Origin of the sequence: Mesorhizobium sp. NZP2298, from assembly GCF_013170825.1 — a bacterium.
Classification (GTDB): domain Bacteria; phylum Pseudomonadota; class Alphaproteobacteria; order Rhizobiales; family Rhizobiaceae; genus Mesorhizobium.
The window spans coordinates 1,251,047-1,474,880 of record NZ_CP033365.1 but is presented as its reverse complement, the minus strand read 5'-3'; the positions used below and the strand labels follow the sequence as shown (position 1 = coordinate 1,474,880).

The 223,834-nt window shown below is 63.5% G+C and carries 220 protein-coding genes, 1 tRNA gene, 1 other RNA gene, 2 pseudogenes and 1 riboswitch (2 of these 225 cut by a window edge); of the genes and pseudogenes, 87 read left to right on the top strand and 137 right to left on the bottom strand.

The window, feature by feature from the left end; all coding sequences use genetic code 11:
* Positions 1 to 519: pseudogene (locus EB231_RS07155) on the top strand (MFS transporter) (its annotated part extends 741 nt beyond the left edge of the window); the annotation flags it as partial.
* A gap of 31 nt (positions 520 to 550) precedes the next feature.
* Complete coding sequence (locus EB231_RS07150; protein WP_027031521.1) at positions 551 to 814, top strand: ArsR/SmtB family transcription factor; 264 nt, start codon at positions 551 to 553, stop codon at positions 812 to 814.
* A gap of 35 nt (positions 815 to 849) precedes the next feature.
* Here the strand turns inward: EB231_RS07150 and EB231_RS07145 are convergent, their stop codons facing one another.
* From EB231_RS07145 to EB231_RS07130, 4 genes are all read right to left on the bottom strand, one after another.
* Entirely contained in the window at positions 850 to 1,314 is a 465-nt protein-coding gene (locus EB231_RS07145) for an SRPBCC family protein (RefSeq protein WP_172348209.1), read from the bottom strand.
* An 11-nt stretch (positions 1,315 to 1,325) separates the two neighbouring features.
* On the bottom strand, positions 1,326 to 1,661 hold the full coding sequence (locus EB231_RS07140; protein ID WP_172348208.1) for an ArsR/SmtB family transcription factor: 336 nt from the start codon (positions 1,659 to 1,661) through the stop codon (positions 1,326 to 1,328).
* A gap of 5 nt (positions 1,662 to 1,666) precedes the next feature.
* Positions 1,667 to 2,323 carry a glutathione S-transferase family protein gene (locus tag EB231_RS07135; protein ID WP_172348207.1) on the bottom strand — a complete coding sequence of 219 codons (657 nt, stop codon included), beginning with the start codon at positions 2,321 to 2,323 and terminating at the stop codon, positions 1,667 to 1,669.
* A 116-nt stretch (positions 2,324 to 2,439) separates the two neighbouring features.
* The gene (locus EB231_RS07130; protein WP_172348206.1) at positions 2,440 to 3,285 is read right to left on the bottom strand and encodes an alpha/beta fold hydrolase; all 846 of its coding nucleotides are present in this window, start codon (positions 3,283 to 3,285) and stop codon (positions 2,440 to 2,442) included.
* Positions 3,286 to 3,377: 92 nt separating this feature from the next.
* Between EB231_RS07130 and EB231_RS07125 the strand changes: the two genes are divergently transcribed.
* From EB231_RS07125 to EB231_RS07115, 3 genes are all read left to right on the top strand, one after another.
* On the top strand, positions 3,378 to 3,899 hold the full coding sequence (locus EB231_RS07125; protein ID WP_172348205.1) for a winged helix-turn-helix transcriptional regulator: 522 nt from the start codon (positions 3,378 to 3,380) through the stop codon (positions 3,897 to 3,899).
* A 76-nt stretch (positions 3,900 to 3,975) separates the two neighbouring features.
* Positions 3,976 to 4,209, top strand: coding sequence for a hypothetical protein (locus tag EB231_RS07120; protein WP_056576497.1), 234 nt, complete (start codon positions 3,976 to 3,978; stop codon positions 4,207 to 4,209).
* 168 nt (positions 4,210 to 4,377) lie between these two features.
* Positions 4,378 to 4,809, top strand: a complete 432-nt coding sequence (locus tag EB231_RS07115) for a GlcG/HbpS family heme-binding protein (RefSeq protein WP_172348204.1) — start codon at positions 4,378 to 4,380, stop codon at positions 4,807 to 4,809.
* Positions 4,810 to 4,878: 69 nt separating this feature from the next.
* Here the strand turns inward: EB231_RS07115 and EB231_RS07110 are convergent, their stop codons facing one another.
* The 8 genes from EB231_RS07110 to EB231_RS07075 form a co-directional block, all read right to left on the bottom strand.
* Positions 4,879 to 5,280 (bottom strand): hypothetical protein, encoded by a 402-nt coding sequence (locus tag EB231_RS07110; protein WP_172348203.1) that lies wholly within the window; start codon positions 5,278 to 5,280, stop codon positions 4,879 to 4,881.
* 154 nt (positions 5,281 to 5,434) lie between these two features.
* Entirely contained in the window at positions 5,435 to 6,388 is a 954-nt protein-coding gene (locus EB231_RS07105; RefSeq protein ID WP_172348202.1) for an agmatinase, read from the bottom strand.
* A gap of 32 nt (positions 6,389 to 6,420) precedes the next feature.
* On the bottom strand, positions 6,421 to 7,095 hold the full coding sequence (locus tag EB231_RS07100) for an amino acid ABC transporter permease (protein WP_172348201.1): 675 nt from the start codon (positions 7,093 to 7,095) through the stop codon (positions 6,421 to 6,423).
* Complete coding sequence (locus EB231_RS07095; protein ID WP_172348200.1) at positions 7,092 to 7,751, bottom strand: amino acid ABC transporter permease; 660 nt, start codon at positions 7,749 to 7,751, stop codon at positions 7,092 to 7,094. Before EB231_RS07095 ends, EB231_RS07100 begins: the two co-directional genes overlap by 4 nt.
* Positions 7,752 to 7,851: 100 nt before the next feature.
* A complete protein-coding gene (locus tag EB231_RS07090) occupies positions 7,852 to 8,709 on the bottom strand; it encodes a transporter substrate-binding domain-containing protein (RefSeq protein WP_172348199.1) in 858 nt (285 codons plus the stop codon).
* Positions 8,710 to 8,711: 2 nt separating this feature from the next.
* Entirely contained in the window at positions 8,712 to 9,206 is a 495-nt protein-coding gene (locus tag EB231_RS07085; protein ID WP_064989902.1) for an Lrp/AsnC family transcriptional regulator, read from the bottom strand.
* Positions 9,207 to 9,576: 370 nt separating this feature from the next.
* A complete protein-coding gene (gene rpmF / locus EB231_RS07080; RefSeq protein ID WP_008834724.1) occupies positions 9,577 to 9,759 on the bottom strand; it encodes a 50S ribosomal protein L32 in 183 nt (60 codons plus the stop codon).
* 199 nt (positions 9,760 to 9,958) lie between these two features.
* A complete protein-coding gene (locus EB231_RS07075; protein WP_172348198.1) occupies positions 9,959 to 10,720 on the bottom strand; it encodes a biosynthetic peptidoglycan transglycosylase in 762 nt (253 codons plus the stop codon).
* Between the two features lie 222 nt (positions 10,721 to 10,942).
* Between EB231_RS07075 and EB231_RS07070 the strand changes: the two genes are divergently transcribed.
* The 3 genes from EB231_RS07070 (at position 10,943) to EB231_RS07060 (ending at position 15,119) form a co-directional block, all read left to right on the top strand.
* Complete coding sequence (locus tag EB231_RS07070) at positions 10,943 to 11,860, top strand: polyprenyl synthetase family protein (RefSeq protein WP_172348197.1); 918 nt, start codon at positions 10,943 to 10,945, stop codon at positions 11,858 to 11,860.
* 53 nt (positions 11,861 to 11,913) lie between these two features.
* Positions 11,914 to 12,669: an SDR family oxidoreductase gene (locus tag EB231_RS07065; protein ID WP_172348196.1), complete on the top strand. Its 756-nt coding sequence runs from the start codon at positions 11,914 to 11,916 to the stop codon at positions 12,667 to 12,669.
* Positions 12,670 to 12,782: 113 nt separating this feature from the next.
* A complete protein-coding gene (locus tag EB231_RS07060; protein WP_172348195.1) occupies positions 12,783 to 15,119 on the top strand; it encodes a response regulator in 2,337 nt (778 codons plus the stop codon).
* A gap of 24 nt (positions 15,120 to 15,143) precedes the next feature.
* On the opposite strand, the gene EB231_RS07055 is transcribed toward EB231_RS07060, so the two are convergent.
* From EB231_RS07055 to EB231_RS07030, 6 genes are all read right to left on the bottom strand, one after another.
* Positions 15,144 to 15,884, bottom strand: coding sequence for a class I SAM-dependent methyltransferase (locus EB231_RS07055; RefSeq protein ID WP_172348194.1), 741 nt, complete (start codon positions 15,882 to 15,884; stop codon positions 15,144 to 15,146).
* 88 nt (positions 15,885 to 15,972) lie between these two features.
* Entirely contained in the window at positions 15,973 to 16,725 is a 753-nt protein-coding gene (locus EB231_RS07050) for a Stf0 family sulfotransferase (protein ID WP_172348193.1), read from the bottom strand.
* A gap of 54 nt (positions 16,726 to 16,779) precedes the next feature.
* Positions 16,780 to 17,331 (bottom strand): chloramphenicol phosphotransferase CPT family protein, encoded by a 552-nt coding sequence (locus EB231_RS07045; protein ID WP_172352831.1) that lies wholly within the window; start codon positions 17,329 to 17,331, stop codon positions 16,780 to 16,782.
* Between the two features lie 38 nt (positions 17,332 to 17,369).
* On the bottom strand, positions 17,370 to 18,224 hold the full coding sequence (locus tag EB231_RS07040; RefSeq protein WP_172348192.1) for a lytic transglycosylase domain-containing protein: 855 nt from the start codon (positions 18,222 to 18,224) through the stop codon (positions 17,370 to 17,372).
* Between the two features lie 5 nt (positions 18,225 to 18,229).
* Entirely contained in the window at positions 18,230 to 19,483 is a 1,254-nt protein-coding gene (gene ispG / locus EB231_RS07035; protein WP_172348191.1) for a flavodoxin-dependent (E)-4-hydroxy-3-methylbut-2-enyl-diphosphate synthase, read from the bottom strand.
* Between the two features lie 318 nt (positions 19,484 to 19,801).
* Positions 19,802 to 19,981: a YdcH family protein gene (locus EB231_RS07030; protein ID WP_010911953.1), complete on the bottom strand. Its 180-nt coding sequence runs from the start codon at positions 19,979 to 19,981 to the stop codon at positions 19,802 to 19,804.
* Between the two features lie 239 nt (positions 19,982 to 20,220).
* On the opposite strand from EB231_RS07030, the gene EB231_RS07025 reads away from it, so the two are divergent.
* Positions 20,221 to 20,424 carry a YdcH family protein gene (locus EB231_RS07025; protein ID WP_010911954.1) on the top strand — a complete coding sequence of 68 codons (204 nt, stop codon included), beginning with the start codon at positions 20,221 to 20,223 and terminating at the stop codon, positions 20,422 to 20,424.
* A 33-nt stretch (positions 20,425 to 20,457) separates the two neighbouring features.
* On the opposite strand, the gene EB231_RS07020 is transcribed toward EB231_RS07025, so the two are convergent.
* Positions 20,458 to 21,246, bottom strand: a complete 789-nt coding sequence (locus EB231_RS07020; RefSeq protein ID WP_172348190.1) for an IclR family transcriptional regulator — start codon at positions 21,244 to 21,246, stop codon at positions 20,458 to 20,460.
* A 171-nt stretch (positions 21,247 to 21,417) separates the two neighbouring features.
* Between EB231_RS07020 and EB231_RS07015 the strand changes: the two genes are divergently transcribed.
* The 11 genes from EB231_RS07015 to EB231_RS06965 all read left to right on the top strand — a co-directional run bounded on the left by EB231_RS07015 (position 21,418) and on the right by EB231_RS06965 (position 29,718).
* Positions 21,418 to 22,248 carry a transporter substrate-binding domain-containing protein gene (locus EB231_RS07015; RefSeq protein WP_171883346.1) on the top strand — a complete coding sequence of 277 codons (831 nt, stop codon included), beginning with the start codon at positions 21,418 to 21,420 and terminating at the stop codon, positions 22,246 to 22,248.
* A 73-nt stretch (positions 22,249 to 22,321) separates the two neighbouring features.
* Complete coding sequence (locus EB231_RS07010) at positions 22,322 to 22,987, top strand: amino acid ABC transporter permease (RefSeq protein WP_172348189.1); 666 nt, start codon at positions 22,322 to 22,324, stop codon at positions 22,985 to 22,987.
* A 1-nt stretch (position 22,988) separates the two neighbouring features.
* Positions 22,989 to 23,639: an amino acid ABC transporter permease gene (locus EB231_RS07005; protein WP_172348188.1), complete on the top strand. Its 651-nt coding sequence runs from the start codon at positions 22,989 to 22,991 to the stop codon at positions 23,637 to 23,639.
* 3 nt (positions 23,640 to 23,642) lie between these two features.
* Positions 23,643 to 24,437, top strand: a complete 795-nt coding sequence (locus EB231_RS07000; protein WP_172348187.1) for an amino acid ABC transporter ATP-binding protein — start codon at positions 23,643 to 23,645, stop codon at positions 24,435 to 24,437.
* A 70-nt stretch (positions 24,438 to 24,507) separates the two neighbouring features.
* Positions 24,508 to 24,969 carry a RidA family protein gene (locus EB231_RS06995; RefSeq protein ID WP_010911960.1) on the top strand — a complete coding sequence of 154 codons (462 nt, stop codon included), beginning with the start codon at positions 24,508 to 24,510 and terminating at the stop codon, positions 24,967 to 24,969.
* A 25-nt stretch (positions 24,970 to 24,994) separates the two neighbouring features.
* On the top strand, positions 24,995 to 26,200 hold the full coding sequence (locus tag EB231_RS06990; protein ID WP_172348186.1) for an aminotransferase class V-fold PLP-dependent enzyme: 1,206 nt from the start codon (positions 24,995 to 24,997) through the stop codon (positions 26,198 to 26,200).
* Between the two features lie 141 nt (positions 26,201 to 26,341).
* Positions 26,342 to 26,545 carry a hypothetical protein gene (locus EB231_RS06985; protein WP_172348185.1) on the top strand — a complete coding sequence of 68 codons (204 nt, stop codon included), beginning with the start codon at positions 26,342 to 26,344 and terminating at the stop codon, positions 26,543 to 26,545.
* Between the two features lie 46 nt (positions 26,546 to 26,591).
* Positions 26,592 to 27,131 carry a sigma-70 family RNA polymerase sigma factor gene (locus EB231_RS06980; protein WP_172348184.1) on the top strand — a complete coding sequence of 180 codons (540 nt, stop codon included), beginning with the start codon at positions 26,592 to 26,594 and terminating at the stop codon, positions 27,129 to 27,131.
* Positions 27,128 to 28,036, top strand: coding sequence for an anti-sigma factor family protein (locus EB231_RS06975; RefSeq protein ID WP_172348183.1), 909 nt, complete (start codon positions 27,128 to 27,130; stop codon positions 28,034 to 28,036). The genes EB231_RS06980 and EB231_RS06975 overlap by 4 nt, the downstream gene beginning before the upstream one ends.
* Before the next feature lie 99 nt (positions 28,037 to 28,135).
* Entirely contained in the window at positions 28,136 to 28,633 is a 498-nt protein-coding gene (gene purE, locus EB231_RS06970; protein ID WP_027141852.1) for a 5-(carboxyamino)imidazole ribonucleotide mutase, read from the top strand.
* Entirely contained in the window at positions 28,630 to 29,718 is a 1,089-nt protein-coding gene (locus EB231_RS06965) for a 5-(carboxyamino)imidazole ribonucleotide synthase (protein ID WP_172348182.1), read from the top strand. The genes purE and EB231_RS06965 overlap by 4 nt, the downstream gene beginning before the upstream one ends.
* Positions 29,719 to 29,810: 92 nt before the next feature.
* Here the strand turns inward: EB231_RS06965 and EB231_RS06960 are convergent, their stop codons facing one another.
* Positions 29,811 to 30,233 (bottom strand): lysozyme inhibitor LprI family protein, encoded by a 423-nt coding sequence (locus tag EB231_RS06960; RefSeq protein WP_172348181.1) that lies wholly within the window; start codon positions 30,231 to 30,233, stop codon positions 29,811 to 29,813.
* 231 nt (positions 30,234 to 30,464) lie between these two features.
* Between EB231_RS06960 and ykgO the strand changes: the two genes are divergently transcribed.
* The 3 genes from ykgO to EB231_RS06945 all read left to right on the top strand — a co-directional run bounded on the left by ykgO (position 30,465) and on the right by EB231_RS06945 (position 32,486).
* Positions 30,465 to 30,590: a type B 50S ribosomal protein L36 gene (gene ykgO / locus EB231_RS06955; protein WP_006327841.1), complete on the top strand. Its 126-nt coding sequence runs from the start codon at positions 30,465 to 30,467 to the stop codon at positions 30,588 to 30,590.
* A gap of 108 nt (positions 30,591 to 30,698) precedes the next feature.
* Positions 30,699 to 31,307 (top strand): tetratricopeptide repeat protein, encoded by a 609-nt coding sequence (locus tag EB231_RS06950; protein ID WP_172348180.1) that lies wholly within the window; start codon positions 30,699 to 30,701, stop codon positions 31,305 to 31,307.
* Positions 31,308 to 31,418: 111 nt separating this feature from the next.
* Complete coding sequence (locus EB231_RS06945) at positions 31,419 to 32,486, top strand: alpha/beta fold hydrolase (protein WP_172348179.1); 1,068 nt, start codon at positions 31,419 to 31,421, stop codon at positions 32,484 to 32,486.
* A 45-nt stretch (positions 32,487 to 32,531) separates the two neighbouring features.
* On the opposite strand, the gene EB231_RS06940 is transcribed toward EB231_RS06945, so the two are convergent.
* The 3 genes from EB231_RS06940 to EB231_RS06930 form a co-directional block, all read right to left on the bottom strand.
* Entirely contained in the window at positions 32,532 to 33,266 is a 735-nt protein-coding gene (locus tag EB231_RS06940) for a L,D-transpeptidase (RefSeq protein WP_172348178.1), read from the bottom strand.
* A 201-nt stretch (positions 33,267 to 33,467) separates the two neighbouring features.
* Entirely contained in the window at positions 33,468 to 34,904 is a 1,437-nt protein-coding gene (gene pyk, locus EB231_RS06935) for a pyruvate kinase (RefSeq protein WP_172348177.1), read from the bottom strand.
* Positions 34,901 to 35,347, bottom strand: a complete 447-nt coding sequence (locus tag EB231_RS06930; protein WP_246741001.1) for a DUF1036 domain-containing protein — start codon at positions 35,345 to 35,347, stop codon at positions 34,901 to 34,903. Before EB231_RS06930 ends, pyk begins: the two co-directional genes overlap by 4 nt.
* Positions 35,348 to 35,635: 288 nt before the next feature.
* On the opposite strand from EB231_RS06930, the gene EB231_RS06925 reads away from it, so the two are divergent.
* The 3 genes from EB231_RS06925 (at position 35,636) to EB231_RS06915 (ending at position 38,197) form a co-directional block, all read left to right on the top strand.
* Positions 35,636 to 36,433 (top strand): N-formylglutamate amidohydrolase, encoded by a 798-nt coding sequence (locus EB231_RS06925; RefSeq protein ID WP_172348175.1) that lies wholly within the window; start codon positions 35,636 to 35,638, stop codon positions 36,431 to 36,433.
* A gap of 11 nt (positions 36,434 to 36,444) precedes the next feature.
* Entirely contained in the window at positions 36,445 to 36,753 is a 309-nt protein-coding gene (locus tag EB231_RS06920) for a DUF1244 domain-containing protein (RefSeq protein ID WP_172348174.1), read from the top strand.
* A gap of 262 nt (positions 36,754 to 37,015) precedes the next feature.
* Entirely contained in the window at positions 37,016 to 38,197 is a 1,182-nt protein-coding gene (locus EB231_RS06915) for an MFS transporter (RefSeq protein ID WP_172348173.1), read from the top strand.
* Here EB231_RS06915 and EB231_RS06910 read toward each other — a convergent pair.
* Positions 38,155 to 39,069: a LysR family transcriptional regulator gene (locus EB231_RS06910; protein ID WP_172348172.1), complete on the bottom strand. Its 915-nt coding sequence runs from the start codon at positions 39,067 to 39,069 to the stop codon at positions 38,155 to 38,157. The genes EB231_RS06915 and EB231_RS06910 overlap by 43 nt on opposite strands.
* 114 nt (positions 39,070 to 39,183) lie before the next feature.
* Here EB231_RS06910 and EB231_RS06905 point away from each other — a divergent pair, with 114 nt between their 5' ends.
* Positions 39,184 to 39,393, top strand: a complete 210-nt coding sequence (locus tag EB231_RS06905; protein WP_172348171.1) for a DUF680 domain-containing protein — start codon at positions 39,184 to 39,186, stop codon at positions 39,391 to 39,393.
* 72 nt (positions 39,394 to 39,465) lie between these two features.
* Positions 39,466 to 40,425: an SDR family oxidoreductase gene (locus EB231_RS06900; RefSeq protein WP_172348170.1), complete on the top strand. Its 960-nt coding sequence runs from the start codon at positions 39,466 to 39,468 to the stop codon at positions 40,423 to 40,425.
* 69 nt (positions 40,426 to 40,494) lie between these two features.
* Here EB231_RS06900 and EB231_RS06895 read toward each other — a convergent pair whose 3' ends face one another.
* The 5 genes from EB231_RS06895 to EB231_RS06875 all read right to left on the bottom strand — a co-directional run bounded on the left by EB231_RS06895 (position 40,495) and on the right by EB231_RS06875 (position 48,450).
* Entirely contained in the window at positions 40,495 to 40,653 is a 159-nt protein-coding gene (locus tag EB231_RS06895; protein ID WP_172348169.1) for a DUF3309 family protein, read from the bottom strand.
* Positions 40,654 to 40,775: 122 nt separating this feature from the next.
* Positions 40,776 to 43,952, bottom strand: a complete 3,177-nt coding sequence (locus tag EB231_RS06890) for an efflux RND transporter permease subunit (RefSeq protein WP_172348168.1) — start codon at positions 43,950 to 43,952, stop codon at positions 40,776 to 40,778.
* A gap of 77 nt (positions 43,953 to 44,029) precedes the next feature.
* Positions 44,030 to 45,205, bottom strand: coding sequence for an efflux RND transporter periplasmic adaptor subunit (locus EB231_RS06885; protein ID WP_172348167.1), 1,176 nt, complete (start codon positions 45,203 to 45,205; stop codon positions 44,030 to 44,032).
* 833 nt (positions 45,206 to 46,038) lie between these two features.
* Positions 46,039 to 47,169: a patatin-like phospholipase family protein gene (locus EB231_RS06880; protein ID WP_172348166.1), complete on the bottom strand. Its 1,131-nt coding sequence runs from the start codon at positions 47,167 to 47,169 to the stop codon at positions 46,039 to 46,041.
* A 192-nt stretch (positions 47,170 to 47,361) separates the two neighbouring features.
* The gene (locus tag EB231_RS06875) at positions 47,362 to 48,450 is read right to left on the bottom strand and encodes a citrate synthase/methylcitrate synthase (RefSeq protein ID WP_172348165.1); all 1,089 of its coding nucleotides are present in this window, start codon (positions 48,448 to 48,450) and stop codon (positions 47,362 to 47,364) included.
* A 93-nt stretch (positions 48,451 to 48,543) separates the two neighbouring features.
* On the opposite strand from EB231_RS06875, the gene EB231_RS06870 reads away from it, so the two are divergent.
* Complete coding sequence (locus EB231_RS06870) at positions 48,544 to 49,686, top strand: citrate synthase (protein ID WP_172348164.1); 1,143 nt, start codon at positions 48,544 to 48,546, stop codon at positions 49,684 to 49,686.
* Between the two features lie 22 nt (positions 49,687 to 49,708).
* Here the strand turns inward: EB231_RS06870 and ftrA are convergent, their stop codons facing one another.
* Complete coding sequence (gene ftrA, locus EB231_RS06865) at positions 49,709 to 50,692, bottom strand: transcriptional regulator FtrA (RefSeq protein ID WP_172348163.1); 984 nt, start codon at positions 50,690 to 50,692, stop codon at positions 49,709 to 49,711.
* A 110-nt stretch (positions 50,693 to 50,802) separates the two neighbouring features.
* Here ftrA and EB231_RS06860 point away from each other — a divergent pair, with 110 nt between their 5' ends.
* Both EB231_RS06860 and EB231_RS06855 read left to right on the top strand, forming a co-directional pair.
* On the top strand, positions 50,803 to 51,222 hold the full coding sequence (locus EB231_RS06860; protein WP_172348162.1) for a rhodanese-like domain-containing protein: 420 nt from the start codon (positions 50,803 to 50,805) through the stop codon (positions 51,220 to 51,222).
* Positions 51,219 to 51,701 (top strand): GNAT family N-acetyltransferase, encoded by a 483-nt coding sequence (locus EB231_RS06855; protein WP_172348161.1) that lies wholly within the window; start codon positions 51,219 to 51,221, stop codon positions 51,699 to 51,701. Before EB231_RS06860 ends, EB231_RS06855 begins: the two co-directional genes overlap by 4 nt.
* A gap of 39 nt (positions 51,702 to 51,740) precedes the next feature.
* Here the strand turns inward: EB231_RS06855 and phaR are convergent, their stop codons facing one another.
* Positions 51,741 to 52,352 (bottom strand): polyhydroxyalkanoate synthesis repressor PhaR, encoded by a 612-nt coding sequence (gene phaR / locus EB231_RS06850; RefSeq protein WP_172348160.1) that lies wholly within the window; start codon positions 52,350 to 52,352, stop codon positions 51,741 to 51,743.
* A gap of 296 nt (positions 52,353 to 52,648) precedes the next feature.
* Here phaR and EB231_RS06845 point away from each other — a divergent pair, with 296 nt between their 5' ends.
* The 7 genes from EB231_RS06845 to EB231_RS06815 all read left to right on the top strand — a co-directional run bounded on the left by EB231_RS06845 (position 52,649) and on the right by EB231_RS06815 (position 62,220).
* Complete coding sequence (locus tag EB231_RS06845; RefSeq protein ID WP_172348159.1) at positions 52,649 to 53,827, top strand: acetyl-CoA C-acetyltransferase; 1,179 nt, start codon at positions 52,649 to 52,651, stop codon at positions 53,825 to 53,827.
* A gap of 91 nt (positions 53,828 to 53,918) precedes the next feature.
* Complete coding sequence (gene phbB / locus EB231_RS06840) at positions 53,919 to 54,644, top strand: acetoacetyl-CoA reductase (protein ID WP_172348158.1); 726 nt, start codon at positions 53,919 to 53,921, stop codon at positions 54,642 to 54,644.
* A gap of 277 nt (positions 54,645 to 54,921) precedes the next feature.
* The gene (locus tag EB231_RS06835; protein WP_172348157.1) at positions 54,922 to 55,929 is read left to right on the top strand and encodes a serine hydrolase domain-containing protein; all 1,008 of its coding nucleotides are present in this window, start codon (positions 54,922 to 54,924) and stop codon (positions 55,927 to 55,929) included.
* 982 nt (positions 55,930 to 56,911) lie between these two features.
* Positions 56,912 to 60,277 carry a helicase-related protein gene (locus EB231_RS06830; protein ID WP_172348156.1) on the top strand — a complete coding sequence of 1,122 codons (3,366 nt, stop codon included), beginning with the start codon at positions 56,912 to 56,914 and terminating at the stop codon, positions 60,275 to 60,277.
* Positions 60,278 to 60,292: 15 nt separating this feature from the next.
* Complete coding sequence (locus EB231_RS06825; RefSeq protein ID WP_172348155.1) at positions 60,293 to 60,679, top strand: RNA-binding S4 domain-containing protein; 387 nt, start codon at positions 60,293 to 60,295, stop codon at positions 60,677 to 60,679.
* Positions 60,680 to 60,928: 249 nt separating this feature from the next.
* Positions 60,929 to 61,267: a ferredoxin FdxA gene (fdxA, locus tag EB231_RS06820; protein ID WP_008873823.1), complete on the top strand. Its 339-nt coding sequence runs from the start codon at positions 60,929 to 60,931 to the stop codon at positions 61,265 to 61,267.
* A gap of 371 nt (positions 61,268 to 61,638) precedes the next feature.
* Positions 61,639 to 62,220, top strand: coding sequence for a CarD family transcriptional regulator (locus EB231_RS06815; RefSeq protein WP_010911999.1), 582 nt, complete (start codon positions 61,639 to 61,641; stop codon positions 62,218 to 62,220).
* A gap of 89 nt (positions 62,221 to 62,309) precedes the next feature.
* On the opposite strand, the gene EB231_RS06810 is transcribed toward EB231_RS06815, so the two are convergent.
* From EB231_RS06810 to EB231_RS06800, 3 genes are all read right to left on the bottom strand, one after another.
* Positions 62,310 to 63,077 (bottom strand): amino acid ABC transporter ATP-binding protein, encoded by a 768-nt coding sequence (locus EB231_RS06810; RefSeq protein ID WP_172348154.1) that lies wholly within the window; start codon positions 63,075 to 63,077, stop codon positions 62,310 to 62,312.
* Entirely contained in the window at positions 63,074 to 63,754 is a 681-nt protein-coding gene (locus EB231_RS06805; protein WP_172348153.1) for an amino acid ABC transporter permease, read from the bottom strand. The genes EB231_RS06810 and EB231_RS06805 overlap by 4 nt, the downstream gene beginning before the upstream one ends.
* 137 nt (positions 63,755 to 63,891) lie before the next feature.
* Complete coding sequence (locus EB231_RS06800) at positions 63,892 to 64,665, bottom strand: amino acid ABC transporter substrate-binding protein (protein ID WP_172348152.1); 774 nt, start codon at positions 64,663 to 64,665, stop codon at positions 63,892 to 63,894.
* A 321-nt stretch (positions 64,666 to 64,986) separates the two neighbouring features.
* Here EB231_RS06800 and EB231_RS06795 point away from each other — a divergent pair, with 321 nt between their 5' ends.
* Positions 64,987 to 65,850, top strand: a complete 864-nt coding sequence (locus tag EB231_RS06795; RefSeq protein ID WP_172348151.1) for an RNA polymerase factor sigma-32 — start codon at positions 64,987 to 64,989, stop codon at positions 65,848 to 65,850.
* A gap of 15 nt (positions 65,851 to 65,865) precedes the next feature.
* Here the strand turns inward: EB231_RS06795 and EB231_RS06790 are convergent, their stop codons facing one another.
* The 4 genes from EB231_RS06790 to thiB all read right to left on the bottom strand — a co-directional run bounded on the left by EB231_RS06790 (position 65,866) and on the right by thiB (position 71,215).
* Positions 65,866 to 67,335: a M48 family metalloprotease gene (locus EB231_RS06790; RefSeq protein WP_172348150.1), complete on the bottom strand. Its 1,470-nt coding sequence runs from the start codon at positions 67,333 to 67,335 to the stop codon at positions 65,866 to 65,868.
* 258 nt (positions 67,336 to 67,593) lie between these two features.
* The gene (thiQ, locus tag EB231_RS06785) at positions 67,594 to 68,370 is read right to left on the bottom strand and encodes a thiamine ABC transporter ATP-binding protein (RefSeq protein ID WP_172348149.1); all 777 of its coding nucleotides are present in this window, start codon (positions 68,368 to 68,370) and stop codon (positions 67,594 to 67,596) included.
* Entirely contained in the window at positions 68,363 to 69,979 is a 1,617-nt protein-coding gene (gene thiP, locus EB231_RS06780; protein ID WP_172348148.1) for a thiamine/thiamine pyrophosphate ABC transporter permease, read from the bottom strand. The genes thiQ and thiP overlap by 8 nt, the downstream gene beginning before the upstream one ends.
* A 237-nt stretch (positions 69,980 to 70,216) precedes the next feature.
* Entirely contained in the window at positions 70,217 to 71,215 is a 999-nt protein-coding gene (thiB, locus tag EB231_RS06775; protein ID WP_172348147.1) for a thiamine ABC transporter substrate binding subunit, read from the bottom strand.
* Positions 71,216 to 71,258: 43 nt separating this feature from the next.
* Positions 71,259 to 71,374, bottom strand: a riboswitch (TPP riboswitch).
* A gap of 87 nt (positions 71,375 to 71,461) precedes the next feature.
* On the opposite strand from thiB, the gene EB231_RS06770 reads away from it, so the two are divergent.
* The 3 genes from EB231_RS06770 (at position 71,462) to EB231_RS06760 (ending at position 74,238) form a co-directional block, all read left to right on the top strand.
* Positions 71,462 to 72,121 carry a thiamine diphosphokinase gene (locus tag EB231_RS06770; protein ID WP_172348146.1) on the top strand — a complete coding sequence of 220 codons (660 nt, stop codon included), beginning with the start codon at positions 71,462 to 71,464 and terminating at the stop codon, positions 72,119 to 72,121.
* A 1-nt stretch (position 72,122) separates the two neighbouring features.
* Positions 72,123 to 73,943: an ABC-F family ATP-binding cassette domain-containing protein gene (locus EB231_RS06765; RefSeq protein ID WP_172348145.1), complete on the top strand. Its 1,821-nt coding sequence runs from the start codon at positions 72,123 to 72,125 to the stop codon at positions 73,941 to 73,943.
* 106 nt (positions 73,944 to 74,049) lie between these two features.
* The gene (locus tag EB231_RS06760) at positions 74,050 to 74,238 is read left to right on the top strand and encodes a type II toxin-antitoxin system CcdA family antitoxin (RefSeq protein WP_246740889.1); all 189 of its coding nucleotides are present in this window, start codon (positions 74,050 to 74,052) and stop codon (positions 74,236 to 74,238) included.
* Between the two features lie 42 nt (positions 74,239 to 74,280).
* Here the strand turns inward: EB231_RS06760 and EB231_RS06755 are convergent, their stop codons facing one another.
* A complete protein-coding gene (locus EB231_RS06755) occupies positions 74,281 to 75,933 on the bottom strand; it encodes a hypothetical protein (RefSeq protein ID WP_172348144.1) in 1,653 nt (550 codons plus the stop codon).
* 75 nt (positions 75,934 to 76,008) lie between these two features.
* The gene (locus EB231_RS06750) at positions 76,009 to 77,307 is read right to left on the bottom strand and encodes an adenylosuccinate synthase (protein WP_172348143.1); all 1,299 of its coding nucleotides are present in this window, start codon (positions 77,305 to 77,307) and stop codon (positions 76,009 to 76,011) included.
* A gap of 213 nt (positions 77,308 to 77,520) precedes the next feature.
* Between EB231_RS06750 and EB231_RS06745 the strand changes: the two genes are divergently transcribed.
* The gene (locus tag EB231_RS06745; protein ID WP_172348142.1) at positions 77,521 to 78,453 is read left to right on the top strand and encodes a DMT family transporter; all 933 of its coding nucleotides are present in this window, start codon (positions 77,521 to 77,523) and stop codon (positions 78,451 to 78,453) included.
* Positions 78,454 to 78,486: 33 nt separating this feature from the next.
* Here the strand turns inward: EB231_RS06745 and serA are convergent, their stop codons facing one another.
* The 5 genes from serA to glmM form a co-directional block, all read right to left on the bottom strand.
* A complete protein-coding gene (gene serA, locus EB231_RS06740; RefSeq protein ID WP_172348141.1) occupies positions 78,487 to 80,088 on the bottom strand; it encodes a phosphoglycerate dehydrogenase in 1,602 nt (533 codons plus the stop codon).
* A 64-nt stretch (positions 80,089 to 80,152) separates the two neighbouring features.
* Positions 80,153 to 81,328 carry a phosphoserine transaminase gene (locus EB231_RS06735; protein ID WP_172348140.1) on the bottom strand — a complete coding sequence of 392 codons (1,176 nt, stop codon included), beginning with the start codon at positions 81,326 to 81,328 and terminating at the stop codon, positions 80,153 to 80,155.
* A gap of 201 nt (positions 81,329 to 81,529) precedes the next feature.
* A complete protein-coding gene (locus tag EB231_RS06730) occupies positions 81,530 to 82,294 on the bottom strand; it encodes an outer membrane protein (RefSeq protein ID WP_172348139.1) in 765 nt (254 codons plus the stop codon).
* 241 nt (positions 82,295 to 82,535) lie between these two features.
* Positions 82,536 to 83,372 carry an outer membrane protein gene (locus EB231_RS06725; RefSeq protein ID WP_172348138.1) on the bottom strand — a complete coding sequence of 279 codons (837 nt, stop codon included), beginning with the start codon at positions 83,370 to 83,372 and terminating at the stop codon, positions 82,536 to 82,538.
* Between the two features lie 255 nt (positions 83,373 to 83,627).
* Complete coding sequence (glmM, locus tag EB231_RS06720; protein WP_056575467.1) at positions 83,628 to 84,980, bottom strand: phosphoglucosamine mutase; 1,353 nt, start codon at positions 84,978 to 84,980, stop codon at positions 83,628 to 83,630.
* A 367-nt stretch (positions 84,981 to 85,347) separates the two neighbouring features.
* Between glmM and EB231_RS06715 the strand changes: the two genes are divergently transcribed.
* Complete coding sequence (locus EB231_RS06715; protein ID WP_172348137.1) at positions 85,348 to 86,190, top strand: hypothetical protein; 843 nt, start codon at positions 85,348 to 85,350, stop codon at positions 86,188 to 86,190.
* 242 nt (positions 86,191 to 86,432) lie between these two features.
* Positions 86,433 to 86,885 carry a hypothetical protein gene (locus EB231_RS06710; protein ID WP_172352829.1) on the top strand — a complete coding sequence of 151 codons (453 nt, stop codon included), beginning with the start codon at positions 86,433 to 86,435 and terminating at the stop codon, positions 86,883 to 86,885.
* 370 nt (positions 86,886 to 87,255) lie between these two features.
* Here the strand turns inward: EB231_RS06710 and ftsH are convergent, their stop codons facing one another.
* The 10 genes from ftsH to ybgC all read right to left on the bottom strand — a co-directional run bounded on the left by ftsH (position 87,256) and on the right by ybgC (position 97,827).
* The gene (ftsH, locus tag EB231_RS06705) at positions 87,256 to 89,184 is read right to left on the bottom strand and encodes an ATP-dependent zinc metalloprotease FtsH (RefSeq protein ID WP_172348136.1); all 1,929 of its coding nucleotides are present in this window, start codon (positions 89,182 to 89,184) and stop codon (positions 87,256 to 87,258) included.
* 122 nt (positions 89,185 to 89,306) lie between these two features.
* Complete coding sequence (gene tilS, locus EB231_RS06700) at positions 89,307 to 90,680, bottom strand: tRNA lysidine(34) synthetase TilS (protein WP_172348135.1); 1,374 nt, start codon at positions 90,678 to 90,680, stop codon at positions 89,307 to 89,309.
* A 58-nt stretch (positions 90,681 to 90,738) separates the two neighbouring features.
* Positions 90,739 to 91,854, bottom strand: coding sequence for a tol-pal system protein YbgF (gene ybgF / locus EB231_RS06695; RefSeq protein ID WP_172348134.1), 1,116 nt, complete (start codon positions 91,852 to 91,854; stop codon positions 90,739 to 90,741).
* A gap of 223 nt (positions 91,855 to 92,077) precedes the next feature.
* A complete protein-coding gene (gene pal / locus EB231_RS06690; protein ID WP_172348133.1) occupies positions 92,078 to 92,584 on the bottom strand; it encodes a peptidoglycan-associated lipoprotein Pal in 507 nt (168 codons plus the stop codon).
* 236 nt (positions 92,585 to 92,820) lie between these two features.
* The gene (locus EB231_RS06685; RefSeq protein ID WP_172348132.1) at positions 92,821 to 93,198 is read right to left on the bottom strand and encodes a four helix bundle protein; all 378 of its coding nucleotides are present in this window, start codon (positions 93,196 to 93,198) and stop codon (positions 92,821 to 92,823) included.
* A gap of 26 nt (positions 93,199 to 93,224) precedes the next feature.
* The gene (tolB, locus tag EB231_RS06680; RefSeq protein WP_056575446.1) at positions 93,225 to 94,535 is read right to left on the bottom strand and encodes a Tol-Pal system beta propeller repeat protein TolB; all 1,311 of its coding nucleotides are present in this window, start codon (positions 94,533 to 94,535) and stop codon (positions 93,225 to 93,227) included.
* A 42-nt stretch (positions 94,536 to 94,577) separates the two neighbouring features.
* Positions 94,578 to 95,735, bottom strand: coding sequence for a TonB family protein (locus EB231_RS06675; protein WP_172348131.1), 1,158 nt, complete (start codon positions 95,733 to 95,735; stop codon positions 94,578 to 94,580).
* A gap of 7 nt (positions 95,736 to 95,742) precedes the next feature.
* The gene (tolR, locus tag EB231_RS06670) at positions 95,743 to 96,195 is read right to left on the bottom strand and encodes a protein TolR (RefSeq protein ID WP_172348130.1); all 453 of its coding nucleotides are present in this window, start codon (positions 96,193 to 96,195) and stop codon (positions 95,743 to 95,745) included.
* A gap of 10 nt (positions 96,196 to 96,205) precedes the next feature.
* The gene (gene tolQ / locus EB231_RS06665) at positions 96,206 to 96,916 is read right to left on the bottom strand and encodes a protein TolQ (RefSeq protein ID WP_172348129.1); all 711 of its coding nucleotides are present in this window, start codon (positions 96,914 to 96,916) and stop codon (positions 96,206 to 96,208) included.
* A 440-nt stretch (positions 96,917 to 97,356) separates the two neighbouring features.
* Positions 97,357 to 97,827, bottom strand: coding sequence for a tol-pal system-associated acyl-CoA thioesterase (gene ybgC / locus EB231_RS06660; protein WP_172348128.1), 471 nt, complete (start codon positions 97,825 to 97,827; stop codon positions 97,357 to 97,359).
* A gap of 179 nt (positions 97,828 to 98,006) precedes the next feature.
* Between ybgC and EB231_RS06655 the strand changes: the two genes are divergently transcribed.
* The gene (locus EB231_RS06655; RefSeq protein WP_172348127.1) at positions 98,007 to 99,257 is read left to right on the top strand and encodes a glycoside hydrolase family 5 protein; all 1,251 of its coding nucleotides are present in this window, start codon (positions 98,007 to 98,009) and stop codon (positions 99,255 to 99,257) included.
* A 74-nt stretch (positions 99,258 to 99,331) separates the two neighbouring features.
* Here EB231_RS06655 and EB231_RS06650 read toward each other — a convergent pair whose 3' ends face one another.
* From EB231_RS06650 to EB231_RS06625, 6 genes are all read right to left on the bottom strand, one after another.
* Positions 99,332 to 100,228: a metallophosphoesterase gene (locus EB231_RS06650; protein WP_172348126.1), complete on the bottom strand. Its 897-nt coding sequence runs from the start codon at positions 100,226 to 100,228 to the stop codon at positions 99,332 to 99,334.
* 156 nt (positions 100,229 to 100,384) lie between these two features.
* Complete coding sequence (ruvB, locus tag EB231_RS06645; protein ID WP_010912034.1) at positions 100,385 to 101,422, bottom strand: Holliday junction branch migration DNA helicase RuvB; 1,038 nt, start codon at positions 101,420 to 101,422, stop codon at positions 100,385 to 100,387.
* A 43-nt stretch (positions 101,423 to 101,465) separates the two neighbouring features.
* Positions 101,466 to 102,086 carry a Holliday junction branch migration protein RuvA gene (gene ruvA / locus EB231_RS06640; protein ID WP_056575421.1) on the bottom strand — a complete coding sequence of 207 codons (621 nt, stop codon included), beginning with the start codon at positions 102,084 to 102,086 and terminating at the stop codon, positions 101,466 to 101,468.
* A 13-nt stretch (positions 102,087 to 102,099) separates the two neighbouring features.
* Positions 102,100 to 102,609 (bottom strand): crossover junction endodeoxyribonuclease RuvC, encoded by a 510-nt coding sequence (ruvC, locus tag EB231_RS06635; RefSeq protein WP_056575418.1) that lies wholly within the window; start codon positions 102,607 to 102,609, stop codon positions 102,100 to 102,102.
* A gap of 94 nt (positions 102,610 to 102,703) precedes the next feature.
* Positions 102,704 to 103,237, bottom strand: a complete 534-nt coding sequence (gene rcdA / locus EB231_RS06630; protein ID WP_172348125.1) for a protease adaptor protein RcdA — start codon at positions 103,235 to 103,237, stop codon at positions 102,704 to 102,706.
* 381 nt (positions 103,238 to 103,618) lie between these two features.
* Positions 103,619 to 103,999: a hypothetical protein gene (locus EB231_RS06625; protein WP_172348124.1), complete on the bottom strand. Its 381-nt coding sequence runs from the start codon at positions 103,997 to 103,999 to the stop codon at positions 103,619 to 103,621.
* 333 nt (positions 104,000 to 104,332) lie between these two features.
* On the opposite strand from EB231_RS06625, the gene EB231_RS06620 reads away from it, so the two are divergent.
* Positions 104,333 to 104,881: a DUF2269 family protein gene (locus tag EB231_RS06620; RefSeq protein ID WP_172348123.1), complete on the top strand. Its 549-nt coding sequence runs from the start codon at positions 104,333 to 104,335 to the stop codon at positions 104,879 to 104,881.
* A 41-nt stretch (positions 104,882 to 104,922) separates the two neighbouring features.
* Here EB231_RS06620 and EB231_RS06615 read toward each other — a convergent pair whose 3' ends face one another.
* The 3 genes from EB231_RS06615 to EB231_RS06605 form a co-directional block, all read right to left on the bottom strand.
* The gene (locus EB231_RS06615; protein WP_172348122.1) at positions 104,923 to 105,693 is read right to left on the bottom strand and encodes a sulfite exporter TauE/SafE family protein; all 771 of its coding nucleotides are present in this window, start codon (positions 105,691 to 105,693) and stop codon (positions 104,923 to 104,925) included.
* Positions 105,694 to 105,815: 122 nt separating this feature from the next.
* The gene (locus EB231_RS06610; RefSeq protein WP_172348121.1) at positions 105,816 to 106,544 is read right to left on the bottom strand and encodes a class I SAM-dependent methyltransferase; all 729 of its coding nucleotides are present in this window, start codon (positions 106,542 to 106,544) and stop codon (positions 105,816 to 105,818) included.
* 88 nt (positions 106,545 to 106,632) lie between these two features.
* Complete coding sequence (locus EB231_RS06605) at positions 106,633 to 107,091, bottom strand: Lrp/AsnC family transcriptional regulator (RefSeq protein ID WP_172348120.1); 459 nt, start codon at positions 107,089 to 107,091, stop codon at positions 106,633 to 106,635.
* A 132-nt stretch (positions 107,092 to 107,223) separates the two neighbouring features.
* Between EB231_RS06605 and EB231_RS06600 the strand changes: the two genes are divergently transcribed.
* The 10 genes from EB231_RS06600 to EB231_RS06555 all read left to right on the top strand — a co-directional run bounded on the left by EB231_RS06600 (position 107,224) and on the right by EB231_RS06555 (position 115,814).
* Positions 107,224 to 108,108 (top strand): DMT family transporter, encoded by an 885-nt coding sequence (locus EB231_RS06600; RefSeq protein WP_172348119.1) that lies wholly within the window; start codon positions 107,224 to 107,226, stop codon positions 108,106 to 108,108.
* 74 nt (positions 108,109 to 108,182) lie between these two features.
* Positions 108,183 to 108,824, top strand: a complete 642-nt coding sequence (locus EB231_RS06595) for a PH domain-containing protein (RefSeq protein WP_172348118.1) — start codon at positions 108,183 to 108,185, stop codon at positions 108,822 to 108,824.
* Positions 108,825 to 108,925: 101 nt separating this feature from the next.
* On the top strand, positions 108,926 to 109,573 hold the full coding sequence (locus EB231_RS06590) for a thiamine phosphate synthase (RefSeq protein WP_172348117.1): 648 nt from the start codon (positions 108,926 to 108,928) through the stop codon (positions 109,571 to 109,573).
* A gap of 1 nt (position 109,574) precedes the next feature.
* Positions 109,575 to 110,615 carry a tetratricopeptide repeat protein gene (locus EB231_RS06585; RefSeq protein ID WP_172348116.1) on the top strand — a complete coding sequence of 347 codons (1,041 nt, stop codon included), beginning with the start codon at positions 109,575 to 109,577 and terminating at the stop codon, positions 110,613 to 110,615.
* 118 nt (positions 110,616 to 110,733) lie between these two features.
* Positions 110,734 to 111,300, top strand: coding sequence for an elongation factor P (efp, locus tag EB231_RS06580; RefSeq protein ID WP_019861758.1), 567 nt, complete (start codon positions 110,734 to 110,736; stop codon positions 111,298 to 111,300).
* Between the two features lie 88 nt (positions 111,301 to 111,388).
* Positions 111,389 to 112,189 carry an inositol monophosphatase family protein gene (locus tag EB231_RS06575; protein ID WP_172348115.1) on the top strand — a complete coding sequence of 267 codons (801 nt, stop codon included), beginning with the start codon at positions 111,389 to 111,391 and terminating at the stop codon, positions 112,187 to 112,189.
* A 99-nt stretch (positions 112,190 to 112,288) separates the two neighbouring features.
* Positions 112,289 to 112,975 carry a PAQR family membrane homeostasis protein TrhA gene (gene trhA / locus EB231_RS06570; protein WP_172348114.1) on the top strand — a complete coding sequence of 229 codons (687 nt, stop codon included), beginning with the start codon at positions 112,289 to 112,291 and terminating at the stop codon, positions 112,973 to 112,975.
* Between the two features lie 104 nt (positions 112,976 to 113,079).
* On the top strand, positions 113,080 to 114,105 hold the full coding sequence (locus tag EB231_RS06565) for a MotA/TolQ/ExbB proton channel family protein (protein WP_172348113.1): 1,026 nt from the start codon (positions 113,080 to 113,082) through the stop codon (positions 114,103 to 114,105).
* Between the two features lies 1 nt (position 114,106).
* Positions 114,107 to 115,138, top strand: a complete 1,032-nt coding sequence (locus EB231_RS06560; protein WP_172348112.1) for a peptidoglycan -binding protein — start codon at positions 114,107 to 114,109, stop codon at positions 115,136 to 115,138.
* 247 nt (positions 115,139 to 115,385) lie between these two features.
* Complete coding sequence (locus EB231_RS06555) at positions 115,386 to 115,814, top strand: hypothetical protein (protein WP_172348111.1); 429 nt, start codon at positions 115,386 to 115,388, stop codon at positions 115,812 to 115,814.
* A 90-nt stretch (positions 115,815 to 115,904) separates the two neighbouring features.
* Here EB231_RS06555 and EB231_RS06550 read toward each other — a convergent pair whose 3' ends face one another.
* Positions 115,905 to 116,258, bottom strand: a complete 354-nt coding sequence (locus EB231_RS06550) for a DUF1304 domain-containing protein (RefSeq protein WP_172348110.1) — start codon at positions 116,256 to 116,258, stop codon at positions 115,905 to 115,907.
* A 242-nt stretch (positions 116,259 to 116,500) separates the two neighbouring features.
* Here EB231_RS06550 and EB231_RS06545 point away from each other — a divergent pair, with 242 nt between their 5' ends.
* Positions 116,501 to 117,985 (top strand): carboxypeptidase M32, encoded by a 1,485-nt coding sequence (locus tag EB231_RS06545; protein WP_172348109.1) that lies wholly within the window; start codon positions 116,501 to 116,503, stop codon positions 117,983 to 117,985.
* A 140-nt stretch (positions 117,986 to 118,125) separates the two neighbouring features.
* On the opposite strand, the gene EB231_RS06540 is transcribed toward EB231_RS06545, so the two are convergent.
* Both EB231_RS06540 and EB231_RS06535 read right to left on the bottom strand, forming a co-directional pair.
* The gene (locus EB231_RS06540) at positions 118,126 to 119,196 is read right to left on the bottom strand and encodes a hypothetical protein (protein ID WP_172348108.1); all 1,071 of its coding nucleotides are present in this window, start codon (positions 119,194 to 119,196) and stop codon (positions 118,126 to 118,128) included.
* A 346-nt stretch (positions 119,197 to 119,542) separates the two neighbouring features.
* Entirely contained in the window at positions 119,543 to 121,342 is a 1,800-nt protein-coding gene (locus tag EB231_RS06535) for an ABC transporter transmembrane domain-containing protein (protein ID WP_172348107.1), read from the bottom strand.
* A 206-nt stretch (positions 121,343 to 121,548) separates the two neighbouring features.
* Between EB231_RS06535 and rpmE the strand changes: the two genes are divergently transcribed.
* Positions 121,549 to 121,770, top strand: coding sequence for a 50S ribosomal protein L31 (rpmE, locus tag EB231_RS06530; protein ID WP_096451251.1), 222 nt, complete (start codon positions 121,549 to 121,551; stop codon positions 121,768 to 121,770).
* 54 nt (positions 121,771 to 121,824) lie between these two features.
* Here the strand turns inward: rpmE and EB231_RS06525 are convergent, their stop codons facing one another.
* Complete coding sequence (locus EB231_RS06525; protein WP_172348106.1) at positions 121,825 to 122,532, bottom strand: hypothetical protein; 708 nt, start codon at positions 122,530 to 122,532, stop codon at positions 121,825 to 121,827.
* A gap of 160 nt (positions 122,533 to 122,692) precedes the next feature.
* Between EB231_RS06525 and EB231_RS06520 the strand changes: the two genes are divergently transcribed.
* The gene (locus EB231_RS06520; protein WP_172348105.1) at positions 122,693 to 123,787 is read left to right on the top strand and encodes an AraC family transcriptional regulator; all 1,095 of its coding nucleotides are present in this window, start codon (positions 122,693 to 122,695) and stop codon (positions 123,785 to 123,787) included.
* 16 nt (positions 123,788 to 123,803) lie between these two features.
* Here the strand turns inward: EB231_RS06520 and EB231_RS06515 are convergent, their stop codons facing one another.
* Positions 123,804 to 124,433, bottom strand: a complete 630-nt coding sequence (locus EB231_RS06515; RefSeq protein ID WP_172348104.1) for a TetR/AcrR family transcriptional regulator — start codon at positions 124,431 to 124,433, stop codon at positions 123,804 to 123,806.
* Between the two features lie 125 nt (positions 124,434 to 124,558).
* On the opposite strand from EB231_RS06515, the pseudogene EB231_RS06510 reads away from it, so the two are divergent.
* Together EB231_RS06510 and EB231_RS06505 are read left to right on the top strand one after the other, a co-directional pair.
* Positions 124,559 to 124,678 (top strand): annotated as a pseudogene (locus EB231_RS06510) (NmrA family transcriptional regulator); the annotation flags it as partial.
* 65 nt (positions 124,679 to 124,743) lie between these two features.
* A complete protein-coding gene (locus EB231_RS06505; RefSeq protein ID WP_172348103.1) occupies positions 124,744 to 125,220 on the top strand; it encodes an anthrone oxygenase family protein in 477 nt (158 codons plus the stop codon).
* Positions 125,221 to 125,328: 108 nt separating this feature from the next.
* Here EB231_RS06505 and EB231_RS06500 read toward each other — a convergent pair whose 3' ends face one another.
* The 6 genes from EB231_RS06500 to ssrS all read right to left on the bottom strand — a co-directional run bounded on the left by EB231_RS06500 (position 125,329) and on the right by ssrS (position 129,250).
* The gene (locus EB231_RS06500) at positions 125,329 to 125,655 is read right to left on the bottom strand and encodes a SelT/SelW/SelH family protein (RefSeq protein WP_206681894.1); all 327 of its coding nucleotides are present in this window, start codon (positions 125,653 to 125,655) and stop codon (positions 125,329 to 125,331) included.
* A 52-nt stretch (positions 125,656 to 125,707) separates the two neighbouring features.
* The gene (locus tag EB231_RS06495) at positions 125,708 to 126,457 is read right to left on the bottom strand and encodes a YebC/PmpR family DNA-binding transcriptional regulator (protein ID WP_172348101.1); all 750 of its coding nucleotides are present in this window, start codon (positions 126,455 to 126,457) and stop codon (positions 125,708 to 125,710) included.
* 221 nt (positions 126,458 to 126,678) lie between these two features.
* Entirely contained in the window at positions 126,679 to 127,446 is a 768-nt protein-coding gene (locus EB231_RS06490) for a TerC family protein (RefSeq protein ID WP_172348100.1), read from the bottom strand.
* Between the two features lie 70 nt (positions 127,447 to 127,516).
* Positions 127,517 to 128,341, bottom strand: coding sequence for a TIGR00282 family metallophosphoesterase (locus EB231_RS06485; RefSeq protein ID WP_172348099.1), 825 nt, complete (start codon positions 128,339 to 128,341; stop codon positions 127,517 to 127,519).
* A gap of 70 nt (positions 128,342 to 128,411) precedes the next feature.
* Complete coding sequence (locus EB231_RS06480; RefSeq protein WP_172348098.1) at positions 128,412 to 128,999, bottom strand: 5-formyltetrahydrofolate cyclo-ligase; 588 nt, start codon at positions 128,997 to 128,999, stop codon at positions 128,412 to 128,414.
* 95 nt (positions 129,000 to 129,094) lie between these two features.
* A non-coding RNA gene (gene ssrS / locus EB231_RS06475) (6S RNA) lies at positions 129,095 to 129,250 on the bottom strand.
* A 146-nt stretch (positions 129,251 to 129,396) separates the two neighbouring features.
* Here ssrS and EB231_RS06470 point away from each other — a divergent pair.
* The 4 genes from EB231_RS06470 to msrB all read left to right on the top strand — a co-directional run bounded on the left by EB231_RS06470 (position 129,397) and on the right by msrB (position 132,479).
* A complete protein-coding gene (locus EB231_RS06470; protein WP_172348097.1) occupies positions 129,397 to 130,236 on the top strand; it encodes an AAA family ATPase in 840 nt (279 codons plus the stop codon).
* Between the two features lie 91 nt (positions 130,237 to 130,327).
* On the top strand, positions 130,328 to 130,774 hold the full coding sequence (locus EB231_RS06465; protein ID WP_172348096.1) for a GNAT family N-acetyltransferase: 447 nt from the start codon (positions 130,328 to 130,330) through the stop codon (positions 130,772 to 130,774).
* A gap of 7 nt (positions 130,775 to 130,781) precedes the next feature.
* Positions 130,782 to 131,972, top strand: coding sequence for a vWA domain-containing protein (locus tag EB231_RS06460; protein WP_172348095.1), 1,191 nt, complete (start codon positions 130,782 to 130,784; stop codon positions 131,970 to 131,972).
* Between the two features lie 102 nt (positions 131,973 to 132,074).
* Positions 132,075 to 132,479, top strand: coding sequence for a peptide-methionine (R)-S-oxide reductase MsrB (gene msrB, locus EB231_RS06455; protein ID WP_172348094.1), 405 nt, complete (start codon positions 132,075 to 132,077; stop codon positions 132,477 to 132,479).
* Between the two features lie 73 nt (positions 132,480 to 132,552).
* Here msrB and EB231_RS06450 read toward each other — a convergent pair whose 3' ends face one another.
* The 13 genes from EB231_RS06450 to EB231_RS06390 form a co-directional block, all read right to left on the bottom strand.
* The gene (locus EB231_RS06450; RefSeq protein WP_172348093.1) at positions 132,553 to 132,861 is read right to left on the bottom strand and encodes a hypothetical protein; all 309 of its coding nucleotides are present in this window, start codon (positions 132,859 to 132,861) and stop codon (positions 132,553 to 132,555) included.
* A gap of 7 nt (positions 132,862 to 132,868) precedes the next feature.
* Complete coding sequence (locus EB231_RS06445; RefSeq protein WP_140776542.1) at positions 132,869 to 133,309, bottom strand: hypothetical protein; 441 nt, start codon at positions 133,307 to 133,309, stop codon at positions 132,869 to 132,871.
* Between the two features lie 147 nt (positions 133,310 to 133,456).
* On the bottom strand, positions 133,457 to 133,717 hold the full coding sequence (locus EB231_RS06440; RefSeq protein ID WP_027053014.1) for a DUF2312 domain-containing protein: 261 nt from the start codon (positions 133,715 to 133,717) through the stop codon (positions 133,457 to 133,459).
* A 163-nt stretch (positions 133,718 to 133,880) separates the two neighbouring features.
* Positions 133,881 to 137,339, bottom strand: a complete 3,459-nt coding sequence (gene pyc / locus EB231_RS06435; RefSeq protein ID WP_172348092.1) for a pyruvate carboxylase — start codon at positions 137,337 to 137,339, stop codon at positions 133,881 to 133,883.
* Between the two features lie 305 nt (positions 137,340 to 137,644).
* Positions 137,645 to 138,760 (bottom strand): branched-chain amino acid ABC transporter substrate-binding protein, encoded by a 1,116-nt coding sequence (locus tag EB231_RS06430; protein ID WP_172348091.1) that lies wholly within the window; start codon positions 138,758 to 138,760, stop codon positions 137,645 to 137,647.
* A 137-nt stretch (positions 138,761 to 138,897) separates the two neighbouring features.
* Complete coding sequence (locus EB231_RS06425; protein ID WP_115140877.1) at positions 138,898 to 139,245, bottom strand: DUF6867 family protein; 348 nt, start codon at positions 139,243 to 139,245, stop codon at positions 138,898 to 138,900.
* A gap of 17 nt (positions 139,246 to 139,262) precedes the next feature.
* Positions 139,263 to 139,991: an ABC transporter ATP-binding protein gene (locus EB231_RS06420; protein ID WP_140776550.1), complete on the bottom strand. Its 729-nt coding sequence runs from the start codon at positions 139,989 to 139,991 to the stop codon at positions 139,263 to 139,265.
* Entirely contained in the window at positions 139,991 to 141,511 is a 1,521-nt protein-coding gene (locus EB231_RS06415; protein ID WP_246740888.1) for an ATP-binding cassette domain-containing protein, read from the bottom strand. The genes EB231_RS06420 and EB231_RS06415 overlap by 1 nt, the downstream gene beginning before the upstream one ends.
* Positions 141,511 to 143,106, bottom strand: a complete 1,596-nt coding sequence (livM, locus tag EB231_RS06410) for a high-affinity branched-chain amino acid ABC transporter permease LivM (protein ID WP_172348090.1) — start codon at positions 143,104 to 143,106, stop codon at positions 141,511 to 141,513. Before livM ends, EB231_RS06415 begins: the two co-directional genes overlap by 1 nt.
* Before the next feature lie 4 nt (positions 143,107 to 143,110).
* Positions 143,111 to 144,013, bottom strand: coding sequence for a branched-chain amino acid ABC transporter permease (locus tag EB231_RS06405; RefSeq protein WP_172348089.1), 903 nt, complete (start codon positions 144,011 to 144,013; stop codon positions 143,111 to 143,113).
* A 335-nt stretch (positions 144,014 to 144,348) separates the two neighbouring features.
* The gene (locus EB231_RS06400) at positions 144,349 to 145,350 is read right to left on the bottom strand and encodes a 4-hydroxyproline epimerase (RefSeq protein WP_056575294.1); all 1,002 of its coding nucleotides are present in this window, start codon (positions 145,348 to 145,350) and stop codon (positions 144,349 to 144,351) included.
* A gap of 15 nt (positions 145,351 to 145,365) precedes the next feature.
* Entirely contained in the window at positions 145,366 to 146,685 is a 1,320-nt protein-coding gene (locus EB231_RS06395; RefSeq protein WP_172348088.1) for an NAD(P)/FAD-dependent oxidoreductase, read from the bottom strand.
* A gap of 63 nt (positions 146,686 to 146,748) precedes the next feature.
* A complete protein-coding gene (locus EB231_RS06390) occupies positions 146,749 to 147,642 on the bottom strand; it encodes a dihydrodipicolinate synthase family protein (protein WP_140776560.1) in 894 nt (297 codons plus the stop codon).
* 69 nt (positions 147,643 to 147,711) lie between these two features.
* Here EB231_RS06390 and EB231_RS06385 point away from each other — a divergent pair, with 69 nt between their 5' ends.
* Positions 147,712 to 148,404, top strand: coding sequence for a GntR family transcriptional regulator (locus tag EB231_RS06385; RefSeq protein WP_172348087.1), 693 nt, complete (start codon positions 147,712 to 147,714; stop codon positions 148,402 to 148,404).
* Between the two features lie 8 nt (positions 148,405 to 148,412).
* Here EB231_RS06385 and EB231_RS06380 read toward each other — a convergent pair whose 3' ends face one another.
* Together EB231_RS06380 and EB231_RS06375 are read right to left on the bottom strand one after the other, a co-directional pair.
* On the bottom strand, positions 148,413 to 148,724 hold the full coding sequence (locus EB231_RS06380) for a hypothetical protein (protein WP_172348086.1): 312 nt from the start codon (positions 148,722 to 148,724) through the stop codon (positions 148,413 to 148,415).
* Between the two features lie 226 nt (positions 148,725 to 148,950).
* Positions 148,951 to 149,364 (bottom strand): winged helix-turn-helix transcriptional regulator, encoded by a 414-nt coding sequence (locus EB231_RS06375; RefSeq protein ID WP_246740887.1) that lies wholly within the window; start codon positions 149,362 to 149,364, stop codon positions 148,951 to 148,953.
* Between the two features lie 83 nt (positions 149,365 to 149,447).
* Between EB231_RS06375 and EB231_RS06370 the strand changes: the two genes are divergently transcribed.
* Together EB231_RS06370 and EB231_RS06365 are read left to right on the top strand one after the other, a co-directional pair.
* Positions 149,448 to 149,777, top strand: coding sequence for a nuclear transport factor 2 family protein (locus EB231_RS06370; protein WP_172348085.1), 330 nt, complete (start codon positions 149,448 to 149,450; stop codon positions 149,775 to 149,777).
* Entirely contained in the window at positions 149,774 to 150,574 is an 801-nt protein-coding gene (locus EB231_RS06365; RefSeq protein WP_172348084.1) for an SDR family oxidoreductase, read from the top strand. The genes EB231_RS06370 and EB231_RS06365 overlap by 4 nt, the downstream gene beginning before the upstream one ends.
* 72 nt (positions 150,575 to 150,646) lie before the next feature.
* On the opposite strand, the gene EB231_RS06360 is transcribed toward EB231_RS06365, so the two are convergent.
* The gene (locus EB231_RS06360; RefSeq protein WP_172348083.1) at positions 150,647 to 152,143 is read right to left on the bottom strand and encodes a CoA-acylating methylmalonate-semialdehyde dehydrogenase; all 1,497 of its coding nucleotides are present in this window, start codon (positions 152,141 to 152,143) and stop codon (positions 150,647 to 150,649) included.
* A 161-nt stretch (positions 152,144 to 152,304) separates the two neighbouring features.
* On the opposite strand from EB231_RS06360, the gene EB231_RS06355 reads away from it, so the two are divergent.
* Entirely contained in the window at positions 152,305 to 153,183 is an 879-nt protein-coding gene (locus tag EB231_RS06355) for a LysR family transcriptional regulator (protein ID WP_172348082.1), read from the top strand.
* Between the two features lie 32 nt (positions 153,184 to 153,215).
* On the opposite strand, the gene EB231_RS06350 is transcribed toward EB231_RS06355, so the two are convergent.
* Complete coding sequence (locus EB231_RS06350; protein ID WP_172348081.1) at positions 153,216 to 153,782, bottom strand: hypothetical protein; 567 nt, start codon at positions 153,780 to 153,782, stop codon at positions 153,216 to 153,218.
* Positions 153,783 to 153,983: 201 nt separating this feature from the next.
* On the opposite strand from EB231_RS06350, the gene EB231_RS06345 reads away from it, so the two are divergent.
* Positions 153,984 to 154,427 carry a hypothetical protein gene (locus EB231_RS06345; protein ID WP_172348080.1) on the top strand — a complete coding sequence of 148 codons (444 nt, stop codon included), beginning with the start codon at positions 153,984 to 153,986 and terminating at the stop codon, positions 154,425 to 154,427.
* Positions 154,424 to 156,583: a phospholipase D-like domain-containing protein gene (locus EB231_RS06340; RefSeq protein WP_172348079.1), complete on the top strand. Its 2,160-nt coding sequence runs from the start codon at positions 154,424 to 154,426 to the stop codon at positions 156,581 to 156,583. The genes EB231_RS06345 and EB231_RS06340 overlap by 4 nt, the downstream gene beginning before the upstream one ends.
* 70 nt (positions 156,584 to 156,653) lie before the next feature.
* On the opposite strand, the gene EB231_RS06335 is transcribed toward EB231_RS06340, so the two are convergent.
* From EB231_RS06335 to rsfS, 10 genes are all read right to left on the bottom strand, one after another.
* The gene (locus EB231_RS06335) at positions 156,654 to 157,910 is read right to left on the bottom strand and encodes a D-amino acid dehydrogenase (RefSeq protein ID WP_172348078.1); all 1,257 of its coding nucleotides are present in this window, start codon (positions 157,908 to 157,910) and stop codon (positions 156,654 to 156,656) included.
* Between the two features lie 124 nt (positions 157,911 to 158,034).
* On the bottom strand, positions 158,035 to 158,565 hold the full coding sequence (locus tag EB231_RS06330) for a nucleoside-diphosphate kinase (protein ID WP_172348077.1): 531 nt from the start codon (positions 158,563 to 158,565) through the stop codon (positions 158,035 to 158,037).
* Between the two features lie 14 nt (positions 158,566 to 158,579).
* Positions 158,580 to 159,002, bottom strand: coding sequence for a nucleoside diphosphate kinase regulator (rnk, locus tag EB231_RS06325; protein WP_172348076.1), 423 nt, complete (start codon positions 159,000 to 159,002; stop codon positions 158,580 to 158,582).
* A 272-nt stretch (positions 159,003 to 159,274) separates the two neighbouring features.
* A complete protein-coding gene (gene alr, locus EB231_RS06320; RefSeq protein ID WP_172348075.1) occupies positions 159,275 to 160,414 on the bottom strand; it encodes an alanine racemase in 1,140 nt (379 codons plus the stop codon).
* 92 nt (positions 160,415 to 160,506) lie between these two features.
* A complete protein-coding gene (locus tag EB231_RS06315; RefSeq protein WP_172348074.1) occupies positions 160,507 to 161,028 on the bottom strand; it encodes an RNA pyrophosphohydrolase in 522 nt (173 codons plus the stop codon).
* Positions 161,029 to 161,063: 35 nt separating this feature from the next.
* Entirely contained in the window at positions 161,064 to 162,242 is a 1,179-nt protein-coding gene (locus EB231_RS06310) for a divergent polysaccharide deacetylase family protein (protein ID WP_172348073.1), read from the bottom strand.
* Between the two features lie 195 nt (positions 162,243 to 162,437).
* Entirely contained in the window at positions 162,438 to 163,769 is a 1,332-nt protein-coding gene (locus EB231_RS06305) for a S41 family peptidase (RefSeq protein WP_172348072.1), read from the bottom strand.
* A 1-nt stretch (position 163,770) separates the two neighbouring features.
* On the bottom strand, positions 163,771 to 165,141 hold the full coding sequence (locus EB231_RS06300) for a murein hydrolase activator EnvC family protein (protein ID WP_172348071.1): 1,371 nt from the start codon (positions 165,139 to 165,141) through the stop codon (positions 163,771 to 163,773).
* Between the two features lie 168 nt (positions 165,142 to 165,309).
* Positions 165,310 to 165,792, bottom strand: coding sequence for a 23S rRNA (pseudouridine(1915)-N(3))-methyltransferase RlmH (rlmH, locus tag EB231_RS06295; RefSeq protein ID WP_172348070.1), 483 nt, complete (start codon positions 165,790 to 165,792; stop codon positions 165,310 to 165,312).
* Between the two features lie 73 nt (positions 165,793 to 165,865).
* Positions 165,866 to 166,243: a ribosome silencing factor gene (gene rsfS, locus EB231_RS06290; RefSeq protein WP_023766075.1), complete on the bottom strand. Its 378-nt coding sequence runs from the start codon at positions 166,241 to 166,243 to the stop codon at positions 165,866 to 165,868.
* Positions 166,244 to 166,486: 243 nt separating this feature from the next.
* Here rsfS and EB231_RS06285 point away from each other — a divergent pair, with 243 nt between their 5' ends.
* Positions 166,487 to 167,338, top strand: a complete 852-nt coding sequence (locus EB231_RS06285; protein WP_172348069.1) for a mechanosensitive ion channel family protein — start codon at positions 166,487 to 166,489, stop codon at positions 167,336 to 167,338.
* A 57-nt stretch (positions 167,339 to 167,395) separates the two neighbouring features.
* Here EB231_RS06285 and EB231_RS06280 read toward each other — a convergent pair whose 3' ends face one another.
* The 7 genes from EB231_RS06280 to obgE all read right to left on the bottom strand — a co-directional run bounded on the left by EB231_RS06280 (position 167,396) and on the right by obgE (position 175,626).
* Entirely contained in the window at positions 167,396 to 168,694 is a 1,299-nt protein-coding gene (locus tag EB231_RS06280) for an MFS transporter (RefSeq protein WP_172348068.1), read from the bottom strand.
* Positions 168,695 to 169,023: 329 nt separating this feature from the next.
* Positions 169,024 to 169,815: a hypothetical protein gene (locus EB231_RS06275; protein ID WP_172352826.1), complete on the bottom strand. Its 792-nt coding sequence runs from the start codon at positions 169,813 to 169,815 to the stop codon at positions 169,024 to 169,026.
* A gap of 26 nt (positions 169,816 to 169,841) precedes the next feature.
* On the bottom strand, positions 169,842 to 171,158 hold the full coding sequence (locus EB231_RS06270) for a metal-dependent hydrolase family protein (protein WP_172348067.1): 1,317 nt from the start codon (positions 171,156 to 171,158) through the stop codon (positions 169,842 to 169,844).
* 345 nt (positions 171,159 to 171,503) lie between these two features.
* Positions 171,504 to 172,091: a nicotinate-nucleotide adenylyltransferase gene (locus EB231_RS06265; RefSeq protein ID WP_172352825.1), complete on the bottom strand. Its 588-nt coding sequence runs from the start codon at positions 172,089 to 172,091 to the stop codon at positions 171,504 to 171,506.
* 72 nt (positions 172,092 to 172,163) lie between these two features.
* A complete protein-coding gene (locus EB231_RS06260) occupies positions 172,164 to 173,450 on the bottom strand; it encodes a glutamate-5-semialdehyde dehydrogenase (protein WP_172348066.1) in 1,287 nt (428 codons plus the stop codon).
* Positions 173,451 to 173,453: 3 nt separating this feature from the next.
* A complete protein-coding gene (gene proB, locus EB231_RS06255) occupies positions 173,454 to 174,590 on the bottom strand; it encodes a glutamate 5-kinase (protein ID WP_172348065.1) in 1,137 nt (378 codons plus the stop codon).
* 4 nt (positions 174,591 to 174,594) lie between these two features.
* Positions 174,595 to 175,626 carry a GTPase ObgE gene (obgE, locus tag EB231_RS06250; RefSeq protein WP_172348064.1) on the bottom strand — a complete coding sequence of 344 codons (1,032 nt, stop codon included), beginning with the start codon at positions 175,624 to 175,626 and terminating at the stop codon, positions 174,595 to 174,597.
* 132 nt (positions 175,627 to 175,758) lie between these two features.
* Here obgE and EB231_RS06245 point away from each other — a divergent pair, with 132 nt between their 5' ends.
* A complete protein-coding gene (locus tag EB231_RS06245; RefSeq protein ID WP_172348063.1) occupies positions 175,759 to 176,628 on the top strand; it encodes an endonuclease/exonuclease/phosphatase family protein in 870 nt (289 codons plus the stop codon).
* 7 nt (positions 176,629 to 176,635) lie between these two features.
* Here the strand turns inward: EB231_RS06245 and EB231_RS06240 are convergent, their stop codons facing one another.
* The 4 genes from EB231_RS06240 to EB231_RS06225 form a co-directional block, all read right to left on the bottom strand.
* Positions 176,636 to 177,187, bottom strand: a complete 552-nt coding sequence (locus tag EB231_RS06240; protein WP_445299299.1) for a GNAT family N-acetyltransferase — start codon at positions 177,185 to 177,187, stop codon at positions 176,636 to 176,638.
* A gap of 3 nt (positions 177,188 to 177,190) precedes the next feature.
* A complete protein-coding gene (locus tag EB231_RS06235) occupies positions 177,191 to 177,778 on the bottom strand; it encodes a GNAT family N-acetyltransferase (protein WP_172348061.1) in 588 nt (195 codons plus the stop codon).
* A 120-nt stretch (positions 177,779 to 177,898) separates the two neighbouring features.
* Complete coding sequence (gene rpmA, locus EB231_RS06230) at positions 177,899 to 178,168, bottom strand: 50S ribosomal protein L27 (protein WP_010912120.1); 270 nt, start codon at positions 178,166 to 178,168, stop codon at positions 177,899 to 177,901.
* A gap of 98 nt (positions 178,169 to 178,266) precedes the next feature.
* Positions 178,267 to 178,950 carry a 50S ribosomal protein L21 gene (locus EB231_RS06225; RefSeq protein WP_172348060.1) on the bottom strand — a complete coding sequence of 228 codons (684 nt, stop codon included), beginning with the start codon at positions 178,948 to 178,950 and terminating at the stop codon, positions 178,267 to 178,269.
* A gap of 419 nt (positions 178,951 to 179,369) precedes the next feature.
* Here EB231_RS06225 and EB231_RS06220 point away from each other — a divergent pair.
* Positions 179,370 to 179,459, top strand: a tRNA-Ser gene (locus EB231_RS06220).
* 3 nt (positions 179,460 to 179,462) lie between these two features.
* On the opposite strand, the gene EB231_RS35500 is transcribed toward EB231_RS06220, so the two are convergent.
* The 6 genes from EB231_RS35500 to EB231_RS06190 form a co-directional block, all read right to left on the bottom strand.
* A complete protein-coding gene (locus tag EB231_RS35500) occupies positions 179,463 to 180,149 on the bottom strand; it encodes a DapH/DapD/GlmU-related protein (protein WP_172348059.1) in 687 nt (228 codons plus the stop codon).
* On the bottom strand, positions 180,146 to 181,471 hold the full coding sequence (locus tag EB231_RS06210) for a hypothetical protein (RefSeq protein ID WP_172348058.1): 1,326 nt from the start codon (positions 181,469 to 181,471) through the stop codon (positions 180,146 to 180,148). The genes EB231_RS35500 and EB231_RS06210 overlap by 4 nt, the downstream gene beginning before the upstream one ends.
* Before the next feature lie 331 nt (positions 181,472 to 181,802).
* Positions 181,803 to 182,684 (bottom strand): efflux RND transporter periplasmic adaptor subunit, encoded by an 882-nt coding sequence (locus EB231_RS06205; RefSeq protein ID WP_172348057.1) that lies wholly within the window; start codon positions 182,682 to 182,684, stop codon positions 181,803 to 181,805.
* Positions 182,681 to 182,890 carry a DUF1656 domain-containing protein gene (locus EB231_RS06200; RefSeq protein ID WP_172348056.1) on the bottom strand — a complete coding sequence of 70 codons (210 nt, stop codon included), beginning with the start codon at positions 182,888 to 182,890 and terminating at the stop codon, positions 182,681 to 182,683. The genes EB231_RS06205 and EB231_RS06200 overlap by 4 nt, the downstream gene beginning before the upstream one ends.
* 7 nt (positions 182,891 to 182,897) lie before the next feature.
* The gene (locus tag EB231_RS06195; protein WP_172348055.1) at positions 182,898 to 184,943 is read right to left on the bottom strand and encodes an FUSC family protein; all 2,046 of its coding nucleotides are present in this window, start codon (positions 184,941 to 184,943) and stop codon (positions 182,898 to 182,900) included.
* 56 nt (positions 184,944 to 184,999) lie between these two features.
* A complete protein-coding gene (locus EB231_RS06190) occupies positions 185,000 to 186,349 on the bottom strand; it encodes an MFS transporter (RefSeq protein ID WP_172348054.1) in 1,350 nt (449 codons plus the stop codon).
* A 138-nt stretch (positions 186,350 to 186,487) separates the two neighbouring features.
* Between EB231_RS06190 and EB231_RS06185 the strand changes: the two genes are divergently transcribed.
* A complete protein-coding gene (locus EB231_RS06185; protein ID WP_172348053.1) occupies positions 186,488 to 186,940 on the top strand; it encodes a MarR family winged helix-turn-helix transcriptional regulator in 453 nt (150 codons plus the stop codon).
* A gap of 154 nt (positions 186,941 to 187,094) precedes the next feature.
* On the opposite strand, the gene recQ is transcribed toward EB231_RS06185, so the two are convergent.
* On the bottom strand, positions 187,095 to 188,927 hold the full coding sequence (gene recQ, locus EB231_RS06180; protein WP_172348052.1) for a DNA helicase RecQ: 1,833 nt from the start codon (positions 188,925 to 188,927) through the stop codon (positions 187,095 to 187,097).
* On the bottom strand, positions 188,924 to 190,903 hold the full coding sequence (locus EB231_RS35075) for a hypothetical protein (RefSeq protein ID WP_246740885.1): 1,980 nt from the start codon (positions 190,901 to 190,903) through the stop codon (positions 188,924 to 188,926). The genes recQ and EB231_RS35075 overlap by 4 nt, the downstream gene beginning before the upstream one ends.
* Between EB231_RS35075 and EB231_RS06175 the strand changes: the two genes are divergently transcribed.
* Positions 190,830 to 192,164 (top strand): coniferyl aldehyde dehydrogenase, encoded by a 1,335-nt coding sequence (locus EB231_RS06175; protein ID WP_246740884.1) that lies wholly within the window; start codon positions 190,830 to 190,832, stop codon positions 192,162 to 192,164. The two genes, EB231_RS35075 and EB231_RS06175, sit on opposite strands and share 74 nt — an antisense overlap.
* 721 nt (positions 192,165 to 192,885) lie before the next feature.
* On the opposite strand, the gene EB231_RS06170 is transcribed toward EB231_RS06175, so the two are convergent.
* Entirely contained in the window at positions 192,886 to 193,584 is a 699-nt protein-coding gene (locus EB231_RS06170; RefSeq protein WP_172348050.1) for a hemerythrin domain-containing protein, read from the bottom strand.
* 179 nt (positions 193,585 to 193,763) lie between these two features.
* Between EB231_RS06170 and EB231_RS06165 the strand changes: the two genes are divergently transcribed.
* Both EB231_RS06165 and EB231_RS06160 read left to right on the top strand, forming a co-directional pair.
* On the top strand, positions 193,764 to 194,237 hold the full coding sequence (locus EB231_RS06165; protein WP_172348049.1) for a hypothetical protein: 474 nt from the start codon (positions 193,764 to 193,766) through the stop codon (positions 194,235 to 194,237).
* Positions 194,234 to 195,574, top strand: a complete 1,341-nt coding sequence (locus EB231_RS06160; RefSeq protein ID WP_172348048.1) for a GAF domain-containing protein — start codon at positions 194,234 to 194,236, stop codon at positions 195,572 to 195,574. Before EB231_RS06165 ends, EB231_RS06160 begins: the two co-directional genes overlap by 4 nt.
* Positions 195,575 to 195,593: 19 nt before the next feature.
* On the opposite strand, the gene EB231_RS06155 is transcribed toward EB231_RS06160, so the two are convergent.
* Together EB231_RS06155 and uxaC are read right to left on the bottom strand one after the other, a co-directional pair.
* Positions 195,594 to 195,932, bottom strand: a complete 339-nt coding sequence (locus EB231_RS06155) for a cupin domain-containing protein (RefSeq protein WP_172348047.1) — start codon at positions 195,930 to 195,932, stop codon at positions 195,594 to 195,596.
* Positions 195,933 to 195,959: 27 nt separating this feature from the next.
* Positions 195,960 to 197,369, bottom strand: a complete 1,410-nt coding sequence (uxaC, locus tag EB231_RS06150) for a glucuronate isomerase (protein WP_172348046.1) — start codon at positions 197,367 to 197,369, stop codon at positions 195,960 to 195,962.
* A gap of 154 nt (positions 197,370 to 197,523) precedes the next feature.
* On the opposite strand from uxaC, the gene EB231_RS06145 reads away from it, so the two are divergent.
* Positions 197,524 to 199,017 (top strand): mannitol dehydrogenase family protein, encoded by a 1,494-nt coding sequence (locus EB231_RS06145; RefSeq protein WP_172348045.1) that lies wholly within the window; start codon positions 197,524 to 197,526, stop codon positions 199,015 to 199,017.
* Between the two features lie 152 nt (positions 199,018 to 199,169).
* On the opposite strand, the gene EB231_RS06140 is transcribed toward EB231_RS06145, so the two are convergent.
* The 8 genes from EB231_RS06140 to EB231_RS06105 all read right to left on the bottom strand — a co-directional run bounded on the left by EB231_RS06140 (position 199,170) and on the right by EB231_RS06105 (position 208,016).
* A complete protein-coding gene (locus EB231_RS06140) occupies positions 199,170 to 199,577 on the bottom strand; it encodes a F0F1 ATP synthase subunit epsilon (protein ID WP_172348044.1) in 408 nt (135 codons plus the stop codon).
* Between the two features lie 99 nt (positions 199,578 to 199,676).
* Entirely contained in the window at positions 199,677 to 201,272 is a 1,596-nt protein-coding gene (gene atpD / locus EB231_RS06135; RefSeq protein WP_172348043.1) for a F0F1 ATP synthase subunit beta, read from the bottom strand.
* Between the two features lie 71 nt (positions 201,273 to 201,343).
* Complete coding sequence (locus tag EB231_RS06130) at positions 201,344 to 202,228, bottom strand: F0F1 ATP synthase subunit gamma (RefSeq protein WP_172348042.1); 885 nt, start codon at positions 202,226 to 202,228, stop codon at positions 201,344 to 201,346.
* A gap of 32 nt (positions 202,229 to 202,260) precedes the next feature.
* Positions 202,261 to 203,790: a F0F1 ATP synthase subunit alpha gene (gene atpA / locus EB231_RS06125; protein ID WP_019861845.1), complete on the bottom strand. Its 1,530-nt coding sequence runs from the start codon at positions 203,788 to 203,790 to the stop codon at positions 202,261 to 202,263.
* Positions 203,790 to 204,350, bottom strand: a complete 561-nt coding sequence (locus tag EB231_RS06120; protein WP_172348041.1) for a F0F1 ATP synthase subunit delta — start codon at positions 204,348 to 204,350, stop codon at positions 203,790 to 203,792. Before EB231_RS06120 ends, atpA begins: the two co-directional genes overlap by 1 nt.
* A gap of 246 nt (positions 204,351 to 204,596) precedes the next feature.
* Positions 204,597 to 204,992 (bottom strand): AGROH133_08824 family phage infection protein, encoded by a 396-nt coding sequence (locus EB231_RS06115; protein ID WP_172348040.1) that lies wholly within the window; start codon positions 204,990 to 204,992, stop codon positions 204,597 to 204,599.
* A 95-nt stretch (positions 204,993 to 205,087) separates the two neighbouring features.
* A complete protein-coding gene (locus EB231_RS06110; RefSeq protein WP_172348039.1) occupies positions 205,088 to 205,783 on the bottom strand; it encodes an aspartate/glutamate racemase family protein in 696 nt (231 codons plus the stop codon).
* 49 nt (positions 205,784 to 205,832) lie between these two features.
* Positions 205,833 to 208,016 (bottom strand): primosomal protein N', encoded by a 2,184-nt coding sequence (locus EB231_RS06105; RefSeq protein ID WP_172348038.1) that lies wholly within the window; start codon positions 208,014 to 208,016, stop codon positions 205,833 to 205,835.
* Positions 208,017 to 208,106: 90 nt separating this feature from the next.
* Between EB231_RS06105 and fsa the strand changes: the two genes are divergently transcribed.
* Positions 208,107 to 208,763 (top strand): fructose-6-phosphate aldolase, encoded by a 657-nt coding sequence (fsa, locus tag EB231_RS06100; protein WP_172348037.1) that lies wholly within the window; start codon positions 208,107 to 208,109, stop codon positions 208,761 to 208,763.
* Between the two features lie 81 nt (positions 208,764 to 208,844).
* On the opposite strand, the gene EB231_RS06095 is transcribed toward fsa, so the two are convergent.
* The 3 genes from EB231_RS06095 to leuS form a co-directional block, all read right to left on the bottom strand.
* A complete protein-coding gene (locus EB231_RS06095; RefSeq protein ID WP_172348036.1) occupies positions 208,845 to 211,412 on the bottom strand; it encodes a DNA translocase FtsK in 2,568 nt (855 codons plus the stop codon).
* Positions 211,413 to 211,678: 266 nt separating this feature from the next.
* A complete protein-coding gene (lptE, locus tag EB231_RS06090) occupies positions 211,679 to 212,257 on the bottom strand; it encodes an LPS assembly lipoprotein LptE (protein ID WP_172348035.1) in 579 nt (192 codons plus the stop codon).
* Positions 212,244 to 214,868 carry a leucine--tRNA ligase gene (gene leuS, locus EB231_RS06085; RefSeq protein ID WP_172348034.1) on the bottom strand — a complete coding sequence of 875 codons (2,625 nt, stop codon included), beginning with the start codon at positions 214,866 to 214,868 and terminating at the stop codon, positions 212,244 to 212,246. The genes lptE and leuS overlap by 14 nt, the downstream gene beginning before the upstream one ends.
* Positions 214,869 to 215,024: 156 nt before the next feature.
* On the opposite strand from leuS, the gene EB231_RS06080 reads away from it, so the two are divergent.
* Positions 215,025 to 215,687, top strand: coding sequence for a YggS family pyridoxal phosphate-dependent enzyme (locus EB231_RS06080; RefSeq protein WP_172348033.1), 663 nt, complete (start codon positions 215,025 to 215,027; stop codon positions 215,685 to 215,687).
* A gap of 308 nt (positions 215,688 to 215,995) precedes the next feature.
* Entirely contained in the window at positions 215,996 to 217,045 is a 1,050-nt protein-coding gene (locus EB231_RS06075; protein ID WP_172348032.1) for an aldo/keto reductase, read from the top strand.
* Positions 217,046 to 217,092: 47 nt separating this feature from the next.
* Here EB231_RS06075 and EB231_RS06070 read toward each other — a convergent pair whose 3' ends face one another.
* Positions 217,093 to 218,001, bottom strand: a complete 909-nt coding sequence (locus tag EB231_RS06070; protein WP_172348031.1) for a LysR family transcriptional regulator — start codon at positions 217,999 to 218,001, stop codon at positions 217,093 to 217,095.
* A gap of 140 nt (positions 218,002 to 218,141) precedes the next feature.
* Here EB231_RS06070 and EB231_RS06065 point away from each other — a divergent pair, with 140 nt between their 5' ends.
* Entirely contained in the window at positions 218,142 to 219,323 is a 1,182-nt protein-coding gene (locus EB231_RS06065; RefSeq protein WP_172348030.1) for an MFS transporter, read from the top strand.
* Between the two features lie 55 nt (positions 219,324 to 219,378).
* Positions 219,379 to 220,413, top strand: coding sequence for an aldo/keto reductase (locus EB231_RS06060; RefSeq protein ID WP_172348029.1), 1,035 nt, complete (start codon positions 219,379 to 219,381; stop codon positions 220,411 to 220,413).
* Between the two features lie 158 nt (positions 220,414 to 220,571).
* On the opposite strand, the gene EB231_RS06055 is transcribed toward EB231_RS06060, so the two are convergent.
* Positions 220,572 to 220,844 (bottom strand): usg protein, encoded by a 273-nt coding sequence (locus tag EB231_RS06055; protein ID WP_172348028.1) that lies wholly within the window; start codon positions 220,842 to 220,844, stop codon positions 220,572 to 220,574.
* Positions 220,845 to 221,147: 303 nt separating this feature from the next.
* On the opposite strand from EB231_RS06055, the gene acs reads away from it, so the two are divergent.
* Both acs and EB231_RS06045 read left to right on the top strand, forming a co-directional pair.
* Positions 221,148 to 223,103 carry an acetate--CoA ligase gene (gene acs / locus EB231_RS06050; protein ID WP_172348027.1) on the top strand — a complete coding sequence of 652 codons (1,956 nt, stop codon included), beginning with the start codon at positions 221,148 to 221,150 and terminating at the stop codon, positions 223,101 to 223,103.
* Positions 223,103 to 223,834: the 5' portion of an MOSC domain-containing protein gene (locus EB231_RS06045; RefSeq protein WP_172348026.1), read on the top strand. The gene runs 18 nt beyond the window's last position; 732 of the gene's 750 nt are visible here — the first part of the coding sequence; the start codon lies at positions 223,103 to 223,105; its stop codon lies beyond the right edge, outside the window. The genes acs and EB231_RS06045 overlap by 1 nt, the downstream gene beginning before the upstream one ends.

Here is a 223,834-nt window from a genome sequence, read left to right as displayed (position 1 = left end):
GTCGCCGGCGCCGCCATGCAACTGCCGGCCGGGCGTCTGTCCGACAAGACCGACCGGCGTTTCGTGCTGGCCGGAGCCGCTTTCGGCGCGGCGCTGTTTGCACTCATGATCTTCCTGTTCGAACCCCGCTCAGCCGTCTTCGTCATCGTCTTCACCGCTGCCTACGGCGCTTTCGCCTACACGCTCTATTCGATCGCCGTGGCGCATGCCAACGACCACGCCCGTGCGGAGGATTTCGTCAAGGTATCGGGCGGACTGCTGTTGCTTTACGGCTTCGGCACCATGATCGGCCCGTTGCTGGCAGCCGCGCTGATGGGCTGGATGCGCCCTGAGGGCCTGTTCCTGGCGACCGCCTTCGCGCATCTGTCGCTGGCCGGCTACACGCTGCTGCGCATCAGCCGCCGCGCTCCGGTGCCGATCGGCGATCGCGATGCGTTCAAGACGCAACCGGCCGACCGCTCGGTGACCCCTGAAGCATTGCGGCTTGATCCAAGAAGAAAAGAAGAAACAGACAGTTGAGATTTGAAAAACTTTGCCTCACAAATGAGGCATGATGTTTTCCGACGCCTTCATGGCGATCGCCGACCCCAATCGGCGCCATCTTCTGGAAGAACTTCGACGCGGTCCGAAGACCGTCAACGAATTGGCGGCCGGGCTGCCAGTGTCGCGCCCAGCGGTTTCACAGCATCTGAAAGTCTTGCTCGACGCCGGACTGGTCAACGCCAAGGCCGAAGGCACGCGGCGTGTCTATACGGTAAGCAACGCTGGCTTCCTGAAGCTCAACATCTGGCTCGATCAATTCTGGGAGGCCTGATCCAGCGCCCTCAACCTTCGACAACGCCCCGATGGTCAGGTCTGTACATGCAGGAATGCACCAAGCGCGTCGAGCAGTTCGCCCGTTCCATGCTCACGCGTGGCCGGCGTGTCGTGGCCATCGAGGAAGGCCCCCTGCTCCGTCATCACAAGCCGCGTGCCGCCGCTTTCCGCCATGAGCTCGATCGTCGCCAGTGACACCGAGACGCGGGTTTCACCGAACAGCAGTTCATAGCTGTAGACGATGCGGCTGTCCGGCACGATGTCCTGATAGACCGCGTTGAAGAAATGCATCTGCCCATCGCTCGGGCAGCCGGCATTGGTTTCCCTGCCGCCAACGCGGAAGTCCATTTCGTGCCGGCTGGACATCGGGTCGTGGGGATCGACGAACCATCGCCGCTTGGCATCAGAATTGCTGAGCGCGAAGAAGACTCTTGCAGGTGCCGCCGGATAGAAGCGCTCGACGACAAAGGTGGAGTGGACGACGGATCGTTGGTTCACTCAAGCCTCCTTCATGTTTCGCCGGTGGTTTCGGCGAGAAAATCGCCAAGCCGGTCCAGCCTGCGTTCCCAGGCGTTGCGCCGCTCGTTGATCCAGTGCTCGGCCGCTCTCAATGCCTTCGGCTCGATCTGGCAGGTGCGCACCCGTCCCAGTTTTTGCGAGCGCACCAGGCCACTCGCCTCCAGCACGTTGAGATGCTGGACGACGGCCGACAGCGACATCGCCAGCGGCTCGGCCAGTTGGCTGACCGAGGCGGGGCCACGCGACAGCCGGTCGACCATCTGCCGTCGCGCCGGATCGGCAAGCGCCTGGAACATCAGGTCGAGCTGGGCGGGATCGTGCAGCATCCCGGTCAGCCATTATTGTAGGGAAAGAACTTGAAGTAGGGCTGCGCCTCCTCGATCACCCTGGCGAAGGCAGGGCGCCGCAGCAGCCGGTCGTGATAGCGCTTCACGGCCGGATATTTGTCGCCGAACGGCTCGACCTTGTTGGCATAGAAGAGTGCTGGAGATGCCGCGCAATCGGCCAGGCTGAAGGCATCGCCCACCGCCCAGCTCCGCGACTGCATCTCCTGTTCGATGATGGCGTAGGAGGTGCGTAGCTGGCCCCGCGCCTGCTCGACACCGAACGGATCGGTCTTGTCCTGCGGACGCAACCGGTCGCCGACGATCTTCTGCATCGGCTCCTGCACATAGAAATCATAGAAGCGGTCAGCCTGGCGGACGGCCAGCGCCGGGTCGACGTCGGCGGGAACGAGTTCGACCGGCCCCGGATAATGCGCGGCCAGATATTCGACGACGATGGTCGATTCCAATACCGTGCGGCCGCGCGCATCGTCGCGCAGCGCCGGCATCTTGCCGGTCGGCGATATCTTGAGGAAGGCCGCGCGCGATTGCTCGTCGCCGAGATCCACGATGACCGGGTTGAAGGCGGTGCCGTTCTCGTAGAGCGCGATCAGCGGCTTCCAGCAGAAGGAGGCCAGGGGATGGAAATGCAGCGTCAGGGACATTCTTTGCTCGCCTGTTTCTGGTTCGTCGGCGGGGCGGGAACCGCATGTCCTGCCGGGTCAATACTGAAGCATTTACTTCACTATTGTGCCGCGCCTTGCCCGTCAAGCCCGGCATATCAGGTCCCCTGGTTGGACCTGATATGCATAATGATGGCGGCCGATATCGCCGGCCAGTCCTGAGGATGCAATTCATGGCCGCCGCCGTCGACGCGAAGGAATTTCGCGCCGGCGACCGCCTCGGCCAGCGCCTCGCCATGTTCGATCGGAAAAATGGGATCGGCGGTACCATGGATGACCAGCAGCGGGGCTTGCATCTCGTGCAGGCGGCCCTTCCACTCGGCGCTACCCTTGAGCGAGAAATGATTGGTCGCGCTCAGGAACCCGCCGGATCGGTCGTAATCCTGTTCGATGAAGGCTCTCATCCCGGGCTCGTCGAATGGATGGGCGATGCTGGCGATCGCGCGCGCATCCCTGACCATGAAGTCGATCACCTGGCGGCGATCCGTCCAGTCGACGTCGGCGCCCTCGGCCGAATGCTCGATATAGGCGTCGCTCATCCCTGGCAGATGCGAGGTGTCCATCGCCATCGGCGAGCTGCTGATCACGGTAAGCGATGCAACACGGGAGGGGTGCCTGAGCGCCACGAGTTGCGCGATCATGCCGCCCATCGACATGCCGGCGACATGGGCCTTGCCGATGCCATGACTGTCGAGCACGCCAATCGCATCGTCCGCCATGTCGTCGAATGTGTAGGGCGGCTCGCCAGGCGGATATTTGGTCGAGCGACCGGTGTCGCGATTGTCGTAGCGGATCACGTACAGCCCGGCATCCGCCAACTCCCGGCAAAATGCCACCGGCCACCACAGCATCGAAGCCATCGCGCCCATGATCAACAGCAGCGGAGGACTTTCGGGATCGCCGAAGGTTTCGGACAGGATCAGGGGACGGTCGATAGTCGCCATTGCATGGTCTCCCGAACTGATTGCATTTTGCAATCAGTTGCACTGTAATGAAACTGATACGATAATGCAACTGGTTTTATGGAGAGAATCGAATGAGCCTCGATCGCCGATCCGGCTGCCCGATCAACCTGTCGCTGGAAGTGTTCGGCGACCGCTGGAGCCTGATCATCCTGCGTGACATGATTTTCGGCGGCAGGCGTCATTTTCGCGAGCTGCTCAACGGATCGATGGAAGGCATTGCCTCAAACATCCTCGCCGACCGGTTGAAGCGGCTTATGGAGCTCGGCATGCTGACCAAGGCCGACGATCCCTCGCACAAACAGAAGGCAATCTATAGCCTCACCGAGATGGCCATCACGCTGGTGCCGATCCTGGCCCATCTTGGCGCCTGGGGCCGGGTCTGGCTGCCGACCAGCGAGGAACTCTCGATCCGCGCTGAGCTCCTGGAAAAGGGCGGACCGCCATTGTGGGAGAAATTCATGGACGAGTTGCGCCATGAGCATCTCGGCACGCCGCTCGATCCGGCGACTGGCCCTTCTGTCCGCGCGACCCTGCAGGCCGCCTATGAAGCCGTGGTCGCCGGCAAGGCTCTCGGTACCAGCCCGGCCGCGTGACCAACTATTTTCCCCGCTAAGTGGCCGGCTCTGCTAGAAGAAGCGGAAACCACAATTCACGGGATTGGATAAGGTCTTGGTTGAGAACTCTCGGGATGCCGCCCGCGCGCGCGCCGATCTGCGCTTCAAGAAGCAGGAAGAGGCGGCAACCGTCCGCCAGAAAGCGATGGCGGAATACGCCGCGGAGAGTGATGCCCGCAAAGCCAAGACCGACAAGCTGCGGGCGCTGCGGCTCGCCAAGGAAGCCGAAGACCTCGCCAACGCGCCGGCAGTGCCAGCCAAGAAGCCTGCGCGCGCCAAGAAGAAATAGCGCCGCTCTCCAGCGAACCGACACTGCTCGGATACATCAGTTCGACGGCACCATTCGGACAGCCCCGGCCTTCATCCCATCGCTTCGCGAGAAGCAATTTCAACCGAAACCGGGATTGCTTCGTGCGACCGGCCGCCGATCATTGTCCTTTTCAAACAGGAGATTGCCATGACCGCACTGCCGCTCGAAAAAGCCCGTCAAATCATCGATGCCGCCTTCGCCAAGGGTGCCGATCTCAAGCTCAAGCCGCTGGGTGTCTCAGTGCTCGACGCCGGCGGCCATCTGGTCGCCTTCCAGCGCCAGGACGGCGCCTCGTTCCTGCGCCCGCAAATGTCGGCGGGCAAGGCCTATGGCGCACTGGCCATCGGCATGGGCTCACGTAAGGTCGAGGCCTTCGCCAAGGAACGGCCCCATCTGGTCGCCGGCATTTCCGATGTGTCGGGCGGACGCGTACTGCCTGTGGTCGGCGGCGTGCTGATCCGCGACAAGGCCGGCACCATCATCGGCGCCGTCGGCATTTCCGGCGACACCTCGGACAATGACGAGGCAGCGGCCATCGCCGGCATCGAAGCAGCCGGCTTTACCGCCGACCCAGGCTAAGGGCCGGAGACCCGACGGACGTTCCGCCAACTGTCGGCACAAGCGCCCGTCAAACCTCCGCTGAAGGACCTAGTTCAGGTTGATGTCCCGGCTCGCCGACCGCATCGACACCGCGAACCCGGCCAGCACATCGAACAGCGCGATGATCATCAGCGTGAAGAAGATGGAATGCGCCGCGCCCTTGACCAGCAGGAACTCGACCAGGAAGGCGACGAAGACCAGCGTCGACAGAAGGTGGTCCATGATCGAAGCGCCGGTCGTGCGCGCCGCCTTCACCATTTCGAGGAACAGGAAGATCAGCCCGAGCAGCACCATCAGGTCGCCAAGCGTCATCGAGAAAATCCCACCCGACATCATGCGGAATGAGAAGATCTCGCTCGCCCATGGATCGTCGCCGCCGCCGAATATACCCAGCAGGCCGAGATTGTAGAGAATGAAAGGCACGATCAAAAGCGGGACGGCACCGAACATCTGGCGTCTCCATAGGGGGCACCTTCTGTAGAATGCGCCGCAGGCACGCCGTCAAGATTTTTCGTGCGCAGCCGCAAACACGGTCGAAGACCGGATGCAACAACCATGTCAGCCGGTTGCCCGGCTGACATGGAGCAAACGAGAGATAAAAGGCTCAGCGCTTGAAGTAGCCAGCACGCACGGCGGCACCGATGACGTTGAGGATGATATGGCCGGCCGTCATCGAGGTGATCTCGTTGATATCGCGCGCCGGCGCGATCTCGACGATATCCATGCCGACGAGACGACCCTTGCCGACCAGCCCTTTGATCAGGTCGATCGTCTGGCGGTAGCTGATGCCGCCCGGCTGCGGGCCCTCCACCGCCGGCATGACCGCAGGGTCAAGTCCGTCGGCGTCGATGGTAAGGTAGTAGCGGCCGCCATCCGGAATGCGCTTGAGCAGCGCGGCGGTGCCGATATCCTGCCATTCGTTGGTGGTGATGATGTTGGCGCCGTAGGCGCGGGCAGCCTCCACTTCCTCGGTGCGCGCACTGCCCTGGCCACGAATGCCGACCTGGAAGATATCCTTGACATGCGCCATCTCCGAGGCCCGCCGGATGGTGCTGGAATAGCCTTCCTTGACGCCGTTGACATTGTCGCGCCAGTCGAGATGGGCATCGAGCTGCACCAGCGTGATCGGGCCTTCGCCGTCGAGCGCCCGGAAGATCGGAATCGGAATGCCGTGGTCACCGCCGATGGTGATCGGCAGTGCGCCGGCGGCAAGGATCTTGCGGATCGCCGCCTCGGCCCTGCCGTAGTGCCCGACATGATCGGCGGCATTGCCCGGCACGTCACCGACATCGACCACCTTGATGTCTTGGCCGGCGAAGACCGGCCCGCCAATATCGAAATCATAGCGGTCGAGCGCCTGGCTGATGCGCTGCGAGGCGCGCCGCACCGCCGTCGGCGCGTTGGTCTGGTCGTTGATCAGCTCGTCGATCGTGTAGGGATCGCCATAGGGCATGCCGATGATGGCGACATCGGCCTTCAGAGTGTCGAGATCCTCGACCAGCGGGAAATTCAGGAATGTCTGGAAGACATCGCGCGGCGCGGTGGTGAGTTTGGACATGGGGTCTCCTCTGTGTTGAAAGGCTTTTTGGATCAGGCGCCACGGCGGGCCGCGAGATGGGGCTGCAGCTTGTGCTCCAGGCTGCGCGAGATTGCCGCGACAAGGGCGGTCAGCCCCCAATACAGCAATGCGATGGCGGTGAAGATCTCCACCGGCGAGAAGGTGCGGCCGATGATGTTCTGGGCCATGTAGGTGAGTTCTGGCACGGTGATCGCCGACAGGATCGCCGATTCCTTGATCAATGTGATGGTGAGGTTGGTGGCCGCCGGCAGGATATAGCCGAGCACCTGCGGCACCAGGATCTTGCGGAAGATGGTGAGGTAGCGCAGGCCCAGCGCATAGCCGGCCTCGACCTGGCCATATGAGATGGACTGGATCGCTCCCCTGATGATCTCGGCGGAATAGGCGCTGGCATAGGCCGACAGCGCACCGATCGAAACCACCACCGGCGAGAGCCGGATGCCGAACATCGGCAAGGCGTAGAACAGAAGGAAAATCTGGATCAGGAACGGGATGTTGCGGAAGATCTCGACATAGGCCGACACGATTGCCCCCGGCAGCCGTCCGCCCCTCAGCCTCACCAGCGCCAGCAAGATGCCGAGTGCGAAGCCGAATGGCAGCGACACGGCGCACATCAGCACCGTATTGCCAAAGCCCTTGGCCAGGATCTGCCAGTTGTCAGCGATGACGGCGAAATCGAACGTCATGCGCGCGCGCCTTCCGCCTTGCGCTCCAGATGCCGGGTCAAAAGGCTGCAGGAAAACAGCACGATGAAATACAGCACCGCCGCGATGCAGAACGCCTCGACCGGCCGGTAGGTAACGTTCATGATGTTCTGCGCGGTGCGGGTCAGCTCGACCACGGCGATCACCGACAGGATGGACGAGGCCTTCACCAGCATGGTGAACTCGTTGACCATCGGCGGGATGATGGCCCTGAACAGCTGCGGCATGATGATCTTGAACCAGGTCACCACGGGCTTCAGGCCGAGCGCCTTGGCCGCTTCATACTGGCCGGCCGGAATGCGCGTCAGCCCGGCGCGCAGGATCTCGGCGACGAAGGCCGCGCTGTTGAAGCTGAGCGCCAGCACGCCCGCCAGAAGCGGCGGCAGATCGATACCGACCAGCCCCGGCAGCACGTAATAGACGACGAAGATCTGCACGATCAACGGCGTGCCACGTATGAAGCTGGTGTAGAGCGCACCGATCCAGCGAACCAGGCGCCAGCGCGACCGGCCGCAGGCCAGCAGGCCGAAGCCGATCAGCGTGCCGGCCAGGAACCCCAGTGCTGAGACGCCGAGCGTGATGCCGGCGCCTGTCAGGAATTGCGGCAGGAAGGTCAGTGTTTTTGAAAAATGGAACATTTTTCAGCTCGAACGGAGAAGCACTGTCCGTCGTCGGCGCGGGCGATAGCTGCGGCAGCGCATCGCCCACGCCACGCCAGACAAGTTCAGGAGAAACGGTTCAGAGCGCGCCGGGCGGCAGATAGCCCTGGTCTGGCGTCTTCATCTCGAAGCCGAACCATTTCAGCTGCAGCTCCTTCAGCTTGCCGCTGTCCTTCAGCTCGCCGATCTTGGTGTTGATGAATTCGCGCAGATCCTTGTCCTCCGGCCGAACGACCCAGGACAGGTAGGAGAATTCGCCGATCGAGCCGACGACCTTGTAGGTGTCGGGAACGTTCTTCATCAGCACCGCCGCCGAAGGCGAGGCAATGACAATGGCATCGACCTGGCCGGAAGCGAGAGCAACGTGGGTCTCGGGGAAGGAGGTGAACAGCTTCAGTTCGCCGACACCCTTGCCGCCCTTGTCCTTGAGTTCCTTGTCATAGGCTTCGATGATCGGCTGCACGGACGAGGCAAGCTGCGTCGCCACCACCATGCCGTTGATGTCTTCCGGCTTCTTGATGCGCTCCTCATCGGCGCGCACCACGATGACATTCTCGAACGAGCCCGTCGGCCTCGTGTAGGCATATTTCGCCGCCCGCTCGGCATTGATGCCGGTCGAGGTGGCCATCAGGTCGAACTTCTTCGCCAGCAGGCCCGGCAGCAGCCCTTGGAACGGCAGGTTGAGCTGGTCGAGCTTCACGCCGAGCTGGCTCACCACATAGTCGAGAATATCCTTGTTGTAGCCGACGATCTGGCCGTCGCGGACGAACTCGAACGGCTCGAAGGCGGCCTCGGTACCGACCACGATGGTGCCGCGCTGCTTGATCTGGTCGACAAGCCCGTCGGCATGAGCGGCGGATGCGAAGGACAGGAAGAGCGGCGCGGCGGCGAGCAGAGACAGGACGCGGCGGCGCGATGCGGAAAGGAACTCACCCATTGTTACCCTCTTTTTTCTTCGGTTTTGCTGCGCTGGTAGGCCCGGCCGGAGTGCTTGAACACGCGGCCGATCATGTAGCTCTCGGAATCCTTGATCCCGGGAACGTTCGCCAGTTCGCTGACCAGGAAGTCATGCAAGCTGGTCGTTGATGGCAAAGTGAGTTGGATGATGATGTCGAACGGCCCGGTCATGGCGTAGACGCTGTCGACGAACGAATATTCCGACAGTTTCCGGGCGACGCTGATGATGTGCTCGCGATCGACATCGAACCCGACGATGGCGGCAATGCCGACATCGCTGCGCAGGGGGCGCACGACCGCCTGGATGCAGATATCCGGATCCTCGAGCACGCGCGCCATCTTCCGCCGCACCGTCGCTTCGGTGACGCCGATGCGCTTGGCGATATCGACGCTCGACATCCGCCCGTCGACCTTGAGTTGGGAAAGCACCGCCTGTTCGGTGTCGTCGAGATCACTCGTGCTGACGAAATCCCACATGTAATTCCCCACTGATGTCGATTTCCGACTATTATTTTGAAAATTGCATAAGAAACCGTCATTGACAATCCCACCCATGCCGAAAAACATCGAAAGAAGGCCTGTCGATGGACGGATGAGATGCTGGAAGCTGGGCCTGGTGTTGAGGGAAGTCGCGTCGATGGACGTCAGCCAGGGAGGGTCGCGCGGCGCGCGGGTGTCCGACGCGCTTGGGCACAGCCCCCGTCGGAGACAGCCTCAAGAGCTTGTCGGTATCCTGGAGTGGGGACGGTGGCCCGGGCGTCGACCTTGCTTGTTAAGTTCCGCCAAACGCAAAAAGACCGGCCAGAGGCCGGTCCTTTGTAACTCAAACCTTCAAAAAGAGCTGGTATCAGCTTTCCTTGGGGGTCAGCACCTGGCGACCGCGATACATGCCGGTCTTCAGGTCGATATGGTGCGGGCGGCGCATCTCGCCGGAATTCTTGTCCTCGACATAGGTCGGGGCCTTGAGGGCGTCGGCCGAGCGGCGCATGCCGCGCTTGGACGGAGAGGTTTTGCGTTTCGGAACGGCCATGGATATGCTCCACTACATGGTCAAAAGCCCCGCCCGCCCTCGTGAAAGGGCCATGTCGGGGCCTAAATCTGAGAAAGTTGGGTGCCTATACACGCCTGACACTGTTTTGGCCAGCACTACAGTGAATTTTTTTGAGCCGGCCAGGCTGGGGCGTATTGAGGTTCAGGTCAAGCCGGCATCACCTGAACATCGATATACCCTACTCGAGACAGCCGACATACGCGCCAGAGCGGCCAGCCCTGCGCTCGATCAGATTGGCGAGCCGTCTCAAACCCGGCCCGGGCTTCGCCGGATTGCGGGCGATCGGATTGGGCAGCGTGACGGCCAGAAGCGCCGCCTGCCGTCTGGACAGCTGTTTTGCCGGAATGCCGAAATGGTGCTGCGCCGCCGCCTCGATGCCATAGATGCCGGGGCCCCATTCGGCGATGTTGAGGTAGATCTCCATGATCCGCCGTTTCGACATCACCGCGTCGAAATAGACGGCCAGCGGCAGTTCGACGACCTTGCGCACCGAACCCAGCGGCCTCGACCACAGGAACAGGTTCTTCACCGTCTGCATGGTGATGGTCGAGGCGCCGCGCGTCGCCTCGCCGGCCAGCGCATCGTCGACGACCCCTCTGAGTTCGCCGAGATCGACGCCGCGGTGGAAGCAGAACTGCCCGTCCTCCGACATGATGACGGAATGGGCCAGCACCGGCGCGACATCGTCGATCGACACCCAGCGCCGGTCATAGCCGGAGAAGGTCGCCAGATCCTTCAGCATCAACGTCGACACCGGATGCACGAAGGACGGCAGGTAAAGAAAGGTCAGCACTGTCGGGATCAGCGCCAGCACGGCGGCCGCGATGAGGCCGCGCCGGACCCAGCGCCTGAGACTGCGGCGGTTCACGCCGCGCGATCTCGTCGCCATGTCCAGCTTTTCGGTTTCATGATCGACGATCGGTTCCGCCAAGCCGCCCAACCCGTGCCAGAGAGATCGTTTTGAAACTCGCTCCCGTGCATCATATGACGGTGTTTTCGAGAACCGGACCGGAGCGTACATTCGAGTACGCAAGCACCGGAAGCGCGGAAAACGCCTTCAGATGACCGCAGGAGGAGAGTTTCCAAACGGGCTCTTACTGCTCCGGCATAATGGCGCTTGCCTTCTTGCGCAACGTCTGAGTGTCGGCTACCGCTCCCGGCCATGACGAATGACGACGAAATGGCGTTCGAAATGGCGCTTATCCGGCGGGCAGCCGCCATCGAGGTGCTGCTGCGGCGGTTGCTCGACGACCGTCCGCTTTCGGGCGAGATCGCGCGGCCCGATCGTCTGATGGCGGCGATGCGCCATGGCGTGCTGAACGGCGGCAAGCGCCTTCGTCCCTTCCTGGTCATGGAAAGTGCGGCCTTGTTTTCCGCCGATGGCGAGGCGGCGCAGCGCGTCGCCGCCGCACTCGAATGCGTGCATTGCTATTCGTTGATCCATGACGATTTGCCGGCGATGGACGACGATGATCTGCGCCGCGGCCAGCCGACCGTGCACAAGGCCTTCGACGAGGCGACCGCCATCCTGGCCGGCGACGCCTTGCTGACGCTGGCCTTCGACATCATCGCCGGTGAGGCGACCGTGTTGCCGGCCGAGCGGCGGGCCGCCCTGGTGCTGGCGCTTGCCCGCGCCGCCGGTGCCGGCGGCATGGTCGGCGGCCAGAAGCTCGACCTCGAAGCCGAACAGACGCCGCCCGACGAGACCGGTATCATAAGGCTGCAGGCGATGAAGACCGGCGCGCTGATCCGCTTCGCCTGCGAGGCGGGTGCCATCATCGCCGGCGCGCCGGCAGAGGATCGGGAACGGCTCGCCGAATTCGGCTCGGCGATCGGCCTCGCCTTCCAGCTTGCCGACGACCTGCTCGATTTGACGGCCGACGCCAGCCAGATGGGCAAGGCGACCGGCAAGGACGCCGCCGCCGGCAAGGCAACCCTGGTGGCGCTGCATGGTGTGCACTGGGCGCGCAGCCAGTTGCATGGCCTTGTTGGCCAGGCGCACGCGCTGCTCGACCCCTATGGCGACAAGGCGGCGCTGCTGAAGGAAGCCGCGACCTTCGTCGCGACGCGCAACAGCTGACGGCAGGTCCGATATCGGCGGCGTGGCGAGAGGCAAATGGGAGATCAGCTTCGATGTCGTCCAATCTGTTCGACCTCAGCGGGCGCCGGGCGCTCGTAACCGGCTCGTCGCAAGGCATCGGGCTCGCTCTGGCCAAGGGCTTGGCGCAAGCCGGCGCGAGCGTGATCCTCAACGGCCGTGACGCCGCGAAACTCGGCGCGGCGGCGGCGCAGATCCCTGGGGCGGAAACGCTCGCCTTCGACGCGACCGATCATGACGCGGTCCGCTCGGCGATTGACAATTTCGAACTGTCTGGCGGGCCGATCGACATATTGGTCAACAATGCCGGGATGCAGTTCCGCACGCCGCTTGAGGATTTCCCCGCCGATGCGTTCGAGCGCATGCTGCAGACCAATGTCGCCAGCGTCTTCCATGTCGGTCAGGCGGTCGCACGCCACATGATCAGGCGAGGCCGCGGCAAGATCATCAACATCGCCAGTGTGCAGACAGCACTCGCCCGCCCCGGCATCGCGCCCTACACGGCGACGAAAGGCGCGGTCGGCAACCTGACCAAGGGCATGGCGACCGACTGGGCCAAACACGGCCTGCAATGCAACGCCATCGCACCCGGCTATTTCGATACGCCGCTCAATGCGGCCCTCGTCGCCGATCCTGCCTTCAGCGCCTGGCTTGAGAAGCGCACGCCGGCCGGCCGCTGGGGCAAGGTCGAGGAACTGGTCGGGGCCTGCGTGTTCCTGGCCTCCGATGCCTCGTCCTTTGTCAACGGTCATATCCTTTATGTCGACGGCGGCATCACCGCATCGATCTGATCCGTCGCGACGCCCTATGCAAGAGCAATCGCGCCGTCCGCGCGAACGGAATCTTAATGTAAATGAAGCGTAATCCCGATCGTTAAAATAATGCGTATGTGTTGGGGTTGCGCATGCCGGAATATTCTTCCTTCATCCGGTCTGTCCGGATCCGCTACCTTTCAGGACTGCTGATTTTCGCGCTGGCTTCCATGGCCATCATGATTGCGCTCGACCGTGTCAATTCCTTCCGCCATGACATCGATGCGCTGAGCAGCAACCTCGTCGTCTTCACCCGCGACCTGCGCAACGCGACCAGCTTCGCCGAGACGACAGGGTCTGCCTGGCGCAACGAAACGCGCGATGCGCTGACCGCTTCGGCGCGTGACCATTCCGAACGCCTGACCCGCGAGATCGACACACTGACCGCCCAGCTCGCCGCGATACGTCCGCGCCTGTCGGCCAAGACCATCAACGAACTCGAAGCCTCTTCCGTCAACGGCGATCTGTTCTGGTCGCCGCGCGACATGGTGCGCAACCTCAACCTGATGTCGGTGGCGCAAAAAGCCGATGAATGGAGCTACCGGGAAATCCGCAACCAGAACGACCTGTTTGTCCAGCCGATGCTGGTGCGTGTCCGCACCGCGATGGATGACGAGCGCCATCTGGCCGACGCTTCCAGCGACCGGCTGCTGCTGTGGGCGAGCGGCCTGTTGTTCGGCGTCCTGGCCATCGTCGCCTTCTGGATCTTCCGGCCGATGGAGCAGGCGATCCGCCGCGCCTTTGCCCAATCGGCCGAATCCCTGTTCAAGGCCGAAGCCGCCGACCGCGCCAAGTCCGAATTCCTGGCCAATATGAGCCACGAGATCCGCACACCGATGAACGGCGTGCTCGGCATGGCCGAATTGCTGGCCAAGACCGAATTGACCGCGCGCCAGAAGACCTTCACCGACGTCATCGTCAAATCGGGCAATGCGCTGCTCACCATCATCAATGACATCCTCGATTTCTCCAAGATCAATGCCGGACAGCTCACCCTGGACCCTGCCCCGTTCCGTCTCTCCGAAGCGGTCGAGGATGTGGCGACGCTGGTTTCGGCACGTGTCGCCGAAAAGAACCTCGAACTGATCGTGCGCGTCGATCCGCGCCTGCCGGCCCATGTCGTCGGCGACGCCGGCCGGTTCCGGCAGATCGTCACCAATATGGTCGGCAATGCGGTGAAGTTCACCGAGAAGGGCCATGTGCTGATCGATGTCGGCGGCGAGACCGTCAACGATGTTGTCCACCTCAAGCTGCGCGTCGAGGATACCGGCATCGGCATCCCGGCCGAGAAACTGCAGAACGTGTTCGAGAAATTCGCCCAGGTCGACGGATCCTCGACCCGCCGTCACGAAGGCACCGGCCTGGGGCTTGCCATCGCCGCGCGCCTCGTCGACCTGATGGCCGGCAAGATCGGCGTCGAGAGCGAGATCGGGCGCGGTTCCGTCTTCTGGTTCGCGGTGCCGCTGCCCGTGCATCACGCCGAGGCGCGCGACGCGGTCGTGCCGGTCGACGTCACCGGCGCGCGCGTGCTGGTCATCGACGACAACCCGGTCAACCGCGAGATCCTGCTCGAGCAGCTCAGAAGCTGGAGCTTCGACTGCGCGGCAGCCGAAAGCGGCGCCGTGGGGCTCGCCTTCCTCGATCGCGCCTGCCAGTTGGGTGCCAGCGTCGACTGCATCATCCTCGACTACCAGATGCCCGGCATGAATGGCGCCGATGTCGCCCGAGCCATCGCCGCCGACAGCCGGCTGTCCGCCATCCCGATCGTTATCCTGACCTCCGTCGACCAGGTCGATTTCGGCAAGATGATCATCGAGTTCGGCATATCGGCGCATCTGACCAAGCCGGCACGCTCGGCGATCCTGCTCGGCACGGTCATCTCGGTTATCCAGAAGGCCCGCTCGCAGGCCGGCAAGGCGCATTTCGTTCGCGAGCCGGTCCAGACGCCGCAGGCGGCTCCGCCTGCCTTCACGGTGATCCGTGGCCCAGCCGTGCCGGCCATGACAGTATCGGAATCGACCACCACGCCGAACGGCCCGATCGACATCCTCATCGCCGAGGACAATGAGGTGAACCAACTGGTGTTCGGCCAGATCCTCAACGGGCTCGGTCTGAGCTATCGCATCGCCGGCAATGGCCGCACGGCGGTCGAGATGTACCGGTCGCTGCATCCGAAACTGATCCTGATGGACGTCTCGATGCCCGAGATGAACGGCTACGAGGCAACCCGCGCCATCCGGGCGATCGAGGCCGCGTCGGGCGGCCATATCCCGATCGTCGGCGTCACCGCGCACGCGCTGAAGGGCGATCGCGACAAATGTATCGAGGCCGGTATGGACGACTATCTGCCGAAGCCGGTCTCGCCAGACCGCCTCGGCGCCAAGATCGGCACATGGCTCAGCGAAACGGTGATGGCCAAGACGGCCTGAGGTGTATCCGGCTGGGCTGCCGGATCAGCGCAGCCGACCGATCGGGATGATTTCCGCAGAGGTGTCCGCATAGGGTTCGCCCTGCCAGTCGCCGAGCCATTGCTCCACCAGCAGGCCGGTCTCGCCCAGCATCCCGGCGAGATCCTGCTTTTTCGGAAACGCGATTTTCGATTCAGCGCCCAGAATCGGTCTGCCGCCCGGAATTTCATAAAAGGTCGAATAGGTGACCACCCCAGTGGCGGCATCACAGTCGGCATCATACCAGGCCCTGACGGTGCCAAGGCTGGGATGCTCCACCATCCGTTCGGAGCGCTGCGGCGTCCATTCCAGCCACGCCTCCACGGCGGGATTTCGCGTGTCGAAGATAAAGCGCCCACCGGGAGCGAGATGTTCAGCGATGGTGCGCAGCACCACCCGCTGATCCGCCTCTGTCAGGAAAACCTGGAACACGTGACCGGTCAGCAGCACCAGATCGAACCGTCTTCCAAGCCGCACCGTTCGCGCGTCGGCAACAACCCAGTCGACCTTGTCACCGCCGGCTCTGCGCCGCGCGACATCGAGCATGGCCGATGCGGGATCGACACCGGTGACGCTGCACCTTTCGGCCAAGTCGGCTGCCAGTTGACCGGTGCCGCAACCAAGATCGAGGACCGAGCCGCCATCCCGCGCAAGACGGATGCAATAGTCGAAATCGGAGCGGCCATCCTGATTCTCGATGTCGTAGAACTGAACGAAGTCGGGATCATTGTAGATCAAATCGGTCATGTCGCCGCCTATAGCCCAAATGCTTGCCATACCCGACAGGCACAATCCACGCCGCCGATGACGTTTGCGCCTGCTCGGCCTTCTATACTCAGCTGGCCGCGTCCAGACGAAAGCGGCGCATCCAGTCGAGGCTTGTCTCGTCGGCGAGCTTTGCGACGCCCGGCCGGATCTCGTCGGCATTCGGAGGCTGAACGCCGAGGGCCTCGCAAATGCCCAGCAACGCCGCCGCCGGATCGGCGGACAGATGCTCATAGCCAACCCGCAGCGGCGTTATGCCTTGCGCCGTGAACCAAATGTTCCAGGCCGCGTCATAGGATTCAAGTTCGCCAAGCTGTTCTTTGATCCGCTCGAAATTGTATTGGAGGTCTTGCGCCGGTGCGACCCTTTCGATCTCGGTGCCGTCAGGCGCGATGTGCCAAAGGCCGGTCTGCTGTGCCTTGATCAGCGAGACCGCCTGCGCGAGCTTGTTCTCCCGCGACAGATGTATGTAGAGAACGCGGCCAAAAGCTCTTTCGAAACGCGCCGTGTCCGAGGCCAGCCCTGGGAAAATCCGGTCGAGGATCGCCGAAAGTTCATCCAGGTTTTCGCGCATCAGGCGCAGGCCGAAAATCGCGGTGCCGCCCTTGCCGGCGGTGATGGCCGCATCGAGATAGGCAACATTGAATTCAAGCTCGCCCATCGTGTCGCGGCCGGGCAGTCCCCACTCCTCGGCCCACTCCGGCACGTCTTGCCGCCGATAGAATGAGTGCGGATCGCCTGATGTCCCGGTGGATGCCAGGAGCTTGCACAGCAACGTGCTGCCGGTTCTCGGCGTGCCGCAGATAATGTAGGCGTCGAACATTCCGTTGCCCTTGTCGTTTCGCAGGCAGGGCAAACCCGGCCGATCCATCGCCGCCTATAGTCGAAATTGTTGCTGGATGCGACGGGCGCATTCCAGCGGGGTGAGATGGCTGGTGTCGACCTCGAGATCGTAGACTATGCCCGCGTGCACGCGCCCATATTGCCATCGCGCCAGGCCCGGCCGCCTGTCGGCCCTCTGGGCTTCGCGGGCTTCCAGGACCTCCAGGGGCGCCATGACGCCAACCCGATGGAGATTGAAGGCCGACAACAGTTCGACATATTCAGGCATTTCGCCATTGCACAGCACATCGTCGACGATCAGGTTGTTGCCTTGCACGGCCATGGCGGCGACGGCGTGGCGCATGCCGCGCAGGGCACGCGCTCCCGTCGGTCCGGTCCTGATCACGACCGAGGGCTGGCCGCCTTGCCGGATGGTCTCGTAGGAAAAGCCGCCAGCATGGTCCTGCAAGGCATCGGGCAGCATCTCGATGAAGGTGTCCATCTGGACATGCAGGAACGGTTCGGCGGTTATTGTCTGCAACGCCTTGGCGATCGAGCTTTTGCCGGCACTGCCGACGCCATTGAGCAGGACGATCCTGGCTTTCACGTTCGATTCTCTTTCAAGCATTGAGCCGGCTTCAGCCCTTAACGGTTGCGCACCACCACGCAGGCCCCGCCGACGCTCTGCAGTTTTTGGCAGATGACATTGGCGGCGGCGCGGTCGTCGATTCCGATCCTGACCGCGTAGATGCCGCGCCGGCCGATCGGCGTACGCACCCGGCTCACCACCGGATCATGACCGGCAAGCAGAGCCGGAAAACGGCTCCTCACCCGCAGCCACTGGCTGATTGCGGCACTGCGGCGGAAATTGCCGGCCACCTGGATGCCCCATGGTTTAACGTTGATCGAGGCCATCGCCACGGTCTGGGACATGATCACCGGCAGCTTGCGGCAGGCGACGGCAAAATCCGTCTTGGCGTCGAGCGGCGCGACCTGCCCGGCATAGGCGGGGTCGGTGAACTTGTCGACCGGCTCGCCCATGATGTCGAAGACATAGCTCTCGGTCTCCATCGGCAGGAAACCGCCCGAACCCAGCCAGCGCGACACCCGGCTTTCGCCGGCATTGTAGGCGGCGGCGGCCAGGCCAAGATTGCCGTAGCTGGTCTTCATTTCGGCGAGATACTTCGCCGAGGCCGGGATCGCCTGGTTGATGTCGAAGGAATTTTCGAGCCCTCGCATCTTGGCGGTGCCCGGCATGAACTGGGCGATGCCCTCGGCGCCGACGGGACTGACGGCGCTGGGGTCGAAACGGCTTTCCTTCCAGATCAGCCGGGCGAAGAAATCCCGGGGCAGGCCGTTCTGGTCGGCATGGGCCTGGATCAAATTGCAGACCTTGTCGATCAGCCGCTGCTTGGCCGATTGCGGCGGATCGGCCTGGGCAAGCGTCGACCAAGCCACACTGCACAGGACAATCAGCGCCGCCCGGGGGAAACGCCGCATCTGGCCTACTCTGCCGCGGCCTTGCCGCTGCGACCGAACCGTTGCTCGATGTAGTCGGCGACCATTTTCTCGAAATCCGCCGCGATCGCTGGCCCGCGGAGCGTCGCCGCCTTCTTGCCGTCGACGAAGACAGGCGCCGTCGGCGTCTCGCCGGTGCCGGGCAGCGAAATGCCGATATCGGCATGCTTGGATTCGCCAGGGCCGTTGACGATGCAGCCCATCACCGCGACCTTGAGGTTCTCGACACCCGGATATTTTTCGCGCCACACCGGCATGTTCTTGCGCAGATCCGCCTGGATGTTCTGGGCGAGTTCCTGGAACACGGTGGATGTCGTGCGGCCGCAGCCAGGGCAAGCGGCGACGATCGGCACGAACTGCCGGAAGCCCATCGTCTGCAGCAATTCCTGCGACACCTGCACCTCGCGCGTGCGGTCGCCATTCGGCTCGGGCGTCAGCGAGATGCGGATGGTGTCGCCAATGCCTTGCTGCAAGAGGATGCCCATCGCCGCCGACGAGGCGACGATGCCTTTCGAACCCATGCCGGCCTCGGTGAGGCCGAGATGCAGCGCATGGTCGGAGCGGGTGGCGAGTTCCGTATAGACGGCGATCAGGTCCTGCACGCCGCTGACCTTGGCGGACAGGATGATCTTGTCGCGGCCCAGGCCGATCTCTTCGGCCATCTCGGCCGACAGGATCGCCGACTGCACGATCGCCTCGCGCGTCACCTCCTGCGCCGTCAGCGGAAAACCCTTGTCCTGATTGTCATCCATCAGTCGGGTCAGCAGTTCCTGGTCGAGCGAGCCCCAATTGACGCCGATGCGCACCGGCTTGTCGTGCTTGATCGCCATCTCGACGATATCGGTAAACTGCCGGTCCTTCTTGTCCTTGAAGCCGACATTGCCTGGATTGATGCGGTATTTGGCCAGTGCCTCGGCGCAGGCCGGGTGATCGGCGAGCAGCTTGTGGCCGATATAGTGGAAGTCCCCGACCAGCGGCACATTGATGCCGAGCCGCAGAAGCCGCTCATGAATGCGCGGCACGGCGGCGGCGCTCTCGTCGCGGTCGACGGTGATGCGCACGATCTCGGAACCGGCGCGGTGCAGTGCGGCAACCTGCGCGACCGTCTGGTCGATATCGGCGGTGTCGGTGTTGGTCATCGACTGCACGACAACCGGGGCGCCGCCGCCGACGACCACGCCGCCGACATCGACGCCGACCGAGGTGCGGCGAGGGAAGGGAAAGGAAAAATATCCGGTCATGCCGGCAGCCTTTTGTCTCTGAAGCCCCGTACGTCCGCTCGGACGCACAAGCACTCCCCGGGGCCGATGCGCTGAAGTCCGGGCATGAGGTGGAGGAGCAAAGATGGCTTGTCAATGGCGACAGGTCGCCACTGGCCGCAATTGACCCCCGCCTGCGCCCAAACAGGGCACGATCCAGCGGTGGCCGAGGCGTAAAACGGTGACCGGAAGGATATTAGCTGCGGCTTATGACGTAGTGTTGAAAATCAAACCACCTGCACCGGCGGCGGTTGCCGCCGGCAAGGAAGACCGCATAGTGGCGGCTACGTCAGTCGGGCATCAATGCGTGGTCGGTTGCGCTTTCAGTTTCTCAATCGCATCCTTGAGTGCCAGCTTGCGTCGCTTGAGATTCACGATTTCGAGGTCGTCCACCGACGGGTGGTTCATCGCGTCATCGATTTCGCGTTCGATGTCGCCGTGTTTCCGCTGCAACTCATCAAGATGGGATGCAAGAGACATGATTGGTTCTCCCTTTCATGGTTTCCTCGATTGCAGCCGCCAAAGGCGCGTCCACCGCAGGTCGCTTCTGTGACGGCACAATGACACTTTGCCACCTTCCGACAACGATGTCGAATGCTGCGTGGTAGCATTCCACGGCAATGTGAAATGTGATATTGGCTGCGCGCCGGTGGCAGAAATTGCCGCCCCCGCCCAATCAGGCCCAGTTTTGGGCGCCGCAGACGTGCAGACGGTAGAGAATGTCCGATCAGGAACAGGCCGATATTCGCCTCGAATTTTCCCGGCTGAAGCAGGAACACGCCGATTTCGACGCGGCGATCAACGCGATGATCGCCACCAATTGCGACCCGCTGCAGATCCAGCGCATGAAAAAGAAGAAGCTGGCGCTGAAGGACCGGCTGATGAAGCTGGAAGACAAGATCATTCCCGACATCATCGCTTGAGCCGCGGGCCGCGCGATCCTCGTCACGTTTCGCCTATCCCCCGATAGAGAGCCTGCCGGCCCGCTCGCGCAGCAGGCCGATGAGACTGCCGGTCCGCTCCTCGGTGGTATCGATCGGAACCACCAGGCACATCGTCGCCTCGACCTTGCCCGGCGCTGAAAAGACCGGCACGGCAAGGCATTTGGTGTAGGCGTCGACAAGCCCCGAGGTGACGCAGTAGCCGGTGACCCGCGCTTTGGCGATGTCGGCGATGAAATCATCGAGCCGCAGCTTGCGACCATCGGGCAGCACGAGATCGTCCTGCGACACCATGTCCTCGATCGCGGCCCGCTCCAGCCCCGCCAGAAGCAGCCGGCCCGAAGCGGTCCAGGGCAGCGGTATCTGCAGGCCGGTGGCCGAGCTGATGCGGAACGGCCTGGTGCCGGGGCTGGAGTGGACGATGGTGTAGCGGCCGCTCTGCAGCATGCACAGTTCCGAGGTTTCCCCGGTCTCGCGCGACAGATGGTCGACCTCCTGGCGCCCGCGCCGCAGCAGATCGTTGCCGCGCACATAGTCCATTCCATAGAGATAGAGTTTCTTGCCGAAATAGACGCGGTTGCCGTCGCCGGCCATTTCCAGCAGGCCTGCGTCGACCAGCGAGCGCACCAGCGTGTAGGTCGTCGAGCGCGGCGCATTCACCCCCTTGGCAAGGTCGCCGATGCCGATCGCGCGCTGCGTCGTGTGCAGGAAGTCCAGGATCTCGAGCACCCGGTTGAGGCCCTTTTCGCGGGAAGCCGTCGTCTTTTCGTCGGCCGAAACGGCCAAGGCATTGCCATCTTGCATTGTCGATTCCTGGTGGTAGTATCTGTCTTGTACAGGATACATGCGTCTCTTGTAAGAGACAATCTTCTGATGATCACCGTCGCGTGTATTGCCTGTGCATAGGGGAACACAACACGAAAGGAGGTCGCCGTGAACGACACATCCGGAAGACGTGATTTTCTGAAATTGGGAATGGCGGGACTGGCCACCGCCGGCGTGCTGGCAACCGTCGATGCGCAGAAGGCCGCCGCCCAGGCCGCGTCCGACAGCCTGCTGCGCACCGTGCTCGATCGCGGCAAGCTGATCGTCGGCACCGGCAGCACCAACGCGCCCTGGCATTTCGAGAACGATGCCGGCGAACTGGTCGGCATGGACATCACCATGGGGCGCATCCTTGCCAAGGGCCTGTTCGATGATCCGACCAAGGTCGAGTTCGTCATGCAGGATCCGGCGCAGCGCATCCCCAACGTCACCACCAACAAGGTCGACATCACCATCCAGTTCATGACGATGACGGCGCAGCGCTCGCAGTTGATCAATTTCACCCGGCCGTACTATGTCGAAGGCGTTGCCCTGCTGACGCTTCCCACCGCCGAGAACAAGACCTTCGACAAGCTGCTTGCCGGCGGTTCGGCGACGCGCATCTCCATCCTGCAGAATGTCGACGCCGAAAGCTCCGTCCACTACGCCCTTCCGCAGGCGCAGGTGCTGCAGATCGACACCCAGGCCAACGTTCTGCAGGCGTTGGAATCCAAGCGCGCCGACGCTGCCGCCGTCGATCTGTCCACCGTGCGCTGGCTCGCCTCGCGCAATCCGGACAAATATTTCGACGCCGGCAAGAGCTGGTATTCGATGCTCTACGGCGCCGCGCTTCGGCAAGGCGACCTCGACTGGCTGACCTTCGTCAACCAGACCTTCACCATTGCCATGTTCGGCCATGAATCGGCGCTCTATGACGCCGCCTTCAAGGATTATTTCGGCCAGGAGCCGCCGGCGCGTCATCCGGGGTTCCCGGTCATCTGACCCAGCGGGCGGAAGGGGCATTCCGCGCCCTTCCGCCTACTTCTTCCGACGCCCTTCACACCGAGGCGGACGCATGGGCTATGCCCTCAATTTCAATCTGATCTGGCGGCATTTCGACAAACTGTGGGGCGGTCTGCTGCTCAGCCTCGAGCTTGCCGTCATCTCGATCGCCATCGGCGTCGTCATCGGGCTGGTGCTCGCGGTCTGGTATGTCTCGGCCGGGCGCGTGGTGCGAGCGATCATCGCCGCCTATGTCGAATTCATCCGCAACGTGCCGCTGATCCTGCTGGTCTACCTTGTCTTCTATGGCCTGCCGACCGTGGTCGACCTGGCCTACAGCGCGCCGACCTCGTTTGTCCTGACACTCTCGGTCTACAGCGGCGCCTATCTGGTCGAGGTGTTTCGCTCGGGCCTGGAGGCTGTCCCGCGCGGCCAGCTCGATGCCGGCAAGGCAATCGGCCTGACACCCTGGCAAAGGCTGCTCCACGTGCGCCTGCCGACCATGCTGCGCATCACGCTGCCGGCGCTGTCCAACACCTTCATCTCGCTGTTCAAGGACACCTCGATCGCCTCGGTCATCTCGGTGCCCGAGCTTACCTTCGGCGCCCAGTGGATCAACTTCAACACCTTCCGGATCGTCGAGGTCTATCTGGTGACGACGGCGATGTATCTGGTGACCGGCTACGCCTTGCTTTTTGCCCTCAGGCTCGTCGAACGCCGGTTCAGGGCGGCGCGCTGATATGCTGGGCCAGATCCTCTACGCTCTCCCTTTCCTCGCCAAAGGCTTCGCCCTGACCCTTTGGGTATCGCTTCTGGTCGTGGTCCTGTCGCTCATCGCCGGCGTCCTGCTGGGCGTCGCCCTGGTCTACGGTCCCGCCCCGTTGCGCTGGGCGGTGCGCATCTTCTCGGACACCATCCGTGGCATTCCGATCCTGGTGCTGATGTTCTTCGTCTATTACGGCCTGCCCGCCATCGGACTTCATCTGCCGTCGTTCTGGGCGGCGGTGCTGGCGCTGACCCTGTTCAAGACGGCGCAGGTCATCGAATATCTCAGGGGCGCGGTCGCCTCGATTCCAAAGGGACAGTCCGAGGCCGCAATGGCGATCGGGCTGACTTTCCGCCAGCGGCTGACCTACGTCATCTTCCCGCAGGCCTTCAGGCGCTTCCTGCCGCCCTGGATCAACGGCGTCACCGACGCGGTCAAGGGCAGCGCCCTGGTCTCGCTGCTCGGCATCACCGATTTGATGCAGGCCATCAACCAGGTCATCGGCCGCACCTATGAGGCGATGCCGCTCTATATCCTCGGCGCGCTGATCTATTTCGCGGTCAACTACGCGCTCTCGCTCGCCAGCCGGCGGCTCGAGCGGCGCTTCTCCTTCATTCGGGAATAGCAGATGTCCGACACCACAAACGCCAATCCGGCACTGCTCGAAGTGCGCGATGTCTCAAAGGCTTTCGGCGCCGTCGAGGTGCTGCGTTCCGTCAGCCTTCAGGTTAAGCGTGGCGAGGTGGTCACCGTCATCGGACCCTCCGGGAGCGGCAAGACAACACTGCTGCGCTGCGTCAATTTCCTCGAAAGCTACGATAGCGGCTCGATCCGCATCGACGGCAAGGAGGTCGGCTATCTCTCAGCCGGAACGCGCCAGCGCCGCAGCGAGCGCGACTTGGCCGCCATGCGTGCCGAGACCGGCATGGTCTTCCAGAGCTTCAACCTGTTTCCGCACCTGACGGCGGCCGGCAACATCATGCTGGGCTTGACCAAGGTGCGCGGGAAGAGCCAGGCCGAAGCGCGCCAGGCCGCCGAACACTGGCTCGGCCGCGTCGGCCTCGCCCACAAGGCCGACAGCTTGCCGGCGGAGCTTTCCGGCGGCCAGCAGCAGCGCGTCGGCATCGCACGCGCCGTGGCGATGGAGCCGAAGATCCTCTTGCTCGACGAGATCACTTCGGCGCTCGATCCCGAACTGGTCGGCGAGGTGCTGGCCGTGGTGCGCAGCCTTGCCGAGGACGGCATGACGATGCTGATGGTGACGCACGAAATGGCCTTTGCCCGCGACGCCTCGAGCCGCATCGTCTTCATGGCCGATGGCGGCGTCAGCGCCGTCGGCCCGCCCAAGGAGATTCTCGCGGCGGAGACCACCAACGAGCGCCTCCGCACCTTCCTGGCGCGCTTCCGCGCCTCGCATTTCTGACATCGGACGGCTGACGCCGTCTCATTTTTGAATATCGGATGGCTGAAGCCAACCAAGGGAGCCTTCTTCCATGACGCCTTACATCCGGCTCGCCGAACTGGGCCTGACGCTGCCCGAGCCGCCAACCCCGATCGCCAACTTCGTCACCCATGCCGAGAGCGGGCGGCTGATCTTCCTGTCCGGCCAGGGCCCGCTGCGCGCCGACGGCACGCTCTGCACCGGCAAGGTCGGCGAGGATGTGACCGTCGAGCAGGCCTATGAGCATGCGCGCCTGACCGGGCTCAATCTGCTCGCCGTCATGCATGCCGCCGCCGGCGATCTCGGCCGCATCGTGCGCGTCGTCAAGCTGCTCGGCTTCGTCAACGCGACGCCGACCTTCAGCGACCACCCAAAGGTGGTGAATGGCTGTTCCGACCTGTTCGCCGATGTCTTCGACAAGATCGGCGGCCATGCCCGCTCGGCCATCGGCGTCGGCTCGCTGCCTGGAAACATCACTGTCGAAATCGAAGCGGTCGTCGAGATCGCCGCCTGATCTGCCACCCACGGGATCCGCTCACATGAAAACCTATTCCGACACCGGCTCCAACACCACCATCCGCGAACGGCTGGGCTTGAGGCCAATCATCAATGTCTCGGGCACCATGACCGCGCTTGGCGCATCGATCATCGTCCCGGAAGCGATCAGCGCCATGGCCGAAATGGCCTCGCAATGGGTGGAGATGGACGATCTGCAGCGTGCCGCTAGCACCGTCGTCGCGCGCCTCACCGGCGGCGAGGCCGGCTTCATCACCGCCTGCTGCGCCAGCGGCATCACCATGGCGATCGCCGGTGCGATGACCGGAACCAACCTGCTCGCCATCGAGCGTCTGCCCGATGATACCGGCGACCTCAAGTCGGAGGTCGTCATCCAGCTTGGCCACATCGTCAACTACGGCGCACCGATCGACCAGTCGGTCCGCGTCGCCGGCGCCAGGGTGGTACCCGCCGGCACGGTCAGCGTGACGCAGGACTATCATGTGCGTGAAGCGATCAATGAGCGCACGGCTGCGGGCCTCTACGTCGTCGCCCACCACACCGTGCAGTACGGCATGCTGTCGCTGGAGGAGTTCTGCGAGATCTGCCACGCCAAGGGCGTGCCGGTGATCGTCGATGCCGCGTCCGAATACGATCTGCGCGGTTTTCTGGCGCGCGGCGCCGACGTCGTCATCTACAGCGGCCACAAATTCCTGAGCGGGCCGACCAGCGGCATCGTCACCGGCCGCAAGGATCTGGTGCGATCAGCCTATCTGCAGAACCGCGGCGTGGCGCGGGCCATGAAGGTCGGCAAGGAAAGCATCGCCGGCACCATGGCGGCACTGGAAGCCTGGGAGAAGCGCGACCACGCCGGCATCCGCCGGCGCGAGGAGGCCGCGCTCAACCTGTGGAAGGACGCGCTGCAGGGGATCCCAGGCATCTTTGCCAAGATCATTCCCGACCCGACAGCCAATCCGCTCGACCGGCTGCAGATCTTCGTATCGCCGGAGAGCCGCTTTACCGCCGCCGGGCTCACCTCGGCGCTTGCCTCGGGCTCGCCGCCGATCATCGTGCGCAACCACGAGATCGAGCGCGGCCATTTCTTCCTCGACCCCTGCAATCTGCATCCCGGCGAGGCCGAGATCGTCGCGGAACGGCTGCGCGCCATACTAACCGCGAAGGACCGTCCCGCCGATGCGATGAAAGCCGCCCACAAGGATTCGTCCGGCGTCTTGCGCTGGCCGGATTGAGTACCAGGCCGACCGGCAATCCCGAAATGCCCCGGGCCGATCACACGACTGTGATCAGCCGGATTTGCACGCGGCGGGAATAAACCGGCGGCGCGACAAGTCTCCTCGGTATACGCCACTGCTGGCGTTGAGGAGATCGGCATGCCGCATCATTGCCAGGACAGCGGATATGGTTGCGGCGTCAGCCGTCACCATGTGCTGGCGAGCAAGATCGTCACCAGTCCCTCCTTCAGGACGCTTGACACTGGTGACACAGATGAATTCACTTTCACCACAGCAGGCGGCGTTGCCTGCTTCCGCGGGTTTCGCCCGCGCAGGCAGGGCAAGATCGCCGTCGCTCTCTGAAAGCGCACGGCCTGTTCCTCCCGGGGTATCGGATCATGGTGCTGCTTTGAGCGAGAGGGCGCAGGCACAACGCTTCAACGAGGTGGTGCTGCCGCATCTCGGCGACGCGCTGGCGCTTGCCCGCTGGCTGACCGGCAATGCCGCCGACGCCGAGGATGTCGTGCAGGACGCCTGCATCAAGGCACATGCCGGCATGTCAGGCTATGCCGGCGGCAACGCCCGCGCCTGGCTGCTGACCATCGTGCGCAACACCTCCTACACCTGGATGTCGCGCAACCGGCCGCGCGCCATGATGGCCGTCGGCGATCTCGGCGATCTCGACGACATGGCCGCGGCACACGGCAGCAGCCTGCCGGACGAGGACGGCCCGGAGGCGAGCCTGATCGCCAGGGCCGATACGGCGGCACTCGAGGCCGCGATCGCCGCCTTGCCACAGCCATTTCGCGAAACGCTGGTGCTGCGCGATATCAACGGCCTCAGCTACCGCGAAATATCGGCCATGCTTGCCGTGCCGATCGGCACGGTCATGTCCAGGCTGGCGCGTGCCCGCGGTCTGCTGGCGTCTGAACTGGGGAGAGCGTCATGACGCACGACGACGGACTGCCCAATGATCCCGAAGGCATCAGGCTGATGATCCACGCTCTGGTAGATGGCGAACTCGATGCGGCCGCGGCACTGGCCGTGGAACGGCGCATCGCTGCCGACCCCACGCTTGCCGCCGAGCATGCCCGCATTGTCGCCTTGCAAGGCGCCGTCAGCCGCTTGCCGCGCCCCGATGTCAGCGACGCCTTTCGCGCCCGCATTGCGGCGATCGGCATGGCCGGCACCGAACAACAGGCGCCGGCCGAGGTGGCGCAGCCGCAGCGGGGCGCGCCGTCGGCATTGCCGGGATTGATTGCAGGCGCCGGCGGCGGCCAGAGACGGGAAGCCGGGACACGTCCTTCCCTGGCGCGCCCATCGCCAAGAGCGCGCCGCTTCGGCTCGTTCGATTGGCGCGCCATGGCGGCGTCGATCATGATCAGCGCGGTGCTCGCCAGCGGGGCGACGCAATGGGTGATGCAGAGTGGCGTCGATGACGGCTTTGCCGCCGCGGTCGCCAGCGGCCATCGCCGCAGCCTGCTTGCGGCGAGCCCGATCGACATCGTCTCGTCCGACCGCCATACGGTCAAGCCTTGGCTCGACGCCCGGATCGGCGTCTCGCCGCCGGCGCCGGACCTTGCCCAGGACGGTTACGCGCTGATCGGCGGTCGGGTCGAGGTGATATCGGGCAGGCCGGTGCCGGCCCTGGTCTACCGCCACCGCGAACACCTGATCACGCTGGTCGCCGAACCGAAGCAGGGCGGCAAGGCCACTCAGCCCGACGACCTTTCTTCGGGCGGCTTCTCGATGGTGCAATGGAGCGACGGCGCCTTCTCCTATTGGGCGATCTCCGACATGGAACGGCCCGAGCTTGACGACTTCGTCGCCCGCTTCCGCAAGGCGGCGGTTTGACCCGGATTGTGGCCGTCGGCATCTGGCCGATGGCCTGAAATCCTTGCGGCCCCGCGCGAATTCCGCTAAGGCGCGCCTTTGTCGCCGGGGAGCAATAGCTTGAACGACCAACGCGCCGACGTCGCCATCATCATGGGCAGCCAGTCCGACTGGGCGACGATGCGCCAGGCTGCCGAAACGCTGGAGGCGCTGGGCGTTCCGCACAAACGGCTGATCATATCAGCGCATCGCACGCCCGACCGGCTCTATGAATTCGCCAAGGGCGCCAAGGCCGCCGGCTACAAGGTGATCATCGCCGGCGCCGGGGGTGCGGCGCACCTGCCCGGCATGACGGCGGCGATGACACCGTTGCCGGTATTCGGCGTGCCGGTGGAATCGAAGGCGCTGTCGGGACAGGATTCGCTGCTCTCAATCGTGCAGATGCCGGCCGGCATTCCGGTGGGGACGCTGGCCATCGGCAAGGCCGGTGCGGCCAATGCAGCCCTCCTGGCCGCCGCCGTGCTGGCCCTGAACGACGACAAGCTCGCCCAGCGGCTCGACGCCTGGCGAGCCTCGCAGACCGCCAAGGTCGCCGCTGAACCGACGGATACGCCGTGAGCCTGCCCGCCGGATCGACCATCGGAATCATCGGCGGCGGCCAGCTTGGCCGCATGCTGGCGATGGCCGCCGCCCGCCTCGGCTACCGCACCATCGTGCTGGAGCCGCAGCCGGATTGCCCCGCTGCCCAGGTCGCCAACCGGCAGATAACAGCTGCCTATGACGATCCAGCCGCCCTTGCCGAACTGGCGGCCGCGAGTGCCGTCATTACCTACGAGTTCGAGAACGTGCCGGTCGCCGCGGCAGAAGCGCTTGCCGCCAACGTCGCGGTCTATCCGCCGGCGCGCGCGCTTGACGTGGCGCAGGATCGGGTGAACGAAAAGACATTCCTCAACGGCATCGGCATCGCCACCGCCGATTTTCGTCCGGTCGACACCGACGGCGAGCTGACGGCGGCGCTGAAGACATTCGGCGGCAGCGGCATCCTGAAGACGCGGCGCATGGGCTACGACGGCAAGGGCCAGCGGGTCTTCCGCAACATGGAAACGGGCGGCTTCGCCGGCACCTGCGAGGCGATGGGCAATGTACCGCTGATCCTGGAAAGCTTCGTGCCGTTCGATCGCGAAATCTCCGTGATCGCGGCACGGGGGCTGGACGGAGCGGTCGTCGCTTATGACCCGGCCGAGAATGTGCATCGCAACGGCATTCTCCACACTTCGACCTTGCCGGCCGCCATCACGCCCGAGACGGCGGCAGCGGCGCGTGCGGCTGCATCGAGGATATTGTCCGCGCTCGACTATGTCGGCGTCATCGGCGTCGAGTTCTTCGTGCTGGCCGACGGTTCGCTACTGGCCAACGAGATCGCCCCGCGCGTCCACAATTCCGGCCACTGGACCGAAGCCGCCTGCGTCGTTTCACAGTTCGAGCAGCACATCCGTGCCGTTGCCGGCCTGCCGCTCGGCAGCCCGGATCGCCATTCCGATTGCGTGATGGAAAACCTGATCGGCGACGACGTGCTGCGCGTGCCGGCCCTGCTGGCCGAGCCCGATCTGATGCTGCATCTCTACGGCAAGGCCGAGGCGCGGCCCGGCCGCAAGATGGGCCACTTCACCCGCATCACTGGAGCAATTCCAGGAAAAGTGTGACACGGTTTTCCGTCCGGAATTGCGTGCAAACAATAAGATAGATCGGATCGGCGTTTCCGTGAAACGGTGAACCGCTTTATCGCGGACGCAGTTTACTGCACCTCGTCGCCTTCAACCTCGTCGGAACTGGCGCAGTTCGCATCGCCTTCCTCGCAATTGGCCGAGGCGGCGAGTTGTTTGATGCGGTCGTTGGTCAACCGGGTCAGGCATTGCGAAACCTCCATCGCGTGGATGGAACCGCCCGTGCTGGCGGCGGTGGTATGCGCGCATTCGGCGTCGCGGAAAGCGATCCAGGCGCGCTGCGCCGCCTGCAGCAATCTCTTGCCATCGGCATCATCCGAGCCGATCAGGTTCTGATAGGCCGCGTTGAGCTTGGCGTCGGCGGCCTGGTAATCCGCTCCGGCACAGATGTTCATCATCTGCTGGCTGTCGTCGGAGCGGTCGCATTCCTGTGCGCGAGCAACCGACGCTCCCACCAACAAGACAAGGCAGGCGGACAAGAACGTTGGGCGCATGATGGTCCCCAAATCACTTGAGATACAGCGTATCTTCCCAGTCCGCCCGGAGCGGTGCAATGCCGCCGGGACGACATTGCGGATATTTGATGATATCAGGATGCGGCGCACGCTTGCGGTTGACACGGACAAGGGTCCTCGTTTATGAGCCACCCACCGTTCAAAAGGCGCGTCTTCTGGCGCGCCTTAAAATTTCGACCCGGCACCGGGTCCACACCGACAGGCAAGACCATGAAGATCAAGAATTCGCTCAAGGCGCTGAAGGCGCGTCACCGCGACAACCAGTTGGTTCGCCGCAAGGGCCGCGTTTACATCATCAACAAGACCGCCCCGCGCTACAAGGCGCGCCAGGGTTGAGTTTTCGGCCGGAGGCTTTTGCCTCCGCCCCTTGATGCTTGTCGGCCCGCCGACCTTCTCACGCTAAAATCACTTTGATGTTCCGCCGCCCGGGACTAGGATCGGGCGATGCGGATTCTTTTTGCATTTTTGACAGCTCTGCTTGTTTGCGGTGCCATAAGCTTGCCGGCCAGAGCCGCGGACGACCAGCCGGCAGTGCCCGCCACCCCGGAGGCTCCGGCGCCGCCGATGACCAAACAGGCTCGGCTGGACAAGCTGTTCTCCGACCTCAAGCGCGAACGCAACGAAAAAGCCGCCGAACGCATCGCCGGCAATATCTGGAACGAATGGTCCCAGTCCGGCAGCGCCTCGATCGACCTGATGATGCTGTGGTCGCAAAAAGCGATGGACAACCAGAAGTTCGACGTCGCGCTCGATTTCCTCGACCAGGTGGTGACCTTGCAGCCGAGCTATGCCGAGGGCTGGAACCGGCGCGCCACGGTGCATTTCATGATGAAGAACTACGGCAAGTCGATGTCGGACATCGACCGCACGCTGCAGCTTGAGCCGCGCCATTTCGGCGCGCTGTCGGGTCTGGCGCAGATCATGGCTTTGACCGACCACAAGCAGTCGGCGCTCGAAGCCTGGCAGAAGGTGCTGGCCATCTACCCGATGATGCGCAGCGCCCAGGACCAGGTCGCCACCCTTTCGGAAGAGCTTGCCGGCGAAGGCATTTGATACTCTGAAGGGAGTAAGGGAATACGGCAGCAGGGCAGTAGGGGATCCTGCGGAACCCACAGCCCTACTGCCCTACCAGAACTAATCCCGTCCCACCTCGTATCTCCCCACATGAACCTGATCTACGCCGCGGTCGCCTTTATCCTCGCACTCGTCCTTGCCCTGATCGGCGTTACCCGCGTCGGCTCATGGCTGATCGAGCGCCGCGACCAGCCGGTTGGCGAATTTGCCGACATCAAAGGCGCACGCATCCATTATGTCCATATCCCCGCCTCCACCAAGGCGGACCTGCCGCCAATCGTCTTCATCCACGGCGCCAGCGCCAATCTGAGGGATCAGATGCTGCCGCTGAGGCCGGAGCTCGAAGGCCGCGCCGAGATGCTGTTCTTCGACCGGCCGGGTCATGGCTGGTCCGGGCGCGGCGCCGGCAACAATGAAAACCCTTCGGCGCAGGCGGCCACCATCGCCGCCCTGATGGACCGTCTCGGCATCAGGAAGGCGATCATCGTCGGCCACTCCTTCGGCGGCGTGGTCACAGCCGCTTTCGGCCGCGAGCATGCCGACAAGACGCTCGGTCTCGTCTTCCTGGCGCCGGCAACCCATCCCTGGCCGGGCGGCGCGACGTCCTGGTACTACGACCTGACCACCATTCCGGTGGTCGGCTGGTTGTTTTCCAAGACGCTGACCTACCCGGCCGGAACACTGCAAATGGCGGACGCCACGACCTGCGTGTTCGCGCCCAATAAGGTGCCGGACAATTATCTCGGCATGGCCGCGATCCCGCTGGTGTTGCGGCCATCGGTCTTTCGCGCCAATGCCACCGACGTTGCCGGCCTCTACAGCTACGCGCTTGGTGCCGCACCGCACTACAACGAGATCACGGCACCGACCGTGGTCATTTCGGGCGACCGCGACAAGGTCGTCTACGCCCACATCCATTCCGTCGGCTTGGTACGCGACATAGCTGGCGCCGAGCTCGTCTGGGTGCACAATCTCGGCCACAAGCCGGACTGGATCACCCCCGACCTCGTCGTCGGCGCTATCGAGAAGGTCGCCGGCAAGGATATCGATCTGGCGGCGATGGCCAGAACGGCGGAAGCGCGGATTGCCGGCGACGCCTATGGCGCCGGCAAATGCGCCGACCTCAAGGAGCCTCAGGCCGAGCTCGCTCCGACCTGATCTCCTTTGGCCGACAGGGAAGAGGCGGCTACGCTGAGCCCTACGCTAGATGACCAGCAGCGGTGTCTTGCCAGGAACCCGCTCGTAAAGATCCATGACATCCTGGTTGAACATGCGCACGCAGCCCGATGACGCTGACTTGCCGATGGACTTCCAGTCCGGCGATCCATGAATCCGATAGAGCGTGTCGACGCCGTCCTTGAAGATGTACAGCGCGCGTGACCCCAGTGGGTTGCTGACACCGGGCTGCATGCCCTGGCGCCATTTTTCCAGCTTCGGATCCCTGCGGATCATTGCCGAAGGCGGCGTCCAGGTCGGCCATTTGCGTTTCCACTGGACGATCGCGCGGCCCTTCCAGGAATAACCCTGGCGCCCCAAGCCGACGCCATAGCGCATCGCCTTGCCGTCCTCGAGCACCCAGTAAAGGTGCTTGTCTGTCGTGTTGACCACGATCGTGCCGGGCTTTTCTCCAGTCGGATCGTCGACGATCTGCCGCAGGAACCGGCCGTCGACCTTGCTGACGGGAATCGCCGGCAGCGAATGGCCGCCATCTTCGGCCGCGCTATACATGCTGGCGTAATCGGGCGACGCCGGGGCGGCGGCTTCAGGCGCCGCATCTTCGATCGGCGCCTTTTCTGGTGCCGGCTCGAGCGGCGGCGGATTGAGAGGAGCTGCCATGCCGATCGACTGTCTGGGCATTTGGGCACAGGCCGAGATGGCCGAGACGCCAACAAGCGACAGCCCGGTCAGAAGCGACCGGCGCGAAACAAGAGATGACATTCACTATACTCTCAAAATGATGGGAAGGCCGACGGCGAGGGGCGACCGTTGATGCCGCCTCACCCGTGCCTTGTGGAGGCGATCGCGGCGACCCTGTGTCGAGACAAAGGCCGGGATCATTGTCCGTGCCTTCGTTGCAATATGGCCACGGCGACCTCGGCACAAAATCGCGCCGGATGGTTGCGTCGGGAAATCAGCAGATTACCGGCTGCTTTGCACGTCCGAGCCGACATAGGCGATGCGCAGCATGTTGGTCGAGCCGGGCGTCCTCAGCGGCACACCGGCCGTGATGATGACGCGGTCGCCGGGCTTGCCGAACTCTTCTTCCAGCGCAATGCGGCAGGCGCGGTTGACCATGTCGTCGAGATCGGTGGCATCGGGCGAGACCACGCAATGCGTGCCCCACAAAAGCGATAGCCGCCGCGCGGTGTTGACGATCGGCGACAGCGCGATGATCGGCACCTGGGGACGCTCACGGGCGGCACGCAGGCCGGTGGTGCCGGACGCGGTGTAGGTGATGATGGCCGACAGTTTCAGCGTTTCGGCGATTTCACGGGCGGCCAGCGAAATGGCGTCGGCGCCGGTCGCTTCCGGCTCGGAGCGCTGCGCGTTGATGATGCCGGCATAGGTCGGATCGGTTTCGACCTTGGTGGCGATGCGGTTCATCATCGCCACCGCTTCGACCGGATAGGCACCCGCCGCCGATTCCGCCGACAGCATGATGGCATCGGCGCCTTCGAACACGGCGATCGAAACATCCGACACTTCGGCGCGGGTCGGCACCGGTGCGGTGATCATCGATTCCAGCATCTGCGTGGCGACCACCACCGGCTTTCCGGCGCGGCGCGCGGCGCGCGTGATCTGCTTCTGAATGCCGGGCACGGCTTCGAGCGGCATTTCGACGCCGAGATCGCCGCGGGCGACCATCAGCGCGTCGGACAATTCGATGATCTCGGCCAGCCGGGAAACGGCCTGCGGCTTTTCGATCTTGGCCATGATCAGCGCCCGGCCGCGCGCGATCTTGCGCGCTTCGGCCAGATCTTCTGGGCGCTGCACGAAGGACAGCGCGATCCAGTCGACGCCCGTTGCGAGCACCGCGTCGAGGTCCTTGCGGTCCTTCTCGGTCAGCGCGCCGACCGGCAGGTCGGTGTCGGGCAGGCTGACGCCCTTCTTGTCGGAAATCGTGGTGCCTGCGACGACGGTGCAGACGATCGACTTGCCGTCGCTTTTCACCGCCTTCAGTTCGAGCTTGCCGTCGTCGATCAAAAGACGGTGACCGGCCTCGACCGAACTCAGGATTTCCGGATGCGGCAGGTAGACCCTGGTCGACGTGCCCGGCTCGGGATTGTCGTCGAGCGTGAAGGTCTGGCCCGGTGTCAGCACTTCCTTGCCATTGGCGAACTTGCCGACGCGCAGCTTGGGGCCTTGCAGGTCGGCGAGGATACCGATCGGCCGGCCAACCTGCTCCTCGACGGCCCGGATGCGTCCGACCAGCGTGCGCATCAGCTCGTGATCTGTATGGCTCATATTGATGCGGAACACATCGGCGCCCGCTTCGAACAGCTTCTTCAGCATCTCCTCGGAGGAGGAGGCCGGACCGATTGTGGCTAGGATCTTGACCTTGCGGCTGCGTCTCATTGACTGTTGGTTCCCGGGGCGGCTGGGGGGCCTCCCGTTGCGGGCTCATCGGTCAGCTGGACCATCCAGCTTGCCTGTTCGCCCGTGTCATATTCCTGAAATCCGGCGCGCTGGAAGCCCCGGGCGACGCAGTCGTTTACGCCGGCGATCTTGAACTCTTTTTCAGCCACGCACATGTTGATCGGGCCGTCCCAGCGTCCACCGCGCTCGGCGTCTTCTGCATAAAGATAGTAAAACCTTGATGACAGCGGCCCTTCGATCAACGTCTTGCAGCTCGATCCTTCAATGTGCCACCAGCCCTCGGTGATCCAGCCGGCCTTGGCGCGATAGCCGATGCCGACGCCGACCAGGTTCTGCGTGGCGTTGCAGACGCGGAAATCGGCGCGCGCCGGCGAGGCCATGACCATCGCCGACACCCCAACGGTCAGGATCAGGAGCGGCATGGCAAAGGCAGAGCGCATGCGCTGCCTGCCGGCGGAACCCATCCCAATACCCCTCAAGAACCACATCAGCATCTCTCTGCGCCCCTTTTCGGAAAAGTCCGCGCGCATGTCAACGCGCCGTTTGGACCAATTCCAATCGATTTAGGAAGGCTCCCGGCGCACTATCCGTCGCCCCTTGCCAGATTTCATCGGAAACCTTGGCCAAACAACGGCATTGCGCACGCGTCGTCTTCGTGGAATGACGATAGCATCCTCCCCGGAAGCCAGCGAACACACCATCTCCCGCCAATGACCCGATCCACAGTTTTCGCGCCTTTCGATATCGTCGAGGGCGACCGCAAGCGAGGCATCGTGCTTCTGGCCGATCATGCCCGCCGCGACCTGCCCGAGGACTATGGCAGCCTTGGCCTGCCGGCGGCGGAATTCGACCGCCACATCGCCTACGACATCGGCGTCGAAGCGGTGACCCGCGAACTTGCGGCCTTGCTCGGCGTGCCTGCGCTGATCGCCAACTTTTCACGGCTCTTGATCGACCCCAATCGTGGCGAGGACGATCCGACGCTCATCCGCCAGCTCTATGACGGTACTGTCGTGCCGGGAAACTATCCGCTCGCACCCGAGGAGCGCGAAAGGCGGCTCGACCGCTTCTACCGGCCCTATCACGACGCTGTCGGCGCCTTGATTGCCTCGGTCGCGCAGGCTTCCGGCCAGGCGCCCTTCATCTTCTCGGTGCATTCCTTCACCCCGGTCATGCAGGGCAGGCAGAGGCCGTGGCATGTCGGCATCCTCTGGGATCGGGACGACCGGGTGGCGCGGCCGCTGATCGACATGCTTGCCGAAGACAAGAGCCTCGTCGTCGGTGACAATGAGCCCTATGACGGCGCGCTGCGTGGCGACACCATGTTCAAGCATGCCATTATCAATGGCTATGCCCACGCGTTGATCGAGATCCGCCAGGACCTGATTTCAGACCAGAAGGGCGCGATCGCGTGGGCCGGGCGCCTGGCGCCGATCGTTGACGCCATCGACCGCCGTCCCGATATACATGTCGTGAAAATGTTCGGCTCGCGCACCGGGCCGCTATGACGGAGGTTTCGATGACCAAACTCAGCGACGAGCAGAAGCGCGACTTCGAGGCCGCTGCCTTTCGCCGGCTGGTCGAGCATCTTAGGGAACGCAACGACGTGCAGAATATCGACCTGATGAACCTCGCCGGCTTCTGCCGCAACTGCCTCTCGAACTGGTATCGCGAGGCCGCCAACGCCGAGGGTGTCGATCTCTCCAAGGACCAGTCGCGCGAGATCGTCTACGGCATGCCTTACGCCGAGTGGCAGGCGATCAACCAGACAGAAGCGTCGGACGCCAAGAAAGCCGAATTCGAGGCCAAGCGGCCTAAGGATCATTAGGTTCTTCCGGCGTCGCGGATGGGCCAGACTTCCGCGCCTTAGTCATCCTAGGGTCTGCGCAGCGTCGCTACGCTCCTTGCTCCGCTCGTGGATGACGAAGGCAGAGGCGTTTTCGCTGATCTCCAACGTCAGACAAGTCTAACACGAACAATCCTGTCCCATTTGGGCCTTTGGTCCAAGCATTCCCTGCGGCCGACGCTTGACTGCGAATTGAATCGATCTAATTTGCCGCGCAAAGCCATTTTTTGACCGGATTCGCCCTATGAACGCGTTGAACGCTATGCAAACTGCCATTCGCGGGCGATGGGCCGTGGCCGCCATTTTCCTTGCCAATGGCTTCCTGACCGGCAGTTGGGCGCCGCAGATTCCGGTATTCCTGACCCGGCTGGACATTTCGAAATTCACGCTCGGCCTGCTGATCCTTCTGTTCGGCGCCGGCGCGGTCACAGCCATGACCTTGTGCGGCCACCTGATTTCGAAACATGGCTCGCGCACCGTGCTGCGCTGGTTCGGCCTTTGCGGCAGTCTCGGTTTGCTCCTGGTGGCGCTTGCGCCCAACGTGCCGCTGGCGGCCATCGCCATGTTCATTTTCGGCGGCTCGATCGGCGGCATGGATGTCGCCATGAACGCCAATGCGGTGGTGGTGGAGCGAAAAATGTCCCGCGCCATCATGTCGTCCTCGCACGGCTTCTGGAGCCTCGGCGGTTTCGCCGGCGGCGGCCTCGGCGGCTTTGCCATCCAGCACTATGGCCACCTCGCCCATGCCGCAGTCGTGACCGTGCTTGCCTTCGCGGCGATCGCCATGGCGGTCGGCTATCTCGTTGCCGAGGACAGACCACGGGCGGCCGAGCATCATAAATTCACGCTGCCGGCAAACCCGCTGGTCTACCTGATCGGCCTGATGGCCCTGCTGACTATGATATCCGAGGGCGCGGTGCTCGACTGGGCGGCGCTGTATCTCAGACAGGAACTCGGCGCCGACCTTGCCGTCGCCGGTCTTGCCTATGCCGCCTTTTCCGGCGTCATGGCGATCATGCGCTTCTTCGGCGATGGCGTGCGCAACCGCTTCGGCGCGGTGACGACGCTGCGCGGCTCGGCTGTCGCCGCCGCCGCCGGCATGCTGATCGCCGGCCTGTCGCCCTCGCCCTGGCTCGCCATCGCGGCCTTCGCGCTGTGCGGCTTCGGCATCGCCAATATGGTGCCGATCATCTTTTCGGCCGGCGGCAACCAGGAAGGCATGTCATCGGGCACCGGCATGAGCGTCGTCACCACCATGGGCTATTCGGGCATTCTGGTGGCGCCGTCGGCGATCGGCTTCGTCGCCGAGCATTCCAGCTTCGGGCCGATCTTCATCGCCATGTCGGTCCTGCTGATCGTTGTCCTGCTGATGGCGGGCCTCGCTCACCGCGCCGAATTCGCTCCCGAAACGGCACCCGCCGAATAGCGTTTGAGTTCCTCGTGAAGAAAGTCCGCCACGCGGCGGATGCGCACGCTGCCGCGCACATCGCGATGCATGGCCAGCCACACCGGCAAGTCAGGCAACGGCAGGCCGGGAAGCACCTTCTCCACCAGCGGATCGCGCTCGGCCAGCGGCTCCTGGCCAAGGCCAATGCCGTTTCCCGCCCGCACCGCCTCCCACAGCACGATCTGGTTGTCGGCCCTGAAGCGGAAGCTGCCACGGGTGACCGGGATACCATGCTGGACGAAGCTCCTGATGATCTCATCGCTCCGGTCGAAGCCGATCAGGGCGTGATTGACGAGGTCGGCCGGCCCCGCTGGACGGCCGCGCCGATCGAGATAGGAAATGGCCGCGCAGGCGCAAAGCGGGATATCGCAGACCTTGCGCGCCACCAGTTCGTTCTGCGCCGGCTTGACCATGCGGATGGCGATATCGGCGTCCCGGCGCAGCAGGTTCTCGACCTGGTTCGAGGCAACGATCTCGACCTCGATGCCGGGCTCCTCCATGCCGAGCCGCGCCATCATGTCGGGCAGCACATAGGCCGCCACCACCTCGCTGGCGGCAATGCGCACCGTGCCTTCGATGGCCTCGACCGAACCCAGCGCCAGCCGTGAAAAGGCACTCGCCTGCTCGCTGACCGCCTTGCCCCGCTCGAATAGCGTGGCACCGGCTTCCGTCAGCGCGTAGCCGCTCCGCCCACGCCGGAACAGCGTGACACCGAGCGCCTGCTCCAACTCCCCGATGTGACGTCCCAGCGTCGGCTGACTGGCCGACAGTTTTCGGGCGGCGGCAGACAGGCTCCCGGTTTCCGCGACCGTGACGAAGCTCTTGATCAGGTTCCAATCGATATTGTCCATTCAATAATGAATATCAAAACTGCATCCATGGTCAATTTCAATTCAGTCCTGAGGCAATCATATTCGCCCTGCAAACACCGATACGGACTGCAAACACCAACCAGGAGAATTCAAATGACCAAGATCGCACTCACCGCCGCCGCCCTCCTCATCGCCGCCGGCACTGCCTTTGCCGGCAGCGACAAGTTCGGCTCGAACGATGCCAACCAGCCCGCCGCCACCAGCACCGACAGCACGATCACCACGTCGATCGAGAAGTCCGGGACCGCCGATCAGCAACCGGTCATCCAGGGCGCCAACCACAACCTCTTCGGCAACCGCTGAAGGGCGGTTCTCGAACGATCCTGAAAGCGGCGGGCTCGTCCCGTCGCTTCAGGGCAAACAAGGAGACGAACAATGACCAAGATCGCAATTCTCGGCGCCAATGGCCGGCTCGGCCGCGTGGTTGCCAAAGCCTTCATCGACGCCGGCTTCGACGTCCGCACCGTCACCCGCACCGGCAAGGTACCGGCCGAGCTTGAAGGCGCCACGGCGGTTGCCGGCGATGCGCTGGACCGTCAATCGCTGATCCGCGCCACCGAAGGCGTCGATATCATCTTCAACGGCCTCAACCCGATCTATACCGACTGGGGCAAATGCCTGCCGATGGCCGAAAACGTCATGGCCGCCTGCCATGCCAACAACGCGCTGCATCTGTTTCCCGGCACCGTCTACAATTACGGCTCGCCGATGCCGGCGATGATCACGGAAGACACGCCGTTCCACCCGACGACCGAGAAGGGCCGCATCCGCTGCGCCATGGAGGATCTGTTCCACCGCGAGGCCGATGCAGGCCGTGTGCGCACCATTGTGCTGCGCGCCGGCGATTTCTTCGGCGGCACTGGCAGCGGCTCCTGGTTCGACCTAGTCGTCGCCGCCAAGATCAACAAGGGCGTCTACACCGCGCCCGGTCCGGCCGACCTCGTGCATGAATGGGCCTACCTGCCAGACTTCGCTGTCGGCTTCGTCGCGCTGGCGAGGAATCTCGACAAGCTCGGCTCCTACGAGGCGCTGAACTTTCCCGGCCATGCCGTCACCGATATTGAGATCAAGGCCGCTACCGAGAAGGCGCTCGGCCGGTCGCTCAAGATGACCTCGATGCCTTGGTGGGTACTGCGCGCCGGCAGCCCGTTCGTGGCGATGTGGCGCGAGATCGTCTCGATGTCCTATCTGCGCTTCGAGCAGCACCAACTGGCCTCGACGCGGCTGGAAGGTATCATCGGAGAAATCCCGCATACGCCACTCGATCAGGCGGTCGCTCAAGCCCTCGAGGACATCGGTATCGCCACTCTGGTGGGCACGCCGAAAGCGGCCTGAGGCAGTCGGCGGGCCATCCCAGCCCTTCTCTTGACGCTGGAAAGGCGTCTCGACGAACCGAAAAGCGCCTCAGAGCCGCCCCATCAGCAGCAACACCAGAGCCACCACCAGCACCGCGCCGATAATGCCCGAAGGTCCATAACCCCAGGAGCGCGAGTGCGGCCAGGCCGGCACCGCCCCGATGAGGACAAGGATCAGGACGACGATGACAACGGTGCTGATCGGCATGAAGAATTCCCTGCGTTTGACGCTCTGCTACGAGACGACGCCTTGCTTCGCTCTTGGGGGACAATGCAAAAGGCTGCCCGGTTGTTCCGGGCGGCCTTTGCCGGTCAGATCGGGAAGCCTGCCTATTCGGCGGCTTTCGGGAAGGCGATCGCGGGTTCCGCGCCGGCATCCGCCGTCGCCGCGTCCGACGAGATCTCGCCCTTGCCGCGCCGGAACAGCCGGCTGATCAAGCCACGCCGTGCGCCGGGTTTGACCTTGGCGCGGGTGAACACCATCAGCATCGACGGCGTCACCACCAGCGTCAGCACCGTGGCGAAGGACAGGCCGAAGACAATCGCCGACGACAGCGAAATCCACCATTGCGTCGACGGCGCGTTGATCGTCGTCTCGTGATGGAAGATTTCCAGGCCAAGGCCGAAAGCGATCGGCAGCACGCCGAGGATGGCCGACACCGCCGTCAGCACCACCGGTCGCGCGCGCTCGCGGCAGGTCTGCAGCACGGCGTCCATCTTGTCCCAGCCTTCTTCACGCAGCCGGTCATAGGTGTCGATCAGCACGATGTTGTTGTTCACCACCACGCCTGCGAGCGCGATGACGCCGATGCCTGACATGACGATACCGAACGTCTCGCCTGTTATCAGCAGCCCCAGGAACACGCCGATCGTCGCCATGACCACGCAAGACAGCACCAGCCAGACGCTGGTGAACTTGTTGAACTGCGCCAGCAGCACCAGGAAGATCAGGAAGATCGCGGCGCCGAAGGCCTTGCTGAGGAAGGCGCTGGCTTCCGCGCTGTCCTCGTTCGAGCCGGCCAGCTTCCAGCGGATGCCGCTGCCGAGGTTCATGTCGGTGACGGCCTGGGTTACCTCCTGCTGCACGGCGGCTACCTGGGCGCCGGCGGCGACGTTGGCCTGCACCACCACGGTGCGGGCGCCGTCGATGCGGTTGAGGATACCGACGCTCGGCTTTGCCTTGCGGACGACGAAATTCGAGATCGGCACCGAACCTTGCGCGGTCTGCACCCTGAGCTCGTCGAGCGTCGACAGCGTGCGCCGGTCCTCCGGCAAGCGCAGCCGGATGTCGACCGCCTTGTCGGCGCCGGCAGGCCGGTATTCCGACAGCTTCAAACCGTTGGTGACGAGCTGCACCACCGTTCCAACCGAGGTCGGACTGATGCCGTATTGGGCAGCCTTGGCACGGTCGACCTCGAGAGCCCAGTCGACACCGGGTGGCGGCAGGCCATCGGAAATGTCGATGACGCCGGGCACCTTGGCGATCCGCGCCGCCACCGCACGCGCCTTGTCGTCAAGGCCTGCCGGGTCGATGGCCGAAAGCCTGATCTGGATTGGCTTGCCGGTCGGCGGCCCGGCTTCCGGCACGCGAACCTCGACGTCGACACCGGGAATACCGGCCATGACGCCGCGCAGATCGTTCAGGATCTGGTTCGCCGATTTGCGTTCGCGCCAGTCGATGAACTCGTACTGGATGACGCCGACCACATCTTCCGGGACGTCTTGGCCGCCGCCTTGCGTTTTGCCGACGCGGGTGTAGACCGATTTGATGCCGGGCCAGCCAAGCAGCCTGTTTTCGGCGATCTTGGTCGCCGTATCCATTTCGGCCAGCGAAAGATTGCCGCGGGCATGCACGTAGAGCAGGCCGTAATCCGGTTCGACACTCGGGAAGAACTCGACGCCGGCGCCATACTTCGAATAGCCAACGAAGATGCCGGCCAGCAGGACGACGGTAAGCACCAGAACGGTGATTGGGAAGCGCACGGCTTGCTTGACGACCGCCATGTACCAGCCGTCGCGATTGTCATCCTCATGATGCTCCGGCGCCTTGGCGAAGATCGCACCCAGCGTCGGCGCGAAGACCAGCGCGTAGAGCATCGACGCCGATAGCGTGACGATCAGCGTGATCGGCATGTACTTCATGAAATCGCCGATGATGCCCGGCCAGAACAGCAATGGCGAGAAGGCGGCGATGCGTGTCATCGTCGCCGCGATGACCGGACCGGCCATGCGCTTGGCGGCAAGCGCGAAGGCTTCCTGCTTCGGCATCCCTTCGCTCATCCGCCGTTCGGCGAATTCGGTGACGATGATGGCATCGTCGACCAGCATGCCGACGGCCAGGATGAGGCTGAACAGCACGATCATGTTGATCGTGTAGCCCATCATCGCGAGCAGCAGGATGCCGATCAGGAAGGACGACGGGATGGCGAGGCCAATGAGCAGCGAGGCACGGCCGGACAGCGCATAGAGGATGACGATGAACACCAGGATGACGGCGATCATCACGTGGTTCTGCAGGTCCCCCAGCAGCTGATTGACGAAGACCGACTTGTCCTGCGTGTAGGTGACGTGCATCCCCTCGGGCATCGTCTTGACGAAGGCGTCGGACACCGCCCTCACCTTGGTGAGCGTGTCGATCAGATTGGCGCCGATGCGCTTCTTCACCTCGATGGCGATGGCCGGCTTGCCGTTGAGGCGCGTGATCGTGTCGGCATCGGCGAAGGTCGAACGGATCGTCGCGATATCCTTGGCCTGCACCACCGCGTTGGGACCCGCAACCACCGGCAGCGCCGCCACATCCTCGGGCGTCTCGATCAGCGAGGGCACCTTGACGGCGTATTTGCCCTCCGACCCCTCGATGTTGCCGGCGGCGACCAGGCTGTTGGAGGCGCCCACCGCACCGATCAGCTGCTCGAGTTGCAAGCCATAGGACGATAGTTTCATCGGATCGATGACGACTTCGACGAGATCGTCGCGTGAGCCCTGCAGCGAGCCTTCCAGAACACCGGGCACCTCTTCGATGCGGTCGCGCAACTCGCGTGCGGCGGCGGCCAACACACGCTCGGGCAATTCGCCCGACAGCGTGACGACGAGCACCGGAAATTCGGAAATGTTGACTTCGGTGACGACCGGTTCCTCGGCCGCCTGCGGCAGGTCGGCCTTGCCGTCCTGCACCTTGGAGCGTGTGTCCTGCAGCGCCGTCGCCAGATTGGTCTGCGGCTGGAACTCGACCAGCACATAGCCGCCGCCCTGGAAGGCGGCCGAGCGCATTTCCTTGAGGCCCTTCAGGCTTTTCAGCTTGCTTTCCATCGGTCGCAACAGGAGGCGCTCGGAATCCTCCGGCGAAATACCTTGATAGATCAGGCTGACATACATCATCGGAATCGGAACGTCGGGTTCCGCTTCCTTCGGCGTCGACTGATAGGCGACCCAGCCTGCGATCAGCAGGAAGACCAGGACCGAGATGGTCAGGCGGGCATTGTTGATTGCAAGTCTGACGATATCCATGACTTATGCCTGCGGTTGCTTTCGGAAGTGGCGAACGGACGTCTGTCGCCGGAAGGTCCGGCGTCGTCGCCCCTGCGCTACTGCGTGCCGGCGGTGGCTTCGCCGATCAGCTTGTTGATGGTCGCCTGGTCGGCTTCGACCGGATTGACCTCATCGCCTTCCTTCACCAGTTCCTGGCCGGCAACGATGATGCGCGCGTCGGCCGGGATTCCGCCAAGCACCAGACCAGTCGGCGTGTCGTCGACCAGGTCGATCGGGAAGAACGCCACCTTGTTGTCCTTGCCGACGGCGCGGATGCCCAGATCGCCCTTGTCGCCCAGCGTCACCACCGAGCGCGGCAGCAGAACCGCGTCTGTGGGCAACGCGCTGAGCTGGATTTCCGCCGTCATGCCGGCCGGCACGGAACCGTCGGCATTGGGGATGGCGACCTCGACACGGAAGGTGCGGGTCGCCGACGAGGCGTCGCGGCTGATGTAGCGCACGGTGCCTTCGACGGTCTGGCCGCTGACCAGTCGCACTTTGGCCTTGTCGCCGATCTTGAGATAGCCGAGGTCGCGCTCGCTGATCTCGCCGCGGGCGATCACCGGATCGAGCTTGAGGATAGTCGCCACCTCGCTGCCCTGCATGACGGAACTGCCGAGTTCCACCGGCACCCGGTCGATAACGCCGTCGAACGGCGCCTTCACTTCGTTGCGGTCGAGTTCGGCCTGCGCGGTATCCAGTTGGGACTGCGCCTGGGTCAGGTTGGAGCGGGCGGTGTCGAGCTGCAGCTTGGGCAAATTGCCTGTCTTGGCGAGCCGCTCCGCGGCATCGAGTTCGGCCTTGCGCTGCGCCAGCAACTGCTTGGCGTTGTCCACATTGGAGATCTTCTCCTCCGCCGCGAGCATCAGCACCAGATCACCCGTCTTGACGTGCTGCCCCTGGCTGACTGGCAGCTTGTCGATGACGCCGCCGACACGGGTTGCCAGCACCGCGCGCTTGTCGGCCTCGGTCAGGCCTGAAATGCGGATGGCACGCGCATAGGTCTTGCGCGGCGGCGTCACCACCGCGACGGTGCGCAACGGCGCTTTCGGTTCGGCTTCCGCCGTCTTCGGCTTGCCCGCGTCTGGTGCCTTGCCCTGCTCGACTTCGGCCGCCTTTGCCTTGTTCGCCGCGACGCTTCCGACCGACGAGAATTCGCCTGTCGCCATCCAGGCCGCGAAGCCGATGAGCACAACAATGGCTGCAAGTTTGTGAAACCTGATTTTAGGCATCGTCGTTTTTCCGTTGCGGGTTCGGCCAGTGCCGCGCCTTCATGACGCGGGCGCGTCGCCGATATGGGTGCGCGCCTGACCGTGTTCAAATTGCCGTGATCGGCGAGCGCGCTTCTACATCAAAGTTGCACCGCAATATAGTCCGAAAGTTGCAACAGCATTGCATGACGGGACAAGGTGTGGCCGCCGCGAAACTGTTGTTGATCCGCTAAAATACCAGTTCAGCGGACCCTGCAGGCGGCTCACGATCCCTCCCTCATGGCCTGCGCGAATGGCCGGTCTGCCATTGCCGACAGGCAGCACGACGTCCCTGGATAACGCCGACGCCACGCGCGGATTCTTGAATCTTGAGGCGAATTTAGACCGACGAGCCAAATCGGTGAACGACGCTACCCCCGCCTTGGGGAGCATGTTCAATGCATTGGAATTACTTGCGAAATAGCTGAAAAAGCCAATCAGGCCGGGATCGCCGAGGTCGGTTTCGTTGCCATGGAACCTGGTGTCGGCAACCTCGATGTGCCCTGTTCTGGAACATCGGGGATCGGCGCAACCTCCCGGCTCGCGACAGGACAACGGGCGCGGTGCGACCGCGGAAATCCGAACTGTCTTCCGTGCTATTCGTTGGAGCCCTGGCCATCGTCCGGCCCGCCGGTTCGGCAACACCGCGCTGCATCGTCGGCACGTGGGTGGCAGGAGGCGTCAGCATGATGCAGCATCCTTCACACGCGAAGGTTGTCGTCCTGCCGGATCGGGCGAAGGATGCCGGGTCGATCGAGACATCGGCGAGGTCTCCCGGAAATCGGAGTTGGCGCTGAGGCGCAAGCCCGGCAGGTTCAGGCCCGGCGGCGCTCGGCTTCCGGGTTCTTGCGCACGGCGAGGAATTCCTTGACCCGACGGCCGGGTGCGGGACCGCGCACCGGCTTGAAGCCGTCATCGAGTTCACCGGAGAGGTCGAGCGTGGCATGGCTGCCGACGGCGTCGTAATTCTCCTCCAGCCAGTCGCTGGCGGCGGTGCGGCCAAGATCGCGCAGATAGGTCAGGAACGCCCATTCGGCATTGACCTTCGATGACGCCGACAAGTCCTTGAACGCCTCGTCGGCATCGATGCGGTGCATGCGGATGTCGCGGTATTCGCCATGCGGCAGGCGGCCGGCGGCGATCAGTTCCTTGACGAAGGCAATCGAGCGGAATTCGCGCAACAGCCCCGCGTTGAAGGTGATCTCGTCGATGCGGTTCTGGATTTCGTTGGCGCTCCTCGGTGTTCCCTCGCGCACCACGGGGTTGATCTGCACTAGGAGCACATCCTCGGTCGCCGCTGTCTTGAAGAACGGATAGAGCGCCGGATTTCCGCCATAGCCGCCGTCCCAATAGGGTACGCCCTTGATCTCGACGGCACGAAACAATTGCGGCAGGCATGCCGAGGCCATCACCGAGTCGAGGTCGATCTCGCCATCGGAAAAGACCCTCAATTGCCCGGTCTCGACATTGGTGGCGGAGATGAACAGTTCCATCGACTTGCAGGCGCGGACATTCTCGAAGTCGATCTCCTGCGCGACCACGTCGCGCAGAGGATTGAGGCTAAGCGGGTTGGCGACATAGGGCGAGAACACCCGAGACATCGTATCGAAGAAGACATAGCCCGGCGTGTTCTCGATCGACCAGTTGCCCCAGGCGACGTCCCACGGCAAGCGCTGCACCGGACTGAACCGGCCCTTCGCCGCGACGGCATGCCAGAAATCATCAAGCTTCCTGCGCGCGCCCTCGACCCCGCCGCGGACAAAACCGTCGGCCAGCGCCACCGCGTTCATGGCGCCGGCGCTGGTACCGGAAACGGCTGATATTTCCAGCCTGCCGTCCTCCAGCAGGCGGTCGAGCACACCCCAGGAAAAGGCGCCGTGCGAGCCGCCTCCCTGAAGGGCGATGTTGATCTTCTTCTTGTCCTCCGCCTTGCCGTTCTTCGTCATGGCGTTCCTGTCATCCTGATGCGTCAGCCTGCCCCAACGTCAATGGAGAGAGCAGCCACTATCGCTCTATGTTGCAGTGCAGCATATAAGGATGGACCATGGCAAGACACGAACACGGTCGCGTGATCACGTGAAATTTCTTCATGCCGAAAGCCCTCCGCTTCGACGCGGAGAGGTCGTGCCTTTGATGGGCTAGGCGACGAGGTCCGGCACCGGGCCGACATAGCGCGATTGCGGGCGGATCAGCCGCCCGGTGGTCTGCTGTTCGCGCGCATGCGCGATCCAGCCGGCAACACGGCCCGCGGCGAAGACATTGCTGAAAGCCCGCGGCGGGAAACCCGCCGCTTCCAGCACCAGTGCGGTATAGAACTCGACATTGGTCTGCAGCGAGCGCTGCGGTTTGGCGATCCGCAGCACTTCGAGCGCGGTTTGCTCGACCGTTTCCGCGAAGGCCAGCCGGCGGCCGGTTTCGTCTTCGCCGCCAAGCTGCCGCACCACGGCCTTGAGCACATCGGCACGCGGATCGCGTACGCGGTAGATGCGGTGGCCGAAACCCATGATGCGCTTGCCATGGGCGATTTCGTCGCGCAGCCAGCCGGCCGCGTCGCCATGCGCCTCGATCGCATCCAGCATCTCGATCACCGGTCCGGGCGCGCCACCATGCAGCGGCCCCTTGAGCGCGCCGAGCCCGGCCAGCACCGACGAGGTCAGGCCGGCCAATGTCGAGGCGACGACACGGGTGGCGAAGGTCGAGGCATTCAGGCCGTGGTCGCAGACGGTCACCAGATAGGTGTCGAGCGCTTTTGCCAATGCCGGCGATGCCGCGACGCCATTGAGCATCCTCAGCATGTCGGCGGCATGACCGGCCTTGCCGTCCGGCGCGACCGGCTGCTCGCCGCGCTGCAGGCGCAACAAGGCCGGCGTCAGTACGGCGGGCGCCGCAATCAGCCGCAAGGCATCCGCCAGCGTCTCGCCATCCGGCAGCAGGGCCATGCCGGCGCGCATGGCGCTGTAGATCTCGAGCGGCGCCAGCAAGGGCAGCGAAGGCAGGAGCCGCTCGAACACCTCGACGCGGGCCCCACCCAGTCTCGCCGCCAGTTCGGCATCGCCAGGCAGATCGTCGAAGAAGCCATCCAGCAGCAGGCGGACGACCTGCGGGTAGCTCCATCGTCCGGCCAGTTCCGACAGCGAATAGCCACGGATCGTCAGCCGGCCACCCAGACCATCCACATCGGACAGCACGGTTTCGGCCGCCACCACATCATCGAGCCCATTCGCCATGGCCTTGTCTCCTTGAAGCTTTTCCATGTGGGAGATAAGGGTAGGTCGGATCACCATCAATCTTGATCAATAGAATCAATATAAGGGCTCGCCATGTCCGAATGGTTGTCGCGGGAAGAGGCGCTGGAAAAGCTGCGGGTGAGACCGCAGACGCTCTACGCCTATGTCAGCCGCGGTCGCATCGGCATGCGTCCAGACCGTGCCGACCCGCGCTGCAGCGAATATCGCGCCGACGACATCGCCGCGCTGGCAACGCGAAGGGCACGCGGGCGCAGCCCCTCTGCCATCGCCGAAAGCGCCATCGCCTGGGGCGAACCGTCGATCGCAACGGCGATTTCGACCGTCTGGCACGGTCATCTCATCTATCGGGGCCGGGATGCCGTTGCGCTGTCCGACCATGCGACGCTGGAAGAAACCGCCACCGTGCTTTGGGCACTGCCTGAACCGGTCCGCTTCGAGGCGCCGTCGCCAGATGCGCCGCGCCAACCGGGCCGAGGCCCGGCCTTCGCGCAACTCGCCTTGCTTGCCGGCCAGGCGCGGCCCTCGCTTGGACGCAGCGCCGCCTCGCTATGCGCCGACGCGGCGCGCGCGATCGGCGTGCTGGCCGGCGCCCTCGGTGCCGAGGCGGGGCCGGATCCGGTGCATCGGCGACTGGCGCAGGGCTGGTCGGTCGATGAGAACGGCGCCGAAGCGATCCGGCGCGCCCTCGTGCTGCTCGCCGATCACGAACTCAATGCATCGACCTTCGCGGCTCGCGTTGCCGCCTCCACGGGAGCTTCACCCGCCGCTTGCCTACTGGCGGGACTGACGACGCTGTCCGGCCCGCGGCACGGTGGCGCCGGCGAGGCGGTGATGCATCTCGCCGAAGATGCGGCACGGCACGGCGCCGATGCAACGATCCGACGCTGGCTCGGCCATGACCGGCCATTGCCGGGTTTCGGCCATCAACTCTACCCCGAAGGCGATCCCCGGGCCACGGCGCTTCTGGCCGCCATCGGCAACACCGACGAGACATTGTGGTCGCTGGAAACCGCCGCTATTGCCGCGACCGGCGCTCAGCCGAACATCGATTTTGCCCTGGCGGTGCTGACGCGCAGCCTCGGCCTGCCGCGCGATGCACCGTTCCATCTGTTCGCACTTGGGCGCAGCGTCGGCTGGGCCGCGCATATGGTCGAGCAGATCGTGAGCGGCAGCATCATCCGGCCGCGCGGCCGCTATGAGGGATTATTGCCCTGACAGCTCAGGAAGTCGTCTGCCATCAGGCGGGGTTGGCACTGGTCCCGAACCGCGCACGGTACGCGGCGGGCGTCGTTGCGAATTGCTGACGGAAATGATGCCGCAACGTCGCCGCCGCGCCAAATCCGGCGGTCTCGGCAATCCGCTCGATCGGCATAGCGGTGTCTTCCAGCAATGTGCGCGCCCGCGATAGCCGTTCCGAAAGCAGCCAGCGCGCCGGCGTGACACCAGTAGCGGCCGCGAACCGGCGCAAGAATGTCCGCTCGCTCATTCCGGCCAGGTTGGCGAGGGTGGCAATGGGATAGTCGGCGGAAATATCCGCGCGCATCCTGTCGATCAACGGTCCGAGCCGGCTGCGTTCATGAGGCTCGGGAACCGAGCTCTCGACATATTGTGCCTGGCCGCCGTCGCGATGCGGCGGCACGACCAGCCGTCGCGCCACCATGTTGGCGGCCTTGGTGCCGAAGTCGCGCCTAACCAGATGCAGGCACAGGTCGATACCAGCCGCGCTACCGGCCGATGTCAGGACATTCCCCTCATCGATGTACAAGACGTCAGGAACCACCGTGATGTCAGGATACATCTCCCTCAGTCTCTTGCTGTAGCGCCAATGCGTGGTTGCCTTTTTGCCCGACAGCAGGCCGGCCGCGGCGAGCACGAAGACGCCCGAGCAGATGGACAGGATGCGTGCGCCCCGCTCATTGGCCGCCCGGAGCGCCTCGATCAGCAAGGGCGGCACCGGACACTCCGCACCGCGCCATCCCGGCACGATCACCGTGCCGGCCTCGCCGATCAGATCGGGCCCGCCATCGGCGACGAGGCGCACGCCGCCCATCGCGCGCATTTCGCCGGCATCAATGCCGGCGACGGCAAAACGATACCAATCCGCGCCCATCTCCGGCCTGGGCAAGGCGAACATTTCGGCCGCCACGCCGAACTCGAACGTGCACAGCCCGTCATAGGCAATGGCAACGACCAATGGATTGGCAAGAGGCGGATTTGGCATGATCTTGACGATATATGGCAAAGCTGCCAGCTGCAATCGCTGGCCCGTTGCGCTACCTCGGTTCCATCAAAAGTGATGGAGACCAGCTCCATCAGTGATGGAGACCCTTGATGAGCCTGGTGACAGACATTCCGGTGGCATCGCCGGAGATTGCGCGCGACCATTTCCTGCGTCGACTTTCGGTCGAGACCGACTGTTCCGACGTCGCCGCGACACTGCGCGCCGGTGAGCCGGACTTTGTCCTTCTGCATGTGGTCGGTTCGCCGCAAGCCTATGAGCGCCGCCATGTGCCGGGCTCGCTACACTTGCCGCACCGCGAGATCTCGGCGGAACGTATGGCGGAATGGCCGGCAGGCACGCTGTTCGTCGTCTATTGCGCCGGGCCGCATTGCAATGGCGCGGACCGGGCGGCCTTCAAACTGGCCAGCCTCGGCCTGCCGGTCAAGATCATGATCGGTGGCATGACAGGTTGGCAGGATGAAGAGTTTCCTTTCGCCTCGGGCAAGGCGCCTGGCACTCTGTGGTCATGACCCCAACTCCGAGCCCAGCGCGCAAAGCGGTCGTCCGTCCGTTCGAGCGGCGGGATGTCGGCAAGGTGCTCGTCCTTATGCGGGCGCTCGCCGTCTTCGAGGGCTATGACGACAAATTCCGCGTCACCGAGACCGACATCGTCGACCATGGGCTGGGGCCATCGCCCCGCTTCGGCGTGTTCGTGGCGGAAGTTGAAGATGTAATCGTCGGCATCGCCGTCCATTATCTCATCCCCTGGACCTACGATCTGAAGCCGGTCGTGGTGCTGAAGGAACTTTACGTGGCTGAAGCGGCGCGCGGCATGTCGGTCGGCCACGTCCTTGTGGAACGGCTCCGAGACCATGCCACCAGCATCGGTGCATCCGCCATCAAGTGGACGGTGCTGCAATCCAACATGCGCGCCAAGGCTTTCTATCGCTCGCTTGACGGGCGGGCCGACGACACCTGGGAATTGTGGAAGCTGACCGTCGATGGATAAGGCACGGCAGGGTTGGGCTGCGTCCGACCGGCTGCCGGCCTACGACATCGTATCGAGCTTGCGCTGCATGGCCGCGATCTGATCCTTCAGTTGCTGTAGATCGTCGGACTTCTCCGCCGGCGCGTCCTTTCTGGCCGGCTCGGCGGGGGCTGCGGCTGGCGCCGAGCCCGCGGGCGGAAAAGGCGTGAACAGCCGCATCGCGTTCTGGAACATCTCCATGTTGCGGCGCGTCTGTTCTTCCAGCGCCTTCATCGGCGTCGCCATCTTCATCACATCCAGCGGCGACTTGCCGATCGTGCCCTTCATCTGCTCGCGAAAGCGCTCCTGCTCCTTGGAGAAGGCGATCATCGACTGCTCGAGGAAGCTTGGCACGATCATCTGCATCTGGTCGCCGTAGAAGGCGATCAGCTGGCGCAGGAACGGGATCGGCAGCATGTTCTGCCCGTCCTTGTTCTCCAGTTCGAAGATGATCTGGGTCAGTACCGGATGCGTGATGTCGTCGCCGGTCTTGGCGTCCTGGACGGTGAACTCCTCGCCCTTCTTGACCATCTCGGCCAGATCCTCGAGCGTCACATAGGTGCTCGTCCCCGTATTATAGAGGCGGCGATTGGCGTATTTCTTGATAATGATCGGGTCGTCTTTTGCGGCCATCTGCATCCTCCCCGGACACCGGCGCGCCTGAGTAAGCGGCCGGTAACGATTGCGCCCTTTTTGAGGATATGCGCAAAAGCCTTATAATTCCAAGCAGTTTGTGCAGTGCGGGATCATATAATGCTGCATAGCAGGCAAAATATGCTGCGCAGCAGCGGCCAGCCCGCAGGCATGGCGGTGCGTGACCTGCTTGGCGTGCATGGGCGCCATGCCGATTTCCGGTTTGACTTGGGGTTGGGAAAGGGCAAGAAAAGTCCTCAACGACAGAACAACATCCTTGAAGTCTGGAGAAGAAAATGTCCGATTCCATCGTCATCGCCAGCGCCGCGCGCACGGCCGTCGGCTCCTTCAACGGCGCGTTCGCCGCCACGCCGGCGCATGAGCTCGGCGCCGTCGTCATCAAGGAACTTTTGTCGCGCGCCGGGGTCGAAGCGGCGGAGATCGACGAGGTTATCCTCGGCCAGGTGCTGACCGCGGCCCAGGGCCAGAACCCGGCCCGCCAGGCCTCGATTATTGCCGGCCTGCCCAAGGAGACCACCGCCTGGGGCCTCAACCAGGTTTGCGGTTCGGGCCTGCGCGCCATTGCACTCGGCATGCAGCAGATCGCCACCGGTGACGCCAAGGTGATCATCGCCGGCGGCCAGGAATCGATGTCTCTGTCGCCGCACGCGCAGCATCTGCGCGCCGGCGTCAAGATGGGCGACTACAAGATGATCGACACCATGATCAAGGACGGCTTGTGGGATGCCTTCAACGGCTATCACATGGGCAACACCGCCGAGAACGTCGCCCGCCAGTTCCAGATCACCCGTGACGACCAGGACCAGTTCGCGCTGGCCTCGCAGAACAACGCCGAGGCGGCGCAGAAGGCGGGCAAGTTCAAGGACGAGATCGTCGCCTTCACCATCAAGGGCAAGAAGGGCGACACCATCGTCGACCAGGACGAATACATCCGCCATGGCGCGACGCTGGACGCCATGACCAAGCTGAAGCCGGCCTTCGACAAGGATGGCACCGTGACCGCCGCCAACGCCTCCGGCATCAATGATGGTGCGGCCGGTGCGCTGCTGATGAGCGAAGCGGAAGCCGCACGGCGCGGCATCACCCCGCTGGCGCGCATCGCCTCCTGGGCGACCGCAGGCGTCGATCCGGCGATCATGGGCACCGGGCCCATTCCCGCCTCGCGCAAGGCGCTGGAGAAGGCCGGCTGGTCGGTCGGCGATCTCGACCTGGTCGAGGCCAACGAGGCTTTCGCCGCGCAGGCCTGTGCCGTCAACAAGGACATGGGCTGGGATCCCTCGATCGTCAACGTCAACGGCGGCGCCATTGCCATCGGCCACCCGATCGGCGCCTCGGGCGCCCGCATCTTCAACACGCTGGTCTACGAGATGCGCCGTCGCGGCGCCAAGAAGGGCCTCGCCACCCTGTGCATTGGCGGTGGCATGGGCGTCGCCATGTGCGTGGAAGCCCTCTGAAGAAAATACTGAACGGGCGGCGCAGGCCGCCCGTTTCATATCCAGTGCCTGCCAAGCCCGACAACAGGGCGATATCAAAAAGGGGAAATGCATGACCAAGGTTGCAATCGTCACGGGCGGATCGCGCGGCATCGGCGCGGCGATCTCGATCGCCTTGAAGAACGCCGGCTATTCGGTCGCGGCCAACTATGCCGGCAACGACGAGGCGGCAACGAAATTCAGGGCCGAGACCGGCATTCCGGTCTACAAATGGTCGGTCGCCGACTATGACGCTTGCGCCGCCGGCATCAGCCGAGTCGAGGCCGACCTCGGCCCGGTTTCGGTGCTGGTCAACAATGCCGGCATCACCCGCGACGCCATGTTCCACAAATTGACCCGTGAGCAGTGGAAAGAGGTCATCGACACCAATCTTTCCGGCGTCTTCAACATGACGCACCCGCTGTGGGGCGGCATGCGCGACCGCAAGTTCGGCCGCGTCATCACCATCTCCTCGATCAACGGCCAGAAGGGTCAGGCCGGCCAGGTCAACTATTCCGCCGCCAAGGCCGGCGACATCGGCTTCACCAAGGCCCTCGCCCAGGAAGGCGCTCGCGCCGGCATCACCGTCAACGTCATCTGTCCCGGCTACATCGCCACCGAGATGGTCAAGGCAATCGATGAGAAGGTGCTCAACGAGCGCATCCTGCCGCAGATCCCGGTCGGCCGCCTCGGCGAGCCGGAAGAGATCGCGCGCTGCGTCGTTTTCCTCGCTTCCGAGGATGCCGGTTTCATCACCGGCTCGACCCTCACCGCCAATGGCGGCCAGTACGTCGCCTGAGACGTCCAACGGCTTCAGACTGTAACCAGCGGACCGGGAAACCGGTCCGTTTCCGTTGATACCCTTGGAGGCGAAAGAGCCCCCGCCGCGGCGCAATGCCTCCAATCCGGCATGCAGGGTTAATGGCGGCAGCACCGCCTTTGCGGAGTAGCGTCCGGCCTGAGGCGTGCCTGCGGGGATCCTGATCTCCAATCGGAGGTTCCCGCCCTCAGGAGACGCGCGCCCGAAAACCGCCGTTTTGCCCCTGTTCCTTCGCACCACATTGCGGAGAAGCTGTATGTTCAGAATTCGGCTCGCATTATTATTGATCATCGGAGCCCTGCTCACCGGAACCGCGAATGCCCAAGCGTGGCAGGAGGTCGACCCGACGACGGTAGGTTGGTCTGCGGACAAGCTGAAAGTCGCCAAGCAACATTCGACGGCGCTCAAACCGACAGCCGTAATGATCGTGCAGGACGGCAGGGTCGTTGCCAGCTGGGGTAATACATCCCATAAGGTAAATGTTGCTTCCGTCCGAAAAAGCCTTCTTAGTGCCCTTTATGGCATTGCCGTTTCCGAGGGACGGATTGACCTTTCGAGCAGCCTCGCCGATCTTGGCATTGACGACAATGCGCCTAGTTTGACAGCAAGCGAGAAGACGGCAACTGTCCGCGACCTCTTGATGGCGCGCTCTGGCATCTATCATCCTGCTGCCTATGAGACTGGGGACATCAAGCGCAAACGGCCTCAGCGTGGCAGCCATCCGCCCGGATCTTTCTGGTTTTACAACAACTGGGACTTCAACACGTTGGGAACGATCTACCGGCATCAGACGGGCGAGGACATCTTCCAGAGCTTCAACCGCAGAATTGCCGAGCCGCTCGGTATGGAGGACTTCTCAGCAAAGGATGGCCGCTACTTTACCGAGAAGTTCTCCGAGCACCCTGCCTATCCCTTCAACCTAAGCGCCCGAGACGCAGCGCGTTTCGGCCAATTGTTCCTGAACGGCGGGCGCTGGGGCGACGAGCAGGTTGTGCCCGCATCGTGGGTCAAGGAATCGACGACCCCTTATTCCTTCGCCAAGCGAATACGGCAGGGCTATGGTTATATGTGGTGGACGCTCCCTGCTGACACTTGGGGTCCAAATGCCTTCTATGCGTCGGGCTACGGTGGTCAGGTCATTGCCGTTGTCTCTTCAAAACGGTTGGTCGTGGTTCAAACTGTCGATCCGAAACACAATCCGAAGGGCGTTAGGACAAGCACGTTCATTGAGGTGCTGAAAGAGATCACCTCGGCTTCGCCCTGAATGGCTCTTTGCACCTAATTGCGGCCCTGCCGTTACCAATTAGCGCCTGACGGAGGGGCTGTCTCTTCGAGCAAATAGGCGTTTGGACCAATTCCATGGCAATAACTCATCGATCCGGTTTATCGGGTGACAGCGGGCAGCTGTCCCTGTCTGGCTCCACGACGCCAAGTGAATACCACGTTGTGTCCACATCGTGCCGGCGCCCAACCTCGGAAACCGATGCACCCGCAGCAGAGTGCCGCCCCGATCCGGCTGTTCTCTTCCTTGTCCCGCACACGTCGGGTCTTACGAACCGACAGAACAACATCCTCATCAACCGACATTAATGAGTGTCCATTAGCGAAATAGATGGACACTTACCTTGGTGTGATTGCCGCCACGCCAATAGACTGGTCAGGCCGGACGCCGCCTGTGCGGAACCCTGTGGCCAAGCCTGTGGATTGCCGGTGGATAAGCTGTTCACAACACAAGATATTGGGGGAACAAAAAGGGAAAACGTCGCCGGCGCTGATTTGTAGCCGATTTGTTCCGGCTTTGAGCGCAAGTTAACGTTAATAGGCCGGAATCGCCTGCAAATCCTTAACACCAAATTCAGAAAGATTAACAATTTCATAATCTTGAGTAATGGGTATCGTGCCGGCGTCGTCGTTTCCCGGCAAAGCTTAACCGTTGAGTTCGCCTAGCATAAAACGGGCCAGTTCAGGGATTCAGCATGTGGTGAGAGTCACGGTCACGAAATCCACATATAGCCGTGAACAAAAGCTGAATCTGGTCGAGTCACTGATTCGTCGCTGATTCGTTCCAGACTCGTTCCATCAGTTAAGCGGCAGCCAATTTAGCGCTGGACAAAGAGGCCTTCGAGCCGCCTACGGAACATTCCGCTTTCGCTTCGCGCCCGAAATCCCTATGTGTCGCCTGTCATACGCGCCAGTTGAGGCACGCTCCCGACAATGAGAGGCCAGAAAGCCTTATTTCCGAGCCGATGAACATCCAGCCGAAACATACCGAGCCGCTGATCCTGTCGGGCCGCGACGTGACCGCCGTTCTTGGTCCGACGAACACCGGCAAGACCCACCTCGCCATCGAGCGCATGGTGGCGCATGAAACCGGTGTCATCGGGCTGCCGCTCAGATTGCTGGCGCGGGAAGTCTACACGCGCGTCTGCGAAAAGGTCGGCGCTCATAAGGTCGCTCTGATCACTGGCGAGGAGAAGATCCAGCCGCCAGGCGCCAGATATTCGGTCTGTACGGTCGAGGCCATGCCGCGCGAGACCGACGCCGCCTTCGTCGCCATCGACGAGGTGCAGCTCGCCGGCGACCTCGAGCGCGGCCACATCTTCACCGACCGCATCCTGCATCTTCGCGGCCGCCAGGAAACGCTGCTGCTCGGTGCCGCCACCATGCATGGCATCCTGCAGCGCCTGCTGAAGGGCGTCTCGGTGGTGACGCGGCCCCGGCTGTCGCATCTTGCCTATGCGGGCTCGAAGAAGCTGACGCGCCTGCCGCGCCGCACCGCCATCGTCGCCTTCTCCGCCGACGAGGTCTATGCCATCGCCGAGCTGATCCGCCGCCAGCAAGGTGGTGCCGCCGTCGTGCTCGGCGCGCTCTCGCCGCGGACCCGCAACGCCCAGGTGGCATTGTTCCAATCGGGCGATGTCGACTATCTCGTCGCCACCGATGCCATCGGCATGGGCCTCAATCTCGATCTCGACCATGTCGCCTTCGCCCAGAACCGCAAGTTCGACGGATACCAGTACCGCAACCTGACGGCGGCCGAGCTCGGCCAGATCGCCGGCCGTGCCGGACGGCATCTGCGCGACGGCACTTTCGGCGTCACCGGCCAGGTCGATCCGCTCGACGAGGAACTGGTCAAGAAGATCGAAGGCCATGACTTCGATCCGGTGAAGGTGCTGCAGTGGCGCACCGCGCATTTCGACTTCGCCAGTCTCGACGCGCTGAAGCGCTCGATCGAGACCAACGCTCCGGTGGAGGGCCTGACCCGGGCGCTGCCGGCGGTTGACGCGCAGGCGCTCGAATATCTTTCCCGCGACGAGGATATCCGCGCGCTGGCTACCGACGCCAAACGCGTGGCGCTGCTGTGGGAAGCCTGCGCGCTGCCCGATTACCGCAAGATCGCCCCGGCGCAACATGCCGACCTCATCGCGTCGATCTATATGGACCTCGCCAAGCGAGGCCATGTCGACGAGAATTACATGGCCGAGCAGGTGCGCCGCGCCGACACCACCGAGGGCGACATCGACACGCTGTCGCACCGCATTGCCCAGATCCGCACCTGGACATTCGTGTCGAACCGGCCCGGCTGGCTGGCCGATCAGGCACACTGGCAGGAAAAGACGCGCGAAATCGAAGACAGATTGTCGGATGCGCTGCATGAGCGGTTGACGAAACGCTTCGTAGACCGCAGGACTTCCGTCCTCATGCGGCGCCTTAGAGAAAATACCATGCCTGAAGCCGAAATAAGCCCTACCGGAACCGTCCTTGTCGAAGGCCATCATGTCGGCGAGTTGCAAGGGTTCCGCTTCACCGCCGACCAGACCGCCGGCGGCGAAGACGCCAAGGCCGTGCGCACCGCAGCGCAAAAGGCGCTGGCTGCCGAGTTCGAGGCGCGCGCCGACCGTTTTGGCGCCTGCGCCAATGGCGACCTGGCACTTGGCTCGGACGGCACGCTGCGCTGGATCGGCGCGCCGATCGGCACGCTGGTCTCCGGCGAAGACGCGCTGAAGCCGCGCCTCGTGCTGCTGGCCGACGAACAGCTGACCGGCCCGGCGCGCGACAAGGTCGCCGCGCGCGCCGAACGTTTCGTCAATTTCCAGATCGAGTCGCTGCTGAAGCCACTGGTCGACCTGAAGAACGCCGACCAGATTTCCGGCATCGGCCGTGGTATCGCCTTCCAGCTGGTCGAGAATTTCGGCCTCATCAACCGCCGCGACATCGCCGAGGAGATGAAATCGCTCGACCAGGAAGGTCGCGCGGCACTTCGCCGGCTTGGCGTGCGCTTCGGCGCCTACCATGTCTTCGTCCCGGCGCTGATCAAGCCGGCACCCGCCGGACTGGTGACCTTGCTCTGGGCGCTGAAGAATGACGGCAAGGACAAGCCCGGCTTTGGCGACGTGGTCCACGCGCTGGCGTCCGGCCGCACCTCGGTGGTCATCGATCCGGCCTTCGACAAGGCCTTCTACAAGCTCGCCGGCTACCGCAATCTCGGCCGCCGCGCCGTGCGCATCGACATATTGGAGCGGCTGGCCGACCTGATCCGTCCGGCGACCAACTGGAAGCCTGGCCTCGGCCAGCGTCCGGACGGCGCCTATGACGGCCAGTCCTTCATGGTGACGCCGCCGATGATGTCGATCCTCGGCGCCACCGCCGACGACATGGAAGAGATCCTGAAGGGCCTGGGCTACCGCGCCGAGCCGAAGCCGGCGGCAGAGGTCAAGGCACGGCTCGAGGCGCAGGACACCGCCGCGCGGGAAGCCGCCGCGGCCAAGCTCGCGGCGGAAGAAGCCGCGCGCGCCGAGCAGGCCAAGGCGGCCGAAGCCGTCGCAACGGACGCCGCCACGGAAGCGGCGATCGAGGGTTCGGAACCGGCTGCTGTCGAAGCTTCGGCCGAGGTCATCGCGGAAGCCGCAGCAGAGCCAGTCGCGGAAGAGCCAACCGAAGCTCCGGCCGAAGTCACGGATGAGCCCGAGGCTGTCGCCGAAGCAGCTGCTGAACCTGCTGCCGAGCCAGAGGCGGAAGCTGAATCTGTCGAAGCCACGGTGGAGCCAGTTCCCGAAGCTGCACCCGCGACGGAAGCGGTTTCGGACGTGCCTGCCGTGGTGGCCGAGGCGACCCCCGGCGAGCCCGCTCCAGAAGCCGAAGCGCCCAAGCCGATCCTGCTCTGGCGCCAGGGCCGTTTCGAGCAGCGCCCACGTCATCACGAAGGCCGCAGCAACCGCCAGCGCAACGGACAAGCGCGCGGCCGCGGCAATGCACCGGCCGACGCCGGCGGCGCACCGGCCACGGCTGCTCCCGGAGAACGCCCCGCCCATGAAGGGCGGCGTGACGGCGCCGGCAAGCCGCGCTTCGACCGGTCGAAGTTCAAGCCCAAGCCGCAGGGTGAAGGTGAACAGCGCCGTGACGGTCGCCCCCAGGGCGATCGTCCCGAGCGCCGCGAAGGCCGCCCCGACTGGAAGGGTGGCCGGCCCGAGGGCAAGGGTGGCCCCGATCGTGGCAAGGGGGGCGCAAAGCCGGCCTTCCAGCCGAAGCCGCGCGAGGAACGCCCGGTGCGCTTCGATCCGGACTCGCCCTTCGCCAAGCTCGCCGCCTTGCGCGACCAGCTGAAGAAGTAGGCTCGGTAGGGTTCGATGGTTGCCGAAGGCCGCCAGCGCATCGACAAATGGCTGTTCTTCTCGCGCGCGGTCAAATCGCGCTCGCTGGCGGCGAAGCTCGTCGTCGCCGGGCGCGTGCGCATCAATCGCGACAAAGCAGCGCAGGCATCCGATCTGGTCAAGCTGGGCGACGTGCTGACCATCACGCTGGACCGGCGCATTTTCGTCTGGAAGGTGATCGGCGCTGGCGTACGGCGCGGCCCGGCGGAGGAAGCCCGCACCCTCTATGAGGACATGTCGCCGCCACCCGCACCGAAGGGTGAGGCCCTTCCCGATGCGATTCCGGCGCTGCGCGAGGCCGGCAGCGGCCGCCCGACCAAGAGAGAACGCCGACAGACCGACCGCTTGCTTGGCGAAGAGTGATCCCTGTCGCTCAACACCGCATAGGGCTTTACGGCAATGACGCGGCTTGGGGCAAGGCCGAACCCGGCAAACAAGACCCTCACGAGGACATGACAGGCTTCCGCCGTGCCCGCCGTCTGGAATTCCATTCCGGAAACGACGATGCCGCCGCGCATGGCCGCCCTTGCAAGCGACGGACAAAGGCGTTACCTCACGGAAAAAGCCCAACAAAACTGGCCCATTAAAGCTGGGGCGTCCCGGAGCCGACCGATGACCTATGTCGTGACCGACAATTGCATCAAATGCAAATACATGGACTGCATCGAGGTCTGTCCGGTCGACTGTTTCTACGAAGGCGAGAACATGCTCGTCATTCATCCCGACGAGTGCATCGACTGCGGCGTCTGCGAGCCTGAATGTCCAGCCGACGCTATCAAGCCGGACACCGAGCCAGGCCTCGACAAATGGCTGCAGATCAACACCGAATATGCCGAGAAATGGCCCAACATCACCGCCAAGAAGGAGCCGCCGGCAGACGCCAAGACCTTCGACGGCGAGGCCGGCAAGTTCGAGAAATACTTCTCGGCCGAGCCCGGTGAAGGTGATTGACAATGCGGCCGTAAAGGTCGGTATTACGCAGCGTAAGAGACAAGTCACATAAACCGCCTTGACAGGCGGCGCGAACCTGTGGCCTTCGCGAACGCAGCAAAACCTTGATTCTTCCGACTTTTTGTGTTACATCAGCGAAACATGCCGGTGACACAACGTCGATTTATGGCGCAGACGCCCCAAATCACTGAAAGGTGAAAAATCCCATTCCGGACCAGAGCGATCTGGGCCAGGCGGTCGCAATCCATGCGGTTTGCCGGTCCCAGCCTTTCCGATGGGTTCACCCGTTGTGCGGCTAACGATCGGTTTCCCCGGTCGCACGAGTTCGGGCCGGCAGGACGCCGGTACCACAACAAGGAGTTCAGGGCGTAATGGCAACGATCACCCCGCAGAAGAAGTCCACCGGAGCGCGTCACGGTTTCAAGACTGGTGAGTACATCGTCTATCCGGCGCACGGCGTCGGCCAAATCGTGTCGATCGACGAGCAGGAAGTGGCGGGTCACAAGCTGGAACTGTTCGTCATCGACTTCCAGAAGGACAAGATGCGCCTGAAGGTGCCGGTCGCCAAGGCGACCTCCATCGGCATGCGCAAGCTGTCGGAAGAGGATTATGTCGAGCGCGCGCTCAAGGTCGTTCAGGGCCGCGCCCGCGTCAAGCGCACCATGTGGTCGCGCCGCGCCCAGGAATATGATGCCAAGATCAATTCGGGTGACCTGATCTCGATCTCGGAAGTCGTGCGCGACCTCTACCGCGCCGACAACCAGCCGGAGCAGTCCTATTCCGAACGCCAGCTCTATGAAGCCGCGCTCGACCGCATGGCCCGCGAGATCGCGGCCGTCAACCGCATGTCGGAAACCGAAGCCGTGCGCCTGATCGAGGTGAACCTCAACAAGGGCCCTAAGCGCGGTGCCAAGGCTGACAATGAGGAAGCCGAGCAGGAAGAAGCTGCCTGAGGCTCTTTGGCCTTCGAATTTGAAAAACCCGGCCTCGCGCCGGGTTTTTTGTTTTTTGACTTGCCCTCCCCACAAGTGACGTGGAGAGCTCAGTTGCCGCCTTCCCTCTCCGCCTCCTGCTTCAGCGTCGCGATGAACCGCTTCGTCCGCTCGCGCTCCGGGTTGCCGAACAGCACTGCGGACGGCCCCTTCTCGACGATGACGCCGGCATCGAGGAACACCGCTTCCTGGGCGATCTTGGAGGCAAGCCGCAGGTCATGCGTCGCCATCACCATGGTCGTGCCTTCGCTGGCGAGCTTGCCAAGCACATCGACCACCTCTTGCGCCAATTCAGGATCAAGCGCTGATGTCGGCTCATCGCACAGCAGCACCTTCGGTGATGGCGCCAGAGCACGGGCAATCGCCACGCGCTGCTGCTGGCCACCCGACAGCGTCGCCGGCCAGGCGTCGGCCTTGTGCGCCATCCCGACCTTTTCCAGCAAGGCGAGCGCCCGCTCGCGGGCCTTCTCGGGCGACCATTTCAACACCGTGACCAAGCCTTCCATGACATTCTCGATCGCGGTGCGATGCGGGAACAACTGGAAATTTTGGAACACCATGCCGGTCTGCAGGCGCAACCGCCTGATGTCGCTCGCCGGCACCTTGACGCCCGGACGGAACTCGAGCGTCTCGTCACCTATGCGCACCGTGCCCGAAGTCGGGATTTCCAGCAGGTTGATGCAACGCAACAGCGTGCTCTTGCCGCCGCCCGAAGGGCCGACCAGCGCGGTGACGCTGCCTTCCGCAATGGCGACGGTCACGCCCTTCAGCACCAGATTGTCGCCGAAGCGCTTTTCGATATTGGTGAGGCCGATCATGAGCGCGCCTCCAGGAAGCCGCCATAGCGATTGAGCCGCTCCTCCAGCCGCGTCTGCAGTGCCGATAGCACCGAGCTCATCGCCAGATAGAGGATCGCCGCCTCGACATAAAGGATCAGCGGCTCATAGCTCGTGGCGACGATGCGCTGCGCCGCCTGGAACATCTCCGGCACGGTGATGGCGGCGGCCAGCGATGTGTCCTTGACCAGTGAGATGAAGGTGTTGGAAAGCGGCGGCACCGCGACGCGACCGGCTTGCGGCAGGATGGTGCGGCGCATCGCCTGGCTCCAGGTCATGCCGATCGAATAGGCGGCTTCCCACTGGCCTTTCGGCACGGAGCCGATTGCCGCGCGGATGATCTCCGACGTGTAGGCGCCGATATTGAGTGTGAAGCCGATCAACGCTGCCGTGAAGGCGTCGAGCAGGATGCCGACCGACGGCAGGCCGTAGAAGATCAGGAACAGCTGCACCAGGAGCGGCGTGCCGCGGAAGATCCAGACATAGAAGCGCACGACCGCAACCAGCGGCTTTGGTCCGAACAACCGGCCAAGCGCTGCGCCGAGACCAACCGTCAGGCCAAGCACGAACGACAACAGCGTCAACGGCACGGTGAAGATGAGAGCGGCCCAGAGCAGCGAAGGCAGCGACTCCAGCATCAGTTGCAGCCAGTGCGGCACGAAAGACCCCCAGAATGATCGCGGCGGCGTTATCGAAATACGAATGCAGGCGCCATATCACGACAAAAGCGGCGGGCCGTCAAAAACGGCTCGCCGCTGGGCATGTTGCAAGGCCGAAAACCGGCCTCGACAATCAACTATTTCGACACGTCCTGGCCGAAATAGGTGTCGGCGATCTTCTTGTAGGTGCCGTCGGCCTTGATGTCGGCCAGCGCCTTGTTGATGGCCGCGACCAGCTCCGGATCGCCCTTGCGCACGATGACGCCGGAATAATCGGCGTTTTCTTCCTGCGCGGCGATCTTCACATTGGCGTCGGGCTTGTGCTTCTTGAAGTCGAGGAACGACAGGCTGTCATTGATCGTGGCGTCGGCACGGCCGGTCAGCAGAAGCTGGATCGACTGGTCGAAGCCATCGGTGCCGACCAGCTCGGCGCCGTTGCTCTCGGCCAGCTTGCCGAAATTCGAGGTCAGCGACTGCGCCGACTTCTTGCCCTTGAGGTCGGCGAAAGTCTTGATGTCGGTGTTGTCGCCGCGCACGATCAGCACCGCCTTGGAGGCGATGTAGGGATCGGAGAAATCATACTTGGCCTTGCGCGCGTCGGTGATGCCGACTTCGTTGATGACGGCGTCATAGCGGCTGACGTCGAGACCGGCGATCAGCCCATCCCACTTGCCTTCGAGGAACTCGACCTTGACACCCAGCTTGTCGGCGATCGCCTTGGCGATCTCGACGTCGAAGCCAACCAGCGCGCCCGAAGCGTCATGATAGGTGAAGGGGGCGTAGGTGCCTTCCGTGCCGACCTTGATGACGCCGGCCTGCTTGATCTGATCGAGATTGGCGCCCGCATGGCCTGAAGTGACCGCCAGGGCCTGCAGCGTTCCGGCGACGATAAGCGACTTGAGCCATTTCATCTTTTTGTGATCCCGTCCTTGGCCTGAAATCCGGCCTGTTGTGTGGGTTGGAAAATGACAGATGCAGACAGAAAGAATAAGGAACAAAATTTCAAAAACAAAGAATCTCCGAAACCTCATGCTCAAAAGGGGATTTTTTGCAGGAACCAAGGCTTCCTGGTGACGGTTTAAAAATCGCCTCGGCAGCGTCACTCCCCCGCCCGCGCGGGCGGAACCTTTCTCGCGCATGGCAGTTTTGGCTGTTCTAGGGCGCGACGCCGCGATTTCAACCGGTGCCCTGCCAAGTTCGCAAGTCGTATCGCCTGAACCAGGGAGCGCCTCATGATGGAAGACACGGCAGGACGGATCATGGTCCGCGCGGCGATGAAGGCCCCCTATCTCGAGCGGGATGAGGAACATCGGCTGGCCTTGCTCTGGAAGGAAGACAGCGACCAGAACGCGTTGCACTGCATCACCGTCGCCCACATGCGGCTGGTCATTTCCATGGCCTCGAAATTCCGCCACTACGGCCTGCCGCTCGGCGACCTGATCCAGGAAGGCCATGTCGGCCTGCTCGAGGCCGCCGCCCGCTTCGAGCCGGAACGCGAAGTGCGGTTTTCGACCTATGCGACGTGGTGGATCCGCGCCTCGATGCAGGACTACATCCTGCGCAACTGGTCGATCGTGCGCGGCGGCACCAGCTCGGCGCAAAAGGCCTTGTTCTTCAACCTGCGGCGCCTGCGCGCCCGGCTGGCGAACGGCGCGGAGCCACTCTCCAACACAACTCTCTACCGCGAAGTTTCGGTTGCACTTGGCGTTTCCGAGGCTGATGTGGCGATGATGGATTCGCGGCTGTCGGCACCCGACTCCTCGCTCAACATGCCGCTAGCCGACGATTCGGGCGGCACCGAGCGCATGGACTTCCTGGTGTCGGAGGATCCGCTGCCCGACGAGATCGTTGGCGACAAGATCGACGTCGCGCGCCGCTCGCTCTGGCTGCGAGAGGCACTGCGCGCGCTCAACGCACGCGAACTGAGGATCATCGAGGAGCGCCGGCTGAACGACGAGGGCGCCACGCTCGAGGCGCTTGGCGAGACGCTTGGCATTTCCAAGGAACGCGTCCGCCAGATCGAGGCGCGCGCCATGGAAAAGCTCAAGGTCGCGCTGGTGAAGCAGAATCCGGAGTTTCTGGCGACAGCCGCCTGATCCCGCGCGACCGGCTTATTTGTCGGTGACGATCTTGACCTTGTCGCCGGCCGAAACCGCGGCCCCCGGCGACAGCGCATTGAGCACCCGGAACAGGTCGAGCTTGCGGTCGACGCCGACCATCTGCGCGGCGAGCGTGCCCATGGTCTGGCCCGGCTGCACGGTGAGCACGCGGATATGCAGCGGTTTCAAGGCTGCCTTCTCCGCGGCGCTCAGGATACGGAACGAGCCGCTGACCGAGCGCGCGACAGAATCCAGCGAGGTGCTGGCCGAGGGTGCCGCGGTCAGCAGCCGGTAGACCTGGCCGCCGGCGCGGATCACCGCGATGTCGAACTGCCAGCCTTCGGCGCCGGCATGCGCGGTCGCCGCCTCGTTGCCGTTGATGGTTTCCTGCTTGACCGTGCTGTCGTCGAGGCCAGCCACCCAGCCGCTTCTGATATAGTCGGTCAAGGCGCGGTTCTTGTCGATCGAAACGCCGTCGAAGCGGATCGCGATGTCGCCCGGTCCGGTCGCCGTCACCGCTGCCGCCGAATTGTCGATGATGAAGCCGTCCGGTACCGTGAACGACACGCCAAGCCCCGGATGCAGGAAGGTCTCGCCGCGAACATAGCCTTCCTCCGGCGTATCGCCGTAGAGCAGGCCGTCGATGCCGGCGAGGAAGGAATCGCGGTCGCGCGTGCCGACGCCGGGTGCGCCGAACTGGCGGGCATGGCGCTGCGCCAGGTCGATGCGCTGCGGCGTGTTGGGATGCGTGGCCAGGAAGTCGAGGCTGGCATCGGTGGCACCGCTGATCGACCGGAAATCGGTATAGGCCGACATCGACTGCAGGAAGCGGCCGGCGGCATAGGGATCGTAGCCGGCTTCGCCGATCGACTTGATGCCGATGGCGTCGGCCTCCAGCTCCTGGTTACGCGAGAACTGAGCAAGCCTGAGCTTGCCACGGATCAGTGCCGCCTTGGCGGTCGGGCTGTCACCCAGCACATCCGAGACCACCTTGGTCGCCAGGCCTTCCTCGGCCTCGAGCTGCTGGCGCTGCAGGCCGTGATTGGCGGTGACGTGACCCATCTCATGCGCGATGACGGCGGCGAGCTCGGACGAATCATTGGCCAGCGCCAGCAGCCCGCGCGTGATGTAGAGATAGCCGCCCGGCAGCGCGAAGGCGTTGACGTTGGGCGAGTTGAGGATGGTGATGCGGTAGGTCTGGGTCGGGTTCGCCGACACAACGGTCAGATTGCCGACCACCTTGGCGACCATGCGCTCGAGCTTGGGATCGGAATACTCGCCGCCATAGGTGGCCAGAATGCGCGGATGCTGCGCCTTGGCGAGTTCCGCGAGTTTGTTGTTGGCGGCGACATTGTCGACCGTGATCGGCTTGTCGGACGGCTGGAAGCCGGATTCCTGGACTTCCGGAGGCGTGAACATCTGGCAGCTTGCAAGCGCCACGGCAAAGCCGGCCAGCGCCACAAAGCGCGCCAGCGGATTCATTCGCAGCTTGTCAACGCCGATCGCCAGAACGGCTTCCTTTCAGGTCCCGGCGCATGATCACGAAAATCGGGGGCGATCTTCGGAACCTGTCATGCGCAAAAACAAACTTCTACAGCATCCGCCACGCGTCCCTCCGGACGTGTGGCGGATGCTGTAGGCAAATCACGGCTTGTGCCGGACAAGTAGGGCGGACCTAGCCACACTACTTCTGCCATGGCAAGCAAGCGCCCCATCGCCTGATGCCGGTTTGACCGTAAATTATGTCCGCTTCCGGGCAATATCTCGTGATACGGCATTCCCGGCACTGGCACCGATATAGCGCCGAAAGGCGTCGGGACCAGCCCCGGCAAAGAAATCGCCCGCGCTGCCGGTGGCCGCCACAATGCCATTGTCCAGAAACACCACATTCTGGCCGATGCGACGGGCGTCCTCCGGCTGGTGCGTGACGAACAGCACCGTCATGCCGCGCTCCGCATGCACACCGGCGACCAGATCGAGCATGTCGTCGCGCAAGGCCGGCCCGAGCGAAGCGAAGGGCTCGTCTAGCAAAAGCACTGGGCGATCGCGCACCAGCACGCGGGCCAGGGCAACACGCTGGCGCTCGCCGCCGGAGAGTTCGCGCGGCAAGCGTTTTTCCTTGCCGCCAAGACCTGTGCGGGCAAGCGCCCCGGCGATATCGGCGCGGTCCGCTTCGGTCAGCCGCAGCGACGGCGAGCGACCCAGCCCGACATTCTGCTCGACGGAAAGATGGGCGAAAAGGTTGTTTTCCTGGAACACCATCGACACTGGCCGTTCGGCCGGTGGCGCGGCGCCGACATCGGCCCCGCCGATCAGCACGCGGCCGGACAACGGCGTCTCGAACCCGGCGATGAGGTTGAGCAGCGTCGACTTGCCCGAACCACTCGGCCCCATGATGGCGGTGATTTCCGCTGCGGCGAACGCGACATCGAAGGCGAGCGGGGCCTCGCCATAGCTGAACGAAACCTTGTCTAGCCACACCGGAACGCCCTTCCTGTCCATTGCCCCATCAGACATTGCCGACCTTTTCCCTGCCGAGCCAATCCGCGGCCAGCACCAATGCGAGGCAGACGAAGCCAAGCAACAGCGCCAGGCCGGCGGCGTCCTCGGTGCGGTAGCTGCCCATGCGCGCCAGGAGAAGGTAGGGCAAGGTCTGCACGGAATCACTGCCGAACAGCGCGATCACGCCGAGATCGCCGAGCGAAAGTGCCATGGCGAAAGCAAAAGCGGTGGCGAGCGGACGCCGCAGTGATGGCCAGTCGACCAGCCGCAGCCTCGCCCAGCCGGCAATGCCGAGCTGCGCGCAGAGCCGTTCGTGACGCTCGCTCGCCGCGTCATAGGCGGGGCGGACGGCGCGCAGCGCGAACGGCATCGCCATGACGGCATTGACGGTGACAACCATCACCGGGGCAATGGCGAAGACATCGCCGGCACGGCGCAGCAACAGGAACCAGCCGGCGCCGATGACGATGGGTGGCACGACCAGTACAAACCCCGCCCCAGTGTCGGTTGCATGCTCAAGCAATGTCCTTGGCCCGGCGCGGCGGCTCAGCGCCAGCGCTCGCCGCGCCATGGTGAGCGCCAGCGACAGCATCACCGAAAGCAGCGCCGACAGGAAAGCGAGCACCGCGCTGGTCAGTGTCGCTTGCCGGACCGTGGCCTCGCCTGCCAGCCGGCTGAGATCGGCGCCCAAACCGGCGACCACGGTCGCGGCCATCGGCCCGACAACGAACAGCAGTGCCAACACGATGAGCACGGCGTTGAGCGACGCCTCCGTCCCGTTGATGGAGAGATAGCGGCGCGGCGCGACGGGCAGGTTGGTGTCGCCGACGACATTTCCGCCAAGTCGAGTCAGCGCCAGCACCACGACAAAGGTCAGGGCGATCTGCAGCAATGTCAGGGCGACCGCGCGCGCGGGATCGAAATCGAAGCGCAGCGCCTGATAGATGCCGACCTCCAGCGTCGTCGCGGCCGGCCCACCGCCAAGTGTCAGCACGATGGTGAAGGAGGTGATGCAGAGCATGAAGACCAGCCCGGCGACGCCGGGCAGAGCGGCGCGCAGCGTCGGCCATTCGATCAGCCGGAACGCCGGCCGCGCACCCATGCCGAGCTGGCTCGCCAGCCGCCACTGGTCGGCGGGAATGGTCTGCAGCGCCTCGAGCAACAGTCGCACACTAAGCGGTAGATTGAAGAAGACATGGGCAACGAGAATGCCGGACAGGCCGTAAATACCAGGCCAGCCTCGGCCGCCAATCGCGCTGAACAGCCCGGCGAGGTAGCCGGCGCGACCGTAGAGCGCCAGGATGCCGAGCGCCGCGACGATCGCCGGCAGCGCCAGTGGCACGGCAAAGAGCTGCAGGATGAAGGCGCGGCCGAAGAAGCGCGGATGCCGCGACAGGGCGCGTGCAACGAAGAGTGCCGGGATAACCGAAAGCAGCGTCGAAAGGATTGCCTGCCAGAGCGTGAAGCGGACAACGCGCAAGAGGTAAAAATCGAAGGCTGCCCATGCGCCCGAGAAGTCATGAGCGCCTTCAACGAGCAGGCCGGCAAACGCTCCGCCGATCAGCAATGTGATCGCGACGAGTGCGGCAATGCCGGCCGTGATGCGGGAGTCAGCGCGCTGCACGCTGGACCACCAAGAAGGCCTCTAGCGAGCGTCGCGTTCCTTCGCGCCCCCCTCTGTCCTGCCGGACAACTCCCTCACGAGGGGGGAGTTTGGCAGTTTCCGCGCCCCGCTCATACCCGCTGCGTCGGCGATTGGCGAAATCACCGATGGCATCCGATCTCCCCCCTTGTGGGGGAGATGTCCGGCAGGACAGAGGGGGGCGCCGTAGAGCAATCATCTTTCGATCATACGGCCAATCTACTTGCTCATCACCGCCAGCCATTCATCGACCCAGGCCTTGCGGTTGGCCGCGACCTCCTCCGGGCTGAACAGCAAGGTCTTGGTCGGCTTGACAAGCTTGTCGAAGGCCGGGTTGAGCGGCTTGTCGGTCTTGCCGGCCGGGAACATCCAGTTGGTCTCGGGGATGGCGTCCTGGAATTTCGGTCCGGTCATGAAGGCGATGAACTTTGCCGCCAGCGGGTTCTTGGCTCCGGTCGTGGTGATGCCGGCGACCTCGATCTGCAGGTATTCGCCCTCTTCAAAGGAAGCCGCCTGGTAGCGCTGCGTATTCTCGGCGACCATGTGATAGGCCGGCGACGTCGTGTAGGACAGCACCATCGGCGCTTCGCCCTTGGTGAACAGGCCATAGGCCTCGCTCCAGCCGGGCGTCACGGTCAGCACCTTGGCCTTGAGCTTGGCCCAGGCCTCCGGCGCCTTGTCGCCATAGACCGACTTCACCCACAACAACAGGCCCAGGCCCGGCGTCGAGGTGCGCGGATCCTGGATGACGATCTTGTCGTCGGCGCTGCCTTCGACCAGGTCCTTCAGGCTCTTGGGCGGGCTCTTCAGCTTCTCGGTATCGTAGACGACAGCGAAATACCCGTAGTCGAATGGAACGAAAGTATCGTCGCTCCAGCCGCCCGGCACGTTGACGTCGCTCACCGCGCCGTGCGGCGCGAACAACCCGCTGGCCTTGGCATCGGCGGTTAGATTGGTGTCGAGGCCGAGCACGATATCGGCCTTGGTCGACGCGCCTTCGAGCTTGACGCGGTTGAGCAGCGCCACGCCATCGGCAACCGAGACGAACTCGACATCGCAGCCGCATTCGGCCTCGAATTCCTTCTTCACCACGGGACCTGGACCCCAGTCGGCGGTAAAGCTTTCATAGGTGTAGACGGTGAGCTTGTCCTTGGCCAAGGCCGGCCCCGACAACGCAACAACCACGGCTGAGACTAGAGAGTATAAGAGCGTGCGCATCGGCGCCTCCTTCGTTCGCGTGACAAGGAATTGAGGCGTCGGACCGTCCGAAACGTCTAATCCCTCCGCCGGTACAAACCGGATCAGGTTCAGCGGGTTGGCGAGACTGCCTCTCAGCCGGTCCGCGAAAGATCGCGTCCGGCACCCCGTTAGAGCGTTTCGACACATAGGCCCGGCCGAGGAACCGCGCAAGTGGGAGTTTGCCGCCTTCCGTTTCCGCTGCCAGGCTGGTACAGGCCACCAGATATGAGCACATTCACCATCCTGCTTGGCGGCGATCTCATCCGCACGCCCCGGCTCGACCGCCAGATCGAGGGCTCGCGCGTGATCGCCGCCGATGCCGGTATCGGACATGCCAGGCTGCTCGGCCTTGTACCGGAACTGTGGGTGGGTGATTTCGATTCAGTGCCGGCCGATCTGCCGGACGACCTCGCCGCGGTGCCTCGCCAGACCTTCCCGGCGGAAAAAGACAAGACCGATGGCGAACTTGCCATCGCCGCCGCACTCGAGCGCGGAGCGACCCGCCTTGTGCTGGCGGGCGCGTTCGGCGGCAAGCGTGCCGACCATGCCTTTCTGCATCTGGCGCTCGCCCTGCGCCTGGCCGAGGCCGGAACCGAGGTGCTGCTGACCAGCGGCGCCCAGGAAGGCGTGCCCCTGCTGTTGGGAAAGGCCGGCTTCGACTATACCGACGGCACGCTGTTTTCGATCCTCGGCTTTTCGGAACTTGCCGGCCTGACCGTCACTGGAGCCAAATGGCCGCTGAACCAGGTCGAGGTGGCCTTCGGCTCATCACTGACCATCTCCAACGAGGTCAAGTTAGATGAAACCGGAGGGCGCCTCGACATCGCGCTCGGCCATGGCCGCGCGCTGCTGCTCGCCCATCCCTATCCTTTGCCCGAAAGCTGACATGGCCCCGCCTCTTCTCAATCTCGATGGGATAAAACTGACCTTCGGCGGCACGCCGCTGCTCGACGGCGCCGCCTTGACCGCTTCGGCCGGCGACAAGATCGCGCTGGTCGGCCGCAATGGCTCCGGCAAGTCGACGCTGCTGAAGATCGCCGCCGGCCTGATCGAGCCGCAGGACGGCGAAGTCTTCCGCCAACCTTCCGCGACCGTCCGCTATCTGCCGCAGATGCCCGACATGGAAGGTTTCGCCACCGTGCGCGCCTATGTCGAGGCGGGGCTCGGGCCCGCCGACGATCCGTACCGCGCCTCCTATCTGATGGAGCATCTTGGCTTGTCGGGCGAAGAGCGGCCGGGCGATCTCTCAGGTGGCGAGGCCAGGCGCGCCGCCCTGGCCCGCGTCATGGCGCCGGAACCCGACATTCTGCTGCTTGACGAGCCGACCAACCATCTTGACCTGTCGGTCATCGAATGGCTCGAAGAAGAGCTCGTCCGCACCTCTTCGGCGCTCATCGTCATCTCGCACGACCGCCGCTTTCTCGAACGCGTGTCGCGCGCCACTGTCTGGCTCGACCGTGGCCAGACCCGCAGGCTGGACAAGGGTTTCGGCCATTTCGAGGAATGGCGCGATCTCATCCTGGAGGAGGAAGAGCGCGAGCAACACAAGCTTGGCCGCCAGATCGTGCGCGAGGAGCATTGGCTGCGCTATGGCGTGACGGCGCGGCGCAAGCGCAACATGCGCCGCCTCGGCGAGCTGCAGACCATGCGCCAGCGCTTCCGCGGCCATCGCGGCGCCGAAGGCAACGCTACCATGGTGGCGAGCGATGCCGCCGAATCCGGCAAGCTGGTGATCGAGGCGAAGAACATCGAGAAGAGCTTTGGCGACCTTACCGTGGTCAAGGGGTTCTCGACCCGCATCCAGCGTGGCGACCGTGTTGGCCTCGTCGGGCCGAACGGCGCTGGCAAGACGACGTTGTTGAAGATGCTGACCGGCGAATTGGCGCCGGATGCCGGCTCGGTGCGTCTCGGCACCAATCTGGAAATCGCCACGCTCGACCAGAAGCGCGAGGCGGTCGACCCGCAGGAGACGCTGGCGCAATACCTCACCGACGGGCGCGGCGAGAACCTCGTCATCAACGGCGAGCAGCGCCATGTCGTCTCCTACATGAAGGATTTCCTGTTCAAGCCGGAGCAGGCGCGCACGCCGGTGCGCGAACTGTCCGGCGGCGAGCGGGCGCGGCTGATCCTGGCGCGCGTGCTGGCGCGGCCGGCAAACCTGCTGGTGCTCGATGAGCCGACCAACGATCTCGACATGGAGACGCTGGAACTGCTGCAGGAACTGGTCGCTGGTTTTGCCGGCACCGTCATCCTGGTCAGCCACGACCGTGATTTCCTCGACCGCACCGTGACCAGCATCATCGCGCCGGACGGCGGCGGCCGCTGGGTCGAATATGCCGGCGGCTATTCCGACATGCTGGCGCAGCGCGGCGGCACCAGGCTCGACGACCGCAAGGCGCGTGCCAAGGCGGAAGCCGCCGATGCGCCAGCGGCAGGCAAAAGCGAACCGGCAGCCCCAAAAGGGCCCGCGAAAAAACTGTCGTTCAAGCAGAAATTCGCCCTGGAATCGCTCCCGAAGAAAATCGAGGCGGTGACCGCATCGATCTCGCGGCTGGAGAACAACATCGCCGACCCGGCCTATTACGAGCGCGATCCGGCCTCGTTCCAGAAGACCATCGCCGCCCTCGACAAGGAACGCGCGACGCTGGCCGCGCTCGAGGAAGAATGGCTGGAGCTGGAGATGCTGCGCGAGGAGATGGAGGGGTAGTTGGGTGCCTGCGAGGTTATGCGTCTATGTTGGACGCATAGAGGGCAACCCCATGCTTCAATCGAAACGCAAACTTCAGCGAAAATCCGTCAAGATATCGATCAGCTTGCAGCTGCTCGAAGACGCCAAGGGATTAGGCATCGACATCTCTCGTGCCGCGGAGACCGGTATCGCCAAGGTGATTGCAGCGGAAAAGACGCGCCGATGGCAGGAAGAGAACAAGCAAGCCATCGAAGGCTGGAACGATTATGTCAGGCGCAACGGACTGCCCTTAGCCAAGTATCGGCCGTTTTGACCCCGTGACTATAGCCATACTGCTCTTGAAACGGCCGCTCTCTCAGCCTGCCGTCTTCGCCTGCCAGGCCTTGATCGCCTCGTCGAACACCTTCTCGCCGGGAATACCTTTTTCCATGGTCAGCAGCGCCCGCCGTCCGGTCTTGTAGACCACCGGTACGTCGATCCAGTCCTGGCCGCGCAACAGGGTCATGTTGGCGTCCTCGTCGGCCTTGGTGTCGTTGAGCGCGACGAGGAAGAAGCCGTCGGCGATCTTGGCCGGAATGCCGATCAGTGGGCTGCCGGCATCCTGTTCGGAGCTCTTCATGGCGACGCGCAGGATGTTGTCGACACCGCCGCCTTCGAAACCGTCGGGCGTCAGAAAGATCATCTCGATGATATGGCTGGCCGGCAGCGTCTGGTCGGTGTTGCGGCGGATGGTCATGCGCAACTGGATATCCTTGCCGGGGATGGTCGCCTCGGCACGGATCGCCGGCTCGGGCGGCAGGTCGCCACCTGGCGATTCCTGCACCAGGGACCAGACGATGCTGCCGGGCTCGGCCGACCCCTGTGCCGTGCTGGTGCGCTCCTCATAGAAGATCGCCTTCTGGCCAACCGGCACCGAAGCTTCCGTCGCCGGAGCGGCCGCCGGCGCCGCGGGCGAGGCGCCCGCCGGCGCGGGCGACGGTGTGGCGGCGGCATCGGCCGGTGCCGCGGGTGCGGTTCCGTTGGCGGGCGGTGTCGCGGGTGCGGCACCCGGCGCAGGCGTGGTCGCGGCAGGCGCGCCGGTGACTGGTGGCGGAGTGGCCGGGGCGTTGGTCGCCGAAGGTGGCGTCGTCAGCGCGGCGACGGATTCACCCTCGCCTATGCCGCTTTGTCCCCCGGCCGGGCCGGGATCGGTTTCGCCGCCTTCAGGCGTCAGGCGCTGCGTGAATTTGGTTCCTTCGGCGCCGGCTGCCGGCACCGGTGGCGTCGCCGGAGCGTCGGTAGCCGGCTTGGCCGGCGCCGGTTTCACCGGCTCGGTCTTGGCAACAACCTTGCCGCCGTCCAGGCCCAGCATCCTGCTGAAGGCGTCCTTGTTCAGCCAGATGCCATAGCCGCCGCCGGCAACGACCAGCAAGGCGGCAACGGCGGCGATCAGCCCGCCATAGCTGCGCTTGCGTTCGGCCGGACGCAAGCGCTGGAATGTATCGGCCGCCTCCGGCTCTTCGTCATTCGGGAAGACATCGGCCCGGTCATCGTCCTGGTCCGCATCCATGCCCGGCAAGGCATGGTCGGCAAGGTTCGGAGCCGCCGGTTGCACCGGCGTGGGCTTCTGCCAGCTCGGCTCGGCCTTGGCGGCGGGCGGTGGCGCCGGCCGGTAGGGTTCCGGCTTGGCGGCTGGCGGCGTCGGCCACGCCGGCTCGGCCTTCGCCGGCTGGCGCGTGTGGCTCGGCTGGTTCTTGTTGCGGTCGATGGAGGAAAAAATGTGCTCCAGCTCGGCGAGCGGGTCTGTTTCCGGCACGCTCTTGGCATAGTCCCGCTCGACGACCACGATGGCGTCTTCCAGCGAGCGCTTCTGCGTGTTTATGGCTTCGGGAGCCGGCGGCGGCGAATATTCCGCAAGCTTCTTCGCCAGCATGGTTCGAACGCTGTCATAGATGCGCGTACGCTTCTCGGGCGTCTCGTCGCCGTGCTTGTCGAGCGCCTTTTTCAGAATAGCAACGAAATCTGCCATGCTTCAGTCGACCTGTATTTTGCGCCCGCGCCGGCCCCCGCAAATCAGCCGCGATGCCCGGAAAGGCTTCAGAAACTAGTCTTGAAACGGATCGGTCACAAGTATCGTGTCATCCCGTTCCGGGCTGGTGGAGAGGAGTGCTACCGGCGCGCCGATCAACTCCTCGATGTAGCGGACATATTTGACCGCCTGGGCCGGCAGGTCGTTCCAGCTGCGCGCGCCGGCAGTGGTGCCTTTCCACCCCTCCAGCGTCTCGTAGACCGGCTCGACACGGGCCTGCGCGCCCTGGCTCGCCGGCAGGTAGTCGATCGTCTCGCCATCGAGACGGTAGCCGGTGCAGACCTTGATCTCGTCCAGCCCATCGAGCACGTCGAGCTTGGTCAGCGCGATGCCCTTGATGCCGTTGACGGCGACGGCCTGGCGCACCAGCACCGCGTCGAACCAGCCGCAGCGGCGCTTGCGCCCGGTGACGACGCCGAACTCATGACCGCGCGTGCCGAGGAATTCGCCGATCTCGTTCTTCTGTTCGGTTGGGAACGGACCTTCGCCAACGCGCGTCGTGTAGGCCTTGGTGATGCCGAGCACGTAGCCGATGGCGCCCGGACCGACACCGGAGCCGGCGGCGGCCTGTCCGGCCACCGTGTTGGATGAGGTGACGAAGGGATAAGTGCCGTGATCGATATCGAGCAGCGTGCCTTGCGCGCCCTCGAACAGGATGCGCTCGCCGGCGCGGCGCTTGTCGTCGAGGATTTTCCAGACACGGTCCATATAGGGCAGGATCTCATCCGCGACCGACGTCAACTCCGCCATGATCGCGTCATGCGTGACTTCCGCGTGGCCAAGCCCACGGCGCAGCGCATTGTGATGCGTCAGCAACCTGTCGACCTTCAGGGGAAGCGTGTCCAAATCCGCCAGATCCATCACCCGCACCGCGCGCCGACCCACCTTGTCCTCATAGGCCGGACCGATACCCCGGCGGGTCGTGCCAATCTTCGTTCCGGAATTTGAGGCGGCGTCCTCGCGGAATCCGTCCAGCTCCCGGTGCACCGACAGGATAAGCGCTGTGTTTTCGGCTATTTTCAGGCGATCTGGCGTCACTTCGACGCCCTGCGCCTTGAGTTTCGCCACTTCGGCCACGAAAGCATGCGGGTCGAAGACCACGCCATTGCCGATGATGGACAGCTTGCCCTGCCGCACGACACCGGACGGCAACAGCGACAGTTTGTAGACCTTGCCGTCGACGACCAGCGTGTGGCCGGCATTGTGGCCACCCTGGAAACGCACCACGACATCGGCGCGCTCCGACAGCCAGTCGACGATCTTGCCCTTGCCTTCGTCACCCCACTGCGAGCCGACGACCACCACATTGGCCATGTTTCTTTTCCCTTGAGATGCCGCCGAGCGGCCTGGATATGGTTCGAAACGACAGGCCTCTATAGCGTCAAGACCTCGCGAGTGCGACCTTTCTTTGCCGCCGAAAATGCCCTGAGGCACAACAATTTTCGGCTTTGACATCATTTACTTGGGCTCGCCGGCGCAGTAGGCCGGCAAACACCCCGGCGCGCCCGCCGCAGCTGGAATCCCGCGATGCATCGAAGCGCCTACATATTCCTGCTGCTCACCACCTTGCTGTGGGGAGGCAATTCGGTGGCAGGCAAGCTGGCGGTCGATCATGTCTCGCCGATGACGTTGGTCTTCCTGCGCTGGGTGCTGGCGGTCGCGATCCTGCTGCCGATCGGCTGGCGCACGATCCAGCAGGATTGGCCGGTGGTGCGCCGGCACTGGTTCGTGCTGGTGGCACTTGGGGCCAGCGGCTTCACCCTGTTCAACACCATCTTCTATACGGCGCTCAACTACACGACAGCCATCAACGTCTCGATCGAACAGGCGGCGATGCCGGTGCTGATCATCGTCGCCAACTTCATCTTCTTCCGCCTGCGTGTGAGTTGGGCGCAGATTGCCGGCGTCGTGCTGACCATTGCCGGCGTGATCCTGACCGCCTGCCACGGCGACCCGCGCCGACTGCTGACGCTGGAACTCAATTTCGGCGACGCCATCATGCTGGTCGCGGTCGTCCTCTACAGCGGCTATACGGTCGGCTTGCGGCTGAAACCGGTGATGCACTGGCAGAGCCTGATGTTGGCCATGTCGGTCGCCGCGCTCGTCACCTCTCTGCCCTTCCTCCTGTGGGAGGTCGCCGCCGGCAAGGCCATCGTGCCCGACGCGCGCGGCTGGACCGTGATCGTCTATACCGCGATCGGCGCCTCGGTCATTTCGCAGGTAACCTACATCAGGGGCAACGAGTTGATCGGCGCCAACCGCGCCGGCCTGTTCATCAACCTGGTGCCGATCTTCGGCACGCTGCTTTCGGTGCTGATCGTCGGCGAGACGTTTCAGCTCTATCAGGCACTGGCGCTGGTCCTCGTGCTGGGCGGCATCGCGCTTGCCGAATACAGCGGGCGCAAGATGGCGATGATCCCGCCGCCAAGGCGTGCCGAGCAGCAAGAAGGCGCGACATAGGCCGCGCCTTCCGATCTCTGGGAAAGGCGGGGGTCAGATCCCGCCCACGTCGAACTGCAGCCGCTTGGCCGAGTCGATCGACTTGTGCGCCCGCACCTGCTCCAGCACCTTCTCCGGGAACGGCGCATCGAGATAGAGCAGCGCGATGGCGTCGCCGCCCGGCCGGTTACGGCCAAGCTGGAAGTTGGCGATGTTGACGCCATTCTCGCCACACACCGTGCCGAGCAGGCCGATGATGCCTGGCGCGTCGGCATTGGTCGTGTAGAGCATGTGCTGGCCGACCTCGGCGTCGAGGTTGATGCCCTTGATCTGGATGAAGCGCGGCTTGCCGTCGGAGAAGCAGGTGCCGGCGATCGAGCGCGTCATGTGCTCGGTCTTGACGGTGAGCTTGATGTACCCGTCGAATACGCCCGACTTGTCCCGCTTGACCTCGGCGACGATGATGCCGCGCTCCTTCACCATGATCGGCGCTGAAACCATGTTGACGTCGGCGACCTGCGGCCGGATCAGCCCGGCAAGGGCGGCACTGATCAGTGCGCGCGTGTTCATCGTCGCGGTCGAGCCGTCGAACAGGATCTCGACCTCCTTGATCGGATCCTCGGTGACCTGGCCGACAAAGGCGCCGAGCACTTCGGCGAGCTTGACGAACGGCTTCAGCCGCGGCGCTTCTTCCGCCGTGATCGAAGGCATGTTGATGGCATTGGAGACGGCGCCCTTGATCAGGTAATCCGACATCTGTTCGGCGACCTGCAGCGCGACGTTCTCCTGCGCTTCCGCCGTCGAGGCACCGAGATGCGGCGTGGCCACCACGTTTTCCATGCCGAACAGGGGGTTCTGCTCTGCCGGTTCGACCTCGAACACGTCGATGCCGGCGCCCGCCACCTTGCCGCTCTTCAGCGCCGCGATCAGATCGGCCTCGACGACCAGTCCGCCGCGGGCGCAATTGATGATGCGCACGCCGTTCTTCATCTTGGCGATTGCCCCGGCATCGATGATGTTGCGCGTCTTGTCGGTCAGCGGCGTGTGCAACGTGATGAAGTCCGCGCGGGCGAAGAGTTCGTCGAGTTCCACCTTGTCGACGCCGAGTTCCTCGGCGCGCTTGTCCGAGAGGAACGGGTCGAAGGCAACGACATGCATCTTCAAGCCGACGCCACGCGTGGCGACGATCGACCCGATGTTGCCGCAGCCGATGACGCCCAGCGTCTTGCCGGTGATCTCGACGCCCATGAAGCGGTTCTTCTCCCACTTGCCGGCATGGGTCGAGGCGTTGGCTTCCGGGATCTGTCGGGCGAGCGCGAAGATCATCGCCACGGCGTGTTCGGCCGTCGTGATCGAATTGCCGAAGGGCGTGTTCATCACGATGATACCCTTGCGGCTCGCCGCCGGGATATCGACATTGTCGACGCCGATGCCGGCGCGTCCGATGACCTTGAGCCTGGTGGCGGCGTTGATCAGCTTTTCGGTGACCTTGGTCGCCGAGCGGATCGCGAGGCCGTCATACTGGCCGATAACCTCGAGCAGCTTTTCCTTGTCCTTGCCGAGATCGGGCAGGTAGTCGACCTCGACGCCGCGATCCTTGAATATCTGCACGGCGGTGGGAGAGAGTTTGTCAGAGACGAGAACACGGGGCGCCATGGCGACCTCCTTGAAAAATGGGATTGATCCGGGAATGGGCGGCCCGCGGGCCGCCACGGAAATCTCAGGCAGCCGCTTTCAGCGAAGCCTTCTGTGCCGCGAAGGCCCAGTCGAGCCATGGCAGCAGCGCTTCGAGATCGGAGGTCTCGACGGTCGCGCCACACCAGATGCGAAGGCCAGGAGGCGCGTCGCGGTAGGAGCCGATGTCGTAGGCGACCCCTTCCTTGTCGAGCACTGAGACAAGACCCTTGGCGAAAGCCGCCTGTCCGTCGGCGTCGAGCGCCGCGATATCCGGATCGGTGAAGGACAGGCAGACCGAAGTATTCGACCGCGTCGCCGGCAGGGCGGCGAGATGGCCCAGCCAGGACGATTTGCCGACAAAGCCATCGAGAACCGCCGCATTGGCATCCGCCCTTGCGACCAGGGCATCAAGACCGCCGATCGACTTCGCCCAGAGGAGTGCGTCGAGATAGTCCTCGACGCACAGCATCGACGGCGTGTTGATGGTCTCGCCCTTGAAAATGCCTTCGATCAGCTTGCCGCCCGAGGTCAGGCGGAAGATTTTCGGCAGCGGCCATGAGGGCTTGTAGCTCTCCAGTCGCGCAACCGCACGTGGCGACAGGATCAGCATGCCATGCGCACCCTCGCCGCCCAGCACCTTCTGCCAGGAGAAGGTGACGACATCGAGCTTTTCGAAATCGAGCCTCTGCGCGAAGGCGGCCGAAGTCGCGTCGCAAATGGTCAGGCCCTTGCGATCGGCGGGAATGAAATCGCCGTTCGGCACGCGCACGCCCGACGTCGTGCCGTTCCAGGTGAAGACCACGTCGCGGTCGAAGTCGATCTTGGTGAGATCCGGCAATTCGCCGTAGCCGGCCTCGAGCTTGCGCACGTCGGGCAGCTTCAACTGCTTGACCACGTCGGTGACCCAGCCGGAACCAAAGCTTTCCCAGGCGACCATGTCGACGCCGCGCTCGCCGAGCAGCGACCACAGTGCCATCTCGACCGCACCGGTGTCGGACGCCGGCACGATGCCGATGCGGTAGTCCGCCGGGACCTGGAGGATTTCGCGCGTCAGCTCGATCGCCTGTTCGAGCTTGGTCTTGCCGATCTTGGCGCGGTGGGAGCGGCCGAGCGCGGCGTTTTTGAGCGCCTCGACTGACCAGCCGGGACGTTTTGCGCAGGGACCTGAGGAGAAATTGGGGTTTGCCGGACGGAGTCCGGGCTTCGTATGCGTCGTCATCGTGGTCTATCCTTCCAGATAGTGGCCCCTCGTTGGGGAGGGGTGGCCCACGGACGGCGATATGCGTTCAGGCTTCGGGCGTCAAGAGGAAAGTTTTTGTCGCTGCCGGGATACCGGCGATCAGCGATCAGGATTGCGTGATTTCAAACGCAAACGGCGGACCACGGGGATCCGCCGCCAAAATGCTGATCTATCCCGGGCCTACCAGAGATCGTAGCGCAGCCCGAGCTTGACCTGGTGATTGCTGATCCCCTTTTTGATCGGATAGGAGGTCAGGCTTTCGGCCGTCACATACTCGGCATTCGGGGCGGAGAAATACTGATAGCCCAGATCGACGGAAACGTTCTTCGTCACCTGGTAGGCAAGGCCCGCATTCAGCGTATAGGCGAGGGAATATTTCGTCCTGTCATCGCTCTGGACGAAATCGTCGGTAGGATCGCTATTGTTGGTGAAATAGCTCGCCGAAAGCTTGCTCGTGCTCTGCACGATACCGACGCCGCCGCCCACATAGGGCGTAATCCCGACATAGGTGCCAAGGTCGACATAGCCATTGAGCATGAGCGAGTACGCATAATTCTTCAGGGCGGCCGACGCCTGAGTGTAAGCTGCCGTGGTCCCCGAATCGTCATAGCCGACGCCAATCTTGTTGCCGGGCAGATAGCCGAGATTGAGATCGGCACGCAGATAGTCGTTGAAATGGTAGCCGAAGCCGATGCTCGCAAAGATCGGATCGTCCTTTTCACTGAAGCTCGCCGGCGTGAAGGCGAAATCATCGTTCTTGAAGCTCTTCTGCACCAGGTACGAGACATCGCCGCGCAGATACCAGCCCGAGCCGACCTCGACCGGTACATAGTCGGGCGCCTGGTCGACATAGATCGGCGGATCATAGTCGGCGGCCAATGCTGGCGTCAGCGGCAAAAACCCGAATCCGGCAAGCGCCAGCACGATACGCGATGTGAGTGTCATGGTCCCCGACTCCCGGATTTGGCGACGCTTGCAATCACAGCGGCAGCCATCGTTTCAAGGAGCATTGTTAACCATAGTGGTTAAGTCGCGGTTAAGGCTAACAGAGCGTTAGCGAATTCATTCTCGCTAATGCATGACGCCCTAAATTGTCCTCCTGCCTGGGCACCTCATTGGCGGCAGCTCAAACGAAAACCGCCCGGCCAGGCCGGGCGGTTCGCGTATACTCGAGGCAGTGGATTTCTTACTTGGTGTAGATCGGCTCAGGTTCGGGCTGGTAGGCAACCACCGGTGCACTGCACCCATTGTTGCCGCCGAACTGATAGCGCAGGCCGCCTCGCACCTCGTGGGTGTTGAAGCCGCGGTCGTAGCCAGGACCGGAGCTGCTCGCATCCCATTCGAACATGCGGCCGCCCTGGATATGGGAGAAGCGGTAACCTGCATCGAGGATGACCTTGTCGGTCAGGCAGTAGGAAGCACCGGCCATCAGAGCGTAAGCGAAGCGCCAGTTGGATGCTCCGGGATTGGTCTCGGTGGTATTCGGGTCGTAGACGGTATCCCACTTGACGCGCGCGCCACCGATACCAGCGCCGACATAGGGCGTGATGCCATGCCAGGTGCCGATATCGACATAGGCATTGGCCAACAGCAGCAGGGCGCTCATCTTCGACACCTCGGTCGATGTCGTCAGGAGATCCGAAGTACCGCCATTGAAGTCAGACTTGAACCAGTAGTCGGCGGTCACATCCGCGCGCAGATGATCATTGATCTTGTAGCCGACGCCGGCTCCGAGCGAGAAACTGCCCTTGAGCTTGCCGAAATCAAAACTCCGGTCGCCAGGCGTGATGATGGTGGTGATGGGATCTACGGTGTAGGTAGTGTAGTCGATGCCGCGCACATCAGACTTGTGGTAGTCGAGATCTCCACGGATATACCAGCCGCCGACCTCTGCCGGCTGCTCGTAGACAGCCTGCGGCGGCGCTTCTTCGACCTGCGGCTCTGGCAGGTCGGCTGCGAACACTGGTCCGGCCGAGCCCGCAAACAGCAGCGCGAGCAGTGTCTTTCTTGCTGTATTGAACATGCTTGTCACCCCTAGGAACCTCGGAACGGCGATCGTGTCCGAATGAGATTGGCTTTCAAGCGTGGATAATGAATTGGAAAAGTTAAAACGCGTTTAACCCTGTCGATTAACCACGAATCGCTAAAATCCAAGGGATTCAGAAGCAAATTTCGACAACCGGAGACCGGCACCACTCCGCCCAACAAAAAAGCCCGCCGGAAGGGCGGGCCTGGATGTAGCCGAAGCGACTATGGCGCCCTGCGGGGGCGCCGGAAATCAGGCGGCGCTGCGGGTTTCCGATATGACTTCGACGATGTCGTTGACGACCGCCTCGACCAACTGCGGATCGTCGCCCTCGGCCATGACCCGGATCAGCGGCTCGGTGCCGGACGGACGGATGACCAGCCGCCCGGCCTTGCCGAGACGGTTGCGTGCATCCTCGATCGCGGCCTTGACCGGAGCCTCCTCGAGCGGCTTGCCGCCGGCGATACGGACATTCTTCAAGAGTTGCGGCACCGGCTCGAACTTCTTCGACAGTTCGCTGACCGGACGGCCCTGGCGCTTGATGCAGGCCAGCACCTGCAGCGCCGATACGAGGCCGTCACCGGTGGTCGAGAAATCCGACAGCACGATGTGGCCCGACTGTTCACCGCCGACATTGAGCCCATGCGCGCGCATATGTTCCACGACATAGCGGTCGCCGACCTTGGTGCGGTGCAGTTGCAGCTTCATGTCGCCGAGGAAGCGTTCGAGGCCCAGATTGGACATCACCGTCGACACGACGCCGCCACCGGCAAGCCGTCCGCTCTGGTGCCAGGACTCGGCGATCAGGGCCATGATCTGGTCGCCATCGACGATCGCGCCATTCTCGTCGACGATGACGACCCGGTCGGCATCGCCGTCGAGTGCGATGCCGATATCGGCGCGCACTTCATGCACCTTTTTCTGCAGGCCGGCCGGATGGGTCGAGCCGCATTCCTTGTTGATGTTGAAGCCGTTGGGTTCGACGTTGATGGCCACGACTTCGGCGCCAAGCTCCCACAGCGCCTCGGGCGCCACCTTGTAGGCCGCGCCGTTGGCGCAATCGACGACAATCCGCAGACCCGAAAGCGACATGGAGCGCGGCAAGGTGCGCTTGGCGAATTCAATGTAGCGGTCATGCACGCCGTCGACGCGCTTGGCCCGGCCAAGCCCGTCGGAATCGGCGAGTGAGAGTTCGATATCCTTGTCGAGCATGCTCTCGATGCGCTCTTCGATCTCGTCGGAGAGTTTGTACCCGTCTGGCCCGAAGAGCTTGATGCCGTTGTCGTAATAGGGGTTGTGCGATGCCGAGATCATGACACCGATATCGGCGCGCAGTGAACGCACCAGCATCGCGACAGCCGGCGTGGGGATCGGGCCGAGCAGGAACACATCCATGCCGGCGGCGCAAAGACCGGCGACCATGGCATTCTCGATCATGTAGCCGGAAAGCCTGGTGTCCTTGCCGAGAACGACACGATGGCGGTGGCTGCCGCGCTGGAACGAAAGGCCGGCAGCCATGCCGACACGCATGGCGATTTCAGCGGTCATCGGAAACTTGTTGGCGCGTCCGCGAATGCCGTCCGTGCCGAAGTAATTCCCTGCCATGCTAGTTAGATTCCCTGACGGTTCTTTGCCGGCGTCTCATGCCACAATTGGGAGGTCCGCCATGATCACATTGTGTGATTGTATGTTACCAATCCTTAGAAAATCCTTGTTGTGCACTGCACGCAACAACGCCCCAGCATAACATCATGGCACTGTAGCACTGCAACATACCGTTCTGCGAGCTATTCGGCGCAGGTGCACGCGGAAAATCTTGTTTTCAACCCGGCAAGGGGCAATGATTTCATCACCTTATCGGGAGGAGCGCGCTTCCGGCGATATATACCTCACTTAGCATCTGGCGCAACCGATCGTTGAGCGTTATTGATTTGCAGGGACGTATAATGGGCTGCAGCAACGGAGAAACGCTATGCTCATCCACCGATTTGCCACTCTGACCGGCCTCGCCGTAGCGACGTTGTTCCTGGCTGCGCCAGCCAACGCGCTGACGATGGCCGAGTGCAGCACGAAATATAACGCGGCCAAGGACGCGGGGACACTTGCTGGCGCGACCTGGAACCAGTTCCGCAAGGCGCAGTGCGGCACCGACGCGGCTGCCACAACGGACACCAAGCCGGCCGACACGAAGAAGGCCGCCGAGACCAAGCCGGCCAAGGCTGCCAAGGCAGCGGCCGCTGACAACAGCGCCGCGAAAGGCCTGACGGCCAAGGAATGCAGCGCCAAGTACCAGGCGGCCAAGGCCGCCGGCACTCTGAACGGCCAGAAGTGGAACGACTTCCGCAAGAGCGAGTGCGCCGCTGGCGCATCCGCCGCCGCCGACACCACCAAGCCGGCAACCACCAAGGCCGCCGCGGCTGCCGCCGACAATGGCGGCAAGGGCCTGACCATGGCCGAGTGCAGCGCCAAGTATCAGGCTGCGAAGACCGCGAACACGCTGAAGGGCCAGAAGTGGAACGACTTCCGCAAGGCCGAATGCGGCGCCGCCGCCTCGGATGACGACAGCGTGCCTGCTCCGAGCGAGGCAAGCTACACCAAGGAGCCGGCCAAGCCGACGACGGTTGCCCCCAAGGGCGTCACCTTCCCGTCCGCGATCTCGGCGAAATATGCCAGCGAGACCCCGGGAAAGGGCCGCATGCACACCTGCCTCGACCAATACTATGTCCTCAAGGACGCCAACGCGCTTGGTGGCCTGAAGTGGATCCAGAAGGGCGGCGGCTTCTACAGCCTGTGCAATGCCAAGCTGAAGGGCTGATCGATAGCTGCATCTGAAAAACAAAGCCCGCGAACCGCAAGGTTCGCGGGCTTTTTGTTGCGTTGAAAGCTCAATGGCCTGCTTCCGCTACCGCGAAGGCCTTGAACCGATAGCGTGGTCGCCCCACGCCCGGCAGCCGGGTGCGGGAGGTTTTCTGGGTGAGGCAGAAGATTCCAGTTGAACATAAGAAGAACAAAAAGTATACAAAAGATGTTCAATCTGTACTCGATATGGAGGGTTTGATGTCTGGCTTGAAATTGACGGCGCTGGCTGCAACGACTTTTATTGCCTGGGGTGCCATCCCGGGAAACGCAATGACGATGAAGGAATGCGGCGAGACCTATCGGACCGCCAAGGAAAGCGGTACCCTGAACGGCATGGACTGGAACGCTTTCCGCAAGGATAAATGCGCAACGTCCGCTACGGGAAGTGCCGAGGCGAACACGGCCAAAGCGGCACAACAGCCGAAAAAGGAAGCCAGCGCGGCGACCGCACCCGCCTTAGCGCCGGCTGGCGTGACGTTCCCGACCACGCTCGCGGCCGAATTTCAGGCCGAAAAACCCGCCAAGGCGCGAATGAAGACCTGCCTCCAAGGCTACCATAGCAACAAGGATGCCGGAACGTTGAGCGGCCTCAAGTGGATCCAGAAGGGTGGCGGCTATTACAGCCTGTGCAATGCCAAGCTGAAGACCTGATCGGCAGCAATAGCTCAACAAGGCCCACGAGCCGCAAGGTTCGCTGGCTTTTTCTTTGCCGAGCGATCTACACGCGTTTGCGCTGCCCCTCACCTGCCTGCCGGCATCCTCTCCCCGTATAGTGACGGGGAGAGGGGCGCTCGTATCTATAGTTTCGCCAATCACTAGCGCCGCAAAAAAGCGCCAGCGTTGCGGCAAGCTACTTTCTCCCCGTCACTATACGGGGAGAAATGCCCGGCAGGGCAATGAGGGGCGGCGCCGACTTCAACAATTGGCCGGCCTTGGTCCCGGCGTACCACGGCGGTGCCTTCACAAACGAGAACGCCGCGGAGAAGGCCGCGGCGTTTTCTTAAACTCAACAACGTTCTGCTCAGCTCGACGGCTGAGGTTCCATGCCGCCTTCGGGCTCGGGGCCCTTCTTGCGGCGACCACCGGACTTCGGCACGGCCGAGCCACGGCTCGGCGGCGTGTCATCGCCGAGGTCGCGCGAGGGCTTGTTGCCCGCGATCAGCTGCTTGATCTCTTCGCCAGACAGCGTCTCGTATTCGAGTAGGCCTTGCGCCAGCGCGATCCATTCCTTCTTCTTCTTGGTCAGAATGGATTTGGCCGAGACATAGGCCTCGTCGATCAAACGGCGCACCTCGGCGTCGATGATCTGAGCGGTTTCTTCCGAGATGTTCTGCGTGCGCGCCACCGAATGGCCGAGGAACACCTCTTCCTGGTTGTCGCCATAGGCGACATGGCCGAGCTTGTCGGAGAAGCCCCAGCGCGTGACCATGGCGCGCGCCAGCTTGGTCGCCTGCTCGATGTCCGAGGAAGCGCCCGAGGTGATGTTCTCCTTGCCGAACTTGAACTCCTCGGCGACGCGGCCCCCCATCATGATGGCGAGGCGCGAGATCATGTACTTGTAGCTCATCGAATAGCGGTCGCCTTCCGGCAACTGCATGACCATCCCGAGCGCGCGGCCACGCGGGATGATGGTGGCCTTGTGCAGCGGATCAGCCGACGGCACGTTGAGCGCCAGGATGGCGTGGCCGGCCTCGTGATAGGCGGTCAGCTCCTTCTCGGCCTGGGTCATGGCCGACGAGCGACGCTCGGCGCCCATCATGATCTTGTCCTTGGCGTCCTCGAACTCGGCCATGGTGACGAGGCGCTTGTTGCGCCGCGCCGCCATCAGCGCGGATTCGTTGACCAGGTTCATCAGGTCGGCACCGGAGAAGCCCGGCGTGCCGCGCGCGACGACCTTGAGGTCGACATTGGGCGCCAGCGGAACGTTGCGAACATGCACCTTGAGGATCTTCTCGCGGCCGACGATGTCGGGGTTCGGCACAACCACCTGACGGTCGAAACGGCCCGGCCTGAGCAGCGCCGGATCGAGCACATCGGGACGGTTGGTGGCCGCGATCAGGATGATGCTTTCGTTGGATTCGAAACCATCCATCTCGACCAGCAACTGGTTCAGCGTCTGCTCGCGTTCGTCATTGCCGCCGCCGAGGCCGGCGCCGCGATGGCGGCCGACGGCATCGATTTCGTCGATGAAGATGATGCAGGGCGCATTCTTCTTGGCCTGGTCGAACATGTCACGCACACGGGATGCGCCGACGCCGACGAACATCTCGACGAAGTCCGAACCGGAAATGGTGAAGAACGGCACGTTGGCTTCGCCGGCGACCGAGCGGGCAAGCAGCGTCTTGCCGGTGCCGGGAGGGCCGACCAGCAGCACGCCGCGCGGAATCTTGCCGCCGAGGCGCTGGAACTTCTGCGGGTCGCGCAGGAACTCGACGATCTCTTCCAAATCTTCCTTGGCCTCATCGACGCCGGCGACGTCCTGGAAGGTGACGCGTCCATGCGCCTCCGTCAGAAGCTTGGCCTTCGACTTGCCGAAACCCATGGCGCGACCGGATCCGGATTGCATCTGGCGCATGAAGAATATCCAGACGCCGAGGATGAGAATCATCGGCAGCCACGAGATCAGGTAGCCGAACAGCGAATTGGAACCGTCGGTTTCAGGCCGAGCATTGATGGTGACGTTCTTGTCCTGCAGCCGCGACACCAGTTGGGGATCGCCGGGCGAATAGGTCTGGAAGCCGCTGGAATTGTCGGTGTAGGTGCCGGTGATGCGGGCCCCCGCGATGGTCACCGTCTTGACCCGGCCGGCCGCGACATCCTGCAGGAACTGCGAATAAGGCACATCGCTCGAAGCCCCACGCGTCTGCGGCGTCTGGAACAGATTGAAGAGAGCGATGAGCAGGACCGCTATGATCGCCCAGAGCGCGAGGTTGCGATAGTTCGGATTCATCAATTGTCCCGTTGGTGTCCGCGCACGGACAGCATCATGAGAGGAAACTTGGGCCTAACATAGGGAGAGCGCCTCCCCTTGCCAAGCAGAACAGCACGTCTGGGTTAAGCTTTCGACCACCATCAGCCGGCACTGTGGCTGCTGAAAGGCGGGGCGGGAAGCGGTGGCGCGCCGATCAGTTCGGCAACGGCCCGCGCCGGCGCCAGATCGAAGGACGGCAGGAAGCGGGCAAAGGGAGCAACGACCGGCCGCACCGCGAACCCTTGGCGGACCGGCTCGTCGCCTCGCGGTCCAGCGTTTTCAACGGCTTGCCGCAACGTCGGTTCAGCGGCACACGCGGCGCGCATCAGGCTTTGCGGTGTCTCTCCCTTGGCGATTGCCAGCCGTCTCGTCGCCGCGCTCCCCAACGGTGCGATCAACAATGCGCCGGAACTGTCGTCCAATGTGATGTGGCGGCGGCCATCCCAGATGGTGTTGCCGATGGCCGTGGCGGTGGGCGGCAAGCCCCTTGTCTCGCGCCGCAGGAAGATGCCGGCGCGCCGGAAATCGACCACGGTCCGCGACAATGTGGCGCAAAGGAATCCGGCCTTCAGCCGGCCGAACAGCGCCTCGCTGCGCGCCTGGTCGGGAAGAAAGGCGACGCCTCCAGCGGTGGCCAGCAAGATACGCAACGCGTAGATGGCCGCCCGGTCGTCGCCGGCCGAAAGCAGGCGCGGGTCGAGGCGGATGAGACCCGTGGTCGGCTGGCTGGCGAAGCGATGGATCAGATCGGCGGCGCCTTCGCCAATCTGCCTGCGTTCGACAGCCGCCTGGTTGGCCAGCGCCAGCGCATCGTCCATACGCCGAAAACTGTCACCGGCAAGCGAGGCACGCATCCGCGGCCGCTCGAAGGCCTCGTCGATGTTGGTCGGGTCCTCGGCCCAGCCGATATGTTCACGCCGCAGGAAATCGCGAAGCGCCTCGCGCCGCGTGCCCAGCAGCGGGCGAACGATCCATTCGCGCCAGTCATAGAGGGTGCCCGGTGCCATGCCGGCAAGCCCACGGCCTGCCATTTCGGCAAACTCCCGGGGCTCATCCCGCGCCTGCCGCATCAGCACCGTCTCGGCCTGGTCATCGGCCGTATGGCCGGTCACGATCAGGCCAATGCCATGCGCGCGCGCCGCCTCTGCAAGCAGCCGATAGCGCGCTTCGCGCGCCGCCGCCGGCAGGCCGGCCGATGGTTTGCTTCCGACCCAGACCATGGTGCGGTGGGCAATGCCGCGCCCGGCGCACAGCTTCGCCACGGCTTGCGCCTCGAGCGCCGAACCGTGCCGGAGGCCATGGTCGACCGTCACGGCCAGCAGCCTCACGGAGGGCGCGGTTCGGTCAAGATGCTGTTTGAGGAGGAGGAGCAGGGCGGTCGAGTCGCTGCCGCCGGACACGGCCGCAACGGCGCCGCGGGTAAAATCGATATGCGAAAAAAGTCTGGTCGAAAGATCAGGCTCGGTCTCGAGCATCAACGCGTGTCGCCAAAAAGTGGTCCCGGTTCCGGGGATAGGACATGCGGGAGAAAAATCAGCAAGCAGCCAGGGCCTTCTCCTGCTTGACCCGTTCCTTGAGCGCATTGGAGATATCGGGGTAGCGCTTGCCGACCTCGCTGAAGGTAGCGCAGGCGACGTCGTGCTGCTTGAGGCCGACCAGTGACACGCCAAGCTTCAAAAGCATGTCGGGTGCCTTCTTGGCCTTGGGGTAGTCCTTGCTGGCGGCGAGGAAGACCTCGGCCGCGTCGCGGTATTTCTGCTGGCCAAGCAGCGATTCACCCAGCCAATAATGCGCGTCCGCCGTCTTCGCATCGCGGGGGAAGCGAGAAATATGATCGCGAAAACCCTGTTCGGCGGTGCTGTAGTCGCCCGACAGGATGAACTGGTAGGAATTGCGGTAGAGTTCTTCCGGGTCGTTGGTGGAAGGCAGTGCTGCAACCACCGTGCCGTCGGACTTGCCGGCCTTGGCCGGTGCGCCGGCGGCCGGGGCGCTGTCTTGCGCCGGCGCGGTTGCCTGGGTGTTGCCGCTGGCGTCGATCACATTGCCGTTCTTGTCGACGGTGATCGAACCAAAGGTCTTTTCCGGCGCTCCCGTGCCGGGGATCACCTTGCCGGGATCGCCATCGGGTGATTCGACGATGACATCCTCAACCGTCTTGCCGCCGCTCGACTGATCGCTGCCGGTGGCGGCGCCGGCATCAGCCGGCGCTTGGGTTGCCGGGGCCGCGGCCACGTCGGTGTTGGTGTCGGTGGTGGCGTCGGACTTCTTCTTCGGTGCCGCCGGTGCCTGTCCGCCCTGCGAGCCGCCTTCCAGCTGCTGGAAGCGGAACTCGTTGTCTTCCTGCTGCTTGCGGATTTGCTCCTGCATCTGCAGGACCTGGAAATTCAGTTCCTCGATCTTGCCGTTCATCTGCCGCAGCTGGTCTTCCAGGCTGGTGACGGCAGTAGGATCGGACTGCACCATCTGGACCTGATCCGGCTTCTTCTTTTCACCGAAAAGCCTGGGCAGCTCGATGCTGGGCAGATGGAAGGAAAAGCCGCTGTCGGTTGATTGCCCCGTGCCGCTGGCCCCCAGGCCACTAGCCGGGGCGGTGACGCCTGATAGGAGCAGCAGCGCAAGCGTGCCGCTCAGAACCGATCTCAAATGCATGTGCCTCTCGCCGTGTGTCGTTAGTCTTTTCGCGCCTTCCAACCACAGTGGGACCAGCCAAGCGCCCTCGGCTCATAGCAGGGCCCGAGACTTCGGCCAAATTTTGTTTCAGGTGTCCAGATATGAAAAAGGCGGCCCGAGGGCCGCCTTTCGCAAGGGTGTGTTGTATTTTTGTCGCTCGACAGCGGCGCATCTCGCAACGCGCCGATCGGATGTATCCGACTCAGGAGCCGGCGCCGCTGAGCGTGGTGACCGCGCGGCGATTCTGCGACCAGCACGAGATGTCGTCGCAGACAGCGACAGGACGCTCCTTGCCGTAGGAAATGGTCTTCAGGCGGCTGGAAGCCACGCCCTTGGAGACCAGGAAGTCGCGGGTGGCGGCGGCGCGGCGGGCACCGAGCGCCAGATTGTATTCGCGCGTGCCGCGTTCGTCGGCATGGCCTTCGACGACGATGGCATACTGCTTGTACTGGTTCAGCCACTGCGCCTGGCGCGAAAGCGTCTGCTGTGCGTCAGCCCTGATCGAGGTCGAGTCCGTATCGAAGAAGATGCGGTCGCCGATATTGACGGTGAAGTCCTGCGCCGAACCGGGCGTTGCAGCACCGGCGCCGTTGAGGCCAAGCTCAGCGGCGTTGTTCGGAGTCTTCTTGGAGGCGCAACCGGTGATGGCGAGCATCGCCACCAGCGCGATCATGACCGGGTTTGTGGTAAGTGCTGCGATACGGCCCATGCCGCCTCTCCTTCGTATTGCGAGTGATCGTATTCGAGTGATTTCGTTGATCACCCAGTAACCACGTTTGGGTTAACCGGCATTCAAGAAACACGGTTAAAAATTGGTTTAGCTGCCCGTCCGCAACCTCTTTGATCCGGGCCACAGTTGGCGCGGACCCTAGGCGGAAATGCGGCCAAAACATGAAAGAACGAGGGAATTGAGGAACTGAAGAACTGAGGAATTGAAGAAAGGCTTCAGGTCAGCCTCTCTCTAAGGCTCACGAGCATCCCATGGATTTGGGCATAGGATTGTCGCCAAGTGTGGAGTTGGGACGGCGTGATGTATTGAAGATCGAACGCGTAGGATATCCACGTCTCCACTTCGCTGCATGACCCGATCGCCATCGAAACGAAACGAGCAAATTCGGCTTTGGAGTGGCTCTGTTTGGCAAATCCTTCAGCCAGATTGGCGCAGATCGCTTTGCTCGAGCGGCGCAACTGATCGGCCAGTGCGTATTGCTCAATTTTCGGAAAGCCAAGAGTGGCTCGATGCACCTCAAGAGAAGCTGAGTAAGCGCGCTTGTAGACTTCCAAGTCTCGTGCGCGCTCGACGAAGCGCCCCGGCTTCTCCATTCCTCAGTTCCTCAGTTCTTCAATTCCTACTCAAGCAGCGGCGACCAGGCCGGGTCGGACGCGAAGTTCGCGGTCGGGATAGGCTGTTCGTTGCGGCCGGTGAGATCGACCGAAACCAGTTTCGGTCCGCCATTGGCGTCGCGGAAGAACATCAAGACGCGGCCATTCGGCGCCCAGGTCGGCCCTTCCTGCTGGAAGCCGGACGACAGGATGCGCTCGCCCGAACCGTCGGTCTTCATGACACCGATCTGGAATTCGCCGCCGGTCTGCTTGGTGAAGGCGATGAGATCGCCGCGCGGCGACCACACCGGCGTCGAGTAGACGCCATCGCCGAAGGAGATGCGGGTCTGGCCCGAGCCATCGGCGCCCATCACATAGATTTGCGCGCGGCCGCCGCGGTCGGAGGTGAACACCACCTTGCTGCCGTCGGGCGAATAGGAGGGTGAGGTGTCGATGGCGGTCGAGTTGGTCAACCGCGTCGTCGAGCGGCTGCGCAGGTCCATGGCGAAGATGTTGGAATTGCCGTCGTCGCGCAGCAAGCTCATGATCACCTTCTGGCCGTCGGGCGAGAAGCGCGGCGCAAACGTCATGCCGGGGAAATTGCCGACCAGTTCGCGCTGTCCGGTTTCGATCTGCAGGAGATAGACGCGCGGCTGGCCGCTCTCGTAGGACATATAGGTGATTTCCTGCCGGTTCGGCGAGAAACGCGGTGTCAGCACGATCGACCGGCCGTCGGAGAGATAGCGGACATTGGCGCCGTCCTGGTCCATGATGGCGAGGCGCTTCTTGCGCGCATTCTTGGCGCCGGACTCGTCGATGAACACCACGCGCGTATCGAAATAGCCTTTCTCGCCGGTCAGCCGCTCGTAGATGGCGTCGGCTATGATGTGGGCGACGCGCCGCTGGTTGGCGTCGTTGGCGAAGAACTGCTCGCCCGCCATCTGCTGGCCGGCAAAAGTGTCCCAAAGCCGGTACTGGGCGCGAATACGGCCGTCGGCTTCCTTGCTGACGCTGCCGGTGACCAGCGCCTGCGCGTTGATCACCTTCCAGTCGTCGAAGCGGGGGGCGGCATCCGGATTGGTGATCTTCTCGATGAAGGCGCTCTTGTCGATCGGCGCGAACAGGCCGGAGCGTTTCAAATCGGCGGTGACGATCTGGGAAATCTGGGCGCCAAGCGCATCGCCACCCTGGAAATCGGTGATCGCGATCGGCAGCGGCTCGACATTGCCCTTGTTGACGTTGAGCTCGACGAGCGCCAGCGCCGGTAGCGTGCCGGCTGCCGTCATGCCCATGGCCATGGCTGCTATCATCAGGAGCGGCTTGAGGATTGATTTCATGTCTTCTCGCTTCTCATACTGATTTTTTTCGGATGTCAGGGCCTAGAGGCCCAGCATCTCTCTTGGATCGAACGTGACGCGGATGTCGTTCCAGATGTCTTGCTTGCCGGCGGGAACCTGCAGGCCGGCCACGTCGCATTTCTGAACCGCGCGAACCGCGCTTTCATCGAACTGCCGATTGCCGCTCGACTTTTCGACCGATGGGCGACCGTCGAGCTTGCCTGAGTTGTCCAGGTTGAAGCGCACGACGACGACGAAATTCTCCGAGCCTTCCAGTCCAACCGGCAATGTCCAGCAACCGCCCAACTGGCTTTCCAGGGCGCCCTGCTCCGACCTCGACAGCTTCTGGCCCTGATCCTTGTCGCCGCCGAGCGAGGCCTGCTGCGTCGAGCGCTTGGCGCCGCCGCCGGATGGCTTCTGCTTGTCGAGCAGCGCGGAGATTTCGTTGGCGTTGAACTGCTTTTCGTCTGATTTCGGTTTCGACGAGGCTTCCTTGACCGGCTTGTCGGCATTCTTGCGATCTGGCGCCTTGGCGCTTTCAGCCGGTGTCGGCTGCGGCTTCGGCCGTGCTTCCGGCGCCGGCGCCGAGCTCGGCAACTGCGTCTCTTCGGTGGGCAGATCCTTGGCTATGGCCTCGGCGACGGCATCCGGCTTGACCTCGGGCGTCGGGTCGATGGCGGCGGTCTTGTCCTGCGGCGGCGGGGTCGGTGCCGGCTTGGCCGGCGTGGGCTTGGGCTCCGTCTGCTTGACCGGCTCGGGCTTCACCTCTTCCTTGGGCTGCGGCGCCGGCGCCACTTCCGTCGCCGGAGTGGGTTTGGGCTTCTCCTGCGGCTTCGGCACGTCCTCGGTCTTCGGGATTTCCTTCGGCGTCGGCGCGGGCGGCGGAGCCGAGGTCGTGTCGACGGGCTTCGGCTTGGCCTCCGGCGTTATCGGCTTGTCGGTGTCGACGCTGTTTTCACCAACCTTCTGGGCGGCCGGGACGATGTCGGGACGCTGCGTCGGCAGCGGCGCCGGCTTCTCATGCATCACGGCCTTCTTGTCGCCCTGCAAGGTCTGCGCAATGGCTTCCATCGGCACGATGTCGACCGCGACCGACTCGACATCGGCGGACGGCAGCGCGGCCGGCGCCGACAGGGTGAACAGGCCGAAGGCCAGCACCGCCGTATGCAGTATCACCGATGTGGTGAGGCCGGTCTTCATCTCGCGTCTATTGATCCTGTTCCTGCAGCGAAACCAGGCCGATATTCTTGTAGCCAGCAGCCGAAATACGGGCCATCACCTTCATCGCCGTGCCATAGTCGGTGGCCTTGTCGCCACGGATGAAGATGCGTTCCTCGTAGCCGGTCTTGGAGATCGCCTGCAGCTTGGCCACCAGTTCCTCGATCGGGATCTCGGTTTCCTGGAGATAGATCTGGCCGGCGGCATTGATCGAGACAGTGATCGGCTGCGTGTCGGCATTCATGGCCTTGGCCTGTGTGTCGGGCAGGTCGATCGGCACGCCGACCGTGAGCATCGGCGCCGCGACCATGAAGATGATCAAAAGCACCAGCATGACGTCCACCATCGGCGTGACGTTGATCTCCGACATCAGCCCATGGTGACGGCCGCGCCGCCTGTGGCCGCGCCCGCCGCGTCCCGCCATGCCTACGGACATACCCATCAGTTACTCCTCAGGCCTTCGGCGCGACTTTTTCATCGATTTGGCGCGAGAGTATGGCGGAGAACTCGTCGGAGAACCCTTCCATGCGCACAGCGATCTTGCTCGCATCCGATGACAGCTTGTTATAGGCGATGACCGCCGGGATGGCGGCGAGCAGGCCGATCGCCGTCGCCAGCAGCGCCTCGGCGATGCCGGGCGCAACCACCGCGAGGCTGGTGTTCTTGGAGCCGGCAATGGCCTGGAACGAGGTCATGATGCCGATGACGGTACCGAACAGGCCGATGAAGGGGGCGGCCGAACCGGTGGTGGCGAGGAAGCCGAGGCGCCCCTCCAGCTTCTCCATCTCGCGGGTCAGCGCCAGGTCCATCGCCTTGTCGATGCGGGTCTGCAGGCCGAGCGGCGTCTTGGCGCCCTTCTCGAAGCTCTTCTTCCACTCGCGCATGGCGGCGACGAAAATGGCGCCCATGCCTGACGTCTTGCGGTCGGCGAGCGTGCGGTAGAGTTCTTCCAGCGACTGCCCGGACCAGAAGACCTGCTCGAATCGGTTCAGCGCCAGCCGCATGCGGCCATAGGAAACCAGCTTGTCGATGATGATCGCCCAGGTCCAGACCGAGGCGCAAAGCAGGCCGATCATGACCAGCTTGACCACCCAGCTGGCCTGCATGAACAGCGCCCAAATCGACAATTGCGCGCCCGGATCGGCGAGTGCGATATTTTCCATCGTTACGTCCTTAAGATTTCCGGGCGAAGCTGGCGGCTGGCCCCTGGCATCCCTTGTGGTCGGTTCGCACGAAGCTACCGGACACCCCAAACCGTGCCGTTAGCGGCCTTTTCAGGGCAAATATTGGTGAAAGGAAGGCGTTGGATGGCGCCAATCTTCACCAATCTCTTCATGAACCGTTATGGTTAAGGATGGGTTTAAGGATGGGTTAGTGAATTAGGCGCGGCGCATTGCCGCGCCCATCAATCACCGAGACCGGCCTGGCCAACTCATCCGCCGCCAAAGGTGGGGTGAGATTCAGGTCAGGCCGAGTCGAAAACGGCTGACACCGAGAACCGGAGCGGAGCGTACTTTTGGGTACGTAAGCTCAGTTCTACTGCGACGCAGTAGAACGGGGAAGCGCAGGTATCAGTCGTTTGCAGGCCGGCATCACCTGAATATCAGCCCACCTTGGGCATGAAGGCCGCTACCCATTCCTTGGGAAAGCGTCTCGGCCGGCCATTCTCGCCAATGATCGCCGCCTCGACCCTGGCCTCGACCAGCACCTCGTCGCCGCGCTTGAGCTGCTGCGCCATGAAGATGCGCGCGCCGGAAATGGTGTCGGTGCGGGTGTCGACGGTCAGGATGTCGTCGATGCGGGCGGGGATGCGGAAGTCGATCTCCATGCGGCGCACCACCCAGACGATCTTCTCGCCATGCTTGCCGTCGGCGAGTTCGGTGTGATGCACGCCGGTGAGCCTGAGATAATCGGAGCGGCCGCGCTCGAGGAATTCGAGATAGCGCGCATGGTAGACGACGCCCGAGAAATCGGTGTCGGCATAATAGACCCGCGCCATCAGCCGATGGCCAAACGTCGTCAGCGCGCCGGAAAGGCCGGCCAGCAGCGTCGCCGATTCACCATGATCGCCCATTGCGCTTCCTTTTTCAGTCGCGGCGAGGCACCAGTTCCGCGCGTGACCTAGAGCATGATCCCGAAAAGTGGAAACCGGTTTTTTCGGACAAACGGTTTCCGTTTGTCCAGAGACCATGCTCCAGAAAGAAATAGATCAGGAAGACGGTTCAACCAAACGTCATCCTGATCTGACATCGGATGACACTGTTGACGGCGATGATCAAGAGTTTGATGGCGGCGCTGCTGGTGCTGGCGGCCTTGGCGGTGCCCGGTCAGGCTGCGACATTTGCTATGAAGCGCGGCCTCAATCTCGACCAGTGGGTCACCTGGCCGGGCGAGGATCAGTGGAGCGATGCCAAGGCCATACTGCCCTATCCGGAATGGCGCAAATTCCTCAAGGAGGACGATCTCAAGGCGCTCAAGGAGGCGGGCTTCGATTTCCTGCGCATGCCGGTCGACCCCTCGCCTTTCCTGTCCGACCAGACAACGGCGTTGAGTGACGACCTCTATGCCGGCGTGCTGGACTCGGTGCGCATGATCAACCGCGCCGGCCTCAAGGTGATCGTCGACATGCACCTGATCCCGGCCGGCGGCAGCCGCAAGATCGGCATGGCCGAGGTGATGGACGATCCGCGGACCTTCGACAGCTATGTCGACATGATACGCAAGATGGCCCGCACCCTGGCCGGCGAGGATCCCGAGAAGGTTGCCTTCGAGCCGATGAACGAACCGATCGTCGATTGTGACAGCGCCGGCACCAGCCTGTGGCCGGACCGCCAGCGGAAATTGTTCGCCGCGGCGCGATCGTCGGCGACGAAGCTGACCCTGGTGCTGACCGGCGCCTGCTATTCCGCCGCCTCGTCCCTGGAGAAGATCGATCCGAAGGAGATTCCCGACGACAACGTCATCTGGACCTTCCATTCCTATGATCCATTCCTGCTCACCCACCAGGGTGCGACCTGGGCCGGCGACTTCATTCCCTATGTGACAGGCCTGCCCTATCCGCTGACGTCAGTGCCCAAGGCGCAGCTAGACGTGACGCTGGACACCATCCGCGCCCGCATCAAGGCCGAGGCGCCGTGGACACGGCAGAGCGGCCTGCTTGCCTATCTCGACGAGCAGGTCGCCAGCATGGACAGTCCCGCCAAGCTGCTTGGCCTGATGGATGCGCCCTTCAGCAAGGTCGAGGCGTGGGCCAAGGCCAACGGCATCAAGCCGGAAAACATCACGCTGGGCGAGTTCGGCATGATCCGCCAGGAATACGGCAATGCCTATGTGATGCCGGCCGAATACCGCGCCGCCTATGTCAAGGACATGATCGCGCGGGCCGAGGCGCATGGTTTCTCATGGTCGGTGTGGAGTTATGGCGGCGCCTTCGGCATCGTCGATGCCTTCAACGGCGATAAGGCCGAGCCGGACGTGATGGATGTGATCCAGTCACTTCACTAGGGCAATTCCGGGAAAGTGCGAAACGGCTTTCCCTGGAAATTTAGTTAAAACAAAGAGTTAGCGCTGTATTCAAGTCAACCGAGGTCGATCTGCAGGATTTCCGGCCTCATGCCGAAACGCACCGGCAGGATGCTGAAGCCGAGCCCGCCCGAGACGATCAGATTGCGGTCGTTCTCGACGACATGGCCATAGGCATAGCGATTGCCGAAGCGCGACGGCACGACGGGCGAATAGCCGAACAGCCGCACCTGCCCGCCATGGGTATGGCCCGACAGGGTCAGCGAGACGCGCCATGGCACGGTGGGAAAAATATCCGGCTCATGGGCGAGCAGGATGACAGGCGCGCTGTCACCGACCTTGGCCAGCGTGCCGTCGAGATCGTCGAGCCCCTTGCACGGGTCGCCCTTCCTGGCCGGCAGCAACGCCAGTTGGTCGGCCAGGCCGGCGATCCAGACGCCATGGCCATCCTTCTCCAGGCGCACGACATCGTTCTCCAGCACCGGGATGCCGACCTTCTCCAAGGCCTTGCGTGCTATGATCGGCCCGGCTCCGGCGCGCTGCGCGAAGCCATCGCTCCACCAATCGTGATTGCCAAGGATCGACAGCACCCCGAGCGGCGCCTTGAGGCCCGACAGCGCGGACGCCCATTGCGACGGCGTAACCGGCCCCGTCACCAGGGGCATGCCCGCAGTATAGTCGCCAAGCAGCACGATCAGGTCGGGCTGCAACGCGTTCGCATCGTCAACGAGCGAGGCAATTCGTTCCTGCGTCATCCAGGGCCGGCAGGCATGGATGTCGGCAAATGCCACGACCCGCAGCTTCAGGCCATCAGGCCAGTGCGGCGGCGTCAGGGCATAGCGCTTCACATGCGCCAGCAGCATCGGCTCGATGCCGACCGCATAGGCGCCAAGCGCGACAGCAGTCAGGAAAGACCCGCCGATGAAGCGCAGGAACCCGCGTCTGGTTATCATTCCGTGGCTCCGGCACATGGATCGCGGCGGCATGCCGCGAGACAGCGCCGATAAAATCCACGATTGCGCCGGCAAATCGGCAAAGGCGAGCAGATTTCGCGCATTCACGGATGCTTGATCGCTGGACCGGGAACCAGCGCCTGATCGCCTGCGTCCCTACTCTTCCTGGAACAGGTTGATCTGCTGCTGCGCCAGGTCCTTCGGCGCGTCGAGGCCGAGATGGCGCCAGGCATTTGCCGTCAGCATGCGGCCGCGCGGCGTGCGCTGGATGAAGCCCTGCTGGATCAGATAGGGCTCGATGATGTCCTCGATGGCATCACGTGGCTCCGACAGGCCGGCCGCGATCGTCTCGATGCCGACCGGTCCGCCGCCGAAATTGCGTGCGATCATGGAGAGGTAGCGGCGATCGAGCGCGTCGAGGCCGAGCGCGTCGACCTCCAGCCGTGTCAGCGCCTCGTCGGCGATCAGGCGATCGACGTGACCGTCGCCGGCGACCGAGGCGAAATCGCGCACGCGGCGCAACAGCCGTCCGGCGATGCGTGGCGTGCCGCGCGCGCGCCGCGCGATCTCCAGCGCGCCATCGTCGCCGAGCGGCATCTGCAGGATGCGGGCGCCGCGCCGCACGATCTGCTCCAGCTCTTCGACCGTGTAGAAGTTGAGCCGCACCGGAATGCCGAACCGGTCGCGCAGCGGATTGGTGAGCAGGCCAAGCCGCGTGGTGGCCGCGACCAGGGTGAAACGGGCAAGGTCGATCTTGACCGAACGCGCCGCCGGGCCCTCGCCGATGATCAGGTCGAGCTGGAAATCCTCCATCGCCGGATAGAGGATTTCCTCCACCGCCGGGTTCAGCCGATGGATCTCGTCGATGAACAGCACGTCGCCTTCCTCGAGATTGGTAAGCAGTGCGGCAAGATCGCCGGCCTTGGCGATGACCGGACCGGATGTGGAGCGGAAATTGACGCCAAGTTCGCGCGCCATGATCTGCGCCAGCGTCGTCTTGCCCAGCCCCGGCGGCCCGACGAACAGCACGTGGTCGAGCGCCTCGTTGCGGCCCTTGGCGGCCTCGATGAACACTTTGAGATTGGCCCGCACCGCCGCCTGGCCGACAAAGTCGGCAAGCGTTTGCGGCCGCAAGGTCTGGTCGGCATCCTCGCCGCGTTTTTCCGGAGCAATGAGACGGGGCGAAAGGCTCATGCTACCTTCCTCGCATAAGGCAGAGGACCGGACAAGCGAGCCCTCACCGCGCCAGTTCCTTCAGCCCGAAGCGGATCAGCTTCGAGGCGTCCGCGTCCTCGCCCGCCGTCTTCAGCGCCGCGGCAACCGCATTGGCAGCGGTGTCGCGCGAGTAGCCGAGATTGACCAGTGCCGAAACCGCGTCGGTGATCGGCGCGGCTGCCACGCCTTCGCCGAGCTCCTGCTTCAGGCCGATGGTCCCGGAGGCCGAACCCGCATAGGCCGGCGCCTTGTTCTTCAATTCGGTGACGATGCGCTCGGCCACCTTTTTGCCGACGCCTGGGGCGCGGGAAACCATGGCGATGTCGCGCAGCGCGATCGCATTGGCGAGGTCGGCCGGCGCCAATGTCGACAGGATGGCCAGCGCCACCTTGGCCCCTACGCCCTGCACATTGCTCATCAACAGCCGGAACCATTCGCGCTCGAGCGCCGACTGGAAGCCGTAAAGGCGGATCATGTCCTCGCGCACATAGGTCTCGATGAACAGCACCACCGCTTCGCCGGGCGAAGGCAGCGCGGCCAGCGTGCGCGCCGAGCAATAGGCGACGTAGCCGACGCCATGGACGTCGACGAGGCAATGATCCTCGTCGATCTCGTCCAGCGTGCCCTTGAGCTTGCCGATCATTTCCAACAGCCTCTCATGACGCAAGCGCCATCCGATAGGCGGCGCTCTGCCGGTGATGCGCGTGGCAAATCGCGATGGCCAGCGCGTCGGCGGCATGTTCGGTATCGAAGGTCGCCTTCGGCAGCAGCACCTTCACCATCATGTGGATCTGCTTCTTGTCGCCATGGCCGACGCCGATCACCGCCTTCTTGACAGCATTGGGCGCATATTCGGCGACGACGAGGCCGGCCCGCGCCGGCACCAGCATGGCGATGCCGCGCGCCTGGCCGAGCTTCAGCGTCGCCACGGCATCCTTGTTGACGAAGGTCTGTTCGACGGCAGCCTCATGCGGCATTGCCGCGTGCAGGACTTCGGCGAGCCCGTCATGCAATTGGCATAGCCGCGTCGCCAGCGCCGCCTTGTCCTCGGAGCGCACGGTGCCGGAGGCGACGAAGCGCAAGGAATTGCCGAGGCTCTCGACGATGCCCCATCCGGTGCGCCTGAGCCCCGGATCGATGCCAATGATGCGAATCGCGTCCCCCATTCGGTAACTTTACCCCTTGGGCGGACAGCGATGCCAGCGAAATGTGAACAAACCGGAAACAGTGACCTGTCGAGCCGGAAAATTCCGAAGTCGCCTAGTTGCGGGCGAACGCCGTATTGAGCAGGCTGATCTGATCCGAAACCGGATTGGGCCGGCGGCTCAATGGCTGCATGTCGACCACGGAGCCGTCGCCGTATATTTCGTCATCCATGCGACGCACCAGTGCCTGCAGGCGAAGCGAGCGGTTGACGAGGTCGAGGAAATCCTCGGGCAGTTCGGCCCAGCCCGCGGCTTCGTCATGCGCGGAAGCGGTATCGAGGCGGACCTTGGATTTTTCCGACGCAACCTGGTCCCGGGTCATTTCGCCCGAATTCGCCGCGCGCTGCAAAAGCAGCCAGGAGGCAACCTGCATCAGCCTGGTGGTCAGCCGCATCGATTCGGCCGCGTAGAGCGTGGCCGCCAGCCGCGACAGTTTCTTGGCCTCGGCGCGGCCCTTGCCATCGAGATATTCCGCCGCCTGTTCGACCAGTCCCATGCCTTCCTGGTAAAGCGGTTTGAAGGAGTGCGAAAAAACCCGGCGTTCCGCCAGCTTCACGGTTTTCGCACTGCCCTTCGAAGGCTCGTTCATTGATACGCCCCTGCACTTGCGACCGGCCGATTCGGCTCACTGCCGATACACCCGGCACCCTATATAACTGAAGCTTGAAAATGCGCTTCGCAGGGGGCGAAGGCAAGCACATGTTTAACAGAAGGTTAACAGCCATCCGCCGCGCGGGGTGCCGCCGGAATGCGGACAAAAAAAGAGCCGCGGATAAGGCGGCTCTCAGGAGTTTAACAGGGAGGCGTCAAACAAAGTGGCTCCAACCACTCGGTAAGAATCCAGATCACTGGATGCACATAGTAAACGCCTGTAAAGCTTAATGAACCTTTAACAGCCCCGAAGTTTTTTGATCGAACACCCGATTCCTGTGCCGTAACAGCACAGGCCGGAGGTCAGTTCCCGCCCTGCTCAGGCCTTCTTCCAGACCACCGGCAGGGAGATGAAGGCAAACAGAAGCATGCCTGCATAGAAGCCGATCGAAGCGATCCCCAGCAGAGGTTCGATTGCCGGATTGCCGGCAAGCAGGATGTAGAGGCCGATCATAAGCCCGATCCCGCTGATTGCCGTCAGCCAGAAGTGAACGACGGCGATCATCTTTTGCCCGACAGCCGGAAACAGATGATAGAAGAAGGCAAAGACCGCCGACATCAGCCAGCCGGCCACCATCGTGTGGGCGTGGGTTGGCATCTGGCCATGGTCTTCGCTGATGGCCATGTGAATGCCGAGCGCCATGCCGCACAGTGAATAGATGATGGCCAGCGTAAAGAAATTCCGTGCTACCCCTTGCATGCTTGTCCCCTCGAATTGCCTTTTCCCGTTTTCGGGAATGGGTTGATCGTCAGGCGATTTCTGTCGCCACCGGGCTTCCGGCTCGGCGCACTAGCATCGGCAATGTTTCTGGACGATGTCGCGCCGCCCCCTCCCGCACTTTTCACGATAGCAGAAAATGAACCGCGCATCGGTGGATGCTGAGAGCCGGCGCTGGCCGAAAACCGCCGAAACAAAAGCTGTTTTTTCGCGACATCGTTCCGAAACAGGCGCCACGCTAAACGCCCGCTCCTCTGACGGCAGGCGAATATCCGCTCCGCCGCAAAACCACCAGAAATACCCCAGGAGCAACCGATGGACTGGTATTCGATCGTCAAATTTCTCCATATCGTCTCTGCCATTTTGTGGCTCGGAGGCGGCTTCGTGCTGTTCCTGCTCGGCGTTCTTGCCGAACGCGCCGGCAACATCGCGGACAAGCTTCAGGCGATGCGCGCCAGCGGGCAGTTGGGCGGGTGTTTCTTCGCGCCGATGTCGATGCTCACCCTGATCTTCGGCCTCATCATGTGTGGCTTCTGGGTCGGCTTCTCCGACCTGTGGATCATCATCGGCCTGGTCGGCTACGCCACGACCTTCTCGATCGGCATGTTCATCTTCAAGCCGACCGGCGAGCGCATGGGCGCGATGATCGCCAAGGAGGGCGTCACGCCGGCTGTGCTTGCCATTGGCCAGCGCATGATGAGCGCGGCGCGCTTCGACTATGCGGTGATGCTGGTGATCGTCGCCGACATGGTGCTCAAGCCGACCACGCATGACATCGGCATCCTCGCCGGCATGGCGCTGGTCATAGCGATGGGCGCCACGCTGGCCTTTGGCGGCAACCGCCTCGTGCCCAGCGCCGCCTGATCCCCTTGACGGCGAGAGCGGCTGGGCAGCCGCCTCGCCTGCTACATCAGGCCGGCGAGGCCGTCCCACAGCAGCTTGACCGCCACGACGGCCACTGTCGCGTAGGTGAAGGGATAAAAGATCTCCGGCCGCATGCGCCGCACCAGCCAGGCGCCGGCGATGATCGACAGCGGCGCCAGGGGCATCAGCACGGCGGACGCCGTCAGATTGGCGGTATCGAACTGGCCGAGCGCGAAATAGGGGATGAGCTTCAACGCATTGGTCGCGGCAAAGAAGATCGCGGCCGTGCCCGACAGCACCTTGGGGTCGAGGCGGATCGGCAGCGCATAGACCTGGAAAGGCGGCCCGCCGACATGGGCGACGAAGCTGGTGAAACCGGCGACCGTACCCCAGATCGCGGCCGCCACACGATTGGGTTCGGCGGCATGGTCGGAGCCGTGGCGGAACTGCAGATAAAGCCAGCGCAGCACGAAGATGATGGCGACGGCGCCGACAATGAGCCGCACCGCCTCCTCGGTGACAAGTGCCGCCGTCAGCCAGCCGAGGCCGATGCCGATGACGGCGCCCGGCATCATGTCGGCCAGCATCTTGCGGTCGTAAACGCCCCACCATGTCCACACCGAGACGATGTCCATCAGGCACAGGATCGGCAGCAGGATGGCGGCCGCCTGCACCGGCGGAATGGTCAGCGCCATCAGCGGCACGCCGACGAAACCGACAGCGCCGCCGAAACCGCCCTTGGACAGCCCGACCAGAATGACCGCCGGAACGGCGGCCGCGTAGAACCACGGATCGAGAAGCAGGCCTGACATGGGAGGGACTGGTCTGGAGGGAAAGTGCGTCACCGCCTGAATAGCCCAGAATTCTGAGCGGAGCGACAGCAAATCCAAGCATGGCGCGTCTCGCCAATGACGCCCCTGTCCTCTCGACTTTCCTATCGACGCGCCGAGACCAGCAGGAACATCGGCCGCTCGAGTTCTTCGGCCAGTTCGGGCTTGGCCGCGACCTGCGCATCCGTGGGGCGGAACTCCTCGACATGCTTGATCGTGAAGCCGGACTTGATCAGCGCGTTGAGCGTCGTGCCGATGGTGCGGTGGTGTTTCACCACGCCCTTGGCCAGCCAGTCTGTCTCGCGCGGACCTTCCACCAGATAGCGGTCGACAGGCCATGTCCTGCGGCCTTTCTCGTCGACCACCCAGCCCGGCCTGGTCGGGGCCATGTAGATCGGATGTTCGGTGGAGAAGACGAAATGCCCGCCGGGCGACAGGGCCTGATGCACCGTTCTGAACAGGCGCGCGACATCCTCGGCATAGTGGAGGGCAAGCGAGCTGTAGGCGAGATCGAATCCGCCTGGCGGCAGGCTGAGTTGGTCCAGGTCGGCCCGCTCATAGGTGATGCCGGTGTCCGGGCCGGCGGCTCTTGCCCGGGCCAGCATCTTCTCCGACAGGTCCAGCCCAAGGACGTGGCTCGCTCCGTGCTCATGCGCCCAGCGGCAGAACCAGCCGAAACCGCAGCCGAGGTCGACGATCCGCAGGCCGCCGGCTTCAGGGAGCATCGCGCGCAGCGCCGGCCATTCCGCGGCACCGTCCAGGCCTTCGATCGACCGGCCAAGCCGGCTGTAGCCCGCGAAGAACTCCGGCTGGTCGTAGATATTTTGCGCCATGTTTTCTTCCTCGTCTCTCGGCCAATCGTCTGGTGGAAGACCGACTTTTGGTGGACAGGCGCCGCATTTCCACCACTGCCTTGCTGAGTCAAGACGATGAGGCCGATGGCGCCCCGAGCGGTGGCGGCCGCCGCCGGATCGGCTGCGCCTTGATGATGGCGGTACTGGTCTCGGCCTTGTCGGCGATGCGGTCGAGAATGCCGTCGAGGTCGCCGATCGAGCGCACGAACAGACGGGCGACGAAACAGTCGTCGCCCGTCACCTTGTCGCATTCGCCAAACTCGGCGATCTCCTCGATCAATTTCTGGACGATGTGCAGCTTGCCTGGCAAAGGCTTGATGCGCACGATCGCCTGCAGCGTATAGCCGAGCGCCAGGGGATCGATCTCGACGGTGAACGCCCGGATGACGCCGCGCTCCTCGAGCCGCCGCAGCCGCTCCGAAACGCTCGGCGACGACAGCCCGACCTGGGCAGCCAGCTCCTTCAGCGAGGTCCGTGCATCCCGCACCAGGATTTCGAGGAGATTTCGGTCGAGATCGTCCAGCATTTTAGATTTCTCACAAATTCGCAGCCGAGACCTAATATAATTAGGTTATCTCTCCATACTGCCTTTTCAATCGGATAGAAAGCACTCACTTAGCATGAGATTATGCCGCCTCAGCGGGCACAGAGGTCTATCATGAACGATACGGTACGCGGCACGGTCGAGATGTCGGCCGCAATGACGATCCTGGGCACGATCGGATGGTTCGTCATCATGTCCGGCCAACCGATCATGGACGTCGTGTTCTGGCGCTGCGCGTTCGGTGCGGCGACACTGCTCGTCATCTGCGCTTCGCTCGGCTTGCTGCGCGACAGGCTGCCCCTGCGCGTCATCGGCCTGGCCGCGCTTGGCGGCGCGGCCATCGTCATCAACTGGCTGCTTCTGTTCAGCGCCTTCTCGCGCGCCTCGATCTCGATCGCCACCGCCGTCTACAACACCCAGCCCTTCATGCTGGTCGGCTTCGGCGCGCTCTTCTTCGCGGAACGGCTGACGCTGACCAAGCTGACCTGGCTGACAATAGCCTTCGCCGGCATGGTGCTCATCCTCGAGGCCGCCCCTGACGCCGGCGATGTCGGCACCAACTATTTTGCCGGCATCCTGATGGCGCTGGCCGCGGCCTTCTTCTGGGCCATCGCGGCCATCGTCACCAAGAAGCTCAAGGGCACGCCACCGCATCTGATCGCGCTGATCCAGGTCTGCGTCGGCGTCGTCATGCTGGGGCCCTTCGCTGATCTTTCGCATCTTCCCGCCGACCCGTGGAGCTGGACCATGCTGGCGACGCTCGGCATCGTCCACACCGGCCTGATGTACATCCTGATGTATGGTGCCATCCAGAAGCTGCCGACGCATCTGCAGGGATCGCTGTCCTTCATCTATCCGGTCGTCGCCATCCTGGTCGACGTCGTGGCTTTCGGCCATCGGCTGCATCTCAGCCAGGTCGCCGGCGCCGCTTTGATCCTGACGGCGGCGGCCGGCATGAATCTCGGCTGGTCGCTGTGGAAGTCGAAAGTGCCGACATAACGTTCTCGACTGTTGGATCGCGGCGGCGATACTTTCGAACCCATGGTCTTGCGGGCGGATAACGTGTTGCTGATTTGCTCGGCGATCGCCGTCCGTGCGATGTGGATGGGGGCACAAAGCAACGGGGTAAAGGCGTGGCGAGCGGATCTTTTCAGGGGCGGCTATTGCCCCGCGAACACATCCTATGGAGCGGCCTTCCCGCGCAGGGCCTGTTCTTCACCAGCAAGGACATGTTTCTAATACCGTTCAGCCTGCTCTGGTGTGGTTTTGCAATCTTCTGGACCTATACCGCGGCAAGGCAAGGCGCGCCGCTTTTCTTCGACGCATGGGGAGCAATGTTCATCTGCATCGGGCTCTTCTTCGTCTTTGGCCGATTTGCTGTCGACGCGTGGCTGAGACAGCGGATCGCCTATGCGGTCACGGACAAACGCATCCTCATCATGCGCACCCCTCCTTTCGCCAACTTCACATCGATCGATCTTGAGCGTCTTCCCGACATCCAGCTCACCGGCGAGGGCGAAAGGCGTGGCAGTTTGCGCTTCGGCGCGGCGGCATCGTTGTTCGGAAGTCCGGGCGGCTGGTCTCAGTCGCGCTATCAAAGTTTTGGCAGCTGGTCGCCGGCTCTCGACCCCGTGCCGCAATTCCTTGGCATCGAGGATCCGTCGAAAGTATTCGACATCGTCACGAAAGCCCGCAATGCTCTTCGTTCCGCCTGATGCCGTCTGACAGCTGACGCCTGTTCAATCCCGGCAGTTTGTTCTATGCCGCAATCCAACCATCTTCGCCCGGCATAGGCGAAACCCGGGATCCAAGAACCATGAACGACGCCACACCCCCAAATCGTTGCCGCATCGTGCTGATCGCGCCGCCCGGCGTGCCGGCCGCCCGCATCGCCAACGCATTCGACGGCGGCGACGTCGCCTCGCTGATCCTGCCCGAGAACGGCATGGACGAGGCCTCCTTCCAGGCTTTTGCCGAACAGATCGTGCCGACGGCCCAGGCTGCGGGCGTGGCCGTGATCATCGCCGGCGACACCCGCATCGCGGGCCGTGTCCAGGCCGACGGCATCCATGTCGAGGTTTCCAAGGCCGAACTCGCCGAGACGATCGAACATTTCCAGGCGAAGATGATGGTCGGCGCCGGCGGCGCCAAGACGCGTGACGATGCGCTTGAGCTTGGCGAGACCAGACCCGACTACATCTTCTTCGGCCGCTTCGGCTACGACAACAAGCCCGAGCCGCACCCGCGCAACCTGTCGCTGGGACGATGGTGGGCCGACATGATCCAGATCCCCTGCATCGTCATGGCCGGATCCGATCTGGCTTCCATCGAGGAAGTGGCCGCCACCGGCGCCGAGTTCGTCGCGCTGTCGAGCGCGATTTTTGCGGACGGCGTCGATCCGCAAGCGGCCGTCGCCCAGGCTAACGCGCTGCTCGACGAAACCGCGCCGCGCTTCGAGGACTGATGTGGCTCCGGTGAGGCTTCCCCTTCAGGCCTTGCTTGCAGCGGTCATGATCCAGGCCGCCGCCGCCGAAACGATTCCCTTGCCGCAGCCCAAGCCCGAAATCGGCGTGCACACCGACAAGCCGATCGAAAAGCAGCTGCCGCAACCCGCCACCACGGCGGAGCCGGCGCCGCTGCCCTCGGCCGACAGCATCAATCCCGACCGCTTCGGGGCCAAGCCGGCGGACGCGGCCTACGGCGCCTTCCAGCGCGGGCTCTACAAGACGGCCTACAACCTTGCGCTGGTCCGCGCGAAAAATGGCGACCCGGCGGCGCAGACATTGGTGGCCGAGATCCTGTCGCGCGGGCTGGGCGTACCGCTCAACGCAGCGGAGGCGGCCAAATGGTACGCCGCCGCCGCCGAACAGGGCGTGCCGGAATCACAGTTCCAATACGCTCTGATGCTGCTCGACGGCCGTTACGTCAAGAAGGACACGAAGGAGGCCTATGCCCTGATGCAGGCCGCGGCCGAAGCCGGCAACCAGCTGGCGCAGTTCAATTTCGCGCAGATGCTGGTCCAGCAGGATCCCGGCGACGCCGGCCTGACCAAAGCAGTCTCCTATTATGAGCGCGCCGCCGCGACCGGGCTCCCCGACGCGCAATACGCCATGTCCCAGATCTACGCCAATGGCGTCGGCGGCAAGCCGCACGACGATGCGCAGGCAAGGCGCTTCTTGGCGCAGGCCGCACGACAGAACTATGACACCGCGCAGATCGATCTCGCCGCCTGGATGATCGAGGGTCGCGGCGGTGCCCGTGATCTGAAATCGGCTTTCGGCTGGACGAAGCAGGCCGCCGAGGGCGGCAATGTCGCCGCCCAGAACCGCCTGGCGAAACTCTATATGCAAGGCATCGGCACCGACCCGGACCTCGTGCTCGCCGGAGCCTGGTACATCGTCGCCCGCCGCGCCGGTCTCATCGACCCCGACATGGACGATTTCCTGCAAGGGCTGGGCGACGACCAGACCAAGCAGGCCCTGCAGAAGGCGAACCGCCTGCCTTGATGGCAGCCCGTGCAACCGTCCATTCCTGCCCGCTCCCTTGCCTCTCCGGGCGATTTGTGGTCTTGGGAGCCCCTAAATCGCTTGTCCCGGCGAAAATCTCATTCCGGATCCCATCATCATGGCCAAGATCAATGGCAACGAAATCCGTCCCGGCTATGTCATCGAGCACGATGGCGGCCTGTGGGTGGCGGTCAGGACCAACACCGTCAAGCCCGGCAAGGGCGGCGCCTACAACCAGGTTGAACTGAAGAACCTGATCAACGGCACCAAGCTCAACGAGCGCTTCCGCTCGGCCGAGACGGTCGAACAGATCCGCCTCGACCTGAAGGATTTTTCCTTCCTCTACGAGCAGGACGACGCGCTGGTGTTCATGGACACCCAGAGCTACGAACAGCTCGAACTGAACAAGGATTTCGTCGGCGACCGCGCCGCGTTCCTGCAGGACGGCATGATGGTGACGGTCCAGCTTTACGAGGAGAGGCCGATCGGCATCTCGCTACCCGACTATGTGACACTGACCATCACCGAGGCCGATCCGGTGGTGAAGGGCCAGACGGCGGCATCCTCCTACAAGCCGGCGGTGCTGGAGAACGGCATTCGCGTCCTGGTGCCGCCCTTCATCGGCGCCGGCGAACGCATAATCGTCGACACCAACGAAATCACTTACGTGCGCCGCGCCGACTGATGCATGTTGCCCAAAAGCGGCCCCGGTTTTGGGTCACCGACATGCATAAAGACAGAGTTTAAAGCGCGCAGCAGCAGGAAGAAGCACGATGGCACGCTCAGCCCTTCTCAACGTCATGGTCCAGGCCGCAATGAAGGCCGGCCGCTCGCTGTCGCGCGACTTCGGCGAGGTCCAGAACCTGCAGGTCTCGATGAAGGGGCCGGGCGACTATGTCAGCCAGGCAGACCGCAAGGCCGAGGACATCGTCTTCGCCGAATTGTCGAAGGCGCGCCCGGGCTACGGCTTCCTGATGGAAGAGCGCGGCACGGTCGCCGGCGACGACAGCCAGCACCGCTGGATCGTCGATCCGCTCGACGGCACCACCAATTTCCTGCACGGCATTCCGCTTTTCGCCGTCTCGATCGCGCTGGAGCGTCAGGGCCAGATCGTTGCCGGCGTGATCTACAATCCGGCCATGGACGAGCTCTATACTACCGAGCGCGGCGGCGGCGCCTTCCTGAATGACCGCCGCCTGCGCGTCGCCGGCCGCACCAAGCTCGTCGACGCCGTCATCGGTTGCGGCGTGCCGCATCTGGGGCGCGGCCAGCACGGCAATTTCCTGATCGAGTTGCGCCACGTCATGGCCGAGGTTTCCGGCATCAGGCGCCTCGGCTCGGCCTCGCTCGACCTTGCCTATGTCGCCGCCGGCCGCATGGACGGTTTCTGGGAGATCGGCCTGTCGCCCTGGGACATCGCCGCCGGCCTGCTGCTGATCCGCGAAGCCGGCGGTTTCGTCTCGGACATGGATGGCGGGCAGGACATGCTGGACAACGGCTCCGTCGTCGCCGGCAACGAAGTCATCCAGCGCGCGCTGCTGAAGACGGTGAAAAAGCCCCTCGCACCCCGCTAAAGCTTCCGCCGCGCTGAACGGCCGCAGTCGCAAAACCGCCACCAAAGCTTGAAATACTGTCCGGCGGTTGCCCAGATACGGGGTGACGCAGGACGATCGATGACCGAAACACCGCCGCAACTCGAAATCCCCTTTGTCGGGCGCTGGCACTACTCCCGCGCGGAGATGATCGCCGACGGCATTGTCCATGCTGTCGGCATCGTGCTGGCGATCGCGGCCGGCTCGGCGCTGCTGGCGCTGGCGGCGTTTCGGGTCGGACCCGGCGAGTACGTCGCCGCCGCCTTCTATGTCGTTTCGCTGCTCACCGTGCTCTCGGTGTCGCTGGCCTATAATCTGTGGCCGGTATCGTCACCGGCCAAATGGGTTCTGCGGCGCTTCGATCACGCCGCGATCTATCTTCTCATCGCCGCCACCTACACGCCCTTTCTGGCCCAGCTCGACGGCTCGCCGCTGGCCCACTGGATGATCGCGCTGGTCTGGATCGCGGCGGCGACAGGCATCGCCATCAAGGTGTTCGTTCCCGGCCGTTTCGACCGGCTGGCGATCGTCTTCTATCTCGCCATCGGCTGGAGCGGCATCGTCCTGGTCAAGCCGCTCGTCGCGACACTGCCGACGACGTCGATCGTGCTCATCGTCGCCGGTGGCGTCGTCTATTCTTGCGGCGTCATTTTCTTTGCCTGGAAGGGGCTGCGTTTCCACAACGCGCTGTGGCACGGCTTCGTCGTCACTGGAGCGGGCCTGCATCTGTCGGCCATGGTCGACTGCCTGGTGATAAACCGCTTCTGATACGCTCGCGGCAATATTGCCAAGCGCCATTCAATTTGGTCACAATTCCGTTTAGAGTCGCCAACTACGTGATCGGCGGCAGCGGCATCGGAAACGGGGCACGGATGGCTTTTCTCAGATCCTTCGGCATGGGCAGGCGCTCCGACGTACTGATCTACGATCCGCATAAACTATCGAGTCCGCAGGTGTTCCTGCTGACCATGGTCATCTTCCTGGCCATCGTCGCCTTCATTGCCGCCATCCTGACCCGCCAGATCTCGACGGCTTTCGTCACCAATCCCGGCCTCAATGGCCTGATCATCGGCGTGCTGATGGTCGGCATCCTGCTCGCCTTCGCCCAGGTCGGGCGGCTGTTTCGCGAGGTGCGCTGGGTCAACTCCTTCCGCGCCGGCTCGGAAACCACCGAACCGGTGCTGCTGGCGCCGATGAAAGCCATGATCGGCCGTTCCTCGACCATGGCCTTCTCGACCTCTTCGATGCGCACAATGCTCGATTCCATTGCCACGCGCCTCGACGAAAGCCGCGACACCTCGCGCTACCTGGTCGGCCTCCTGGTGTTCCTCGGCCTGCTCGGTACCTTCTGGGGTTTGTTGAACACGATCGGCTCGATCCGCGAGACCATCGAATCGCTCGATCCCGGCACGGGTGACGCCGCCGCGGTGCTCGATTCCCTGAAGCAGGGCCTGTCGGCGCCGTTGGCCGGCATGGGCACGGCCTTCTCATCCTCGCTGTTCGGCCTGTCCGGTTCGCTGGTGCTTGGCTTCCTCGATTTGCAGGCGGGCCGCGCCCAGACGCGCTTCTACACCGAGCTTGAGAACTGGCTGTCCTCGGTCACTGATCTCTCTTCCGACATCGTCGTCTCCGATCCGGCCAAGTCCGAACCGTCGGACGAAATCCGCCTGTTGTCGGAGCGGCTGCGCAGCATGCAGGAGAATGGCGGCGGCTCCAATCCTCGTGTCGCCACCGCCATGGCCAATCTCGCCGACGGTATTTCCGGCCTGGTCAAGAACATGCGCTCCGAGCAGCAGATCATGCGCGACTGGGTCGAGGCCCAGTCCGATGAACAGAAGGCGATGCGCAACACGCTGGAAAAGATCGCCGACGCCCTGAAGAAGCCCGGGGTGCACTGACATGGCGCTTGCCAGGGGCCGGCGTACCGATCGCCGCATCGACTACTGGCCGGGCTTTGTCGACGCTTTGTCGACGCTGCTGCTCGCCATCATGTTCCTGCTCACCGTTTTCGTGTTGGCGCAGTTCCTGCTCGGCCGTGAAATCTCCGGCAAGGACACGGTGCTCAATCGTCTCAACTCGCAGATCAACGAACTGACCCAGCTTCTGGCCCTGGAGCGCTCGACGGCGCAGGACAAGGAGGATTCGCTCGCCAACCTGCAGGCGTCGCTGTCGGCGGCGGAGGCGGAAAAGAGCCGGCTCGAGCAATTGCTGGCGCAAGGTGCCGGCGCCGGGGACGCGGCCAACCAGCGTGCCGCGGAACTGGGCGGCGAACTCGACAACCAGCGCCAGATCAGCCAGCAGGCACTGAGCCAAGTGGAGATCCTCAACCAGCAGATCGCCGCACTTCGCAAGCAGATCGGAGCACTCGAGGACGCGCTCAACGTTTCGGAGGCCCGCGACCGCGATTCCAACACCAAGATCGCCGATCTCGGCCGCCGCCTCAACGTCGCCTTGGCGCAGCGCGTGCAGGAATTGAACCGCTACCGCTCCGACTTTTTCGGACGCCTGCGCGAGATCCTCGCCGACCGGGAGAACATCCGCATTGTCGGCGACCGTTTTGTCTTCCAGTCGGAAGTGCTGTTCCCGACCGGCTCCGAGGTCATCAACGATGCCGGCAAGATCGAGATGAAGAAACTCGCCGACGCCATCATCGAGTTGCAGAAGGAGATTCCGCCGGAGATCAACTGGGTGCTGCGTGTCGATGGCCACACCGACAACAAGCCGCTCTCCGGCACCGGCCGCTACCGCGACAATTGGGAACTGTCGACGGCGCGTTCGACTTCGGTGGTCAAGTTCCTGATCGAGAACGGCGTGCCGGCCAACCGGCTGGTCGCCGCCGGCTTTGGCGAGTTCCAGCCGCTCGACCCCGCCGATACCGACGAGGCGCGCAACAAGAACCGCCGCATTGAACTGAAGCTCACCGAACGTTGAACCATCATCACGCGATGTCACGCGAATTTGTTCGACGACTCAACTCTAGGGCGCAGACGGCTGTCGGCAAGGCCTGAAAACATTATCTTTTTTTAATTCCACTTCCCGCCGGAGCGCTCCTAGCCTGCCGCGCAGGGCCGAGAACCGCCGGCGATGCCTCCCATCGCGACGCGACGGAACCCGACGGCCCGCGGCTGGAAGGCAGACGAAAGAACCGCTGCCTTCCTCTTCTGGAGGAGACGCGACGATGCGCTCTTTTAACCCCACGCTCAGAACTGCAGCACTGACCGCATCCTTTATCGCCATTCCGCTCGCCGGCGCCTATGCCGCGGGCCATCACAAGGGCGCTCTCGACGCGACCGACCCGACAGACATGACCGGCCCGCGTGTCGAGGCTCTCATGCAACAGGTTCAGGGGGTCCACCAGGGCATTGTCGACGCCAGGCTGGCCAACAACATTACCCCGGCCGTGGCTGAGCGCCTGGAAATGCGCACCGCGCGCATCAACCAGGCAGCCCAGAAGATAGCCGCGTCGGATCACGGCAGGATACCGGCCGCGCAATATCATGAACTGCTGCGCCGTCTCGACAATGTCGACCAGCGGCTGAGGGTCGACACCGGCAGCGGCTTCCTGATGGGCGATGGTTCCGACGGCGGAAACTACCCGAACGGCTGAGGCCTTTGGAACGTCAAAGAGGAAGGGACCACTTGGCGCCTTCGGGACCCCAATTCCGCGGGCGTCCTTTTTCCTCACCAGCCCAGCTTGCTACCAACCAAGCCAGAGCGCGACGAGGGCGACCACCGCCGGCACGGTCTGGATGAACAGGATCTTGCGGCCGACCGTCGCCGCGCCGTAGAGGCCGGCGATGGCCACGCACAGCAGCAAGAAGACCTTGACCTGAAAACCGGAGGTGCCGAGATAGAGCCCCCAGACCAGTCCGGCGGCGAGAAATCCGTTGTAGAGACCCTGATTGGCGGCAAGCACCTTCGAGGCCTTGGCGAATTCGGGCGTCAGGCGGAATGTCTTGTGCCCGCGCGGCGTGTCCCAAAGCATCATCTCGAGATAGACGATGTAGACATGGATCAAGGCCACCAGCCCGACCAGGATGTTGCCGGCCATTTGCTCTCCCTGCACGCGTTGCCCGCAGCATTTCATGTGTGGCATCGGCTGCGCAAGGTGCATCTGCCGGACGGTATCCGGAGCAATTCCAGGAAAGACGCGCGGCGCTTTCCCTGGGGAATTGCGTCAAGACAATGAGTGAGAGCAAGTTGCCGTTTCCGTTAAACGGAGAACCGCTCTGAGGGTTGCCAACGCTTTTGCGTTGGTGTCTTTTCGCGCCGTCCTCAATCACGGAAGTCGCCATGTCCTTTCAGAAACTCGACGACCTCGGCCACAAGCTCGAAGCGCTCGAGCATGCGCTGGCCATCCTCGGCGCTGACGAAGCGACGCATATGGCCGTCGGCGGCGGCGAGAAGCGTGCGGAGGCGATGGCGGCACTGGCCGGCATGTACCACACCAGGGCAACCGCACCGGAAATCGCCGACTGGATCGCCGCCGCCGAAGCCGAGGCGCTCGACGACGAGCAGCGCGCGGCGCTGGGCGAATTGCGGCGGCAGTACACCAACCTGACCTGTCTGCCGGTCGAATTCGTCGAACGCCAGACAACGGCGCGCATGCGTTGCGAGCAGCTGTGGCGCGATCTGCGCGCCAAGAACGATTGGACGGGCTTCCAGCCGGCGCTCGAGGGCGTGGTGGCGCTGGTGCGCGAAGAGGCGGCCCTGCGCTCCGACGTGCTCGGCCTCGCCCCTTACGATGCGTTGATGGAGCAATTCGACCCCGGCAACCGTACCGCCGACATCACCCCCGTCTTCGCCGACCTGAAAGCCTTTCTCAAAGGCTTCGTGCCGGAGGCGCTGGCGATCCAGGAAGCGCGGCTGCGCAAGCATCCGCTGAAGCCGCTCTCGGGTACCTATGCGATCGACAAGCAGCGCGAGCTCGGCCTTGCCATGATGGCGGCGGTCGGCTTCGACCTGACGCACGGCTCGCTGTCGGTCTCGCACCATCCCTTCTGCGGCGGCGTGCCCAGCGACGTGCGCATCACCACCCGCTACAAGACGTCCGATTTCCTGTCGGCGCTGATGGGCGTGCTGCACGAGACTGGCCACGCGCTCTACGAGCAGAACCTGCCGAAAGCATGGTCGCACTGGCCGCTCGGCAAGGCGCGCGGCATGGCCGTGCATGAAAGCCAGAGCCTGTTCGTCGAAAAGCAGATCGGCCGCAATCCCGCCTTCTGGCGCTGGGCGCTGCCGGTGGTGGAAAAGCATCTCGGCGAGGCCTGGTCGCTCGACGATCTCCTGCCGCATGTGCATCGCGTCGAGCGCGGCCTGATCCGCGTCGACGCCGACGAGGTGACCTATCCGCTGCATGTCATCCTGCGCTACGAACTGGAGCAGGACCTGGTCTCGGGCAGGCTGGAGGTGGCTGATCTCCCCGAAGCCTGGGATGCCAAGATGCGCGACTATCTCGGCCTCTCCACCATCGACAATCCGGCCGACGGGCCGATGCAGGATGTGCATTGGCCGGGCGCCGCCTTCGGCTACTTCCCGTCCTACACGCTGGGCGCGATGATGGCGGCGCAGCAATGGGCCGCGCTGACGCGCGAGCATCCTGCCGCCGACGACGACCTGGCGAAAGGCAATTTCGGAGCAATCAACGACTGGCGCCGCAAGAAGATATGGTCGCAGGGGTCGCGATGGTCGACACCGGACCTGCTCGAGCGCGCCACCGGCGAAAAACTCAACGCCGTGTACTTCGTCAATCACCTGAAGCAACGCTACGGGGCGTGAGCGGGACCATGAGATGGTCTCTGCTCACGCCCGTCGGTCCGGGATCGTTCGTGATCCGGCACCAGTAGGGCAATTCCAGGAAAAATGTGGGGCAGTTTTCCGTCCGGAACTGCATCAAAACAACTCTAAGCAGGCTGCCGTCAGATCTCCCTGACGAACAGATTTATGACCTTCCACGTACCTCCCTGCCAGAGGTCGGCGGTCACGTCGTCCAGCGACGCGAACATCTGCGACCTGGCACCGAGAAAACACGTCACGGATCGGTCCTTGTACATTTGGCCGATGGGTGAAATGGCGAGTTCCAACGTTCGGCTGTCGCCTCGGGTCACGATGTCCACATCCGGATACCCATAGTACGTATTCTTGGTTCCGTATTGGGAAGCATCGTCCTGGCTGTGATCCCCGTCGCCGACATAGGCTGAACTCGGCCCGACGTCTCGGAACACCTTCCCATAGCTTTCTATGCCGCTCGAGAAATAGCCGGCCGTGAGGTAATTCTCCTGGTCTATCTGGCAGTTGCTGACCTGCATCCATTGGTCGCCAAGCCTTCGCCGGCTGCGCGAGTAGGTTTCCACAACCAAGGCACGGATCTCCAGGTGACAATCGCGGCTGGGCGTGTAGTCCCAGCAAAAGCCGCTTTCCGCATGACCGTTTATGTAGTCCCTGCCATCGGGACTGAAATTCTCCGCGCGAAGAAAGCCGCCCATCTTGGACGTATCGACATTCTGGTAAGTCTCGATTTTCTTGATAACGCCGTCGCCGGTCTCCTCGGCCCACGCGTCCCAATACCAGCCGATAGAGCCCAGATCGATACGGGTTCCGAAAACATCCTGACCCGACGACCCATCACCTGATTGGTCCCGAAAGTGAATGGTGCCCAAACTGTCGGCCAGTTCGGAGACACTGATGCTGGAACTGAGGAACGCTTCTGAAATGAGCCTCTGCCCCAGCTTCTTGATCGACTTGTTGGCCGGAATGGAACGCACGCCCGTCCACTCCTGGCCTGCCACCCCTTTCTGCAATTCCGCCCTTGCGGCAATGGGATCCACGCCGGATTGCGCAGCACTGCTCGCCTTCTTGCGCAGCCCGGTCATCAGATCGACGAATGGGCTTGCGTTCTTCCGCTTCGATCCGTCCCGGTTGAAGAATTCCATGGAACTGGACAGCGAAGCTCTGGGTACTCTTTTCGCCATGGCTATGGAGTCGTTCATTGCATTTGCCTCCTCAGGATCAGGAATGATCAACCGATTCCGGCGCGCCGATTTCAGCTAAAACTTACGCCGGTCTGATGAACGGACTGCTCCACATTTTATACGCCCGCCGCGCGTGAGTATTCGTCTTTACGATGTGTAGCTGCCGCACATATCTTCCGGTACGAAGCTCAGAAGATTTTGTACTTTATCCCAGCCCAGTAAAGACGCACAGTCGGCATATGACGACTACATTTAAGGTTGATCTAATTATTGTTTTACTTAAATTCGACGCCCGCCGCGATTTCAGCGCGGTGTCTCAGTCGCTGTGCAGCCGTTTTCTCGAATACTCTCCGGCTGCCGGAACCTACTCCGCCGCGCCCCTGAAGGCGCTGGCGCCGGTCTCGAACTGCAGCTTGGCCAGCCTGGCATAGATGCCGCCCTTGGCGACCAGGCTCTGATGCGTGCCTTCCTCGACGATGCGGCCGCCATCCATGACCAGAATCCTGTCGGCTTTCAGCACTGTTGCCAGCCGATGGGCGATGACGATGGTGGTGCGGCCTTGCATCAGCCGCTCCAGCGCCGTCTGTACCAGCGTCTCGCTTTCGGCATCGAGCGCCGAGGTCGCTTCGTCGAGCAGCAGGATCGGCGCGTCGCGCAGGATGGCACGGGCGATCGCCACACGCTGGCGCTGGCCGCCGGACAACGTCACGCCGCGTTCGCCGACCTGACTGTCGTAGCCGTGTTCGAGCTTGAGGATGAATTCATCGGCCAGCGCATCCTTCGCGGCCGCCTCGATCTCGGCACTGCCCGCGCCCGGCCGGCCGAAGCCGATATTGTCGCGCGCGCTCGCCGCGAAGATGGTGACGTCCTGGGGGACGATGGCGATACGCTTGCGCACCGAAACCGGATCGGCTTCGCGCACGTCGACGCCATCGATCAGGATCTTGCCGGTTTCGGGATCGTAGAAACGCAGGATCAGCGAAAACACCGTGCTCTTGCCGGCCCCTGAAGGACCGACGATGGCCACCGTCTCGCCGGGCATGACCTGAAAACTCAAGCCGTGGACGGCGGCACGGTCGGGCCTTGCCGGATAGGAGAAGGAGACGTTGTCGAAGACGATCGCGCCCTTGGCGACCGACGGCAGCGGCTTCGGATCGGCCGGCGCCTGGATCGCCGGCTTCTCGGCGAGGATCTCGGTCAGCCGTTCGGCCGCGCCCGCCGCCTGGGCAAGTTCGCCCCAGACTTCCGATAGCGCGCCGAGCGCACCGGCGGCGAACACCGAATAGAGCAGGAACTGGCCGAGCGTGCCTGGCGACAGATTGCCGTCGAGCACATCGCGCGAGCCGAACCACAGCACCGCCACGACAGACGAGAAGATGGTGAAAATGGCAAAGAAGGTGAGGAAGGAGCGTGCGAAGATCGAGGCGCGTGCAGCCTCGAAGGCAGCCTCCACCGCGCCCGAAAACCGCCCGGTGACCAGTTTCTCATTGGTGAAGGCCTGCAGCGTGCGCACCGCGCCGATCTGCTCGCTGGCATAGGCTGTCGCCTCGGCAAGCGTGTCCTGCGCCTGCCTTGACTTGCGCCGCACCGAGCGGCCGAAGGCGACCAGGGGCAGCACGATGATGGGAATGGCTGCGATGACCAGGCCGGACAGTTTCGGGCTGGTGATGACCATCATTCCCACCGCGCCGAGGCCGAGGATGACGTTGCGCAGCGCGACCGAGGCCGTCGCGCCGACCGCCGATTTGACCTGTGTGGTATCGGCGGCGAGCCGCGACACGATCTCGCCCGACTGCGCGGTGTCGAAGAAGGCAGGCGACAGCGTCGTCACATGGGCAAAGACATCGCGCCTGATATCGGCGACGACGCGTTCACCCAGCGTGATGACGAAATAATAGCGGCAGGCCGATGCCGCCGCCAGCATGGCGGCCATCGCCACCAGCGCCGCGAAGTATTCGGCGATGAAGGTGGTGCTGGACGACGAGAAACCATGGTCGATCATGCGCCGCACGGCCAGCGGCAGCGCCAATGTGGTTGCCGCCGCGATGGCCAGCGAGATGAGGGCGCCGACGACCAGCGTGCGATATTGCGTGATATAGGGGAACAGGCGTCGGAGCGGCTTGAGCGAGCGTCGGCGCTCGTCTGCGCTGCTTGATTGCGCCATCTCGGTGTTTCCTCTAGCCGCTTCAGCTCTAGGCGTCGCAATATGCGCTTGCCGCGGCCTTGTGATTCAATTCCGCCTGATGTATAGGCTCGCCGACCGTTTTAGAAGCCGTGGCTCCTCAATAGCTGCGGCTTCGAGTTTTAAAAAGAGGCGCATCGACGCAGGCTCATGCCCGTCAGCCGCGCCGGCAAGCCAGGAACCGAGCCATGAAGAGCGCTATCCATCCCGATTACCACACCATCAAGGTCGTCATGACCGACGGCACCGAATACATGACCCGTTCGACCTGGGGCAAGGAAGGCGATACGATGAACCTCGATATCGACCCGACCACGCACCCGGCCTGGACCGGCGGCCAGCAGACCCTGCTCGACCGCGGCGGCCGCCTGTCGAAGTTCAAGAAGCGTTTCGAAGGTTTCGGCCTCTAAGCCCTTTCGGCATTGCCGCAGATCAAAAACCCGCCTTCGAGGCGGGTTTTTTGTTCAACGAATGGTGGCACGAACAAAGTCACCCTTGATGACAACCGAGGGTTTGGCGCCGGCGGTGCTGACAAGCGAACTGTCGACCAAGGACGCCGTCGCGGTGACCGAATAGCTGATCGCAACCCCCTGCCCGAAGGACAGCGTGGCATCCAGCGCCTTGCCGGTGATGGCGATGTTTTCGTCCTGCCTGACGCTGCCGAAGGCGAGATTGGCTTTCAGCGCGTCGCCTCTGAGGTCCACGGTCGAGGCATGCCCATCCAGAGAAATATCGGCCGCCTTGCTGGTTATGGCGATGGTGGAGAAATCCCCCGACATGTTGGCCTGCAGCGCCGCCTGGTCGATCGACACCGAACTTTCGGGCTGAATGTTGGCGTTGATCTCGACCCTGCAGTCCGAGGGATCCAGCCATGAGGAGGGGGCAACGTCGATACGCAATGTCGAGGCCTCCAGCTTCATGTCGCTGGCAAGGCTGCAGTCATTGGCGAACCAGCTCGAATACCAGCGCGCGAACCAGCCTTCGCGCCGGCTGCCGATCGTCGCCTGGTAAGGCGCCGAGGCCGAAGTGGTGAGTCTGACGGAACTGGCTTCGCCCGATATGACGACGGCGCTCACGCCGGCGAGATCAAGTGTCTTGCCGGCATCCCCGCTTGCCGGTGACGCAAGCACGACGCTGCCGAATGACAGCAGGCCAAGAATTGCGGATTTCATTGATATCTCCGATCATGTGTGGCGGTCCCGGCTGGACCGTGGCGCTGTCGGAATGACCCGGGACGCCGATTTCCGCGACCTCGATCGCGATCCGGGACGACCGTGAACGCAATCCAGGTCATTGTCGGTCGCTGCCAGCCCTGGGACCACGCTTGCGATCATGATCTTCATTCCCCTGCCGTTCGTCGTCGCCCTGCTGCTCGTGATCCTGCTTGTGCAGATGATCCGCGCAAACGAGGCCGATCTGCGCGAGCACATCGCCTTCATGCTACTGATGGCCGCCTATGCCTTGCAGTCGGTGCTGATCGGCATCCGCTGGGGTTATGATGTCAGGGCCATGATGCCGGTCCAGTCGGTGCTGGCGACGCTGATCGCACCGCTTGCCTGGATCGCCTTCAGCGGCTTGACGAAGGAACGATCGGAGCATCGCCTGGCACGGCTGTGGCCGCATCTGCTGCCGGCCTGCCTGGTTGCCTTGCTGTTGATCTTCTGGCGCGAGCCGGTCGGCCCGGTGATCATCCTGGTGTTCCTGTCGTATGGGCTGGCGCTTCTCTGGCTTGCACTGGCCGGCCCGGATGTCCTTGTCGAATCGCGCCTCGACGGCGTCTTGCGGTCCTACCGGTCGCTGTGGGTGACGGCGCTGGCGATCCTCGCGTCGCCGGTCACCGACATCATCATCAGTCTCGACATGCAATGGACCGGCGGATCTCATTCCGGCGCGGTGATTGCCGGCGGCAACGTGCTGGCGCTGTTGCTTCTCGGCGGTGCTGCCGCGGTCGCCAGCGAAACCGCCGCACCGGACGAAGACGAGGAAGAAGAGGATGAGCCTCGGGGGCAAGCCGCGCCGCGGATAACCAGCGAAGACTCTGCGGTCGCGGCCGCGGTCGACGCGCTGATGCAGTCGAAGGAACTCTACAAGGATGTCGATCTCAACCTTGGGCGCATCGCCAGGCGGCTCGGCCTGCCGGCACGGCAAGTGTCGTCGGCGATCAATCGCATCCACGGATCGAGCGTGTCGCAATATGTCAACAACCAGCGGATCGACGAGGCGCGCCGCCTGCTGGCGACGACGGACGAGCCGATCACCCGCATCATGTTCGACGCCGGTTTCCTCAGCAAATCGAACTTCAACCGCGAGTTCCTGCGCATCACCGGCCTGAGCCCGAAGGCCTGGCGGCTTGAGCACCAGCCGCCAGGCGGTGCGATGTTGGTCACATCCTTGCCGGCCACATCTTTGCCGGAGGGAGGAAGATGAACATGCGCAGGGCCACTCAGTCTCCGGTCAGTTCCCGCAGCGCCATGCGCTTGTAGGCGGCGACCAGCCTGTCGCCTTCCTGCCGGTCGACCGAGATGGCCAGCCGCATCGCGGCCTCGCCCATCTGCCAGACGAGAAATGCGGTCGTCTCCAGGGAGACCGGGTCGGCGCCCGGATGTAGGCGCTTCAGCACCGCCACAAGGAATTCAGCGTTGGCCCGGCTGTCGGCGAGTTCGAGCTGGCGCAGCGCCTTGTCGGCCTGCGTGCCAGACCAGATGTCGCGCATCACAGGCTCGGCCAGGAACAGCCCGTAATAGATATCGACAAGGTCCGAGAAAGCCCGCCGCAGGCCTTCGGCATCGCCGACATTGGCGAGTGCCGCTGAAATGCAGGCCTGGCTCTCGGCTGTGTAGCGCTCGGCCAGCGCCCAGATGATCGCCCGCTTGTCGGGAAAGAACTGGTAGAGCGAGCCGATCGACACCCCCGCCCGTTCCGCGACTTCGCCCATGCGCATGGCATCGCTGCCTTGCTCGGTGATCAGCGCCGAGGCTGCGGCCAGCATGCGCTCCACCCGCTCGCGGCTGCGCTGCTGGCTCGGCGCCCGCCGTGGCGAAGCGATCTGCTCGTTGGCCGGCGTGCCTTCCATGGGCTGTCTCCAATAAAGCATTCGGCACGATCGCCGAGGAAATGGCTTGACCCGCAAAATACGAGGGTTTATCACGTTTTGCAAATGTGAATATTACTCATGTTTTTCAAACGGAGGAAACCACCATGACCGACACCAAACCTATCCTGATCCTCGGCGGCACCGGCAAGACCGGCCGCCGTCTCGCCGAGCGGCTGACGGCGCGGGGCATTCCGGTACGGATCGGCTCCCGTTCCGGCACGCCGTCCACCGAAAGACTTCTCCGCCTACGCAACCGAAACCGCCGCTAGCCGAATCTGGAGCAACTGAGATGATCAAGCTTCTTCCCGCTCTCACCATCATTGCCGCGATCGGCTCGGGACTCGTCGCCGGCGTGTTCTTCGCCTTTTCCAATTTCGTCATGGCGGCGCTTGCCCGGCTGCCTGTCCCGCAAGGCATCGCGGCGATGAATTCGATCAACATCACGGTGATCACGCCCACTTTCATGACGGCGCTTTTCGGTACCGGCCTGCTCTGTCTGGTGCTTATCGCCGCCGCCATTATGGGCTGGGCCCAGTCCGGCTCGTACTGGCTGCTCGCCGGCGCGGTGATCTACGTCATCGGCAACCCGATCGTGACCATGGTCTTCAACGTGCCTCTCAACGATGCGCTTGCCGCTGTCGACCCGGCCAGCAGCAACGGTGCCGCCGTGTGGGCGAACCATCTGAGCCAATGGGTGATGTGGAACCACGTTCGCACCATCACCGCCATCGTGGCGATGGCCTGCTTTATCTTCGCGTTGCGCTAGAAGCAATTCCAGGAAAAGTGTGAGGCGGTTTTCCCGGGAAAAGCGCGCAGCGCTTTCCCTTGGGACTTGCGTCAAACAAAGCAGTCGATGAAACGCAAAAGCCTCAGCTCAGGCAGGGTCTTTTTGCGCGTGCCCTTTTGACGTGTGGCCCTTGCGATCGGAATGACCGAGATCCCGATCCGGGTCGATCACGTCACGCACCAGCTGCTTGAGTTTTGCCGCATCCGGAAAGCCGCCGTCGCGCTTGCGGTCCCAGACCAGCACGTCGTTGCAGGAGACGGTGAAGACGCCGCCGGTGCCGGGCACCAGCGTCACCTCGCCGAGATCCGTGCCGAAGGTGGAGAGCAGCTCCTGCGCCATCCAGCCGGCGCGCAACAGCCACTGGCACTGCGTGCAATAGGTAATGCGGATGGCGGGCAACGGCTTCTCGCTCATATCGGATTGAGCTCCGCTCATATCGGATTGAGCTCTGCTCATATCCCGCCGATCACGCCGCGCTGAGCTTGGCCAAGGTCTCGTCGTCGACTTCGAAGTTGGCGTAGACGCTTTGCACGTCGTCGTCGTCCTCGAGCGTAGCGACCAGCTTCATCAGCGATTGTGCCCGCTCCTCGTCGACCGGAACATTGTTTTGCGGCTTCCAGATCAGCTTCACCGATTCCGCTTCGCCGAGCGAAGCCTCCAGCGCCTTCGACACCTCGCCGAGATTCTCGAAGGCGCAGTAGATCGTGTGGCCTTCCTCGTCCGACTCGACATCGTCGGCGCCGGCTTCGATCGCCGCGTCCATGACCTTGTCGGCGCTGCCGGCCGATGCCGGATAGTAGATCTCGCCGACACGGTCCCACATGAAGGACACCGAGCCGGTTTCGCCCATCGCGCCGCCGGCCTTGGTGAAGGCCGCGCGCACATTCGACGCTGAGCGGTTGCGGTTGTCGGTCAAGGCCTCGACGATGACGGCGACGCCACCTGGGCCATAGCCTTCATAACGCACAGCCTCGTAGTTTTCGGCATCGCCCATCGAGGCCTTGTTGATGGCGCGCTGGATATTGTCCTTCGGCATCGACACGGCCTTGGCGTTCTGGATCGCCAGCCGCAGGCGTGGGTTCATCGATGGATCGGGCGTGCCGCTCTTGGCGGCAACGGTTATTTCGCGCGCCAGCTTGGAAAACATTTTCGACCGCACCGCGTCCTGACGGCCCTTGCGGTGCATGATGTTCTTGAACTGCGAATGGCCAGCCATGGCACCCCTGTCGTCTTCTCGGCTAGAGCATCCTGCAGCCAGGTGGATCACCTTGCCCTTCGCAAAAATGCTCGAATTCAAAATTTCAGAGCGTTCCAGGTGCAACCCACGGAAGCACGGCGTTCTCTGTCGGAATGGCCGGCTTATAGATAAATCGGCTCAATTCGTCCAGCGCGCAGTGCTAGGGCGCGGTTGGTCATGATGATCCCGCTGCCGATCGCTTAGTGCCCGTCGCCGGATTTCGCTTTCTTGCGCCGCCGTGCCAGCATGTTGAGCCCCTCGACCAGCGCCGAGAAACCCATCGCCGCGTAGATGTAGCCCTTTGGCACATGGTAGCCCATGCCATCGGCGATCAGCGTCATGCCGATCATCAACAGAAAGCCCAGCGCCAGCATGACGATGCTGGGGTTCCGGGCGATGAAGTTGGCCAGCGGCCCCGCCGCCAGCATCATCACGGTGACGGCCACGATCACCGCGATGTACATGATGGCGATCTCGTCGGTCATGCCGACGGCTGTGATGATGGAGTCGATCGAGAAGACCAGGTCGAGCAGCAGGATCTGGAAGATGGCGCCGGCCAGCGAGATCTTGAGCGTCTCGCCCAGCATCGTGTCCTGATGGTCGTCCGGATCGACGGTATGATGGATTTCCTTCGTCGCCTTCCACACCAGGAACAGGCCGCCGGCGATCAGGATCAGGTCGCGCCAGGAGAAGCCGTGGTCGAATGCGGTGAATACCGGCGTCGTCAGCTGGACGATGACCGAAATGGTGGCCAGCAGCACGAGCCGCATGACCAGTGCCGCCGAGATGCCGAGCCGTCGGGCGCGGGCCCGTTGCGCTTCCGGCAGCTTGTTGGTCAGGATCGAGATGAAGATCAGATTATCGATGCCGAGCACGATCTCGAGCACCACCAGCGTCAGCAACGCGACCCAGGCCGTTGGATCGGATACAAACTGAAAATGCGGCGCCAGGAACTCAATGAGCTGCATGGAGGTCGTCCCCTCTACGATCTAGAGCAGTGTCGCCGGCAGTTAGGTACTACAAACCTCTATATCAATGTCACGACCAGAAAGACGGGGCCGTTTCTTCAAGTCTCGGCCCGCGACGAAACGGCGCGATCTTTTCGGTCAGGCCCGTGCGATCGGAAATAGTCACGCCGACACCGCACAATGTTGCAGGTCCAGTCGCAGCCTCGAAGCGGCCTTTCGGCACTTTCGACAGGAACCGGTTGAGCGGCTCCTCCTTGTCCATGCCGAGCGAGGAATCATAATCGCCGCACATGCCGGCGTCGGAAATGTAACCCGTGCCGCCATTGAGGATCTGGTGATCGGCGGTCGGCTGGTGCGTGTGAGTGCCGACGACGAGACTGGCGCGGCCGTCGACGAAATGCGCGAAGCACATCTTCTCCGAGGTCGCCTCGGCGTGGAAGTCGATCACCACCGCATCGGCCTGCTCGCCGAGCGGACAGGCGGCCAGTTCGCGCTCTCCGGCCTGGAACGGATCGTCGAGCTCCGGATGCATGAACACCCGGCCCATGATGTTGGCGACCAGGACCCTGGCACCGTTCCTGGCGATATAGACGCCGGACCCGCGCCCGGGCGTGCCCTTGGGAAAATTGGAAGGGCGCAGGAAGCGCTCTTCGCGCGGCGCGAAGGCGAGTGCGTCACGCTGATCCCAGACATGGTTGCCGGTGGTCACGACATCGGCGCCGGCCGCGATCGTTTCTCGGAATATCTCTTCGGTGATGCCGAAACCGCCGGCGGCGTTCTCGCCATTGACGATGACGAAGTCGAGTTTGAAATCCGAGATCAGGCCAGGCAGTTGTTCCCACACCGCCGTGCGTCCCGTTTTTCCAACCATGTCTCCGAGGAAGAGAAGTCTCATATGATCCCGCACCGAAAGTCAGCGAAGCAAAAGCTGCATGACGTCCGCGAAAAGATCATGCCTCCATTATCTACAATTTCGGTGCGAAGCGGCGCAACCCGTTCTCTGTGAGTATTTCCGGGATGACGACGTCGTGGGACTCATCCGGAACCTGCGGGACTTCCTGGCATTCGAAGGCGATGCCGATCAGCCGGGGTGCATGCCCCTTGTCGACGAGCTTCGCGATCGCCCGGTCGTAATAGCCGGCGCCATAGCCGATGCGGTGGCCGCGCGCGTCGAAGGCGGCGAGCGGCACCAGCATCACCTCGGGATCAAGCACCTCGGCCTCTTCATGGGGTCCGACCGTGCCGAAGCCCATATCCACCATCGGTGCCCCGCGAACCAGCTCGCGAAAGACGATCGTGGTCTTGTCGAGAATGGCCGGCAGGCAAAGTCTCGCGCCCTTTTCGCGCAAGGCGAACATCAACGGCCTGACGTCGACTTCCGAACGCATCGGCCAGAAGCCGGATACGATCTGGCCGGGCTCGATGGCGAGATGATCGCGCGCCGTCTCGGCCATTTCGAGCGCTGCCTCGACCCGCCAGAATTCATCGAGCGCGTCGCGGCGTCCAAGCGCTTCGCGCCGCAGCTGTTTTTTCAGGTCTTTGAGAGATGTCATGCGCGCACGATAGAAAAGGCCGGATATGGATGGCGTTTTAGGAGCGACGTTTTCTACCCCATCATCCACCGGAATCCACGAGCGCATGCAAGAAGTGACGATCCACGCAACCGGTGGAGAGAGCGATCCCGGGAACCTACAAAGTAGGTGGGCGCCGTGTGAGAAAACCCACGGGTCTTCCCAGGGACAGCTCCCTAAGGATCGTTAAGGCCCCGGGGAAAATGTTCTCCTGCCGGGAAGCGCAGACCGTCTCCCTCAATATAGGCCGATGGTCCCCCGAGCGCCAGAGAGTTGCCATTCTTTCCGTGCGGGGCTCGCGACGTCGCCATCGCCGCCCCACTCTTGCGCGGGCCGAGCCGCCTCCTTACGGTCGCCCGGAATGAACGAAGGAGCAAAAATGCGTTTCGAAGGCACGGCGGCCTATGTCGCCGACAAGGACCTGATGGTGGCCGTCAACGCGGCGATCGCGCTGGAACGGCCCCTGCTGGTCAAGGGCGAGCCCGGCACCGGCAAGACCGAGCTTGCCCGCCAGGTGGCGGCCGCCCTCGACCTCGACCTCATCGAATGGCACGTCAAATCGACGACGCGGGCGCAGCAGGGTCTTTACGAATATGACGCCGTCTCGCGACTGCGCGACAGCCAGCTCGGCGATGCCAGGTTCAACGACATCAAGAACTACATCAAGCGCGGCAAGCTGTGGGAAGCGTTCGCGGCCGGCAAGAAGGTCGTGCTTTTGATCGACGAGATCGACAAGGCCGACATCGAATTCCCCAACGACCTCCTGCAGGAACTCGATCGCATGGAGTTCTTCGTCTACGAGACCGGCGAAACCATAAGCGCCGCCGTGCGCCCCATCGTCATCATCACCTCCAACAACGAGAAGGAGCTGCCTGACGCCTTCCTGCGCCGCTGTTTCTTCCACTACATCCGTTTTCCCGACGTCGACACGCTGCACAGGATCGTCGACGTCCACTATCCCGGCATCAAGCAGAATTTGGTGCGGGCGGCCCTCACCCAGTTCTACGAAATCCGTGACGTACCGGGCCTGAAGAAGAAGCCTTCGACCTCCGAGGCGCTCGACTGGATAAGACTGCTGGTGGCCGACGACATCGCGCCGGAAGATTTGCGCGCCGACCCCAAGAACGCGCTGCCCAAGCTGCACGGCGCGCTGCTGAAGAACGAACAGGACGTCCATCTGTTCGAGCGGCTGGCCTTCATGGCGAGAAGGCAGCAATAGGCAGGCAGCAATAGCGCTTTGCCCTTCTGTGGACCGTTGCTGCCGGCAGGACAGGAAGGCAGCTTCGGCCAGAACCCTTCGGAGGAATGAAATGTCTGAGATTATCGTCCGCCCGCTCGCGCAGTCCGACCACGCCGACTGGAAGCGCCTGTGGACCGACTACCTCACCTTCTACGAAACCAAGCTGCCGGAAGAGGTCTACGTCGTTACCTGGAAGCGGCTGTTCACGGAAGGCGAGTTCGAGCCGAAGGGCTTTATCGCCACTCTCGACGGCAAGGCGGTCGGCCTCACCCACTATCTCTACCACCGCTCCGGCTGGTCGGAGAAAAACAACTGCTATCTGCAGGACCTGTTCGCCGACCCGGACGTGCGCGGCAAGGGCATCGGTGCGGCGCTGATCAAGGCGGTGAAGGACGCGGCGGAAAAAATCGGCGTCAGGAATGTCTACTGGATGACGCACGAAACCAACACCACCGCGCGCAAGCTCTACGACCATGTCGCGCGTCGCACCGGCTTCATCGAGTATGATCTGCTATAGGTAGAAGATGTTCATCCCCTTCTTCCTCGAACTGAAGGCAGCGCGTGTTCCCGTCTCGCTCAGGGAATATCTGTCGCTGCTGGAAGGATTGGAAGCCGGGCTGGTCGACTATGACGTCGAGGGTTTTTATTACCTTGCCCGCGCCGCTTTGGTGAAGGACGAGCGCCACATCGACCGCTTCGACCAGGTGTTCGCCCATGTCTTCAAGGGCATCGAGGCGCTGGGCGGACCGGATGCGGTCGACGTCGCCAATATTCCCGAGGAATGGCTGCGTCGGCTTGCCGAAAAACACCTGACCGAGGAAGAGAAAAAGCTGGTCGAGGCGCTCGGTGGCTTCGAAAAGCTGATGGAAACCTTGAAGCAAAGGCTGGAGGAGCAGAAAGGCCGCCACCAGGGCGGCTCGAAATGGATCGGCACCGGCGGCACCTCACCCTTCGGCGCCTATGGCTATAATCCCGAGGGCGTGCGCATCGGCCAGCACGAAAGCCGCAACCGACGCGCGGTGAAGGTGTGGGACAAACGCGAGTTCCGGAATTTCGACGATGCCGTGGAACTCGGCACCCGCAACATCAAGATAGCGCTGAAGCGGCTGCGTCGCTGGGTGCGCGAGGGCGCCGAGGAGGAATTCGACCTGCCCGGCACCATCCACGCCACCGCCGAGCACGGCTATCTCGACGTGCAGACGCGGCCTGAACGGCGCAATGCCGTGAAACTGCTGATGTTCTTCGATGTCGGCGGCTCGATGGACGACCATATCAAGGGCGTGGAGGAGCTGTTTTCGGCGGCACGAGCCGAATTCCGTCAGCTCGAATATTTCTATTTCCACAACTGCCTCTACGAAGGCGTGTGGAAGGATAACCGGCGCCGCCATGCCGAGGTGATCCCGACATCAGACCTCCTCCACAAATACGGTCCGGACTACAAGGTGATCGTCGTCGGCGACGCCTCGATGAGCCCTTATGAAATCGCCCACCCCGGCGGTTCGGTCGAGCACTGGAACCCGGAGGCCGGAGCCGTCTGGCTCGGCCGCCTGCTGCAGCAATGGCCGAACGCGGTATGGCTCAATCCGGAAAACCAGAAGAACTGGGGCTACACCCATTCGATCGCGATGATCCGCGACATCTTTGGCGGCCGCATGTTCCCGCTGACGCTGGCCGGGCTTGAAGGCGCGACCAAGCAGCTTTCTCGGAAACATTGATCTTGTCGAAAGTCCGCCGCTGGGCGAACCTGTAACAAATGCCTATGTTCATGCGAATATGAGCTGCAACCAATAACGAGCCGCCAAGGCTGAGGAGATCAAATGGACACCCACACCTACCCCGTCACCCGCACCGATGCCGAATGGCGCGCCCGGTTGACGCCGGAGCAGTATGCGGTCATGCGCAACCACGGCACTGAGCGCCCCGGAAGCTGCGCTCTTCTCTACGAGAAGCGCGCCGGCACCTTCTTCTGCGTCGGCTGCGATCAGCCGCTGTTCGAATCCAAGCTGAAGTTCGAAAGCGGCACCGGCTGGCCGAGTTTCAACGACCCGGTGCCGGGTTCGATCGAGACCACGGTCGACCGCAGCTACGGCATGGTCCGCACTGAATGCCACTGTGCTCGCTGCGGCAGCCATCTCGGCCATGTCTTCGAGGACGGTCCGCCGCCGACCGGTCTGCGCTACTGCATCAACGGCGTGGCGCTGACATTCGAGCCTGCGGCCTGAACGATATCCTGTAGGTTTCGGCAAAGGGCGGCTTCGGCCGCCCTTTTTCGTACGCGCTCAACTGACTATCGCCTCAGATGACAACTGTCGCGATCAGCCAGAGCGCCGAGCCCAGCATCATCAACAAGGCCTTGGCGCCTGATGTCTCGGCCGTCCGCCAGACCGCGATAGTGAGAAAGATGTTGTACGGCACCGGTGCGAAATGCACCGCCAGCACAAGGCCGAGCGGCATCTTCAGCCCAAGCAGGATAAGCGCTGCCGCGGACGATGCAACGTTGATCCCAGTCCCGACCAGCAGCATGTCGCGCCAGAACAGCCGGCCGATCGGCACCAAGCCAAGCCAACGCGAGCGGAAGAAGGACCTGACGCCTTCCTGTGACACCGGCGCCCTATCCCTGTCCGAGCACTTCGGTGACGGCGCGCTCGACACGCGAGCATTCGGTCACCAGCCAGTCGGTCATCGCCGGCCAGTTATCCTCGGCAAAGCAATTGACCCGCCACATCGAATTGATGCCGAGGCCTTCGCAACTTTGTTCCGGCCTGAGCTTCAGCCGATCCTCGATCTCTGGCTGGAACGGCTTCAGCCGCGACCAGCTTTGCGTCGCGCCGAACTTCTCGTTGCGGCCGAAGAAGACGCCGACATGATTCTGCGCCGGCGCGACATACATGGAAATGACCAGGGCGAAGTCAGGCAACCCGCGCTGCCAGAACCAGGGTCCGCGCCGTGCCAGCCGGGCTCTCTCTTCCGGATGCCGCTCAGCGAACAGCGTCCAGAAGCCGCGATGGCGGAATTCCGAGGCGCGGCGGCCGCCGAAGTCGAATTCGCTCATGGTTCAAACCGTATCTCCTGCAGGCGCATCGGGCTCCGGGTGGCCAAAGCAATTCCAGGAAAAGTGTGAAACGCCGTCCCTTGGAAATTGCATCAACAAAGAGATAGGGCAGTTCGCCGTTTGCGTGAAACGGAGAACGCTCTGGTCCTACTCCATGCCGAGCGCGGCCATGTACAGGTCGAGGATGGCGTCCTCTTCCTGCCGTTCGGCCTGGTCCTTCTTGCGCAGACGGATGATGGTGCGTATCGCCTTGGTGTCGAAACCGGTGCCCTTGGCCTCGGCGAACACTTCCTTGATGTCGTCGGCGATCGTCTTCTTTTCTTCCTCGAGCCGCTCGATGCGCTCGATGAGGGCACGCAGCTGGCCGGCGGCAACAGTCTGGCTGGTCTCGGTGATATCGTCGGCCATGTTCTTCTCCAAAGATTGTTTCTGCGCCGCGACTCGCAAAGTTGCCGGCAGCGAATTTCAGCGGTTCGATGCCCGACCGGGGGCGACGGGTCAAGCCGTTATCGAACAGCTCGCCAAGGGCTGCCGACAGAAGCCGACAGCCTGCCCGCTCTTTCGCGAGCTTTCAGTTGAAGGCGATCAGCAGATCCTTGGCATCGATCTGGTCGCCGGCCTTGACCAGCACCTCGGCGACGGTACCGTCTCGCTCGGCATGCAGAGCCGTCTCCATCTTCATGGCTTCAATGGAGAGCAGCACGTCACCCGCCTTCACCGCCTGGCCGGTAGTGACGGAAAGGGCGGAGACCACGCCCGGCATCGGCGCGCCGACATGCGCCTCATTGCCAGGCTCGGCCTTGCGGCGGGCCTTGGCGGCGGAAGCGCCATGCGCCCGGTCAGGCACCTTCACGCGACGCGGCTGGCCGTTGAGTTCGAAGAACACGGTGACCATGCCCTTCTCGTCGACATCGCCGATGGCGAGGCAACGCACGACCAGCGTCTTGCCTTTCTCGATGTCTATGAAGATCTCGTCTTCGGACTTCATGCCGTAGAAATAGGTCGGCGTCGGCAGGACGCTGACCGGGCCGTAGGTCTCTTGCGCGCCGGCAAAGTCGGTAAACACCTTCGGATACATCAGCCACGAGGCGAACTCGTATTCCGAGAGCTTGCGCTCGAGCTTCTCCTCGATTTCCTTGCGGTTGGCCTTGAGGTCGGCCGGCTTGAGCAGCGATCCGGGTCGCGCCGTGATCGGCTTGTCGCCCTTCAGCGCCTTCTTCTGCAGCGCTACCGGCCAGCCGCCCGGCGACTGGCCGAGATCGCCGCGCAGCATCGAGACGACCGAATCCGGGAAAGCGATGTCCCTGGCCGGATTCTCGACATCGGCGACCGTCAGGTCCTGGCTCACCATCATCAGCGCCATGTCGCCGACGACCTTGGACGACGGCGTCACCTTGACGATGTCGCCGAACATCAGGTTGACGTCATGATAGGTCTGCGCCACTTCGTGCCAGCGTGTCTCCAGTCCGAGCGAACGCGCCTGTTCCTTGAGGTTGGTGAATTGCCCGCCCGGCATTTCATGCAGGTAGACTTCCGAAGCCGGCCCTTTCAGGTCGCTTTCGAAGGCGGCGTACTGGTTGCGCACCGCTTCCCAATAGAACGAGATCTTGCGGATCCATTGCGGGTCGAGGCCCGGGTCACGCTCGGTGCCCTTCAGCGCCTCGACGATCGACCCCAGGCAAGGCTGCGATGTGTTGCCGGAGAAGGCGTCCATCGCCGCGTCGATGGCGTCGACGCCGCTCTCCACCGCCGCCAGCACTGTCGCCGCCGACAGGCCCGACGTGTCATGGGTGTGGAAATGGATCGGCAGGTCCGTCGCCTCGCGCAGCGCCTTGAACAGCACGCGTGCCGCCGCCGGCTTCAGCAGCCCGGCCATGTCCTTGACGGCGATGATGTGGGCGCCGGCGGCCTGCAGTTCGCCCGCCAGCCCGACATAATATTTCAGATCGTACTTGGCCCGCGCCGGGTCGAGAATGTCGCCGGTGTAGCACATCGCCGCTTCGATCAGCTTGCCCTCGGCGCCGACGGCGTCCATGGCGACGCGCATGTTCTCGACCCAGTTCAGGCAATCGAAGACGCGGAACAGATCGATACCGCCGCTCGCCGCCTGCTTGACGAAATGCTGCACGACATTGTCGGGATAGTTGGTGTAGCCGACGCCGTTGGCGCCGCGCAGCAACATCTGCAGCAACAGGTTGGGGGCCGCCTCGCGCACCAGCGAGAGCCGCTCCCACGGATCCTCGGTGAGGAAGCGCATGGCGACGTCGAAGGTCGCACCGCCCCAGCATTCGAGCGACAGAAGCTGCGGCAGGGCGCGTGCGTAGGTACCGGCGATGCCGGCGATGTCGTGTGTGCGCACGCGCGTGGCCAGCAGCGACTGGTGGCCGTCACGCATCGTCGTGTCGGTGACCAGCACCTCTTTCTGTTCGCGCATCCAGACGGCGAATTTCTCCGGCCCCAGCACGTCGAGCTTCTGCTTGCTGCCAGCAGGCACATTGCCGTTGAGGTAGGGCACGACGGGTGCGGCCGCATCGGCCTTCGGCATCGGCCGGCCGCGCGTCTCGGGATGGCCATTGACGCTGACATCGGCCAGATAGTTGAGCAGCTTGGTCGCCCGATCCTGACGCTTGACCTGCTGGAACAGCTCCGGCGTCGTGTCGATGAACTTGGTCGTATAGGAATTGTCCGCGAAGCTCGGGTGGTTGATGATCGCTTCGAGGAAGGTGAGATTGGTGGCGACGCCGCGGATGCGGAATTCGCGCAGAGCGCGGTTCATGCGGGCAATCGTCTCGGCCGGTGTTGGCGCCCACGCCGTCACCTTCTCCAGCAGCGGATCGTAGAAGCGGGTGATGACCGCGCCTGAATAGGCGGTGCCGCCGTCGAGGCGGATGCCGAAGCCGGTGGCGCCGCGATAGGCGGTGATGCGGCCATAGTCCGGAATGAAATTGTGCTCGGGATCCTCGGTGGTGATGCGGCACTGCAGGGCATGGCCATTCAGCCTGATGTCCCTCTGCGCCGGCACGCCCGACTGCGGTGTGCCGATGGCGAAGCCGTCGAGAATGTGGATCTGCGCCTTGACGATGTCGATGCCGGTCACCTGCTCGGTGACGGTGTGCTCGACCTGGATGCGCGGATTGACCTCGATGAAATAGAATTTTCCGGTATCGGCATCCTGCAGGAACTCGACCGTGCCGGCACCGATATAGCTGGTTTCGCGCGCGATCTTCAGCGCATGGCCACAAAGCTCCTCGCGTTGCGACATTTCGAGATAGGGAGCGGGCGCCCGTTCGACGACCTTCTGGTTGCGGCGCTGGATCGAGCAGTCGCGCTCGAACAGGTGCACGACATTGCCGTGCGTGTCGCCAAGCACCTGCACCTCGACATGGCGGGCGCGTTCGATCAGCTTTTCGAGATAGACCTCGTCCTTGCCGAAGGCGGCCTTGGCCTCGCGCTTGCCTTCCGTGACTTCACGGGCGAGATCGGCCTCGGACCGGATGGCGCGCATGCCGCGTCCACCGCCGCCCCACGAGGCCTTCAGCATCACCGGATAGCCGATCTCCTTGGCCAGTCTCTTGACCGCCTCCATATCGTCCGGCAACGGGTCCGTGGCTGGGATGACCGGCACGCCGACCTCGATAGCAAGGTTGCGCGCCGCGACCTTGTTGCCGAGGCGGCGCATCGTGTCCGGCTTCGGGCCGATGAAGGTGATGCCGGCTTGCGCGCAGGCTTCGGCGAATTCGGGGCTTTCGGACAGCAGCCCGTAGCCCGGATGGATGGCATCGGCGCCTGAAAGCCTGGCGACGCGGATCACTTCCTCGATCGACAGATAACTCTCGATCGGCCCCATGTCCTTGTTGAGATGCGGGCCGCGCCCGACCTGGTAGCTTTCGTCGGCCTTGAAGCGGTGCAGTGAATATTTGTCCTCCTCGGCCCAGATCGCCACGGTTTTGAGGCCCAGTTCGTTGGCCGCGCGAAAGACGCGGATGGCGATTTCTGACCGGTTGGCGACGAGGATCTTCGTGATTGCCAAGGACTGGGCTCCAGCAGCGGAAGGGGACGGGAAATCGGCGCAATGATTAGCGTGAAAATGCTGCAGTGCAAACAGAATCGGCGCGCGATTAAACCGATTTAAATGGATTTTTTATCAGGAACCCGCCCGCACCGGCTCGAAAGTTCGGCCTCATGGCCACGAGCGCCGCCGGTGCTTCGATGTTTACCGGCTAAAGACCGCGCTGTGTGCCTGTTGTGCGGCGCCCGCCATGCCACGTCGACGGCCAAAGAAAATGCCCGGCGCAACGCGCCGGGCATCATGGATATCAGACCTGCTGGAGCAGCTTATTTCGGGAACCAGGAATACTTTCCGTCGTCCTTCTTCTTCCACTCGTACATGATGTAGCCCGGCAGCTTCGGGTCGCCCTTGGCGTCATAGGCAAGATCGCCCAGAACGGTCGGGTACGGTCCGTTTTCATGCAGTGCCTTGGCAACAGCCTGCGGATCGTTCGACTTGGCTTTGGTGGCCGCCTCGGCGATCGCCTGCACGGCGGCATAGGCGTAGAGCGTGTAGGCCTCGGGCTCGAAGCCCTGCGCGCGGAACTTTTCGACGAGTTCCTTGTTGGCCGGGATCAGGCGCGGGTCGGGACCGAACGTGTTGAGCGTGCCGGCGACAGCGTCGCCCGCGATCGCTGCGAGTTCGTCGGTGACGATGCCGTCACCCGACATCAGCGTGGCCTTGAGGCCCTGGTCCGCGGACTGGCGGATGATCAGGCCGGCTTCGGTGTGCAGGCCGCCCCAGTAGATCAGGGTGACGCCGGCTTCCTTCATCTTGGCGATGAGCGCCGAGAAGTCCTTGTCGCCGACATTGACGCCTTCATACATCACTTCCGTGACGCCGGCGGCATTCATCGCCTTCTTGGTTTCATCGGCAAGGCCCTGGCCATAGGGCGTCTTGTCGTGCACGACGGCGACCTTGGCATCCTTGAAATTCGCGGCGATATAGGCGCCGGCGATGCCGCCCTGCTGGTCGTCGCGTCCGCAGGTACGGAACACGTTCCACAGGCCACGCTCGGTGAACTTCGGATTGGTCGCGGCCGGCGTGACTTCGACGATGTTGTTTTCAGCGTAGACTTCCGAGGCCGGGATCGACACGCCCGAGTTGAAGTGGCCGACCACGAACTTGACGCCGTCGCCGACGAACTTGTTGGCGACCGAGATACCCTGCTTCGGATCGGAGACGTCGTCGCCGACTTCAAGCTTGATCTGCTCGCCGTTGATGCCGCCCTTGGCATTGATCGCGGCGACGGCCGCTTCGGCGCCCTTCTGCAGCTGTGCGCCGAAGGCCGCGTTCGGACCGGTGATCGGACCGGCCACGCCGAACATGACATCAGCCCACGCATTGCCGCTGAACGCGACCAGCGCGGTCAGGGCAACGGCGGACAAAAGTGACTTTTTCATTTAAACGCTCCCATTAACGGAGTGGGCGTGGATGAAGCTTTCATGCGATGCCCACCCTTATCGCAGAAAGCATAGTTTGCCGATTTTCAGGCACTTGTCACGCCGATTCATCCCTGACGCGGCGTTAATGACGAGCCTCAACCTTTGGGTTTCCAGCTCAAGATTGAGGCTCTTTCGTAGAGCCAATTATACTGTGTGACCATCTGGTTGGTTCGTGTGTATTGATAGCCAACGAAACCCAGTATCATCAGTACGATGGTGTCGACGATATAGTAATGCAGCGAGAACATCGTGCCGTTGAACAGCGCATGGTGGATGAAGCGGATGCCGATGCCGAGCCCGAGCAGATAAGCGAACAGCTGGATGAAGCTGCGCCATGTCTGGGCGCTGGCCTTGCCGGTCATCCAGGCTGCCCAACCGCCGAGCAGGCAGGTGACGAAGAAGAACTGCCAGATTGACGGTTCTTCGTAGAGAATGCCTTGCATGGTGAGGACTCCTGAACTCAGTGATGTCCGCCTTCGAGATAGGCGGCGCGCACTTCCGGATTAGCGAGCAGTTCCTTGCCGGTGCCGCTCATCGTCACATTGCCGTTGACCATGACATAGCCGCGCGTGGCGAGCTTCAGCGCGCCGAAGGCATTCTGCTCTACGAGGAACACGGTCAGCCCTTGCGTGCGGTTCAGCTCGCGGATGGCATCGAAGATCTGCTTGACGATCAGCGGCGCCAGCCCCAGCGACGGCTCGTCGAGCAGAAGCAGTTTCGGCCGCGCCATCAGCGCGCGTCCGATCGACAGCATTTGCTGCTCGCCGCCCGACAGCGTGCCGCCGCGCTGGGCGATGCGCTCCTTCAGCCGCGGGAACAGCGTGAACACCTTCTCGACGTCCTCGTCATAGTGCTTGAGATTGTCGAGGCTGGCGCCCATTTGCAGGTTTTCCATCACCGTCATGCGCGGGAAGATGCGTCGGCCTTCGGGTGATTGCGCGATGCGCATGCGTGCGATTTCGTGCGTCGGCAATTGGGTGATGTCGGTGCCGGCGAAGGTGATTGTGCCCGTGCGGGCGCGCGGAGCCCCGAAAATGGTCATCATCAGCGTCGACTTGCCGGCGCCGTTGGCGCCGATCAGCGCCACGATCTCGCCCTCGTTGACGGAGACATCGACGCCGTTCAGCGCCCGGATGTTGCCGTAGTAGGTCTCAACGCCCTTGATATCGAGCAGCCTTGTCCCGGCCATTATTTGCCCCCTCCACGCTTGCTCGACACAGGTTTGGCCGCGGCCTTCCCCGAAGCCGCACTTGCGGTCTTCGATGCCGCAGTGGCACTCTTTGCCGAAGTATGGCTGGTTGCCACCTTGCCCGCGTCGACACGGCGCGAGAATTCCGTATCCTTGCCCTGACCGAGCAGCTTGGCCTGCTTGACCCACTCCTCGCGCGCGATGCGCCCGTCGAAGGCGAGATAGGCTTCGGCCGCCTCGACGTCGGCCTTCTTCCAGGCGCCGATCTGGTCGAAGTGGAAGATGCCGTGTTCGTTGAGCTTCTTTTCGTTGACCGTGCCGATGCCCTTGATGCGGGTCAGATTGTCTGCCTTGCCGCCACGAGGGGCGGCAAGGCGGTTCGAAATGCCTTCAGCCTTCGCCGCGGGCGCCTTGGTGGCGGTTTTCTTCGGTGCGGCCTTCGCCGCTCCGGCCTTCGCGGCCGATCTTGATGGTGTCCCGACAGGTTTGCTCACCACGGTGGCCGCGCGGGCATCGATCTGCGCCGCTTTCGAGGCGCCCTTCGACACGGTGACGCGCTCGCCCTCGCTGTGTCCGACGGTGTCGGTCACCGGTCCTGCCAGGTAGGATGACGATGTCCCCGGGCCATGCGCGGCATCCGGCCCGATGTCGAGCTGCTCGATGACGTCCTCGTCGCCGACCTCGGTCAGCACGGTCTCGACCTCCTCGTCGTCGACGCCGAGATAGGCGGCGATGACGCGCGGATCGGTGCGCACCGACTGCGGATTGCCGTCGGAGATCTTGCGACCGTATTCCAGCACCACGACGTGGTCGGAAATCTGCATGACCACCGACATGTCGTGCTCGATCAGGAGTATCGAGGTGCCGGTTGTATGCTTGATGTCCATCAAGAGTTCGTTGAGTGCCGCCGATTCCTTCGGATTAAGGCCGGCCGCCGGCTCGTCGAGGCACAGAAGCTCGGGCCCGGTGCACATGGCACGCGCGATCTCGAGACGCCGCTGCGCGCCATAGGGCAGGTCGCCGGCCGGATCGTCGGCTCGGTCGACGAGATCGGCCTTCTCGAGCCAGTGTCTGGCCAGGTCCACCGATTCGGCCGAGGCCTTGCGGTAGCCGCTGAAGCCGAACAGGCCTAGGATCGTATAGCCCGATGCCTTCATCAGCTTGTTGTGCTGGGCGACCAAAAGGTTCTCCAGCAGCGTCATGCCCGAGAACAGGCGGATGTTCTGGAAGGTACGCGCCACCTTGGCGCGCGCCGGGATCTGATGGTTGGGCAACCGTTCGAGCAGATAGCTCGAACCGTCGGCGCGGTTGAGCGTGATCATGCCTTCCGACGGCTTGTAGAAGCCGGTGATGCAGTTGAACACGGTGGTCTTGCCGGCACCGTTGGGGCCGATTAGTGCCGTGATCTCGCCGCGCCTGGCGGTGAAGGACAGGTCGCCGATGGCGACCAGGCCGCCGAACTTCATCGACAGATGATCGACCTGCAGGATGGCTTCTTTCATTTGCGTGGTCGCATTCATCAGCCGTGGCCCTCCTTGGTGAAGGAGCTTGAGACAGCCCTTCGCTCCTTGAGGAAGGCGGTTGGTTCACGACTGCCGACGAAACCGCGCGGCTTCCACAGCATGACGATGACCATGGCCATGCCGAACAGAAGCATGCGGTAGAGTTCCGGGGTGAAATCAGGCCCGAAGACCTGCTTGAGGAAGTCGAGTTCGCGCAGTGCCTCGGTGCCGCCGATCATCACCATCGCGGCGACCGCGATGCCGACCAGCGACCCCATGCCGCCGAGCACGACGATGGCCAGGATGATGGCCGATTCCAGGAAGACGAAGGATTCGGGGCTGACGAAACCTTGCCGTGCGGCGAAGAACGAGCCGGCGAACCCGCCGAACATGGCGCCGGTGGCAAACGCCGTCAGCTTGGTCGTCGTCGTGTTGATGCCGAGCGAGCGGCAGGCGATCTCGTCCTCGCGCAGCGCTTCCCAGGCACGGCCGACAGGCATGCGCCGCAGGCGGATCGTGACGAAGGCGGTGAGCAGCGCCAGCGCCAGGATCAGGTAGTAGAGGAATATCTTGTAGTAGGCGCTCGAGGTCGCGAGGTGCAGAACCTTGGCGATGTAGTTGGGGTCCGAAACGTTGAAGGTCATCAGGCCGAAGAAGGTGACTTTCGGAATGCCGGAGATGCCGGCCGAGCCATTGGTCACGTCGCGCCAGTTGATCAGCACCAGGCGGATGATCTCACCGAAGGCGAGCGTGACGATCGCCAGGTAGTCGCCGCGCAGGCGCAGCACCGGAAAGCCGAGCAGCACCCCCCACAGCGCCGCCATGGCGCCCGCGGCCGGCAGCAGGATCCAGAACGACAGGCCGAAATGCGTGGCGAGCAGCGCGTAGGCGTAAGCGCCGACCGCGTAGAAGGCGACGTAGCCGAGGTCGAGCAGGCCGGCGAGGCCGACGACGATGTTCAGTCCCCAGGCCAGCATCACATAGATCAGGATCTGGATGCCGAAATTGTCGACCCATTTCAGCGAGCCCTGCAGCCCGGTGGCGACAGACCACGACATGAGCGACAGCACGGCGACGACAAGAATCGGGTAGAGCACCAGCGCGGCAATGCCGAGCTTGGTGAAGTTGGCATGGATGAAGCCGCGGAAATAGTAGATCACGCAGGCCAGCACATAAATGACCGCCAGGGCGCGCAGGAATTGCAGGTAGCCCGCCGGTTCCGCTCCCACCCATCCGGCGAGCGAGTTGTTGAACACGAACAACAGCACCGCCGCGACGATGGCCCCGATGAAGGCCGGCAGCGTGAAGAAACGCGACGCCACGCTGGCCGGCAACAGGCCGGTGGCTACGTTGGCGATCTTCTGGTTGGCCATGAAGGGTTGGCCGTAGGCAACGTAGAGAAAGCGTCCGACCGCGGTCGCGATGACCACGGCGGCGAGCAGGCCCCAGCGCTGCACGACGACCAGTTCGTTGGACATGTTCTGGTCGGTTCTGAGCCCGATGAACAGCACGAACAGGCCAAGCGCGATGGCGCCAGCATACAAGGCCTCGCGCAATGCGCGCGCCACGGGGTTGGCGACGGTGTCGCGGTCGGGAGAAACGGTCACGGCCATGGTCTCAGACCTTTTCGACTTCTGGCCGGCCCAATATGCCGGAAGGCAGGAAGATCAGCACGATGGCCAGGATCGAGAACGCCGCCACGTCCTTGTAGTCGATCGAGAAATAGGCCGACCACATGCTCTCGATGAAGCCGATCAGCAACCCGCCGAGCACGGCACCGGGAAGCGAGCCTATGCCGCCAAGCACCGCCGCGGTGAACGCCTTCACCCCTGGGACGAAGCCGTCGGAGAAGGCGATGACGCCGTAATACATCAGGAACAGCGTGCCGGCGACGGCGGCAAGGGCCGCGCCCATGATGAAGGTGATCGAGATTGTGCGGTCGACATCGATGCCGAGCAGCGCGGCCATCTTGCGGTCCTGCTCGCAGGCCCGCTGGGCGCGGCCAAGCGAGGTCCTGTTGACCAGGTACCAGAACAGCACCAGAAGCAGCGCCGTGACGACGACGATGATGATCTGCTTGAGCGAAACGCTGACGCCGTTGATGTTATAGACCTGGCTGACCATCGGCGGAATCGGCTTGTTGCGCGGGCCTTGCGTGACCTGGACGAAGTTCGACAGTGCGATCGACATGCCGATGGCGGTGATCAGCGGCGCCAGCCGGAACGAACCGCGCAGCGGCCTGTAGGCCACCTTCTCGATCGTCCAGTTATAGAGGCTGGTGAGCAGCATCGCCACGATCATCATGACCAGCAGCGCGATGACCACGGGCACCGAATAAAACAGCGCGCCGAGGATGAGGAAGACGATCAGCGCCGTGAAGGCGCCCACCATGAAAATGTCGCCATGGGCGAAGTTGATCATGCCAATGATGCCGTAGACCATCGTGTAGCCGATCGCGATCAGCCCATAGATCGATCCCAGCGTCAGCCCGTTGATAAGCTGCTGGACAAAGTACTGCATGTGTACATGGCTCCCCTGGAATGTCGCCCATGCAGACGCATCCCTTTTCGTATTTCCCCTAGTCGTAAAGTTTCGAGCCCGGATTGCAACGTGATTTTTTTGATCGCCCCGCGTGTTTCCGATTCACGTCGTTCCGACCGCCCATTCTTTGCACCCGACCCTGGACTATCGCGGACCCTATCATTGGCATAACGCAATGTCCTTGATGATTCAGACGTATAATGCGCTCCGTTTCGAAGAAACTGCCGTCAAAATTAGGTGATAGGACGAATCGTTGCGTTCCTGACATGGTTCGTTCTTTTGCCGCATACCTTTCCGCAAGGGCAGGATTCCTCCTACTTGACAACAAAACCATGCGCGAACGGATCCCGGTCATCGATGAAGATCGTGTTCAGTCCGGTCATCCGTGCCCAGCCGCCGATCGAGGGAATGATCGCCGGCTTGCCAGCCACGGTGACCTCTTTTTCGACCTTGCCCTTGAACAGCGAACCGATGATCGATTCATGCACGAAGGCGTCGCCGGCCTTCAGCTTGCCCTTGGCATGAAGCTGCGCCATGCGCGCCGAGGTGCCCGTGCCGCACGGTGAGCGGTCTATCGCCTTGTCGCCGTAGAAGACGGCATTGCGGGCATCGGCCCCTTCCACCGTCGGCTCGCCCGTCCACAGCATGTGCGAGAGCCGGTTGATGCCGGGGTTTTCCGGATGCACGAAGGTGTATTTCTCGTTGAGCCGCTGCCGCACCACCGGGCTCCAGGCGATAAGATCGCCGGCCGAATAATCCGCCATGTCGCGAAAGTTCTTCTGCGGCTCCACGATGGCGTAGAAATTGCCGCCATAGGCGACATCGACGGTGATCTCGCCGAGCCCGGGACATTCGACCGTCAGGCCTTCGGCATGTAGGAACGACGGTACGTTGGTGATGCGCACCTCTTCGACATACTCGCCGACCTGTTTGTATTCGGCGATGACCAGGCCGGCCGGCGTGTCGAGCCTCAGCACACCTGGCGTCTTCGGCTTGATCAGCCCGTGTTCGATCGCCATCGTCACCGTGCCTATGGTGCCGTGGCCGCACATCGGCAGGCAGCCGGAGGTTTCGATGAACAGGATCGCGATGTCGCAATCCTCGCGCGTCGGCGGATAGAGGATCGAACCCGACATCACGTCGTGGCCGCGCGGCTCGAACATCAGGCCGGTGCGGATCCAGTCATATTCGGCGAGGAAGTGCGCGCGCCTTTCCATCATGGTCGAGCCCGCAAGCAGCGGGCCGCCGCCGGCGACCAGCCGCACCGGATTGCCGCAAGTGTGGCCGTCGATGCAGAAGAAGGATTTCTTGGCCATGTCGCTCCTCGAAAATCAAAACCGTTGTGGGCTGAAAGGGGCCAGATCAACCTGCGGAGTCTGCCCCAGGACGAGTTCCCGGATCAACCGCCCGGTCGCCGCCGCCTGCGTCAGGCCGAGATGGCCATGGCCGAAGGCATAGACAACCGACCGGCTTCCCGGCGCCTTGCCGATGACAGGCACCGAATCCGGCAGTGAGGGCCGGAACCCCATCCATTCGCGGCCGCCGGACGGGTTGAGCCCCGGCAGGAATTGCTGCGCCTTCCGCAACAGCGCTTTCGACCGGTTGAAATTGGGCGGCCGCTCGATACCGCCGAGTTCGACCGCCCCGCCAACGCGCAGGCCCGTTTCGAGCGGCGTGATGACGAAGCCATGGCCTGAGAAGATCAGTTGCCGCCTCACATCGAAGGCGTTCCGCGGCAAGGTCGTATTGTAGCCGCGCTCGGTCTCCAGCGGGATGCGGTCGCAGAGCTGTCGCGCCAAGAGGTGCGACCAGGCGCCGGCGGCGACGACGAGCTGCCTGGCTTGCCGGCTGGTGCCGTCGGCCAGTGTCAGTGTCGCGCCATTCTGGTCCGTTGCTATCCGGTCGATGCGCGCCATTTCAAAGCGGGCCCCCTTGGCCTCGGCGTAAGCCCAAATCGCCTTGCCGAGCAGCTTTGGATCGGCGATCGTCTTCCAGCCCGGCACGAAGGTGCCCTTGATGAAGCGCGGTGAAAGGCCCGGCTGCAGATCCGCCAGACTTTCGCCCTCGACATGGCGGAAGCCGATGCCGAAACGTTCGCGCGCCGCCCAGCCCGGCAGCGAGGCGCGGAACTCGGCTTCGCTTTCATAGAATTCGAGCGAGCCATCCTCGCGCAGCATGCGCCTTGTACCGGAACGATCGAGCAAGCCCATCCATTCCGCTTCGGCGAGCTTCATCAGGCCGGCCTGGGCGGCGAGGCTGGCCTCGTATTTCGCCGGTGCGCCGGCGCGCCAGAAGCGGATCAGCCAGGGCAGCAGCTTCGGCAGGTAGGCCGGTGGAATGCTGAGTGGGCCGAGCGGATCGGCCAGCCATTTCGGCAGATTCTTGATCATGCCCTTGTGCGCCATCGGCAGCACGTCGGAGAAGGCAAGGGCGGCGGCATTGCCGGAACTCGTTTCCTCGCAGATGCCGGTGCGGTCGAAGACCGTTACGTTTCGCCCGGCCTCGGCAAGGAAGGCCGCCGCGCAAATGCCGATGATACCGCCGCCGATGATGGCGATGTCTTCCCCTTCCCCCCGTTCACGGGGAGAAGGCGCCCCAAGGGCCGATGAGGGGCGGCGCCCCTCGTCTGGAGATTTGGAATTTCCCTGCACGTCGATGCTGCCTCTCCCCTGACCGCGACCATCTTCTCCCGGTGAACGGGGAGAAGAAAGCCCTCAGAACTGCGGCAGCTTCGGACGAACCGCCAGAGCGTCCTTGACGATCTTCTCGACCGCCTTGCGGCGCTCGCCCGACAAGGGCTGGCGCGGCATGCGCACACGGTCATTGGTGTTGATGGCGAAGACTTCCGCGAGCTTGATGTTCTGCACCAGATAGGTCGAGACGTCGAGGTCGAGCAGCGGCCGGAACCAGCGGTAGATGGCGAGTGCCTCCTCGCGGCGGCCCTGCTTCATCAGCTGATAGATGGCGACGGTCTCGCGCGGGAAGGCGGTGACCAGGCCGGCCACCCAGCCAATGGCGCCGACCGACAGCGCCTCGAAGGCCAGATTGTCGACGCCGGTGAACAGGTCGTAGCGGCTGCCCAGGCGGTTGATGATCTCTGTCGAGCGGCGAATGTCGTCCGAGGATTCCTTGATGGCGACAAAACGTTTGTCCGATGCCAGCTCCTCCATCTGATCGACGGTGACGTCGACACGGTAGGCAAGCCGGTTGGAATAGATCATGACCGGCAGGTCGCCAGCTTCGGCGACGGCGCGCAGCGCCGCGACAGTCTCTTCCGCGTTGGTGTGGTAGATCGGGCTCGGCACCACCATCAGGCCGTTGGCGCCTTCCTTGGCGGCGCGCTTGGCGATGCTGGCCGCCTCGCGGGTACCCGCCTCGTTGACCGTCAGCAGCACGGGCTTCTTGCCGGCGACTTTCTGCGCGGTCTTCAGCACCTCGATCTTCTCGTCATGCGACAGCATCGGCCCTTCGCCGAGCGAGCCGCAGACGATTATGCCGTCGCAGCCGGCCTCCATCTGCAGGTTGAAGCAGCGCTCCATCTCGGCGTGGTCGAGCCGATCGTCGGCGGTGAATTTGGTCGTGACTGCGGGGAAAACTCCGGTCCACATAGCTATCTCTCCATCTGATATATCAGTCGTATATCTATTAAGAAAGCCGCTGTCAATGCGGAATCTGTTATGATATATTCTAGATATATCAGGAGACCACCTTTGATATCCATCGAACCAGGATCGACACCCGAGCCGGCCGCGACCAAGGCCTACCGTGTGCTCGAGCATATGATCGTCACGCTGGAGCTGGCGCCGGCGAGCTTTGTCACCGAGGGCGCGCTCATCGAAAGGCTGGCGCTCGGCCGCACGCCCGTGCGCGAGGCGATCCAGCGACTGGCCTGGGAAGGGCTGCTCGACGTCAGGCCACGCGCCGGCATCGCGATCGCGCCGCTGCATCCCGGCGACTGGTTGCGCGTTCTCGACGCCCGGCGCGGCGTCGAGGTGGTGCTTGCCCGCTCGGCCGCCCGCTTCGTCACCCGCGAGGCCGCCGATCTGTTTCACGAGGCGGCGCTGGCCATGCAGAAGGCGGTCATATCAGGCAATGTGCTTGCCTTCATCCAGGCCGACAAGGCGCTCGACGAAGCGCTGGCGCTGGCCGCCGACAATCCGTTCGCCGCCCGTCTGGCCGCGCCCCTGCAGACCCACAGCCGCCGCTTCTGGTTCCGCTACAAGGCGGATACGGGCCTGGCCGAGTCAGCCGAGCATCACGTCGCGCTGATCCGCTCGATCCTCGACGGCGATGAGGAGGCCGCGGCCAAGGATGCCAAGCGGCTGATGGCGCTCCTGCGTGGCCATGCCGAGACGGCGGCGACGCGCTGAACGGGCGATCAGATCCCTTGCGCGGCGTTGATGGCGGTATTCTCCCATCCATCGCCGGTCGCGAAGATGCAGCTTCGGCCGTTCACATCGGTCACCAGCATGGACCAGGTCCCACTCGCCGAAACATAGACCTCGACAATGGCGGCTTGGCCGACAACACCGTAGCCGATCTGCTTTTGTTGAAAGGCCTGCGCCAGTCCCGCGACGATGTCGCTGTGGCCGCCGCAGATAAACTGCGCCTGCGCCGATAGCGCCGACAGCGCGAGCGCGGCGCCGATGACGGCTATCCTGACCCATCGAAACGAAAATTTGTGTGCCATTTGGCACCTCCTTCGCCTTCGCGTTCCGGCAAAGGGAGGCACATGGGGCAGCCTCAATGCACCGGAACGCTCCAGGCCGGGTTCGACGTCTTCATCACGTCACTCCTTCTGGTTTCCGGTCTGTCGTCGGGGAACTTTACCATTCCCTGGAATCGATATGGTGAGGTCCCGATCCGAAAACAAGCGTCATTCCGGAGCTCGCGGCGCGATGCAGACGACGACCCCGTCAAGCTTCCGCCGGGTCGCGGAGTGCCGCCCATTTCAACAAGGCGTCGAGGGCCGGGCACAGGGCCTGACCCCAATCGGTCAGGCAGTACTCGACCTTGGGCGGCACCTGGTGGTGCACAATACGGCGCACGATGCCGTCGCTCTCCATCTGCCGCAACTGCTGGATCAGCATTTTCTGCGAGATTGTCGGGATCGCCCGTTCGAGGTCGGAAAAGCGCAGCACCTTGCCGCCGAATAGATGAAACAGGATCACCAGCTTCCAGCGGCCCTCGAGGATACGCAGCACATTCTCGACGCCGCTGGCCGCCGACAACGGCGTCAGTGTCTCGGGCTCACTTTCGGGCTCAACCTTACTTTCAGGCCCAGCCTTACTTTCAGGTAAGTACCTTACTTTTTCGTCGGTTCTTGTCATTTCACCAGCATATCTCATTTTAGAGGCCGCACAAGCGCCGCCGGCCTCCGCCGGCGGCGGCAACCCGCACCGGAGACGACACCATGACCGCAAATCTTCCGCAGCCGCTGGCCAACTATTTCGCCGCCAAGAACAGGCATGACATCGACGCCATGCTGGCGCCCTTCGCATCGGACGCCACGGTCAAGGACGAAGGCAAAACCCATCGGGGTCTGGCCGCCATCCGCGGTTGGATGGAGGAGACGACACGCAAATACCGGGTGACCGTCGAGGTCGCCGACGCGACGGTCCATGGCGATGCATGGCGGATCGCCGGCATCGTGTCAGGCAATTTCCCGGGCAGCCCCGCGACGCTCCATTATGCCTTCACGCTGGCCGGCGACCGGATCACGCGGCTGGAGATCGGCGCATGACCATCGTTCAGAAATTTGCGTTCGACGACCGGGAATTTGCCGGCAAGCGCGTTCTGGTCACCGGCGGTACCAAGGGCGCCGGCGAAGCCATCGTGCGCAGGCTTTCGGCGGCAGGCGCGATCGTTATTACCACTGCCCGCTCAGCGACCGAAGCATCATCGCAAGAGCTGTTCGTGCAGGCCGATGTGAGTACTTTGGCGGGTACCGAGACAGTGGCCGCGGCCATAATGAAGCAGCTTGGCGGCATCGACATCATCGTGCACAGCGTCGGCGGTTCGAAAAGCCCCGGCGGCGGATTTGCCGGACTGACCGATCAGCTCTGGCAGGACGAGCTCAGCCTCAATCTGCTGGCGGCGGTGCGGCTCGATCGCTTGCTGATTCCCGGCATGATCGAGCAAGGCGCAGGCGTGATCATCCACATATCGTCGATCCAGCGCCGCCTGCCGCTGCACGAATCCACCATCGCCTATGCGGCGGCCAAGGCAGCCCTTTCAACCTACAGCAAGGTGCTATCCAAGGAACTCGGCCCGAAAGGCATCCGGGTCAACAGCGTGGCCCCGGGCTGGATCCACACCAGCGCATCGGAAGCCATGGTGAAGCGGCTGGCATCCCACTCGGGCTCGGATGAGGCAACCGCCCGCCAGGGCATCATGGATGCGCTGGGCGGCATCCCGATCGGCCGGCCGGCATGGCCGCAGGAGGTTGCGGAACTTGTGGCATTCCTTGTCTCGGACCGCGCTTCGGCAATCCACGGCGCCGAATACGTCATCGACGGCGGCACCATACCGACGGTCTGAAGGAGGCAAGCGAACGACAAAAACAAAAAGAGGCGGGATGAGCCGCCTCTTTTTGTTTGGAACGTTTCCCGATCAGTTCATCGTCGGGATGACGAATTCCGCACCGTCCTTGATGCCGGACGGCCAGCGCGAGGTCACCGTCTTGGTCTTGGTGTAGAAGCGGAAGGCATCGGCACCATGCTGGTTGAGGTCGCCGAAGGAAGACGCCTTCCAGCCGCCGAACGTGTAATAGGCGATCGGCACCGGGATCGGCACGTTGACGCCGACCATGCCGACCTGGACGCGCGAGGCAAAGTCACGCGCGGCGTCGCCGTCGCGGGTGAAGATGGCGACGCCATTGCCCATTTCGTGGTCGTTGGCGAGCTTGATCGCGCTCTCATAGGTCGGGGCGCGCACCACCGAGAGCACCGGCCCGAAGATTTCTTCCTTGTAGATGCGCATGTCTGCCGTGACGTTGTCGAACAGGCAGCCGCCCATATAGTAGCCGTTCTCGTAGCCCTGCATCTTGAAGCCGCGGCCGTCGACGACCAGCTTGGCGCCTTCCTTGACACCGGTGTCGACATAACCCTTCACGCGCTCCAGCGCCTGCGCCGTCACCAGCGGGCCGAAATCGGCGGCCGAATCCGTCGACGGGCCGACCTTCAGGCTCTCGACACGCGGAACCAGCTTCTCCATCAGCCGGTTGGCGGTGTCGTTGCCGACCGGAACCGCCACCGAGATCGCCATGCAGCGCTCGCCGGCCGAGCCGTAACCGGCGCCGATCAGCGCGTCGACGGTCTGATCCATGTCGGCGTCGGGCATGATGATCATGTGGTTCTTGGCGCCGCCGAAGCACTGCACGCGCTTGCCGGCGGCCGTGCCGCGCGAATAGATGTAGTGGGCGATCGGCGTCGAGCCGACGAAGCCGACGGCCTTGATGTCGGGATCGTCGAGGATGGCGTCGACGACTTCCTTGTCGCCGTTGACGACGTTGAGGATGCCTGCCGGCAGGCCAGCCTCGAGGAACAATTCGGCGATGCGGATCGGCACGCCCGGGTCACGCTCGGACGGCTTCAGGATGAAGGCATTGCCGCATGCAATCGCAGGCGCGATCTTCCACAGCGGGATCATCGCCGGGAAGTTGAACGGCGTGATGCCGGCGACGACGCCGAGCGGCTGGCGCATCGAGTAGACATCGATGCCGGGGCCGGCGCCATCGGTGAACTCGCCCTTCATCATATGCGGCGCGCCGATGCAGACTTCCACCACTTCGAGGCCGCGCTGGATGTCACCCTTGGCGTCGGCGATCGTCTTGCCGTGCTCGCGCGCCAGTATGTCGGCCAGTTCGTCATAGTCGCGGGCGACCAGTTCGAGGAATTTCATCAGCACGCGCACGCGGCGCTGCGGGTTGGTGGCGGCCCATTTCGGCTGCGCCGCCTTGGCATCCTCGACCGCCGCGCGCAGTTCCGCCTGCGAGGCCAGCGCCACCGTGCCGCGCACGGAGCCGTCCATGGGCTGCATGACATCCTGCTTGCGGCCGCTGGTGCCGGCGACACGCTTGCCGCCGATGAAATGACCGTATTCGATCATGATTTCTCTCCCTGGGTTTGTGATGCTGTATTGTCCGCCTTTGCGGGGTCGAAGGCAACGCGAGGGAGAACGCAACCGTTGTGCGAAAATTAGATATCGATTGACGAGCGCGCATCAATTCTCGCAAATAGTGGTCACAACATATCTCCTGAAGGATTCCCATGAACTGGGATGACGTCCGCATCTTCCTCGCCGTCGCCCGCGCCGGCCAGATCCTTGGCGCCGCCAGGCGGCTGGAACTCAACCACGCCACCGTGTCGCGCCGCATCGCCGCGCTCGAAGACGCGCTGCGTACAAAACTCTTTCGCCGCCTGACCACCGGCAGCGAACTGACGCCCGCCGGCGAGCGCTTCCTCGATATTGCCGAGCGCATGGAGGGCGACATGATCGCCGCGCGTTCGACCATTGCCGGCGAGGACGACGTCTCGGGCACGGTGCGCATCGGAGCACCCGACGGCTTCGGCGTCGCCTTCCTGGCCAGACGTCTCGGCGAACTGACCGCACTGCATCGCGAACTGACGATCCAGCTCGTGCCGGTGCCGCGTTCCTTCTCCCTGTCCCGGCGCGAGGCCGACATCGCCATCACCGTCGAGCGGCCGACGGAGGGCCGGCTGGTGGCCGGAAAGCTGGTCGACTACTCGCTCGGCCTGTTTGCGTCGCGGGCCTATGCCGACGCCAATGGTCTGCCCAGGACCGCCGCCGAACTCGGCCAGCACACGCTCATCGGTTATGTTCCGGATCTCATTGTCAGCCCATCGCTCGACTACGCGGCCGAGTTCAGCGCGGACTGGCGCACCAGCTTCGCCATTTCGTCCGCGCTCGGCCAGGCCGAAGCGGTGCGCTCGGGCGCCGGCATCGGCATCCTGCACACCTTCGTCGCGCGTTCGATGCCGGAACTGGTGGCCGTCGATGTGGTAGCGCCCATCCGCCGCGCCTACTGGCTGGTCTATCACGAATCGGTCAGGCCGCTGCGCCGCATCCAGATTGTCGCCAGCTTCATCACCAAGGCGGTTGAGCGGGAACGGGGCTTGTTCAGCTAATTTTCGGCAAACCGGCAATCGCAGTGCGCTGTTCAAGTCGGGTCGAGAACGAAAGAATTCACCACACGCTCAGCCTTGTCCGCCATTGGCGCCCACATCTGCTTCACCTGCTCGGCGCTCTGGCTCATCACCGCGCAGTTGACATAGCCGTAGCGCACTCCTCGCACCGAAAACGCAAACCTGGAATGGCCATACAGGGTCCTATCCTTGTCGATAACCGTAAAGTCCAGATCGGCAAGCCGCACGGGGTAGCCGTCCGGAAACTTTGCAAGCTTGTCATTGCTGAAATTGGCTGTGCTGTATGATCTACCTATCATCCACTTCCACGTATCCATCGACCAATCCTCGATGAACTTGCGCGGATCGGGCGGCGAACCCGATGGGCTGTAGAGAGAGCCGGAGACCATACAGGTAAGCCCCTGATCGCTGGATTTTACACTCATCAAAATCCCCTCGTCGGAAAGCGGCTCATTGATCCACTCCTCGGGAAAGGTCAGCGAAACCCCGTTGTTTCGGTCATGAACGGTCTTGTCGGCAGCATTGGCTCCTGCAACGCAGCAAAGAAGTCCTACCATCGTAACGAGAGGGTAGATCCGCATCGTTGTTTGTCCCCCAAATGCCTGTCGGGTTTGTGGGCCCTTCAGGAAGATTGTATCGCAGCGACAATATCACTGCCCGCCAACACACGCCGCCTTTTCCTTGCCATAAAACCGACCAGTGTGGCATCAGGCATGCGGTCGTCGGCCACTAGGCAGGGCCACCGGGTGGGAAAATCGTTCAGAAAGCTGGCGCGGATAAAAATGCGAGCCGTTCTTGCCATCCTCCCGCTGCTTTTGGTTTCCGCATGCGCCAATCCATGGACGAAGGTGCCGGAAGCCGAATTGCCCAAACCGATCCGCTACGTCATGGCCCGCCCCTCGCCCTTCGTCATCGGCAATTACTGCGGCCCCGGCACCCGCACCGGCGATCTGTCGGCCCGGCCGGTCGACCGCCTCGATGCGGTATGCCAGACCCATGACGCCTGCTATATCGCCCGCCACAATCATTGCGACTGCGACGGCGCGCTTGTCGCCTCGGCCAGGGCAATCCGCGACGACAAGACGGCGCCGCGAAAAATGCGCGGCGAGGCGGAACTGCTGATCGCCACTTTCGCCATCCCGGCCTGCAAGGTTTTTCCGCAAGGCTTCATGCCGCCGCGCGACCCGGCGCAGTTGAGCGCCATGAAGGCCGGAGCCGCCGGGTGAACCGCCGCGCATCCGCCCTCCCTGCCGTGTTCGGACTGGTGCTCATCGCCCTTGCCGGCTGCGCCGGCGCAAGCCGCGATGCCTGCGACCTCCTGCCTGGCCAGGAGGCCTGCACACGGCCCTCGCTGTCGGCCAGCACGCCCGGGCCGCAGGTGGCAGCGTCGCGGTTTTTCGGCGATGCCGGCACCAACGACTATGAAAGACGGTTCCTGGCACTGCTCGCCCACAACCAGCTTGGCGCCATGGATCGCGCCAACGGCACCGGCCCTTTCGGGCGCAACCGCCGCGATGTCCAAAATCGCGACTTCCAGGCGACCTATTCGACGCTGCAGCAACTCGCCGGACCAGTCGCCAAGGCGCATCTGCGGCCAGCCGGTGGCGGCAGCGGCGAAGGCCATTTCGCCGGACGCTGGCGGGTCTCGCGGCAGACGCTCTACATCGATGCGGCTGCGCGCGCCTCGGCACCCAAGACTTTCGATTTCTCCGGCCTGCAGGCACGCAGCACCGAAATCGTCGTACGCCAGGCCGGCAAGCAGCCTGCCGACATCGAGGGCACCTGCGACGGCGCATTGGCGATCCGGACCGCCGGAGCCTCCCGCACCATCGCCGCCGGCGCGGAATTCCGCTTTCGCCTGTCGGGCGAGGACGATGCGGTCAGCCTGTTTCCCGGCGACAGCCTGAGCCGCTGCACGGCGAGGATCCGTTCCAGCCTTGACCCGGCAGGCGCACCGCTCACCATCCGGCGCGAAGAGACCGCCGATCCGGCGCTCGCCAGCTTCGACAGCCGCTACCAGCGTTGCCCGGTTCCCGACAGCGCCGGCCTCGACGCGCTTGAGCGCGCCTTCTATGCCAGCCGCTGGCTGTCGCAGACCTGCGCCATGCCGATCGGCGCACCCAAGCTGCTGCGCAAGTCGCGCGAGGGCTTCAACGCCAAGGTCGAGGCGCTGATGGGCGCGCCGCTGTCCGATGCGGCAATAGACAAGGGCGACCCGGAACTGCCGCTCGATTTCTCCAGGGCGCCAAGGCTGAAGCTGATCTATCTGTCCTCGCTGGAATTCAAGGCGGACTTTTCCGGCCGCATCATCGAACGGCTGATTCGCCATCATGCGGCCCTTGGCACCAAGGTGCGCATCATGGTCACCGATGTGCTGGAACGCGACAAGGACGATGCCATGCTGCACCGCCTGGCGGCCGAGTTCCCTAACGTCCAGTTGCAGGAATACCGCTGGCGCGCCGATCATGGCGCGCCGATCGACGAGCAGATTTCACAACTGCACAAGGTCCTTCACATCAAGATGTTGGCGGCGCTGGCGCAGGACCCCGCGCGCTCGCGCGTCATCATCGGCGGCCGCAACATCCATGACGGCTTCCTGTTCCACCAGCCGATCGACCTGTCGCGCTATCCGAACCTTGAGCAATACGGCAAGACCGACGGCTTTTCGCTGAACTACTATTCGAACTGGAGCGACTTCGACATCGAGTTCGCCGACAGGCCGACGGTCGAGACGCTTGCCGCGCACCTGTCGACCGTGTGGCAGCGCGACGCCGACACCAATCTTGCGCGCCCCTTCTCCATCCCGGTTCGCGCCGATGGCCGCCCCCTGGGCAACGCCCGGCATTTCATTTCCGTGCCCTACGAGGACGGCCATGCTCTGGAGGACTATTTCGTCGAGCTGGTCGATGCCGCCCAGCACCATATCCAGATCGTCAACCCCTATCTCAATCTGACGCCGAGCCTCGCCCACGCCTTTGACCGGGCACTCGCCCGCGGCGTCAAGATCGACATTGTCGGCCGCATCGATCTCAAGGGCGATATTGGCGGCAAGTTCCTCACCGCGCTCAACAAGCTGTTCGTCGAGAAATATGGCGACCGCATCAATATCCGCGAATTCAAGGCGCCCGACGTGGTGCTGCATTCCAAGATCATGATGATCGACGAAAGGCTGGTCGCCATCTCCTCGGTCAACCTCAACAACCGCAGCTTCTTCCACGATTCGGAGAACGGCATGATGGTGCTCGATCCCGCCTTCTACGTCAGGATGAAGCCGATCTACGACGACTATCTCGCCCACTCGAACCCGGTTTCCACCGAGGTGACGATCCCCTGGGCCTACCGGCTGCTGTTCGACGAGGCCTGGGTCAGGCAGGCGTTCTGATGCAATTCCAGGAAAAGCGTAAAGCGGTTTTCCGTACGGAATTGCATCCACCCAAGAGGACGCGCCGCTCCTATTTCAGGTAGCGTTCCTGCGCCAGGGCACGGGCGTCGATGTCGGGCACCCGGTTCGACATGATGTCGGCAAGCACCTTGGCCGAGCCGCAGGCCATGGTCCAGCCGAGCGTGCCATGGCCGGTGTTGAGATAGAGATTGGAAAGCTCGGTGCGGCCGATCAGCGGTGGCCCATCCGGCGTCATCGGCCGCAGGCCGCACCAGAAGGTCGCCTCGCGCATGGCGCCGGCGCCTGGAAAGAGATCGCCGACCGAATGTTCGAGCGTGCGGCGCCGCGATTCATGCAGCCTGAGGTCGAAGCCCGAGATCTCGGCCGTGCCGCCGACGCGGATGCGGTCGCCCAGCCGGGTGATCGCCACCTTGTAGGTTTCGTCCATCACGGTCGACACAGGCGCCAAGTCGGCATCCTTGATCGGCACGGTGATCGAATAGCCCTTCACCGGATAGACCGGGATCGACCGCTTCATCCGGCGCATGAAGCCCGCCGAATAGCTGCCCAGCGCCATCACATAGGCGTCGGAGGCCTTGAAACCCTTGCTGGTGCTGAGGTTGGCGATGCGGTTGCGGCTGCGGATGACGCGGTATATCGTCGTGTCGTACTCGAACTTCACGCCGCGCGCCACGCAGAGTTCCGTCAATTTGTCGGTGAACATCTTGCAGTCGCCGGTCTCGTCATGCGGCAGCCGCAGCCCTCCGACGAATTTCTCGCGCACGCCGGCCAGCGCCGGTTCCGCCGCGATGCAGCCGTCCGGGTCGAGGATCTCGTAGGGCACGCCATATTTCTTCAGCACATCGACATCGCCCGCGGTGCCGTCAAGCTGCTTTTGCGTGCGGAACAACTGCAGCGTGCCCTGGGTCCGCTCGTCGTAAGTGATGCCGGTCGCCTCGCGCAACGCCTTCAGCGTGTCGCGGCTGTATTCGGCCAGCGGCACCATGCGCGATTTGTTGACCGCATAGCGCTCGGCCGTGCAGTTGCGCAGCATCTTGACCAGCCAGGTCCACATATACGGATCGAAAGCCGGCCGCACCACCAGCGGACCATGCTTCATCAACAGCCATTTGATCGCCTTGAGCGGAATGCCGGGCCCGGCCCAGGGCGAGGCATAGCCGGGCGAAATCTCGCCGGCATTGGCAAAGCTGGTTTCCAGTGCCGGGCCTTTCTGGCGGTCGACCACCGTCACCTCATGGCCGGCCTCGGCGAGATAGTAGGCCGTGGTCACCCCGATGACGCCACTGCCCAATACCATGATCTTCATCGTTCACTCCTTGCCGCGCCGCGCGTCCCCAGGACGCCAGTGGCCGCGACCGCATTTCTCGATTTGCGCATGATCCCAGGTGAAAATCGATGCCGATTTTCGAGAACCCTGCGCTGTGGCCCATTCACGCCGCCGAGGGACCGGGGTCGTCGTCTTCTGTCTGCCGCATTCCGGCCGTCTCGCCAAGAGGCCGCCAATCGGCTGCGGCGCTATAGACGAGAGTGAGCCCGTGCGGTCGCCGGTCTTTCTGCCTGACCGCGCGCCGGGCAGCCTCCGGTTGGTAAAGCACGGCCTTGATCAGGATCGACTCCCGCCGGCCATCGGCGTGCTCGATCGAAGCCGTTTGGCCTTGCGCCATGCCAAGCATGCAGAGCCCGCGCCTGGTTGCCACCGACAGGCTCGAGCCGACCGGTCCGCGCACCTCGTTCTGCACCAGGGTGCGCGTCTCGGTGTGACCGGCATCGACGCTGAACACCACCCTGCTGTTCAGCGTAACGATATCAGGGCCGACCGAATCGATCGGGACGACATCGGCGCTTGAAAGCTTGTGTTCAAGCATGTGCACGATCGGATCCGCGAATGCCCGCCGGCGCTCCAGCATGACTTCGAGGACGGCGAAGTCCTTCGTCGTCAGGCAGCAATTCGTGCTCGTCATCACCGCCTCCACGATCAGCGCCGCTGCTGGCCGGAGGCCGGCGAGTCGACGGCTTCGATGGTCACCGACAGTTCCCGGCCGCCCCGACTGCTCCAGCACACCGCCTGCCCGATCGCCGCTCCGATGAGCGCCGTTCCCATCGGCGTCAGCACCGAAATTCTGTTTTCGGCAATGTCGGCTTCGCCGGGATAGACCAGCATGATGCGCTGGGTATCGCCGCCCTCGGCGCGGACCGTTACGATTGAACCCATGCGCACCACGCCGGCCGGCATCGCCGCCGCGTCCGTGATGACGGCCCGGTCCATTTCCGAAAGCAGTTCCTCGGCCGTCTCGGGGGCACGGTCGAGCAAGGCTCTCGCCAGGCCGGTCAACCTGTCATGGTCGGTGTCGCTGATCAGTATCTGGCTGCTTGGACGCAGTCCCGTAGCATGTTTCATGGCAAACCTCATGGATCGGCGCGTCGAACGAATGCGCGCTTGCCGCCGCACTGGCGGCGCTGCGAAAAGCCGCCAGCGGCAAAAGGCTGGACGGCTTGATGGCGATTTTGGATGTATGGATGCCCCGGTACGGACGGACGCCAAAAGGCGGCCGCGCCGGGGCTACGATCCCGCGATCGGGCAGACCCTGAACAAGGTTCTGATGTAAGCGAGGTTGCTCATGCCCCGAACCTTGCCGACAGGCGCCCGCTTGTCAAGCGTGGCCAAACCGCTCAACCGCCGACATAGTGCCGGTGAAAGCGGGGACCAAGACTGGCCAGGATTTCATAGCCGATGGTGCCGGCATGGCCGGCGGCATCGTCGACGCTCTGCGAAGGACCCAGCAGCTCGACGAGATCACCCTCGCGCAATCTGCCGGGCGGCAGGGCGGAAATGTCGAGAATGATCGAATCCATCGACACGCGCCCAAGGAAAGGCAAGCGTATCCCTTCGAACCAGGCTGCCGAAGCGGAACGTCGCAGCCAGCCATCCGCATAGCCGAACGAAATCGTCGCCAGGCTCAACGGACCGTCCGCGTAGTAGGTGTGACCGTAGCCGATACCAGTGCCTTTTTCGACCCGGCGCGTCTGCGCCACCTTGGCCTGCAGCCGCACCACGGGCAGCATTGGATTGGGCGCGCCTGGCCTCGGATTGATGCCGTAGAGCGCCGCGCCCGGCCGGGCGAGATCATAGTGATAGCGCTGACCAAGAAAGATGCCGGAGGAGTTGGCGAGCGAAGCAGGCACCTCGGGCAGCATGGCGCGCAGCCGCTCGAAAGCCAGCCGCTGTTCTTCGTTGGCCGGATGGCGCGGCTCGTCGGCGCAAGCCAGATGGCTCATCACATATCTGACGTCGATTCCATCGAGCGCGCTGGTATCCTTGGCCACCGCCTCGACCTCGGCTGGCGCCATGCCAAGCCGCGACATGCCGCTGTCGACCTGGATGGCGGCCGGAAGCCGGCGCCTGGCGTCGCTCGCGGCCGCGCTCCAGGCTTTCAACTGCACACCGCTGTTGATCACCGCGCACAGGCCGGCCGCCACCGCTTCCGGCTCGGAACCCGGCGGCAGTCCATTCAGCACGTAGATTTCCGGTTCGCTCCCAACCACCTCGCGCAGCGCGATGCCTTCGGCCAGCAGCGCGACGAAGAAGATGTCGCAGCCTTCTTTCATCAAGGCCAGTGCCACCTGCGCGGCACCGAGACCATAGGCATCGGCCTTGGCCACGCCGGCGCAGCGCACGCCGCCCAGCCTTGTCTTCAGACGCCGGTAGTTTTCGCGGATCGCATCGAGATCAATGGTCAGGATTGCTCCGGCCGCCGCTTCGCTTATGGCAACAACGTCCTCGGGCGGCAATTTTATGGGGGCGTCGTTCATGGCGACCCTCCTTGTGGCGGATAAGCATCAATAGGACCGCTGGGCCGGCGCGGCAACTGCGGCCCTTCGAACCATTGCAGCCATCCGTCCAGCTATGGCACGAGGTGCCGGAACGCCGCCACCACGTCTTCATAGACCTTGCGCTTGAACGGCACGATCAGGTCGGGCAGATCTCGCATCGGCCGCCACGACCATTTGTCGAATTCGGCGGTGTGGCCGCCCGGCGGCGGATTGATCTGGATCTCGCTGACATCGCCATGGAAGCGGAAGGCGAACCATTTCTGAGTCTGGCCGCGATAGCGCCCTTTGAAGGCGATACCGACCAGATGGTCCGGCAGATCGTAGTTTATCCACCCCGGTGCCTCGGCGAGCAGCGAGACGCCGCGCATGCCGGTTTCCTCATAGAGCTCCCGCTCCGCGGCCTGCAGCGGCTCCTCGCCCTTGTCGATGCCGCCTTGCGGCATCTGCCAGAGCCGCGTCGCGCCTGCGAATTCGCTGTCGGGTTCGACGATACGATGCCCGACCCAGACCAGGCCTTCGCCATTGAGGATCATCAGTCCGACACAGGGACGGTAGGGTAGCGTTTCGCGGTCGACCTTTTTCGTCTTCGCCATTATCTGTGCTCCGAGAGGTTCGCGGCCAGGCGTGGCTAGCCTTTTTGCGGGTCTATCGCCACCGCTGAAATCGGCACGATCTCGATGCCGCGCTTCTTGGCCTCGGCAATCCAGGATGAGACGGTGTCGACGGTCAGGTCGAAGGCCGAGCCAATGCCGACGGCGGTTCCCTTGGCCCGCGCGGTGGCTTCGAGACTGTCCAGCTTCTTCAGGATGGAGCCCCGATCCTGCACCGCGTCGATCGCGGTGTCGCCGGCGACGAAGGGCACGCCGTCCTTCAGCGCCAGGTCGGGCGCCAGGCTGCGCGCCGACGAGCCATCGTCGATATAGGCAAGCCCGCGTTTGCCGAGTTCGGCCATGAAAGGCTCCATCGCCGCCGTATCGGCGGAGAAACGCGCGCCCATATAGTTCATGACACCGGTATAGTTCGTCGTTCGCGACAGCGCCCAGTGCAGGTTCTTCAGGTTCTCTTCGGCGCTCGCCGCCACCATCAGCGTGTTGCGGCCGGGATTGACGTTGGGATAGTCGAACGGTTCGAGCGGCACCTGCATGACGATCTCGTGGCCGCTCTGTCGGGCGGCCTGCATCCAGCGGCCGATGCTGTTGCCTTGCGGCGCGAAGGCCAGCGTCACTTCCGGCGGCAGCTTGGCGATCGCCGCCTGGGTGCCGGTCTGGGAGACGGCAAGCCCGCCAATGACGATCGCCACCCGCGCCCCGCGCGCGCCGGACCATGGCCGCGCATAGACATCGAACGGCCGCCTTCCGTCGGCGGAGCGTATCGGCAAGGGTCCGGTATCGCTGGCTTCGATCAGCGCCCTGTCGGGAAGATGCGCGATCTTCAGGTTCTGCCCGATGCTCGAAGGGTCGCGAATGACGATGGCTGCCTGCGGCGGACCATCGCCCTCCTCCTTCTGCACATGGATGATCTGGGGACCACCGGTCTTGGCTGGCGTTTCAACCTTTGACGACGCGACGGGGGCCAGGGCGGATGGCGCGGCGGCGGGCTCGGCCGCCGTCACTTTCGGCGTCGAAATGGCGACCTCTTGCGGCTTGCGAAACGGCTTGTCCCGGAGCGCGATCGCGGCCGAAACGCCGACCACCGCCAGCACGACAATGCTCGCCGCGACAATGCCCACGCTGACCTTGCCGGCGGCGCGCGGCGTCCGGACGGTCTGTCCAAGCGGGCGTTCAATGTCCTTGCCGATATCAGCCAAGCCCTGTCCCCGGAGCGCATGGTTCCGAAAGCGACCCCTTCGGCAAGACAAGCGCAAATTCATCAACCCCGGCGCACCCCTGGCGCCATATCTGGGGGCCTCGCCTTGCCCCCGAATCAAACTGCCGGAACCTTTCGGCCCCGGCAGCATCGCATTGCTTCGTTCAGGCGGCCAGACTGTTGCTGGCCGTGAATTTTACTGGTTGAGCACGGCCTTTTCCGGATTGGGCGGGAAGGCCGGATCGGTCTTCTCGCCGCGCAGCAACTGCTCGGCGAAGATCAGTTGCAGATCGTCCTTCGGATCCGGCGGCACATAGGCTGCCGAGCCCGAGCCCGTCGAGCTCTCATCGGCGCCCTTGATATGGCCTTTGAGGTCGGATTCGCCGCGCGTCAGGTCCCTGCCCTGCAGTTCCGGCGGTAGAGGCTGGTCGACCTTGATGTCGGGCGTGATGCCCTTGCCCTGGATCGACTTGCCCGACGGCGTGTAATAGAGCGCCGTCGTCAGCCGGAGCGCGCCATTCTCGCCGAGCGGAATGATGGTCTGCACCGACCCCTTGCCGAAGGACTGCGTGCCGACCACGGTGACGCGGCGCAGATCCTGCAGCGCGCCGGCAACGATTTCGGAAGCGCTGGCCGAGCCGCCATTGACGAGCACGATCATCGGCTTGCCGTTGATGTCATCGGTCTGCTTCGGCTTGGCATCGAAGCGGGTGACGTCCTTGGGATCGCGACCGCGCGTCGAGACGATCTCGCCGCGCTTCAGGAAGGCGTCGGACACGCTCACCGCCTGGTCGAGCAGACCACCCGGATTGAGGCGCAGGTCGAGCACATAGCCCTTCAGCTTGTCGTCCGGCACCTGCTTCTTGATCGTGTCGATGGCGTTCTCGAGGTCGTCATAGGTCTTTTCGGTGAAGGAAGTGATCTTCATGTAGCCGATGTCGTTCTCGACCCGGAACTTGACCGCCTTGACCTTGATGATGTCGCGCACCACCGTCAGCTCGATCGGCTTGTCCGCGCCCTGGCGCAGGATGGTGAGCTTGATCGGCGTGTTGACCAGGCCGCGCATCTTGTCGACCGCGTCGTTGAGCGTCAGGCCGCGGACCTCTTCGCCGTCGATCTTGGCGATGTAGTCGCCGGCCAGCACGCCGGCCTTGGCGGCAGGCGTGTCGTCGATCGGCGTGATCACCTTGACCAGGTCGTTCTCCATGGTGACCTCAATGCCGAGGCCGCCGAACTCGCCCTTGGTCTGCACGCGCATATCCTGCGCCTGTTCGGCGTTCATGTAGGAAGAGTGCGGATCGAGCGAGGAAAGCATGCCGTTGATGGCGTTCTCGACCAGCGACTTGTCGTCGGGCGGCGTGACATATTGCGCCCGGACCCGCTCGAAGATGTCACCGAAGATCGCCAGCTGCTTGTAGGTCTCCGACCCCGCAGCGTTTGCCGACGAGCCAGGAGCACCATAGACAAGGCTCATGGCGGACGCGCCCATCAGCGCACCGGCAAACAGAAGCGACAGTTTCCGCATCATTTCACGTCCTTCCAGAAAAACGGTCCGCCCACCATGGGGCCGGATCGACGGGTTTTCCATCCTTGCGGAACTCGACATAGAGTTCCGGCGTGGCATTTGCATTCTTCGAAACCGAGGTGCTTGCCACCCGGGCCTCTCCCATCGCGCCGACCGGCTCTCCTGCGAGCACCGACTGGCCAGTCACGACGCTGATTCTGCTCATCCCCGCCAGAACGACATGATAACCGTCGCCGGCATTCAGGATCAAGAGTTGACCATAGGAGCGAAACGGCCCCGCATAAAGCACATTCCCATCCGCCGGCGCGGTAACGATGGCTCCCGATTGTGTCGCAAGCATGTCGCCAAGCATCACTGCGCCGTTACCGTCATCGGCGCCGAAACGGCGCTTGATGCGGCCGGTGACCGGCAGCGCGATCTGCCCCTGCAGCGCCGAGAACGGGGCCGTCGCGGTGAGCCGGTTGCCTTCGGGGACAGGGATTGCCGCCAGCGATGCCGTTGTGTCGCCGCCCGTCTTATCGTCACCCGCTTGGCCCGCGGCGGCCACCTTGGCGGCATCAGCGGCCTTGCGGGTCTTGTCGGCCTGCGCTTCGAGCGAGGCGATCAGGTCCTTCAGGCTGGAGGCCTTGGCCGCCAGTTGCTCTGAACGCTGTTGTTCGGCCGCCATTTGCGCCTGCGTATCGGCCTCGAGCTTCTGCTTGGCTTCGAGCAGCATGCCGAGCCGCTTCTTTTCCGCCACCTGCTCGCCGACCGCTTCCGTCAGCCGCGCCCGCTCGGCCTCGATCGAAGCCGTCACCCGGGTCTGCTCCTTGAGGTCGGCCAGCAGGCGGTCGGTCTGCTGGCGCAATTCCGGCACCACGGCGCCGAGCAGGATGGCGCTGCGCACCGACGACAGCGCGTCCTCCGGCTTGACCAGAATCGCCGGCGGCGGGTTGAGTCCCATGCGCTGCAACGCGCCCAGCACTTCGGCCAGCACGTCGCGCCGCGCCACAAGCGACGCGCGGATCTTCTGTTGCTGGCCCTTCAGCCCCTCCAGCTTGGCGCCGATATCCTCGATGTCCTGGCCAAGCTTCTGCTCGGTCATCGCCGACTGGATCAGCGCGGCGGTGATCGAGGCATGGTCCTTCTTGACCGCAGCGATATCGGCGGCAAGCTTGGCCAGCCGTTCCGACGACAGCGTTATTTCCTTGGAAACCTGCTCGTACTCGGCGCGGCTCTGGTCCGGATCAGGCGCCATGTCGAGCGTGTTCTCGGCCCGCGCCGCGTGGAGCGACAAAAGGATCGCCGCCGCCGCGATGCCGCAACGCGCGCGCCCGAAGCGCCCGGTTGATGAGCCCCTTGTTGAGCCCGGTGTCGATTTCCAGCCTTCAGACATTCCCGGTCGACTCTATCCGCGGCTTCGTTAACGAACCATCAACCATGTTAACGCCTGTCGCCCAAAACCGCGCGGTTGTACTGGGATAACGGCATGCACATGGAAAGATAGTCTCCCAGCCCGATCTCGCGCGGCATTGGGGCGGAATTCGGTGCGATTCGGGAGCTTTCAGGATCTGTGATAGGGGTGGCCGGAAAGGATCGTCGCCACCCTGTAGAGCTGCTCCCCCACCATCACCCGAACCAGCTGATGCGGCCAGGTCAGCGCACCGAACGACAGCACCAGATCGGCTTGGCCGCGCAGCGACGAGTCGTGACCATCGGCGCCGCCTATGGCGAGTACCAGCGCCTTGCGCCCGCCATCGCGCAACTGTCCGATGCGATCGGCGAAATCCTGCGAGGAAAGGCTCTTGCCGCGTTCATCGAGCAGGATAAGGGCCGTGCCCGGCTGCAACTGCGCCAGCAGCCTCGAGCTCTCGTCACGTTGGCGTTCGCTGGCGCTTTGCGCGCGACCCTCGGCAATCTCGGTGACCCCGGAGAATTCGAGCCCGACCGCGGGTCCGCTCTTGGCGAAGCGCTCGAAATAGCGGTCGGCCAATTCCCTCTCGGGGCCGGCTTTCATTCGGCCCACGGCATGAACTGAAATCTTCATCCCGCCTCTATAAGCCGTTAATGCACGTCACCCAAAGGCGAAATCCGACTTCCGGGCAACGACACGAAGCAGCTTAGTGAAGGGTCTCTTCCTCGAGATCCGGCGCCTGCCACATCTTTTCGAGATTGTAGAATTCGCGGACTTCGGGGCGGAAGACGTGGACGATGATATCGCCCGAATCGATCAGGACCCAGTCGGCACCGGAGAGCCCCTCGACGCGCGCCGTGCCGAGGCCGGCATCCTTGAGCGCCTTGAGGAGATGGTCGGCGACAGCCGAGACATGACGGTGCGATCGGCCCGACGCGACAACCATATAGTCGCCGAGGCTCGATTTCCCCTGAATGTCGATTGAGACAATATTTTCGGCCTTGGAGTCTTCCAGACTGGCAAGGACTGTCTTGATGGCGCGGGACACGGCGTCGTCTACGCTGATCCCGGCCGGCGAAGGCATGATATCGGCCTTCTTCCGCAGTGCTGTTCTCAGTGTATTTCCTTTCGCAGCAAGAACAACCAAATCACCCCCAAAAGCAGGTGACACCACTTAGATAGGCAGAGTTCCGTTGCAGTTTCAAGACGCAGCCCCGACTCACGCGAACTCGCCGATTGCCCGCTTGTTCCATGCGGCACGCAAAAAAGATCGGAACCCAGGCGTCGCGCGGCGGTTATCGGCTGACCGACCAACCGGAATCACGCCATGCCGATCGACCCGCAAGACACCCTTCTCACCGTTCAGGCCGGCCTCGCGCAGCTCAGCACGCTGATCGTCTCCTATTCCTTCTCCGCCATCGGCGCCGTCATCCTCCTGGTGGTCGGTTACATCGTCGCAGGCCTCGCCGAGCGTTCGATCTTTGCCGGCCTGGGTCATATCCACGGTTTCGATGCGACGTTGCGGCATTTCTTTTCCAAGATCGTTCGCTACGCCATCCTGATCCTCGTCGTCATCATGGTGCTCGGCCAGTTCGGCGTGCAGACCGCCTCGATCATCGCCGCCATCGGCGCCATCGGCCTCGCCATCGGGCTGGCGCTGCAAGGTACGCTGCAGAACATCGCCGCCGGCATCATGCTCCTGGCGCTGCGGCCGTTCCGCATCGGCGAATCCGTCGAGGTCGGTTCCATTGCCGGTTCGGTCGAGGAAATCGGCCTGTTCGCCACCAAGCTCAGGACCGCCGACGGCCTCTACATACTGGCGCCCAATTCGACGCTGTGGAACCAGCCGGTGCGCAATTTCTCGCGCAATGGCGTGCGCCGCGCCGATATCAGCCTGAGTATCGGCTCGTGGAACGACATCGACGGCGCCCAGAAGACATTGCTTGCCATTGCCGGCGCCGAGAAACGCATCCGTCGCGAACCGGCGCCGATCGCCTTCGTGGCAAGCCTCGGCGACACGACCGTTTCGCTTACCTTGCGCTACTGGACCTCGGCGGCCGACTACTTCTCCACGAATATCGACATGACGAAACGCGCCAAGCAGGCTTTCGACAGCGAGGGTATTTCCATTCCGCTGCCGCCACCGGAAGCGCCGGCGCCCGAAGCTCGCAAGCAGTAAGCAATCGCGGCAATCCGGAGCGGTTTCCGCCCGGCGTTGCGGCGAGACAAACAGCCTTCAGTCCTTGGCCCGGCCTGCGGGCTCGTCCGGCGCATAGGCGAGTTCGACCGGCAGCGGCGCCTGCGCCGTCATCGGTGCGAAGCTGCCGGTCTCAGTGGCAGGCACGGCCTGTGTGGTGAACACACGCAACAGCACGAAAAGGCAGAAAGCACAGGCAATGACGATTGCCACATAGATGAAGGCTTGCGTGCCGAAGACGGCCGACAGCGCCGTCACGATGCCCGGCACCACAAAACCGGCCAGCGACCAGGCAAACAAGAGCGAGCTGGACAGCGTCACCATGTCGTCCTTGCCGGCACGGTCGGCGGCATGCGCGCTGGACAGCGAATAGATCGATTCCGAGGCGCCGTCCCACAAGATATAGATCACCAGCAGCGCCGGCAGCGCGCCGCCGTCGAAACCGAGCGCGAACATGCCGGCCGCCGCAGCTAGCGCGGACGCTCCGATCAGCACGTAACGGCGGTCGGTGCGGTCGGAAATCCAGCCGAAGGGAAGCTGCAGGATCAGCGTGCCGAGCGGCATCACCGAAAGCAGCAGCGCCACATCGGCCTGGCTGTAACCCTTGGCCGTCGCATGGATCGGCGCGAAACCCGCAATCGACATGGACAGCCCGCCGACCGCCAGCATGCCGGCAACACCGACCGGCGAGATCCGCCAGGCGCGGCGCAGCGCCACCGAGGCCGCCTGCGGAGCGGGTGGCTGCGCCAGCCGCGTCATGCCGACGGGCAGGATCGACAGAGCGGTGAAGACGATGCCGATCAGCGGCGCGTCCGCCGTTTTGATATCGACCAGCGCCAGCGTCGCATAGCCGACACCCAGCCCGGCGACGTAGGCGACGTAGAAAAAGGCCATCACCCTGCCACGTATCGCATTGGCGACCGCATCGTTCAGCCAGCTCTGCGCGACGATGAACAGGCCGCATATGGCAAAGCCGTAAAGGGCACGGGCGGCGATCCACAAAACCGGATACGGCCCGGCGCCGACGGCGGCATTGGCCAGCGCGATCAGCGCCGACAGCACCATGAAGGCGCGGGCATGGCCGACTCTGCGCACCAGTGGTCCGGTGAGGATGCAGCCGGCGAGGCCGCCGGCCGACAGGCCGGTTATGATCAGCCCGGCCCAGGTCGGATCGAAACCCTCGACGCCGAGCCGGACCGGGATGTAGGCGAACATCAGCCCGTTGCCGATGGCGATCAGCGCCATCGACACGATGACGCTGGCAATCGCGATCAGCGGCGTGGGCGCACTGCCATGCCCGCGGTCGGTTTCGGTGCGGTTTTCATCGAGAATCGGCATGTCTGCTCAGGATTGCCTGGGAAACCCTGCCAAGGGAGCAATAAAAGCGACATGGCAGCGGCGGCAGCCGCTTCACGGTGCTTGAAACGACGCTTTGCCGGCCAAACTCCTGTGCAGTACGTCAATTGGATATCTAGATCTTTACGGCACGGCTGCAATCAAAGGAACACGACGAATACTCCAAGGTGGATCGCACCGTGCAGCGTGGTCGTTCGGCCCGTACACCGTTGAGCACGATCATGATCGATGTACACGGCCTTCAGACAACCCATCGGATTGGGTCGCATTCATCGGGGGGCCTGACATCGTCATCGATTGGGCACGGATCATTAGAATCGCCAGGTCACCCCCAGCACCGGCCCAGACAATCGAGAATCGAAGACGTGACCGCCGGACTCGTAGTCGACACTGAGTACTTTGTAGCCACCCGAGACGGAAAGATGGTCGTTTATGATGTAGTTGGCGGTTGCCAGCACCTGCCAGGTGGTTTTGGACCCGACGTTGAAGCCGCCGACATCCGCCTGAACCTGCGCCGAGAGTTTGTCCGTCATCCTGAGAAAGGCGCGCGCGCCAACGACCGGATCAGCCCATCCAAAGCTTTCCTTGTAGCTGCCCGACAATCCTGCCGCCTGCACGGTCACCCGGTTGGAGATATGCCACAAGCGAACACCGCCCAGCGCATCCAGGGTGAAGGCTGGACTGTCGTAGACACGATAGCCGGCCTGCAGTGTCGATGTGAATTCCTTGGTGTCCACGCTGCCGCTGATGCTGGGGATTTGCGGCAATGGCGGGGGCAGGGGCGGAAGCGGGCCAGTTGCTTTCTCGTCTGTCGTGTCGACATACATGGCGTCGGCGGAGAAGACCAAGCGGTCGTAGCGCCCCCATACATTGATGAAGCCGCCGATGTTCAAATCATTCATGACGTCCGAGAATGATTTGTCGACACCAATGGTCGGTGCCCTGCGGAAAGGCGATATGTCGCCGTTGATGCCCGCCGCCCAGAGATAGGGCGTGACCTGCAGGGCCCAGTTCTTTTCGCCATCCGCGGTCGTATCGGCGCTTCCCGCAAGCACGTCAGCCGCCCTTGCTTCCATGGAAACGAAGGCGGAGACGGCAAGCATGCCTATCCCAAGGATTGCTCTCAAGATCATCCCCCCAGCGTGTTCTTGTGGATGCGCCCATCCTTCATGATGAGCTTCAACGTCCGATCCGGATTTGCGATGAGGGAAATGTCCTCGAGCGGATTGCCGTCGACGATGAGCACGTCGGCATAGGCGTCGGGTTCGATGCGTCCGAGTTTTCCGGGGTACGGATTGCGCGGGCCGGAAAGGCCGGCAAGCTCGGCATTGCCGCTGGTCAGCAGCCGCAACACATCGACATTTTCATACCACCGGCTGAACTTGGCGAGTTGCTTTCCCTGTGTCGAGGTGCCTTTCGGGTTGAACAGGATATCCGTACCCAGGGCCATCTTGATTTTGTATTTGCGCCCAAGCTCGACGGCCCGCGCCGTACCTTCGGCGATTGTCTGCTGCTGCGCGCGCTGTTCCGGCAAGGCGTAGGTGTTGGCATCCTCGTCGGCAAGGAAGGGCTGGATGCTCCACCACGCATCTGCATCGGCTATGCGCTTGGCGGTCTCCTCGTCGGCGAGTTGGCCATGCTCGATCGACTTCACACCGCTGGCGACCGCACGCTGCACGGCGGCGGGCGTATAGGCGTGGATGCACACATAGGTGCCCCAGTCTGCCGCCGCGGATACGGCAGCCTTCATCTCGGCTTCAGTGTATTGCACAACATCGATCGGGTCGTACGGCGAGGCGACGCCTCCCCCGCCCATGATCTTGATCTGGCTCGCCCCCAGCATGAGCTGCTCGCGTACACGGCGCAGGACTTCCGCCTCACCATCGGCGATCTCGGCGATGCCAGCCTCTTCCGCCAGGCTTGCGTTGCTTTGCGGCGTGCGCGGCAAATCCGTGCGCATGCGGAAGTCGCCATGCCCCGAAGTTTGCGAGATCATGGCGCCGGAAGGATAGATGCGGGGACCCACCAGTCGCCCTTCATCGATGGCGCGCTTCAAAGCAAATGACGGACCACCGACATCACGAACCGTCGTGAAGCCGCGCAACACTGTCCGCTCGGCCTCCTGCGCGGCGACGAGATGGACGTAAGGGACGTCGGCTGTCATGGCCGCGACCTGCGAGATACCGGCAAGCAAGGCATGCCAGTGGGCATCTATCATGCCCGGCATCAGCGTGCCACCTGCGCAGTCGATAACCTCGGCATCGGCAACCGTTTCGCTGGCGCCAAGCAGAGCCTTGATCGTCTTCCCGTCGATAAGGACAGACTTGCCTTCGATGAGCTTGCTTGCCTGGCCGTCGAAGATCCTGGCATTGCTGAGCAGGATCGGCTTACCCGCTGCCTGCGCGAAGGATGGGGATGCAAGGCCGAGCGCCGAAACACCGAACATCCCGGCGATACCGGAAAGAACAGAGCGGCGTGAAATGTCTCTGTTCAATCGATCGAAGAGGTTGAGTGCAAGCGGACTATGACAAGGGCAGTCCAACCCGTGCGCCAAGCCCCCATACCTTTTGCCGAAACTAATTCTCACAACAACTTCCCCCGCCGAAAAGAGGTAAAAATTAAAGAGATAAAAATTGATGTAGACAGCGCTCGCACGCGATCAACTGTATCGCCGACGAACTCGTCTTTGATGGCAGAGGCGCCGTAGCCCGTCAATGTCAGGGTTGCGATAGCAGCGAACGCTGCCGGATCGCTCACTTACTATTGAGCGCTGTCGGTGATGCTGGACCAATCACCCCTTTGCCATCTTCCGGATCGCGCTCGACGACAGCGACGAGCGCGGGCCGTGGATGAAGGTCCAGGCCGGCGCCTTCATGCGGGCGAGCCGCGGCGCGTCGCCTTCGTCGATGCGGGCATAGTCGAAGGTCTTGGCGACGACCGACGACAGGAACGACAGCGTCGCGCCCGGACGGTCGATGACCGCGATCGGGAAGGTCAGCACGATTTCGCGCCAGCGCTGCCAACGGTGAAAGTCGCGCAAACTGTCCGCGCCCATGATCCAGACGAAGTCGACGCCCGGATTGCGCGCCTTGACCAGGGCCAGCGTGTCGGCGGTATAGCGCACATGATGCGCCGCCTCGAAGGCGGTGACCTTGATTTTCGGGTTCTTGGCGATCCGCTCCGACAGTTGCAGCCGCTCGGCCAGCGGCGCCAGCTCGCGCGTGCTCTTCAACGGATTGCCTGGCGTGACCATCCACCACAGCTGGTCGAGCGCCAGGCGCCTGAGCGCAATCTCGGCGACCAGTGCATGACCGGCATGCGGCGGGTTGAACGAGCCGCCGAACAGGCCGACGGTGAGGCCCTTTTCGGCATGCGGCATCTTCAGGTAACGGGAGGGGACCGCCGGTTCGGAGGATGCCAGCATAGCCTCAGGCTCTAGCAACGAAAAGCGTCAAGGCCTCACCTGTCCCGACCCGCGCACGCGGTATTTGAAGGAGGTCAGTTGCTCGACGCCGACCGGCCCGCGCGCATGCATCTTTCCGGTGGCGATGCCGATCTCGGCGCCCATGCCGAACTCGCCGCCATCGGCGAATTGCGTCGAGGCGTTGTGCAGCAGGATGGCCGAGTCGATCTCGTTGAAGAACCGCTCCACCGCCTTCGCATCTTCGGCGATGATCGCCTCGGTGTGATGCGAGGAGAAGGTCTCGATATGCTCGATCGCACCGCTGACGCCGTCGACCAGCTTCACCGCGATGATGGCGTCGAGATATTCCGTCACCCAGTCGGCATCATCAGCCGGCTTGGCATCGAAAAACAGTTTCAGCACTTCGGCATCGGCATGGATCTCGCAGCCGGCGGCGCGCAGTGCGTCGAGGATCGGCACCAGATGGGTGGACGCCACCGCGCGGTCGACCAACAGCGTCTCGGCCGCGCCACAGACGCCGGTGCGCCGCATCTTGGCGTTGACGGCGATCTTCACCGCCATGTCGAGATCCGCCGAGCGGTCGATGTAGAGGTGGCAGATGCCTTCGAGATGGGCAAAGACCGGCACGCGCGCCTCGCTCTGCACCCGCCCGACCAGGCTTTTGCCGCCGCGCGGGATGATGACGTCGAGCGTACCGCCAAGCCCCTTGAGCATCTCCCCGACAGCGGCGCGGTCGGTTGTCGGCACAAGCTGGATGGCGTCTTCAGGCAGGCCGGCGGCCTTCAGGCCTTCGACCAGGCAGGCATGGATGGCAGCGGACGAATTGAGCGAATCCGAGCCGCCGCGCAGGATCACCGGATTGCCGGCCTTGAGGCACAGTGCGCCGGCATCGGCCGTGACGTTCGGCCGGCTCTCATAGATGACGCCGACGACTCCGAGCGGCGTGCGCACGCGCTCGATCTGCAGGCCGTTCGGCCGCTGCCATGCGGCGATGACATCGCCAACCGGATCCTTGAGTTCCGCGATTTCGCGGATGCCGTCGGCCATAGCGCGGATGCGAGCCGGATTGAGCTTCAGCCGATCCATGAAGGAGGCGGACAGCCCAGACTCGTGGCCATTCGACACATCGATGGCATTGGCGTCGAGAATATCCTGTTCCCGGGCGACGATCGCGTCGGCCATGGCAAGGAGCGCGGCGTTCTTGGCGTCGGTGGTTGCGATGGCCAGCGGTCGGGCGGCGGCGCGGGCGCGGCGGCCGATATCGGCCATCAGCGCCACGGTGTCATCCCCGGATTTTTCATGCAGCTTCAGCATGGCTTATCCTCCGCTTATGTCGCCCCCGGCGTGACTCACCACGAGGTCGTCGCGGTGGATCATCGCCGAACGCGCTTCGTAACCGAGCACGGTTTCGATCTCGGCCGTCTTCAGGCCAGCGATCCTTACGGCATCGGCGGCATCGTAGGCAACCAGTCCGCGCGCGATCTCGCGGCCCTCGGGCGACAGGATCGCCACCGTATCGCCGCGCGAAAAATTGCCGCTGACCAGCTTGACGCCGGCGGGCAGCAGCGATTTGCCCAACGTGAGCGCGCCGACGGCGCCGGCATCGACCGTCAGCCGGCCGGCCGGTTCGAGTTGGCCGGCGATCCAGGTCTTGTAGCCCTTGACCGGATTGGCGCTGGGCCGGAAGAAGGTCGCGCGCTCGCCGCGCTCGATCGCCATCAGCGGCGACAGCCGCGTGCCCGAAGTAATGATCATGGCGGTGCCTGCGGCGGTGGCGATCTTGCCGGCATCGAGCTTGGTGCGCATGCCGCCGCGCGACAATTCGGACGCGGCCGCTCCCGCCATCGCCTCGATGTCGGGTGTGATGCGGTCGACCACCGGGATGAATTTGGCCTGGGGATCGCGCGCCGGCGGTGCGGTGTAGAGCCCGTCTATATCGGAGAGCAGCACCAGCAGATCCGCGCCCATCATTGTCGCCACCCGCGCGGCCAGCCGGTCATTGTCGCCATAGCGGATTTCGGAGGTGGCAACCGTATCGTTCTCGTTGATGACCGGCACCGCCTTCATCTTGAGCAGCGTCGAGATCGTCGCCCGCGCATTGAGATAACGCCGGCGTTCCTCGGTGTCACCAAGGGTCAAAAGGATCTGGCCCGACCTCAGGCTGCCCTTGCCGAGCGCATCCGACCAGGCGCCGGCGAGCGCGATCTGGCCGACGGCGGCAGCCGCCTGGCTCTCCTCGAGCTTCAGCGCGCGCTTGCCAAGGCCAAGGATGGTGCGGCCAAGCGCGATGGCACCGGACGACACGACGAGAATTTCGGCGCCGCCCTCGGCGAGCACGGCGATGTCGTCGGCGAGCGAAGCCAGCCAGTCGCGCTTCAGGCCGCTCGCGCGGTCGACCAGCAACGCCGAGCCGATCTTGACGGTGATGCGCCGGTATTTTTTCAGCGACTGCATGGCACTACTTTTCCCAGCGCGTCTCGACCACGGGTGCAGCCTCCGCGCGCGCCTCGGCAATCACCGCCATCAGCGCCCGCAGTACCGCTTCGACACCTTCGCCGGTGACGGCGGACAGAAGCATCGGCGCGCGGCCGGCGGCGCGCTTCAGCGAGGCGACCTTCTTCTTGCGCCCATCCGCATCGAGCGTGTCGACCTGGCTGAGCGCCAGGATCTCGACCTTGTCGGTCAGCCCCTGGCCATAGGCTTCCAATTCGGCGCGCACGGTCTTGTAGGCCTTGCCAGGATTTTCCTCCTGGGCCGAAACCAGATGCAGCAGCACGCGCGTGCGCTCGACATGGCCGAGGAAACGGTCGCCAATGCCGACGCCCTCATGCGCGCCTTCGATGAGGCCCGGAATGTCGGCGATGACAAATTCGCGCGCATCGATGCGGGCGACACCAAGGCCGGGATGCAGCGTCGTGAAGGGATAATCGGCGATCTTCGGCTTGGCCGCGGTGACGGCCGCGAGAAATGTCGACTTGCCGGCATTGGGCAGTCCGACCAGCCCGGCATCGGCGATCAGCTTCAGCCGCAGCCAGATGTTGAGCTCCTCGCCCGGCAGGCCGGGATTGGCGCGGCGCGGCGCCTGGTTGGTCGAAGTCTTGAAATGCTGGTTGCCGAAGCCGCCATTGCCGCCCTTGGCAAGCAGGAAACGCTGGCCGACCACGGTAAGGTCGCAGATCAGCGTCTCATTGTCTTCCTCGAACACCTGGGTTCCGGCCGGCACTTTCAACGTGACGTCGGCGCCCTTGGCGCCGGTCATGTTGCGGCCCATGCCGTGGACGCCGGTCTTGGCCTTGAAATGCTGCTGGTAGCGATAGTCGATCAGCGTGTTCAGCCCGTCGACCGCTTCCAGCCAGACGTCGCCGCCACGGCCGCCATCGCCGCCGTCCGGCCCGCCGAACTCGATGAACTTCTCGCGCCGGAACGACACCGAACCGGCGCCCCCGTCACCGGAGCGGACATAGACCTTGGCTTGATCGAGAAATTTCATGGGATTGCAGTTTCTTTTATTGGCCTTGCGGCATTGCTCTAAACCTTGGGCCTTGCTCTAAACCAAGGTGCGGCGAAGGGCGAGGCCGTTTTATGACAATGGCCGCGCGGGGTGGGCCTGAGAGATGTCGGTATGAAGCTTGTAACCTACAACATCCAGTACGGCATCGGCCTTGATGCGCACTACGATGTCGCGCGTATTGCCGACGCGGTACGCGGCGCCGACGTGATCGCGCTGCAGGAGGTCACTCGCAACAATCCCAGGAACGGCAACCGCGACATGGTCGCTGAGATCGGCGAGGCGCTGCCCGACTATTTCGCCGTCTATGGCAGCAATTTCGAGGTCAATATCGGTTCGCGCATCGAAAACGGCCGCGCCATCACCACGACCTTCCAGCTCGGCAATATGGTGTTGTCCAAGACGCCCATTCATCTGTCGCGCAACCTGCTTTTGCCGCGCAGCCGCAGCTTCGAGATGATGAACTTCCAGCGCGGCGCGCTGGAAGCGCTGATCGAGACATCGCTTGGTTTCATCCGTTTCTATTCCATCCATCTCGATCATCGCAGCCCCGTGGAACGCGCCAGCCAGATCCAGTTCCTGCGCCGGCGCCTGTTGAACTACGCGCTCGAAGGCGGCGCGCTGTCCGGCGTCGCCGAGATCGGCCTGCCGGAACTGCCGCATCCCGAGGCCTTTGTGGCCATGGGCGATTTCAACATGCTGGCCGCCTCGCCCGAATATGTCGAACTCGCCGGCCGGCCGGACCATGAGTTCGGTATGCCGCTGACCGCCGACTTCGCTGTCGATGCCGCCGTGCGCCTGGATGTCGCCGGCGACGATCTCGTCAGCTGGGTCGATCCCAAGGATCCTGCCAATGCCAGCCGCCACAAGCGCATCGACTATGTCTTCACCAGCGCCTCGCTTGCCCGGTCGCTGAAGCGCCTGTGGGTCGACCGGAAAGCAGCGGGTTCGGACCACCTGCCCGTGTGGGTCGAACTGGGCTGATGACCACTCATCCCGCAGCGTTTTCGCGTTCGACGATCGCCATCACGATCGCATCGCGATATTCCCCATCGATATAGATCGCGTCGCGCTGCACGCCCTCCCTGACAAATCCGACCTTGTCGTAAAGCGCGATGGCGCGGGCATTGTCGGAATGCACGAAAAGCTCGATACGGACAAAGCCGTCCTTGCGCGCCTGCGCCACAGTTGCATTGATGAGCTTCCGTCCAAGGCCATGCCCGCGATAATGCGGGACAATGCCCATCCCAAGCGTGCCGCGATGAGCGTGTATGGGCCGATCATGGCGAGTGATGTCGCACCAGCCGACAACCTCGCCACGAACGGCGGCTACATAGCCTGGATCGCCCCTTGCGATTCGGTCCATCACAAATCTTCTGGCTTGATCCAGCGGCGGCGCCTCGAGAAAGGACAAGTACTTTCGCTCACGCGAAACGACATCGAGCGCGTGATGAAAGCTTTCGATGTGCCCAAGCGCTAGCGGCGCGATCTCGACCGATTCAATATCGCTGCTGTCCTCAACCATTGGCCTCACCGGTGCCATGCATCAGAAATGCACCCAGTTGCGCAGGCTCGTCCACGTCTTGCGGTCCAGCCTGTAGCGCTCGACCGGCACCTGGCCGGCGACGATCGAGTTCAGCATGCCTTGGCCCGCATACTGGAAACCGCACTTGTGGATCACCCGGCGCGAGGCCGGATTGATGACCCGCGTCGAGGCATGCAGCACCTGGATCGAGGTCTTCTGGAAGGCAAGGTCGACCAGTGCGTGGGCGGCTTCGGTGGCATAGCCCCGCTTCCAGTGGGGTTCGCCGATCCAGTAGCCGAGCTCCAGCCCGCGATCGGTGGTGTTCAAGCCCGCGCAGCCGACGAAAGTGTCGGTGCCGGCCAGCGTCAGGGCATAGGCAATGCCGGCCCGGCGCGACCTGGTCATGGCGAGGAAGGCGCGCGCCTCGTCCTCGCCATAGGGATGCGGCATGCGCGCCAGCATCTCGGCGACATGACGGTTGTCGGCAAGCTTGACCAGTTGCGCGATGTCCTCTTCGCGCGGCGCCCGCATCACCAGCCGTTCGGTGACCAGCACCGGGCAGTCTATCGCGTAACTTTCGTCTTCACTGTCTTCCGCTTCGGCAACCATTTGAACGTCCTCCAGGCACAAGAAAAAGGGGAGATGGAAACCCATCTCCCCTGATCCTTTTCCTGGTTTTGCCAGACACCGGTTCCCGAGATGGGCGCCGGTGTTCTAGTGCGGAACCGGCTACTCCGCGGCTTTGGTAATCGGGTTGACCGATACGTAGGTTCGGCCGTTGGCTTTTTTGTTGAACGTCACGGCGCCGGATTCGAGCGCAAAAAGGGTATGGTCCGTGCCCATGCCGACATTGACGCCGGGATGCCAGGTGGTGCCGCGTTGACGAATGATGATGTTGCCCGGGATGACGGCTTCGCCGCCGAACTTCTTCACGCCCAGACGCTTGGAATGCGAGTCGCGACCGTTGCGCGACGAGCCGCCAGCTTTCTTGTGTGCCATCTAACTAACTCCGTTGCGCCGCAAGGCGCCTAAAAGGCCTTATGAACGCGTTCGCGTTCCGTTTCAAGTCCGATCCGGCTGATGTTTCGCCGGAAAAATTACTTCTTGGCCAGTTCCTTGGCCTGTTCGCGCCAGTCCTTGATCTGGTCGGCGCTGAACGGCATGTGCTCGTCGATCTTGGCGACGTCCTTGTCGGTCAGCTTGGCCATCTGCGCGAAGGTGATGATGCCCTGCTCGGCGAGATCCTTGGCGGCGACCGGGCCGATGCCCTTGATCACGGTCAGGTCGTCCGGCTCGCCCTTCGGCGCCTTGAACAGCGGCGCGGCGGCCGTCTCGGCCTTCGCTTCGTCCTTCGGGGCAGCCTCCGGCTTGGCTTCCTTCTTGGCCTTGGCTTCCTTCGGCGCGGCCTCGGCGGCGACTTCAGCCTTGGCTTCCGCCTTCACGGCCGCCTTCTTGGTCGGCTTGGCGCCACCCAGCAGGATCTCGGAGATCCGCACGGTGGTCAAAAGTTGGCGATGGCCGATCTTGCGGCGCGAATTCTGGCGGCGGCGCTTCTTGAAAGCGATGACAGTGCGGTTCTTGCCCTGCTCGACGACTTCGGCGGTAACCAGGGCGCCGTCGACGAACGGCGCGCCGAACGTGACATTCTCGCCCTCGCCATGCGCGAGCACGTGGCCGATCTCGACGATATCGCCGACATTGGCTTCGACTTTTTCGATCTTCAGGAGATCGTTGGCGGCGACGCGATACTGCTTGCCGCCCGTTTTAATGACTGCGAACATTTTTTGCCTTTCGCTGTTCGGTCGGCCTTGATGAACCGCGTCTGGCGGTTCGGCCGTCTTTTTGTCAGTCTGCGGGTTCAAAAAACAAGCGGCGCGGAAGAACCCTCCACGCTGATTGCGCGCTGTCCCTAACCGAAGGTTGAGCGGGAGTCAAGGCAACACTCGTTGGCGGGCCTGTTATTGGCGGCGGCCGGCCGGCCAGCGGTCTTTGCGGCAAGGCCTGTGGCGCGCTGGAGAAATCGGCGACGGCCACGATGACCGTCAAGATCGGCGATGCCCTGGCGGGCCGATGCGCGGCGAATGCCGCCCGTGAAACCCATGCTTGTCCGGCAAGCCAAATATCGGTGGATTTGGCCTTGTAACCTGCCCGTTCAGCCGTTATCTAGTGCGCCGCGCCGGCAACGGCCGACCATGACCGCGGAGAGGTGGCAGAGTGGTCGAATGCACCGCACTCGAAATGCGGCATGGGTGCAAGCCCATCGGGGGTTCGAATCCCTCCCTCTCCGCCACTTTCATCCGTCTCTTGTCACACTGGCAGATGCCGGGGTTCCGCGCACGGTCACGCCGGGCTGGACGCTGCGCGTGACCACCGAGGCGGCGCCCACCGTTGCGCCGGCACCAATTTCCACACCGGGCATCAATTGGACGGCGCTGCCGATACGGACACCCTGCCGAACGACAACGGGACCGGCAGGTGTCCTTCCCTTGGGACTGAACGTGGTGGCGAGCGCGACAACGTAGGGCCCGATGGCGCAGTCGCTTTCGATAATGGTCCCTGCCGGAAATCCGCAAAACCCTTGGATTCTCGTGTTTTCTCCGATGACGCACTTGCTCCCCACCGTACAGGAGAAACCAACGCTGCTTCTTCCCTCAAGACGCGCGCCTTCGCGGATCAGGGCATGGTCACCGATATAGGCGTCGGGGCCGGTTATCGCCCCGGAGCAGACGATGGCGTAGGCGCCAACGATTGTTCTCTCGCCTATATCGGTCGGCTGCTGAACTGCTGGCTGGGCAACCGAACCAGGATTCGATTGGCTTGGCCTGCCTATTATGGCGCCATGCTCGATACGGGCCCCGCGGCCCAATCGCGTTCCGGGATAGAGAACGACATAGGCGCCTATGGAGACGTCGTCCGCGATTTGAACATCGTCCGCGCACATGAGGTAAGGGGCGCGATCGGACTTCTTCAACTCGTTCATTCTGTCAGCCTTCGATAGTGCTTGCGTATCAGGCGCTTTATCTTCGCAATGACGACGCGGCGATTGATTTGGGACATGTGGATTTTCACGCCCGGTTCATCCGTGGTGTCTTCGGACAGCTTGCCCTGATCAACCTCGAGGTCCCGGTCGATTTTCGCTGCCATCCGAAGCCGGAGTTCGTTTCGCTCTTCCCCTGCTGTCGGGATGCTGAGCTCCCTCGTCAGTTGCTCGAGCGTGCGGCGGTATTGTTCGTTCTCGCCGCGAAGTCGGCTGACTTCATCCTCGGCCCTTTTGGCGCGCTCGGCCACCGGCCCAAATGCTATCCGGGCAGACAGCAACTTGGATTCCGACCTCCAGTTCGACGCCACCAATCTCGAGAGCTCAAGCTTCGGCGTGGTCCGGCTTGCCGTCGGCCTTGCCAGATCCGAACACAGATCGATCATCTGCTGGGCATGGATTCGAGCGTGATGATGCATCATCACCAGTTTCCGATTCGCCATTCCCATGAGGGGATCATAGGCAGCTAGATCGGTCACCAGTTGTGCGGGATCAAAGGGGCGCGATAGAGCGAGCCCCGCGAACGCGTCGGCCTCCATCGCCTCATAGACCTGTGGAGTTACCCAGCCATCCATCCCAAAGACGTCGTACACATAGGCAGGCCGACCGCAGGACATGGCATCCAGGATCGCCCGGGCCTTCCCCACGACGATATCGGCCTCCGCGATGGCTTGGACAATGTCGGCCGAATTGGTGCCGGCGGGGCTGCCGACCTGCGTGAACTCGACCCCGGCGCCGCTCCACGCGTCGACCAGAAAGCGCTTTGCCTCGCCTTGCAGATAATTCCCCAGCAAAAGCGCTTTCTTCGGCTGTTTGCGGGCTGCGCCACGGGGCGCCAGCCTGTCCACATCGATCGGTTGGCGAAAGCGAACAATCCGATGCTTCGTGGCCAGGGCACGAAGTCGATCTTCAAATCGCTCGCTCATGACAACAACCGCGCCGACCACGCCAGGAACAGCCGGAGGCGTCTGCAATTCGAAAAGCGGGCTGTGGCAGATAAAAGCGTGAGGAACCTCTGGCCATCTGGCCGACATCTCATAGGCGACAACGCCGTCCTGGCTGAGCACGACATCGGGCGTTGGCAGCTCGAGATCCGTGGCAATCCTGATCGCACGCTCCCTGGCCACCTGAGCCATCTTCCCAGGTGCCTTCACATAGATCGTGATGTCGTGGCCAAGCTTCAGGAACTGTTCGGCAATCGTTATTGCATAGGTCTCGCTGCCGCCAACATCATCGAACTGATAGGTTCCTAGAACTATTCTCACAGATGGGTCCTGGCACAATTTTTCGGCAGCGAGCGAAGCCGGTCAGCACTGCCGCCCGCCGGCAAACGATCTCACGACCATGGCAATTCGATTCGGCGAGGGAGGACATATCCGTGATCTTCATATCAGCCCCCTTTCAAAGCCAGCATGACGTATTTTGGCAAAGCATGTCAAAACCGGAGTCGTCTCCGCGCCGTGAGCACGGGACGCCCGGCCACCATGCTCGGCCAGCCGGATGGTGAACATCATCAGCAAGCGAATGCCGATGCTGATCAGCGCGTCTTGCCGTGATCACGGCTACGTAGTGGACGCACCGCGCGAGGCGGACGCCTCATTGCGCCGTAGCGCGATCGATGGTCACCGTTGCGGAAGTCCCGGCAACCAGCCTCGCCGTGGTGGCCGCGTCGCTGTCGATCACGATATGCACGGGAACGCGCTGCGCGAGCCGCACCCAGGTGAAGGTCGGATTGATGTCCGCCAGCAGCGTGCCCGAGCTGCGTTCGCGGTCCGCGATTCCCGCCGCGATGCTTGCGACATGGCCGGACAAGGAGTTTGGCCATCCCATCAGCCTGATGGATGCCTTGGCGCCGATCCCTATGCGCGGAAGTTTCGTCTCCTCGAAATAGCCCTCGATGCGCATCGTGTCGGTGTCGACGAGCGCCATGGTGGCCGTGCCGGGGGCGACATAGTCTCCCGGGCGAAGGCTGAGATTGGTGATGATGCCATTCACCGGCGCCCGGACTTTGGAACGGTCCAGATTGAGCTGCGCCAGGTCGCGCGACGCGCTGGCCTGCAGGCTTTCCGATTCCGCCTCGGCCACCGCCGACCGCGCTTCCTCGATCTGCTGGACGCTGACCGCCGAAGCGGTCAGGCGCTGAAGCCGGTCGAGGTTTCGCTTGGCCTGGTCGAGCGTTGCCTGCTTCCCCTCCACCACCGCCTGCGCCTGTGCGAGCGCCACGGCGAAGCGTTGGCGGTCGACCTGGAAAAGAGCATCGCCCTTCTTCACCGCCTGGTTGTCCTTGACCATGACCTCGGCCACCAGGCCCGACACGTCAGGCGTGACGCCGACGACGTCGGCGCGGACATGCGCATCACGCGTCCATGGAGCATTCATGTTGTCGTCCCACAGCTTCCAGGCGGCGACGCAAGCGACGACAACGACGATAGCGGTGACGAGGATCCTGCCGGTAAGGCGCAGAAAGCGGTACTTCATGACAACAGCCGATTTGAAAGCGAGGACAATGCCCCGAGGATGAGGATGTAGAGCGCGAGATTGAAGAGCGCCCTGTGCCAGACGAAGGAATAGAGGCCTGTCCACGACAGCACTTGCCAGACGATCCGCGCCACGACGAAGGCCGCCAGCATCAGGACAAGGAGACCCGGCAGATAGACGCCGGCTATGCTGATATCGCTTTGCATGATCGATCTACTCCGCCACCAGCAGCATGGGCTCCGGCATTGTCGAATAAATCGGTGGCGCGGCGTTCCGGTACAGCGCCCGTCGCACCCCGACCAACGCGTCCGCCGACCGCCGCGCCGGCGTGGCCTGACGGCCCGCGACCGTGGCGAGGGCGCGATCGATGCGCGCCAGCAGCCGCGGCGGCGCGGTGACGGCTGCGCCAAGGCGCAGGCGCTCCTTGAACAGCTCGGCGACGGCCGACAGGACGGTGCCGACCTCGCGCCTCTCGTCGGGTGTGAGACGGTTGCGCATTCGCTGCAGTTCCACGATGTTCAGGCCGAGCCTGATTTCCGCATAGCCATCGATCGTCGACAGCGCCTTGTTCTCCGTCCCCGCGAGCCTGGGCACGAGCTGGCCGAGACGATCGAGCATGCGGCCGGCGAGCCGGCGCTGGTCCTCGACGCGGTCGCCGGCGGCGAGTTGGGCAAGGTCCGACCAGCCGGCATGCACCAGTCGCTGGGCCGCGATCTCTCCGCCGAATGGCCGCACCATCAGCGTCCACACCAGTGCGAAGCCCACACCCGCCAGGGCGGCGAGGCCGCCGCCGGCGAACGAGACGAAATCGGCGGAAAACCGGTCGCTGAGGGCGATGAAGGATGCGGTGTTCACGGTGAGCAGCATCGCCAGCATGCTGAGCTGAGGTCTGGGAATGAGCGTGCCGAGCACGAGGAAAGGCGGCGCCAGCACGAGAACCAGCAAGGGGAAGCTTTGAACCATCGGCAGGATGGCGAACTGGTAGAGGGCGGTGACCGCCAGGCTGACCGTGCACCAGACGAACATCGACAGGAGAAGCGGCGCCGGCCGATCGGCGGCGGCGAAGAATGAACTGCCGACCGCCACCATCAGCACGAATCCGGCGCCTTCCGCCCAGCCGGAATAAATCCACAGAGCACTGGCCGCCAGCACGGCGAGGATCACGGAACCGGCATAGAAGAACAACATGCCGTAGTCGTGATGGCGGGTGCGCGAGAAGGTGCGGCGACGGCGGAAGGCGAGCCTTTCGCCCCGGGAATCTCCCGTCGCGATCTGCTTTTTCAGCACCAGGCAGTCGTGCCAGGCGTCGACGATCTCTCTCAGCCTGGCCAAGGCGCTGTCGAGGATGAGGCTGTCCCAATCGACCGCCTGCGCGGGCGGCCGCAAATCAGCGATACGGGAGCGGAACAGAACGGCGCGGTCCGGACCGTCCACCGCCTGGAGCCAGGTTCCGACATCACCGAGAAGGATGAAGAACTCCTCGTGGATCGCCCGATCCTGCGACTTCAGGCCATGGATGCGGTCATCGAGCGACGACAGCAGTGGAAGCAGCAACATCAGCCGCCCGCGCAACTGTCCCGCCTGTCGCGTGACGCCGCGCGTATGGGCATCGTATCCGAGCTGGCTGATGAGGATGTCGAGCCCTGAAATGTCCGATGCCAGCTTCTGCCGGGCCTGCAAGGTTACCGCAAGCGCGCCCTCGCCGCGCAGGATCTCGCCCGCCCATGCCGCGGCATCGCCAAGCCAGTTGGAAATGCGCGAGGACAAGAGCGACGACAGCCCGATCGGGAACAGCAATTGCGCGACCACGCTGGCGCAAACGATGCCAAGGATGATCTCCTGGCTGCGGGCCGAGGCGATATCGAAGATCGTCTGGGGCGCATCGACCGCCGGCAGCGCGATCAGCGGAAGCGAATAGCCGGCCAGCATGAAGACATAGCTGCGCGGCGTCCGGTCCAGCATCGAAAGATAAAGCAACCCCCCAGTCCACAACGCCACGACCATGCTCAGCAGCAGCGGCGAATTGACGAACATCGGCAGGAAGAGGACGGACGCCGACGCACCGATCAGTGTACCGAGCGCGCGATAGAGTCCCTTGGAAGAGGTCGCGCCGGCGAGCGGATTGGCCACGACGTAGACGGCGGCCATGGCCCAGTAAGGGCGCGGCAGGTCGAACGATAGCGCGATATAGAGCGCCAGCATCGACGTGGTGAACGCCTTGATCGAAAACAGCCAGTCTTGCCAGGAAGGGAGCGTCATTGTGCTTCAGCTCTTAGGCCCGCTCCTCCCAGGCGGGCCTGGAAAGCTCCTTGAACCTAATTGTTGATGTCGACATCCTTCGTCTCATTCCCGATCAACAAGGAGATCAGGGTGAGCACCGCCATGGCCGACAGATAAACGCCGACCCAGAAAGGTCCGCCTCCGGCGCTCCAGAGGGCTACCGCGATGAATGGCGCCACGGCCGCGCCGAGGATCGAGGATACATTGTAGGAGATACCCGAGCCGGTGTAGCGAACATTGGCTGGAAACAGCTCGGGCAGCAGCGCTCCCATCGGGCCGAAGGTCATGCCCATCAGGCTGAAGCCGACGATGAGCCACGCCATGACGCCGACGGTACCGGCATGAAGCATCGGCACCCACAGCAGGCCGAAAGCCGCGATCGCCAGGGTGATCCAGATCAGCGTACGGCGGCGGCCCCAGCGGTCGGCCCACGGGCCGGAAACCATGGTGAAGACGCCGAAGAAGACAACGCCGATGATCATCATCAGCACGAAGGTCGTGTAGCTGTAGCCGAGGCCCGGCACCGCCGCCGAGGGCGCCGCGCGGCCGTAGCTCAACGAAAACGTCGTCATCAGGTAGAACAGCACATAGGTGGCGAGCATGTAGAAAGTGCCGAGTATGAGCTCTCTCCAATGCGTCTTGACCGCCGAAGCCAGCGGGAGCTTTCTGACCTGGCCAGTGCGCACCGTATTGTCGAATGCCGCGCTCTCGACCAGGTTGAGCCGGACCCACAGACCGATGGCCACCATGACCACCGAAAACAGGAACGGGATGCGCCATCCCCACGAAAGGAACGCCATCGACGGCCGCGAAGGATCGTCCGAGGGCATCGCGGCGGCAATGATCAGGAACAGGCCGTTGGCGATGATGAAGCCGATCGGCGCGCCTAGTTGGGGGAAAGTGCCGTACACCGCGCGCTTTCCCTTCGGCGCGTTCTCCGTCGCCACCAGTGCGGCGCCGCTCCACTCTCCGCCGAGAGCAAAACCCTGAGCGAGGCGCAACACCACCAGCAGGGCAGGCGCCAGCCATCCGGCGCTCGAGTAGGTTGGGAGCAGGCCGATCAGGAATGTCGCCAGCCCCATGGTGAGCAGCGCGCCAACCAGCGTGATCTTGCGGCCGCGCCGGTCGCCCAGATGGCCGAAGAAGATCGCGCCGAGCGGGCGCGCAATCATCGCCGCGCCGAACACGGCAAAGGAAGCGAGAAGCGCCGTCGTCTCATTGCCGGCCGGGAAGAACAGGTGAGGAAACACCAGCACGGCAGCCGTGGCGTAGACATAGAAGTCGTAGAATTCGATCGTGGTGCCTATCAGGCTCGCCAGGATGACGCGCGAACGCGGATTTGCGGGAGTGGAAGCTGAGGGCACTGCGCTAAAAGCAACGGACATACGAAAACACCTAAAAGGGTCGGCGAACGCCGATTCCTCACACTGAGAACGGACACCTGGCGGACAGATGGAAGGATCGACTTCGTCGCCTCGCTGGTATCAATTGCATTCAAATAGATTGTATGCGAACGATTGGCAATGGAAAATGAACGATCCAGAAGCCGCGAAACGATCGGCCAGGTGATAACCAATGTTGCGCGCCTTTGGCGTCGCACCGCCAACGAGCGATTGGATCGTTATGGACTTTCGCATGCCGTGGCCATGCCGCTGCTGGCATTGTGGCAACTGGGCGGCGAGGCTCGCCAGGGAGCGGTCGCGGAACAGGCCGGCCTCGAAGGGCCTTCGCTGGTGCGTCTCGTCGATCTCCTGGTGGCCGAAGGCCTGGTCACAAGGCGTGAGGATCCCAGCGACCGAAGGGCCAAGATACTGTCCTTGACCAAGGACGGTGAGGCGCGGATGAGTTCGATCAACACGGTGCTGGCCGAGCTCCGCCACGAACTGGTCTCTCTCATTGGCGACGACGAGCTTGAGACCGCCTCGGCGGTGCTGCGGCAAATCCAGGCAGAACTCGCCACCAAGCTCGGGAGCTGAATTGCAAACGCCGGCCTTGCCGGCACCGGTGTCAACGCCATGCCGGCACCTTCCGGCTGCGTGCACTCGCCGCCAGGCCGATCGTCTTCCAGGTTCCGGCGAATGAAATCTGCTCCAGGAATGTAAGCTGCCGGCCGGCGTGCCGCCGGAAGCCTCACGCCCCTGACAGATGCGCCGCGATTGCGTTCAGGAATATCTCGCCGAATTCCTTGAGCTTCGCCCCTCCCACACCGTTCACTTCGGCGAAAGCGTCGAGGTCGCGCGGGCAGCGCTCCGCCATGTCGATCAGCGTGCGGTCGGAGAACACCACATAGGCCGGCACCTGGCGCTCCTTGGCCAGCCGCAGCCGCAGGGATTTGAGCATGGCCAGCAGCGAAGCATCGATGCCTTCGGCATTCATGGCCGAACCGTCAGCCGCTCGCATCTTGCGCAAGGCGCGGCCGCGCACCTCGACGCGATAGTGGAACGGGATCTCGCCACGGCCAAGTGCGCGACCTTTCTCGGCGATGGCGAGGCCGCCATGGCCGCTCGGATCCGGCTCCAGGAAGCCGCCGGCGACGAGTTGCCGGATCAGTGACTGCCAGAAATCCTTCTTGTGCGCCACGCCGCCGCCGAAGCCGGCCAGCCTCTCATGGCCCCTGGCCAGCACCTTTTCGGTCTCATGGCCGAGCAGGATGTCGATGACATGGGCGGCGCCGAAGCGCTCGCCGCTCTGGGCAACGGCCGCCAGGATGATGCGCGCCTCTGCAGCGCCATCGGCGCGCGGCACCTGGTCGAGGCAGTTGTCGCAATTGCCGCAAGGCTCGGCTTCCTCGCCGAAATAGCCAAGCAGCACTTGGCGCCGGCACTGCGCCGTCTCGCAATAGCCGATCAGCGTATCGAGCCGGCGATGCGCGCGCTTCTTGTGCTCGACCGAAGCATCCTCGTCGTCTATGAACAGCCGTCGCATGCGGATGTCGCCAAGGCCGTAAAGCATATGCGCCTCGGCCTTGCGCCCATCACGGCCGGCGCGGCCGATCTCCTGGTAATACGCTTCCAGGCTGCCCGGCATGTCGGTGTGGAAGACATAGGCGACATCCGGCTTGTCGATGCCCATGCCGAAGGCGATGGTCGCCACCATGACGACGCCCGACAGCGTCATGAAAGCGTTCTGATTGGCCTCGCGCGCCTCCTTGCTCATGCCGGCATGATAGGCGAGCGCGGTGACGCCATTCTTCTCGAGGAAGGCCGCCATCTCCTCCGTCTTCTTGCGCGACAGGCAGTAGACGATGCCGCTCTTGCCGGCGTGACGCTCGATGAAACGCAGCAATTGCCGCTTGCTGTCCTGCTTGGATTCGATCGCCAGCTTGATGTTGGGCCGGTCGAAACCCAGAACCAGCGTTTCGACCCGCTCGGCGAACAGCCGCGCCTCGATGTCGCTGCGCGTGCTCTCGTCCGCCGTCGCCGTCACCGCGATGATCGGCACGTTGGGGAAGATGTGCCGCAGCCGCGACAGGTCCTCATACTCGGGCCGGAACGCCGGTCCCCATTGCGAGATGCAATGCGCCTCGTCGATGGCGATCAGGCTGACGTCGAGCCTCGAGAGCGCCTCGAGCATGCGCTCGGTCATCAGCCGCTCCGGCGCCAGATAGAGCAGCCGCGTCTGGCCGGACGCCACGCGGCGCCAGGCCGCGACATTGGCCTCGCGGTCGAGCGAGGAATTGATCGTATCGGCGCCAACGCCCGCCAGCCGCAACGCGGCGACCTGATCCTGCATCAGCGCCACCAGCGGCGAAATGACGAGGGTGAGCCCACCCATGACCAGCGCCGGTACCTGGTAGCAAAGCGACTTGCCGGCACCTGTCGGCATGACGGCCAGCACATGGCGCCCGCCGAGCAGCGCGTCCATGACATCGGCCTGGCCGGGGCGGAAATCGTCGAAGCCGAACACGTCCTTCAGCACGCGCCGCTTGCGATCCTCGGCCAGAATGCCGGTTGCCTGGGTCATTCAGCCAATTCCGTCGTCAATATGCCGGCCGAATTGTCATAGCCGAACTCCCGGCAGAAGCTGTCCACGCGCTCGAGAAACGACGGCGGCAGACCGCCCAGATAGGTCCTGAACGCTTCATTGCGCTCCCATTTTCTCAGCGAGGTGGACCTGATGGGATTGTTTGCATCGCGGCTGAAGAGCGTAGCCGGCGCCAGGCCGAAGGGTCGGGCAATCCTCGCCTGCACGATGTCCGGTTCGGCGATCAGGTCCTCATAGCGCAAATAGGAGATGACTCTCTCCGGCTGGGCCTGTCGCAGCCGTATCAAACCATCATACTCCGCCTCCCAACGCTCCATGGTCACATGAAAAGGCCGCAGATCGACGGTCTCCGGATGAGAGCTGGTCAGCACGTCGAAAGGATGCCGCACGCAATAGATCAGGCCGACCGAGGCGGGCAAATTCTCGAGATCCCTATAGCTCACGAAAGTGCGTTTTACGACCAGGTTGGCTTGATAGCGATCCAGTTCGATCAGTGTCTGGTACGGCGCTTCGCTGGTATGGACATAGATATCCTCGAAACAGCCCATCAGATTGAGGCTGAGCGTGGTGCCGCTGCGCGCGCATCCGGCGATGAAAATTCTATTTCGGGATCTCATTGCCGAAGGCAGCATTGGAGCCTTCTGTCGAAGGCGCCAGAAAAACCGCCTTGCGCGGCGGCGTAACGCCGCTATCGGCTTGCGGGGCGCCGCGGCTGGCTCCTCGGAAAAGCCAAGCTCGGCCAGGGCGATTCCGCTTTCTCCGGCGACCGCATAGAGCAGCCAGGTCTGATTATCCTGCTCAAAAATGGCCGGATCGCGTAGCGCGTTTTCCCTGCCTTGGGCCAGACCGATCCGACTGGGGCGGATCGGCAAGTCGGCCCCTTCGAACTCCGTCAACGGCCGCAACACTTCGCTGTCGCCTCGCACGGTCCAGTCCCGCCAATCCTCGGCGAGATCGATTGTGCCGTAAAGGATCCGTTCCGGCGCGTCGCCCCGACGCGTGTAATAGACCCGCAGCCAGCGGCCGGATTTCTGGAGCGCGACATGCCGTGGGGCGAGGTCGTGCCGCATGGCAGGCAGCACGACCGGACCGCGTTGGAAATCCGAAATGCCGTCTCTCGATCGGTACGCCGTGATCGCTCCCGTTCCAAGCAAACCGTACCACCAGCCATCGTGGCGGAACATGCGCGCGTAGAACGGCCCGAGCGGCTCGGAAAGCGGAGTGAAACGAAGCCCGTCGACGGATGTCGCGGCGAAGGTGATCTGGCCTTCACCGGATTTTGCCGGGCCGTGAAAATACATCACGAAATGGCGAAGCTTCTGGTCGATGTGAACGTCGGGCGAGGCGATATGCCCGACGATGAATGGACATTGATCGAGAGACAGCACACCGCCGGGGTGGATGCGCCAGGGCCCATGCAGCGAAGCGGAGTAGGCGAGGCGGATATAGGTCCCCGTGTGGTCGGCGAAGTAGAGATAGTAGGCACCAAGCCGACCGGGCACCCAGTCAGGCATGCTGACCAGCGACGGCCCGTTGATGTTGGCCCCGTCATCGCCGGGCAGCATGTCCGGCGTAATGACGGGTCCGTGTCGCATGGCGGTGACACGAATTTGCGGAATCATGCGCCACGCGCCCTTGTCGGAGATTTCAGCTTGCCGCATTCGATACAACGGCATGGATGCAAACGGAAGGTCAAACAGCCATGTGAGCCTCGCCTGTCCTCGCGGCAATGTGCTCCTGGCTGGATTCAGGCTGGCCCTGATGTAAGCTGGGCAGGAGCAAGGAGCGCGCGCGATGCTGCAGGTGAGACAGGACGTTCTCGGCGAGCGGTTCCGCTTGCAGCGCGCCGCCTTCGAGAAACAGCCCTTTCCGGACCTGAGCGTGCGAAAAGACCGCCTGAAGCGTCTGCTGGCGCTGACCGAGCGGCACGAAGCCGCCATTTGCGCCGCGATCAACGCTGATTTCGGCAGCCGCTCGACTCACGAGACCCGCCTCGCCGAATTGTTCGTCGTGCGCGCCGGCATCCGTCACGCGCTGTCTCACTTGAAAGGCTGGATGCGGGAGCGTCGCGTGGCCACCACCTTGCCGTTCCTGCCGGGCAAAAACCGCCTCGTGCCGCAGCCGCTCGGTGTCGTCGGCATCGTCTCGCCATGGAACTATCCCTTCCAGCTCGCCGTCGCGCCGGTCACGGCAGCGCTTGCCGCCGGTAATCGCGTGCTGGTCAAGCCGTCCGAACTGACGCCGGCTTTCTCGGAGTTGCTGGCCGGACTAGCCGCCGCGCATTTTTCGCCCGACGAGTTGAGCGTCATCACTGGCGATGCCGAGATGGGCAAGGCCTTCGTGTCGATGCCGTTCGATCATCTGCTGTTCACCGGCTCGACCGCGGTCGGCCGCCAGGTCGCGATCGCCGCTGCCGCCAACCTGACCCCGGTCACGCTCGAGCTCGGTGGCAAGTCGCCGGCGATCTTCGATCCCTCCTGCGATCTCGATGCGGCGACCGCCAGCATTGCCTACGGCAAGCTGCTCAATGCCGGTCAGACCTGCATCGCGCCGGATTACCTGCTGGTGCCCAAGGGGCAGGCAGACACGGTCACGGCCAAGCTCGCAGCCGCGGTAGCGCGGCTCTACCCCACGCTGCGCGACAACCCCGACTACACCGCCATCATCAGCGACCGCCATTTTCAGCGCCTGCGCGCCATGATCGCGGAAGCCCGCGATGCCGGCGCCGAGATCGTCGAAATCAACCCCGCCGGCGAAGACCTTGGCGCCACGAGCCGGAAGCTGCTGCCGACCCTGGTCCGCAATGCAGGACCGGATCTGCGGCTGATGCGCGAGGAGATTTTCGGCCCGGTGCTGCCGATCATCGAATACGCCACCGTCAACGAGGCGATCAGCCATGTGAACCAGGCCGATCGGCCGCTGGCGCTCTACTGGTTCGGCAACGACAGTGCCAACCGCCAGCGCATCCTGCGCGAGACCGTCGCCGGCGGCGTCACCGTCAACGACTGCATGCTGCATCTGGTGCAGGAGAACCAGCCCTTCGGCGGCGTCGGCGCCAGCGGCATGGGCGCCTATCACGGCGAATGGGGATTCCGCACCTTCAGCAAGGAGAAACCGGTCTTCCTGCAGTCGCGCCTGAGCGCCGGCGCCCTGCTGCGCCCGCCCTATGGCAAGACGTTCGAGCGGCTTTTCGGCCTGCTCAGGCATATCACCTGACCAGGTCGCCGCCTCAATGCCGGATGGCGGGGCGAAAGGCGGCGATACCAGCCAATACGGCCCCTGTTATTACGTTTGACGCATATTCCCTCTGGATTCAGCCAGGATTTGCTGTCTTTCTGCAAAGTCGTTTCCGAAACTTCTCCCCCTCTCGAAATCACACCTGACGGACTCGCCTGGTCAATATCTCCGACACGCCGGTCGAGGCTATCCTCGAGGCCACGCATCGCCTGCTCGCCACCAGCCGTCGCGACCACCCGGCGCCGGCGCATTAAGTTTATATTCACTATGATCCGGCAGGTTTCCAATCCTGCGGTGATGTCTTGAGTACCGCGGCGCCACTGGCGCCCAGGCAACAAATCCGCGCCTTGTCTAAGGCGCGGGTTCCCTGTCGAGGAGCCGGTTGGCCGGCAACGCCAGGCTGCCGCCCACGATGTAACCTTCCATCATCGGCTGTCGGGCCGCGCGTGGATCGGAGATCCTCCTCCGGCAGCAAAACACCTGTTATCCGCCGACGGCCGACCGGCTGCCTGGGCACAACCAAGCTTTGCCGGACAATGCGCGGCGCATGCGCCGCAGCCTTCACGGCGGGCAGCAGCCCGGCCAGTTGAAATCGTGCGGCCCAAGGCTGTCGCATGGCGGTTGTGCATGGTTCTGATTCCCTGTCGAATTCGTTACGCTCGAACGCGAACTGCCTCCGAGAGTGTCTCTGGTGCGAATTTCAGGCAGCGAGCCCAAGTCTGCTGGAGAGGTCGCAAAAATCCTCAGGCGACAGATGTGGCCGCGCCGCGAATTCGATGACGGCGGCGAACGCGTCGGCAGGCGCCGAGACCTTCATGCCTCCCAGAAGCGCGGCACGCTCGCCGCGGTTCATGGCGGGAATCATCAGGCGCATGAAGGCGAGGTTCTTTTCCGGCGTGAGCGACCCGATGATCGCCATTTCGATGCCTTGCAGTTCGGCATCCGTGAAGTTCGCCCAAAGTTGCGGCGCGGTTACCGTCTCCTCCTCATGCATGTGTTCGAGATCGTGTCCGACAAAGACCGTGAAAGCGATGTAGAGCCGGCGACCAAGGTTGGCTCGGGCATCAAGGGGTGCCTCCTCGATCGCCCGGATCATGTCCTCGAGTTCGGCAAATGCCAGCCGGTGATCGTCGTGCTGGTGCTCGAGGCGATCGGTCGAAGCCTGCACGCGCGCTTCGAGTGGCAGGTGGATATACCTGTCCTCATGGGCAAGATGGCTGGCCCCAAGCATAAGGATCGTACGAAGGTCGGCCAGCAATGGAGCAGTCGCCGCGGCATCGTCGAAATCCGCGCCGCCCAGGCGCGCAAGCAATTCGCATTGGGCCTTGCGAAGACCCTTGTGGATCAGGCCATAAAGATCATAGCGGCCATTGAGATCTGGTATTCTTGCATGTGTCATTGAAGGTCTCCCGTCTGTACGGCGTCCCGATTGTCACGATGACTGATCGCGCCGGCTTCGCGAGGCCTTCTATTCAAGGGCTGAAGAACATGCTTCCTAAATGCTTCCTAAGCGAGCATTCCTGTTCCTAAAACTTTCTTATCCGATTAGACTGTTTGCACGTAGGCAATGGGGCGGCCTTGATCAGCAAGGAAATAGACGACCTGCTCGCAGGTCCGGTGATGATTCTCGTATCCACACGCAATGCCGCGTTTCGTCCAGCCATCGGCCGCGGCACCGGCGCCGTGCATGTCGCGAGCATCGGATGTATCGACGTGCTCGTATCGCGGGCGCAATGGCCCGAAGTTGTCGAGAACGCGGACTTGGGTGCACCGGTGGCAGTCACGATGGTACGCCCGCACGACTATCGCGCCTTCCAGATCAAGGGCAGCATCCTGGCGGTGTCACCGGCCGACGATGCCGACAGGGCGAGAGCGCAAAACTACATTTCCTCGATGCTGGTGGTGATGGATGCGCTTGGCGTGACCCGGCATCAACTCTCTCATACCCTCGTCGACGGTGATCTGCTTCGCATCCGTTTTCAGCCTACCGATGTCTTTTCGCAGTCACCCGGACCCGGAGCGGGCGAGAGGCTACGGACAAACCCGCCATGATCTCCCTCAGCGACATCCGCGACAGTTTTGAAGGTGTGATCCCGTCGGTGATCGCGACCAGCGATGGCGATGGCATACCCAACATCTCGTATCTGTCTCATGTCTATTACGTCGATGAGAGCCATGTCGCGCTTTCGAACCAGTTCTTTTCCAAGACGGCCGCCAATGTCCGCGCCAGCGGCGTCGCCACGCTGATGGTTGTCGATGGACGAAGCGGCGTCCATCACATACTCGATCTGGAATTCCTGCATGCGCTCGATCATGGCGAGCTGTTCGAACGCATAAAATCGCATCTTTCAGTGATGAGTGCGCAACAGGGAATGGCGGGGATCATGAAACTGCGCAGCGCCGACCTGTATTTCGTGCGCGATTGCCGTGCGGTGGTCGGCGCCGTCCCGCTTGAACATCGCAATTCCGCCTCCGTGACAACGAACCACCTGCCCAAGGCTGCGGTTCTTGCCGCCGCCATCGGCTCGGAAGCCGATGCCGATGTGATGCTGGACAAGGCCCTGGCCGGACTTGAGTGCAGCTTCGACTATCGGCATGCGATGGTTCTGGTGCCCGACGAGACCGCGCAGCGGCTAAGCACTCTGGCGAGTCGCGGATATAGCAGCCTTGGTGTCGGCGCGGAGATCGCGTTTGGTGAAGGCGTGATCGGTATCGCGGCTGCTACGCGCCAGCCGGTTCGTATCTGTGACCTGCGGCGTTCCCAACGATATGCCTCAGCCATACTTTCGGCGTCTGACCGCACACGCCATATCCCGCTTCCCGGACTAGCCGGTCCGCGCAGCCAGATGGCGGTGCCAATGCTTGCCCAGGGAAAATTGCGAGGCGTGCTGTTTGTCGAGTCCGAGGCCAGTTTCGCTTTCGGCCATCAGGATGAGGACGCCCTGATGCTGGTCGCGAGCCAATTGGCCGCGGGGTTGCGGCTTGCCGAACTGGAAGGTGGCCACCAGGCCAATGCCTTCGCGAAGTCGACGCAAGGCGGACATGCCCCGGATCAAGTCGGAGCACCCTCGTTCAAGATAAGATACTTCGCTTTCGACGACAGTGTCTTTATCGACGACGACTATCTGATCAAAGGCGTCCCCGGGCGGCTCCTGATCCACCTCGTCCGCACCTTCCTCGCCACGGGACGCCGCGACTTCTCCAATCGCGAGATCAGGCGGGACGCAACGCTGCGGCTGCCTGATATCAAGGACAATCTTGAAACCAGGCTCATCCTTCTGCGTCGGCGCCTTGACGAGAAAAGCGCGCCGATCCGGCTGCTGCGGCCCGAACGTGGGCATATCAGGCTGGACCTTGCCGGCGTGCCGCAGCTGGAAGCCGAACCGTGATCCTTCCCGGATAGCGCCCTCAGGCGAGGAAATCAGCCCTGCACGGCGCAAAACTGTCGACCAGCCGCCCCGCTTCAAGCGCCTTGACGCCATGCACCAGGCCGGACGGCACGATGAAGCTGCCACCGGCCTCAAGGATCTCCGTCAGCCCGCCGACAGTCACCTCGAAGCGGCCCTCGGCGACATAGCTTGACTGGACATGCGGATGCGAATGCAGCGCACCGATACCCCCCTTGTCGAAGCCGAACTCCACCAGCATCAATTCATTGGTGGAGAGGAGAACGCGCCGCCTGTTGCCGTCGGGCGTCGGCGTCCAGGGGGCCTCGCCGGCATGGGCGAATATCTTCGTCATCGTCATCTCCTTGCCGCGAATAGCCGGCCAACATCAGAGCCGATAGGCTTTCTTGGCAAGCGTATAGGCCAATTCCCCGGCCAGTTCATGCGCCTCGTCCTCACGCAGCCGGTGCTCGGCGACGAGGCGCGCCAGGAATGCGCAGTCGACCCGCCGCGCCACATCGTGACGGGCCGGGATCGAGGGGAAGGCGCGGGTGTCATCGTTGAAGCCGACAGTGTTGTAGAAGCCCGCCGTCTCCGTGGTCATTTCGCGAAACCTGCGCATGCCTTCCGGACTGTCGTGGAACCACCAGGCCGGACCGAGCCTAAGCGCCGGGTAGACGCCGGCGAGCGGCGCCAGCTCGCGCGCATAGCTGCTTTCGTCGAGCGTGAAGAGAATGACGGTCAGGTCGCGCTCCAGCCCGACGCAGTCGAGAAGCGGCTTCAGCGCTGTCACGTAGTCCGTCCGTGTCGGGATGTCGAAACCCTTGTCGCGGCCGAATCTCTGGAAAATGGAAGCCGAATGGTTGCGCTGGGAGCCAGGATGGATCTGCAGCACCAGCCCGTCATCCCTGCTCATCTTGGCCATCTCGGTCAGCATCTGGGCGCGAAACAGCTTTCGCTCACGCTCGTCATCCGAGCCGCGGCGAATGCGGTTGAACAGCTCCTCGGCCGCCGCATCGGATAGGTTGGCGGTCTCGGCTGTCGGATGGCCGTGGTCGGACGAGGTCGCGCCGAAGCCTTTGAAGAAGGCGCGCCGCTGGCGATGCGCGTCGAGATATCCGGCCCAACTGCCGGTGTCGCAGCCGGTGATCTCGCCCAGCCGGTCGAGATTGGCCGCAAACCCTTCGAAGTCGGGATCGACAACCGCGTCCGGCCGGTAGGTGGTGACGACACGGCCCTCCCAGCCGCTGTCGCGGATCATCTGGTGCCATTTGAGGTCGTCGAGCGCGCCTTCCGTCGTGGCGATCACCTCGATGTTGAAGCGCTCGAACAGAGCGCGCGGACGGAAATTCTCCCACTGCAACACCGTCGCGATCGTGTCGTAGTGGCGGTCGGCGGTCTCGGCGCTCAGCGGCTCTTCGATGCCGAACAGATGCGCCAGCACATGGTCGAACCACAGCCGGGTCGGCGTGCCCCGGAACAGGTAATAGTGCTCGGCAAAGCGCCGCCAGATCGTCCTGCCGTCGGTCTCGACCGGGGCGCCGTCCAGGGTCGCCACGCCCAGATCCTCCAGCCGCACGCCCTGGCTGAACAGCATGCGGAAGATGTAGTGGTCGGGCACGATGAGCAATTGTGCCGGATCCGGGAACGGCTCGTTCAGCGCATACCAGCGCGGATCGGTGTGGCCGTGAGGGCTGACGATGGGCAGGTTCTTGACGCCGGCATAAAGGTCGCGGGCAAGCGAGCGCGAATGCGCTTCAGGCGGAAAAAGCAGATCCGGATCGATCAGCGCGACCATGGGAAAGCAGCTCCTTCCAGTTGGGTATCGGTACGTTCGGGCCAACGCGATGTCAATGTGCCCCGCCAAAGCGGCATCCTTGCGGCAGGCGGACGTAGGTGTTACGCCGCCTGTCATCCGCCGCGTCCCCAAAGCCCTTAGCCCCGGTATCGTGATGACCAGAAGCCACCTGTCCAACGCAACGCTGCAACGGCTGCCCGCGGCTGCCGAAATCCCCGCCTATGACCGCAGCCGCGTTGCTCCCGGCATCGTGCATCTCGGCGTTGGTGCCTTCCACCGAGCCCATCAGGCCGCCTATGTCGAAGACTGCCTGGCGGCGGGCGAGACGGACTGGGGCATCATCGGCGTCTCCTTGCGCAGCGCCGACACGCGCGACGCACTGGCGCCGCAGGACGGGCTCTACACGCTGGCGATCCGCAGCAGCGGCGAGGAGGAGCTGCGCGTCATCGGCTCGCTTCAGTCGATGCTTGTGGCGCCCGAAGATCCGGCCGCGGTGCTGGCCGCGCTGATCGATCCGCGCACCCGCATCGTCACGCTCACCATCACCGAAAAGGCCTATCTCAGGGCCGCAGGCGGCGGGCTGGACGCCGCTCACCCCGACATCGCCCACGATCTGGCAAATCCGCGAATGCCGAGGACGGCCCACGGTTTCCTCGCCGAGGCGCTTGCTCAACGACTGGCAGCCGGCACCCCGCCCTTCACCGTGCTCTGCTGCGACAACCTGCCAGCCAATGGCGCTACCTTGCATCGGCTGCTGACCGAATTCGCCGCGCTGCGCGATGCCAAGCTTGCCGCAGCGGACGATACCGGTCTCTTCGACCATATCGCAAACCAGGTCGCCTTTCCGTCGAGCATGGTCGACCGGATCGTGCCGGCAACAACCGACGCCGACCGGGCACGCGTCGCTGGCGAACTCGGTGTCGACGATGCCTGGCCCGTGATGACCGAGCCTTTCCGCCAATGGGTGATCGAGGACAATTTTCCGACGGGCCGGCCGGCCTGGGAAAAATTCGGCGTCACCATGGTCGGCGATGTCGGCCCCTTTGAGGACATGAAGCTCAGGCTCCTCAACGGCGCGCATTCAGGCATCGCCTATCTCGGCCTGCTCAGCGGCCACGCCACGGTCGACCGGGCCTTTGCCGATCCGGCGATCCGGCAATTTGTCGACGGGCTCTGGGCCGAAGCCATCCCGACATTGCCGGAGGATGCCGGGCTCGATACATCAACCTACACAGCCGAGCTTGCCGAGCGTTTTTCCAACACCGCGCTCGCCCACCGCACGGCGCAGATCGCCAATGACGGCAGCCAAAAACTGCCACAGCGCATCATCGCCTCCGCCATCGAGTGCCTCGAGGCCGGTACCGAGTTCGTGCATCTCACGCTGGTGGTGGCGGCCTGGATTGCGGCCTGTGCCGCGCGCGGAAAGACCTTGCCCGAAAACCATTTCACCGATCCGCTCGACGCGGCACTGACGGCGCTTTTGAACCAGCAGCTGCCGGCGAACGAAACCGTGACAGCGGTGTTCGACCTGGCCGGCTTTGCCCGGGATCACGCCGAGCGCCAGACGCTGATCGAGCTCGTTGCCGTGCATCTTGTGCATCTGCGAAGGGATGGCCCGACACTGGCCTTCGCTGCCTTGGGCATTTAAACAAAAAAGCGAGGCAAGGCCCCGCTTTTCATCAAGTCATCCAGAGCAATTCCAGGAAAAGTGTGAGCGGTTTTCCGTCAGGAATTGCGTCGAAACAAAGAGTTAGAGCGGTCGCCGTTTCCATGAAACGGTGAAACGCTCTAGGCTGAATTTCAGGCCGGGATAAGCGCGCCTTCCAGCGTGGTGAGCTGGCTGAGGAACTGCTCCGCCTTGCTGCGCGCCTGGTCGTCCTTGGCGTCGGCGGCATCTTCCTTGGCCTCCTGGATGCGGCGGGCGAGATCGGCCCGGTCGACATCCTTCACCGCGACCGCCGATTCCGCCAGCAGCGTGCAGCCGGCCGGAACAATGTCAGCGAAACCGCCAAACACGACATAGCGCTCTTCGCCGCCCGAAGCGGTCTTCACCGTGACGACACCCGGCTTGATCGTGGTCATGACCGGCGCGTGATGCGCCATCACGGTCATCTCGCCTTCGGCGCCCGGAATAACGACGGATTCGACCTCGGCGGAAACCAGCAGGCGCTCCGGCGAGACCAGTTCGAATTTGAAAGCTTCAGCCATGATCATTTTAGCGAGCAGGGAATAATGAGTAGCGAGTAGGGAAGAAACTCGCTCGGCTCACCTTGCCCTATTCGCTACTCCCTATTCGCTATTCGCTTTTTACGCTGCTTCAGCCGCCAGGCGCTGTGCCTTCTCGACCGCTTCCTCGATGCCGCCAACCATGTAGAAGGCTGCTTCCGGCAGGTGATCGTAGTCGCCGTTGCAGAGGCCCTTGAAGCCCTTGATGGTGTCCGCGAGGTCGACCAGCTTGCCTGGCGCGCCGGTGAACACTTCGGCGACGAAGAACGGCTGCGACAGGAAGCGCTCGATCTTGCGGGCGCGGGCCACGGTCTGCTTGTCCTCTTCCGACAGCTCGTCCATGCCCAGGATGGCGATGATGTCCTGCAGCGACTTGTAGCGCTGGAGGATCGACTGCACCTGGCGGGCGACGGCATAGTGCTCTTCGCCGACGACCATCGGGTCGAGCATGCGCGAGGTCGAATCCAGCGGATCGACCGCCGGATAGATACCCTTTTCGGCGATGGCGCGGTTCAGCGTCGTCGTCGCGTCAAGGTGGGCGAACGAGGTCGCCGGCGCCGGGTCGGTCAAGTCGTCGGCGGGCACGTAGATGGCCTGCACCGAGGTGATCGAGCCCTTGGTGGTGGTGGTGATGCGTTCCTGCAGCGCACCCATGTCGGTGGCGAGCGTCGGCTGATAGCCCACGGCCGACGGGATACGGCCGAGCAGAGCCGACACTTCCGAACCCGCCTGCGTGAAGCGGAAGATGTTGTCGACGAAGAACAGCACGTCCTGGCCCTGATCGCGGAAATATTCGGCGACCGTCAGGCCGGTCAGGCCGACGCGGGCGCGCGCGCCCGGCGGCTCGTTCATCTGGCCGTACACCAGAGCCGCCTTGGAGCCTTCGCCGCCGCCCTTCTTGTTGACGCCGGATTCGATGAACTCGTGATAGAGATCGTTGCCCTCGCGGGTGCGCTCGCCGACGCCGGCGAACACCGAATAGCCGCCATGGGCCTTGGCGATGTTGTTGATCAGTTCCTGGATCAGCACGGTCTTGCCGACGCCGGCGCCGCCGAACAGGCCGATCTTGCCGCCCTTGGCGTAGGGCGCGAGGAGGTCGAGCACCTTGATGCCGGTGATCAGGATCTGCGCTTCCGTCGACTGCTCGACATAGGTCGGAGCCGGCTGATGGATGGAGCGCATTTCGATTGCGTCGACCGGGCCCTCTTCGTCGACCGGCTCGCCGATGACGTTGATGATGCGGCCGAGCATGCCCGGACCGACCGGCACGGTGATTGGCGCGCCGGTGTCACGCACTTCCTGGCCGCGCACCAGACCCTCGGTGGAGTCCATGGCGATGCAGCGCACGGTGTTTTCACCCAGATGCTGGGCAACTTCGAGCACCAGACGATTGCCGACATTGGTCGTCTCAAGCGCGTTCAGGATCGCCGGCAGGTGATCGCCGAACTGCACGTCGACGACGGCGCCGATGACCTGGCGGACCTTGCCGACAACACCGGTTGCCTTGGCAACCGCTGCCGATGTCTTGGCCGCGGCGGCCTTGGCCGGCGCTGCCGCCGTCTTTGCCGGAGCTGCCTTCGCGGTGGCTGCCGGAGCCTTGGCCGCCTTCGCGGGGGCTGCGGTCTTCGCGGCGGCGGCCTTGGGGGCTGCCGTCTTGGGGGTCGCTGCTTTCGCCATCGTCTTTACCCTTTTTCGTCCTTTGTTTCTCACGCGGTCCGGTGGCGGGCCAGATGGCCCACGGACCGCGCCTAGAGCGCCTCGGCGCCCGAAATGATTTCGATCAGTTCCTTGGTGATCTGCGCCTGCCGCTGGCGGTTGTAGGTGATCGACAGTTTGTTGATCATCTCGCCGGCGTTGCGCGTCGCATTGTCCATGGCGCTCATCTTGGCACCCATTTCGCCGGCCGCGTTTTCAAGCAGCGCGCGGAAAATCTGCACGGAGATGTTGCGCGGGATGAGGTCGGACAGGATTTCGCCCGGCTCCGGCTCATACTCATAGACGGCGCTGCCGCCATCCACCGCCTCGGCGGGAGCCGAAGCGACGCCGGCCGGAATGATCTGCTGCGCGGTCGGGACCTGGCTGATCACCGACTTGAACTGCGAATAAAACAGCGTGCAGATGTCGAAGCCACCCTCGTTGAAGAGGTGGATGACCTTCTTGGCGATCGCGTCGGCATTGACGAAGCCGAGCGTCTTGACTTCGCGCAGATCGACGCGGTCGAGGATCATCGATGCATAGTCGCGGCGCAGGATGTCGAAGCCCTTCTTGCCGACGCAGATGATCTTGACCTGCTTGCCGTCGGCCAGAAGCCGGCGGATGTGGTCGCGGGCCAGACGCGCGATCTGCGAGTTGAATCCGCCGCACAGGCCGCGCTCGGCCGTGCAGACGACCAGCAGGTGCACGTCGTCCTTGCCGGTGCCGGTCATCAGCGCCGGGGCATCGCCACCGCCGCCGATCGCCTGGGTGATGTTGGCCAGTACGGAACCCATGCGCTCCGAATAGGGGCGCGCCGCTTCCGCGGCCTCTTGCGCACGGCGCAGCTTCGCCGCGGCGACCATCTGCATCGCCTTGGTGATCTTCTGCGTCGCCTTGACCGAGGCGATACGGTTACGAAGGTCTTTTAATGAAGGCATGCTTCAAACCTGATCCCGTCTTGTCGCTTCGCTCAGGCGAAGGTCTTGGCGAAAGCGTCGATCTCTGCCTTCAGCTTGGCGCGCAGATCGTCCGACAGCGCCTTTTCCTTGCGGATGGCGTCTAGAACGTCCTTGCCCGCCGCACGCATGTGGCTGAGCAGGCCATGCTCGAACTTGCCGACCTGGTTGACCGGCAGCTTGTCGAGATAGCCGTTGACACCGGCGAAGATCACCGCGACCTGCTCTTCCGTCTTCAGCGGCGAGAACTGCGGCTGCTTCAGGAGTTCGGTCAGGCGCGATCCGCGGTTGAGCAGGCGCTGCGTGGCTGCGTCGAGATCCGAGCCGAACTGCGCGAAGGCCGCCATTTCGCGGTACTGCGCCAGCTCGCCCTTGATCGAGCCCGCAACCTGCTTCATCGCCTTGATCTGCGCCGAGGATCCGACGCGCGACACCGACAGGCCGACGTTGACGGCCGGACGGATGCCCTGGAAGAACAGGTTGGTTTCGAGGAAGATCTGGCCGTCGGTGATCGAGATCACGTTGGTCGGGATGTAGGCCGACACGTCGTTGGCCTGCGTTTCGATGACCGGCAGGGCCGTCAGCGAGCCATTGCCCAGATCGTCATTGAGCTTGGCGGCGCGCTCGAGCAGGCGCGAGTGCAGGTAGAAGACGTCGCCCGGATAGGCTTCGCGGCCCGGCGGGCGGCGCAAGAGCAGCGACATCTGGCGATAGGCGACGGCCTGCTTCGACAGATCGTCGTAGCTGATCAGCGCGTGCATGCCGTTGTCGCGGAAATATTCGCCCATGGTGCAGCCGGCGAACGGCGCCAGGAACTGCATCGGCGCCGGATCGGAAGCGGTGGCGGCGACGATGATCGAATATTCGAGCGCGCCGCGCTCTTCCAGCACCTTGACGAACTGCGCGACGGTCGAGCGCTTCTGGCCGACGGCGACGTAGACGCAGTACAGCTTTTCTTTCTCGGGGCCGTTGTCGTGCACCGACTTCTGGTTGAGCATCGTGTCGAGGATGATGGCGGTTTTGCCGGTCTGACGGTCACCGATGACCAGCTCGCGCTGGCCGCGACCGACCGGGATCAGCGCATCGATGGCCTTGAGGCCGGTCGACATAGGCTCATGCACCGACTTGCGCGGAATGATGCCGGGCGCCTTGACGTCGACGCGCTTGCGTTCGGTCGCCTTGATCGGGCCCTTGCCGTCGATCGGGTTGCCGAGCGCGTCGACGACGCGGCCGAGCAGGCCCGGACCGACCGGAACGTCGACGATGGCGCCGGTGCGCTTGACGGTGTCGCCTTCCTTGATGTCACGGTCGGCGCCGAAGATGACGACGCCGACATTGTCGGCTTCGAGGTTGAGCGCCATGCCGCGGATGCCGCCGGGGAATTCGACCATTTCGCCGGCCTGGACGTTGTCGAGGCCGTAGACGCGGGCGATACCGTCACCGACGGACAGCACCTGTCCAACTTCGGAGACCTCGGCCTCCTTGCCGAAATTCTTGATCTGGTCTTTCAGAATTGCGGAAATTTCCGCGGCGCGGATGTCCATCAGCCGACCTCTTTCAGTGCAAGCTTGAGCGAATTGAGTTTGGTTTTGAGCGACGTATCGATCTGGCGCGAGCCCATCTTGACCACCAGCCCGCCAAGCAGCGACGGATCGACGGTGACGGAGATGGCCACGTCCTTGCCGGCAACGCTCTTCAGCGCCGTCTTGAGTTCTGTCTGCTGGGCGGCGGTCAACTCATGAGCCGACGTCACTTCAGCAGCGGTTTCGCCACGGTGTTCGGCCGCTATCTGGCGGAACGCCTTGATCATGCCGGGCACGGCGAACAAGCGGCGGTTCCGTGCGACGACGCGCAGGAAATTGCCGGTGAGACCGGTGATCTTGGCCTTGTCGGCGATCGCCGCGATGGCCTTGGCCTGATCCTCGCTGGAGAACACCGGGCTGTTGATCAACCGGGTCAGGTCGGCGCTCCCCGCGAGCAGCGCCTCGAAACTGCTGAGGTCGGCCTCGACCTTGGCCACGGAATTTGCCTGCAGGGCGAGTTCGAACAGCGAACCCGCGTAGCGTTCTGCGACACCTGAGATTGGCGATGACGATTGAGCCACGGACCGTCTTTTCTCTTGTCTGACAGGCCGCAGATTGTTGGCGCGAGCAAAAACTCTGGCTAAATCTTTGACCTTACTGCATTTTTTCAAGCACGGAGGCGCGGCTTCCGCTATCCCCGGCCGAAAGTCGATTGCCGTCTAGCACAGGCATTTTAAGACCGCAATGCGTCGTTCCGCATGCTTTTCAGGCACTATTGTCGCATCCGGCGAAAGACTCGGGTCTCGCGCGCCGGAATACCCTTGGATTCAGGGCACAAAGCCGAAGGCAAAGGCAAGCGGCAACGCCGCCAGGACCAATTCCACCACAATGGAAACCCAATTGAAAGGTGTGTTGGCGCCGTCGGACATCATCGACAGCAGCCGGCCGAAAGCGGTGAACAGCCAGGAGAAGCCGAGCGCCATGTAAATCAGCGGCTGCGCCAGGAGGATACAGCACAGGCCGACGCCAAGATAAAAGCCCGACATCCTGCCGCGTCCCTCGGCGATCGCCGCAGCCTTTTCGGGCTTGGCCTGCAGGCGCAGGATGCGAAAGGCCAGGCTAGGGGCCAGGAAAAACAGAAGGCCGAGCAGCACGGTGAAGACGGCACTCGACCAGGCCAGCCATTCGCCCTGGCTCGTCGGCCATGGAAGCGCAAAATCCATTTTGTCCCCTCGAAATGCCTGTTTTGAAATTGCGGGCATTCTACCGGAGGAAAACCGCCGCGCCAGATGGCTCCGGGCACTTTAGGACAAGCGTATCAACCGAGAGCGAATTCCACGGCCGCCTCGGCATGGATGCGCGTCGTGTCGAAGACCGGAATGTCGAAATCGCGCTGGCCGATCAGCATGGTGATCTCGGTGCAGCCCATGATCAGGCTGTCGGCGGCCTCTTCACGGCGCAGACGCTCGGCTTCTTCTATGTATGCAGTCTTCGAAGCGTCGCTGACAATGCCCTGGCAGAGCTCGTCATAGATGACGCGATGCACCATGTCGCGCCCCGCGGCATCGGGCACCACGGGTGACAGGCCGTATTTGTCGGCGAGCCTGCCCTTGTAGAAATCCTGCTCCATGGTGAACCGCGTCGCCAACAATGCCGGGCGCTTCATGCCTGCGCGCTTGATCGCCGCCGCGGTGGCATCGGCGATGTGGATCAGCGGAATGGATACGGACGCCTGCACCTGGTCAGCCAGCTTGTGCATGGTGTTGGTACACAAAAGCAGGCCTTCCGCACTGCCCGCCTCGAGCTTGCGCGCGGCTTCGACCAGAAGCATGCCGGCGCCATCCCAATCGCCATGATGCTGCCGCTCGGCGATCTCGGCGAAGTCGAACGACCAGAGCAGCAGTTTCGCCGAATGCAGCCCGCCAAGCCGCTCGCGCACGATCTCGTTGAGCAGCCGATAGTAGATGGCGGTCGATTCCCAGCTCATGCCGCCCAGAAGGCCAAGGGTTTTCATGTGATTTTCCGTTTCTCGCTGGACTCAGCCTATCGCTGGAAGCGTCAGCTCACAAAAAGCTCTGCGGGTCGATATCCACCTGCACCCGGACCGAACCGCGCTGTTTCGGCCCATTGGCCAGCATGGCGCGGATAAACCCTTGCATGTCGGCGCGCCGTTCGCCCTGGATCAGCAGGCGGAAGCGGTGACGGCCGCCGAGCAAGGACAGTGGCGCCTCGGCAGGGCCGAGCACGAACAGGTCCGACGCCTCGGGCGCGGCGCGGCGCAGCCCGCGTGCATGGCCCTCGGCTTCCGCACGCGTCACCGCGCTGACGATGACGCCGGCCAGCCGGCCGAAGGGCGGCAAGGCCGCCCGCTCGCGCTCGGCGATCTCGCGCTCGTAAAAAGCCTCGGCGTCGCCAGAGACGATCGCCCGCATCACCGGATGGTCCGGCTGGAAGGTCTGCAGCAGACCGAGGCTTTTCTTGCCGGTGCGTCCGGCGCGACCCGTCACCTGGCTGAGCAGCTGGAAGGTGCGCTCGGCGGCGCGCGGATCGCCATTGGCGAGACCGAGATCGGCGTCGACGACGCCGACCAGCGTCATGTTGGGAAAGTTGTGGCCCTTGGCAACGAGCTGCGTGCCGATGACGATGTCGGCCTCGCCATCGGCGATCGCCTCAAGCTCCAGCCGCAACCGCCGCACGCCGCCCATCAGGTCCGATGACAAGACGATTGTCCGCGCGTCGGGAAAATGCGTGACGACCTCCTCGGCGATGCGCTCGACGCCCGGTCCGCAGGCGACCAGATGGTCAAGCGTGCCGCATTCCGGGCAGGCTTCGGGGCGGCGCTCATTGTGCCCGCAATGATGGCAGACCAGTTGGCCGCGAAAACGATGCTCGACCAGCCACGCCGAGCAAACCGGGCAGCCGAAGCGGTGGCCGCACACCCGGCACAGTGTCAGCGGCGCATAGCCGCGCCGGTTGAGGAACAAGAGCGACTGCTCCTTCCTTTCCAGCGTCCGGCGCATATGGTCGATCAGCACCGGTGACAGAAAGCCGCCGCGCGCCGGTGGCGCGCGCCGCATGTCGATCGACTTCAGCTGCGGCAGCGCCGCTTCGGCGAAGCGGGCGGAGAGGACGGCCCTGTTGTATTTGCCCTGGCTCGCATTGACCCGGCTCTCGACCGATGGCGTCGCCGACGCCAGCACGACCGGAAAGCCGCCAATATGGCCTCGCACCACGGCCATGTCGCGGGCGTTGTAGAAGACGCGGTCTTCCTGCTTGTAGGCCGGGTCATGCTCCTCGTCGACGACGATCAGGCCTAGTTCCTTGAACGGCAGGAACAAAGCCGACCGCGCGCCGGCAACGACGCGCACCGTGCCCTCAGCCACCTGCCGCCAGACCTTTTCGCGCATTCTTGGCGGCAGGTCCGAATGCCATTCGCCCGGCTTGGCGCCAAAGCGCTGCTGGAAACGTTCAAGAAAAGCGTGGGTCAGCGCGATTTCCGGCAAAAGGATCAGCACCTGCTTGCCCTGGTCGAGCGCTGCCGCCACCGCCTCGAAATAAACCTCCGTCTTGCCCGAACCGGTGACGCCGTCGAGCAGCGCGACATTGAAGGCGCCGGCCGCGACATTGGCGCGCAGCATCGATGCCGCGTCGCTCTGGTCCGGCATCAGCTCCGGCACGGCATAGCTTGGGTCGGGAGCGGCCACCACGGGGCGTGGCGGGATCATCACCGTCTCGAACACGCCTTGCGCCTTCAGCCCCTCGATCACCGTCGACGACACGCCGGCCGCATGTGCCAGGCCGGATCGCGTCCAGGCGAGCCCGCCTTCGGCCGTCTCCAGCACGCGCGCCCGCGCATCCGTCATCCGGTCGGGAACGAGGAGCGTTCGCTGCAGTCCCTCGATCCAGGGTTCGGGGTCAAAGGCCTCCGGCGCGCGCAGCAACATGCGGGCCACCATGCCCGGCGCCGACAGCGTGTATTGCGCCACCCAGTCGACGAAACGGCGCATGGCGCGGTCGATCGGCGGGCAGTCGAAAACCTGTTCGATCGGGCGCAGTTTTTTCGCGTCGATGTTCTCGACCACGCCGTCCCAGACGATGCCGGCAACCTGGCGCGGTCCGAGCGGCACGCGCACGATCGACCCCGGCACCACGCGCATGCCGGCCGGCACGGCATAGGTGTAAGGGCGTTCGGCAGGCATCGGCACCAGCACCGGTGCGGCTGCGACAAAGGGCGAATCTTCGATCATGAGGCGTGACCTTGCCCCGACTTTGGTCTAGATCAAAGAGCAACGCTGAACGTGCCTTCCCATGCACGACGAAATCGTCAGGAGACCGCCATGAAATTTTTCGTCGACACCGCCGACATCAAGGATATCCGTGAGCTGAACGATCTGGGGCTGCTCGACGGCGTCACCACCAACCCGTCGCTCATCCTCAAATCCGGCGGCAAGATCGCCGACGTCACCAAGCAGATCTGCGATATCGTCGAGGGCCCGGTTTCTGCCGAAGTGGTGGCGACCGAATACAAGGACATGATGGCGGAGGCCGAGGTCCTGGCCAAGATCGCGCCCAATGTCTGCATCAAGGTGCCGCTGACGCTGGACGGCCTGAAGGCCTGCAAGACGATCCGCACCCAGATGAACCGCATGGTCAACGTCACGCTGTGCTTCTCGGCCAACCAGGCGCTGCTCGCCGCCAAGGCCGGCGCCTCGTTCATCTCGCCCTTCGTCGGCCGCATCGACGACACCGGCTCGGACGGCATGGAGCTGATCCAGGAGATCCGGCAGATCTATGACAATTACGATTTCCAGACCGAGATCCTGACCGCATCGGTTCGCACGGTGAACCACGTCAAGCAGGCGGCCCTGATCGGCGCAGACGTTGTCACCGCGCCGCCGGCGACGCTGAAGGCGCTGGTCAACCATCCGCTGACCGACAAGGGCCTCGCCACCTTCCTCGCCGACTGGGCCAAGACCGGCCAGAAGATCGGCTGAGATCGCACAGCTTCCATGAGAAAAGGCCGGGCAACCGGCCTTTTTTATTTTCGGGAGAAGAGCATCGCCGAAGGCTGCCGATCAGTCCGTGCCGTCGTCGTCAGGCGCGGTCACCGGCGGCCGCCGCCCCATGGTGATCTCGCGCTTGCCGACGTGGTTCGGCGCGCCGACCAATCCTTCTTTCTCCATGCGTTCGACCAGGGAAGCGGCGCGGTTGTAACCGATGCCGAGCCGGCGCTGGATGTAGGACGTCGAACACTTCTTGTCGCGCAACACCACCTTGACCGCTTCGTCATAGCTGGAATCGCCGTCCTCGGCGGCGACCGATCCCTTGTCGAAGACCGCGCCCTGGTCGTCTTCGACCTCTTCCTCGTCCTCGTCGGCGGTCACGGTTTCCAGATATTCCGGGCGGCCCTGGGCCTTCAGGTGCGCCACGACATGCTCCACCTCCGCGTCGGACACAAAGGGACCGTGCACACGGGCGATGCGTCCGCCACCCATCATGTGCAGCATGTCGCCCTGGCCAAGCAGCTGTTCGGCGCCCTGCTCGCCCAGGATGGTGCGGCTGTCGATCTTTGACGTGACCTGGAAGGAGATGCGGGTCGGGAAATTGGCCTTGATCGTGCCGGTGATGACATCGACAGACGGGCGTTGCGTCGCCATGATCAGGTGGATGCCGGCCGCGCGCGCCATCTGCGCCAGGCGCTGGATGGCGCCTTCGATCTCCTTGCCGGCGACCATCATCAGGTCGGCCATCTCGTCGACGATGACGACGATGTAGGGCATCGGCGCAAGGTCGATTTCCTGCTGCTCGAAGAGCGGCGCGCCGGTGCCCTTTTCGAAGCCGGCCTGCACCGTCATGACGACCGCCTCGCCCTTGTCGCGGGCCTGGGCGGCGCGCTCATTGTAGCCGTCGATGTTGCGCACGCCGAGCCGCGCCATCTTGCGATAGCGGTCCTCCATCTCGCGCACCGCCCATTTGAGCGCGGTGACCGCCTTCTTGGGATCGGTGACGACGGGCGTCAGCAGATGCGGGATGCCGTCATAGACGGAAAGTTCGAGCATCTTGGGATCGACCATGATCAGCCTGCATTCTTCCGGCTTCAGCCGGTAGAGCAGCGACAGGATCATGGTGTTGATGGCGACCGACTTGCCCGAGCCGGTGGTGCCGGCAACGAGCAGATGCGGCATCTTCGCCAATTCGGCGATGACGGGCTCGCCGCCGATTGTCTTGCCGAGGCAAAGCGCCAGCTTGCAGCTGGTCTTGCGGAAACCCTGCGATTCGATCAGCTCGCGGAAATAGACCGTCTCGCGCGTCTCGTTCGGCAACTCGATGCCGATGACGTTGCGGCCGGGCACGACGGCGACGCGCGCCGAAATCGCCGACATGGAGCGGGCAATGTCGTCGGCAAGACCGATGACGCGGGACGATTTGACGCCCGGCGCCGGCTCGAACTCATAGAGCGTCACGACCGGACCCGGGCGAACGTGGATGATCTCGCCCTTGACCCCGAAATCCTCGAGCACGCTTTCCAGGAGATCGGCATTCTGCTCGAGCCGCTCCTGCGACATGTAGAAGCCCTGCCCTTCCGGCGGCTGCTGCAGCAGCTCTTCGGAGGGAAGTTCGTATGCCTCGCCTGTCGTGGCCGGCACGATCTTGCCGACCCTGGGCAGCGGCGCGGATGCGCGCATGGCCGGAGCCTGCACTGTCTCATCCGCGCTTTGCGCGACCTGGACCTGAACGGCGTTGCTCGTCGCGGCGACGGGAACCGCGACCACTGTCCGGGCATCCTGCGGCGCGTTGCTCGCGGCTTCGTTCGAGTTGGCCGGACGGACATCCGGCAGGGCGGATGGGGCTTGCAGGCCTGGAAGGCACTCGATGACCCGAAACAACGCTGTCGGGTCGGCCGTGGGCGTGGCACGGATATCTACCCGTGGTGGCACGACCGGCGCGGCCGGCCGCGGAGCCGAGACCGCCCGTGGCGCCGGCAACGGGCTCTCGATCATGTAGGGCGCCATGAGCTCGAAGAAGACGTGATCCGACAGATAGGGCCAGCGTGCATTTCCGCGGCCTTGTGTTCTGACCGGTGACGCAACCTCGCCAGCAGACGCTGCCGGCGTGGATGCACGTGCCGTTGCCGCCGTCCTGGAGCCCGCCGCAGTCCGCGCCTTGTCGCCGGCATGCCTTGGCTGGGCGGATACCGGGGCAGGAGCAGGCTGCCTTTCATGCGTCACCGCCCTGTCGCCTGCAAGAGGCCGAGCGGCTTCCAGGGCGGGGTTTCTCAGTGGCGATGGCGAGGACGAGCCGGCTTGGAGTGCCGCGGCCGGATGGGCGATTGCCTGCTGCGTTGGCTGCGTCAGTGGTTCACTTTCCTCGACAGCAACCTGCTCGCGCCGCGTATTGTTTGTGCTGCCGTCATAGTCCGGCGTGCGCGTGAACCGCACATTGGGCGCCAGGAAGAAATAGTCCTGCCAGGCGGGGCTTTCGTTGCCACCAAGATGAACGGTCGGCGGCGAATTGCCGGCCTTGGCTGCGCCGGGCCGCTGGCTATCCGCCCTGTCGCTCCTGCCGCTGAAACGCTCTACTCCGGGGTCATCGGGCGAGGTTGCCTTCAATGAATTGACCCGGGGAAAACGCTTGGATTCCATTCTCAAGACTCACTCTGAAACGTCTGCTGAGCAATAGGGAGCGAGTGGTTAACAGTTGCTTCCCGTCAGCGCCGCTAAAGCAACTGAAACGTATCTTTCGCGACGATATGGAGTGATCGGGATTCGACCGGGTGATCGTCATTGGGCGATCACCCGCTCATCCCTGCATCGGGCTAGAAAAGCTTGCTAAAAAAGGGCACCCGGCTGCTGCCCGGCGGCCCGACACAAGGATGGAGATGGCGTCTTCGTAAAAACGAAGAACAGCGTCAGCTAGCCGCCTTGCCGTGCCGGGCCAGATCCTGGACGATGGAAAGTTGCAGGGCCTCGGCCAGTTCGCGCGCGGCGCGATTTTCGGCGTCGATCTGCGCCCGATACGAGGCGAATTCCTGACGCGGCCTGTCGAAGGAGGAGGTGATCGCGCGCTTGCCGACCGTGATGACGACGCCGGTTTTCGCATCGGTCAGCGTATAGCTGGCGGTAAGCGTCACCGAACCGGCGGTCGGCTCGTCTTCATCGGTTCCTACCTGCACGAGGGCGGAGGATTCAACGGCTTCGGTCACGCTGAGATCAAGCGAATAAAGCGGCGATGCCGGTTCGCCGGCACCGCGCCCAAAGCCGAAGATCAGATTGTTGCGCACCTGCTGGGCATAACGCGTCTTGACCGGCTTGATGGCGATCGATGCCAGTTCGGCATTGGCGCTCGAGCCGGTGGTCAACGGCGCGCTGGAATAGAGCGGCCGCACCGTGCAAGCCGAAACCAGCGCGAGCGAGCCGACAAGGCCGGCAAACGCCACACGGCGCAGCAAACGACTCAGCTCTGTCTTTTCCCGATCAGGCAACGACATTGACGATCCTCTGCGGCACGATGATCACCTTGCGCGGAGCCTTACCTTCAAGTGCTTTCTGCACGAAGTCGAGAGCCAATACCGCTTTTTCGACCGCACCTTGGTCCGCGTCGCGGGCAATTGTCAAATCCCCCCGCTTCTTGCCGTTGACCTGCACCGGATAGGTGACTTCGTTGTCGACGACCAGCGCCGGATCGAAGACCGGCCACGGCCGTTCGGCGACCAATTCGGTGCCGCCGAGCGTCTCCCAGCACTCTTCGGCCAGATGCGGCATCACCGGCGCGATCAGATGCACCAGGATCTCCACGGCCTGGCGGCAGGCGCCTTGCAGCGCCGGATCGGCCTTGCCTTCGGCCACCTCGTTGAGTGGTGTGGTCAGCACGTTGGCCAGTTCATAGATGCGGGCGATGGCGCGGTTGAAGGCGAGTTTCTCGATGTCCTCGCCGACTGCCTTGAGGATCTTGTGCGTGGCTTTAGAGACCGTTCCCGCCTCACCGGCGCCAGCCGCGGCAGGCTTGACGCCCGCCAGCGTCTCGGCCGCTGTCGACACCAGGCGCCAGATGCGCTGCATGAAGCGATGCGCGCCCGCGGCGCCATCGTCGGTCCATTCGACGTCGCGCTCGGGCGGGGAATCCGACAGCATGAACCAGCGCGCCGTGTCGGCGCCGTAGCCGTCAGTGATGTCTTCCGGGCTGACCGTGTTCTTCTTCGACTTCGACATCTTCTCCAGCGGGCCAATGGTGGCAGCCTCGCCGGTGGCGATGTCGATGGCGCGGCGCTTGCCGTCGACTTCCTCCAGCCGCACCTCGGTCGGTGCCAGCCAGCGGCCATTCGATGCCGAACCGACTCGGTAGGTCTCGTGCACCACCATGCCTTGCGTGAACAGGCCCTTGAACGGCTCGGCCAGATCGACATGGCCGGTCTCGCGCATGGCGCGGGTGAAGAAGCGCGAATAGAGCAGGTGCAGGATCGCGTGCTCGATGCCGCCAATATACTGGTCGACCGGCAGCCATTCATTCGCCGCCTTGGGATCGGTCGGCTCATGCGCCCAGGGCGCGGTGAACCGGGCGAAATACCAGGACGAATCGACGAACGTATCCATCGTGTCGGTCTCGCGCCGCGCGTCCTTGCCGCATTGCGGGCACTTCACGTGCCGCCAGGTCGGATGCCGGTCGAGCGGATTGCCTGGCCGGTCGAAATCGACGTCGTCGGGCAGCTTGACCGGCAGGTCGGCCTTGGGAACCTGCACCACGCCGCAATCCTCGCAATGGATCATCGGGATCGGGCAGCCCCAGTAGCGCTGGCGCGAAATGCCCCAGTCGCGCAGGCGGAAATTGACCTTGCGCTCGGCCATCGGCCGGTTGCCGATCGTCTTCTGTTCCAGGAGCTTGGCCACTTCGTCAAAAGCCTGGGTCGGCTTCATCCCGTCGAGGAAGCGCGAATTGATCATCGCGCCGTCATCGCCATAGGCCACGTCGATGATCTGGAAGGTCGCCTGATTCTCGCCTTCCGGCATCACTACCGGCACCACCGTCAGGCCGTATTTGTTGGCGAAATCGAGATCGCGCTGATCATGCGCCGGGCAGCCGAAGATGGCGCCGGTGCCGTATTCCATCAAAACGAAATTGGCCACGTAGACGGGCAGTGTCCAGCTGTCGTCGAAGGGATGGACGACGCGGATGCCGGTGTCGAACCCCTTCTTCTCCGCCGTCTCCAGCGCCGCCACCGAAGTGCCCATATGGCGGACCTCCTCGATGAACTTCGCCAGTGCCGGATTGGTCTCGGCGGCTTTCTTGGCCAGCGGGTGATCGGCGGCGATGGCCATGAAGGAGGCGCCGAAAATAGTGTCGGGCCGCGTCGTGTAGACTTCCAGCTCATGCTCGCCGGCGATGTCCGAGGCGAGCGGCCAGCGGATCAGCAAGCCTTCCGAACGACCGATCCAGTTCTGCTGCATCAGCTTCACTTTTTCGGGCCATTCGTCGAGCCCGTCGAGCGAATCCAGCAGGTCCTGCGCGAAATCGGTGATCTTGAAGAACCACTGCGTCAGCTCGCGCTGTTCGACCAGCGCGCCGGAGCGCCAGCCGCGTCCGTCGATGACCTGCTCGTTGGCGAGCACGGTCATGTCCTCCGGGTCCCAATTGACCTTGGAGGATTTGCGCGTCACCAGTCCTTTCTCGACGAAATCCAGGAACAGCATCTGCTGGCGGTGATAGTAGTCGACGTCGCAGGTGGCGAATTCGCGTGCCCAGTCCAGCGACAGGCCCATGACCTTGAGCTGCTCGCGCATTGTGGCGATGTTCTGGTAGGTCCATTCCTTGGGATGGACCTTGTTCTGCATCGCCGCGTTCTCGGCCGGCATGCCGAAGGCGTCCCAGCCCATCGGATGCAGCACGTTGAACCCCTTGGCCCGCTTGTAGCGCGCCACCACGTCACCCATCGTGTAGTTGCGGGTGTGGCCGATATGGATGCGCCCCGACGGATAGGGGAACATTTCCAGCACGTAGTATTTGGGCTTCGGGTCGTCATTATGCGCTTCGAAAAGCTTCTTGGTGGCCCAGGCCTTCTGCCATTTGGGCTCTGACGCGCGCGGATTGTATCGTTCGGTTGCCATGGGACGTTTTTCACTTAAAAGCAGGCGCGAACCGCGGGCCACTGGCTCGGCGGTTCAGGGAATGTGGTCCGGGTGTTCACCATGGTTTGGCAAACCCGTCAACCATATGGGCATCGCGGCGACTAAAAACGCGGGTCAAAACAGCGGGATTTGCATATGGGTGACACCGTTCAGCAGTTTTTCGCGGTCAAGGCGAAGATCGCCGCCGCCGAGCGGGAGGCCGCTCGCCAGGCCGGTGCCGTGACGCTCGTCGCGGTTTCCAAGACGTTTGACGCCGCCGACATCCAGCCGGTGATCGAGGCCGGCCAGCGCGTCTTCGGCGAGAATCGCGTCCAGGAAGCGCAAGGCAAATGGCCGGATCTGAAGCTGGCATTCCCGGACATCGAACTGCACCTGATCGGTCCGCTGCAATCGAACAAGGCGAAAGAAGCGGTGGCGCTGTTCGACGTCATCGAAACGGTCGACCGCGAGAAGATCGCCGCCGAACTCGCCAAGGAGATGGCCCGGCAAGGCCGCGCGCCGAAACTCTATGTCCAGGTCAACACCGGCTCCGAGCCGCAGAAGGCCGGCATCGAACCGCGCGATACCGTGGCCTTCGTAACCCGCTGCCGCGATGTCCACGGCCTCGCCATCGAAGGCCTGATGTGCATCCCGCCGGCCGACGAGAACCCAGGCCCCCACTTTGCGTTGCTGGAAAAGCTTGGACGTGAGGCCGGCGTCGCCAAACTGTCGATGGGCATGTCCGGCGATTATGAGACGGCGATCGCCTTCGGCGCCACCAGCGTCCGCGTCGGTTCGGCGATCTTCGGCAGCCGGTAGTCTCCGACGATCTACCGGTCGAACAATGGCATTTCCTTGCTGCTCGTCGTGACGCGGATGGATTATAGTCGCGACGGCGCTCTTCCGCGATCCTATCCTTGTGACGCGCAACGTCGGCGACCTCGACGATACCGGCGTCACAATGCTCAATCCCTGGGAAGCCTGATCCGATCGCAACGCCGGTGAGCCCGCGCGCTTGGGTCGACGACGGTTTGAGCCAGCGCCTGCCCCATCATTACGCCAACACTGGAAACGAAACGTACCGTTCCTATTTGTTTTTCGTCATCACATTTTTTGGAGCCTTCGCCATGCGTTACAACCAGCTTGGGAATACGGGGATGTTCGTCTCCGAACTCTGTCTCGGCACCATGACCTTCGGCGCCCCCGGCCAGAATGCCCAATGGGGCCTGATCGCCAGCCTCGACCAGAAGGGCGTCAACGAGATCGTCGGCCGCTCGATCGCCGCCGGCGTCAACTTCTTCGACACGGCCGACGTCTATTCCTTCGGTGAATCCGAGCGCCTGCTTGGCCAGTCCCTGCGGGACCTCGGCATTGCCCGGTCGAGCGTGGTGATCGCCACCAAGGTCCATGGCACCATGGGCAACGGACCGAACGATCGCGGCTCCTCGCGGGGTCACATCATGGATTCGGTCGATGCCAGCCTCGAACGGTTGCAGCTCGACCATATCGATCTCTATCAGCTGCACGGTACCGACGCGGTGACGCCGATCGACGAAACGCTGCGGGCGCTCGACGATCTCGTTGCCAGCGGCAAGGTCCGGTATGTCGGCGTTTCCAACTGGCAGGCCTGGCGCATCGCCAAGGCGCTTGGCATCGCCGACCGCAAGGGTTTTGCTCGTTTCGAAACCATACAGTCCTATTATTCCATCGCCGGTCGCGACCTCGAGCGCGAGATCGTGCCGCTCATCAATGAGGAGAAGCTCGGCTTGATGGTGTGGTCGCCTATGGCCGGCGGCCTGCTGTCGGGCAAATACGGCCCCGGTGCGCCCGGCAATGGCGAGGGCCGCCGTGCGTCCTTCAACTTCCCGCCGGTCAACGAGGATCGTGCCTGGGCAGCCGTCGGCGTCATGCGCGAGATCGCCAAGAAACACGATGTCAGCGTTGCCACGGTGGCGCTCGGCTATGTCCTGGCCAAGCCTTTCGTGATGAGCGTCATCATCGGCGCCAGCCGTATGGACCAGCTCGAACAGAACCTTGCCGCGGCTGAAGTGAAACTCGACGCGGACGACCTCGCCAAGCTCGATGAAGTCAGCGCGCTGCCGTCCGAATATCCCGGCTGGATGCTGGAGCGGCAAGGCGCCGGCCGGCGCCCGGCGCCGTTCGTGCCCAAAGCATAAGCAGCCGGCACAGACTTTTCGGGAGCCGGCGGGCTCCCGAAAACCGTTCAGCCCAGCCGCACGCTCTCGCCCAGAAAATCGAGAAACGCCCTTACCCGTGCCGGCAGATGCCGGCCCTGGCCGACATAGACAGCGTGCGTCGCCTCCTCGTCGCCCGGGTTGAAATCCTCCAGCAGCGGCACCAGCCGCCCGGCGGCGATATCGGCCGCCACATGCCAGCGCGCCAGCCGGGAAATGCCTACCCCGGCCAGCGTCATCAGCCGCATTGCCTCGCCGTCGCTGACCTGGGTGTTGCCGGTGATCGGGATGATGACGGCATTGCCCTGCGCGTCGAGGAACGGCCAGCCGTCAATGTGCCTGACGAAGCCGAAGCCCATCCGGTTGTGTGTGTCGAGATCGGCCGGCGTCAGCGGCGTGCCGTGCGGCTCGAGGTAGGAAGGGGCCGCAACGACGACCACCGGGCTCTGTCCGAGCTTGCGCGCCACCAGCCGTGACTCGCCAAGCGGCCCGGCCCGGATCGCTACATCGGCACGTTCAGCCATCAGGTCGATGACACTGTCGGTCAGCACCAGATCGACCGAGATTTCGGGATAGCGTTCGAGGAAGCGCGGCAGCAGCGGGATCAGCCGGTGCACCCCGAACGGCACGTAGGTGTTGACGCGCAGCCGCCCGCGCGGCGCGGCGCCCGCGGCCGCCTCGCGCTCGGCTGCTGCCATGTCGGCGAGGATGCGTAGCCCGCTTTCATAGAATGCCGCCCCTTCCGGCGTCAGCAGCAGCTTGCGCGTCGAGCGGCTGACCAGCCGCGCGCCGAGCCGGGCCTCCAGCCGAGCGATCAGCTTGCTGACGGCCGACGGCGTCATGCGCAACGCGCGCGCCGCGGCGGAAAAGCTGCCCGTCTCCACGACGCGCACGAAGACTTCGATCTCGCCGGAACGGTTTATGTCGGGTCTGGCCATCTGTGAATCTATTTCACAGAAAATATGCCCTGATCAAGTCTGGTTCACAGCACCAGGCAACACGATCTTCCCGGTCGGGGGCGCGGATTGGACAAAGGCGCTCATCGCCTTGACGGCCGTCTTTCAAAGTGGAAACCGCCATGCCTCTTGCTCTCTACGCCCTAGCCGCCGGTGCCTTCGGCATCGGTGTCACCGAATTCGTCATCATGGGCCTGCTGCTCGACGTCAGCAAGGATCTCGGCGTCTCGATCTCCGCCGCCGGGCAGCTCATTTCGGGCTATGCGCTCGGCGTCGTCATCGGCGCGCCGCTGCTCACCATCGCCACCGGCAATTGGCCGCGCAAGACCGTGCTTCTGGCGCTGATGGCGATCTTCACGCTGGGCAATCTCGCCTGTGCGCTGGCGCCCGACTACTGGACCCTGATGGGCGCCCGCATCATCACCGCCTTTGCCCACGGCACCTTCTTCGGCGTCGGCTCGGTGGTCGCCACCGGCCTGGTCGCGCCCAACAGGAAGGCCTCGGCGATCGCGTTGATGTTCACCGGGCTCACCATCGCCAACATCCTCGGCGTGCCTTTCGGCACCTGGCTTGGCCAGGCCTTCGGCTGGCGTGCGACCTTCTGGGCGGTCACCGCGGTCGGCCTGGCGGCCTTCGCCGTCATCCTGGCCCTGGTGCCGCGCAGCCAGGCCGCGCCCGAGAGGAGCGACCTGCGCGCCGATCTCGCCGTGCTGCGCCGCACGCCGGTCCTGCTCGGGCTTGCCACCACCGTGCTCGGTTATGCCGGCGTCTTCGCCGTCTTCACCTACATCGCGCCGCTGTTGACGCAGATCAGCGGCTTCGAGGAAGCCGCCGTGTCGCCGATCCTGCTCGTCTTCGGCGGCGGTCTCATCGCGGGCAACCTCGTCGGCGGCAAGGTCGCCGACCGCTGGCTGGTGCCGGCGGTGCTGGGCAGTCTGGTCGTGCTGGCCCTTGTGCTCGCGACCATGAGCTTCGCCATCCACAGCCAGGTCATGGCCGTCATCTATGTCGGCCTGCTTGGTGCAGCCGCCTTCGCCACGGTGGCGCCGTTGCAGATGTGGGTGCTGGAAAAGGCGCAAGGCGCCGGCCAGAGCCTCGCCTCGTCCTTCAACATCGCCGCCTTCAATCTCGGCAACGCCGCCGGCGCCTGGCTTGGCGGCGCGGTCATCGCCCATGGCATGGGGCTGGGTTCGCTCACCTGGGTCGCCGCCCTGCTGCCGGTCGCGGCACTCGCCGTGGCCGGGCTGGCCCTGCGCCTCGATCGCACCAACGCGCTCGGCGGGCCTGTCTCCGTCCGGTCCTGACGCTCGTCGGCGAGCCGGATTGCCTTTCCTCTTTCCAAACCACCAGGAGCAGAAAATGGATTATCGACGTCTCGGCACATCGGGCCTGAAAGTGCCCGCACTCTCATTCGGCGCGGGAACCTTCGGCGGCTCCGGCCCGCTGTTCGGCGCCTGGGGCAACAGCGACGCCAGGGAAGCGCGGCGGCTGGTCGACATCTGCCTGGAAGCCGGCGTCAATCTGTTCGACACGGCGGACGTCTATTCGAACGGCGCCTCGGAACAGGTGCTGGGTGAAGCGATCAAGGGCCGTCGCGACGCCGTGCTGATCTCCACCAAGACCTCACTGCCAATGGGTGACGGGCCGGCCGACTACGGCTCGTCGCGTTCGCGGCTGATCAAGGCCACGGACGCCGCGCTGAAGCGCCTCGACACCGACTATATCGACCTGTTGCAACTGCATGCCTTCGATGCAGGTACGCCGATCGAGGAGGTGCTGTCGACGCTGGACGAACTCGTGCGTGCCGGCAAGCTGCGCTATGTCGGCGTCTCCAACTTCTCCGGCTGGCAGGTGATGAAGTCGCTGGCGGAGGCGGACAAGCATGGCTACCCGCGCTACGCCGCGCATCAGGTCTACTACTCGCTGGTCGGCCGCGACTATGAGTGGGAGTTGATGCCGCTTGGCCTCGACCAGGGTGTCGGCGCGCTGGTGTGGAGCCCGCTCGGCTGGGGCCGGCTGACCGGCAAGATCCGTCGCGGCCAGAAGCTGCCGGAAAAGAGCCGGCTGCACGACACAGCTGATTTCGGTCCGCCGGTCGCGGACGAACATCTCTACCGGGTGATGGATGCGCTGGATGCGCTGGCGCAGGAAACCGGCAAGACCGTGCCGCAGATCGCCATCAACTGGCTGCTGCAACGCCCGACCGTTTCCTCGGTCATCATCGGCGCCCGCAACGAAGAACAGCTGAGGCAGAACCTTGGCGCCGTCGGCTGGTCGCTGACGCCGGATCAGATGAAAAAACTGGATGCGGCCAGCGAAGTGACCGCGCCCTACCCGTATTTTCCGTACCGCCGCCAGGAAGGTTTTGCGCGGCTGAACCCGCCGGCGGTGTGACCACCGCGCCAAAGTTAAGGCGTGTCGAGATTCAGGTCAGGCCGAGTCGAGAATGGTGGCTTCCGAGAACCGGAGCGGAGCGTACTTTTCGTACGTGAGCACCGGAAGCGCAGGAAGCCGCCATTCGCAGGCCGGCCTCACCTGAATATCGGCACGCCTCAGTGCAGCACGAACTCCCCATCCACCTTGCGCCATTCATTCGGCGCGATCAGCTTCTGGTGCGTGTAGACGACCGAATGCAGTGGCCCGTCGAGCTTGGCCTTCCAGAATTCGATGAACTTGATCAGCGCCGGAAACTTCGGCGCCAGGTCGTAGTCCTGCCAGATGAAGCTCTGCAGGAGATGGGGATGGTCGGGAAAGTGATAAAGAATCTTGGCCGTGGTCAGGCCATAGCCTTTGAGCATCAGGTCCATTTCGGAATGGTCGCGCATGGCGGTCCCCAAGGTTGAGTCTCCTTCCTCCCAACGTCAGATTGTGCGCGCCGTTGCTTAACTGTCTATTGATTTTTCCTGATCGAAACAGGCTTTTCGATTGGAAAACATACAGTTAGCAGCGAACCGGCTCGAGTGCTGACAGCGCGTACGAGGCTCCCTGCGGCATCCCGCCGCGCGAATCCAACGTCTAATATTGCCGTTACGGCGGAACTGGTAATAATGCCGCCGAATTCGTGGCTGCGTCGCCGCGATCCCGCCGGCGTTTCAAGCCGGCGGATTGGTTCGGGAGGAAAGTCAGGAATGTCCGAGGTTCATGTCCATCGCGTCCAGCCGGCGTGGAAGAAGAACGCGCTGATCGACAATGACACCTACCTGAAATGGTACGCCGACAGCATCAAGAACCCGGACAAATTCTGGGGCAAGCACGGCAAGCGCATCGACTGGTTCAAGCCCTTCAGCAAGGTCAAGAACACCTCCTTCGACGGCAAGGTCTCGATCAAGTGGTTCGAGGACGGGCTGACCAACGTCTCGTACAATTGCATCGACCGCCACCTGAAGAAGCGCGGCGACCAGACCGCCATCATCTGGGAAGGCGACAACCCCTACGACGACAAGAAGATCACCTACAACGAGCTTTACGACCATGTCTGCCGGCTCGCCAATGTGATGAAGAAGCACGGCGTCAAGAAAGGCGACCGCGTCACCATCTACATGCCGATGATCCCGGAAGCCGCCTATGCGATGCTGGCCTGCACGCGCATCGGCGCCATCCATTCGATCGTCTTCGGCGGCTTCTCGCCGGATGCGCTGGCCGGCCGCATCGTCGACTGCGAATCGACCTTCGTCATCACCGCCGACGAGGGCTTGCGCGGCGGCAAGCCGATCCCGCTGAAGGAGAACACCGACAAGGCGATCGACATTGCCGCCAGGCACCATGTGATGGTGAAGAACGTTGTCGTCGTGCGCCGCACCGGCGGCAAGATCGGCTGGTCGCCTGGCCGAGATGTCTGGTACCACGACGAAGTCGCATCGGTGAAGGCCGAGTGCAAGCCCGAGAAGATGAAGGCGGAGGATCCGCTGTTTATCCTCTACACGTCCGGCTCGACCGGAAAGCCGAAGGGCGTGCTGCACACCACCGCCGGCTATCTCGTCTACGTGTCGATGACGCACCAATATGTCTTCGACTACCATGATGGTGACATCTACTGGTGCACCGCCGATGTCGGCTGGGTCACCGGCCACAGCTACATCGTCTATGGCCCGCTCGCCAACGGCGCCACCACGCTGATGTTCGAAGGCGTGCCCAACTACCCGTCGCAGTCGCGCTTCTGGGAAGTCATCGACAAGCACAAGGTCAACATCTTCTACACCGCGCCGACGGCGCTGCGCGCGCTGATGGGGGCCGGCAACGATCCGGTGAAGAAGACCTCGCGCAAGTCGCTGCGCGTCCTCGGTTCGGTCGGCGAGCCGATCAATCCGGAAGCCTGGGAGTGGTATTTCAACGTCGTCGGCAACGGCAAGGTGCCGATCGTCGACACTTGGTGGCAGACCGAGACCGGCGGCATCCTGATCACCCCGCTGCCCGGCGCCACCGACCTCAAGCCAGGCTCGGCGACAAGGCCCTTCTTCGGCGTCAAGCCGCAGCTGGTCGACGGCGAAGGCAAGGTGCTGGAAGGAGCCGCGGACGGTAATCTCTGCATCACCGATTCCTGGCCGGGCCAGATGCGTACCGTCTATGGCGATCACGACCGCTTCGTGCAGACCTATTTCTCGACCTACAAGGGCAAGTACTTCACCGGCGATGGCTGCCGTCGCGACGCCGACGGCTACTACTGGATCACCGGCCGCGTCGACGACGTCATCAACGTATCCGGCCACCGCATGGGCACGGCCGAAGTCGAATCGGCGCTGGTCAGCCATGAGAAGGTCTCCGAGGCCGCCGTCGTCGGCTACCCGCACGACATCAAGGGCCAGGGCATCTACAGCTACGTTACCTTGATGAAGGGGGAAGAGCCGACCGAGGACCTGCGCAAGGAACTTATCGCCCATGTCCGCAAGGAGATCGGCGCCATCGCTTCGCCCGACAAGATCCAGTTCGCGCCGGGCCTGCCCAAGACCCGATCCGGCAAGATCATGCGACGCATCCTGCGCAAGATCGCCGAGGACGATTTTGCCGCGCTCGGCGACACCTCGACGCTGGCCGACCCGGCGGTCGTCGACGACCTCGTTGCCAACCGGCAGAACAAGAAGGGCTGATGCGCGAAGACGCGGCATTGGGCTCTGTCAGCCAGCTCTGGCGCTATCCGGCCAGTTCGCTCGCTGGCGAGCGTCGGGACGCCATCCTGGTCGGACCGGCGGGCATGGCGGGCGACCGCATGTTCGGCCTCGTGGATACCTCGGACAACGAGATTGCCCGGCCCGACCGCGAGGCGAAATGGCACAAGGTGCCGCGCATCCGCACCCGGCTGGCCAATGATCGCGACCTGGAGATCGCCGTTCCTGACGGCGACTGGCTGGCCGCGCCAAGCGCCGAATGCGACCGCGCCGTATCGGCCTATCTCGGCTTCGCCGCCTCGATCCGGCCGTTCGGCCGGGAGAATGCATCGGCCGCCTATGCCGGTCCGGTCACGCAGGCGCGTTATACCAAGGCGCCGATCCACCTCTTGACCACGGCTTCGCTCGCACGGTTGAAGGCGCTGCATCCTGATGGGGCGGCCGACGCGCGCCGCTTCCGCCCCAACATCGTCGTCGACATGGCGGCGATGGAAGGCTCGTTTCCCGAAACGGAATGGATCGGCCGCAAGCTCGCGATCGGCGACCTGCTCCTGACGATTTCCGAACCATGCCGCCGCTGCGGCTTCACCATCATCGCCCAGGACGGCTTCGACCACGATCCCGGTATCCTGCGCAACCTGGTCCGCCACAACGCCCACAATCTCGGCGTCTACTGCACGGTGGATCGGCCGGCCGGCATCAAGGTCGGCGAC

Bases quoted from the DNA above. Each gene is read 5' to 3' on its own strand.
- EB231_RS07150 (WP_027031521.1), top strand. From the start codon at position 551: ATGATGTTTTCCGACGCCTTCATGGCGATCGCCGACCCCAATCGGCGC.
- EB231_RS07140 (WP_172348208.1), bottom strand. From the start codon at position 1,661: ATGCTGCACGATCCCGCCCAGCTCGACCTGATGTTCCAGGCGCTTGCC.
- EB231_RS07135 (WP_172348207.1), bottom strand. From the start codon at position 2,323: ATGTCCCTGACGCTGCATTTCCATCCCCTGGCCTCCTTCTGCTGGAAG.
- EB231_RS07130 (WP_172348206.1), bottom strand. From the start codon at position 3,285: ATGGCGACTATCGACCGTCCCCTGATCCTGTCCGAAACCTTCGGCGAT.
- EB231_RS07125 (WP_172348205.1), top strand. From the start codon at position 3,378: ATGAGCCTCGATCGCCGATCCGGCTGCCCGATCAACCTGTCGCTGGAA.
- EB231_RS07115 (WP_172348204.1), top strand. From the start codon at position 4,378: ATGACCGCACTGCCGCTCGAAAAAGCCCGTCAAATCATCGATGCCGCC.
- EB231_RS07110 (WP_172348203.1), bottom strand. From the start codon at position 5,280: ATGTTCGGTGCCGTCCCGCTTTTGATCGTGCCTTTCATTCTCTACAAT.
- EB231_RS07105 (WP_172348202.1), bottom strand. From the start codon at position 6,388: ATGTCCAAACTCACCACCGCGCCGCGCGATGTCTTCCAGACATTCCTG.
- EB231_RS07100 (WP_172348201.1), bottom strand. From the start codon at position 7,095: ATGACGTTCGATTTCGCCGTCATCGCTGACAACTGGCAGATCCTGGCC.
- EB231_RS07095 (WP_172348200.1), bottom strand. From the start codon at position 7,751: ATGTTCCATTTTTCAAAAACACTGACCTTCCTGCCGCAATTCCTGACA.
- EB231_RS07090 (WP_172348199.1), bottom strand. From the start codon at position 8,709: ATGGGTGAGTTCCTTTCCGCATCGCGCCGCCGCGTCCTGTCTCTGCTC.
- EB231_RS07085 (WP_064989902.1), bottom strand. From the start codon at position 9,206: ATGTGGGATTTCGTCAGCACGAGTGATCTCGACGACACCGAACAGGCG.
- rpmF (WP_008834724.1), bottom strand. From the start codon at position 9,759: ATGGCCGTTCCGAAACGCAAAACCTCTCCGTCCAAGCGCGGCATGCGC.
- EB231_RS07070 (WP_172348197.1), top strand. From the start codon at position 10,943: ATGACGAATGACGACGAAATGGCGTTCGAAATGGCGCTTATCCGGCGG.
- EB231_RS07065 (WP_172348196.1), top strand. From the start codon at position 11,914: ATGTCGTCCAATCTGTTCGACCTCAGCGGGCGCCGGGCGCTCGTAACC.
- EB231_RS07060 (WP_172348195.1), top strand. From the start codon at position 12,783: ATGCCGGAATATTCTTCCTTCATCCGGTCTGTCCGGATCCGCTACCTT.
- EB231_RS07055 (WP_172348194.1), bottom strand. From the start codon at position 15,884: ATGACCGATTTGATCTACAATGATCCCGACTTCGTTCAGTTCTACGAC.
- EB231_RS07050 (WP_172348193.1), bottom strand. From the start codon at position 16,725: ATGTTCGACGCCTACATTATCTGCGGCACGCCGAGAACCGGCAGCACG.
- EB231_RS07040 (WP_172348192.1), bottom strand. From the start codon at position 18,224: ATGCGGCGTTTCCCCCGGGCGGCGCTGATTGTCCTGTGCAGTGTGGCT.
- ispG (WP_172348191.1), bottom strand. From the start codon at position 19,483: ATGACCGGATATTTTTCCTTTCCCTTCCCTCGCCGCACCTCGGTCGGC.
- EB231_RS07030 (WP_010911953.1), bottom strand. From the start codon at position 19,981: ATGTCTCTTGCATCCCATCTTGATGAGTTGCAGCGGAAACACGGCGAC.
- EB231_RS07025 (WP_010911954.1), top strand. From the start codon at position 20,221: ATGTCCGATCAGGAACAGGCCGATATTCGCCTCGAATTTTCCCGGCTG.
- EB231_RS07020 (WP_172348190.1), bottom strand. From the start codon at position 21,246: ATGCAAGATGGCAATGCCTTGGCCGTTTCGGCCGACGAAAAGACGACG.
- EB231_RS07015 (WP_171883346.1), top strand. From the start codon at position 21,418: ATGGCGGGACTGGCCACCGCCGGCGTGCTGGCAACCGTCGATGCGCAG.
- EB231_RS07010 (WP_172348189.1), top strand. From the start codon at position 22,322: ATGGGCTATGCCCTCAATTTCAATCTGATCTGGCGGCATTTCGACAAA.
- EB231_RS07005 (WP_172348188.1), top strand. From the start codon at position 22,989: ATGCTGGGCCAGATCCTCTACGCTCTCCCTTTCCTCGCCAAAGGCTTC.
- EB231_RS07000 (WP_172348187.1), top strand. From the start codon at position 23,643: ATGTCCGACACCACAAACGCCAATCCGGCACTGCTCGAAGTGCGCGAT.
- EB231_RS06995 (WP_010911960.1), top strand. From the start codon at position 24,508: ATGACGCCTTACATCCGGCTCGCCGAACTGGGCCTGACGCTGCCCGAG.
- EB231_RS06990 (WP_172348186.1), top strand. From the start codon at position 24,995: ATGAAAACCTATTCCGACACCGGCTCCAACACCACCATCCGCGAACGG.
- EB231_RS06985 (WP_172348185.1), top strand. From the start codon at position 26,342: ATGCCGCATCATTGCCAGGACAGCGGATATGGTTGCGGCGTCAGCCGT.
- EB231_RS06975 (WP_172348183.1), top strand. From the start codon at position 27,128: ATGACGCACGACGACGGACTGCCCAATGATCCCGAAGGCATCAGGCTG.
- EB231_RS06960 (WP_172348181.1), bottom strand. From the start codon at position 30,233: ATGCGCCCAACGTTCTTGTCCGCCTGCCTTGTCTTGTTGGTGGGAGCG.
- ykgO (WP_006327841.1), top strand. From the start codon at position 30,465: ATGAAGATCAAGAATTCGCTCAAGGCGCTGAAGGCGCGTCACCGCGAC.
- EB231_RS06950 (WP_172348180.1), top strand. From the start codon at position 30,699: ATGCGGATTCTTTTTGCATTTTTGACAGCTCTGCTTGTTTGCGGTGCC.
- EB231_RS06945 (WP_172348179.1), top strand. From the start codon at position 31,419: ATGAACCTGATCTACGCCGCGGTCGCCTTTATCCTCGCACTCGTCCTT.
- EB231_RS06940 (WP_172348178.1), bottom strand. From the start codon at position 33,266: ATGTCATCTCTTGTTTCGCGCCGGTCGCTTCTGACCGGGCTGTCGCTT.
- pyk (WP_172348177.1), bottom strand. From the start codon at position 34,904: ATGAGACGCAGCCGCAAGGTCAAGATCCTAGCCACAATCGGTCCGGCC.
- EB231_RS06930 (WP_246741001.1), bottom strand. From the start codon at position 35,347: ATGCCGCTCCTGATCCTGACCGTTGGGGTGTCGGCGATGGTCATGGCC.
- EB231_RS06925 (WP_172348175.1), top strand. From the start codon at position 35,636: ATGACCCGATCCACAGTTTTCGCGCCTTTCGATATCGTCGAGGGCGAC.
- EB231_RS06920 (WP_172348174.1), top strand. From the start codon at position 36,445: ATGACCAAACTCAGCGACGAGCAGAAGCGCGACTTCGAGGCCGCTGCC.
- EB231_RS06915 (WP_172348173.1), top strand. From the start codon at position 37,016: ATGAACGCGTTGAACGCTATGCAAACTGCCATTCGCGGGCGATGGGCC.
- EB231_RS06910 (WP_172348172.1), bottom strand. From the start codon at position 39,069: ATGGACAATATCGATTGGAACCTGATCAAGAGCTTCGTCACGGTCGCG.
- EB231_RS06905 (WP_172348171.1), top strand. From the start codon at position 39,184: ATGACCAAGATCGCACTCACCGCCGCCGCCCTCCTCATCGCCGCCGGC.
- EB231_RS06900 (WP_172348170.1), top strand. From the start codon at position 39,466: ATGACCAAGATCGCAATTCTCGGCGCCAATGGCCGGCTCGGCCGCGTG.
- EB231_RS06895 (WP_172348169.1), bottom strand. From the start codon at position 40,653: ATGCCGATCAGCACCGTTGTCATCGTCGTCCTGATCCTTGTCCTCATC.
- EB231_RS06890 (WP_172348168.1), bottom strand. From the start codon at position 43,952: ATGGATATCGTCAGACTTGCAATCAACAATGCCCGCCTGACCATCTCG.
- EB231_RS06885 (WP_172348167.1), bottom strand. From the start codon at position 45,205: ATGCCTAAAATCAGGTTTCACAAACTTGCAGCCATTGTTGTGCTCATC.
- EB231_RS06880 (WP_172348166.1), bottom strand. From the start codon at position 47,169: ATGACGAAGAACGGCAAGGCGGAGGACAAGAAGAAGATCAACATCGCC.
- EB231_RS06875 (WP_172348165.1), bottom strand. From the start codon at position 48,450: ATGGCGAATGGGCTCGATGATGTGGTGGCGGCCGAAACCGTGCTGTCC.
- EB231_RS06870 (WP_172348164.1), top strand. From the start codon at position 48,544: ATGTCCGAATGGTTGTCGCGGGAAGAGGCGCTGGAAAAGCTGCGGGTG.
- ftrA (WP_172348163.1), bottom strand. From the start codon at position 50,692: ATGCCAAATCCGCCTCTTGCCAATCCATTGGTCGTTGCCATTGCCTAT.
- EB231_RS06860 (WP_172348162.1), top strand. From the start codon at position 50,803: ATGAGCCTGGTGACAGACATTCCGGTGGCATCGCCGGAGATTGCGCGC.
- EB231_RS06855 (WP_172348161.1), top strand. From the start codon at position 51,219: ATGACCCCAACTCCGAGCCCAGCGCGCAAAGCGGTCGTCCGTCCGTTC.
- phaR (WP_172348160.1), bottom strand. From the start codon at position 52,352: ATGGCCGCAAAAGACGACCCGATCATTATCAAGAAATACGCCAATCGC.
- EB231_RS06845 (WP_172348159.1), top strand. From the start codon at position 52,649: ATGTCCGATTCCATCGTCATCGCCAGCGCCGCGCGCACGGCCGTCGGC.
- phbB (WP_172348158.1), top strand. From the start codon at position 53,919: ATGACCAAGGTTGCAATCGTCACGGGCGGATCGCGCGGCATCGGCGCG.
- EB231_RS06835 (WP_172348157.1), top strand. From the start codon at position 54,922: ATGTTCAGAATTCGGCTCGCATTATTATTGATCATCGGAGCCCTGCTC.
- EB231_RS06830 (WP_172348156.1), top strand. From the start codon at position 56,912: ATGAACATCCAGCCGAAACATACCGAGCCGCTGATCCTGTCGGGCCGC.
- EB231_RS06825 (WP_172348155.1), top strand. From the start codon at position 60,293: ATGGTTGCCGAAGGCCGCCAGCGCATCGACAAATGGCTGTTCTTCTCG.
- fdxA (WP_008873823.1), top strand. From the start codon at position 60,929: ATGACCTATGTCGTGACCGACAATTGCATCAAATGCAAATACATGGAC.
- EB231_RS06815 (WP_010911999.1), top strand. From the start codon at position 61,639: ATGGCAACGATCACCCCGCAGAAGAAGTCCACCGGAGCGCGTCACGGT.
- EB231_RS06810 (WP_172348154.1), bottom strand. From the start codon at position 63,077: ATGATCGGCCTCACCAATATCGAAAAGCGCTTCGGCGACAATCTGGTG.
- EB231_RS06800 (WP_172348152.1), bottom strand. From the start codon at position 64,665: ATGAAATGGCTCAAGTCGCTTATCGTCGCCGGAACGCTGCAGGCCCTG.
- EB231_RS06795 (WP_172348151.1), top strand. From the start codon at position 64,987: ATGATGGAAGACACGGCAGGACGGATCATGGTCCGCGCGGCGATGAAG.
- EB231_RS06790 (WP_172348150.1), bottom strand. From the start codon at position 67,335: ATGAATCCGCTGGCGCGCTTTGTGGCGCTGGCCGGCTTTGCCGTGGCG.
- thiQ (WP_172348149.1), bottom strand. From the start codon at position 68,370: ATGTCTGATGGGGCAATGGACAGGAAGGGCGTTCCGGTGTGGCTAGAC.
- thiB (WP_172348147.1), bottom strand. From the start codon at position 71,215: ATGCGCACGCTCTTATACTCTCTAGTCTCAGCCGTGGTTGTTGCGTTG.
- EB231_RS06770 (WP_172348146.1), top strand. From the start codon at position 71,462: ATGAGCACATTCACCATCCTGCTTGGCGGCGATCTCATCCGCACGCCC.
- EB231_RS06765 (WP_172348145.1), top strand. From the start codon at position 72,123: ATGGCCCCGCCTCTTCTCAATCTCGATGGGATAAAACTGACCTTCGGC.
- EB231_RS06755 (WP_172348144.1), bottom strand. From the start codon at position 75,933: ATGGCAGATTTCGTTGCTATTCTGAAAAAGGCGCTCGACAAGCACGGC.
- EB231_RS06750 (WP_172348143.1), bottom strand. From the start codon at position 77,307: ATGGCCAATGTGGTGGTCGTCGGCTCGCAGTGGGGTGACGAAGGCAAG.
- EB231_RS06745 (WP_172348142.1), top strand. From the start codon at position 77,521: ATGCATCGAAGCGCCTACATATTCCTGCTGCTCACCACCTTGCTGTGG.
- serA (WP_172348141.1), bottom strand. From the start codon at position 80,088: ATGGCGCCCCGTGTTCTCGTCTCTGACAAACTCTCTCCCACCGCCGTG.
- EB231_RS06735 (WP_172348140.1), bottom strand. From the start codon at position 81,328: ATGACGACGCATACGAAGCCCGGACTCCGTCCGGCAAACCCCAATTTC.
- EB231_RS06730 (WP_172348139.1), bottom strand. From the start codon at position 82,294: ATGACACTCACATCGCGTATCGTGCTGGCGCTTGCCGGATTCGGGTTT.
- EB231_RS06725 (WP_172348138.1), bottom strand. From the start codon at position 83,372: ATGTTCAATACAGCAAGAAAGACACTGCTCGCGCTGCTGTTTGCGGGC.
- glmM (WP_056575467.1), bottom strand. From the start codon at position 84,980: ATGGCAGGGAATTACTTCGGCACGGACGGCATTCGCGGACGCGCCAAC.
- EB231_RS06715 (WP_172348137.1), top strand. From the start codon at position 85,348: ATGCTCATCCACCGATTTGCCACTCTGACCGGCCTCGCCGTAGCGACG.
- EB231_RS06710 (WP_172352829.1), top strand. From the start codon at position 86,433: ATGTCTGGCTTGAAATTGACGGCGCTGGCTGCAACGACTTTTATTGCC.
- ftsH (WP_172348136.1), bottom strand. From the start codon at position 89,184: ATGAATCCGAACTATCGCAACCTCGCGCTCTGGGCGATCATAGCGGTC.
- tilS (WP_172348135.1), bottom strand. From the start codon at position 90,680: ATGCTCGAGACCGAGCCTGATCTTTCGACCAGACTTTTTTCGCATATC.
- ybgF (WP_172348134.1), bottom strand. From the start codon at position 91,854: ATGCATTTGAGATCGGTTCTGAGCGGCACGCTTGCGCTGCTGCTCCTA.
- pal (WP_172348133.1), bottom strand. From the start codon at position 92,584: ATGGGCCGTATCGCAGCACTTACCACAAACCCGGTCATGATCGCGCTG.
- EB231_RS06685 (WP_172348132.1), bottom strand. From the start codon at position 93,198: ATGGAGAAGCCGGGGCGCTTCGTCGAGCGCGCACGAGACTTGGAAGTC.
- tolB (WP_056575446.1), bottom strand. From the start codon at position 94,535: ATGAAATCAATCCTCAAGCCGCTCCTGATGATAGCAGCCATGGCCATG.
- EB231_RS06675 (WP_172348131.1), bottom strand. From the start codon at position 95,735: ATGAAGACCGGCCTCACCACATCGGTGATACTGCATACGGCGGTGCTG.
- tolR (WP_172348130.1), bottom strand. From the start codon at position 96,195: ATGGGTATGTCCGTAGGCATGGCGGGACGCGGCGGGCGCGGCCACAGG.
- tolQ (WP_172348129.1), bottom strand. From the start codon at position 96,916: ATGGAAAATATCGCACTCGCCGATCCGGGCGCGCAATTGTCGATTTGG.
- ybgC (WP_172348128.1), bottom strand. From the start codon at position 97,827: ATGGGCGATCATGGTGAATCGGCGACGCTGCTGGCCGGCCTTTCCGGC.
- EB231_RS06655 (WP_172348127.1), top strand. From the start codon at position 98,007: ATGACACTGTTGACGGCGATGATCAAGAGTTTGATGGCGGCGCTGCTG.
- EB231_RS06650 (WP_172348126.1), bottom strand. From the start codon at position 100,228: ATGATAACCAGACGCGGGTTCCTGCGCTTCATCGGCGGGTCTTTCCTG.
- ruvB (WP_010912034.1), bottom strand. From the start codon at position 101,422: ATGAGCCTTTCGCCCCGTCTCATTGCTCCGGAAAAACGCGGCGAGGAT.
- ruvA (WP_056575421.1), bottom strand. From the start codon at position 102,086: ATGATCGGCAAGCTCAAGGGCACGCTGGACGAGATCGACGAGGATCAT.
- ruvC (WP_056575418.1), bottom strand. From the start codon at position 102,609: ATGGGGGACGCGATTCGCATCATTGGCATCGATCCGGGGCTCAGGCGC.
- rcdA (WP_172348125.1), bottom strand. From the start codon at position 103,237: ATGAACGAGCCTTCGAAGGGCAGTGCGAAAACCGTGAAGCTGGCGGAA.
- EB231_RS06625 (WP_172348124.1), bottom strand. From the start codon at position 103,999: ATGCAAGGGGTAGCACGGAATTTCTTTACGCTGGCCATCATCTATTCA.
- EB231_RS06620 (WP_172348123.1), top strand. From the start codon at position 104,333: ATGGACTGGTATTCGATCGTCAAATTTCTCCATATCGTCTCTGCCATT.
- EB231_RS06615 (WP_172348122.1), bottom strand. From the start codon at position 105,693: ATGTCAGGCCTGCTTCTCGATCCGTGGTTCTACGCGGCCGCCGTTCCG.
- EB231_RS06610 (WP_172348121.1), bottom strand. From the start codon at position 106,544: ATGGCGCAAAATATCTACGACCAGCCGGAGTTCTTCGCGGGCTACAGC.
- EB231_RS06605 (WP_172348120.1), bottom strand. From the start codon at position 107,091: ATGCTGGACGATCTCGACCGAAATCTCCTCGAAATCCTGGTGCGGGAT.
- EB231_RS06600 (WP_172348119.1), top strand. From the start codon at position 107,224: ATGAACGATACGGTACGCGGCACGGTCGAGATGTCGGCCGCAATGACG.
- EB231_RS06590 (WP_172348117.1), top strand. From the start codon at position 108,926: ATGAACGACGCCACACCCCCAAATCGTTGCCGCATCGTGCTGATCGCG.
- efp (WP_019861758.1), top strand. From the start codon at position 110,734: ATGGCCAAGATCAATGGCAACGAAATCCGTCCCGGCTATGTCATCGAG.
- EB231_RS06575 (WP_172348115.1), top strand. From the start codon at position 111,389: ATGGCACGCTCAGCCCTTCTCAACGTCATGGTCCAGGCCGCAATGAAG.
- trhA (WP_172348114.1), top strand. From the start codon at position 112,289: ATGACCGAAACACCGCCGCAACTCGAAATCCCCTTTGTCGGGCGCTGG.
- EB231_RS06565 (WP_172348113.1), top strand. From the start codon at position 113,080: ATGGCTTTTCTCAGATCCTTCGGCATGGGCAGGCGCTCCGACGTACTG.
- EB231_RS06560 (WP_172348112.1), top strand. From the start codon at position 114,107: ATGGCGCTTGCCAGGGGCCGGCGTACCGATCGCCGCATCGACTACTGG.
- EB231_RS06555 (WP_172348111.1), top strand. From the start codon at position 115,386: ATGCGCTCTTTTAACCCCACGCTCAGAACTGCAGCACTGACCGCATCC.
- EB231_RS06550 (WP_172348110.1), bottom strand. From the start codon at position 116,258: ATGGCCGGCAACATCCTGGTCGGGCTGGTGGCCTTGATCCATGTCTAC.
- EB231_RS06545 (WP_172348109.1), top strand. From the start codon at position 116,501: ATGTCCTTTCAGAAACTCGACGACCTCGGCCACAAGCTCGAAGCGCTC.
- EB231_RS06540 (WP_172348108.1), bottom strand. From the start codon at position 119,196: ATGAACGACTCCATAGCCATGGCGAAAAGAGTACCCAGAGCTTCGCTG.
- EB231_RS06535 (WP_172348107.1), bottom strand. From the start codon at position 121,342: ATGGCGCAATCAAGCAGCGCAGACGAGCGCCGACGCTCGCTCAAGCCG.
- rpmE (WP_096451251.1), top strand. From the start codon at position 121,549: ATGAAGAGCGCTATCCATCCCGATTACCACACCATCAAGGTCGTCATG.
- EB231_RS06525 (WP_172348106.1), bottom strand. From the start codon at position 122,532: ATGAAATCCGCAATTCTTGGCCTGCTGTCATTCGGCAGCGTCGTGCTT.
- EB231_RS06520 (WP_172348105.1), top strand. From the start codon at position 122,693: ATGATCTTCATTCCCCTGCCGTTCGTCGTCGCCCTGCTGCTCGTGATC.
- EB231_RS06515 (WP_172348104.1), bottom strand. From the start codon at position 124,433: ATGGAAGGCACGCCGGCCAACGAGCAGATCGCTTCGCCACGGCGGGCG.
- EB231_RS06505 (WP_172348103.1), top strand. From the start codon at position 124,744: ATGATCAAGCTTCTTCCCGCTCTCACCATCATTGCCGCGATCGGCTCG.
- EB231_RS06500 (WP_206681894.1), bottom strand. From the start codon at position 125,655: ATGAGCGAGAAGCCGTTGCCCGCCATCCGCATTACCTATTGCACGCAG.
- EB231_RS06495 (WP_172348101.1), bottom strand. From the start codon at position 126,457: ATGGCTGGCCATTCGCAGTTCAAGAACATCATGCACCGCAAGGGCCGT.
- EB231_RS06490 (WP_172348100.1), bottom strand. From the start codon at position 127,446: ATGCAGCTCATTGAGTTCCTGGCGCCGCATTTTCAGTTTGTATCCGAT.
- EB231_RS06485 (WP_172348099.1), bottom strand. From the start codon at position 128,341: ATGAGACTTCTCTTCCTCGGAGACATGGTTGGAAAAACGGGACGCACG.
- EB231_RS06480 (WP_172348098.1), bottom strand. From the start codon at position 128,999: ATGACATCTCTCAAAGACCTGAAAAAACAGCTGCGGCGCGAAGCGCTT.
- EB231_RS06470 (WP_172348097.1), top strand. From the start codon at position 129,397: ATGCGTTTCGAAGGCACGGCGGCCTATGTCGCCGACAAGGACCTGATG.
- EB231_RS06465 (WP_172348096.1), top strand. From the start codon at position 130,328: ATGTCTGAGATTATCGTCCGCCCGCTCGCGCAGTCCGACCACGCCGAC.
- EB231_RS06460 (WP_172348095.1), top strand. From the start codon at position 130,782: ATGTTCATCCCCTTCTTCCTCGAACTGAAGGCAGCGCGTGTTCCCGTC.
- msrB (WP_172348094.1), top strand. From the start codon at position 132,075: ATGGACACCCACACCTACCCCGTCACCCGCACCGATGCCGAATGGCGC.
- EB231_RS06445 (WP_140776542.1), bottom strand. From the start codon at position 133,309: ATGAGCGAATTCGACTTCGGCGGCCGCCGCGCCTCGGAATTCCGCCAT.
- EB231_RS06440 (WP_027053014.1), bottom strand. From the start codon at position 133,717: ATGGCCGACGATATCACCGAGACCAGCCAGACTGTTGCCGCCGGCCAG.
- EB231_RS06430 (WP_172348091.1), bottom strand. From the start codon at position 138,760: ATGAAAAAGTCACTTTTGTCCGCCGTTGCCCTGACCGCGCTGGTCGCG.
- EB231_RS06425 (WP_115140877.1), bottom strand. From the start codon at position 139,245: ATGCAAGGCATTCTCTACGAAGAACCGTCAATCTGGCAGTTCTTCTTC.
- EB231_RS06420 (WP_140776550.1), bottom strand. From the start codon at position 139,991: ATGGCCGGGACAAGGCTGCTCGATATCAAGGGCGTTGAGACCTACTAC.
- EB231_RS06415 (WP_246740888.1), bottom strand. From the start codon at position 141,511: ATGAATGCGACCACGCAAATGAAAGAAGCCATCCTGCAGGTCGATCAT.
- livM (WP_172348090.1), bottom strand. From the start codon at position 143,106: ATGGCCGTGACCGTTTCTCCCGACCGCGACACCGTCGCCAACCCCGTG.
- EB231_RS06405 (WP_172348089.1), bottom strand. From the start codon at position 144,013: ATGCAGTACTTTGTCCAGCAGCTTATCAACGGGCTGACGCTGGGATCG.
- EB231_RS06400 (WP_056575294.1), bottom strand. From the start codon at position 145,350: ATGGCCAAGAAATCCTTCTTCTGCATCGACGGCCACACTTGCGGCAAT.
- EB231_RS06390 (WP_140776560.1), bottom strand. From the start codon at position 147,642: ATGTGGACCGGAGTTTTCCCCGCAGTCACGACCAAATTCACCGCCGAC.
- EB231_RS06385 (WP_172348087.1), top strand. From the start codon at position 147,712: ATGATATATTCTAGATATATCAGGAGACCACCTTTGATATCCATCGAA.
- EB231_RS06380 (WP_172348086.1), bottom strand. From the start codon at position 148,724: ATGGCACACAAATTTTCGTTTCGATGGGTCAGGATAGCCGTCATCGGC.
- EB231_RS06375 (WP_246740887.1), bottom strand. From the start codon at position 149,364: ATGACAAGAACCGACGAAAAAGTAAGGTACTTACCTGAAAGTAAGGCT.
- EB231_RS06370 (WP_172348085.1), top strand. From the start codon at position 149,448: ATGACCGCAAATCTTCCGCAGCCGCTGGCCAACTATTTCGCCGCCAAG.
- EB231_RS06365 (WP_172348084.1), top strand. From the start codon at position 149,774: ATGACCATCGTTCAGAAATTTGCGTTCGACGACCGGGAATTTGCCGGC.
- EB231_RS06360 (WP_172348083.1), bottom strand. From the start codon at position 152,143: ATGATCGAATACGGTCATTTCATCGGCGGCAAGCGTGTCGCCGGCACC.
- EB231_RS06355 (WP_172348082.1), top strand. From the start codon at position 152,305: ATGAACTGGGATGACGTCCGCATCTTCCTCGCCGTCGCCCGCGCCGGC.
- EB231_RS06350 (WP_172348081.1), bottom strand. From the start codon at position 153,782: ATGCGGATCTACCCTCTCGTTACGATGGTAGGACTTCTTTGCTGCGTT.
- EB231_RS06345 (WP_172348080.1), top strand. From the start codon at position 153,984: ATGCGAGCCGTTCTTGCCATCCTCCCGCTGCTTTTGGTTTCCGCATGC.
- EB231_RS06335 (WP_172348078.1), bottom strand. From the start codon at position 157,910: ATGAAGATCATGGTATTGGGCAGTGGCGTCATCGGGGTGACCACGGCC.
- EB231_RS06330 (WP_172348077.1), bottom strand. From the start codon at position 158,565: ATGACGAGCACGAATTGCTGCCTGACGACGAAGGACTTCGCCGTCCTC.
- rnk (WP_172348076.1), bottom strand. From the start codon at position 159,002: ATGAAACATGCTACGGGACTGCGTCCAAGCAGCCAGATACTGATCAGC.
- alr (WP_172348075.1), bottom strand. From the start codon at position 160,414: ATGAACGACGCCCCCATAAAATTGCCGCCCGAGGACGTTGTTGCCATA.
- EB231_RS06315 (WP_172348074.1), bottom strand. From the start codon at position 161,028: ATGGCGAAGACGAAAAAGGTCGACCGCGAAACGCTACCCTACCGTCCC.
- EB231_RS06305 (WP_172348072.1), bottom strand. From the start codon at position 163,769: ATGATGCGGAAACTGTCGCTTCTGTTTGCCGGTGCGCTGATGGGCGCG.
- EB231_RS06300 (WP_172348071.1), bottom strand. From the start codon at position 165,141: ATGTCTGAAGGCTGGAAATCGACACCGGGCTCAACAAGGGGCTCATCA.
- rlmH (WP_172348070.1), bottom strand. From the start codon at position 165,792: ATGAAGATTTCAGTTCATGCCGTGGGCCGAATGAAAGCCGGCCCCGAG.
- rsfS (WP_023766075.1), bottom strand. From the start codon at position 166,243: ATGCCTTCGCCGGCCGGGATCAGCGTAGACGACGCCGTGTCCCGCGCC.
- EB231_RS06285 (WP_172348069.1), top strand. From the start codon at position 166,487: ATGCCGATCGACCCGCAAGACACCCTTCTCACCGTTCAGGCCGGCCTC.
- EB231_RS06280 (WP_172348068.1), bottom strand. From the start codon at position 168,694: ATGCCGATTCTCGATGAAAACCGCACCGAAACCGACCGCGGGCATGGC.
- EB231_RS06275 (WP_172352826.1), bottom strand. From the start codon at position 169,815: ATGCTTGCCGTCTCCGCCTTCGTTTCCATGGAAGCAAGGGCGGCTGAC.
- EB231_RS06270 (WP_172348067.1), bottom strand. From the start codon at position 171,158: ATGTTCGGTGTTTCGGCGCTCGGCCTTGCATCCCCATCCTTCGCGCAG.
- EB231_RS06265 (WP_172352825.1), bottom strand. From the start codon at position 172,091: ATGCCGCATGCCGAAAAGGGCCTCACCGTCGGCCTGTTCGGCGGCTCG.
- EB231_RS06260 (WP_172348066.1), bottom strand. From the start codon at position 173,450: ATGCTGAAGCTGCATGAAAAATCCGGGGATGACACCGTGGCGCTGATG.
- proB (WP_172348065.1), bottom strand. From the start codon at position 174,590: ATGCAGTCGCTGAAAAAATACCGGCGCATCACCGTCAAGATCGGCTCG.
- obgE (WP_172348064.1), bottom strand. From the start codon at position 175,626: ATGAAATTTCTCGATCAAGCCAAGGTCTATGTCCGCTCCGGTGACGGG.
- EB231_RS06245 (WP_172348063.1), top strand. From the start codon at position 175,759: ATGAAGCTTGTAACCTACAACATCCAGTACGGCATCGGCCTTGATGCG.
- EB231_RS06240 (WP_445299299.1), bottom strand. From the start codon at position 177,187: ATGGCACCGGTGAGGCCAATGGTTGAGGACAGCAGCGATATTGAATCG.
- EB231_RS06235 (WP_172348061.1), bottom strand. From the start codon at position 177,778: ATGGTTGCCGAAGCGGAAGACAGTGAAGACGAAAGTTACGCGATAGAC.
- rpmA (WP_010912120.1), bottom strand. From the start codon at position 178,168: ATGGCACACAAGAAAGCTGGCGGCTCGTCGCGCAACGGTCGCGACTCG.
- EB231_RS06225 (WP_172348060.1), bottom strand. From the start codon at position 178,950: ATGTTCGCAGTCATTAAAACGGGCGGCAAGCAGTATCGCGTCGCCGCC.
- EB231_RS35500 (WP_172348059.1), bottom strand. From the start codon at position 180,149: ATGAACGAGTTGAAGAAGTCCGATCGCGCCCCTTACCTCATGTGCGCG.
- EB231_RS06205 (WP_172348057.1), bottom strand. From the start codon at position 182,684: ATGAAGTACCGCTTTCTGCGCCTTACCGGCAGGATCCTCGTCACCGCT.
- EB231_RS06200 (WP_172348056.1), bottom strand. From the start codon at position 182,890: ATGCAAAGCGATATCAGCATAGCCGGCGTCTATCTGCCGGGTCTCCTT.
- EB231_RS06195 (WP_172348055.1), bottom strand. From the start codon at position 184,943: ATGACGCTCCCTTCCTGGCAAGACTGGCTGTTTTCGATCAAGGCGTTC.
- EB231_RS06190 (WP_172348054.1), bottom strand. From the start codon at position 186,349: ATGTCCGTTGCTTTTAGCGCAGTGCCCTCAGCTTCCACTCCCGCAAAT.
- EB231_RS06185 (WP_172348053.1), top strand. From the start codon at position 186,488: ATGGAAAATGAACGATCCAGAAGCCGCGAAACGATCGGCCAGGTGATA.
- recQ (WP_172348052.1), bottom strand. From the start codon at position 188,927: ATGACCCAGGCAACCGGCATTCTGGCCGAGGATCGCAAGCGGCGCGTG.
- EB231_RS06170 (WP_172348050.1), bottom strand. From the start codon at position 193,584: ATGACACATGCAAGAATACCAGATCTCAATGGCCGCTATGATCTTTAT.
- EB231_RS06160 (WP_172348048.1), top strand. From the start codon at position 194,234: ATGATCTCCCTCAGCGACATCCGCGACAGTTTTGAAGGTGTGATCCCG.
- EB231_RS06155 (WP_172348047.1), bottom strand. From the start codon at position 195,932: ATGACGATGACGAAGATATTCGCCCATGCCGGCGAGGCCCCCTGGACG.
- uxaC (WP_172348046.1), bottom strand. From the start codon at position 197,369: ATGGTCGCGCTGATCGATCCGGATCTGCTTTTTCCGCCTGAAGCGCAT.
- EB231_RS06145 (WP_172348045.1), top strand. From the start codon at position 197,524: ATGACCAGAAGCCACCTGTCCAACGCAACGCTGCAACGGCTGCCCGCG.
- EB231_RS06140 (WP_172348044.1), bottom strand. From the start codon at position 199,577: ATGGCTGAAGCTTTCAAATTCGAACTGGTCTCGCCGGAGCGCCTGCTG.
- atpD (WP_172348043.1), bottom strand. From the start codon at position 201,272: ATGGCGAAAGCAGCGACCCCCAAGACGGCAGCCCCCAAGGCCGCCGCC.
- EB231_RS06130 (WP_172348042.1), bottom strand. From the start codon at position 202,228: ATGCCTTCATTAAAAGACCTTCGTAACCGTATCGCCTCGGTCAAGGCG.
- atpA (WP_019861845.1), bottom strand. From the start codon at position 203,790: ATGGACATCCGCGCCGCGGAAATTTCCGCAATTCTGAAAGACCAGATC.
- EB231_RS06115 (WP_172348040.1), bottom strand. From the start codon at position 204,992: ATGGATTTTGCGCTTCCATGGCCGACGAGCCAGGGCGAATGGCTGGCC.
- EB231_RS06110 (WP_172348039.1), bottom strand. From the start codon at position 205,783: ATGAAAACCCTTGGCCTTCTGGGCGGCATGAGCTGGGAATCGACCGCC.
- EB231_RS06105 (WP_172348038.1), bottom strand. From the start codon at position 208,016: ATGATCGAAGATTCGCCCTTTGTCGCAGCCGCACCGGTGCTGGTGCCG.
- fsa (WP_172348037.1), top strand. From the start codon at position 208,107: ATGAAATTTTTCGTCGACACCGCCGACATCAAGGATATCCGTGAGCTG.
- EB231_RS06095 (WP_172348036.1), bottom strand. From the start codon at position 211,412: ATGGAATCCAAGCGTTTTCCCCGGGTCAATTCATTGAAGGCAACCTCG.
- lptE (WP_172348035.1), bottom strand. From the start codon at position 212,257: ATGTCGTTGCCTGATCGGGAAAAGACAGAGCTGAGTCGTTTGCTGCGC.
- leuS (WP_172348034.1), bottom strand. From the start codon at position 214,868: ATGGCAACCGAACGATACAATCCGCGCGCGTCAGAGCCCAAATGGCAG.
- EB231_RS06080 (WP_172348033.1), top strand. From the start codon at position 215,025: ATGGGTGACACCGTTCAGCAGTTTTTCGCGGTCAAGGCGAAGATCGCC.
- EB231_RS06075 (WP_172348032.1), top strand. From the start codon at position 215,996: ATGCGTTACAACCAGCTTGGGAATACGGGGATGTTCGTCTCCGAACTC.
- EB231_RS06070 (WP_172348031.1), bottom strand. From the start codon at position 218,001: ATGGCCAGACCCGACATAAACCGTTCCGGCGAGATCGAAGTCTTCGTG.
- EB231_RS06065 (WP_172348030.1), top strand. From the start codon at position 218,142: ATGCCTCTTGCTCTCTACGCCCTAGCCGCCGGTGCCTTCGGCATCGGT.
- EB231_RS06060 (WP_172348029.1), top strand. From the start codon at position 219,379: ATGGATTATCGACGTCTCGGCACATCGGGCCTGAAAGTGCCCGCACTC.
- EB231_RS06055 (WP_172348028.1), bottom strand. From the start codon at position 220,844: ATGCGCGACCATTCCGAAATGGACCTGATGCTCAAAGGCTATGGCCTG.
- acs (WP_172348027.1), top strand. From the start codon at position 221,148: ATGTCCGAGGTTCATGTCCATCGCGTCCAGCCGGCGTGGAAGAAGAAC.